Origin of the sequence: Maribacter sp. Asnod1-A12 (assembly GCF_045063735.1) — a bacterium.
Lineage (GTDB): Bacteria > Bacteroidota > Bacteroidia > Flavobacteriales > Flavobacteriaceae > Maribacter.
In genome coordinates this window covers 3483775-3714460 of sequence record NZ_JBEFNZ010000006.1, presented here as the reverse complement: position 1 = coordinate 3714460, position 230686 = coordinate 3483775, and the positions used below count along the sequence as shown (strand labels likewise).

Here is a 230686-nt window from a genome sequence, read left to right as displayed (position 1 = left end):
CAAGACAGCAAAACGGTTACCGGAACGGTAATTGATCAGGGAGGATTACCCTTGCCTGGAGCATCAGTTGTAGTTAAAGGAACTAAAACAGGTGTTGCTACAGATTTTGATGGTAATTTCACTATTAATGCAAATAGTGAAGCCACGACATTAACGGTATCTTATATTGGGTATCTAGAAAATGAGGTTCAAATTTCTGATGAACCAATGAAGATAACCCTTCAAGAAGATTCTAGTTTACTTGAAGAAGTTGTTGTTGTTGGGTACGGTACACAACGTAAAAGCGATATTGTTAATGCTGTTGCCGTTACAGATATCGAGAAAGCAGTTTTAACTCCAACATCAGATGTAAACGAGATGTTAAGAGGTAGAATTGCCGGTCTACAGGTAGATGTAGGTGGAGGTACTTTAAGACCAGGTGGTACTTCTGATATTATTTTTAGGGGGCAAGGCTCAATAGAAGGTAGTGTAAGCGCTATTTATGTAGTAGACGGTATAATTAGAGACGGTGGCATAGAAGATATAGATTCAGATGATATAGAATCAATTGAGTTTCTAAAAGATGCCTCTGCACAAGCTATTTATGGTTCAAGAGGAGCTAATGGTGTTGTTTTGATTACGACAAAACGGGGCAAGGCAGGTAAAATAAATGTTAGTTACCATGGCTTTATGACCACGAAATCTATAGAAAGAAATTTCGATGTTTATAGTGGTCAAGAATTTGCTCAATTAAGAAGAGAAGCGGTTAGGTCTAATATAGATGGTGATAATTACCCAAATGATGCAGATATTTTCTCAGAATTAGAGTTAGCATCGATTGCCAATAACGAATTTGTTGATTGGGAAGATGAGTTGTTAAGAACTGGTTATGTAAACAGTCAAGCTGTTAGTGTAAGTGGTGGGTCTGAGTTTACTAAGGTCTTCGGTAGTATAAATTATTACAAAGAAGATGGTCTTATACCAACATCAGGTTATACAAGAAAAACACTTCGCTTAAATGTAGACCAGAAAATCAGTGATAAATTCTCTGTAAATTTTGATATTAATATTTTAAATGATGATACAGATAGAGCGGCAAGTGTTAATGTTATTACCTTTTCGCCGTTAGGTAGAGCCTACGATGATGATGGTAATTTAACCCAGTTTCCAAGTGGAGAAGAATTGTCTGCCGTAAATCCAATTTGGAATTTGAGAGAGCAAGAGAATGTAGAAAAGGGTAACGACTATGTTATAAACGTAACTCCTATTTGGCAGATTACGGATAATCTACAATATCAATTAAAAACAAACTTGACCAGAAGAAATTCAGAAAGAGGACAGTATCAATCTTCATTGAGTTCTGCAGGTGATGACGTTGGCGGTATCGCAAGAATAGATAACCAATTGACAGAATCTTATTTGATCGAAAATATATTAACGTACGATAAGTCTTTTAACGATAATAATAAACTGAATTTGACTTTGGTTCAATCGTCGCAAGAGAACAAGTTTAGTAGAACATTTACCGAGGGACAAGGGTTTACCAATGAAAGTTTAGGTTTTGACGGTATAACCAATGCTATTGGTAATGTTACGGTAGAGCGTGATAAAACCCAGCAAAGATTGTCTTCTTTTATGGCAAGGGCGCGTTACAATCTGTTAGATAGATATTTACTTACGGCTACGGCTAGGGCTGATGGTGCCTCTGTTAATTCTGAAGATAATAAATGGAGTTTTAACCCCGCAGCTTCATTTGCATGGAAAATTCATAATGAACCATTTATGCAAGATTTATCAGCAGTTCAAGAATTAAAGTTTAGAGCAAGTTACGGTTCGTTGGTTAATGATTTAGGTAGGGCATATACATCGCTTTTTACTGCTGATGGGCAAAATTATGTATTTGATAGCCAATCGGCTTCAGGTTACGCTCCGTCAGTAATTCTTCCAAATACAGATTTAAAATTTGAAAGAATAACTACACTGAACCTCGGTCTCGATTTTTCTGTATTCAAAAGACTTTTGACCGGTAATGTCAATTATTATGATGCTAGAACTACAGATTTATTATTAAGGCGTGGTGTGCCTTCAATTACTGGGTATCAATATACTTTTTTCAATGCCGGTGAATTACAGAATACTGGTGTAGAATTAAGCTTAACCGCAAATTTGATCAATACACAAGATTTTAAATGGTCGGTTTCGACAAATTGGTCTAATAATAAGAATAAAATATTAGAACTATATGATGATGGTAATGGTAACCCTATTGTTAACGATGATACCTATAATTACTATGTAGGTCAACCTGTAGGTGTAATTTATCAATATGAATTTGATGGGATTTGGCAAGAAGGAGAAGATTTTGTCAACGCTCCACAGGCAAATCCTGATTCAGCGTTACCACAAGAAAATCTTCGTGCCGGTGATATTAAAATTAAAGATACCAATGGTGTTGATGATGAGGGTAATGCAACAGGTATTCCCGATGGAAAAATAACGCAAGAAGATCGTGTTTTTACAGACCCTAATCCAGATTGGTTCGGTTCATTTTCAACAAGTTTTGAATATAAAGGAATTGATTTGTTTGTTGATTTTTATGTAGTTGATGGTGCTACGAAAATTAATCCTTTTTTATCAAGCTTTAATAATGGAGGTACCCTTTCTGGGAAGTTAAATGGAGTAGAGGTAGATTATTATACACCAGAAAATCCATCCAACTCATTTCCTAGACCAAATTTTGATTCAACCCCACTATATTTAAATTCTTTGGCAGTTAAAGATGCGTCTTATGTGAGATTAAGAACAGTGAGTTTAGGGTATACAATACCGGCAAAAATGTCTTCACGTTTTAATCTTGAGCAAATCAGATTTTACTTAACCGGTTCTAATTTGTTTACCAATACTGATTATATAGGGTATAGCCCAGAGGTAAATATTAGAGATACCTTTTCTACAGCAGATACAGGTTATCCAGATTCAAGAAGTTTCACTTTAGGACTAAGGGTTAAATTTTAAAAAAAAATATTATTATGAATACACAATTTTTTACAACAAAAATAAAGGGTAGCCTACTATTGTTTTCAGTATTATTTTTCATGTTCTCATGTGAAGATTATTTGGAGGAACAGCCTAGTACGTTGATTGATTCTGATTATATCTATACGACCGAAGAAGGTTTGAAGTCAGGGGTAGTAAGTCTTTATAAACTTGATAGAGATCGCTATGATAATAGCACTGAAGATTACATGGGCGGGGTACTGTTGTCCTCAAGAAGTGATCTTGCATTTAGTAGAACTGGTTATACTGGTTTAATGGGTAGATATGAAAGAGGGGTTTCACCAATTGATCAAGGTGCGAATTTTGTCTCTACATTGTTTTGGAAACACTTTTATAATATGACGAACAAGGCTACATCTATCATTAATGCGGCAGAAGAAATAGAAGAAATAGATGAAGACGTTAGAAGTCAAGTTATAGCAGAGGCTAAATTTTTTAGGGCAAATTCATATTTCTATTTATACAGAATGTTCAAAAACATTTATGTAACCACAGAGACGGTAACTGTAGACAATGCTTTTGATGTCATTGATGGGATATCTCCTGAAGAAGAAATTTTTGCTTTACTAAATGCCGATTTGGATTTTGCCATTGAGAATTTAGAATGGGTAGATACTTTTGGGCGGGTAACAAAAGGTACGGCAAAACATGTGAAAGCGAAGGTGGCCATGTGGCAGGGTGATTGGGAAGAAGCAAAAAATCAGTCAGTTTCTTTGATCGAAGAAGGACCACATAGTCTAGTAGGTTCGACTGCAGACGTTTTTGCAGGTAATAGAAACAACTCTGAAGCTTTATATGTAATACAGTCAGAAGATGATATCTTAGGTGGAGGAGACAATACCATGCTTAACGCCAATTACGTAACACAGTATTTTCAGATTGAAGGTATAGAGGCTAATTTAGAACAAGGTGGTAGAGGCTTTTCAAGAGTATTACCAAACCTTTATCTTTTAAATTTATTATCAGAAGATGAAAACGATACACGTAACGATGATACCTACTTTAGACTAAAATATTTTTATACTAGTGGTGACAATATCGGTCAAGAAATTGATATTTACGAGCCTATTACAGACTTAGATAACCCTAGTGAAACATATGCTTCATATTATCAAAGACTACACCCATCTTGTATAAAGTTTACTCAAGATGACGATAATGAAAATTCTTATTTACAACGCAGTAATATAATGGTTTATAGGCTGGCGGAAACTTATTTAATAGCGGCAGAGGCAATAATGAGATCTAGCGGTGATCCATTACCATATATAAATGCAGTTCGAGCTAGGGCAAATACAGAGGCATTGACCAGTGTAGATGAACAGGCTATTTTAGATGAACGCGCAAGAGAACTTGCTTTTGAAGGGCAACGTTGGTTTACTTTAAAGAGAATGGGACAAGATGTTATAAACAGACAAATAACAAGCTTTGCTGGTGATGGTGAATTTTTTCCAGACAATTTAGGTTCTAAAGATCCTAGAACAAATTGGCAACCACACTTTATAAACTTTCCAATTGCACAAATAGATTTGGATTTATTGGGTTCAAACTATCCTCAAAATGATGGCTATAATTAGCATTAAAATTAAGTTTAGTTGAGTTTTTGGGCATATCGTATTTATTGATATGCCCAATTTTTTAATCATTAAAATAAGAAATACATGCGCTTAGTTGTCACAGTTTTTATAGTAATCGTTCTCTCTTCATGCGGTAGTTCTAAAAAGAATTTATATGTGAACCAAAATGTGGTTATTGCACATAGAGGTGCTTGGAAAGCAAATAACCTTCCTGAAAACTCAGTTGCTGCTTTAAAACATGCCATAAAGATCAATTGTAAAGGTTCTGAATTTGATATTCGAATGACTTCGAACGATTCTCTTATCGTTACACATGATGCAGAATTTGCAGGTCTCGATATTGAAGAATCTACCTATGAAAAGTTGAGTCAGTTTCCGTTAAAAAATGGTGAAGTATTACCGACCTTAAGAACCTATTTATTGGCAGGTCTAAAGAATAATAAGAGTACTCTATTGGTATGTGAGATCAAACCTTCTAAAGATCAGAATCGCAGTATAATAATCGCAGAAAAAGTGTTTTCCTTGGTGAAAGAATTAGAAGCAGAAGATAAAGTGGTTTACATAAGTTTTAGCTATGCTATTTTAAAACGGTTGGAAGAATTGGATGCAACGGTAAAAACACAATATTTAGATGGGAGCAAATCTCCTGAAAAGTTGAGAAAAGATGGTATTGACGGTGTAGATTATTATTATACCAAATTTAAAAACAATGCGGATTGGATAGAAAGTGCAAAGAAGAACAATATTACTTTAAATGCTTGGACAGTTAATGAAGCTAATGATATAGATTGGCTTTTAGACCAAGATTTTGATTATATTACTACAAATGAACCAGAATTGGTTTTTGAGAGAATTAAAACAAAACAAAAACAATAGTCTGTTCTATTGTTTGAACGAATTTATAGTTAGTAAAATTGGTATCATGAAAAATAGTCTATTATATATTCTAATAATTCTTGTATGTTCTTGTAAAGAAGATAAGCAAGATATTACCTCAAAAAATAAAATTGAACAGGATACAATTAAATATCAATTGGTTTGGCAAGATGAGTTTAATAATGAAGGAAATATTGATTCTTTAAAATGGAATTTTGAATATGGATTTATAAGAAATCATGAAGAACAATATTATACTGATCGTATAGAAAATGCCAGAGTTGATAATGGACTGCTTGTATTGGAAACCCAAAAAGAGGAATTTGAGAACGAGAATTTTGTTTCCTCAAAAGAGAAGAATTGGAAAAAGAATAAGGAGTTTGCCTCATATACAGCGGCTAGTATAACGACTAAAGATATCGCACAATGGAAATATGGTAAAATGGTTGTTAGAGCAAAATTACCGGAAGGTAGAGGATTATGGCCTGCCATATGGATGTTAGGAGAAAACTGGAGGGAAGTAGGCTGGCCTGAATGTGGTGAAATTGATATTATGGAACATGTTGGCTTTTCTAAAGATTCTATTTTTGGTACGGTGCATACTAAATCATTTAATCATACTATAGGTACACAAGTCGGTAAATCTGTATTTATTGAAAATCCATATTCAGAATTTCATGACTACGAAGTGCAATGGACACCTAAAAAGGTTGAGTTTATTTTGGACGGAAATAAGTATCATGAATTTGAAAATACAGGTAATGGTCAATTAGAATGGCCATTTGATCAACCATTCCACATGAAGTTAAATGTCGCCGTGGGTGGTGATTGGGGCGGTCTACAAGGTATAGACGATTCTATTTTTCCAAATAGCATGTTGGTCGATTATGTACGAATTTATCAACTTAAATAAATGAATTATAAAAGATTATATTTAATTCTATTCATTTTGGTCTTGTCGATTAATACGTTAAAAGCCCAAGAAGTTACATTTATGACCTACAATATAAGGTTAGATGTAGCTTCAGATGGTGAGAACAGGTGGTCAGAGCGAAAGGACATTTTATTAGATGAGATTCAATTTTTATCGCCTAATATTTTTGGAATTCAAGAAGGTTTGCCACATCAAACCACTTATTTAAAAGATAATCTTGATAATTATGATTATATAGGAATAGGCAGAGATGGGGGCGAAAAAGGGGAGTTCTCGGCTTTATTCTATGATACCCGTAAATTTACAGTAGAACAAAGCAATACTTTTTGGCTCTCAGAAACACCAGATAAATTTTCAATGGGGTGGGACGCTGCCTACCCAAGAATATGCACTTATGGGTTGTTTGCCGATAAAGTTTCTGGAGATAAATTTTGGGTGTTTAATGCACATTTAGATCACAAAGGTATAGAGGCTAGACAACAGGGTTTAGCTTTAATACGGGAGAAAATCAAGATTTTAAATGTTAAAGAATTGCCTGTTATTTTAATGGGAGATTTTAATACTGAACCTGAACATATTATCATGAAAGATATGCAGTTGTCAATGTTAGATTCATATAAAAATGCAAAATTCAAATATGGTTCTATAGGTACTTTTAATGGTTTTAAAACTGATGAAATTGCGAAAAGACGAATCGATTATATCTTTATTTCTAAATCTTCAGAATATGCTGTGCGTAATTATGCAGTGTTAAGCAATTTGATCAATAACAGGTATGCCTCTGATCATTTCCCTGTGTTTATTCGTTTAGAGAAGACAGGTTCATCTAATAGTAAATAGGGTTAACCTATTAATTAATACGGCTGATGATTAAGCTTCCACTTGATCTAAGTTTTTTCTCTTTTTGTATTTACGTCCGTACCAGAGTAATACACCTGTTACGGGTAAACTAGCAGTAAGTAAACTGATTATAAAAGCAATAATTTTACCTGCAATACCACCAATTGCGCCAATGTGAATATCATAGGTCATACGAACAATTTTGTCGGCAGCTTTGCCATTTTTGTATTTACCATAAATACTTGGTGTTTCTATTTCTTCTAAAGTATTTTGGTCAAAGAATCTAAAATCGGCATCGTAATATAAATCTTCACTGTTAGACACTTCAACATAAATACTCTCATCTTTAGAACTCGGGTAGTGCAGTTCATATGAAGTGGCTTCTGGTGATTCTTTCATCAGTTTTACGATTAACCCGTCCATAGGTATTTCACTGTTTTTAACTAAGGTTTGACTTTTGTTTTCAGGAATAATAAATGTTACTTCTTTGTTGCCACCAACAGATTTATAAACAACATACATTAACCAGTTATAAGACATCATTGAGCCTGTGAAGGCTAATATTAATGCCAACGAACAAATGTAGAAACCAACGACAGTATGTAAATCAAAGTTTTTGCGTTTCCATCTTGTGGTATTTTTCCAATCGAATTTTAATCGTTGTTTTAAGTTTTTTCTTTTTTTAGGAATCCATAAAATAAAACCGGAAATGATAATGAATATAAATAGTAAAATTGATGCGCCTACCACCTGTTCTCCAATACCTTTAGGTAACCACATTCGTACGTGCCCTTTAAGAACAAAAGCAAAAAAACCGGTTAGGTGATCGTCTACTTGAATTACTTCTCCTGTGTATGGATTTAAAAATACACTACGGTAAAATTCTGGTTCAGCATCATAAAATATAACTTCTATGGCATCATCTGCTTTTTTAAAGAGGCTTCCGTGAATATGATTGTCAGGAAATACTTTTTTAGCAATTGTTTTTGCTTCTGTAGGTGTAAGTATGGGGGCATCTTGAGGTACTACTTTTTTATATTCGTTGTAAGTACTTTCTATTTCTGCTCTAAAAGCCCATAAACAACCGGTAATACTCACAATAAAGACAGCAATTCCTGTGGCTAGACCCAGTATTTTATGTAGTGTTAGAATATGTTTTTTCATCGCCATATCAAAAGAGAAGTAAAGGCAACTGAGAACAGTTGCCTTTGTTTGTTATATACTAAAATTTAAAACTGAACGTACCTAGAATTACTCTTCGTTGTTGTGGCGTTATAGTGCTCCATCCTGAATAATAGGTTTTGTCAGCTAGATTATTTCCTTTAACACCAATTCTATATTTATCTGTTTCATAATAGATAGATGCATTAAAAATAGTATACCCTGGTATGAAAAAACTTCCTGTTGTTGCTTTGTAGTCTACCATGGTATCATATTCACTTTGACCATTGAAACCTGCGCCAACTCCAAAGTTTTTATGAAATTTATAATCGGTCCAAAAATTATAGGTTATTTCTGGTCCAGACTCGCCATATCTGTTTCCTACTAATTCTGTCGCAGAAGGAGAGTTAGTTATTTCAGAATCGTTATAACTAAACCCAGAGTGAATGTTCAAGCCTTCAATTGGGTTGGCATTTACTTCTAATTCTATACCTTGACTATTGACTTCTAAATCTTGAGTTTGTGTCGCCCAATAGTATTTGTTATCAACATTAATATTGTAGTAACTTAAAGTTGCTTCTAATTTGCTGTTGAACATATTCGATTTTGCACCAACTTCAAATTGATTGGCTTGCTCAACATCATAAGCCTGAAGCGTAACTTCCCCTGAATCATAATCAGTAATGTATTGTGGGTTTACGTAAGAGAAACCATTTTGGTAGTTTGCAAAAAGCGATAGTTCGTTGATGATAGGTTGGTAAACAATGCCAAATTTCGGAGAAAACGTAGTTTCTGTATATTCGGTGTCATCATCGGTATCTGTGTTCTTATCACCTTGGTAGTTAAATCTATCGTAACGAACACTTCCCATTACAGATAACGAAGGCGATATATTAATAACATCAGAAATATATGCGCCAAAAATATTTTGTTGAATATCACTGTCTAAATAACCTAGTCCTGTTAATGCGGTACTTAAGTTTTCTTCATTTATCTCAGGCTCATCGAAAACCAAATCACCATCTAAATTTATAGTATGTAAATAGCCCCAATTAGAGCTGTTATCAATGATATTGTAATCTAAATAATCTATACCCACTAATAATTTGTTCTGTATATCACCAATTTTAAAAGTTCCTGTAAAGTTTTGTTGTAGGTTAAGTGTTTTTGTTCTTGCGTCAGTGTCTTGCGCATATAAATTGAACAGATTATCAGAGCCGTTCCATAGATAAGTATAATAACCTAATGATTTAGCAAGACCACCAGAGATTAAAGTTTGAGAATCCCATTGGTCTGAAATTTTATAAGCGATTTCACCTCTGTAATTTTGAGTGATATTGTCAATAGTAACATCATTACTAGTAAAAGATAGATTGGTATCGTAATCTAATTCTTCAATAGAATTAAAAGCTAAAGGAGCATATCGGTTTAAGAACAAGAACGTTTCGTTGGTTTGTTCGTTACCAGATGCTTCATAAGAAAAGTTAAGCGTAAGGTCATTATTAACCTTATACGAAATTGAAGGAGCTACGAAAACTGATTTCTTTAAACCAGCATCTTGAAAACTATGTTCTTGCTGAAAACCAGCATTAAATCGTAAAGATAAGTTGTCGTTAGGGCTAACATTTACATCTGCATTTAGTTTTGCAAAATCATAAGATCCACCTGAAACAGTAATTTCACCACCTGTACCACTATATGGTTTTTTTGTTACAATATTAATTAGACCGCCATAAGAAGTTACAGAGCTACCGAACAAAGTGCCAGAGGGACCTTTGATTACCTCAATGCGTTCTACATTAGACGGGTTAATAAAACCATTTGTAATACCAGGTACGCCGTTTACCAATTGTGGTTGAACAGCAAAACCTCGACTTGAATAATACCCTGCACCATCACCACTTCTACCCGTAGATGACCATAATTGAGTAATACCTGCGGCATTAGATAAAGCTTCTTGAAAGGTGTTTACAGATTGAGAAATAAGTAGCTGGTTGGTAACTGTATTGTAAACTTGAGAATTCTCAATGTTTTTTAAGGGCATTTTAGAAACGTAGGCTGTCTGTTTTCGAGAAAATTTGTTTCTACGTTCAGCTTCAACCGTAACTTCTGATAATATCTCATTTCCTTCAAATAGTTGAATTGAGCCTAAATTTATGTTTTGATCGTTTGAAACAGTAACCGGAATTTCTTTTGTTTTAAATCCTATATAAGAAAAGATAACAGTGTAATCTCCTTGTTCCAAGTTAGCGATTTCAAATTTTCCGTTTTCATCGGTTTGTGTTCCTTTGACCGTACTTAATATTGAAACATTTAAACCAAATAGGGGTGTTTTATCTATGTCGGTTACTGTTCCTGATATCGTTGCGTTTTGTGCAAATGTAAAATTATAGAGTAGCATTACGATAATGACAGTTGGTATTCTTTTCATCTGTTTTAATTTAGACTTAATTTAAATAATGAATTTGAGGCAAATGTATATTTGCATTTTAAATTATCCAAATTATTTATAACAAATCTAAATAGTAATTGTTAACGAATTGATTTGCTGCTATTATGCGAAGATATTTTTAATGACTCGAAGCTTTTTCACACTTCTAATTTTATCTAATTTGCTTTTTGGTTATTTATCTTATTCAAGTCATCTCGTAAAAATTCTACTAAATCTTATTCTGCTGAAGTATCTAAGACATTAGGAATGGTGACAATTTTATCTATATTTTATATTGTAATTACAGTTATTTCCGTAATCCAATTCTTGTAAAATTTCTTTTAAGATATCCCCCTTAATTTGTTTTCATATTCATTATGTAATATATATATATATTACAGGACGAGTCAAACTTTCGCAAAACGACTGAGCTAAAGCTTATTGTTTAGTTTTATTTTTTGTTTGTCCAAAGCTAAATCCATAAGATTTAGCGACTTTATAAATATACACAGACCTTTCGGTTTTGCCCTAAAGTCCGCATTACGTTTAGGCATTGTTGTAACACGTTTTTTATTCACGACTGACTTTATTTAGATATTTGACAACTAAATTAGATGGGTCAGATTTTGGATTTGACCAATCAGCTCTACTCGGATGAGTTGCTATTACAATATAATGTCCTTTATTGCTTTTAAAAACTCTTGATTTCCATTTCCTATTATTGTCTTCAATATATTCATCAACTAATTGATTTGCATTTAATTTGTCACATACAAATTTCCCAGAAGTATTCCCAAAGCATAGAATTACTTTAATCCCTAATTTGTCAATTACATTTTGATGAAAATCCCAGCAAATATCATTATAGTAATCTATTTTGTCCGCAATTTTTGCCTCAACTGTTGACCTAACAAAGCATATATTACTTGCAGGAACTTCGTAAGGTGATAAATTAACTTTTTCTAATAGATGTAATATTCTTGGTTGTAATCCATATTTTCCAGCTTTTCCTCTCCATATTTCGTCTTTATATTCAGACCATTCATCTTTTTCAAAATTCAAAATTTTTTGAGTATGGAGTAATATTGTATCTTCCTTTTTTAGTATTTCAGAGCCTCCAGGATTCAGTCCAATAATATATAAATCCTTATTTCCTTTAAAAGCTTTTTTTCCAGAATAGAAGACAGAACCTGATAAATTATGTAATTCTTCGGGTATTAATTCAGCAAATTCTTTCATTAATTTATTCAAAGGTTTATGGTTTGGTCAAATGTGTTACAACGTACAGATATGTGTACAATTACACATATTTCTATTTTAGAAACACTAATCTAAAAGAATTAATTTATCTATTTAGACAAATTTTGACTCTATTTGTATTTTACACATTAAAACAAAATTAAATTTTAGCGTAATTATTATTCAAAACTTACCGTGTAAATTAAATGTTAATTTATTATTATGAGAAAGCATTTTTAGAGGTGCTTCTACTAAGAATAATTAAATATAAATAGTCTAAAATTGAAAGAATTGTAAAATTCATTAAATAATTCTCAATGATGTCTATAAAACTTAAATATATTACTTAGAATAGAAAGGGATTGTTGATGAATCCACTAAATTCTTTATTTCATGCAAAAACATAGTAAACTTGGTTTAGCCGTAAATTCTGATTTTGGTGTACAAGATGAAGAAGGTAAGGAGTCGGGCGCAAATAAGAAAAAGGTTTTTGTTGTTAAGAATACAGAGACCCACGTTTGGAGAAAACTAATAGATGGAGATGAGTCTGCTCTTGGGGATTTATACAACATATATATAGACTGTTTATTTAGCTATGGTATAAATTGTATAAAAGATAGAACATATGTCATGGATTGTATTCATGATCTTTTTGTTGATTTATACAAATACCGCGAAAACTTATCGATGACCGATAATGTCAAGTTCTATTTATTTAAATGTTTAAAAAGAAAAATTAATAGAAAGTATAAAACTAAAACGGTATCAATTACAGACGATTACCAATATTCATTAAATCAACAAGCTAGAAATTACACTACTTCTTGCGAAGAGGAGATTATTCAAAAAGAACTTGTAACCGAGAAACGTATGATTTTGGCAGCGGCGTTAGATTCGTTAACAAAAAAACAAAGAAAAGGTTTGTTCTTAAGGTTTAATCAAGATCGTAGCTATGAGGAGATTTCTGAGATAATGGATGTCTCTGTGCAAACTGCTAGAACTATAGTATATAGGGCTTTGAAGGCGTTAAGGTAGTTTATTTAAAATAAATTGTCTATAAATTAAATAATCCTTGCTTATTATTTTAGAGTGCTTTGATAGGTTTAAAAGCCTTACCAATAATTAATATTTAACTATGGAAAAGATAAATCCGAATAATGTAAATTTTTCATCGATTACCGATGAGGAAAATACGGATTTGAAAAAAAGAATTTTTAATACGATCCAAAAGGATAAAAGAAGAAATAGAAATGTATGGTATAAAAGTTTAGCTGCAGCATGTTTTATTGGTTGTATAGGTCTTGGTTTTTATTACTACAATATGACTTCAGAAACAAATTCAATAACTGACTTTGTTAATTCTTCAGCCATTGACGGTAATACTCCAACATCAGATGAAGTGGTTCTTACTTTAGGTAAAGGCAACGATTTAAAAATTAAAGAAGATGTTGCTGCTATTAATTATTCTAAAAGCGGTAAAAATGTGACCATAGGTAATGGTCAAACTTTTAATCAAAATATAGCAGATTCAGATAAGGCCGTTTTTAATACATTATGGGTTCCTTATGGTAAGCGTTCAACATTGACCCTTTCTGATGGAAGTAAGGTGTGGTTGAACTCAGGTTCTAAATTAATTTACCCAATTGCCTTTAATGAAGATAAGAGAGAGGTATATATAGAGGGCGAAGCAATTTTTGAAGTTACCCATAACAAAAAGAAACCCTTTTATGTTATTTCAGATACACAGGTTGTAGAAGTACTAGGTACTGTTTTTGGAGTCACAAATTACCCTGATGAAAATTCAACTAATACCATTCTTAAAAGTGGTAGTGTTCAAATTAGTTATCAAAATATAAAAGCGACTTCTGCTCATTCAGATAAAATGAAAATTTCTCCTGGCACCAAGGCCAGTTATGATAAGAATACCAAAAGTATTGTCTCTGAGAAAGTAGACGTAGATAATTACTTTTCTTGGAAAGATGGTTTTCTCATATTCAAGAATAATGAGATGAAATTTATAATGAAAAGAATATCAAGATATTATAATGTTGAAATAATTATAGAAAATGAAGAATTGGCTACAGAAACTTTCTCTGGCTATCTTGATTTGAATGAAGATATGCTTTCTGTGATAAACAGTATTAAGGAAAGCACCAATATGGAATATTTACAAACTGATAATACAATAACAATTAAATAAACTTTTGCCAATGAATTGAAACAGAATAAATTTTTGAAGTAGCAATAAAAAAAAGCCAGAAGATGTTCCCGCATCTTCCGGCAATTAATATCAATATTGCTGTTTTGCAGCAACATTAAATAACCAACACAAAAATATGAAAAATATCATACCAGTCGGAATTCTAACGATTATGAGAATATTTCTACTATTTATCGGTATAGGCCTATCATCTGTTTACGCTAACTCTGTATTTGCTCAAAAGAAAATACAGATAGACGTAAAGAATATCTCTGTCGAAGAATTTTTTGAAGAAATTCAGAAATCAAGTGATTATGTCTTTTTTTACAAAGACAACGTTTTAAATACAAGTAAGAAAATTTCGGTAAAGTTGAAGAACGCTAAAATGAACGCTGTTCTTGAAAAGGCTTTTTCTAATACCGATTTAAGCTATAAAATAATTGGAAATCAGGTAGTTGTAAAGAAATTGCCGCCAATTTCAAAAAACGAAAGTTCTTTAAGCTTAGGAACAATTTTTCAAAATACAGTTAGCGGAACAATTACCGATGCAGGCGGACAACCTTTGCCTGGGGTAAATGTTTTAATAAAAGGATCTACTGTGGGTACGCAATCAGATTTTGATGGTAATTATACTATTGATATCGCTAATGGTACCACTTTGGTTTTTTCTTATATAGGTATGCTTTCTAAAGAAGTATCAATTGATAATAGAACAACGGTTAACGTAGTACTTCAAGAAGATGTAGCATCTTTAGATGAAGTGGTTGTTGTTGCTTATGGTACATCCACAAAAGAATCATTAACAGGTTCTGTTAGTGTTGTTAAAAGTGAGGAGCTAGAACAGATACCGGTATCTACTTTTGAGCAAACTTTAAGGGGTAGTACCGCAGGTCTACAAGCAAGTGCGGTAGATGGTGCTCCAGGTGGTAATACACAGGTTAGAATTAGAGGTATTGGTTCTATATCTGCTTCTAGTGAGCCGTTATATGTTATAGATGGTATTCCTGTACAGAACGGTAGTATCGGTACCATAGATAACGGTGGTAGTAGTACTAATGTAATGGCATCTATTAACCCAAATGATATCGCATCTATTTCAGTGTTAAAAGATGCGGCTTCAACTGCAATTTATGGATCTAGAGGAGCTAATGGTGTTATTTTGATTACTACAAAATCAGGAAAGTCCGGTAAAGCTAAAATTACTTTAAAATCGTTAACGGGCTTTAACTCACAAGCATACAATAATATATTAAAGCCATTAAATGCGGCAGAGTATACTGAACTATTTCTTGAAGGTTATGTGAATTTGGGTGATACAGCTGAGGAAGCTCAGGCTAGATTCGATGCCACTTTTCAGCAATTGATCGATCCTTCTACCGGGGAACCAACAGATACCAATTGGTTAGATGCTATAACTAGAACGGGAATAACCCAAAGTTACGATCTAAGTGCAAGTGGTGGTACGGACAATTTAAAATATTTTTTCTCCGGAGCTTATTATGATCAAGAGAACTACATCATTGGGTCTGGCTTTGAAAGGTTGAGTGCACGTAGTAATATAGAATTCAAAGCAACGGATTATTTAACTATTTCAAATAATATATCTGTTTCTAACAGTACAACAAATACGTTTTTTGACGGTGGTTCTTTCAACAATCCGTTTAAAAACTCTTTAGAATTATCACCGTTAATTCCTATTTATGATGAAGAAGGAAGATTTAATGGGGAGCATGCCAACTATTTTCCTTTAGGTGGAGCTAACCCAGTCGGTGCTTTAAGCGGTGATGACCTTTGGGAAAACAAGCAGTTTAGGGTTATCGATAATTTTGCTGTTTCCGTAAAACCAATAAAGAATTTGACATTACGTTCGCAATTGAATTTTGACCTTCTTACGTTAACAGAATCGCAATATCAAAACCCAAGATATGGTGGTGGAAGAAATTCTGGCGGAATTGGTTACGAAGCCAATACTTCTTTAAGAACTTTTGTAGGTACACAAACGGCAGACTATAATTTTGTTCTAGGTGATAATCATAATTTTAATGTTCTTGCAGGTTTTGAAGCTCAAGAAACTAATAACGAGTCTTTTAGTGCTTCTGGAACACAGTTTCCAAATCAAAGTTTAAGAACGTTAAATAGTGCATCGGCAGAATTTGCCATTAGCGGTTCAAAATCTGAATACACTTTCGTTTCTGCTTTTTCTAGAGCCAATTATAATTACGATGGAAAATACTTTCTTTCAGCAAGTTTAAGAAGAGATGGATCTTCAAGATTCGGTGCAGATAATAGGTGGGGTACCTTTTATTCATTTGGTGGTAGTTGGGTAGCTAGTAGAGAATCTTTTTTACAGGACGTATCCTTTTTAGATTTGCTTAAGGTTAGAAGTTCTTGGGGTGTAACAGGTAATGCTGCCATTGGTAATTTCCCTTCACAAGGACTTTACGTTTTTGGTCAAGATTATGACGGTAATCCAGGTGGTAGTCCAAGCCAAATTGCTAATCCTGATCTTACTTGGGAGAGTCAGCAGAATTTTAACGTAGGTGTAGATTTTGGTCTATTCTCAAAAATTAGCGGTACGGTTGAATATTTTGAACGTACATCTTCTGATCTTATCTTGAATGTGCCTATTACATTAACATCGGGTTTCTCCTCGTTGACCCAAAATTTTGGTGAAATGAAAAATTCTGGTTTAGAGATATCTATGAATGCGGATATTATCGACAAAGAGGATTTTACTTGGAACGTTGGGTTTAATACCACTTTTTTAAAGAATGAAATTACTGAGTTAACAGATGATTTTACAGATGGAGCCTTTAGAAGACAAGAAGGTGAAGATTTTCAATCTTTCTATTTATATAGCTGGGCAGGTGTGAACCAAGAAAATGGTGATCCACAATGGTATACAGATGCTTCAAAAACTACGATAACTAATGATATTAGTGATGCAGAACGCTTTTTAGATGATAAATCTGCTACTCCTGAGTTTTTTGGTGGTTTCAACACTATGTTTTCTTATAAGGACCTTAGTTTAAGTGCCAACTTCATTTATTCTTACGGTAATTATATTTTCGATGATAGAGCAAGAGGTACTTTAGGTGATGGAAGGTTAACACCAAGAAGTACTGCCGATTTTATTTATGATAACAGATGGCAGCCTGGTTCAACAGATGCCTTAGTGCCTCAGTTTGTTTGGGGTGGTCGTAATGGTAGTAATGAAGCAAACCAGACAAGATGGTTATATGACGGTAGTTATATTCGTTTAAGGGATTTAACGGTAGCCTATAATTTTAACGAAAATATTACTTCGCTATTAGGCTTGAATTCAATGCGATTGTATGCAAGGGGAACTAATATCCTAACTTTTGTAAAAGAGGATATCCTTTACATTGATCCAGAACAAGGAATTAATGGTACCTACACGGGGCAGACGCCTGCAGTGAAGACTATATCCATTGGTTTAGATATTCAACTTTAAATGATGAGACACATGAAAACATATAAAATATTTATAGTAGCGATAATTGCTGGACTTGTATTCTCTTGTTCAGACTCTTTTTTAGAACTTACTCCGCAACAATCTGTTTCGGATACTGACGCCTTGTTAGATCTTGACGGTTATGAATCATCTATAACCGGTATATATAATAAATTGTCTGGTTCAGAATATTATGGACGTTACATGATCATGATACCTGATGTTTTGGCAGATGACGTTAAGCAAAACAGTCAAGCCAATAGAATTGTTGATTATGCAGAGCATATTCAAAGAGTATCAGACGGTGATGCATTATCATTGTGGGGTAGTGCTTATGAAGGTATTAACGCAGCTAACGCTATTATTAATTCAGAAACAATTTTGGTAGATGCAGTATTAGATGAACAAAATCATATCATAGGTGAAGCATATGCTTTAAGAGGTTTAATGTATTTTGATTTAGTACGCATGTTTGCTCAGCAGTATAACTATACTACAGATGCTAGTCACCCTGGGGTTCCTATCGTTTTAAATTTTGATTTGGACAATGAACCGTCTAGAAGTACAGTAGCGGAAGTTTATGAGCAAATTATTTCTGATATGACTACCGGTATTTCTTTTATGAATGACAACTCTAGAAGTGGTAATTCAAATACTTTGTCACCTACATCTATTAGGGCATTATTAGCAAAAGTTTATCTTTTTCAAGAAGATTGGACGAATGCAGAAGCAATGTCTTCAAGTGTTATAGAATCAGGTGATTATAGTTTAATTTCTAATGACAATTACTATGATTTATGGACTATGGATAATAGTTCTGAGTCTATTTTTGAAATATCTATGACCGAAACAGATAATGTTGGTGGTGGTGGTATCGCAGGTCTTTATCTACAAGCAGGTTTTGGTGATTACCTTCCTTCAAATGATGTAGCTGATCTTTACCCTGAGAATGATGCTCGTTTAAGCACCTTTGAAGTAGATACTTTATTAACTGGTGAATTTGCACCAAATAGAATGATCAAATATCCAGATATCAATGGTTTTGATAATGTAAAGGTTGTTAGACTGGCAGAAATGTATTTGATACGTGCAGAAGCTAGAGCAGAAATAGGTACTGATATAGCTGGTGCGCAAGATGATTTAGACATGGTACGCCAACGTGCCATTGTAGATGAGCCGGATAATTCAGATTCTGGCGATGCTCTTAGCGATGCTATTTTCTTGGAACGAAGATTAGAGTTGGCTTTTGAAGGTCAACGACTTTGGGATCTAATGCGTAATAAAATGGATATCGTGAGAACAAACTGTACGGCACAGATCTGTTTAATTCCTTATGGTGCAGATACGGTAATAATGCCAATACCTCAAGATGAGACTGATGTTAATCCTAACATTGAACAAAATCCGGGGTATTAATTTTTTGAACTAATTCGTTTGTTAGTTTTTGAACACATTGAGAGACTTCGTTTCTCTCAATGTGTACTTTTATATAGCATAAAAATATTGGATTTTTTTCACTTTAAAAATCAAGAAATATATGGATACACAACGTAGAAATCTTGCGAAATTACTTTCATTGGGAGCATTGTTTCCTGCTCAAGCAGCTTATTCGTTAAATAATATTTTAGAATCTATACCTGCAGATTCAAGTAGGCAATTATTACAGACCCTTGGGGAAAAAGGAATAGAGAAACTGTTTAAAAAAGCTGTCGTCTATGATGGTCTGGTCATTTCTCGTAATTGGAATGAAGATTCTTTTAAAGCTTTGGCTGAATCTGGTTATACTGGTTTTAATGCTTCTTTAGATTCTGGGAAACTTGAAAAATCTCTAAAGAGTATAGAAGAATGGAAACAAATTATCAGTAATAATCCAGATAGATTATTGTTGACCAAAAGTGCCGACGATATTGTTACTGCCAAAAAAGAAGATAAAGTGGCCGTAATGTTAGGTTTTCAAAGTTCTAGAATGTTAGAAGGCACTATAAAAAATTTAGATACCCTTTATGAGGCGGGTATGAGATGGATGCAACTTACATACAACTCTCGTAACTTAATTGGAGATGGGAGTACAGAAAGAACCAATGTAGGGTTATCTGACTATGGCGTTGAAGTTGTAGAACGAATGAATGAACTGGGTATTATTATAGACCTTTCTCATTGTGGTAAGCAAACAACCAACGATGGTATAGAATTTAGTAAATCTCCGGTTTCCATAAATCACTCTATGTGCGAGGCATTGCACAAGAAGCACCCACGTTCCAAAACCGATGAGCAGATAAAGGCTATGGCAGATAAAGGGGGTATTATAGGTATTATATGTCTGGGGTATATGATCGGACCTAACTTAGGGACGGATACAACATTAGAAACGTATGTAGACCATATAGATCACGCAGTTAAAATAGGTGGAATTGACCATGTAGGTGTAGCTGCCGATTTTGCTATACAAGGTCTAGAAGCTACAGGTGCAACACGAGAAAACTGGTATGTGCCAAGACTAACTAGATTTAAACCTTCATACAAAGTACAATGGCCACCATGGATTCCTGAACTGGATAAACCCGATAGATATTTACAGGTTGCAAAGATTCTTGACAAAAGAGGTTACAGTACGGGAGATATAGAAAAAGTATTAGGTCAAAACTGGATACGCTTTAACAAGGAAGTCTTAAAACCATAACATAGAGTTTTTGAATTTTTTATACCAATCTAGTAACCACTAAATACATTTATGAAAAACAGTAGTATTTACGTCATCTTAATTTTTGGAATATTTTTTTCGTGCAAAGACAGTAACACTTCAAAAACTGAAATAACAACGATTTACGATGTAGTATTTCGAGAAAATCCTGCGGGTACCTATGAAAAATGGAGTACAGGCGATAATAGTTATGGTTATTATTATACCTATACGGATAGAGGTCGTGGGCCTGAGGTTACGGAAGAAATCACGCTAAACAAAGATAACTTTATCGTTTCTGAAAAGGTAACTGGTGTTAATTATTTGAAAGATTCCATTAGTGAAAATTTTACAGGTACCAGTAGCACTGCTTCATGGAAAAATCCCATGAGTGAAGATAATGGTGACTTTAATGGAAGTCAACTATATTTTAGACATGATGGTTCACCAGCTGTTTATGAAATTCTTGCGCAACTTTTATTAAAGTCCGAGGATAAAAAAATAAGTCTATATCCTGAGGGTGAAGTAGAATTGGTTGATAATTTTCTATTAACTCTTTCAGATAGTACACCGGTAAACCTTTTAATGGTTAAGGGTTTAGATATGAATCCTATATATCTGTGGATGCAGGACAGTGATATGATTGCCAGTATTTCTGGTAACCTTCATATAATAAGACAAGATTTTAAAGAGTTTAGAAAAGAGCTAAAATCTTTACAAGATACCTATGAGGATAACTACCTTATTAAAATATCAAAAGAGCTTTCTCATCAAATTGATAAGGCTATCATTAAAAATGTAAATATCTTTTCTCCTGATGGAACTATCGTATACAACCAAGATGTTTTTATAGATGGAAAAATTATTCAGTCTATTAAACCATCAAAAGGGAAAATTTTAAATGGAACTGCTCAGGTTATCGATGGTACAGGAAAAACACTTTTGCCCGGTATGTTTGATATGCATACGCACAACACCAAATTCAGAGGACTTTTACATGTAGCAGGTGGTGTAACCTCAGTTAGGGATCTAGCCAATAATAAGCAGTTGAACCAACTAAGTGAGAAATTCGATACTAATGAGATTATAGGTCCTAATATTGTCACTTTCTGTGGTATTATAGATGGGTCAGGACCTTTTGCCAACCAAAGAAATGTAGTCGATAATTTAGAGGAGGGTTTGGCTGAAATACAATCGTATAAAGATTTAGACTACGATCAAATTAAATTATACAGTTCAATAAGACCGGAATGGGTAAAACCTTTAGCAACAAAAGCGCATGAGTTAGGTATGCGTGTAAGTGGTCACATACCTGCTTATATGACAGCATCGCAAGCTATAAACCAGGGCTATAATGAAATTCAACATATGAATATGTTGTTCTTGAATTTTATGTCAGATACTATAGACACTAGAACACCATTAAGATTTACTATGGTGGCCAATCATGGTGTTGATATTGATTTGAAGTCAGAAGAATATTTAGATTTTGTGACGCTATTAAAATCTAAAGACATTCTTGTAGATCCTACAATGGCAATTTTTGAAAATATGTTTGTTTCTCAAAAAGGAGAACCTAGCCCAACATATAGCAAAATCATGAATAGATTGCCCTTAATAGAACAGCGCGCTTTCTATAGTGGAGGGCTACCTAAAGCTGGTGAAAAGGTTGCTTTGTATAAAGATAGTTATACGAATATGCTTAATGCGTTGAACGACATGTACAAAAGAGGTGTGGCTATAGTGCCAGGTACAGATGGTTTACCAGGGTTTTTATACCATAGAGAGTTAGAGTTGTATGAAAAGGCAGGTATTCCTGCGGCGGAAGTATTAAAGATGGCTACCATTAATTCTGCTAAGATAACGGGCGTCTCAGATTCTTTAGGATCTATTGAAGTAGGTAAAAAAGCAGATCTTATTCTAATAGACGGTAATCCTGTAGAAAATATCAGTGATATAAGAAGAGTAGAGTGGACGATAAAGGGCGGACATCTTTATTTTGCAGAAAAGCTTTATAACAAAATGGGTATTAAACACTTTAAATAATATAAAATGAAAGTAAAATTAATTCTTCTTTTTTCTCTTGCGCTATCTACTGTGAATGGGCAATCACTGGAGTTTTTTACCAGTGGTAGATTAATATTGGGTACGCATAAAGAGAGAACGGCATCTGTAGGTGTTGGCGATATAGATAATGACGGCGATGCAGATATTTTAGTCGCCAACGGTCGTCACTGGCCAGGACAAAACAGAATATTCGTTAATAATGGTAGAGGGGTATTTACAGTTTCTAAAAGCTTGGGCTTAGAGAGTGAAACAACCTATTCTACGGAACTTGCCGATTTTGATGGTGATGGAGATTTAGATATTGCCGTAGGTAACGACATGGCACCAAATTACATATTTCTAAACGATGGAAAAGGAGACTTTACAAGGGCTTCAAGTTTTGGTGTTTCATATGCGCCAACTAGGAATATAGTGGTTGCGGATATTGACCAAGACGGAGATAAGGATATTCTAATAACCAATAGGGGTAAAGAGAATGAGATATGTCTGAATAACGGTGATGGAACTTTTTCTAAATCAATAGGTTTTGGAAATAAGAAAGATTCTACAATTGATGTGGAAGTTGCAGATATGAACGGTGATGGTAATCTTGATCTAATACTGGCAAACAGAGATGATCAACCAAATTTTGTGTATTTGAATGAAGGTAATTTACAGTTTACTAAGAAAGTGCCATATGGCACAGGTAATGACATTACACGTTCTGTAGCTATTGCTGATATAGATAAAGACGGTTTCTTAGATATTATAACGGCTAATATTGGGGAATCTAATGTTATTTATTTTGGGGATAAAAAACAAACGTACCAACGTAAGATAGCATTTGACCCTAGTGAAGATAAATCTTATTCTATAGCTCTAGGTGATTTGGATAAGGATGGGGATATGGACATTATTATAGCTAATGTCAGAGGATCTAATTCAGTTTTTATTAATTCTAATGATGGAAAAACCTGGGAGAAAATAAGCTTGGCAGATGAAGAGTTTAGTACTTATGATATTACGGTTTTTGATTTAAACGGCGATGATAAATTAGATATAATTGAAAGTAACTCAGACGAGATCAACCGTTATTACTTCAATAGATTCACTCCTGAATTTCCATAATAGGAATAGGGTTTCATAATCATACAAGAATACAACTAACACAATAATATGAAAGTAAAATATTTAATCACTTTTAGTTTATTAGCATTGCTTACAGCGTGCTCTTCTGAAACTTCCAAAACCTCTGAATGGGAAAATTTTGAAGATGAGGGTACATTTTTTGTTTACCGTAGGCAATCTCAAATAGGAGAAGAGACCTATAACGTTTCTACAAAGAATGACACGATTATAGTAACCTCTATTCAAGGAGAAAATGAACGAGGAAGAATTAGTGGAGTAGAGTCAAAACTTTACTTGACAACAGACCTAGAACCAATTTCTTATTTTAGTAGACGTATTTCTAATAACGATACTACCAATATTATTAAGATGGAAATAAATGGAGATAAGGTTTCCATTTGGGAAAAGCATTTTGATGTTGTCACTACCAATAAAAAGAATGCATTCTTTACCGTAAATAGTAATATTCCTGCTGGTATTGAAATGATGTTGTACCACTATTACTTTAAGCAAAATGGTACTACTGCGTTACCTACCTTACCAAGAGGAGAAGTTTCTTTGACGCATAAAGGAGAAGATATTGTTCAGATTGCCGGTAAAGATGTTGCACTTGATCGTTATGTTGTAGAGGGTATTAATTGGGGCGGTAGAACGATTTGGTTAGACAAGTCTAAGAATTTGGTAGCTGTTGTTAAGGCAAATACTCAAATTAGAGAGTTGATTAAAAAAGGATATGAGGAAGCTAAGCCATATTTTATTAGAGGAAATGTAGAAGAGCAAATGGCGCAACTTTCTGAGTATACCAAAAGCTTAAAAGGTGAAGAATCACAAATTACTGCTTTGGTAGGTGGTGATGTTGTTGATGGTTTAAAAGATGCTACACAAAAAGATATGACCATTATTATAGAAAACGGTCGCATAACATCAATTGGTAGTTCCCCCGATATTACCATTCCTGATAATGCTAAAGTTATAGATGTATCAGGAAAAACCTTAATGCCCGGTATGTGGGATATGCATGCGCATTCTAATCAAGTACAATGGGCTCCTGCCTATTTAGCTGGTGGTGTAACAACAATTAGAGATAATGGAAATGAGCTAGAGTTCGCTACCGCTTTTAGAGATGCTATAGCTAAAGATGGTGCAACAGGACCAGATATCGTATTGGCAGGTATGACAGACGGACCTGGACCTAAAGGAAATGGTATTATTAGGGCTAGATCTGTTGAAGAGGCTAAAGAGGTCGTAAAATTATATCATGATAATGGTTACGAACAAATTAAGATCTATACTTCTATAGAACCAGAAATCTTAAAGGTTTTGACAGATGAGGCTCATAAAGTAGGTATGACGGTAACAGGTCATGTACCAGCTTTGGTAAATAGTACTAATAAGGCAGTTGAAAGCGGTATGGATATGTTGAGCCATTCTAATAGAATATTGGCAGTATTGTTTCCTGATCAAAAAGTATCTGACTTGGGAGCTTTCTATATGGCAAAAAACGACATTACAGATGCACAAATAAATGAAGCGATTGCCTTCTATTTAAAACATGGTACTGTGTTAGATCCTACGCTTGGTTTAGGTGTTATTCGTACGTTACCTAAAGGAAATCTGATGGAGACTTTGGAGCCAGATGCCGGCAGAATGGCTTATGAGCTTTTTGAAAGTAAAAGATTTAGAAGTGGAGCAAATGAAAAGCGTGCTGAATTGTCCAAACAAAATATTATTAAATCTGCTGAGGTTATCGGTAAGTTTTTTAAAGCCGGAATTCCAGTAGTTACTGGTACAGATAATTTTGCACCAGGATTCGGACATTTTTTAGAGTTGGAAACATACCAGAAATATGGAGGATTAACTCCTTTCGAAGCAATTCAAACAGCAACCATAATCCCAGCAACTGTAATGGGTAAGGGAAATGAAACAGGAACATTAGAAATTGGCAAAGAGGCTGATATTGCCATTTTGGACAAAAATCCGTTAACGGATATTGCCAATTTAAGGTCAGTTTCCGCAGTGATGACTAATGGTAATTACTATGAAAGTGAACCATTATGGGAAGCTGCCGATTTTAAACCTACTAGAGACTAGACTATAATTTCACCAAAATTAATTTTGGCATTATCATGACATCTAGGACACATGCTGTAGAGATATAGTGTATAGTAGAAATATAAAATTGAGAAAAATAATATGGTCAAGTTAAAAACAACTTTCATAAAGTATATCTGTTTTTGTTGTATTCTAATGAGTGCTCAAAATTTATTGAGTCAAGAATTGAAAATGAAATATCTAGGTGTTGCAGGCTGGGAAATTTCAAATGACAGTCTTACTGTACTGGTAGACCCATATATATCTAGACTGAAATTAAAAGGAAATCCACGATTTTATGGCGAAGGAGATGAGCGTAAAGTTTTCAATAGTGACGACATCTATGATCCGGATACCGTTGCTATTAATAAAGTAATTACTAAAGCAGATTATATTTTGGTGCATCATTCACACACTGATCACCTAGCAGATGTGCCATATATTGCTAAAAAGACGGGCGCTGTTGTTATTGGAACGGAAACTACAGCTACAATTCTAAAGGCTTATGGTATACCGCAAAAGCAATTGATTACCGTAAAGGGTGGAGAAGATTATCAATTCGATGATTTTTCTGTTAGGGTGATTCCCTCTATTCATTCGGCATTAGGGGATAAGCGTTATTTTGATTCAAGAACATATTCTGATTCGGATGAGTTAACTATCCCTTTAAAAGTAGGAGAATTTGTAGAGGGTGGGTCTTTAATGTTTCTATTACGTGTCGATTTGCATAAAATACTTACTTCAGGGTCAATGAATTTTATAGAAAGAGAAGTAGCCGGACTCAAACCTGACGTTCTAATACCAGGAATAAACCTTTCACGTTTGGAAGTATATAAATACACAGAAAGGCTCTTAGAACTAACCGGATACCCAAAGACTATAATTCCTGCACATTGGGATAATTTTAGAATACCCTATGGTTTTTCTCAAGAAGATCCGATCAAGAAAAAGGTACTGCCTTTTATAGAAGAAGTGAAAGCAGTAATGCCAGATGCCAACGTTATCATTCCCGTTCATTTAGAAACAATATTAATTAAATAAAGCGACTGTAATTATAAAAGAATTACCGCTTGCATTCAATGCTATTTATATGACGAGTATCACCAAGACTAATCCTCTTTGGAAAGAGGCTAAGATTAAAAATTATTTACCTCATATGACGGTACCAGAAGTGGAAGCTTTTCTGAAAAAGTCAGATATGGTTATCATACCCATAGGGGCTTTAGAGCAACATTCCAGTCATTTACCCATAGGTACGGATTTTATAAACGGCGTAGAGCTTTGCAAACTAATTGCACAAGAACGAGATATTCTGGTAGCGCCGGTTTTAATGGCAGGCCAATCTCCATATCATATGGCATTTGCCGGTTCAATAACGTTAAGTGCTGAGGTAATTGTAAAGGTACATATGGAGACCGTAGAGAGTTTAATAAAGCATGGTTTTAAACGCTTCGTATTTATGAATTCTCATGGTGGTAATACAGCTATAACTACATTTTTGGTTGATCAGATAAATCAAAAAACAGCTGCAGTTGCGGTTGATTATGCCGTGGTAACCAAACCGTTTTTAAAAGAAGCTGCACCTACCAATATAACGAAACTAGATCGTCATGCAGGTACTGGTGAAACATCAGACTCATTATTCTTAATGCCTAGTTTGGTACAACAAGAAAAGGCTACTGCAACAAAATTAACGCTGCCTAATCATTTGGCTAAAATGCTACCGGATGTTATAAATGAGGAACCAATTGCTAAATTGTTATTTCTTTCTGAGGGCTTAAAAGCAGTGGAAACCGGAAAGAAAACCTCTACCAAAGAAATGACTAGTACAGGGGTTTGGGGCGAGTTGGATCCAAAAGAGGCTACATTAGAAAGAGGAGCTAAAAACATTGAACGGCAAATTGCTGCAAGTGTAAAATTTATAGATAGATGGAATGAACTAATTGAAGATTAAAAATAGTATCACATGATAAATATAAGAATCGTTGTTTCAGTTTTAAGTTTTTTAAGTGTTGTATGTATAAAGGCACAAGACGTAACTATGTTTCCTGAGTCAACCAGGGTTTTAAAAATAGAACCTTCAAAAACCGATTCAAGAATTACAACTGCCAATACCCCGCATTTTATTGCTTACAATACCAATAATACAAAAGGAAAATTATTGCTCTTTATTCCAGGTACCAATGGTATTGCTTTAAAAGGACCTATGCATTTGTTCAGTACCGCTGTAGAACAAGGCTATTCGGTTATTAATTTATCCTATATCAATACACCTGCAATTGCACGAATTTGTAAAGGCGACAATCTATTGGAAAACGCTGATTGTGCTGAGGATTTTAGAAATAGAAGAGTATATGGCGATACTAAATTTAGCTTAATTGAAGACATGCCGTATGATGCAATTGTTAATAGACTTACCAAACTGTTAGTATACCTTACCGAGAATGATAAACCTGGTAATTGGGAACGCTATCTAGAGAATGGAGAGCCTAATTGGAATGAAATTGCCCTTGCAGGTCAATCTCAAGGTGGTGGAATGTCTGCATTTATAGCAAAAACTCATTTGGTACATAGGGTAATTGATTTTTCTGGCGGATGGGATTATTCAGCAAAAAATAAAATAGCCAACTGGTATTTCAAAAATAGTAAAACACCACTTGAAAGATATTACGGAACCTATCATGTTAAAGAACCTACAGCTAATGTAATTATAGAAACGTATAAAGCAATGGAAATTCCCGATAGTCATGTTCATGCCTTTGACTTAGAGGTGCCACAAGGAAAAAGAGCACATTCTAACGGAGTACGAAACCTAGGTTATAAAGACCAATGGGTAACATTGCTGGGTGATGGTAATTAATATTTAAAAATAGTAATCAATTCTTTATGAAAGTATATTTCTACTTCTTAATTGCGTTGGTTTTAGTGTCATGTAATGATGCTAAAGTTGAAAAAAATGAAAGTGATCAATCTGAAATGCAAACCAAAAACAGTAAAGAAATGAATGTATTAGGACTAATTGGAGGAACCTCATGGCATTCTACCATAGAATATTACAGTGCCATCAATCAAGCTGTAAATGATCATTATGGTAATAATACAAATCCGCCATTGTTAATCTATACGATGAATCAGGCAAAAGTGCATCGGTTTCAAATAGAAAATAAATGGGACTCGATAGCACATATGTTGGTTAATGCGGGTCTGAGCTTAAGTAAAGCAGGGGCTGAGTCCGTATTATTTTGTGCCAACACACCACATAAGGTATATGATGCCGTTCAAGAAAAACTAGACATTCCTGTTATACATATTGCAGATGCCACTGCTAGTGCCATTCATAAACAAGAATTAAAAAAAGTACTCTTTTTGGGAACTAAGTATAGTATGCAAGAAAACTTTATAACCAAAAGGATTAAGGATAATGGCATCGATGTTTTAGTTCCACAAGAGCAAGAAGTAATCGACGAACTTCATAGAATTATTATTGAAGAACTTACCTATGGTAACATCGTTGAATCTTCAAAAGCATATGTGTTGAACGTAATACAGAACTCAGTTGAAGAAGGAGCAGAGGGAGTGGTTTTGGGTTGTACGGAGTTTCCATTAATGATATTTCAAGAGGATTTGGAAATTTCAATTTTTGACACTACCAAAATCCATTCTATGGCAGGGGTCGACTTTATCTTAAATAAATAACTATGCAATTTTCGAAACAAAATATAGGAAGGGTTTTAGGACCATTGGTTTTCTTTTATATTCTTTTCTTTTTTAAGCCAGATGACCTTTCTGAGACTGCTAATGCCGTTTTAGCATCTGTAGCTTGGGTGGCTATTTGGTGGATAACAGAGGCTATTCCTATTTATGTTACCGCATTACTACCTTTAATTTTGTTTCCGCTAACAGGAGGATTGAGTTTGTCTGAAACCGCTATGTCCTACGGTCATAAATATATCTTTTTATATATGGGAGGGTTTATTCTTGCCATTGCTATTGAAAAATGGAACTTACATAAAAGAATAGCATTGACAATTATTAATCTTATTGGTACCAATGTGATCAATATTATTCTTGGATTTATGCTTGCAACTGCCTTTTTAAGCATGTGGATTTCCAATACAGCAGCTGCTGTAATTATTTTACCCATTGCAATGGCTATAGTTTATCAATTAAACGATAACCCCGAAACAGAGAAAAATGAAAATAAAATTTTTGGAAAAGCATTAATGTTGGCAATTGCATATAGCGCATCTATTGGCGGTATAGCTACATTAATTGGGACACCAACAAATTTGGTTTTAGCAGGAGTAGTGCAATCAACCTTTGGTAAAGAGATTACATTTTCAGAATGGTTTGTTTTAGGTTTTCCTATTGCCATACTGCTGTTGTTTTTATGTTGGTACTACTTAACTAGATTCGCTTTTACATTTAAACAAAAAGAATTTCCGGGTGGTCGTAAAGAAATAGCTTTAAGACTTAAAGAACTTGGTAAATTAGGTTATGAAGAAAAACTGGTCTTGGTTGTTTTTGCAGCTACGGGTTTTGCATGGATAGCACGTTCGTTTCTAATACAACGTTTTATTCCTGCTATGGACGATACCATAATCGCCATCTGTACGGTAATTGTTCTATTCTTAATACCTACGCGTCAAAAAGGCAAAAGATTGATGGAATGGGAAGATGCGGTTAAATTACCTTGGGGTATTTTATTACTATTTGGAGGAGGCTTAACATTGGCACTAGGATTTGACAGTAGCGGATTGGCACTATGGATTGGAAATAAACTATCTGCCTTACAGGTGTTACCTTTCTTTATATTATTGTTGATCTTGATAACGATAGTGAATTTCCTAACAGAAATAACTTCAAATATAGCTACTACAGCAATTCTACTACCTGTTTTAGTGTCATTGGCACCAGTACTAGGAGTTCACCCTTACTATTTAATGATCGCTGCAACATTAGCTGCATCCTGTGCTTTTATGTTACCTGTGGCTACGCCGCCTAATGCAGTGGTTTTTGGGTCAGGTTATCTTGAAATGCAGGATATGGTTAAAAAAGGCTTCTGGCTAAATATTATCTCTATTTTAATACTTACAGTAGTAGTTTATATTGTACTTCCGTTGGTTTGGGATTTAAGTACAACTGTTTAATATTGAATATTTTATAAAGTTTCTGAATGGTAACTTAAAAAAGCAGTTTAAATGTAAACTATGAAATCATGATCGTACTCTTAATTAAACTTTTACTTAAAATAATAACATCTACAGAATGAAAATAGCTATAATAGGTTTTGGAAATATTGGTAAATATCTTGCGAAATGGGTTGTTAATGAGTCTAGTTATGAGTTAAAATATATTATAACGAGAACACAAATTGATAAAGAGAATAGCGATTTTGCAAATCAACCTGTAGTATTTAAAAAAGAAATTACTTCTGATCTGATCAATGATGTAGACATTATTATTGAATGTGCTACCAAGGAGGTTGTAACGCAACTGTTGAAATTTGACGAAATAAACCGTATCGGTAAAAAAATTATTATTATCAGTACTGGGGGTCTTTATCAAAACAAAGCAACTTTAGATAAGTTCAAAAAATGTGATTTTATTTTACCGGTAGGTGCCATTGCAGGTTTAGATGCTATAAAAGCAGTAAATGATGAAATTACTTCAATTAAAATAAAGACAACAAAGCACCCTAAAAGTTTAGAGGGAGCTCCGTTTTTTGAAACCTCAAAAATCGAATTGTCATCGATAAAAACACCTCAGACTATTTGGGAAGGTGAAGTAAGTGAAGCCGTAAAACAATTTCCTAAAAATATTAATGTTGCTGCTAGTATCTATTTTGCATCTAAATGTGAAGAATTAAAAATTGAAATAATTGCAGACCCTAACACTACCAATAATATGCACGAGATAACTTGTGTGGGCGATTTTGGTAAGATTTATACGCGAACAGAGAATAAACCAAGTCCTGCTAATCCAAAAACAAGTTTTTTAGCAGTTAAAAGTGTAGTTAGTATTCTTAGAAATATGAATTCAAATATTAAAATCAACTGAGTAAACGGTTCGTCTACGCGTAGTGCGGAGGCAAGGAAACTTTTCGTTTCCGTCTGCCTGCCGGTAGGCAGGTCTACGCACGAAGCTAAAGCTTTTGGTTTCGCTTTTTCTTTTTTTTCTTGTCTAAAGCTAAATCATAAAGATTTGGCGACATTATAAATATACACAGACCTTTCGATTTATCACCTTAGTCCGCATTACGTTTAGGTTGTGTTAGGTGGCGTAATTTTTTCTCTTCGTTTAATATCAGTTTATCAAGTACCTTAGAATCTATTTCAGGTTTTTCTCTTTTAACAAGAATTTCGTTAATATTTTCAATTATATTATTCCCTAGTTTAGAACCGAAAGTGTCGATAAATATTTCAAGATTGTCTTTGTGAGTAATAACAAAAAGGTCTTTTAATTCTTTGTCCATTGTGGCAAGTAAAAAAATATCTTTGGATTCACTTTCATTAAAATATAATGTGCTCCAGATTGATAAATAAGTCAAATCCCAAGCCTGATTCGAACAGATTTTAATCAATTTTTGATAATCATAAATTTGATTCTTGAATATTTTACTCTTATTTCCAAAAACTAAAAGAGAATAAAAAATTGTGTATTTACAAATTAGGATGTTATCATAAATCCAAACTAAGAGAAGTTTGAATTTGTTTTCTATAGATACATTATCGTCAAAGTATAATTGTGTCATTTTGAGCATTTCCAAATAATGCATTTTAAAATGGTCACTTTTTACAAAAAAATCGTTTTTGTTATCGTTATTTGAATTTATCGATGGTATCGTATTTTTTTTACCCATCGCCAAATTTATCCAATCGTAGAGATTAGTTTTTTTGAATATTTCTAGAAAAACATTGTTCTCAATATTTGATTCCTTATCTCCTTGATTGTGATAAGAATATTCCATTAGCGCCATTCCTGCAGTTGCGGTAATTCCATTAAATTCAGCCCAAGCTAGTAGAGAGTTAATTAATTTCAAACTGAATTTTTCCTTTAAAGTGCCAGTATTTGCTAATCTTAAAATTCTAACCAGTAGATTTCTGTCAAGTATTAAAATGTATCTTTTATCATTATAAGAAGAGAAATCAGGAGTTCCATTTGGTGATATTGTTGGATGAAAAATAATCTTCTTTTCAATCAAAAACGAAGTGATTTCTTTTAATTCACTTGATTTTATTATCGGAACTTTCATTTTTTTATTATGACACCTAACTAAGGTATAAACACCATACTAGATAACCAATTTCTTTGACCATCTATTTTCTACTTTAAAACCTAATAAAACTCTAAATGGTGAACTTATAATGACATAAAAATTCATATTCTATACTATCTTAATTGGTTTAAAACCATTTTAAAAAATGATGAATATCGATTGTTGAATTGTTGTAAAATAACCTCAGGCTTAAACAAGAATAACTTTATTGTTTAATGGTCAGTTTTGTAATGAATGTTTCGGCAGCAACCTTACCTGTTGTCGAAATCTCAAGTTTTTTTCCTCTTTCTTCATCGCCCCCTTTATCTACACTACCTGGGTCGCCAGGTGCTACTAATACATTATTGGTGATTTTTGTTTTAACATTTTTTGGTGCTTTAATTTCGGCCATAATACTGGTTTCACCTGGCTCTAGTTCAAAATTATGCTCAGACTGTTTTTTTATGGTATTATCGGCATGTAAGAACGATGTAATTGTTTTAGGTGTGTTCGTTGCTACAGTATCTGTAATGGTAAAAGTACCCGGAGCTTGAAATTCAAATTTTCGAATAAATTTTTTAACACCAACTTCTGGTTCATAGGCAGCTGTTGCATCTGCTAAAATGCTTACTTGTTTTGCATCCATATTAACCTCGGTAATTTTAATTTCGTTGATGCGCTCATAGGGAATACCATAAAAAACATCATGTCCTTCACCTTCATGATTCTGTCCTTTTCCATCAAATACGAGGGTGTTATGGCTTTGGGTTCTTGTTAATCCTTCGTAACCAGAATCTCCTGTTAAATATTTTCCATCTGCCCAAATAATATAACTTCCCGCATCTGGGTGTGCATGACCGCTAGATAATCGCCATTCAGGAAATAATTTTTGTTTTTCTAATACAGAATGCCCTTCAGAGGGTCCGCATTTAAAGGAAAAAGCCGTAGCGTCATCTTCCCAGCTAGAACGCCAAAAAACTACATCGTGGTCGGGGAAATAATGCCATGCTTGTTGTTCTTCGATTGGAATTGATTCAATAGAGGAATCGTACCAAATGAATGTCCACATCTCTTCGGCACTTACTTGACCTTTTGACTTTAACCAATCTGCAACACCTTGGGCTTCACCAATATTGTATTTATTTGCTAATTGATACAAGACATTATAACTGCTCTGAAAATGACCGTTTATACGCTCTCTATGGTAATCTTCTGCTTTTTTAGATCGGGTAAGATTTCCGGTATAGGTATCACCATAATCAAAATGAAAATCTGCTCCCGGTAAATTGGTATGGGCAACATATTTATGCATTAATTTGAAACCGGGTACTTTATCATATAAGTCTTCTCCTGTGGCGTGTAACTGAAGGTCTAGGTAATGGACCAGCCATGGGGTAGAAAAAATCCAATATTCAACACCTTCATAATAAAATCCGTCTTCTGAATATGTTGCCAATACACCTTCAAAAATAGCTCTTGGTAAAGCTGCCCAATCTTTTGCTTCTGGTACTTCGTCTGCTAATGCATAAGCAGTAACGGCTAAACCTGACATGGGAATAAACGTATGATTTTGGCTGTAAGCATATGTTTTACCTTCAGTCGGTTTATAAAAATCATACAACAACCTAGCCTGTTTAATTAATTTGGCTTTATATTTTTCGCGTTCTTCTTTGGTAAGATCATGATATAGCAAATCATAGCCCCAACCTAAACCGTACAATAAATGACCTGCTGCTAAATCTACATTTGGTTTGTTATAAGCATAGCCCCAAACTTCATAGGAGACTGCTGCATCCATATATTTTTTAGCTGCTTTTAAATATTTCTGATCTCCTGTTATTTTGAATGCCAACGCAGCTTCAGCTATACCCAAACCTACGGGGTTTTGAACTCTACGTGCTTGTGCAGGGGCAGGAGTAGGGGCAACGGTCATGGCTCTAACTCTAGAAAGTGCTGTTTGCCACAACTCTTTTTCTGTTTTAGTTTTTTCTTTTAAAACGTCTATTTCTTCTTGTGTTAGAAAGACTCTTGGGTGTATGCCCTGCAATTCTTTTTTTAATGTAACGTTTTTGGTTTTCATTAAATTGATAAGTGGATGTTCTCCTTTTATTTTATTACTTACCGCCCTTTCGGCTTCTAATTCTTGAGTGTCTTGAGCAAAACAAATACTACTGAACAATAGATTAACTGCTATGCTAAGAAAAACGATTTTTGTTTTATACATGATGTCTAATAAATTCTTAATTATTTTAATAAAATGGTAAAGCCGTAACAAACTGCTAAAAATGACAAGAAAAATATACCTGCATAGGTCAATAATTGTAAGCCTTTTTTTGGCTGGTCTTTTACCGGTATATCTTTACTTGTTACATTTTTTAAATTCATGTAGCCGACCAAGGGTGCTAAGACAAACGATGTAGCCGTAGCAATGGCTAAAATTATGCCCATATTTGCGCTAAAAGCATATAAAACGATCACACTCATTATAGCCAATAGTATAATTGCTGCTGAATAATAATTTCTGTGATCATATTTCGGGTTGTTATTCGAAAGTTTTGCAATTACATCGATACTTACTCTAGCAGTGGCATCATGATTCGTTAAACAGGTACTGTACATCGTTGCAAATGCTGAAACTGCTATAAATATATACGCCCAATTTCCCGTATGGGTGGTGAACATATTAATTACCTGATCGGCGAACACTACGGCTTTTCCACTTAGCTCTGTTCCTGTTCCATAAAGTGTCATACAACCTATGGTTAAAAAGAAAATAGCCAAAATAGAAGTTACGATATAGCCGAAATTAAATTCTTGCAATGCTTCTTTTAATGGTGGCTTATTTTTATTGATTTTATATTTTTCAACAGTCCATAAACTTAACCAACTACTAGCTTCTACTGCAGTAGGCATCCACCCAATTAAAGTTATTAAGAATAGAATACCAAGTTCATCAAAAAGCTTAGGTACTTGAAAATTTGCAACTGGTGGTACAGTGCCTTTATTGATAACCAAAAAAGTAGTAACTAGTAAAGCAACGAATAAGGTAGGAATGACAAATTTTAACGTAGTTTCTAAAAGTTTATATTTTCCTATAATCAAAACAATACTATTAAAAACAAATAAACATGTCGCTACTGTAATTAATGAAACGCTATGAATTTCCAAAATATTTATTAAAAGTCCGGCAGTTACAGCGCAAAGAGCTGCAGGACTTGCAAAACTAGTAGCTAGGGTTATAAAAGCATAAAGCCATAAATAGCCTTTGCCTCTATTACGATAGCCTTCGATAATACTTTTTCCTGTTACATTGGTATATCTAATACCAAATTCAAAAAATGGATATTTTAAAACATTAGCAAGAATAATAGGGATAACCATAATCCAACCATATTTAGCTCCTGCTTTTGTAGATAGTACTAAATGTGATGTTCCAATTGCCATACTGGCAAACAATAATCCTGGACCAAGATTTTTTAAAAGAGATTTTATTTTATGCATTATAACTCTTAAAAATTTACTTAATTCAAAATTTGATTATTAAATAGGTGTTGATTTGGTAAATATACAGATCTCTTTTGATTTTAATCTTCAGATATTTGAAATAGATAAACAATCTTGTAATGGTATAAAAACTAAACAAATATGAATAATTTACATCAATAAATTATATGCTGATATAAATTCTTGGGTATTAGAATAAAGTAGAGATTGAAACTATTCGTTTACAATTACATGATTTTTTTTTTAAAAAGGACATTGTGAAAAGGGAAATAATTTTTTTGAGTTTTTGGAAGTCTTTAGAATTTTATGATAGTGTGAATGATTATTTTTTTTAATTTTTGTGGCTTTACTTAAAATGGAAACCTTGTTAGTTATTTCCTTTAAATGCATAAAATTTCTGGGCACGAAGCCTTATTTAATATCGAAAAAACCATCCTGAATATTGAAATTTCCTAGGCCAATTTTATACGTTTTATAGATACTAATTTATACAATCGACGTTTCCTCTGGTCTAAATGGTAAAATTAGGCTACCATTTTATTTTAAAACGATTATATAATTTTTCTAGTTCTATTTTAGTTGAAGATCTGCAATTTAAACTTCAGTTTTTACTTATTTTTTCCTCTTAATCAATAGAGTTGTGCCTTAGAAGAAATGTGTTTGTGAGGTTTTTATTCGCAGAAGTTGTAATTATTTATTAATTTTTGAATACCATGGAATTCAAAAATTTTCAATAACCATATTAGGTTTTTTTATTCGAATATAAATAAGGTGGTATTAATTTACTTATCTTCTATACCTAAGTCTGGCATCAGTAGGGTCACTGACTAGCCAAGCTATAAACCCACGGGTTTTCGGATTTTTTTCGAATTTAGTATTTCCTATGTTTGAGTTAATTCTGTCTGACTTCGAAAGGGTTACATTTGTATATTCGACATTAGTATTGCTACTAATTGAATTTAAAGAACCTTCGATAACCAATTCTTTATTTTGTAATAACTCTAAAAATTTAAATCTCATATTGTTTTCTTTCTAAGGATATTGAGTAAGAAATCACTTAATTATTAACGAATTGAGTATATCTTTTATTGTGAAGGACGAAATTTGGCACATACAAGATGTCTTAGTGTGTGTAAATAAAATTAATATTTAAAATTATGATTTCTTTCTTGGTATCAAGTAAGTTAGGTGTATTAAATTTCATGCTATTAATAGGCAGTATTTGTAAAGTAAAAACTCTATATATAAATCTAGGTTTGGGTAAGTTGGGCTTATAAATATTTTTTTTCTATCTAGTTTATAAGCTAGAGCCTTTTGCCTGCTCGTAAGGTAGGTTTTGAAAGTAAATTTCGTCTAATAAATTGAAAACATATATATGTAGTCTTCAAAATATAATTTCTAAAAAATGTAGATATAAAAAAACGGTCTAACTTTCGCTAAACCGTTTATAATGTGCCTTTTTTTATGTAGCGAGAGGGGGCACAATCCCCCGACCTCCGGGTTATGAATTTCCCATTTAAATCTTCAAATGCCTATTTATAGGCGGTTTCGAGATGCTTTGCTAATAAAACGTGTTCAGTTTCGTGTTCACAATTAATATAAATAGAATACAATTGCAATTTAACAATATATAGGATGTCATTTGATCTAATTGAATTAAAGGTTAAGGTGTATTTTATTCTTTTTTTACAAATGTTATTCTTCGACTGCTTTCTGAATTTTTACTGCATTTAGAGGAAATGATATCCTGTATATTATGGTATTACAACCTAAATTTCAAAATTAATTCATGAGTGCCGTTGTTGTATTCTCCAATTGGGGAGGTTCCAAATTCATAGGCGTATCCAAAATTGATAGTATTGTTTGCTAAACCAATAGTTGTGAAAATTGCTATGCTCTCATCAATTCTGTAGTTGGTTCCAAGTTCAAATGCATTATCAAGGAGAAGAGAACCGGTTAAGTCTATGGATAGCGGTGCCCCACTTACAAACCTTCCAAGTATGGACGGATGTAGCTGTAAGCGATTAGATAGATTAAAATAATAACCTCCGCCTACGAAGGCCGCGAGGTCGTCACTGGCCGCTACCGGGTCGGCACCATCCTTTTCGTAACGGTCGTTTGCCAATACTCCTGGAGCAGATAGAGTAACATAGTATTTTTTAGCTTTCAGGTAAAGACCCACTCCCACATTAGGGTTGAACCTGCTTACGTCACCCGTGAAAAGAGGATCGTTCATGATACCCGTTTCGCTTAGGTTTACGTTTAAAAACGTACCGCCCGCCTTAAGTCCTGCATAAAGGTCTAGGGTTTCGGATAGTTGTAACCTGTAGCTGAAATCAGCATAAAGATGGGTCTCACTCAATACAAAAACCTTGTCGTTCACTACGCTGATTCCCATACCAATGTTGTTACCAAGTGGTGCGTTCAGGTTAAATGTCTGGGTCTCTGGTCCGTCTTGTACACCCGACCATTGGCTACGTACTCCCAGAAGTGCATCAACCGTCCCGTTAGTACCTGCATAGGCGGGGTTGATGATACTCATATTATAGCGGTATAACGTAAAATGCGGATCTTGTTGTGCAAGGCTACCTGTTGTGATAAAAAGGGCGGCCAAGGTTAAAAATGATATGATTTGTTTCATGAATTATTTTTTGGTTTGGAATTTTTTGAACGTGATTTTGGTTTTAATAGTTGATGTATATCCAACCGGTTTTGGCAGCCTCGTTCTGCGACCCTGTCTCTATTACATAGTAGTACGGACCAGCGGGTAGTTTATCGGAGCCTCCAAAGACTTGCTTGCCATTAGAGATACCGCCCCAGTTGTTGCTGTAATTCTCAGCGGTGAATACTTCACTTCCAACACGGTTGTAAAGGTGTACGATGTGGCCGGGATAAGCATCAAGGTTGGCAATGACCCATGTATCGTTGATACCATCACCATTTGGCGAGAACCCCTTTGGTACGTTGATAGCGTTATTTTGTGCTTGTACCGTGTTATCTACCACGATTACTGTTCTAATAACCTCTATTGCATTATTTCCAGAGGCACTTGTTGCATTGTAGGTAATACTATAACTTCCTACAGCATCAACAAATGTAGTTGCATCTATAGTTACGGTTGAACCATCATTTGCAGTAGCACCTAATTCTGTATAACCTGCTCCTAGCTCTATAGTTTGTGGATTGTCTCCTGTTAGAGTTATAATAGGGGCGGTGGTATCTACTACATTCACTGTTCTTGTTATTTCCGTTGCAGCATTTCCTACGGCATCTGTGGCGTTGTAAGTAATGCTATAATTTCCTATTTCATCTACGAATGCGCTTGTATCTATAGTTACGGTTGAACCATCGTTAGCTGTAGCGCCTAACTCTATATAACCTGCTCCTAGCTCTATAGTTTGTGGATTATCTCCTGTTAGAGTTATAATAGGGGCGGTGGTGTCTACAACATTTACTGTTCTAATGACTTCCGTTGCATCATTTCCTGAGGCGTCAGTGGCATTATAAGTAATGCTATAATTTCCTACTTCATCTACGAATGCACTTGCATCTATAGTTACTGTTGAACCATCGTTAGTTGTAGCACCTAATTCAGAATAACCTGCTGCTAGCTCTATAATTTGTGGATTGTCTCCTGTTAGAGTTATTACTGGTGCGGTAGTATCTACAACATTTACTGTTCTAACTACTTCCGTTGCAGCATTTCCTGAGGCATCTGTGGCATTATAAGTAATGCTATAATTTCCTACTTCGTCTACGAATGCGGTTACATCTATAGTTATGGTTGAACCATCATTTGCAGTTGCACCTAATTCAGAATATCCAGCTCCCTGCTCAATAGTCTGTGGGTCGGCTCCTATTAAAGTAATTAACGGTGCTGCCGTGTCCACCACGTTTACCGTTCTAATGACTTCTGTTGCATTATTTCCTGAAGCATCAGTAGCATTATAAGTAATGCTATAATTCCCTACGGCATCTACGAAAGCACTGGCGTCTATGGTTACGATTGAACCATCATTAGTCGTTGCCCCTAATTCCGAATAGCCAGCTCCTTGCTCAATAGTCTGTGGGGCGTCTCCCGTTAAGGTAATCAACGGTGCTACACCATCTATAACCAAGGCTTTGTTGGTACCTAGAGTATTTGCTTCTCCAGGTTCAGGTAAGTTTAGAAAAGCGGCGTTACCATCACCATTTTTTATTGTTCCGCCATTGAGAGCTAGGGCCGTTGCTGAAACATAATCCAGGTCCGCGCTTATATTGCCTCCTTGTATGGTGTAGTCAAAAGATAGGGTAGTGGTGCCTGATCCACTGGTATAATCAACAACCTGGTCGGTTGCCCCGGTCTCTAAAGTAAGTTGGGGTATACCGGTAACCGTAACGGCTTCATCAAAGGTGATTTGGATAGGTATAATTGTACCGATGCCGTAGATGTTATCAGCGATGGACGATGTGACATTGTTAATGGTTGCCAAAGTGGTAATGCTTTTGAAGCCTGTCCAACCTGCATTTACATAAGCAGCTTCTGATCCAAAAGGTATTATTAAATCAATGTCGGGTCGTCTGTCAGAACTATTATTACCTTCAAATGCATCGGCGGGTAGGATGGCCGGTGTTTTACTCAACGATGTTATTTCGTTCAATGGAGTATTATAGAAAACTTCGCCGCCGATAGCGGTAACACTGCTAGGTATGGTAACACTGGTTAACTGAGTATCTTGAAAAGCCAATTCACCGATAGAAGTAATACCATTGTGAATGTTGACATTGGTCAACGGATTAAAAGTAAAAGTACTGTTACTGATAATGGTAACATTGTTGGGTATGGTGAAACTGGTGAATTCATTTTCATAGAAAGCATTACTATCGATGAAGGTAACACTGTTGGGTATGGTGATACTAGTCAATTTATTCACTCCGAAAGCACTATTACCTATAGTGGTAACACTGTTGGGTATGGTTACACTTGTCAATTCATTCCTAGCGAATGCAAGGAAATTGATAACGGTAACATTGTTTGGTATGACTACAGCGGTCAATTTATTATTAAAGAAAGCTCGGTCACCGATAGAGGTAACACTGTTGGGTATGGAGATACTGGTCAATTGATTATTTTCGAAAGCACCATTACCGATAGTTGTAACACTGTTGGGAATAGTGACACTGGTCAATTGGTTATAACCGAAAGCAAAATTCCCTATAGAGGTAACACTGTTGGGTATGGAGATACTGGTCAATCGATTTTCATAGAAAGCATAATTCCCTATAGTTGTAACACTGTTGGGAATAGTGACACTGGTCAATTGATTATAACCGAAAGCATCATTACCTATAGTGGTAACACTATTGGGAATGGTGACACTGGTCAATCCCTTAAAAATGAAAGCATTATTGCCGATAGCGGTAACACTGTAGCTATTTCCGTTATCGATAACAGTAGCGGGTATATTAACAGACACACTATTAGCTCCGGTATAATTATATACTTGAACAGTTAAAGGAGCGGTTGTCGAGGTAACTTGATATTCGATGCCATTGACATCTGTAAAATTTTGTGCCAAGCTTATTGCAGCACAAAACAAAAAAAATAAAAGCGTAAGTTTTTTCATGATATTAATTTAGTGGTATATGGTTTTTAATTGCGTTATTTTTATTGATGAAATTTCTTTAGATTGAGTTTCACCACCGGATTGTTTTTTTTTTTTTGCTTTCGAATTTAACGACGCGCAGTACTGTATTATTGGCGGTATTGAGGCGTAATTGGGCATATTTTTAAGAAATGTCGTGAACGGTATTGTTTTTGTCGTGAACGGTTAACCAGAATCTTAATTAAAGAAAAAAGGCAGCAGTATATATGCTATTTTTGATCAGATAAAAAAAGGCTATTTTATATTTGTTGCCCCGTTCTATCTAATACCAAATTTTGAGAAAATTACTTTTTGCTTTTTTTGTACTTTGTAGTATGCTGCTATGGTGTCAGCAAGAACCTTCTATCTTAATTAATAAAAGCATATACTCTTCTAGAGACGGGTATTTAATTTCTAATCCCTACCATTCTATTTATGATTCCACGGGCTGGCTGTGGGTGTTAGGTGAAAATAAACTATCTAACGAATATGTTTTTGGGGATAAAGAAATCATTATACAGCGTTTTGATGGAGCCATATTTTTTAACCTAGCATTACCAGATACTTTTGATAAAAGAATAAAAGAGGGACACTTTTTTAAGCATAAAGAGAAGGGGCTATATCTAAAGTTATATTACACCGATGATAGAGCAGACCTATTTTTTATAGATACAGATACCTTACAAATCACTCCTGTAGATGCCTATAACCATTTAAGTGAAAAGTATATTATTTCAAAGGAATTTCAGGTAAATAATGAAACAAGACTTATTATTACTTCAGAAGAAAAGTTTTATAGTGCAGCATTGGATGGATTAGGATTACGCATTCTAGATTCCATCCCTTTTAATGGACCTGTTAAAAATCCGTTTTTGGAAGAAATTAGAAGTACTGAAGCTTCAACTATTGTAAAATTATTATTTATAAATGAGGGTATACTTTTAAATAGACAGGGAAAGATTACCAAGAAAATAGCCTCAACTGATTTTATAGATAACCAAGGGCACAATTTTTATCCCAATGAAATCCATAATAGTTTTGCGGTTAACAATGAGTATTTTTTTTACTTGGATGACTATGAGAACGTTTTTAAGTTTGACCAAGAAAATTTAAGGTTTATTGAAATACCTAATACCAACGAATCTTACGACTCTAAAAAGGATATGGTTTTTGATAATAATTTTGAAAACGGTTTTTTAAATGAGGTTGTAAGCGACTACAGCGAAGTTAAATTTTATGACCTTAATGAATTTTATCCTCATTTAACCTTAAAAATTAAAATTAAAAATTACTCTAAAACTGCCTATAGCCAATTTGGTGAAGATTTAGTGGTTTTAAACGGAAATACGTTGGAGTCTTACAGTTTTAAGAATAGTAAAATAAAAACTTTTCTTAGAGGAAAAAGTATACGGACTATAAAAAAATTATCTGAAAACAAATATATTGTTGCAACAGATACAGAGGGGGTTTATACTATTAATACTAAGGATAATACCGAGGAGAAAATAAAATTTACATTAGATAATAAGGAGATATCCATGAATTATTCCAGGGATATTTATGTAAATGAAGACCATACTATTACCATAAATGATTCTGATAATTTGTATACGACAGACGCAAATTATAAGGTAATAAAAGATAGAAGTTTAAAAATTATTGGTGAGGAAATCATAAAAATAGAGGACACCATCTTTACTGCCGATCAAAGGGGTATCATTTCTCAATTTAGCATCAACGAGAAAAAATATACCACGATTCCTAACACAGAGAGCGTTCAAATAAGGGAGTTTGCTACAAACGGTACTCGTTTATTTGGGACCACAGTGGCAAACGGAATTTTTGAATACGAGAACGGCTCTTTTGAAACCCATGTGTTTGAAAATGAAAAAGCAGAAAATTTACTTTCTATAAATTACCTAAAAGATTTTGGTGTTCTCGTTGCTACAAAATTCGGTAAAATTTATACTTACGATTCGGATAAAAATAGACTTAAACTCTTATACGAAGACGCATTAAAAGCATCTATTGTGGGTATGGTTACGGATAATAACAATAATTTGTGGTTGAATACATATGCGGGAATCGTTTCTGTAAATCGATCTACACAAAAAATAGTACGGTATACCGTAAAAGATGGTGTTTATGAATTAGAAGGCAACAGGTACGGTACATATAGAGATCCGGAAGGAAATATTTGGATGGGAAGCTATAAGGGACTTAGTTATTTTAACCCAAATGATTTAAGTACAATAGAGTTAAATGCACAGCCACAATTTACGTCTGTTTCATATTTTGATGCTGGACTTAATAGATGGCAGGTTCATTCATCGCCCCAATTCTTAGATAGCATCCAAACCATTAATTTACCTTCAGAATATCAACGATTTTCTGCAACAATGTCCGTTTTTGGTCAATTAGATCGTAATAATATAAGTTACAAGTATCGTTTGTCGGAGAAAGGAAATGATTCGGATTGGTTTACAAGCTACCCCGGTAAAGAAATTTTATTTGCAAATTTGGCGCCTGGCGAATATATCTTAGAAGTACAAGCCGTTAGTGCTTCTGACGAGGAAATTGGAAATACAATTGAACTCAGAGTAATTTCCGAAAAGATTTTTTATAAGACTTGGTGGTTTATTTTAGCACTAATTCTGTTAGTTTTTGGTTTAATTAGTTATCTTTTTTATCAATACAAGGGAAAGCAAAAAATACTCGTAAAAAATGAAATTGCATTGAACGAATCTAAAATTAAAACTTCGATGATGTTAGAAATTCATCACCGAATTAAAAACAATCTCCAAATTGTATCTGGCTTATTGGGTCTTCAAGTTATTAACAGTGCTAACGAAGAATTAAAGTTAAAATTACAGGATAGTCAAAGTAGAATAGAATCAATAGCAGGTATTCATAATTTACTTTATAATTCTGATAGTTTTGAAACATTATCTTTTAAAGAGAACGTAGACAATATTATAAGATACTATCAAATTTTATTTCCGTTAAAGGTAGGTTATACTTTGAATTTTGATGGTTCTATGTTACCTATAGATAAGGCCACACCACTTTCTCTTTTGTTGAATGAATTAATAAGCAATTCTCACAAACACGCGTTTTCTGATGAAGAACAACCGGAGATACATATATATTTTATTAAGTGCGAAACTAAATATGAGTTTAAATATTTTGACAATGGTAACTTTAAAGAGAAGGGATTTAAAAAAGATTCTATGGGAATGAAAATCGTAGATATGATGACCACACAATTAAAAGGGGATTTGAAAATCGATAATTCCAAGGGTTTTATGTGCACATTAATTTTCTCTTAGATAAACATGGTTAAAATTTACGTTTTAGAAGATGAGATTATCACTCAAGAGCTATTGAAACAAACATTAGAAAGTTTAAAGTTTGAAATATGTGGTATGGCAACAGATGCAGAAACTGCATTAATGGAGATCCATGCATTAAAACCAGATATTGCTATAATAGATATTAGGGTAGATGGGAATAAAACCGGTATTTGGTTGGGAAATCAATTAACGATTCCGTTCATATATTTGACCGCATTTGGTGATACGGAAACCATAAAAAAAGCGATAATTACAAAACCTATTAGCTATTTAGTTAAGCCGTTTAATACAAATGACTTATACATTGCTGTAGAATTGGCTGTTAATGCCATACAAAATACCACCCAAATCATTATAAAAGAAAAAAATAAAAACAGTGTAATTCTAGAGGAGATGATCTTATTTGCAAAAAAAGATGATCAATATTTAACGTTGCATTTAAAGGATTCTGTAAAATTGATTCGTTCTAGTATTTCGGAATTTTTGAATCAAGTAAATTCTAACTCTTTTTTACAGGTTCACCGTTCATATATTATCAATAAAAACCACATAACTGCTTTTGATAAAAAGAAGATTATAATTGCTAATAATAACATTCCAATATCAAAAACCTATGTAAAAGAGGTATTGGAAGAGATTTCTAAATCGATGCATCGCTGAGAATTTTGTATGGTTTTATTTTTTCTTGGCTAAAGCTAAACCCATAAGATTTAGCGACATTATAAACCTGCCTGCAGGCAGGTATACACAGACCTTTTGGTTTCACTATAAAGTCTAAATTAAGTTTAGCATCGATGATAAAGCAGCAAGATAGAAATACTCAACAAACTGCTTGCCCGAAGTTATATATAAATGAAGTTGGAAAGTATATTGTGCAACGAATCTATTTGCGGGCAAATCTTTCAATATGTCGCCCGATGCAAAGCAATTGGATAGCTATATTTCAAAATATATTCAAGGAATATGGAGACACGGTAGCATATGAAGCCGGTTGTTGTGGTTATTATGCACACCGCTGTTTCGAGAGTTATGGTTGGCGAAGTCTGGTAGAGAATTCCCCATTTAAATACTCAAATGCCTATTTATAGGTAGTTGAGAGTTGCTTTGTTAGAAATTGGTGTTCAATTTTGTTTTTACTTATGATTATACAATTATAATGTCAAAATCTAATTACAGCAGCTTACAAATTTGGTAATAAAATAAAATTTTTACAATAACAAATTATTATAATATGTTTGGTGATTTTTTATAATGTAGGAGAAATTCACAAAGATTGTGATATAATAATATATTTCAATGAAATAATTTGAATGTTTTTCACCACAGTTCTTTGTTAGGTGCAGGTTTTTATTCTTTCGTATTTTTTAATTTTCGCCAAAGCTTTTTGTCTGAACTTTGGACTGTATTGTTTTGTTTCTATCAGCTTATTTAGTATGTTTTTTAAATCTGAATTAATCTCTTTTTCGTTTAGCCATTCAATTCCTAATTCTGCCCAATATGTCGAAACGTCAAAACTCAAAGTAATTATTTTAATGGTCAATTCAGAGACTTTAATATTAGATTTTAATTCCGATTGAGCTATTTTTTCAGTCAGATAAATGTCAAAGTCTTTCCGATTCATTTCCAAAATTGGAAGAATTCCAATTCCGCCATTTTCATTGACAGATTTAAGTCCTTCAGCTGTGTCGGAATACCAATCACCATTTTCGTCAACTCCTGCGTAATATCCGCTATTTTTTATGACAAAAATCGGTTTCAAGTTCATCAGTAATCAGATGTTTATTTTTAGTTCATATTTTTTTTCAGCTTGCACATAACGGTTGAGCTATGAACAGTACGGGAGCAATCTAGCGTTTGCTTTCCGCCACGCACATAGCGAAATCTTTTGGTTTTGTTTTTTCTTTTTTTGTTCGAAAGCAAAATCCAAAAGATTTTGCGAACTTAATAAATATACACAGACCTTTCGATTAAGCCCGAAGCTCGAATTGTTTATAGGTGTTGTTGTACTTAGTGCTTTACGTAAACAATGTAACGTTCAGATTTTGATTCAGTAACTCAACGTTGAAATTAATCTTAGCATTTAATGCTCTGAAAACTTTCAAAATTGTTTCAAACCAATCATCAGTAAGGTTATTCTCAATTTTCGAAATAGGATTGAATTTTATACTGCGCCAGGATTACATCCTGTTAAAGGAAAAACCTTAAAAGTGATTACCGAGCATATAGTAGATAAGTATGTACCCGTAAATACTTAAGATGCAAGTTCATTTGCGGAATAAACCTTTAACATAGGGGTAACATTTCATTTATAATCATTTAATCTCTAAAAGAGAAGACGCATTGTATAAATACAATACGCCTGAAATTAAACTAACAAACTCTCTACATATAAAATGATATCGTGTGAAGTTGATATCATAAAAATCTATCCTCGATCTTTTAATAAATCTGGTCCCTTTACCATTTTGGAATTATGCTCTTTTACTACCTGCATAATTTTTGTAATTTCTTCGGGTTGTTTTTTAGATAGATCATATTTTTCTGAAGGATCTTGTTCAATATTAAAAAGTAGGGGAGGGTCGTGTTCTTCACGAGTATTCAATTTATAACCTGCTTCCGTTACAAAGTGAGCTTTATATGCACCTAATCTAACTGCATAAAGTTCTGGTCCTCTATAATAAAAAACTTCATTTCTAGGACTTTCTTCATCACCAAATAGAACTGGGCTTAAATCAATTCCATCCATTTCTCGGTCAGTCGGTATAGGTACTCCTGCAAGGTTACTAAATGTATTGAACAAATCCATTGTTGTTCCCATTCCCGTGACTAGTTTAGGTTTGATATACCCTGGTCCCCAGAAAATACCCGGTTCGCGCATGCCTCCTTCCCAAGTAGTACCTTTGCCTTCAAATAATAAGCCTGCACTACCTCCTGATATTCCTGTAGATAACCACGGTCCATTGTCAGAAGTGAAAATGACAATAGTGTTTTTGTCCAAGCCTTCATCTTCGAGCATATTTAAAATCTGACCGACACCATTGTCGATTTCTTCTACTACATCTCCATAAAGACCTCTTTTACTTGTACCTCTGAATTCATCAGAAACAAATAACGGTACATGTGGCAAACTATGGGCTAAATACATGAAGAATGGCTCTTCTTTATGATTTTTAATCCAATTAATAGCTTCATCTGTGTAGCGTTTTGTCAATGTATTTTGTTGTGCAGGTCTTTCAACCACTTCGGTACCACGTAAGATTGGAACATTAAATTCTTCAGGAGTTCGTTCTTCATAAGTATCTGTATATCTACTGAAGTATTCTTCCATGGAACTGATTTTACCAGTATGGTCCATGTCATTTGAATATGGTATTCCGTAATAATCATCAAAACCATTATTGGTTGGAAGATATTCTTCTTTATGGCCCAAATGCCATTTGCCCACCATTCCTGTAGCATAACCTGCTGATTTTAATTGTTCAGCAATTGTTACTTCTTCAGCAGGTATACCGTTGTGCGAGTCTGGAAAAAATACGCCTACTTTTGAACTGGTCAATCCATTTCTTACAGGTAATCTACCGGTCATTAATGCAGCTCGACTAGGAGTGCAAACACTCGCACCAACATAAAAATTAGTCCATTTTTGTCCTTCGTTTGCCATTCTATCTAAATTGGGCGTACTAATCGTTGGATGACCGTATGAACTTAAGTCTCCATACCCTAAATCATCAGCGAAAATTACTATTACATTGGGTTTTACCGGAAATTGTTTATTCTGGCCCATTCCAAGATTTGGTATGGATAATAGCACCATTATAAATGTGATAAATGTATAATTTGAGAATAATTCTATTTTGATATTAATATTTATTTTTTTCATTGGTTTCTGTTGTTAATTAATAACCTGGGTTTTGAACTAAATCAGGATTAGCATCTAATTCTACTTGAGGAATTGGAAACAATACATGATAGTCTTGTGCATTTTTACCTCTGCTAACAGCATTAGAAATAAATACTTCCTGCCTTATCATATCTTCTCTTCTTTTTCCTTCGAAGAATAATTCCCATCCTCTCTCTTGTAAAATTGTTTCACGAAGTGTTTCTTTTGTAAATCCTGCTAACGATAATTCAGTTATTCCAGCTCTAGTTCTGACTTCATTAATTAAATCGATCGCTGTTTGAGTAGGTCCAGAGATTTCATTTAATGCTTCGGCGCGACTTAAAAGAATATCAGCGTAACGAATAGCAGGAATATCATTACCCGCAGCTGCACCAACGGCGCTAGGGTCAAATTCTATTTTATATGGGAATGATTGGTCGTTACCTAAACCTTGTATTGTTTCACCCGTAGTTGTGCTTACATACTCAGTTATAATATGATTTTTTCTAACATCATCTGCGTCAAAGGAATTCACAAATTCATCGTATAAATAGGTACGTGCAGCAAATACTATATTGTTTGGGAATGGCCATGGATAATCTGTAGGGAAAACTAGGGCGTCTATTGCTTGGCTAGCTGTTGGCGAAGTTGCATCTTTAGGTAAGACCCACAGTATTTCTTGATTACCTTCGTTCTCAATACTAAATACGTCACTAAAATTAGGAAGTAATTCATAAATTCCTAAGTCTTGAATATCTTCAGCCATATCTGCTGCATTCTGCCATTGTCTTGTATTCAAATAATATTTGCATAAAACCGCCATTGCGGCTCCTTTTGATGCACGACCATACGCCGGTGCTTGAACAGGTAAATCTGCTACTGCCGTTATTAGTTCTTGTTCAATAAACCCTTTTACTTCATCTTCAGTTGACCTGGGTAATAAAGGCTCGTCTGTAGAAGTTTTGTATAATGGCACCGCCCCGAATAAATTAAATAACTCAGAATAATTCCATCCACGTAGAAAATGTACTTCTGCTTCGGTTAATTGTTTAAACTCATCAGAGAATACTTCATTATCTAAATTATCTAAAACGATATTAGCATCTCTAATAGAATTGAAATAGATAGTCCATTGAGCTATTATATGGTCATGGTTGCCGTCCCAGGTGAAGTCAATTTCTGATAGCCATAAGTTTTCAATTGATCCACCTTGTCCCCATATTTCACCAGTGGTCATTGAAGCTAAATGATAAGAGGACCATGAGTCTTGAAAACCTGGTCTGTGGGCATAAGCATAAGAAGCGTTTAAAACTGAACTTATTCCTTTTTCACTAGTGAAAAGGGTGGAAGGGGCTAGTTCTGAAAAAACCTCTTCGTCTAATCGTTTTTCACAGGCGATTATACCAATGACTAACAATATCATTATTGATTTATTAATATATGATTTCATTGTATTTTAGTTTTTAAGTTTAGAAACTGGCGGTTAATCCTAAAAGATATGTTCTTGCCGTTGGGTAACTACTATAATCTACCCTTACATTACTTGATCCAAGAGAATTGGACTCAGGGTCGAAACCTCCATAATCTGTTATGGTGAACAAATTCTGCCCAGTAATGTATACCCGCATACTGTTTAAAAAGTCAATATTGTCTACTGGTACTTGGTAACTGAACTGCACGTTTTTAAGTCGAAAGTATGAGGCATCTTCTACCGTTAACGTATTTACCTTACTTGCACCGTAAGCGTTTGGATTTACAGATGAAGGCCATTTAGCATCAGTATTTTCAGGTGTCCATCGGTCAACTATAGTTCTAGACTGACGATTTCTTCTAAAGTTGGCAGGATAAAGAGACTCAATTAAATTAATATTGATTAATTCTGCACCTTCTTGCCCTTGAAAGAAAACATCTAATTGAAAGTTTTTATAACTAAATGAATTCTGTATACCATAAGTGAAGTCGGGGAAAGGGCTTCCTATTATAGTTTGGTCATCGGGTGTAATGGCACCGTCACCGTTTATGTCCTCGAAAATAGGAAAACCTGGCTCAGCTAAAGGTTGGGCGGAATTTGTGATATCATCATCTTCTTGAAAAATACCGGTTACGTTATAGCCGTAGTAAGAAGCTAAAGGTTCACCTTCTCTAATTATCGCAGTATTACCAACAGCCATAATATTACCGGTTACAATACTTTCGATTCTTCCTAAATCAACTACTTTATTTTTGATTGCAGCAAAATTCAATGAGGTATCCCATTTGAAATCATCGGTAATCACATTGGTGGTATTGATCAATACTTCAAAACCTTTATTTTGGACCTCACCAACATTACTTAATATTGAGGCATAACCAGAGGCTAAAGGTAGGGGTAGATTGAAAAGTAAATCTTTAGTGTTCTTAGAAAAGTAATCTATTGTAGCGCTAATCCTACCGTTTAACATAGCAGCATCAATTCCAACATTGAATTGCTCGGTGGTTTCCCATTTAAGATCATCATTGGCTTTTCGAGAAGGAATTACACTGCCTAATACAGAATTTCCCAATACCACATTTGGGCCAGATTGAAAAGTTAACTGAGAGTTGTAATTTCCAATTTCTTGATTACCGGTTAGACCCCAGCTAGCTCTTAATTTTAATTGACTGAATAAATCTGGAACAAACTCTTCTTCATTGAGTTTCCACCCAAATGCGAATGATGGAAAATATCCAAACTTGTTATTTTCTCCAAAACGAGATGAACCATCGGCACGTATGGATCCTGTAAGTAAAAATTTATTATACAGATTATAATTCACCCTTGCTAAATAAGACAGCAATGTATTTTCTTCTGTTCTACTCCCAAGTTGATCAGTATTAGTATCTCCAAGTTCTAAATTGTTAGTTCCAATATCGTCAGATGGAAAACCACTGATATTACCGTAAAAGTTTTTTAAACTAAATTTCTGATAAGTTATACCGCCTAATAGTGCTAGGTTATGATTTTCATTGAAATCTTTTTTGTAGTTCATAGTGTACTCAAAAAGATAATTCGACCTATCTAATACGCTAATATTGGCAATGCCGTTTGCAGCACTACCACGTATGGTTTGAGTAGAATTGTAAATATCCCTTCTTGAGGTTTGACGGTCTGTACCGAAGTTGAACTTACCTGATAGATTATCAGTAAAATCATAATTTAAGTAAGCACTACCAAAAGTTCTGTTTGTCTCATTTAAACTGATAATACCGTTTATGAGTGTTACTGGGTTATTTACGGTAAGGTTAGCCGATTGAGAGAATGTACCATCTGCGTTATAAACAGGTTCGGTAGGGTCATAAAGTAACGAAGAATATATAGGACCAGCATTTTCATTGGTCTGTATGCCATCAACATTATTATTATCCTTAATTAAACTAGTATTGAAATTGAGTCCAATTTTTGCTTTTTCACCAATTTTAGATTCAATATTTATTCTTCCGGTATACTTTTCAATACCTGTGTTTTTGACAACACCTTCTTGGTCAAAATAATTGATGGAAGCATAAACCGAAGTTTTTTCATCCCCGCCGCCAATAGAGATATTGTGGCTAGTAATTGGTGCCGATCGAAAAACTTGATCTTGCCAAAAATTACCATTACCAATATTCGCTATATCGGTAGCTGAAAATACCGGCGAATTTCCTTGTTCCTGCGATAAATCATTTATTGCGTTAATATATTCGCTGGTTGATAGTACATCTATTGTTTTGGCAACAGATTGTATACCGCTATACACATCATATGTTACCCTCATTTTTCCAGATTTACCTTTTTTGGTGGTAATCATTACCACTCCGTTAGCACCTCTTGAACCATAGATCGCTGTAGCGGAAGCATCTTTTAAAATTTCAATGGACTCAATATCTGCTGGGTTTAAAGAGTTTAGGGGATTATTAGGACTTTGGTTTTCACTAACTTCAGCAGCACCGCCCGAAGACAAATTAGCACTATTGTCGATTGGAAATCCATCTATTACGTATAAAGGTTCATTACTTGCGTTTAAAGAGCTTGCTCCTCTAATGCGTATTGATAGCCCCCCGCCCGGTGCTGAACTTGATTGGTTAATTTGAACCCCTGCTGCACGACCTAACATCATTTGGTCAACGGATGCGTTTGCACCTGGATTTAAATCTTCTGATTTTAAGGAAGAGACAGAACCCGTAAGGTCACTCTTTTTTTGAGTACCATATCCAACTACTACTATTTCATCTAAGGCTGCAGCACTTTCCTCTAGAGCTACTGTAAAAGTGTTTTGTCCATTTACAGCAATTTCCTTAGAAGAAAAGCCGATATATGTAATGGATAAAATGGCATCACCGTTATTAAGGGTAAGTTCAAAATTGCCGTCAAAATCTGTTTGTGTTCCGTTGGAAGTACCTTTTTCTAAGATATTTGCTCCTGGAAGTGGTTGCCCATTTTGATCTTGTACAACACCAGTTACCGTAAAATCTTGTTTATCGATTTTAGATGTAACAGGTACTAGAGATACTTCTTTTTCAAAAATTATTACCTGTCGGTCATCAATACGATAAACCATTCCCTTGTCTTTTAGTGCATTGTCAAGTATGGTGGTTAGAGTAGCTCCTTTTATATTTAATGAAACATTTCCTCTATTTAAAAGAACTTCATCATTATAAAAGAAAATATATTCACTTTTTTCCTGTATTTCTTGAAATAGCGTTTCTAGTGGAACTTTATTGACTTTAATGTCAAGCTTTGTTTGAGAATATGTACTGTTTGCATAAGCAGAACTAAGTCCTATAGCTATGAATAACAAAAATATTCTCATAATTGTGTGGATGACGTGTGCGGAACTGATTTTGTCCCAACAAGCAGTACGCCTATTAAAATAATTCATAATATTGTAATTCAGATTAGTTAATATTGCTTTTAATAGTGATGTTAATAATACAGGCCGGGAGATGTTGGCGCATCTTTCGGCTTTCTTATGAGTTTTTATTTAATTCATTGGCATATAGAGTTTTGTTAGTTTGAGTTGTTAAGTTGAATAATTCCTTCTTTATATGTTACTTTAAAATTTGATGTTTCTGCAATTAGGGAAATAATTTTTTCTACGTTATCCTTTAAATCCAGGTTTCCTGAAAATGTTTGTTCGGCTAAACCATTTTCATCAATTACGATTTCAACATCATAATAACGAGATAGTTTTGTCATTATAAATTTTAAATCGTCATTCTTAAAGTTCAAGAAACCATCTCTCCAAGAAAAATAATCGTTTACATTGACTTTCTGAGTAAGTGCTTTTTTTGAATTTGAATTATAACTAGCTAATGTGCCAGGCTTTATTTTTATACTTTCTATATTTTTATCGTTGTAATTAATTTCGACACTACCTGATTTTAAGACCGTAAAATTTAGTGCATCCTCTTTGTAGCTACTTACATTAAATACAGTACCTAATACTTCAATTTCTTGATTGGCAGATAAAACTTTGAATGGCTTATTAGGATTATGGGTTACTTCAAATATCGCTTCACCTTCTAAATAAACTTCTCTTGTTTTTCCATTGAATACAGCAGGGTAAACCAGCTTTGATCCAGAATTAAGCCAAACCATAGATCCATCGGATAGCTTTAGGTCGGTTCTTTTTCCAAAAGGAACTAATATTGTGTTATAAAGAGGTCTATTGTCTTGAGTTGATTTTTGATTGACGGTTTCACCTGTGCTTAATACAACTTCTTCCCCAGTATTTGAATAATGGACTGTAGTACTGTTTCCATCTAAGTTTAAATTATCTCCACTTCCTAAAATTAAAGTTACTCCTTCAGCTTTTTTAACATCCAAATTAGGAGAAGATTCAACAAAATTTTCAATAGTTGTTTCTGATTCAGACTGGAAGAAAATACTTGCTCCGATAAGCAAAACTATAGAAGCAGCAGCCATGAGGATTCTTTGATTCCTTTTTTTTGCTTTAGCTTGATCTGCAGATTTTATTATACGATCCCTTAAACTTTGTTTATCAAAATTTGTTAGGTTGTCGTTAAGTTGATTTTTTTTCATAAAAGAGACATAATAGAGAATGAAATTTGGCGCACGTATTTTATTCCCTTAATAAACAAGAGAATTAATTACTAAAACATAGACGAGAAAAAAGATGTTTTTTATAAAAAAGTAAAAAGAACAGTTAGAACTCCGCCTCGAAGAATTTTTAAGGCACGATAAATTATTGTTCTAGCAGAGGAAATCGAAACGCTCATAGTTTGAGCGATTTCTTCATAAGATTGTTCTTCGGTATAACGCATGTTGAGAACTTCTTGCTGATTTTGACTAAGTAGATTCATGGCACGATTTACTTTTTCTTTTATAAAGCAGGAATGTTCAATATTTATTATATTCGATTCACATGATGGAGAGTTTAAATCATTTGTTGAAATCGAATTCAAAATTTCGGTATCGTCAACCGTAATAATTTTAAGCTTACTTTTTTTATGTAAGGTTCTTTTTAAAGATAAGAATAAGTAAGATTTGATATTTTTTACTTCTCCAAGTGTACGGTGGTATTTGAATAAATTTAAGAATAGGTCATGAATACCATCCATTACAGATGTTTTGTCTTTGGTAACACTCATTCCAAAAATGAATAATTCATCAGCATATAAATCATAGAGTTTTCCTAAAGACTCTACATTTCCTTTCTGTAGTTCTGTCCAGTACTTTTTACCTTCAATTCTAGACATGGTTTATTGTTTTTGGTGGTTTGGCTAACTTGAATTACGGAAATTTCAAAATAAAGAATATTACTATTAGTTGAATTTACATTTTGTTATTCTTAATTTGAAACACTTAAATTATCATTTAAGTAACAAATGTATTAAAATATTAATATATTCATAATATTATGATAATTATTTAAAAATTTATTAGGTATATGATTAAATGTCATTTCCTAACTATCTCATTTTTAAATAGATATTATTATAGAAATCTACATGATTAATAATGTAACGGTTTTCATAAATTAAAAAGACTGTCTTTTTTTGTCTATATAAGTATTAATTAAAACTCTTGTTTTTGAATGATTAGTCAAATTACTTATCACGTTAATTATTCCAAAAAAAAGACATTTGTAAAATTTATAATTCCTTTAAAATGAGAAAACTTCAAATATTTTTTATTCTAATAAATCTTTCGTTCATTTTTATAGGTTGTGATAATTCCGCTCCTAAAATTGAGGAGCGACCTAATATAGTTTTTATTATGTCTGACGATCACGCTTATCAAGCTATTTCGGCATATGATACAAGTCTTATTAAGACACCGAATATTGATAGAATAGCAAAAATGGGTATGTTATTTACCAATGCCAGTGTTACAAATTCAATTTGTGCACCCTCTAGGGCAACGTTATTAACAGGTAAACACTCTCATATTAATGGAAAAATAGATAACGTCTCACCTTTTGACACCACTAATGTTACATTTCCTCAATTATTACAAAAAGCTGGTTATCAAACTGCAATGTTCGGAAAACTACATTTTGGTAATAACCCGAAAGGTTTTGATCAGTTTAAAATATTGCCAGGTCAAGGTTCTTATTATAACCCCGACTTTATAACAAAAAATGATGGTGAAATTAATGTAACGGGTTATGTGACCGATATAGTTACTGATATGACTCTAGATTGGTTGGAATCTGAACGTAAAAAGGAAGATCCTTTTATGTTGATGTATTTGCATAAGGCTCCACACCGTTCATGGCTTATGGCTGAACGACATATGGATGAGTTCACAAAGAAAGAGTTTAGAGAGCCTAAGACTTTATTTGATGCTCACGAGGGTATGCCTGCAGCAAAGGTTGCCAAAATGAATATACATGGAGATATGGGTTGGGCGGCAGATAGTAAGCTTTATCCGGATGTTATGGATGAAATGGGATTGCAGGAGCAAATAGGTTATGATAAACTAAGATTTGAAATGGGTGTAGGTAGGTTAAATAAAGAGCAAAGAGTAAATTTTGATAAGGCTTACAGAAGAGTAGCTGAAGATTTTAAAAAGAATTATCCAAACATGACGGGTAAAGATTTGGCAAAATGGCGCTACCAAAGATATATGCAGGATTATTTAGGAACCATAAAATCTGTAGATGAAAATGTAGGAAGGGTTCTAGATTATTTAGAGGCAAATAATTTAATGGATAATACCATTATTGTTTATACTTCTGACCAAGGTTTTTATTTGGGAGAGCATGGTTGGTTTGATAAGCGTTTTGTTTATGATGAAAGTTTAAAAACACCGCTATTAGTATCTTGGCCAGATAGAATTAAAGCAGGCAGTGTCTCAAATGAACTTGTTCAAAATTTAGATTTTGCCCAAACTTTTCTAGATGTTGCAGATGTAGAACAACCTAATGATATGCAAGGTGAAAGCTTAATACCTGTTTTTACTAACGAACTGGAAGACTGGAATCGGGAAGCAGTGTATTATCATTATTATGAACATCCTTCAGAGCACAATGTAAATAGACATTATGCTGCAATTACCAAAGATTATAAACTAATACATCATTACTTTGATTTAGATTATTGGGAGCTGATTGACAGAAAAAAAGACCCATTAGAGCAACATAATTATTATGATGATCCTACATATGCTGATATTAAAATAGAATTACATAAAAAATTAAACGGATTAAGAGAGCTATATGGAGACAATGATTCTTTAAGTAAAAAATATATAGATGAATTCATGCCATTGGCAAAAGAAGGTAAGGTGTTTGGTGTTGAGAAACCCATTTTAGATCCGATTATTGAAAAATGGGAGGATTCTAAAAAATGAAAATAAATTAATTTTTCTATAAAATTTAAGAAGGGTGATTAAATATCACCCTTCTTTATTGTTGTACCCTAATATATCGTAGCGAGAGGGGGGCACGATCCCCCGACCTCCGGGTTATGAATCCGACGCTCTAACCAACTGAGCTACCTCGCCATATTATTTTTAAACGGCTGCAAATATAGTGGTAATTTATTTGTTCTTCAACAAAAGTTGATTAAAAAAATAATACTGGTCATTTATTTTTTTATCATTTAGAAATATATATATTGCCCGTATTAAAGTAGCATGAACATGAGCGATAAAATAAAATTTGAAATAGAGTTTGTAATTCAGTCTTCACCACAGATGTTATATCAATACCTTGCAACACCATCTGGATTGTCAGAGTGGTTTGCGGATAATGTGAACTCAAGAGGTGAGAAGTTTACATTTATATGGGACGGAGCTGAAGAAGAAGCTAAATTATTGAAAAGAAAAACAGACGAGTTTGTTCGTTTTGCTTGGGATGAAGCAGAAGATGACAGCTTTTTTGAAATGAAAATAATTGTTGATGAAATAACGAAAGATGTTTCATTGTTTATAACTGACTTCGCAGAGGATGACGAAATTGATGAGTCTAAAATGCTTTGGACCAACCAAGTGTCAGATTTAAAACAGGTGTTAGGATCATCTTAAAAATAGCCTTATTTACAGTATCTTTGAGCCTTAATTTTTTAAGGCTTTTTTTATGTTCAATTTTAATGGCGAACTTCTAGAGGATAACACTTCTTTTTTAAACGAAAAGAATAGGGGAGTACAGCTTGGTGATGCCGTTTTTGAAGAATTACGCGTTCTAAACGGTGACATAATTTTTTTAGAGGATCATTATTTACGATTAATGTCTTCCATGAGAATTTTGCGAATGGAGATTCCTATGAATTTTACAATGGAATTTATGGAAGAAGAAATTCTAAAATGCATCTCTGAGAACGATTTAAAAGAAGCCAAACAAATAAAATTCACCGTTTTTAGAAATAGCTTAGATGACTTATCTATTTCTGATAATAGCATTTCTTATTTTATTACTAGTAAAACATTAACCAATCCTTTTTTTATTCTAAATCAGGATGATTATGAAGTGGAGCTTTTTAAGGATTTCTATAAGAATTCTAGTATGCTCTCTAATCTAGATTCTAATAATAAAGTATTAAGTGTCGTAGGAGCTATTTACGCTCAAGAAAATGATTATCAAGATTGTTTGTTGCTTAATGAGAGAAAGCAGGTTATAGAAGCTCTAAATGGCAATTTATTTGTAGTTAAGGGCAATCAAATTAAAACAGCCCCTGTAACAGATGGTTGTATAAATAGCATATTAAGAAAAAAGCTTATTGAGATGTTATCCAAACTAAATGATTTTGAGTTTTTGGAAGATAGTATTTCGCCTTTTGAACTTCAAAAAGCAGATGAATTATTCATTTTAAATAATATTGACGGTATTATTTCCGTAACAAAATATAGAAAGAAAAAGTTTGTTAATACAATTGCAAAAAATCTGATCGGTAAATTAAATGCAGCTGCAAGAATGTCTTTAACTAAAAGTGTTTAGTTTAAACTAGGGTTTTCTGGAGCGTTAGACCAAAGAAGGTAATCACCACCTAATTGAATCATATTTTCTTTCCAAATTGCTTTTGCGGCTTTTTGTATGATTCTGCTTTCATGTTCATTTTTAACAACAATCCATGATTTTGAAGATAGTTCTTCGTCGAGCTGTAGAGATGACCAACCAGAATATCCTAGAAAAAATCGAATATCATCTTCAGAGATAATTTCTTTATTAATCAGTTCTACGGTTGTTTCAAAATCACCGCCCCAATATATACCATCAGATATTTCTACGCTATTATCTATTAGGTGAGGCACTTTATGAATAAAGTAAAGATTGTCTTGTTCTACAGGACCACCGTTATATACTTGAAAAGGGATTTCAATTTCGGTTACTAACTCGTTTATCTGGTATTCTAATGGCTTGTTTAAAATAAAACCAACAGAGCCTTCATTGCTATGTTCTGCTAACAATACAACGGACCTGTTGAAAGAAACGTCTCCTGTTAAAGAGGGTTCTGCAATAAGTAATTTTCCTTTGGTCGGCTTTAATGCGATCATAAATTCACTATGATTATATACCTAAAGTAAGACAAATCTGTCTAAAAGCAAAAACATGGAAATAAAAAAAGCGCCAATTAAGGCGCTTTTAATAAATTTATTAGTGTAAAATTAGTTTACAGCTTTGCCTAAATCAGCACCTGCTTTAAACTTAACTACATTTTTAGCAGCGATTTGGATAGTTTTTCCAGTTGATGGATTTCTACCTTCTCTTGCATTTCTTTTAGATACGCTCCAAGAACCGAAACCTACTAAAGAAATTCTATCTCCTTTTTTAAGAGAATTTTCAACATTTCCCAAGAAAGATTCCAATGACTTTTTAGCCGCAGCTTTTGTGATGCCAGCGTCAGCTGCCATTGCATCGATCAATTCTGTTTTGTTCATAATGTGATAATTAATTGTGATTAAATAATTTATACCTACTAACAAATTTATATGGATTTCTGAGCAACACAAGCAAAACGGGCGGAAATCCCCTATTTTGTTGATAACTCAGCGTGTTTGTTGATAAAGTAGGTTTTTTTTTACGTTTCTCGCAGCCCAACAAACACGGGGTCTCACCCCATTTTTGCATTTTTCTCCAAATTGAGGCCGTTCAATAAATCTCTTACGAACATCCTTTTCTTACCTTGAAGCTGTATTTCATCGAGATTTAGATAGCCACCTTGTACGGCAACTTTCATCTCTTTTTTTGTAAAAATCAGAATTCCCGTTGGTGAGTCATGTTCTTCGACCTCTATATGTGCCTTGTAAATTTTGGTAATTAACGTTTGTTCTCCATTTGTTAATGTAGTCCATGCTGCTGGGTACGGACTTAAACCTCTTATAAAGTTATAAATATCTTCTGCAGGTTTGTTCCAATCTATTTGGCACGTTTCTTTAAAAAGTTTGTGGGCATCTTTTAAATCATCTGAATCTGGCTGTTTTGTTGTCTCAAAATTTCCTTCTTGAATACGCGCTACGGTTTTTACAACGGTGGCTGCGCCTAAATGCATTAACTTGTCATGTAAGTCCTCTGCATTTTCTGTTTTTTCTATAATGGCTTCGTCTTGCATTATAATGGCACCTGTATCGATCTTCTCATCAATAAAGAATGTAGTCACTCCTGTTTTTGTCTCGCCATTTATAATAGCCCAATTAATAGGCGCGGCTCCTCTATATTGTGGTAATAAAGATGCATGTAGATTAAATGTACCGTATTCTGGCATATCCCAAACAAGCTTAGGCAGCATTCTAAAAGCAACTACTATTTGTAGATTGGCATCTAAAGATTTTAAGCTACTTAAAAATTCAGGGTCCTTTAAATTGGTAGGTTGTAAAATATTAAGGCCGTTTTCAACCGCATATTTCTTAACCGCGGATTCATTTAATTTTCTACCTCTTCCTGCAGGTCTATCTGGTGCAGTTATAACGCCAACTATATTATATTCTTCTTTTACCAGCTTGTCTAAAATGCCCACGGCAAAATCTGGCGTTCCCATAAATACAATTCTCAATGCTTTCATATTATAATAGTTGGTATTCGTTTGTTGCGTTTAATGATATATAATTGTCTTCTAATAGTTCTTGTAAAGCTGCAATAAGTATTTCTTGAGCAATGTTCAAGCGTTTTTGTAATTCGCGAGAATCTGCCTTGCCCTCTTTTAATATTTTAATGATTTTTATTTTAGCATGCACAATATCCGTATTGCCTGCTTTTTGACTCATACAGACATCGCAAATACTGCATTTTTTTTCTTGCATCTCTCCAAAATAATCTAATAATTGAATACTTCTGCAAACAGTGTCATTTTCAATGTAGCTTAACATCTTAGTCACTTTCTTAATTTTGAGTTGATTTTGCTCTTCAATGTTCTTTGCAAACATGTTTATGGTACGGTCATCATCACGTGGTACTAAAAACAGCATTTCTAAATCACTTGACACACTAGTGTATTCAATGATTTCATCCTTTTGTAATATCTCAAAATTCTGATGAATTAATGATTCTGATAATGATGTTTTCTTGGATAATAAATAGGTGTTTATTTGAGTGTCGAATTCAAAGAGTCCGCCGTAGGTGCGTAGTACAACTTTTATGAAGTCGGCAAGCTTAGAATTATTGTCAATATATCGATACAAGGTATCTTTATCCGAAATAAATTTAATAGTAATTTTTTTAGAGAAATTTTCAGATAATGACAATACTGAATTTCTATCTAGCAGTTGTAATGCGTTGTAAGTTAAAAATGTGTTTAGTTTATAAATGCTACAGAATTCATTGAAATTAAGATGAAACTTTGCATCTGTAAATTCTTCATATCCTATTTGGAAAAATGTATTTAACTTTCTGTATATCATTTTTACATAAGCTACATCTGGTAGAATCTCAATGAATTGCTTTTTTACTAAAATCTTATCTGTTGTGTTGGTTAATAAAATTGCTTTTGCAAAGTCTCCGTTTCTACCGGCTCTACCTGCTTCTTGAAAGTAATTCTCTAAACTATCTGGTATTTGATAATGAACAACCAATTCAACATCTGGTTTGTCTATGCCCATACCAAATGCATTTGTGGCGACCATAACCTGAACTCTATCTTCTAACCAGAGATTTAGTCGCTCGGTTTTCATTTTCTGATCAACACCACCGTGATAGAAGGTTGCCTTTAAATTGTTATTTACAAGGAATTTAGATAATTCTTCCGCCTTTCTTCTGCTTCTAACATATACAATAGCACTGTGTTTTATTTGCTGGCAGTATTGTTTTAAACGCCCATTTTTATCTTCAGTCAGTAGGACACCGAATCCTATGTTTTTTCTAAAAAAAGAATCTTTTACAACAAAAGGATAGGTAAGGTCCAATGATTTAATAATATCATCGCTAACTCTTTTTGTTGCAGTTGCCGTTAAAGCAACCATTGGTGGGGTGGGGTGTAGTTCTCGCAATATGGAACAACTTAAATAAGCTGGTCTAAAATCGTGACCCCATTGAGAAATACAATGCGCCTCATCTATAACGAACATAGAAACGTTCATTGCCTTAATACGTTCTCGTACCAGTTCTTGCTGTAAGCGTTCTGGCGATAGGTATAAGAATTTATAATTGCCGTAAATACAATTGTCCAATAGCTTATCTACCTCGGTAAATTTGAGTCCACCTTTTAGACCTATGGCCTTAATACCTAGTTTCTGAAGGTTATCTACCTGATTTTCAATTAGTGCTATTAGTGGAGAAATAACGATACAAATACCTTCTTTCATTAATGCAGGTACCTGAAAACAAAGCGATTTACCGCCTCCTGTGGGCAATAAACCTAAAACATCTTGACCGTTAGATATGGCATTGATGATTTCTTCTTGAGAGCCTCTAAAGCTATCAAAACCCCAATATTTAGATAAAATTTCTTTTGGTGTATTACTCACCCGCTTTATTTATAAAATCTACTACAAATTGCATACGATTTTCAATAGTATCAAAGGGAACTTCTATTGGTGCATATCCAAGGTCAATATACGTTTTTTTGAGCTTTTCGTGAATTCCGCAGGCTTGTTCAAAATTTTCCATTCGTTCATTGTCTTGAACGTAGATTTCTTTCCACGGTGGTAATATCAGTACTTCGTCATACCTGTGTTCTAGACATAAATCAGTATAATTTTGCTCAGACGACTGACCAAAATAGTCCATATATGCAAGTACATCTGGTAAGCCACGATCGTAGAACAAATGGTCTTTTTCTATGTTCCTACCGTTAATGAAATGTTGTAAACGAGCATTGATCAATTCATCATTAAAACTCTTTGAATCTTTAACAAAATCGATAGGGTTCACTAATTTATCATCTAAGGCAACATCGCCCAAGGCATCTAAAGTCATCGTTCTAATTACTTCATGAAAACAATGATATCCATTTTCTTCAAGTGAAGAAATTAATACTGTTTTTCCTGTTCCCGGACCACCTGTTACAACAATTCTCTTGCTTTTCAAACTCATATTTTGTAAAAGCAAAAGTACAATAATCAACAGTATTAAAAAACTGGTGCATTACACTTATCTTTGCTTAAAATACTAATGATGGACGAAAATAACCCAGAAGAATTTTATAAGAAATTACGAGAACAATTAACCGAAACATCTAAATGGCCTTCAGACTATCTATATAAATTTATTGTAGAGACTGACACTGATAAAATTGATAAAATAAATACAATTTTTGATAACACAGGAGCGGTTATCAATTTAAAGAAATCTAAAAATGGTAAATATACTAGTGTTTCTATAACAGTAAATCTAGAAAGTCCTGATGTGGTTATCGATAAATATAAAGAAGTAGGCAAAATAGGGGGCGTAATATCTTTGTAAAATAGCATTTCATCTATAATTTTCTTAATTTGGCATCGTTATTAGAATACTTCTCAATTACATTAAGCTAAAATTTTCAATTTGCAATTAGTAGAAAACCTAGAATATAATACCGAGCGTGAACATTTGATTATACCTGAGTATGGTCGTCATTTTCAAAAAATGGTGAACCATGCGATATCAATTGAAGATCGTGAAGAAAGAAATAAGGTTGCGCAAGCAATCATAAGTGTAATGGGCAATATACAGCCTCATCTGCGCGATGTGCCGGATTTTCAACATAAGCTTTGGGATCAGTTGTTTATAATGTCTGATTTTAAGTTGGATGTAGATTCTCCTTTTCCTATTACTTCAAAAGAAGTATTACGAAAAAGACCTGATGCTTTGGAATATCCTCAAAATTTTCCAAAGTACCGTTTTTATGGAAACAACATTAAACGTATGATTGATGTTGCCGTAGAGTGGGAAAAAGGTGATAAGCGTTCTGGTTTAGAGTATGCGATTGCCAACCATATGAAGAAATGTTATTTAAACTGGAATAAAGATGTGGTAGATGACAAAGCCATATTTAAACATTTATTCGAATTGAGCGATGGTCGAATAGACTTAGCGGCAGAGGGTGAAAGTTTGACCGATAGTGGTCAGTTCCTTAAGAACAGAGTGGCTAAGAACCCAAGGTCCAACTCAAATAAGAAAAATCAAAGAAATAATAATAACCGCGGTAAAAAACGCTATTAAATTTCCACTTCTCTAGATGGGGACATTCAAAATTGAAGGAGGGCATCAGTTATCTGGTGAAATAACACCTCAAGGAGCAAAGAACGAAGCACTTCAAATACTTTGCGCAGTATTACTTACAGACGAAAAAGTAACAATCAACAATATACCAGATATTGTTGATGTCAATAAACTTATAGCACTCTTAGAAGACTTAGGTGTAAAAATTCAAAAGAAAGGTAAAGGCTCTTATAGCTTTAAAGCCGACGATATTAATTTAGAATATTTACAATCTGATCAGTTTAAGCAAGATGGTAGGGGCTTAAGAGGTTCTATTATGTTGGTTGGGCCATTATTGGCACGTTTTGGTAAAGGATATATACCGAAACCAGGTGGTGACAAAATAGGTCGTAGACGTTTAGATACACACTTTGAAGGTTTTATTAAACTAGGTGCCAAATTTCGTTACAATCGCGAAGAATATTTCTACGGTGTCGAAGCAGATAAGTTGAAAGGTACGTACATGTTGCTTGATGAAGCTTCTGTTACCGGTACTGCAAACATTGTTATGGCAGCGGTTTTAGCTGAAGGGCAAACTACCATTTATAATGCGGCATGTGAACCATATTTACAACAACTTTGTAAAATGTTGAATAGAATGGGCGCCAAAATATCTGGTGTAGGTTCTAATCTTTTGGTTATTGATGGGGTAGATAAATTAGGTGGTACGGATCACCGTATGTTACCTGATATGATTGAGATTGGTAGCTGGATCGGTTTAGCCGCCATGACCAAAAGTGAATTAACAATTAAAGATGTTAGTTGGGATGATTTAGGTCAAATACCAACGGTATTTGGTAAACTTGGCATTACGTTAGAAAGAAAAGGTGATGATATTTATATTCCTGCTCATTTAGACGGATACGAAATTCAAAACTATATCGATGGTTCTATTTTAACCATTGCAGATGCACCATGGCCAGGACTAACCCCTGATTTATTGAGCATCATTTTAGTTGTTGCTACACAATCTAGAGGAGAAGTGCTTATACATCAAAAGATGTTTGAAAGCCGCTTATTCTTTGTAGATAAGTTGTTAGACATGGGAGCAAAGGTTATTCTTTGTGATCCGCATAGAGCAACAATAATAGGTCATGATTTTAAGTCTACTTTAAAAGCGACTACAATGACATCGCCAGATATTAGAGCTGGTGTTTCATTGCTAATTGCAGCTTTATCGGCAAAAGGGACTTCTACAATTCATAATATTGAACAGATAGACCGTGGCTACGAAAATATAGACGAAAGACTACGTGCAATAGGTGCTAAAATTACAAGAATGTAAATTTTAAGTAACAGGTAAGCATAAAAATAAAACTCCATAATACGGTTCTTAACCAATTATGGAGTTTTAACTTTTTAATAGATATCTCTATATCTTTTTCTTTAGATATGTTTTCATGTAATGGTACAAACATTATAAAAGTCAAAAGCCATCCTGCTATAACTAAGCTGCTATATAAAATGCTGTAGAAATCAGCGGTTGTATATACTTGAATAAGACTTATGATCAATTGCGTGACCATTAATGGAATTACAATAACAGCAATTCTTTTGGTGTAGTTGCTGTGCCATTGAAAAAGATCCACATGTTTGTAATAAGAGAAACTCGGATATATTATTAATTGTACAATCCAAATTAGAACCAATAAACCACTATCGCAAATTAAACGTATTGTCTCTAACATTTATTTATCAATTAAAGTGCCGTCAGGATATTTTGCGAAACGTCCTTTGCTTTTTTCGTGTACATGATCAGGATGTCTCCACGGCCAACCACCAAACTGCGTAGTTCTAAACTCATTCATAGCATCTTCTAATTCTTCTTCAGTATTCATAACAAACGGACCATATTTAGCGACAGGTTCGTCTATAGGTTTGCCTTGTAATACAAGAATACTAGCTTCTTTTTCAATGGCTTTCAATGTTATTTCATCGTTTACATCTACATCAATACCATGGTTGAGAGCTATTATTTCGCCCAAAACCTCTAAAGAATGACCATTATAGAAATAAATGGTTCTGGTTGAACCTTCATTCGCTTTTGGTAATGTTAGAGATCCGTTAGCTTCAATTTTTATATTCCAGATAGCAACATCATTTTCTAACTCTGATGCCCATGAATCTGGGGCAGGTTTTAATGCTTGTTCAGAACCAAAACTACCAGCAATAATTTTTACTGTGGATTGCTCTAATTTTAATACTGGAATGTCTTCATGCCAAAGCATTTTAAAATGTGGATCTACAAATTTGTTTTTAGCGGGTAGATTCAACCATATTTGAAAAAGCTCTAAGGTATTTTCTTTATCGGTATGAATCAACGGAAACATTTCTGAATGTTGTACTCCGCTTCCTGCAGTCATCCATTGAACATCTCCTTCTCCAAATCGTCCTGCTGCGCCTAACGAATCAGAATGGTCACAAAATCCTTTATTCACTACTGTAATAGTTTCAAAGCCACGATGCGGATGAGCTGGAAATCCGGGTATTGTAGTTCCATGATACATTCTATATCCATCTTTAATTTGAAAATCGTTACCTAAATTCCTTCCTTCTAAAGAGTCATCAGGAGCTAGTTGTCCATTTCCTTTTGGGTAGTGGTCCAAATGATATACACAGAATAAAAATGGGTCTTGTGTTTGCCAAGGAAAGCCTAATTCAAATATTTGTTTGATTTCACTGTTCATAATGGTAATGAAATTAGATTCTATTTGATTTTAATGAGGTGCGTTGTTAATTTCTACCCAATTATTCTCAGGATCTTTTAAATAAATCTGTCTTACTCCGTCAGCTCTTAAAGTAACTGCATTCTCTTTTCCTGGCCAGTCGTAATACATGATATTTTTTTCTTTTAATGAAGTTATTAATTCATCTAGTTTTTGCGTGGCCAAACAAAGGTGTACACTTTTACTGTGCTTCATGGTAACGCTATCTTTACCGATCAAATGTAATTGTGAATTTCCTTTAATTGCAAACCACTTGAAACCTGAAGGAGCTGATGGGTGCGGTATTTCTTTCAGATTTAATACATCTCTATAAAATGCACCTACTTTATCTAAATCTTTTACGATAACCGAATAATGATCGTATTGAAAATCGAACGATTGTGCCGAGGCAAAAGTACTCGTAATCAAAATGAATAATGTGATAATCTTTTTCATTGTTGTTGTTTAAGTTTTATGGTTCAAGTTACTTAAAAATGAAAGAAGCTATCTGTTAAGATAGCTTCTTTATAAATTGTGTTTTATTCTCCATCTAATGGTGGTGGACCATCGATCATTGGTTCATAAACTTCATCTCCTTTTCGGGTTTTGAATTCTTCTTTTACCTTGGTTACCAATTTAGGATTTTGAAATAAATCAAGCATGGTCATACCCATTGCCTTAGAAGCGTGAATCATTCCTTTATGACCTATAGACATTCCGCCACAGGCAACAACTGCCCATGAATGCCAAGGCGTACCTGTTGGTGCTACAGAAACACTTAAATTAATGTTTGGTACATTCCAACTAACATCACCGACATCTGTAGATCCTCCACCTGGGTTTTCAAGAGTTTCTCTTAATGGATGTACTGTACCATCAAAACCAACTTCTGGTTTACCTGTTGCTTTTTGAATTGCTTTACCAAAAACAGTTTCTTCTTCAGTATATGTTAAAGGACCTAACAACTCTAAATTGTTCTGCATAATTTCTCCACCAGAACGATTTACCAAAGTTTCGTAGATACCAGAAACCAAAGAGATTTTATAATCTACATTAGCCATAATTGCCGCACCTTCTGCCATAGCTTTTACACGCTCGTAAGTAGGTAGCATTTTCGATCTTTTAGGGTCTCTAACACGAACCCATAGTTTTGCATAATCAGGTACCACATTTACAACCTGACCGCCATCTTGTATATGGTAATGAATTCTAGAAGATGGTAAAATATGCTCTCTGTAATAGTTGATTCCTGTAGTGTATAGCTCTAATGCATCAGATGCACTACGACCATTCCAAGGGTCCATAGAAGCATGTGCCGCTTGACCATAAAACTCAACAACAAAATCAATAAGTGATAACCCACTTTGTACATCGGCTTCAATACCAGCACCTGGGTGCCAGCTTACATTGACATCAACATCATCCCAAAGTCCGGCTTTTACCATCCATACTTTTGCAAAATATTTTTCTTCGGCCGGTGTACCTAAGAACTTAACAGTTCCTTTTATTTTTCCAGCATCCATTAGTTCTTTAATGGCAATTGCAGAACCTAAACTAGCTGTACCGAACATGTTGTGTCCGCAACCATGACCCGCAGCTCCTTCTTTAAAAGGCTCTTTAACCGGAGATGTTTTTTGAGAAATTCCAGGTAAGGCATCAAACTCACCAAGAATACTGATTACAGGGCTACCAGAACCATAAGTTGCGGTAAAAGCTGTTGGTATGTCGGCGACGCCTCTAGTAACGGTCAAGCCATTCTTTTCTGCATAATCCGCTAAAATTCTTGAAGACTCTGTTTCATCAAAAGCAGTTTCGGCAAGTGCCCAAATAGAATCACTGATTTTTATTAATTCTTCTTTATGTTTTTCAACAGAAGTGATAATTAGGTTTTTGTCTTTACTCATTTTCTGAGAGAAAACAGAAGCACTCATGGACAAGCAGAGTGTTAATAAGAATGTTTTTTTCATATTAGTTGTTTTGGTTGTTAGTTCTCCAATCATTGTAAATATACCAAATAAAAACGCTACAAATAACTTGATTAACGGGAGTTCTAGTTGCGTATATCGAAGATTGACTCATTTTCTAGGAATTATTTTGGATTCAAAAATTAAGAGTGCGATCACTTGTAAAATTTATAATTTAAGGCTCCATTTTTCGTTATTACTCAAATCGCAATGTTTTAAAATTTTCGAATTATGAAAAACCTAGCCTATAAAGTACTTTTAACCTTTGCATTTTTTTTAATTATGGCGTGTAGTTCTACCAATAGAATGACAATGGGTGTTACCAAACCAGCCGAAGTGCCGATACCAAATGATGTAATTAATATAGGTATAGTAAATAGAAGTAGTGCGTCTGAAAAGAACAAAGTTGTAGATAATATTGATAAGATTTTAACTTTAGAGGGACTTAATTTGGATAAGGAAGGCGCTCAAAATGCCGTAATAGGACTCAAATATGAACTAGAACGTAGTAATCGATATGAAGCCGTTAAAGTAATTAATAATCAAAAAGATATAGAAAAAGGATTGAGCATTTTTCCTTCTGAAATCTCTTGGGAAATTGTTGATAGCATATGTAAGGAAAATGATGTGGACGTTCTATTTTCATTAGAATTTTATGATACTGATACGGCTGTAGATTATGAGTTGACGACGGTTAAAATTCCTAATAATTTAGGTATTGATGCAAACGTACCGGGACATAGAATTAAACTGAATACGGCTATTAAAAACGGTTGGAGAATTTATGACCCGGCTAATAGATCTATTATTGATGAGTACGTTTCTAATGATAGAATATTTTCTTCGGGTGAGGGAATCAATCCTGTAAAGGCTTTAGAAGCTGTTATTGGTAGAAAAGAGGCTGTTCTAAGTGTCAGCTCTAAGCTAGGTACTAACTACGCACTTTTTACAAGACCTGAAAAAATTCGTATTGCTAGAGATTATTTTATAAAAGGAAGTAACAATTTAGAAATTGCCGATAGACGAGCAAAAGCAGGTGATTGGGACGGTGCTGCCGATTTATGGATTGCTGATTTAAATAATGCCAAAAGTAAAGTTGCTGGAAGAGCATATTATAATATGGCAATTAGCAGTGAAATTAACGGTAACCTAAATAAGGCAATAGAATATGCTTCTAAAGCCTATACAGACTACGAAAATAAAGATGCGTTACGTTATGTAAATATGCTAAAAAGAAGAGTTGTTAATCAGCAAGAACTAAATCGTCAATTGGCGAAATAGTCTTAGCTAACGGCTTCTTTATATGTAGCTAAACAGCGTTCTCTAGCCATTTTGTGGTCTACCATTTTTTCTGGGTATTTGTCGGTGCCAAATTCTTTAATCCAGGTTTTTATATATTCTTTGTTCTTGTCGAACTTATCGACTTGTGTCATTGGGTTGAAAATTCTAAAATAAGGTGCAGCATCAACACCACTGCCTGCTGCCCATTGCCAGTTACCAACATTTGAACTCATTTCATAATCTAACAATTTTTCTGCGAAATACGTTTCTCCCCAACGCCAATCTATTAAAAGATGTTTGCACAGAAAACTTGCAACTAGCATACGTACACGATTGTGCATATAACCAGTCTCATTTAGTTCGCGCATACCGGCATCTACCAAAAGATATCCTGTGGTACCAGTTTTCCATTTTTCGAACTCATCTTCATTATTACGCCAATCTATACGGTCGTATTTCGATCTAAAAGCATTATCTACCGTATGAGGAAAGTGATAAAGAATAGTCATGAAAAATTCTCTCCATATTAATTCACTCCAAAAAACCTTATTATTTTCGGCAATGGCTTTTTTCATCATTTTACGAACCGATACCGTGCCAAAACGTAAATGCGGACCTAAGTGAGATGTTCCATTCTCTTTTGCTGGAAAATTACGAGTGTCTTCATAATTATCGATTAGGGTAGGGGTTACATCATATTCCGGCACCTCTATTTTTGATTTTTCAAAACCAATATCGGCTAGTGATAAGTTCGGTAATCTCGAATTTTTAATCAGTTTAGATAAATGTTGATTTGTGTAGTGAATCTTTAAGTCTTTATCGGCGTTAAATTTATCTTGCCATTTATTTTTATAGGGCGTATAAACTACATATGGGTCGCCATCTCCTTTTACTATTTCATCCTTTTCAAAAATTACTTGATCTTTAAAAGTTTTAAAAGTAATATCATTTTTGGACAAAAGATCTGATATTTGTTCATCTCGCTCTTTAGCATAAGGTTCATAGTCTCTATTTGTAAAAACAGACGCAACCTCATACTCTTTTACTAAGTTTTTAAAAATATCTAATGGCTTGCCATGAAACATTGCTATTGAGCTGTCATTCTCTTCTTGTAGCTGATTGCGCATGTGCTGCAATGTTTCATGTATAAAGGTGAGCCTTGCATCGTCTTTTGGTAATTTGGAAAGAATTTCTTCATCGAATATAAAAATAGGTAGTAATGGATGGTCACCTTTTAGGGCCTCAAGAAATCCGACATTGTCGTCTAATCTCAAATCTCTTCTAAACCAAAATATAGATACTCTTTTAGACATTTAGTTGAAGTTTAAGGTTGAGAGTCCGCCATCTACGCCAATAATCTGTCCGGTCATCCATGTACTTTTATCACTTAAAAGAAATACTGCTGCATTTGCAATATCTTCAGGATTTCCGACTCTCTTTAATGGGTGGCGTTCACTCATCATTTCACGTTTTTTATCATTGTTTAAAAGTCGTTTTGCTAATGGGGTATCAACCAAAGATGGTGCTATAACATTAACTCGAATTTTAGGTGCATACTCTGCCGCCATGGACTTTACAAAACCTTCAACAGCTCCTTTTGCAGCAGCTACACTAGTATGAAACGGCATACCTGTACCTACTGCAATAGTACTAAAAAAGACCATACTTGACCCTTCGTCCATCAATGATATTATTTCTTTTACAATTTTAACCATCGCAAAGAAATTAAGTTCCATATCATCTTTTATGGTGTCTAATGACATCATTTTAAATGGCTTTAGATTTATACTGCCTGGGCAATACACAAATCCATCAAGTTTTTCGGGTAGTTGTGAAATATCTAGTTCATCTTTAGTAGTATCGAATTTGATATGAGTAATGTTTTCGTGCTGTAATTCTTCATCTGTTCGCGATGCAACAAAAACATTATGAGTTTCTTGTAATTCTTTTACCATAGATAGCCCAATGCCATGAGATCCGCCAATTAATAATATATTTTTCATTTAAAAAGATTTTAGTTGAAGTTCATTAGGAATGGAATCTACAGTACCGAAAAGCTTTTTTAATTTGTCTTCCCTGTACTTAAATATTTCCATCAACTGTTTTTTTACGATAATAGGGTGCGCTAGTTGACCTAAAATTCCGAAAGGAATTTTATAATCTATAATATCTTCCATGATTACACCTTCAGCAATTTCTTTGATAAAGTGTTTATGATGCCAAAGTGCATATGGTCCGAACCTTTGCTCGTCGACAAAGTAATTGCCTTTTTCTAGATGAGTTATTTCTGTAACCCATTTAGTTGTATAACCTGGTAGTGGAGAAACTTTATATTGAATAATTTGTCCTGCGAAAATTTCTTTATCTGCACCAGATAAAATATTGAAACCCATGTGTTCAGGGGTAATAATCTTTAAGTTAGCTGGATCTGATAAAAAATTCCACGCGTCCAGCTTCGAAATAGGTAATGCCTGTTTGGAATGTAATTGATATATTTTCATTCAATTATATTATAATCATTATATAATTATGTTTAATTTAATTCAAAAATAGTTAAACATTTTTTAAAATACTTTTTTATAGCTTTAAAAATTAACTTTATCGATTAAATTGTATTTAGGTCATTTAAAAACAGGAGATTAACAATATTCTAGCTTATTTTGCATCAATGAGATTATTAATTAAACAGTGCGGGTTTATTTTTCTATTTATTTTTACGGCTAATATAGACGCTCAAGAAAATGTTCAAACTGTTGGTGAGCTTTCTGATGAAGTATTTGAAACATCTGGTTTAATATACTTTAACGGCAATTTAATAACCCATAATGATTCTGGTAACCAAACCATTTTATACGAAATAGATACACTAACACTTTCTGTTCAAAGAAGAGTTAAAATTACGAATGTCTCTAACATTGATTGGGAGGCAATTTCTCAAGATGATGAGTATATCTACATCGGTGATTTTGGTAATAATGTTGGTATAAGAACTGACTTAGCTGTTCATAGAATTTTAAAAGAAGATTATCTAGGTTCTAATACCGTCACCGCAACGACCATAAACTTTTCTTATGAAGATCAACAAGAGTTCGAGAATAATGGTAATAGTGATTGGGATGCAGAATCATTTTTTGTTATTGATGATAGCATAGTGGTATTGACAAAACAATGGCAATCATTGGGGTCTGTAGCTTATGAATTTTCTAAATTACCCGGAACTTACATAGCAAGCAGGGTAGGGGCAATCGATAATATTGGGCTAGTAACCGATGCAACTTTTGATGCGCAATTAAATAGGTTAGTTCTTATAGGATATTCTTCTATTTTAAGTCCGTTTGTTGGGGTTATAGATCATTTAAATTTTAACGATTTTTTCGAAGGTTATGTGCAACAATCTCTGAATCTAAATTTTATTCAAGCGGAAGGAATAACCCAAACTGGATTAGAGAGCTATTTCTTTTCTTCTGAATTTTATACTAGGCAAACACCAACTATTGAATCACCATCAAGGTTATTTTCTTTTCAGATTCCATTTGAGGATCCTGAAGAATCAGAAAATCCTGAAGTGCCAGATGATCCTGAAGGTCCAGAAGAATCAGAAGAGTTGGAAAATCCAGAGAACCCATCGTTACCTGAAATTCCAGGCGATGCAAGTACAAATGATAAATTAATTATTCATAGAGATACTTCTTCACAGCAGTATTACTATTCCATAGCTACGGATAAAACAATTTTTGGTCAAGTTATCTATGATGTTTCGGGGAAAGAGGTCTGGCAAAATACTGGGGAAATAGAAAATAAAGGTATCATTTCTCATCATCTAGAATCTTCAATTTACTATTTAGCTTTATACTTGGAAGATGGCGTTGTTTCTACCTCTTTTGCTGTCTATTAGTATTTAAGAAACTGTTAACATTTCTACGGCTTCATTATAAGTAGCTTTGTCATAAATAACTAATCGATAAATAAATCATGAACAAAGTAGTATTATTTTTATTAGCAATTGTTGCTTCCTTAACCGTTGAAGCACAAATAAATACACCTGCACCTAGTCCTGCTGCAAAATTAATGCAGACAGTAGGTTTAACAGAAGTAAGCATAGACTATTCTAGACCTTCAATGCGAGGTAGAAAAATATTTGGGAACTTGGTACCATTTGATAAATTATGGAGAACAGGAGCTAACGGCTACACTTTGGTAACTTTTGATTCTGATGTAACTATAGCAAATAAGGAGCTAAAAGCTGGAACTTATTCTATCTTCACTAAACCAGGAACTTCTAAATGGGAAGTTTTTATCTATACGGATATTGTTGGTGGTGGTACACCAAAAACATGGGAAGAAAATAAAATAGCGGTTCAGTTTTCTGCCCCGGTTTATCCGATTGAAATGCCTATTGAAACTTTTACCATTTCTATTGATGACGTTACTGGTAACGGAGCCAATATTGGTATTATGTGGGAGAATACTTATGTGGCAATACCTTTTACAGTAGCTACTGATGTTACTGTGATGAGCAGTATAGATAAGGCGTTAAACGGACCAACTGCTGAAGATTACTATGCGGCTGCAGTATACTATTCAAATGAAGGAAAAGATATTACTAAAGCTAACGAATGGATGAACAAAGCAATGTCTATGACCGAGAAACCAGCATTTTGGCAATTGAGACAACAATCCTTAATTTTAGCGAAGGCAGGTGATAAAAAAGGAGCAATCGAAGCTGCTAAAAAATCATTAACAGGTGCAACTGCAGCTGGCAACAATGATTACATTAAAATGAATAATGATTCTATTAAAGAATGGAGTTCTAAATAATTAGAATCTTTATAAAACTAAAAAGTCCGTGTTGTAAAGCACGGACTTTTTTTATGACTTTTTTTAGGTATTATTTTACTAGTGTACCACCATCATTTATGACTAAGAGCTATTATTTAGCAATAGTATCAGTTTGTTCTTTATATAATTTTGACACAAAGCTAATAATGGTTTCTAGGGCTTTTGTTTTATTAGATTTATGATACTACTGACAAAAGCATTCCCGTCATTCTAGATTCTATAACGTTATCTTAATTTTTGCCAAGTTTTAGCAATACGGCTAATTCAGTTGTGGTAATCGAGTAATTTTTATACTAAGTATGTACGATAGAGATATAGAATTGTCTAAGAGATTTTATAAAAGTTAGTTTCACATTTTAAACCTTAATTATTCTTAGGTTGTAGGTAAAGGTTTTTTAAGCATTCGGTCAAAGGCTTCAAATATGAATGATATTACAATAACTAATGCTGCTCCGAAAAAGTTAAGCCATAAATACCCTAGTTTTTCTTGACCAGAAGGGTATATATGAATTAAATAGTAATATATAATACATATAATTATTTGTGTAACTACGGCGGCAAAGAAAACCGCATTACCTTTTATAAACTTAAAGAAAAATGCAATTATGAAAATGCCCAAAACATTTCCATAAAAAATACTACCAATAATATTTACTAATTGAATTAGGTTGTCGAAAAGGTTAGCAACACAAGCTATTAAGATTGCTATTACTCCCCAGATTAAAGTAAAAAATTTAGAAGCCTTTACGTAATGTTCTTCAGACAACTCTGTTGAAGTTCTATTTCTCTTGTAAAGGTCTAAAGCAGTTATAGTACCCAATGCATTTAATTCTGAAGCCGTAGATGACATAGCTGCAGATAAAATAACCGCTAATAATAAGCCAACTAGACCGGTTGGTAGATTATGTAATATAAAGTGAATAAAAACATAGTCCTTATCATTTGTCTCAACCACATTATTTGCTTGGCTAATAAGTGATTTTGCAGCAATTCGATTGGTGCTATCCTTTTGATTTATACGAATAATTTGTTTTTTTGCTTCTTCTACGGCAGTAAATTCTTTAATTTCTAAAGCAGCTGAAAATTTATTTTGAGCTATTCTTTTTTCTGCTTCTAAGGCTACTTGACCTTCTTGCAATAATTTATAATCTTCAGCATAACTAGATTTCATTACAGCTTGTGTGGCAGATGGATTAAAGTTTAATGGTGAGGGATTGTATTGGTAAAATACAAATACCATTACACCAACCAAAAGAATGAAAAATTGCATTGGTATTTTAAGTAAGGCATTAAAAATAAGGCCCAATTGACTTTCTCGTACAGATTTTCCTGATAGATAGCGTTGTACTTGACTTTGGTCAGTACCGAAATATGCCAAAAATAGAAAAAGTCCACCAGTGATACCACTCCAAAACGTATACCTACTTGAAGTGTCCAAATCAAAATTTAGTATTTCTAATTTATTACTTGCACCAGCTATTTTCATCGCTTTGCTAAAAGTAATATCTGAAGGTAAATATCCTAAAATAAAAAAGAAAGTGATGAACATACCAGTCATGATAATGAACATCTGTTGTTTTTGGGTTACACTAACCGCTTTTGTTCCACCAGATACAGTATAGATAATTACCAGTGAGCCTAATATTATGTTTAAAGTTCTTAAGTCCCAACCTAGTACGGCAGATAAAATTATTGAAGGAGCAAAGATTGTTATACCTGCAGCTAAACCTCTTTGTATCAAAAATAATATAGCGGCTAATGAACGGGTTTTAAGGTCAAATCTATTTTCTAAAAATTCATAGGCAGTATATACCTTCATTTTATGATATAATGGAACAAATACCATACATATGATAATCATGGCGAAGGGTAGCCCAAAGTAAAATTGAACAAATCCCATTCCATCATGAAATGCTTGACCCGGGGTAGATAAAAAAGTTATTGCACTGGCTTGCGTAGCCATAACGGATAGACCAATAGTCCACCATTTAGAATCGTTGCCACCACGTACATAGTCATCTACATTTTTACTTCCTTTGGTTTTCCAAACTCCATAAACTACAATGAAGAGAAGTGTACTAGCAAGAATTATCCAATCTAATGCTCTCATATTAATTAAATGAAGTCATTACGTAATAAAAAATAAGAACATATATTAGATTAAGCACTAATACGATGCTATACTCTTTTTTCCAAGTTTTATTTTCATCACGTTCTTTACTCATCCTTTGATTTTGGCTTTTATTTCAACTTTATCCTTTCCAACTGATAGCATATTAGAGAACAATTTATATGCTCCGGGCACACCAGCAGGTAATTCTCTAAAAAAGCTCAGTCCGGTATAAATATAGTTTCCCTTGCCGTATGGGGCAATTAATAAACTACCTTTTGTTGCTTCTTCGCCTTCATCGTGCATTTTTAAAATAGGTGTAAATTCTTCACCCCAAGCATTAGGAAAATACAGCCCTCGTTCTTGAACCCATCCATTAAAATCGTTATTATTTATTTGATTTGGATAATTGATCAACGAATTATTTTTAGCAATTATTTCTACCTCCGAATTTTCGTTTGTTACTCGGTCTCTTGAAATTTCTATATTATATGGGGCAATATTCTCAAAATGAAAACCGCGTCTACCCGCTGTATTATATTGCACAATTACCGTACCACCATTTTTCGCATAATCAAGAATATATCGCTGTTTGAATTTCAATGCATCTATAACATTATATGCTCTAATACCTAATACTACAGCATCATATTTTTTTAATGACTCTTTCGTAATTGTAAATGGGTCAATTAATTGAACGTTATATCCTATTTGTGTTAGACTAGTTGGTATTTCATCGCCGGCTCCCATGATATATCCAATATTTTCTCCCGCTTTTTGAATATTTAAACGAACTACCTTTGTTTCAGATGGTAGTAATACTGTTTGAGTTGGTACATGGTCGTAAGCAATAGTTACTAGCTCTTTGGTAATCTCTTTGCCGTTTAATTTTATAATAGGTGAGATGCTACTTTCGTTTTCGGTAGCCGGCGGACTTAATGTAAAATAAACCGTTTGTTCATCACCATTTTTATCTATCCAAAATGGCTGAGATTTTTTGTCTATTTGCCAATCAGATCCACATTTTAGTTCGACAATACCAGAAATACTGTCTTTATGCGCCTTAATTGTAACAGGAATTCTTTTTGGTGATGCGTCGGCAAATATTAAAACCTTATCGGTAAAGCTTGCGGTAGCTTCAGGTACCACTTCAAAAGGTTGATAAATTTCGCCTTTATCGGGCTTTGCATATTTATATACTACAGGTCTTGTAATAGGAATTAAAACACCGTTTATGTTCAAATTAAAAGTAGCATTAAAAGCTCTTGGCGTTTCCGGTTTTCCTATTAAAGCTTTGTTCTTAACAGTATACGTGCCTAAAGTTCCTTTTTCCATTAACCAATACGGACTAGTAAAATCAGTTGAAGCCGGAATATTTAAATTAATTTCCTTTTCAAACAATTTGTTTTTGTTCAAAGTACTCAGCTCAATATTTGTATTCTGATTATTGATAAATACCGATTTTAATTCAATATTGATGTCACTTCTGTTCAATGCTTGGATTTGAACATCGACATTCTGACCAGGATTTGTAGATGAGATTTTGGTAAACGCTTCTAAATGTAATCCTGATATAGCTGAAATAATTGTAGTTAATTCTACTGTTTTTAAATGTTTCCAGTGCTCATCGGAAACATTTTGTAATAACTCATAAGCTTCTAACAATTTAGGAATATGAACCGAAGGATTTTTAAAATTAAAATTTTCTTGTACATCATAAAGGATATCGCCAATTGCCTTTCCACCATCAATTCTAGACCAGGTTGTATCTATGCCATCAAAAAGATTGGATTTGTCTTGCGGTAAATCACCCTTTAATAATTCTATATATTCATCTTCACTACCTCTTGAACTTAGTCTACCAAAACCTTGACATAGATGTTGGCTACTGGCTAATGAGGCAATTTCGTTGTTAGATTTTCCTAGCATAGGGTAGTAGGTGCCTACATCCATATGCAAAAGATTGGTTTTATCCGCCGCTTTAAATTTTTCTTGGCTACCATAAAACCACCACGATGTATTAAAAAATAATCGTTTTGGTTGCCAAGTGTTTGTTGATGACAATTGTTCAGGGTAGGCATTGGAATCATTTGATAAATCAAAAGCTTCAAAGCTTAACATTGCCGAAGAAGTATGATGACCATGGGTAGTTCCGGGAGTTCTATGATCAAACCTATTGATAATCACATCTGGCTTAAACTTGCGGATAGTTCTAACCACATCACCAAGAATGGCTTCTTTGTCCCAAATTTCTAGGGTTTCATCTGGTTGTTTGGAATAGCCGAAGTCATTGGCGCGACTAAAAAATTGTTCTCCCCCGTCAACCCTTCTTGCTGCAAGTAATTCTTGCGTACGCAATACACCTAAAAGTTCGCGTAATTCCGGACCAATTAAATTTTGCCCACCGTCACCTCTTGTAAGGGATAAATAACCGGTTCTTGCTTTAACATTATTAGCTAAATAGGCAATTAGACGCGTATTTTCATCATCTGGGTGTGCGGCTATATAAAGTGCAGTACCTAGAAAATTAAGCTTTTCAATGGAGTGGTAAATGTCTGTGGACGAACTAATCTTTGGGGTTTGGGCATTGAGGGTGCTGAGTGCAAAAAGACTACAGGCTAGAAACCCTAATAGATATCGCATTTTAAGTTGGTTTTGGTAGTAATTCCAAATATAATAAGATTAGGTCCTACGCGTACTTGTTTTTACGACTTCTTTAACAAAATCATGTGGTTTGTTCTTCTTGTTCTTCAACACTTATAAATTCACCTTGTTGATAGGTAGATATTAAAATGACACCTTTTTGAAGAACCAAATTATTTGGATAGGTTAGAATTTCTCCATTGCTCCTTCTTAAGTGTAAGTGAAAGGCTCTAATATCCTCAATTACAAATTGATCTAAATCTGAATTATTAGGGTCAAGTAGTTCCTTGTCTAAAATGCGTATGGTATTTCCTATTTTAAAAGGAAATGAGAAGAAAAGAATAACACCAGCTGTAATATTGCTCAAAATTGACCATTGAGCAAAAAGGGCGACACCTATTACCGCAAACACGGAGGATAACATGACCCCTAGATCTTGATAATTTACACTCCATACTAAGGTAAGTGCCACTACAGCGATTATGGTCAATGCTATATTGATGAACTTAATTATCAGGTTGGTCCTAACCGGATTAAAATCACTTATTTTACTCACCTTTCTAACAGCTGTGGTAAAAAGAAATTTTAAAACAACGATAACAATTAAGATAATGAGACTGTAGATTAACTCATTATGATGTTCAGCAATAAACTCTTTCATACGCTATAACCCTAAACTATCGCGCAAAGATAAATCCTTATTCGATTTCTGCTGCCAATAGGGTGTTGTAATCCTGTTAATTCTTGTTCCTTTAGAAGTTAAAACTTTTTTATTTTGTCCATACCCATCATAAAAAGTATCCGTCCAGCTTTCAATTAAGTAAGGAAACTTGTTTTCAAAATTGATTTTTAAAGTACGTTCTAATTCAGGATAGCTGATTTCATATGTGTTCATGCCATCAACTTCTGTCAGCGAAGTTATTGCCTTGTAAGCCTTGAATTCTTCATGAGTTGTTCTGATGAACTCCAAAGAAGGAATCATTTTAATGTCACCAATAGGCAAATTTTCTGGGTTTACCCTGATTTTGTTCCAAACTTCATTTTCAAGAATAGCTTTCTCTATTTGGTAATCTTGGTCACCTTCAGATTCAAAATAAGAATGACTCATTATTTCAAAATCATCTTTATTATTTAATTGTGCATAAACATGACCACACCATTCTTGTGCGGAAAAAGATACTTTAAGCGCATGTTGATTATCATGCACAGGGTAGAAGCTACTGGTCATTATAGAGTAGGGGTAAATACCCGTAATGTAATTTTTGGTGGTATTCAATTTTAAAACAGGAATGTTGCTTTTATTACTATTATCTGCCTTTACTTGAGCATCTGGTAAAAATGGTTCGGTCACATAAATTAATACAGCACTGCCTTCTCTCATCTCGCCATATCTAGCTTGTTCTAAATTGTAGGAAGTGATTTCTGCTGTACCGTTATACCAATAATCTTTAAACTCTTGCGAAAGCTCTTTTTTAGGAGCTTCTGTTTTTATTTCTGTAGATAACATAGCTAATGTATCGCTATTGGTTTTGGGTTTTTCTTTACAACTAGTAAATAGAATTGCCAATCCGAAAAGGCTGTAAACTGCCTTGTTTAGTTTTAATAGTTTCATACCTGTTATCATTTAAATTATGCTATGTTATTAAAAGTGATAAGGTTTCATAAACCAGCTGTGTTGGTAAACCAACTACGTTAGTGTATGAGCCTTTAATTTTTTCAATACCTATGAGACCTATCCATTCTTGAATGCCGTATGCACCGGCTTTATCGTAAGGTTGATATTCCTTTATATAATGTTGAATTTCATCTTCCAATAAATTCTTGAACTTGACTTCTGTTATTGAATGTTGAACTATCTGTCGTTCAATTGTGGTAAAACATACAGAAGAAATGACCTGATGCCAATCTCCAGATAGTTTTTTTAGCATTTCTTCAGCCTCCGTGTTATCTTCTGCCTTGGCCAAAGATTCATTATTATGCCAAACAACCGTATCTGAGGTTATTAGAATATCTTTTGATTGTAATTCCGGTAAAAATACTTCTGCTTTTAATTTTGCTAGATAGTCAGATATTTCTGCTCCTTTTAATTCAGCTGGATAGACTTCATCTACAGATCTGATTCTCACTTCAAAATCAAGCTCCATTTCTTTAAAAAACTGATGCCTTCTTGGTGAGCCAGATGCTAAGATTAGATGATGCTCTTTAAGTTTATTCTTCAGCATATACTAGTCGTTTGCAGCACTAAAGTGGCTGGTCCAATCTCCTCGTACTTTTAAAACCTGTTCAATGACATCACGTACACAGCCATGACCGCCATTTATATGCGAAATGTATTGACTTACACTTTTAACTTCTGCAACAGCATTCTGAGGGCAAGTAGCTAAAGCAACCGCTTGTAATGGTGGAATGTCTGGTATGTCATCACCCATATATAATATGTTTTCGGATTCTATATGATAAAGATCCATGTATTCCTCTAACGCATCCATTTTGTAATGTGCACCCATATAGATATCTGTAACTCCAAGTGCTTTTAATCTTATGCGAACACCTTCATTTGTTCCTCCTGTGATAATACATACATTGTAACCTTTCTTAAGCGCAACTTTTAGGGCATAACCATCTTTTACACTCATTTTACGTAACAACTCTCCTTCGCTGGTAACTAAAAGACTTCCATCTGTAAACACCCCATCTACATCAAAAATAAATGTGGTAATATCTTTTAAATACTCTTTATAACTCTTTTCCATGTTTTTCTTTTATTGCGTTGCTTAAAAGGGTGTACAGTTCCCTTTGGTGTTTGTCTTTTATGATTTGTAAATGATTATGTAATGTTTTTTGGTCTCCGCGTTTTGCTGGTCCCGTTTGTGCCTGCATGGGTGTTAATGTGTCTAATTTTGCAGCCGTTTCTTTAATAAGGGGTTTTAACAATGAGAAATCTAAGTCATGCTCTGCACAAATATCAGATCCCATGGTAAACATGTAATTAGTGAAATTATTCACGAATACCGCAGCCACATGTAGTGTTTTTCGCTGCTCAGAATCTATTTCAACTACATTTTTACTAAGTTGTTTCCCTAGTGTTGTTAATATTTCAAGATCTTTATTGTTAGTCGCTTCTATGCAAATAGGAATATCATCAAATGAAATAATTTTCCCTTTTGTAAATGTTTGTAATGGATAAAAAATACCTGGTCTATTTGCAGATTTTATAGCGTTAAGCGGTGTTGCGCCAGAAGTATGGACTAAAATGCCTTCTACATTTTTAAAATTTTCGCCAACTGTACTTATAGCATCGTCAGAAATGGCTAGTATGTAAACATCCGCGCTTATATCACTAGTAAATTCAGTACTAATTAGTGCAATGTTGCGTACAAATGCCAAATGTTCTCTATTTCTGCCTATTACCTGCTTTACGGTAACATCTGCAGACTTTTGGAATGCATGAAACAGATTTTGTGCTACATTACCAGAACCTACTATAACTACTGATATCATACTGCAAAAGTACAAAGTTTATAGAAGTCTTTTTGTATTAAAATTAACAGTTTCAATGAAGTTTAAAAGAGATAAAAGGCATTCGTAAATGGTGAAAAGGCCTTATTTTTGCATCTTGAAAATCAACTCCTATCTTCCATGACGGAAATGTTCAAAAAAATATTTTTCTCTACACGTTTAATGTCCATCCTATTTATCGTTTTTGCCACAGCAATGGCTTTCGGTACTTTTATAGAAAGTTGGTACAGTACAGAAACTGCGCGAATCTGGATTTATAATGCATGGTGGTTTGAAGTAATCATGGTATTCTTTGTAATCAATTTTCTTGGTAATATCTCTAGATACCGTTTACTGCGATTAGAGAAATGGCCAGTTTTAGTGCTGCATTTATCTTGGGTATTGATTATAATTGGAGCTTTTGTAACGCGTTATATCAGTTTTGAAGGTATGATGCCTATACGTGAAGGTAAGACGGAAAAAGTATTCTATTCTGATAAAACGTATCTAACAGTTTATGTTGATGGTGAAATTGAAGGTGAGGCACGAAGAAAAGTATTAGAAGATGATTTGATCGTTACTCCAGAAGCTATTAAATCTAACCTTCCATGGAAAGCCGATTTTAATGGTGAAGATTTTGAGGTTTCTTATGTTGAATTTATAAAAGGAGCTAAGCAAGGTCTACTGCCAGATTCTAATGGAACTAAATTTCTAAAGATTGTTGAAGCAGGTGACGGTGAACGTCATGATCACTATTTGGAAGATGGGAAGGTGGCCAGTATACATAATGTACTTTTTGCATTAAATAATAATACAGATGGTGCCATCAATATTATGACCACAGATTCTATATATCAGATTTACTCTCCTTTTGATGGTAACTATATGCGTATGGCAGATCAGTTTCAAGGTGTTTTAGTGAAAGATAGTTTACAACCCTTAGTATTGCGTTCGTTATATAATACTGCTGGTATGCAGTTTGTAATTCCGGATTCTGTAACACAAGGTTCATACGGTATAGTTGAAATACCCGATGCAGAGAAATCTAAAATAGATCAAGATGCTATAGTTTTTGATGTTACTGCGAATGGAGAAACAAAACAAATTAAATTATTAGGCAATAAAGGACCTTCGGATTTTAGTGAAAAAGTAAATGTTGGTGGACTCAATTTTTCTATTCGTTACGGATCAAAAGTTTATGATTTACCTTTTGGTATTAAGTTGAATGATTTTATCGCCGAGAAATATCCAGGCACGGAAAAAGGGTATTCTTCATATATGAGTAGAGTTACTATTGAAGATGAAAGACCTTTTGACTATGATATTTTTATGAATCATGTGTTAGACCACCAAGGGTATCGCTTTTTTCAATCTAGTTTTGATCCTGATGAAAAAGGTACTGTTTTATCTGTAAATCATGATTTTTGGGGAACATGGATTACTTACATTGGGTACTTTCTTTTATACATAGGGTTAATGGGGATTATGTTTTTCGGTAAAACTCGTTTTAAAGATTTGGCGGATTCTTTGGATACATTAAAGGTCAAGAAGAAAAAAATGTTTGGAGTAATAGCCGTTTTAATGGCATTCTCGTTTTCTTCTTTTGCGCAAGAACAACATACACCAGAGGAAGGACATCAACAAGCACCAAGTAAAGCACAAATAGATTCTTTACTAGAAGCTAGTATGGTCAGTAAAGAGCATGCCGATAAATTTGGTAAGCTGGTCATACAAGATGAAGGTGGGCGTATGAAGCCTATTAACACATTTTCATCAGAACTACTTCGTAAGCTAAGCTTGAAAGATACTTATTTGGGCTATACATCTGATCAGATTTTGCTTTCTATGATGATGAATCCTGCGGTTTGGTATAACACGGAGTTCATTGCACTGGATAAAAAATCGCAGAATGATAGTATTAGAAATGTGATAGGAATACCTTCAGGGCAAGAGTATGTAAAAGCAACGGATTTCTTTGATAAAAAAGGACAGTACAAGTTAGAACCTTTTTTAAGAGAGGCTACAGCAACCGCAAATCCGAATAAATTTCAACAAGATTTTAAGGATGCCAATATTAGATTGAGCCTTTTGAATCAGGCATTAGGGCAAGATATCATTAAGATATTTCCGCTACTGGATGATGAGAATAATAAATGGATTTCTGCTGTTGAGTACAGAGGAGGTCAGTATGAAATTAGAGATTCGTTGTATTCTAACTTTGTAAAAAATGCAATGCCGTATTATTTAATGACCTTAGGTAAAGCACAACAAAGCGGAGATTATGCTTCTGCAGATAAACTGTTGGCTGCATTTCACCAAAATCAACTTAATCATGGTAGTGAAGTTTTGCCTTCTCAACAGAAAGTAGATCTTGAGGTGATCTATAATAAACTTAACATTTTCAATAGGTTATATCGGTTTTATGCGCTTGTTGGTTTGTTGATGTTTTTCACCTTAATATTCCAAATATTTAAAGATCGTTCTATTTGGAGGGTGGCAATTTATTTCTTTAAAGGAACTATTATGCTACTGTTTTTGTGGCATACTGCAGGTTTGGTCATGCGTTGGTATATATCTGGTCACGCACCTTGGAGTAATGCTTACGAAAGTATTTTATATGTAGCCTGGGCAACCATGGGTATTGGTTGGGCGCTAGGTCGTAAAAGTGATATGACATTTGCGGCATCTGCATTTGTGACATCTATGCTTTTATGGATAGCACACCAAAGCTGGATAGACCCATCTATTGCTAACTTACAGCCTGTTTTAGATAGTTATTGGTTAATGATACATGTTGCGGTTATCGTTGGTAGCTACGGTCCGTTGACTGTAGGTATGATCTTGGGTCTAGTTTCATTGATTTTGATGATTTTGACCACCAAAAAGAATAAAAAACGAATGGCAATCAATATAAAAGAATTGACCATAATCAATGAATTGGCATTGACTACAGGGCTTGTCATGCTTACTATAGGTAACTTTTTAGGAGGGCAATGGGCAAATGAAAGTTGGGGTCGTTATTGGGGCTGGGATCCAAAAGAGACCTGGGCACTTGTTTCTATTATGATTTATGCCTTTGTAATACACACAAGGTTAGTACCAGGTTTAAGAGGTAAATGGACATTCAACTTTATGAGTGTCGTATCCTTCGGTAGTATTATGATGACCTATTTTGGAGTTAACTTTTACTTAGTAGGTCTGCATAGTTACGCAAGTGGAGCACAGGTAATTACACCAATATTTATATACTATTTGGTTGCCGGAGTGCTAGTTTTAGGTGGTATCAGCTATTGGAGATTTAAAGTTAATTATAGTAAATAAGATAAAATACATAGTATTAAAAAGCCTCATGGAAACTCCATGAGGCTTTTTAATTTCCAGTAGTTTGTGAAAATTTAGTTTTGACTATCAAGCAAATCCATTAGTTCTTCAGCTGCTACCTTTCCTTTTTGTTTTAAGAAATATCTTGGTGTATTATCACCCAACTCGAAAACAATAGCTGGCATATTGTGATTTACATAAAAATAATTACGTGAAACCATAGTTGGTTTTATCGTTGTAGAAGGTTTTACATTCGTATGCTTTTGAGGTAATCTATTGGTGATATTATTTATCCAATCAAAAACAATTTTTCCTTTCTCACCAGTAATTGTAGTATCGATAGGGTAGTAGATATCGTCCCATGTAGAGTGGAAATCTGCACCGAAGACAAACTCATATCCTTCAGATTCTTTCTTTACCAAAAAGTCTCTAACACTTCTTGTTTCTGGTTGATTGAAATCTTGCCAATCTCTATTTAAATCTATACCGCCCATATTATGACGCCAGTTGCCGTTATCAACACCATCAGGGTTCATTAATGGCACAACAAATAAATCATAGTTTTCTCTAAATTTTTGAGCTTTTGGAGAGTCTCCGCTTAAAGTTTCAATAAATGATTTCATCGCTAGAAATCCGGTAACTTCTGGAGGGTGTTGCCTAGAAATAACCATAACGGCTTTTTTGTGTTCTCCGTCGCTGACTTCCATCAAGTTCATGGCTCTTTGCTCTCTACTTTTTCCAATTTCATAAGTAGAGATAAAAGGTTTCGTAGTTAAAGAATCTATCCAATTTTTTACTCGTGTAGAGCCGTAAAGTTCTTGGGCTGTTATGAAAGTAGGTACTTCGCTACTCTTTATTTTTATTTCTACAATCTCTGGTACTGCCTTAATACCGAAATCACCCGTTCCTTTATTTATACCTGTGAAATTGGTACTATCTAATGGAGTAAAATTTTCACCATCAGTACTTATTTTAGGGTAATACCTACTTCTAGAGTCTTGATAAGTCATTTTAATGGTGATGGTTTTAGGCGTTTTTGACCAAACTTTAAACGCGTACCACGGACTTACGTTTACCGGAGTGTTTTCAGCGGTTATTAAGGCTGTATAGTTATTATTTCCGTCAGCCGTTATTCCGTTTAATCGTCCGCTTTCAAAGTCATTGCTAAAAAACGTAGTTTCATTGTCAAAGGTCCAAATGCCCTTCCATTGTTTTTGTACAGGTTTAGATAAAGTAGATACAACGGCGCTTTTACCTTGACCTTGATAACCTTGAGCAGCAGGTTTTTGATTTTTACATGCAATTATGAATATTATAAGAAATGCTATATAGAATACTTTTTTCATGTTTAGAATATCAGTTAGTTTAAGTCCTGGGTAGTTTGTATTATAAATCTATCAACTATAAATGAAAAGTTTCTACGTTTATTGGCAAAATTTATGAAGTATTCCATATTTCTTAATACAAGTATTCTTTTATTGAGGTATTCGTGAAATCGATGTTTTTTTGAAAGGTTTACACTAGTTGTAAGACATAACTAGAGATTTTAAAATTAGAGTATCTGTAAAGTTGAATAAGATTCATTTACATTCTAATTCCTTACCTTTATTTTCTATAATTAATTGCACATGAATTCGAATAAAAAAGGCTTTAATACCATATGTACCCACGTGGGTGAATTAGAGGATAAACAACACAGAGGAGCAGTATCTCCTTTATATATGAGTACATCTTATGCTTATGAAGATGTGGATGTAAAGCGTTACCCAAGATATTTTAATACGCCTAACCAAGAAGGACTTTGTAAAAAAGTTGCGGCTTTAGAGCATGCGGAATCGGCTCTTATTTTCGGTAGTGGAATGGCAGCTGTAAGTACGGCTTTATTAGCGTTCTTAAATGCTGGTGACCATGTAGTTTTACAACAGACTCTATATGGTGGAACATATAATTTAGTGAATGAAGAGTTTTCTAAATACGGAATTGAGTATTCTTTTACCGATGGTTGGCAGGCAGATGCTTTTGAGGCTCAAATTAAAGAAAATACAAAGGTTATTTATATAGAGACCCCATCTAATCCATTGCTAACAATTACAGATTTAGAAGCTGTTGCTACCATAGCAAAAAAGCACGGAATAATAACTTTAATAGATAATACATTCGCTAGCCCTGTCAATCAAAACCCTATAGATTTTGGTATTGATGTAGTTATACATAGTGCTACAAAATATATGGGTGGTCATTCAGATATTTGTGCCGGCGCAGTTGCTTCCACCACGGAAAATATGGAGCGTATATTTCATCTAGCTAAAAATTTTGGTGGTAGTTTAAGTGATTATACTGTCTGGTTATTAGAGAGAAGTATGAAAACCATGGGTATTCGTGTTAGGGCGCAAAATGAGAATGCTTTGGCAATGGCTCATTTTCTTAACGATTTAACTGACATAGAAAAAGTGTATTACCCTGGCCTACCATCTCACCCTGACCATGATTTAGCCAAAAAACAAATGAAAGGTTTTGGAGGAATGTTATCTTTTGAGTTGAATTCCAATTTGAATTCGTCTCAATTTCAGAAAAGCTTGCAATTAATAAAACCATCAATGAGCTTGGCAGGGGTAGAGAGTACTCTTCTTTCGCCTACACAAACATCCCATGCTTTAATGAGTGCAGAGGTAAGAGCGGAACAAGGTATTGCTGACGGATTAATTCGTTTTTCTGTCGGTATTGAAGAAGTGGAAGATTTAAAGGAAGATATTTTACAGGCTATAGTACAAATAAAATAGTAGACATAAATTACAATCAGTATAAAATGAAGTTGGATATTTTAGTATTTGGAGCGCATCCTGACGATGCAGAACTAGGGGCAGGTGGTACTATTGCCAAAGAGATAGCATTAGGTAAAAAAGTAGGTATCGTAGATTTAACCCGTGGTGAATTAGGTACAAGAGGATCAGCAGAAATACGTGATAGGGAATCAGCTGCTGCAGGAAAACTTTTAGGTGTATCAGTTCGAGAAAATTTAAGGTTTAAAGATGGTTTCTTTATTAATGATGAGTTACATCAATTAGAAATTATTAAAATGATCCGTAAATACAAGCCAAATACTGTTTTGTGTAATGCCATTGATGATAGACATATAGATCATGGTAAAGGTAGTAAGCTTGTTAGTGATGCCTGTTTTTTAAGCGGATTAAGACGTATTGAAACAAAAGTAGGAGAGGAGATTCAGCAAGAATGGAGACCTAAATTAGTATATCATTATATTCAGTGGAAGAATATTACTCCCGATTTTGTAGTAGATATTAGTGATTATATTACAGCTAAAACTGATGCTATTTTAGCATATACATCTCAGTTTCATGATCCTAAAAGTAATGAGCCGGAAACGCCAATAAGTAGTAAAACCTTTATAGAAAGTGTTCATTACAGAGCTAAAGATTTAGGTAGATTGGTTGGTGTTGATTATGCAGAAGGCTTTACGGTAGAAAGAATGGTTGCGGTAGATTCTTTGGATCATTTAATTTAGGCAGATTCTTTGTATTGCTTATGTATTCTAGGTATAGTAAAATAAAAACTAGACCCTTTACCTACAGCACTATGAACCCATATTTTACCATTATTTTTCTCTACCATTTCTTTGCATAAAGACAGCCCTAGTCCAGTACCTTTTTCGTGATTTGTGCCGTAGGTAGTATGGTTAGAGTCTTTTTTGAAAAGTTTGCCAATAACCTCTTCGCTCATGCCCATACCATTATCCTTGACATAAATTTCGCAAGTTTTAATCTTTTGAATCGCACCTATTATTATTTGACCATTATTAGGGGTGAATTTAAGTGCATTACTTAATAAATTTCGGATAATAATATCTATTTGATTTGGGTCAGACCAAATTTGACAATTGGGTTCTATTCTATTTATAAGTGTAATAGATTTCGCCTCGGCAATCTCTGATAGTAGCGACATGTTTTCTTCAACAATACTGTCTAAGTTTGTTACCGTTTGTTTTGTGATTGAACCATTCATTTGAGTCTGACCCCATGATAATAAATTGTTTAAAGTAAAGGATATAGTATCAATATCCACTTTTAGTTTTGGAACAAAGTTTAAGAATTCATCTTTAGACATTTCCCCTTCCTTAAATAATTTTAAAAGTCCCTGAAATGCTCCTATAGGTCCCCTTAAATCATGCCCGATTATTGAAAACAATTTATTTTTTGTCTGATTTAGTTCGTTTAAATAAGCTTGTTTTTCTTCTAAGTCGGCTTTTTTGTTGCGTAATTCAAGGTTTAGTTTTTTCTGCTCTTGCTGGTTTCTATGAATTATAAAAACAATTATAGAAAAGATGAATAGAATAACGATAAAAACATAGATGTAAATCTTTTGTTTGGCCAATGCTTTTTCGTTATCTATAATCAATTGTTGTTTCTGTTGATCATATTCCATTTTGGTCTTAAGCATATTCAGTGCCTTTTCATTACCGGTCAAGGTTAATGATTCATAGGTTACTTGATATAACTCATGATACCAAAGTGATTTTTCAAATTCATTTTTGTTTTTATGAATTTCAAATAACTGAAATGCACTATTTTTTATACCAGAGCGTAAACCAATTTTTTTAGAAAGATTAAATGCATTTAAAGCATAGACTTCAGCAATACTATCTTTTTTTAGATTTAGATAGGCTTCGGTCATACCATTCAGTAAATCTACTTTTCCACGATCATCTTCTATTTCTTTATGTAATAATTCGCTTTGTTTATACCAATAGAGTGCCCAAGTATTTTTATTTTTTTTGAGATATATTTTACCTTTTATTTCATAACTAAATGCAAGCCACTCTAAAATACGCTCTTTCTCAAAAACAGAAATGCTGCTATTTATGTTATACATAGCATAATCTAATTCGTTCATGTCAGCATAAGTAGATGCAATGTTACTCAAGGTTTCTGCCATATAGACAGGATTACCTATTTCTTCATGAATTGCTTTAGATTTTTTGAAAAAGACCATAGCCTGATTATAATCTTTTTGTTCCAAATACAAGTGGGCAATATTATCGTTTATTATAGAAACAGAGTTTTTAAAATTATTTTGTTCTGCTATTTCTATTGCTGCTAAATACCATTTTAAAGAAAGGGCATAATCACCTTTGTAACCATATTCTTTTGCTAAATCATTTAAAGTTCTAACTTTTAGAAAATGATTTTGATGTTTTTTTGCAAGATTATATGCTTTGGTAAAATATGAAATTGCCTGGTCTATTTTCCCCTTGTCAGAATAATAACCACCAATAGCATGATATGAACTTATTTCCCCATTAATATATATAGCTTTTTTACTTAATTCTAAACTTTGTTTACTTAGTGTAATCAAGCTATCTAAGTTATGAAAACGATACTCGTAAGAAAGATTAATTAGTTTGTGAATGTAAAGTGTATCCTTAGAATTAAAATTTGAAGATTTTTTAATATCTTCAAGTTCACCCATTAACTTTTCTCTTTTTGAAACTTGTGCTTTTAAAGTTTGTATGCCTAAGATGAAAAATATAACCATACAACCTAAAACAAGGTTGTGCGTAGAAAATGGTTTAATAATTCTAAAATTCATAGATATCACTATAATGTGATTCTAAAATTAGTTTAGAAGATTTGTCTAATGGAATAAATGTTGTGAAATGCGATTAATTGTGTGTTTTGTCGTTCTATAAGTGTAGTTCGTCGATGATTGTTATGTTAGGAAGTCATAAAAAATCTATAATAAGATGTAAAAATATTCTATGTTAATGCGCCTAATTTGTAGTAAATAGGTTTTTAAAAAATGTAGAAATAGAGATTTTAAAAAAATTAAGCCATATCTCTTGGTAGTTCAACGATAAATCGACTTCCTTTATTAGGTTGACTTTTAACCACAATATCACCATTATTTTTAACGACCATTGCTTTAACTAAACGAAGGCCTAGACCGGTGCCTTTTTCTGAATTAGTACCGTACTTTGAAAAATTTTCCGTATTGCTGAAAAGCCTTTTTACATCAGTCTCCGTCATGCCTACGCCTGTATCTGACACTTGTATTACTAAATTGTTATTTCTTATAGCAGTAGAAACTGTAATCATACCTTTTTTTGGGGTGAATTTAATAGCATTGTTAATGAGATTTCTGAATATTACATTGAATTGTTGCTGGTCTGCAAAAACATTGTGATTTCCCTCAATTTGATTATTTATAGTAATCGATTTTTTGTTAATTTCATTTCTATATAACTGAAGTATTATTTCTAATTCTTTTTTTACGGAAATACTTTTAATAGTAATTGTGCTACCTTTCATTTGAGTTTTACCCCAGTGTAAAAGATTGTCCATTGTAAATTGAACTTGTTCTATATCTTCTTTTAATTGCGGAGCAAATTTCTTAAAATACTTTTTTCCTTCTGGATCTTCTATATATAATGTTAGAATTTCACTAAGTGAATTGATTGGACCTCTTAAATCATGACCGACAATCGAAAAAAGATGATCTTGATTAGCATTTATTTGAGTAAGAGCTTTTTGGTTATCGTTTAAAACTCCTGCTTGCTTAGCTAGTTTTCTATTAAGTATTTTTTCTCGCTGATTAGCTTTTAAGATTATAAATACTATTACCATTGAAGTAAAAAGTGCTGCCAGTGACCATTTTACATATTTACGTTGTTCATTTAACTCTAATTCACTTTGAGCTTTAAAATCTTCAGTTTCTTTTTCGAAATTTAATTTTGCATTTAGCATTGTTAAATTACGTCTATTCTTTTTCTTAAAATTGTCGTTAGAAAGTTTTTCGGTTAATTCAAGATATTTTAATGATTCTGTCACATCATCTTGACTTTTGTTGATTTCATATAATTTTCTATATGCTTTTTCTAGACCGGCATCATAATCAGAAGATGCATATAGCGTGACACTTTCATTTATTATCTTCTCAGCTTTTTCTAAATTATTTAGACCAAAATATGATCTTCCCAGACCATATTTTATATCAGCTTTTGCTTTCACGTCATTAATGCCCTCATGCATATCAAAAGATTTCTGGTAATTTACTAAAGCATTTTCAAAATCATTTAATGTTAAATAATACAAACCTAAAGTAGAGTAGGTCCATACTAACCATGTTATTTGGTTATTTTTTTCCAATAGAGCTAATGTTTCATCTAATTCAATCTTAGCTTGATCTAAATTCCCTAATTCAATGTTTAAGAATGCCATATTACTGAGCATCATTGCTTCTTTTGTAGGGTCGTTTAATTTTTTGACGTGTTTAAAAGCTGCATCATAATATTTCAATGCCTCATCATAATCTTCAAGACGACTAAAAATAGTACCTAGATTCATATTCATTCGAAACAAGTGAAATTGATCACTATGCTTTTCTGCTATAGCAAGAGTATGTAAAAATTGGGTATATGTGGAGGGGTAGTCATTTTTGAAATAATATCCTTGACCTAGAATATTATAAATTTTCATTTCTGTTTTTGGAAAACTACTTAATTCAGGATTTTTAATGGTCTTTAAGGTAAAATCAATTGACTTGTCTGTTTGCCCGGTATATAGGTATAAAGTGGCAAGATTTGCCATTGCTTCAAGTTCACCATGTATGTAATTATTTTTCTTACTCAGTTCAAGTGCTCGTTCTGTGTTTATTAACATCGAGTCTTGCTCTATTAATCTTTGGTAATAAGAGAGCTGGTTTAGGTTGTCGATATATTCGGGTAAGTTTTCAGAAAAATCTGGAAAATTCTTTAATTGAGAAATTTTTTGATTAAAAAAGTTAATGCTGTCTTTTTGGGCTAAAGCATTAAAAAAGCTAAAACATACAAATACAAAAAATAAAAAAATATGTTTATAATTTGATATATAATACATTACGAATGCAGGATAAACTAAGTAGGTTGTTTTATTTAAGACTTAAAGTTAAAATAATAATATTAAACACTTCTTAAAATTAAATAATTCTTCAATTTTTAATTTATTATTTGTTAGAACTGTTTAAAAAAATTATCTTTGCACTCGCTTACAAATGGTGGTTGTAGCTCAGCTGGTTAGAGCATCGGTTTGTGGTACCGAGGGTCGCCGGTTCGAACCCGGTCTTCCACCCTAAAGCAGATAAAAAGTCTTGGATTTATTTCCAAGACTTTTTTGTTTTAAAGAGTTATATATAAATTTACAAAGCATAAAAAAGCCTAATAGTTTTCTATTAGGCTTTTTAAATTTATGTAGCTTGTAAATTAGTCTACTTTTAATTTTTTATCTCTATTGGCAATTTCCCAAGCTGTGTAGAAAATAAGTCTACTTCTATTTTCTAATAAATCATAATTAATTTTGTCTGGTGTGTCACTAGGTCTGTGATAATCGTCATGAGTACCATTAAAATAAAATATAATAGGAATATTGTTTTTGGCGAAGTTGTAGTGGTCACTTCTATAGTAGAATCGATTTGGGTCATTCTCATCATTGTAAGTATAATCTAATTCGATATTAGCGAATTTTTTATTTACCTCTTCTGAAAGATTATGAAGTTCCATGCTTAACTTATCTGAACCTATTAAATAGATATAGTTACGGTCGCCTTCACGTGCAGGGTCTATTCTACCGATCATATCAATGTTTAAATTTGCAACCGTATTGGCAAGTGGAACGATAGGGTCTACATCTGTATAATATTGCGAACCTAGTAAGCCTTTTTCTTCACCAGTAACATGCAAGAAAACAATAGATCTTTTAGGTCCATTACCTTCATCTGCTGCCTTTTTAAAAGCTTCTGCAATCTCTAATAATGCTACGGTACCAGATCCATCATCATCTGCTCCATTATTAATATCACCATCACCAGTAATACCGATATGGTCTAAGTGAGATGAAATAACTAAATATTCATTAGGTTTTTCAGACCCCTTTAAAATGGCAGCAACATTTTCTGATGCTATTTTGTCATTTGAGCTTTCAAAATTCAATTGTAATTTTTTACTCAAAACTTTAGGCTGGTCATCAGTGTCTATAGTTGATAAAAAGCTTTTGGCTAGAGTTTGATCAATAAATAAATTGTAGAATTGCGGAGCGTCGTTATCAACTATTTCCATTCTACCATTATTATTTGTTTTCATTGATTCAAACCTGCGCTTAAATCGACTGAAATTGGCGGAATCGTAGTAAAGCACACCTATAGCGCCTCTATCCATAGCGATTTGAACTCTCTTTGTTAATGATTCTGACATATTACTCCATTTAGAAGTTTCGTTAGTACCAGAAATTACAAAGGTACCGTCAGTATTTTTTGGCTCACCAGACTTCATTAAAACTATCTTACCTTCAACATTAAGGTCGTTGTAGTTAGAATAATTATCATCATCTATTCCATAAGCAGCATATATAATATCATCAGTTGATGTGTTGGCTGCTGAAAAAGTTAATACATGCTCCCCAACGTTGAAGTCGTTGCCATCAATACTTAATTTGCCAATAGGAAGTTTACTGATTTCTAATGGTACTTCTTGAAAATAATCGCCATCATTTTTAGCTGCGGGTATACCTAATTTTTCATATGCTGATTTTAAGTAAGCTATTGCTTTTTTTTGACCTGGTTGACCCGTTTCTCGACCTTCGAATTCATCTGAAGCATAAATGTATAAATGATCTTTTAATTCTAATTCAGTGATGGTTTCTGCATATGAAATTTCAGATGCAATCGTTGATGCTGTTTCTGTAGCGGCATCACTAACGGTTTTTTGCGAAGAATTACATGACATGGCCGAAGCGACCAAAAATACTAGTGTTTTTTTCATTTTTATGGTAATCAAATTTTTTCAAAAATAATCAAATCTTATCTTGTTTGAATGTGGCATTCTATATTCAAATACTTCGGTAGCTCTTATTTGTTTAAAGCCTTTGTAATAGCAGCTTCTACCAATGGTTCCATTACTTTGTAACCATCAATTGTTGGGTGTACTTCATCTTCGGCGTATTTTTTTGGTAGACCATTTCTTTCGTCTACCATCGTAGAGAAATAATCTAAATAAATATGACCATTAGTTTCGGCATATTCTTTTATCATTTTGTTTAAAGCAATTATTTTTCCAGATGGTTCTACACCTGATTTCCAAGGGTAGTCGTAAGCTGGTAGGGTAGAAGACAAAATAACTTTAATGCCGTTAGCATGGGCAAGTTCTGCCATTCCTTTTATATTATTCATAATCATCTCTAAGGTTGACGGACCTGTATTACCGGCTATATCATTGGTGCCTGCTAGTATGATCACCACTTTCGGATTCAGATTAATAACATCTTGTCTAAAACGGATAAGCATTTGAGGAGTTGTTTGCCCGCTAATACCTCTGTTAATATATGGTTTGCCTTCAAAAAATTCTGGTCTGTTATTTAACCACCCTATGGTAATGGAGTTGCCCATAAATACAATACGATTTTCATTGTCCTGTAATTCTGGAACAGTTGAATTGGCTTCTTTAAAATGGTTTAAATCTGCCCAATCTTGTGCATGTATTGTAGTTAACCCTAATAATGATAGCATACATGATATAATTAATACATTTACTTTTTTCATTTTAGTTGTTTATGCTTTTTCAATTTTTGCTTGTTCAGCACTTGTAAGCGGAACACTTTTTATGATATTACCTTTATTAGGTCGCTGTACTGCTAAGTAAGCTATTAAACAGATTGATATGACCAATGGTAGTGCATTACCAGAATTGTTATATGCAAAAAGACCAATAAATGCAGGTATTTCTATAAGAGTATATTTAAGTTGTAAGGCAGACTTATATTTTCTTAATTTATCCTCTAAACTGCTTTCTATTTGAATACTGGAAATCATTTTTTTAAAAATCCACTGACTTCCAAAATAACCGACCATGGCAAAAAGTGGTACTACATAAAGCAACATACCCTCAATTGTAGTGTTAGAGTTGAATGAATTGACTTTATAAATCACCCAAATAGTGATAACGACTAATACGCCCAACAATAATAAATGTACTATTGACAGGCTTTTAATAAAATTCTTTAAATCCATAAGCTATATAATTTTCTAAGATAATATAAATAATAAGCATAAAGAATAGAAGTCTTTATTTGTACCACTATTATAACATTGTTCATCTTGTAGAATTTTTATATTTGCACGGTATGAAAAAAATACTAGCTATTCTTCTTTTCTTGTTTTCCATTAATGGTTCTTATAGTCAGATCAAGCAAGATAAGGTGCTGCACTTTTTAGGCGGGAATTTATACGGATTAGTTGGTGCTGGCATTGCAAATGAAATTTCTGACGGGGATAGAACTTGGACGTTTGTTGGTGCAGTTGGCGGTAGTTTACTTATAGGTTTGGCAAAGGAAGGTATTGATCAAAACCAATATGGCGGATGGAGCAATGAAGATCTTCTAGCTACCGTTCTAGGAGGTGTTACCGTTGGGGTTACTATTGATATTTTTAAGAAGAGAAAGCAGCGTAAAAGAGAAGAATTGTTTAGAAATGCAATTAAGTCTGCCGATACCGGATTTCAAAAGAAATTCCCAATAGAAACAACGGAAATAAATTCATTGCTTGTATTGGGAATGTCTACTACTGTATTAGAAAAATAATTTTCTAATATTTTTAATATTTAGCGCTTCTATCTGTAGCGATTGTGCGCTTAATAAATTCACGAATATCATCATTTGCAGTTTTTAAATCTTCTCTTCTTAAGTACATCATATGTCCTGATCGATAACCTTTAAAGCTAAAACGATCTTTCATACGACCGCTCGGGTCTACTTGCCACATTGTATATTTTGCATTGAAATAGGTAGTTGCACCGTCATAATAACCAGATTGAATCATAACGTTCAAATATGGATTTTGTGCCATTGCCTGTCTTAGATTATCACGGGTGTTATCATTTTCATTGTTCCAAGGGCGTACTGGTCCAAAAAGGTTGTATTTTACATCGGTTTTGAAATTCAACTCTTCTTGTAAGTAGTAATTAATTGCCGGTGCAAAACTATGAAGCCAAGATGTCAATTCAGAATTGTAATCTGGTTTCATACCTGCCAATTGCTTGTCAATACCGAGGTATCTTGAGTCTAAACGACCGACCGTATGACCACTTTTATCTTTTAAAAGGTTTTTCCAATAGAACGAGGTAGGTACTACTAAATTTTGATCCAGAATATCTTTTTTGTTTAGCCCAGAATAATAAGCCATTTTTTCAGCAATAGCTTCTTTTTCACTGGTCTCTAAGAATCCTCCTTTTGCTAATGCGGGTATCAATTTGTCTATGGTATAGGCTTCTGATTCTGGTAAAATTTCTAGTAAATCTTTACTTTGTAATGCTGGTGGTAATACTTTATGATGCCAAGCTGCAGCAGTAAAATATGGTAAGTTAATAGCTTCTGCTACAGGACCCGAATTACGAATTACTTTATAATCTGCAGGTGAAACCATAATAACACCATTTAAATACATCCATTGTTGATTTTGTAAAGCTAATGATAGTCCCATAACACGTGTGCCACCATAACTTTCACCAATAATATATTTAGGAGAACGCCATTTGTTATTTCTAGTAACAAAGGTGTTTAGCCATTCGGCTAAATACTTGATGTCTGCATTAATACCGAAGAACTTATCCCTGTCCACCTCTTTACCGTTTGCGGGTATGGTACGGCTGTATCCCGTATTTACAGGATTCACATATACTATATCTGCAACATCTAATACCGAATGCGGATTTGCACTTACGCCATAAGGCTGCACTGGGTAACCTTCATCGTCGATCTTTAATATTTTTGGTCCTGTATACGCCAAATGCATCCAAACAGAACCAGATCCCGGTCCGCCATTAAACGATATTAATAATGGTCTTGCAGCTGAATCTTTAATATTATTTCTGGTATAATAGGTATAATGTAAAGAGGCAATGGGTTTTGCATTTTCATCCCATACAGGTTGCGTACCGGTTTGTGCCGTGTACGAAAAAGTTGATCCATTAATGGTGGCTGTATGCTGTGTGGTAATTACGGTATCTATGGGTAATTCCCTAGACTGACCAATGGCAAACGTAGTTGCCAAACAAATTGATAGTTGTAGTAATTTTTTCATGGTTTGATAAGGTTCTGTTGTCTAACGAAAATAAGAATAAATGCTTAATTTTTAGTTCTATTAAATTGGATTGAACCTTAAATGCAGATTAACCATTTTTACTGATTATTTTAAAGAATAAGCTATTTTAAAACCATGTTTATTCTTAATGTAAAAATTATCAAATGATTCGTGAAGTTCAATGTTTTTTATTTAAATTTCTTATGTATAAAATAAACATATGAAACATTTAACAAGACGTTCTTTTAGTAGCCTGACCACGAAAGGAGTTATAGGCACTGCATTATTTGGTAGTATTGCATTAGCAAAAGGCTTTACAACTGGGCAAGATAATAAGAAGTTGGGTATAGCTTTAGTAGGTTTAGGCAGTTATAGTACCTACCAGTTGGCACCATCATTATTAGAAACAGAACATTGTTATTTAGCTGGTATTGTAACAGGAACTAAAGAAAAACAAGCTATTTGGTCCAATAAATATAATATCCCCAAGAAAAATATATATAACTACGAAAATTTTGATACCATAGTTAAGAACGATGATATCGATATCATTTATGTGGTATTGCCAAATAGCATGCATAAAGATTTTTGTATAAGTGCAGCTAAAGCAGGAAAACATGTCATATGTGAAAAGCCTATGGCGGTTAGCGTTGAAGAATGTGATGCAATAATTAATGCTTGTAAAGAGAATAATGTGAAGTTGGGTGTGGGTTATAGAATGCAAAGTGACCCTTGTACTCATGAGGTAAAGAAATACGTAAAAGAGAAAACTTTTGGTGATGTGCTTTTTGTTTCTTCTGATGCGGGTTATGTTTCAAATGGTAACCCAGATCAATGGCGTTTAAATAAATCTCTTTCTGGTGGTGGTGCCTTAATGAATATGGGGGTATATGCAATTCAAACAAGTATTTATGGTGTTGGCCAAAACCCTATTTCTGTTTCTGCGCAAGAGTTTAGTATAAGACCAGATTATTTTAAGGATACAGATGAAACCATTACTGCACAGTTTAAATTTGCAAATGGTGCCGTTGCTCAAATGATGACTTCACACAATGCAAATGGAAATCGCTTGAAAGTACATTGTTCTAAAGGTTGGTTTGAACTAGATCCCGCTCATAGTTACGGGCCCATAAGTGGTCGAACATCTAACGGAAATACAATAGAATTTCCTTTCAAAAAGCAACAAGCATTGCAGATGGACGATTTTGCAAAACATGTACTATTGAATACAGAAAACATAGCTCCGGGTGAAATGGGAAAAAGAGATATGATAATAGTTGAAGCTATTTATAAGTCAATATTAGAAGGCGGTAAAGAACAAGAGCTTTCTTTGGGTAATTTAGGTATAGTGTCTTAAAGTGCTTTAGGTCAGTGTTTTGATGTTTAAATTAACTTGAATTTTAAGTTTTGATTACTTGAATTTTAAGTTAATTTTACATCTTTACATAATAATAAAGTTGTCTTCATCAATTGCTAATTTTTAGCGAACCTTTCTTAAAGGTTGTCTGTATAGTTTTGGAATTCATAACCTAAAAACTATATTGATAATGAAAAAATCAAAAAATTTACTAATTAAGGCATTGTTTCTTTCTTGTCTAGGAATTGCAGTCATTAGCTGCGATGGAGAAGATGGAATTGATGGCACCAATGGTATCGATGGTGTTGATGGCACCGATGGCATTGACGGAGAAGATGGGGTTGATGGTGCTGATGGTCAAGATTTAACTTTGGCTGAATCTATACCATTAACTAGTTCTGTTACACCAAATGAATTATTTGAGCTAAAAGGTGCTTTCACAGGTTCTGCCGAGCTAAATATGATTATGTCTTCTGCTGATATTTTAGAATCTGATTCTACTTTCGTGTATGGTTCATATATGGATGGTGCTGCGCTTTTTCCTGCTGAAGATGGCAATTACGCATTGATCAATAATCTAGAAGCAGATTATTCTATAGCTAGAATAATGTTGAATTCTGACCTTCAACCTTTACAAGGAGATTATATTGTAAACTCCACAGCTACTGCTTTTACGGCAATGTGTTCTGGATCTGCCATTACTGTTGATGAGCACGGTTTTGGTCCTCTTTATCTTTCTGGTGGTGAATGGGGTGGCAATGCTAAAGGTGTTTTTAAAGTAAATCCTTTTAGAGCTACTGAAGATAGAGTAGAGGTAGAAAGGCTTCCTGCTCTTGGTGAGTGGTCTACTGAAAACGCTGTGGTTATAGGTAAAGATGCATATACCACACAGACTGTTGTTTTTATGGGTGATGATCATAGTGACAATACTTACCCACAGGCACATTTCGGTATGTATGTAGGTCAAAGAGGAGATCTTTACGGAGGTGAATTGTACGTTTTAAGAGGTAAAAACCCTGTAGAATCTGCACCTGGTGAAGGCGGACAATTGTTTGAAATGGGGATGTCAGAAGATATTGCTTATGACGTAGAGTGGGTAGAAGTTACTGAAAGAACTATAGATGAATTAAATCAAGAAGCTATTGATTTAGGTGCTATAGGTTTTCAAAGAATTGAAGATATTGACTGGAGAAGAGGTACTGCCGAAGCTCAAAGAGAAATATACTTTAACGCAACAGGTAGAATTCGTGAAGATAACCCAGACCTTAACTTAAGAGGCACTGGTTTTGGTCGTGTTTATAAATTAGAATTAAACGAAACTGACCCAACGGCAGATGCAGTTCTTACGGTGGTGGTAGATGGTGATCTTGAAGGTGGCAAAGGTGATGGTATGCACTCTCCAGATAACATATTGGTTACTGAAAACTATGCTTACATTCAAGAAGATCCAAACGGTTATGCTGATTTAAATGCTGACATTAGCGGATTTGCTAAGTTATGGCAGTTAGACTTGAATACTGGTGATTTTGTTGAAGTGATGGAGTGTAACCAAACATTTGCATCTAGCGTAGGTATCGGAAATACTGATAGTATTTGGGAAATTACCGGGTTATTCGATGTTACTGATATCATTGGTGCATCTGAACCTACTTTTATAGGTGGTGCTCAAGTACATGGATGGAACTTTAGTACGACGCCTGATACTGCAGTAAGAGCCGACGGACTTAAGTTTGTTGATCCTACCGCGATTAATGAAGGTAGTGCTGCATTAGAAGGTTCCGTTATTTTTAAATTAACAGGCTTACCTAGATAATTAGTTTTATATAATCACATTAAAAGGTTCCCTTTATTGGGAACCTTTTCTATTCATATTAATTTTAAAAAGAAACATGAGAGTATTGTCTTGTAAATGGATTTTTGTTGGATTTATTATTTTTTTTCTCTCTTGTAAAAATGAGGAAACAAAGCTTTTGTTAGCAATAAACAAAGATGATCAATCAATGTTCAATGATGCAATTCGCGAACATTATTTTATCGCATTAGATAGTACTTCTTATTTTATGCAGCAAATAGATACTTTAAATACGCTGTCAAAGAATAAAAGTCTTTTTCTTAAAAGTAGAGAATGGTATAAACGGGTAGAACCTATGTTAATAGCATATGACTATGAAAACTATATTTCAATGAATGCTCCAAATTTATTGAAGGTAGAAATAGATGACCATCAAGATGTTAGAATTCAGAATCCAAAAAGTTTTCAGGTGTTAGAAGAGCTTCTTTATGATGAAAACGGATTTTCAAATAAAGAATTAAATACTGTTTTAGAATATTTAAAAATTAGAATTCCATTTGTACGCAAAAATCATATACTTATAACCCAAAGAGATAGGCATCACCTTAAAATGATTCGCGATGCCATTGTAAATATCGCTACAAAAGGCATTACTGGGTTTGACTCGCCTATGTTGGCTAATTCCCTAAACGAAGCCATCTATAATTACGAAACCTTACAGAGTATTCTAGTTATCTACAAAGATGCATTTGCAAATAAAAAATTGTACACGCAATGGGAAGATGAAATTACTGCTACCATTGATGTACTGAAAAATGGAAATTTTGATGATTTTGATCGTTATTCTTTTATAAAACTACACACTAATAAACAATTGGACTTAGTGGCTAAAACCGCGCAAGATTGGAATATTGAATTGAGTGAATCTAGGGCATTAGACCCTAAAGTAACTAGTTTATTTGACAAGAACTTTTTTAATATGAAAATGTTCTCTACCCAAAGAGCACCAGATATTACTGAAGAAAGAATTGAATTTGGTAGGCAGTTGTTCAATGATAAAGATTTATCCGGTTCCGGTACTATAAGTTGTGCCACTTGCCATGTAAAAGAGAAAGCATTTACTGATGGTCATAAAATTGCCAAGGGAATTAACGGACAAGATTTGCAACGCAATTCACCAACCTTAACCTATGCCGTTTACCAACGTTCTTTGTTTTATGATGGTAGGGCAGACGGACTTGAAGATCAAATTGTTGGTGTTACCAATAATGAAAATGAGTTTCATATCGATTTAGATCAACTAGAAGAGAAAATTCAAGCAAAATCAACGTATAAAGTTCAATTTGATTCGCTTTATGATGGTAAAATTACCGATATGAATGTTCGTAACGCTATAGCAACTTACATAAGAAGTTTAGCACCTTTCGATTCTAAATTTGATCGGAATATGAATAACATTGAAGAAACCATGACCAATGAAGAAGTTAAAGGATTTAACCTTTTTATGGGTAAGGCAGCGTGTGCCACTTGTCATTTTCCACCAGCTTTTAATGGTACCGTTCCACCAAAATATATGGAGAGCGAATTTGAAAATCTAGGAGTGCCAAAAAATGCAAGTTTTGAGAATCCTGTTTTAGATGATGACTGGGGGCAGTATTATCCTTACGAAGTAGAGGAGAAGAAGCATTTCTTTAAAACATCTACCGTACGAAATGTTGATTTAACCGGACCATATATGCACAATGGGGTGTATAAAACATTAGAGGAAGTGGTTGAATTCTACAATGTTGGTGGTGGTCAAGGTATGGGCTTAGATGTGCCTTACCAAACATTACCTCCAGATTCTTTGAATCTTACCAATGCAGAATCAAAGGCAATTATTGCTTTTATGAAAACACTGACCGATAAAAGATTTGAAAAAGAAGCAATAAACTAGAACTTTTCAAATACACCTAAACCAAAGAGAGCAAAATCATATTTAACTGGATCCAATGGGTCCAGTTTTCTAAGATTTTTATCCAACTCGGCTAGTGCCTTTGCATCGTTTTGTTTTCGTTTTAATATACCTAGTTTTCTAGCCACGTTGCCAGAGTGAACATCTAATGGGCAAGATAATTTTGAGGAATGAATACCTTTCCAGATTCCAAAATCTACGTTGGTGGCGGCATCTCTAACCATCCAACGTAAAAACATGTTTATTCTTTTTGCTGCAGAGCCCTTTAATGGGTCAGAAACATGTTTGGTTGTACGTTGCTCATACGGTAATTCAAAAAATATCTTCTTGAATTCTGAAATTGTGGGCTGTAGACTATCCTTTGTTTGATGTGTTGTAAAAACACCTTCTAATCCGTTATGATTTTTGTAAATATTTTTTAAACTCTGAATAAAGTAGGTAAGGTCAATGTCATTGAAAGTTCTATGAACAAAGCCGGCTAAATTTTCTAGATTATCATCAGAATGGTTGATTACAAAATCGTACGGACTTTGCCCCATTCTTTCCATGAGTTTATGCGAATTATTGATGATGCTCTTCCTGTTACCCCAAGCTATGGTTGCCGTTAAAAATGCACTTATTTCAATATCTTCTTTTAACGTAAAAAGATGTGGAATCTGTATAGGGTCAGTTTCTAAGAATTCAGGATTATTATACTGAAGAACCTTTTCGTCTAAAAATACTTTTAACTCACTTTTTGTCATTCAATGGGTATTTCTAAAATTTGCATTATCAATACGGGGACAATGAGCACCATGTTGTAACAAGCATGCAGTGCCATTGACCAAACCAGTCCAAATTTAACACGTATAAATCCTAAAAGAAAACCAACACCTATTTGTGGTGCGACCAATAATGGTGAAAACAATACGACTTGTGTGCTCATTTCAAAATTACTAATGTGCATGAAACCAAAAGCGATAGTGAATACATAGAAAGCATATTTGAAAAATTTTGAATCTTTAAAAAAGATTAATGGTCCTCTAAAAAGTAATTCTTCAAAAAAAGGAGCCACTACTACTGCTAAGAAGAAAATAAGTAAAGGGGAGTAGTTCTCGAACAAATCGTCCATTGCATGTTTGCCCACCTCAAGTTGAAGTAAATTTTCAACTCCACTAGCAATCAGTAAAAGCACAATGCTTGTGCATAATGCTATAATCAATAGCTTAAAAAATGTTCTTAATTTGTTGGCGAATGGATTAGTATTATCCTGTTTGTAAACCGGATTCTTGGCAAATGATAAAAGTTCTTCTAGCATCTGTTTTGCTTATGCTAAAATGATTTCTTTATCAACAATTTTACCATCTACCATGGTTAATTTTCTATCGGCCATTTCTGCCAGTTCACTGTTATGGGTAACGATAACAAACGTTTGTCCAAATTTTTCTCTTAATTCAAAGAATAGTTTATGAAGATTATCGGCACTTTCAGAATCCAAATTACCACTAGGTTCATCGGCAAAAATAATAGATGGATTATTAATTAATGCTCTTGCAACCGCAACGCGTTGTTGTTCTCCACCAGATAGTTCTGATGGCTTATGATTATAACGATGCGATAATCCTAAGAAATCTAAAAGTTCTTTAGCTCTTATTTCGGCATCGGTTTTTGGTGTTTTTTTAATGAATGCAGGTAAGCAAACATTTTCAATGGCTGTAAATTCTGGTAATAATTGATGAAATTGAAAGATGAAACCTATATGTTCATTTCTGAACTTCGCTAAATCTTTATCATTCAAATTAGTAGTTTCAATATTATTTATAAGAAGAGTACTGTCTTTTCGGTTGGACTGTACATCTAAGGTTCCCAAGATTTGTAATAAAGTAGTTTTACCGGCTCCTGAAGCACCAACAATGGAAACGATTTCTCCCTTCTTTATATGAAGGTCAACACCTTTAAGTACTTCTAATTCTCCGTAATATTTATGAATGTTAGAAGCTTTTATCATGAGAAAGTTGGTGTTAAAGTACAATTTTATTGAAATCCAAAATTAATCAAAAAGGAGCGGGCTAAAAATAGTTATTCGTTTTTAGTTTTAATCCTATTATAGTTTAAGCATGATTGAATATGGCAATACTGTCATGTGAACTATTTATGATAATTTTACGTTTGATGATGAAAGAATTCATTAAATTTGTTCAACTTAAATTTAATTAGGTTAAACACAAATAGAAATATATGTCCCCGTATAAAAATTTAGAAGAATACAATCTTGAAATTACCGATGAAGTTAAAAGCAGATATTCATCTATAATTGATGAAATAGGCGAAGATGTATCTAGGGAAGGTTTGGTTAAAACACCTGAACGTGCAGCAAAAGCTATGTTGTTTTTAACACAAGGGTATCAGCAAGATGCTGTAGAGATTTTACAAGGGGCAATGTTCAAAGAAGATTATGATGATATGGTCATCATAAAAGATATTGAATTATACTCGTTATGTGAGCACCATATGTTGCCATTCTTTGGTAAGGCACATATTGCGTATATTCCTAACGGACAAATAGTTGGCTTGAGTAAAATACCCCGTGTGGTTGATGTTTTCGCTAGAAGATTGCAGGTGCAAGAAAGGCTAACACATGACATTTTAGAATGTATTAATAATACTTTGAAACCTAAAGGTGTTGCGGTTGTTATTGAAGCATCGCATATGTGTATGATGATGCGTGGTGTACAGAAACAAAATTCGGTAACTACAACATCTGGCTTTAGAGGTCAGTTCGAGAAAATTGAGACAAGAAACGAATTCTTGAAATTGATAAGCGCAAAACTTTCTTAATAGGTCTTAACTCGTCTTTTATTTATTTTTAAAATTTGGCATCTTTGTTGCATTCTTAAGTTAGAATAACTAATTTTTCAATATGTCAATTTTAAAAGATAAAAAATACAAGCAACTTTTTATGGGTTTGCTTTTTGACGGTATAGGTATGCTGTCTTTCGTTATACCATTTGTTGGTGAATTTTCAGATATAGTTTGGGCACCCTTAGCTGGTTGGCTTATGACTAGAATGTATAAAGGTAAGGTAGGTCAAGCAGCTGGTGCATTTACTTTCTTGGAAGAGATTATACCAGGGTTTGATGTTATACCATCATTTACACTTATGTGGTTATATACATACGTTTTTAAGGCGTCCAAAAAAGGGCAAACAATAGAGGTGTAAACTTACTTTTAGTTTATTAAAAATCTTAACTTTAGCTCAAATCACATGAGTTTTGAAGAGAAGAAATTTTGTTGCAAAATCTAGTTTAGGTGGTCTAGCTGCCTTATTAGGTGTAGATATAGTTTATAAAAATGTAATGCCAGCTGGTTATACTCCTGTAGCCTTACAAGATTCTGATCCTTTCAAATTATTCAATATAGACAAGGGAATGGTCGTTTTAAACGATAAACCTTGGAATATAGAGGCCCAAGCTCATCTCTTAGATGATAAAGTAACACCGAACAAATCTATATTTATTCGAAATAACGGACTCATTCCTGAGGAAATCGATGTAGAAAATTGGACGCTTACCATAGAAGGTGAATCCGTTCAACAGGAAAAAACGTACTCCCTAAAAGAACTTAAGTCTAAATTTAAACATCACACCTATCAATTAACACTTGAATGTGGTGGTAATGGTAGAAGTGAATTTGATCCACCTGCAAAGGGGAATCAATGGACCATTGGTGCTGTGTATTGTGCTAGTTGGACAGGTGTGCGATTGCGTGATGTTTTAAAAGATGTAGGTATTAAGAACGATGCCGTTTACTTTGGGTATCACGCTGCAGATATACATTTGAGTAGAGACCCAACAAAAGAACCAATTTCTAGGGGTGCACCAATGTCAAAGGCATTGCAAGACGAAACTATATTGGCTTTTAAAATGAATGGAGAGGATATACCATTAGCCCACGGTTATCCCTTGAGGGTGATTGCCGGTGGTTGGCCAGCTTCGGTTTCTGGTAAATGGTTACAGCGAATCAGTATTAGAAATATAGTTCATGACGGAACTAAAATGACAGGTACTGCTTATAGAGTGCCTTGTAAACCAGTGGCACCGGGTGAAAAGGTAGCAGATGAGGATATGTGTATCATAGAATCTATGCCGGTTAAGTCTTTAATTACATATCCTAAAACTGGGGCTACATTATCAAAAGGAAAGAAGTTGAATATTAGAGGACACGCTTGGGCTGGTGAGTTAGAAGTTGCTAAAATGGAATATTCCATAGATTTTGGTGCTACATGGAACACCTGTTCCATTGAAAAACCTGCTAACCGTTTAGCTTGGCAGCATTTTTCTGCAGAAATCTCATTTCCTCAAGAAGGGTATTACGAGGTTTGGGCAAAAGCTACGGATTCTAATGGGGTTAGTCAACCTATGTTATTACCTGGCTGGAACCCCAAAGGTTATTTAAATAATGCTTGCCATAGAATAGCTGTAAAAATCGCATAGATGAAAAAACAGAATCATGATAAGTTAAAACGCGATTTTCAAGTACTGTATAGAAAAATCATATTAGCAACTGTTATTGTGGCTATTGGAGGTATTGCTTTGATATATCTAACATTTGATCCTAGTCTATCTGCTTTCAAAGGAAACGAACCAGAAACAGAAATTATTGAAATGCCTGTTGATGATGATTTTGATAAAATAGAAAATGGAATTCATGTTCGTACCGGTTTTATTGATGCCCCTGGAATGATGACAACCGTTCAAAACTGTACCAATTGTCATTCTTCTAAATTGGTCATGCAAAATAGAATGAATGAAGAGCGATGGAAATCGACCATTAAGTGGATGCAAGAAACCCAAAATTTGTGGGATTTGGGAGAGAATGAAGCTGTAATTATCAATTATTTAGTGACTAATTATCCACCAAAAAAAGTTGGTAGGAGAGCAGTACTTACAGATGTTGAGTGGTATCAAGTAGAAGAATAACAAACATAAAAAAGCCTTTGAATTTTAATTCAAAGGCTTTTTTTTATAATCTGGTCTTCTTTACTCTACTGTTACACTAAAGGTTTGAGCAATGTCAGTCTCACCTCCAGCATCTGCCAAAGTACCGTCGTTTGGTTTTGTTGGCTCATGACGTAATGTAATAGTTATGCTTCCTGTACCAGCATCACCAGTTGTCAATTCAAACTCAAGTCCTATTGGATTTCCGTCGCCATCTTCATCAGAATAAGTTACATCTGTAAGAGAACCGGTTAGACCAAAGAAAAACTGGTGCTCATCAGCTTCTTCAGCTACTTCTTCCGTAATATCTTCTGAAGGAGTTTCAGTTTCGTTCAATAATACAATACTTCCTGTATAAGTAGTATTTGCAGTTAAATTGTCTGCAGTTATTACAGGTGCATCTGGTCCATCCCCATCTAAATCTTGAGATTGTAACGTTGCAGTACCATCAGCACTTGTTAAGGTAACCGTCATTGTAGTAATAATTTCTTCTTCGTTTACAATTTCTGGGTTATCATCGTCGCTAGAGCATGATGTAAATACTGTTGCCATTAAGCTTAATGCTAAAACTGTTTTTAAGGTTTTGTTTCTTTTCATAGTTGTACTTGTTTTAAAATGTTAGTAATTAAATATTAATAGTTAAAAATTAGGCGCAGACTTATATTTCTGCCCATATCGTCTGCAAAATATCGTTGGCGATTTAAATAATCACGATAATTGGTATTTAGTAGGTTGCTTGCACTTAGACCTACAATAAAATCATTTTTGTTTTTTAATGTAAAAGATGCTTCGGTATTTAGGGAAAAAAGATGATAAGCATCTGGTGGTGTATTGATATCCAAAATCACATTCTCTTGCTGTTCGGGCGAAAATACCTCAATATTATCTGGGTATCTCGTTTGTTCAAATACATACTGACTCTCTAGACTTACTAGAAAATTATTCCATTTAGGAATTTTATATGTAATGCTATTAGTGAAGTTGGCAGCAGGTATGTTTATCAGTGGTGTGTCTGTTTCTGTATCGGTACCTCTTACCCAAGCAAACTTATGATCTGTTCTTAAATAAGAAGACCAATTATTGTATAATGAAGCGTCAAGACCTAATAGAACGGCATCAGTCTGGCGATAAGACCATACGGGGAAAGCACCTCTTATAGTAAATTCTACACCTGTAGGTTCAACAATTATAAAGTCTTTAATACTATTTAAAAAAGGAGATAAAGTATAGCCCCATGTACTGGTATTTCTTTCTAAGGATGCGGAGAGTTTAGATGACGTTTCACTCTTAATTCTTAAATCGCCCAATTCTATACGTGCTGCAGAATGGTGTAGCCCGTCACTAAATAATTCTGATGGATTTGGTGCTCTTTGCGAGTACGCATAGTTAAAACGTAAATGATCTTTGTCGTTTATCTCATAATGAAATCCTGCTGTACCAGAGAAATTATGGTAGTCGAAAATGGGATTAACAAGTAATTGTGTGCCTAAATCTTCAATAATTATATCGGCAAAATCCTCATCATAACCACGTTCTTCCCATCGGGAAACTATATAGTATTTTTTTGAATCTATCCTGCTAAAGTCATAACGAGCGCCTGCATCTAATGTCCAATCACTGTTTAGTTCATAGCTGCCAATTGCAAATATTCCGAAATCGTATTTGTCGTAATCAGGTATTAGCCTTCTTACGCCTGTATCAGGATTTGCAAAGTTTGTTTGATATCTACCTAATGCACCTACTTTGAGGTCAAAACCTTCTTTTGCATCAAATTTTATATTGGTTAAAACAGAATGTGTTGTTAGTTTCAAATCTAGCGATGCTTTATCGGCATCATCTCCTACACGAATATCATATTCAAACCTTCTATTTTGTTGAAAATCATATTGTGTGTTCCATTTTCCAAAACCTTCAAACCTTCGGTAAAAACTAAGTTTTCCTAAATGATGGGTTACCTCTTGGTGGGGTTGGGTAATATCATAAGTAAAATCATTTATAACACTGGGTACATCACTATTAATTGCGCTTATTAAATCATCTACGTTTCCGATGTGAGAGGCTCTTAATATGCCAATCTCTGAATTAAAGTATGAGTAATAACCTTCCCAACCTTGTTCAAAATCGCGTTTTCCAACATTTAACGATAAACCGCTTTCGTTGATACCGGTGTTTGAAAGTATGTAATCTGGAGCTTCTAAATCTCCTAATTTTTTAAATGATCCTTGGGCTTTAATATACAGACCAGACTTGTACGATTTGGTCAATGATGATGTAATGTTACCACCACGACCATTAGACGATAGGTTTAATTGTGTTTTACCAAACAGAGAATCTGTTCTAACAACAGGTAACGGCTCTAGAACTATTACTCCGCCTATGGCATCGCCTCCATATTCAATTGCTGCAGCGCCTTTAATGACACTTATGTTCTGATTAGCATTGACATCAACATTTGGGGCGTGTTCTTCTCCCCATTCCATGTCCTGCATGCGAACGTTATTGTTAAGAATTAAGATTCTACTACCGTTTAAGCCTTGTATTACAGGTTTGACGATATTACCACCGGTATTTAATGTTGATACTCCTGCAATTTTTTTTAAAGCGTCACCTAGACTATTTCCACTATTTCGTTCTATATCTTTTACCGATAAAATATTCTCTTGTGCAGAGTTGGTACTTTTGGGAACGTCACCAATCACTTTTACCTCACTTAATTCTTCTAAATGGTGTTCTAACCTAATCTCGGAAAAAGTATCGCCATTGATTGTTATCGTAACAAATTTAGTAGTACACTCTGGGTGTGATATTTCTAATTCTAAAACTCCATCACACAAGTTTTTAAAAGTAAATTTTCCATTTTCTTTAGAAACTGTTGAGCGGTTTTTACCAGTAATATTAATAGTTGCACCACTTAACGTACTGTTGTCATGGAAATCAACTATTTCTCCTAATAATATTGAATTGCAATCTTGAGCACAAATAATTGAACTACAAAAGATTACGAAAACATATAAATAATATTTCATTATATAAGTTTAGCGCGAGTATATATCGGTTTAAAAATTGAAACCAATTTATCTAATGGAGTGTAGACTAGCTACGATAGGGAAGGGGGAGGTCTGCCGAAAGTGGCATACCTAAAATAAAATGAAGGTTCCTCTAAAACTAAAGGTGTAGCGCTTTTACTACTAAAAGTGATTAATGGTAATAGTATAAAAAGTAAAACTGCAACAAAAGCAAATTCAGAATTCTGATTCTGAATTGCCATATCACAAATACTACAATTTCCTATAGTGTCAATAGAATTGTCATCATGCGAATACACATGAAATGAAGTCACCTTAATTAGCATAAGGCAAAACAAAATAAATACAGAGATATATGTAAATATTGAATTCTTCACGTCGCTAAAGTACTAAAAGTAGTAGAACTGAATGTTAAAGAAAACCTAACAAAACTGTTTAGAATAAGAATCCTAAGCCTAATCTAGTTAGCATCTTTTTCTCAAAAGCCCAAAAGAATTTGAATTGTCCAAATAACCACCCATATATTACTAATAGTACTTGATAAAACGGAAAAATTAAAAGAATTCGTAATATCCAATAGATTGTTGTTCCCCACCATGCATCAGGAAAATTACCTTGTTGTAGGCCAATTAAATTTAAAAAAGGTTTAGCCACAAAGACAGAAGATGATCCGGTAATTGCAAATACAATGAAAATAACTGTTAATTGAAAATTACTGGTAACGCCCCAGCGCTCTTTTAATTTTTGCATGACATCTTTTGAGTAACGCAAATATACTTTTTAAATACGGGGTACAAAAGGACCCAAGCGTTGATTGTATTTTCGTTGAAAATAGATAAAATAATTATACAACTTATAATTTACTTCATATCCATAATCTATTTGACGGGAGTAGTCTATTTGTAATTCATATAGATTTGGATTGTATCTCAATGGCTGTAAAACTCTATTGTTCCATTCTAAAACCATAATTTGATTTCTTGATTCAAGAAAGTTTTGGGAATAATATCCTTCTGGTTTTGCTATAGATGCCAACCAAATATTAAAGCCAGGTTCAATAATAATAATTTCATATTCTGTTTCTTCATTAATTATTGAAATTGTATCGCCTTCAACTTTATTAAACAAAGATTGTTCGTCTTCGGTTATTGACAATTGTTGTTTAGCCGCACCACAACTTGCTAGAATAAGTAAAAGGATAGCTACTATTGAAAATATACAAATTATCTTATTGTTCTTATTCATAGAATTTAAGATACAAAAAAAGCCGCTTGCATTTGCAAACGGCTTATGTATAAAGATTTAAAATCTTATTTACCAAAAAGACCTCCTAAAAGACCTCCGATACCGCCACTACTTTTATTACCGCCCATTACCATACCGGCAACATCGTCTAAAATACTACCATCACCGTCTGCATCTAATAAAGAGGTAATTAAACTTTGATTTTCTTGAGGCTGACCACCTAACATACTACCTAAAAGAGCATTCATACCAGTACTGTCACTTACATTACTTTGTGCAGTTTGCTTACCTATCATTCCCATAACAATAGGAGCAGCTATTTTTAATATTTGAGCAACTGATCCAGAATCTATACCAGATTTAGCACTTAGAGCACTTTCTACTTGAGGTTGCTTGTCGCCAAAAACATGACTTAATATACCAGCACCATCTGCCATTACACTATCGTCAACACCACCGCCAAAAAGACCGCCTAAGTTATCTAAAATACCACCACTATGATTACTGGATAATGCACTCATTAAACCTTGAGCACCTTCTGGTGTAGAAACATTTTTTTTCATAGCACCAAGAATTAGTGGCATAGCCATACCTAGTACGTTTGCGGTTTTATCTGCTGGTTGATTTGTTTGACCTGCAACTCCGCTAATTAATTGTTGACCCATTGGGCTATTTAATAAATCTAATAATCCTGCCATTGTAATGGTTAATTTTATGTTTGTGTTGTAAAATACGAAAAACAGTCAACAATTTAGGTTGTTGAGTACGTTAATTTAATAATGTAATAATCTGCTCTGCTAATTCTAGTCCTATTCTTTCTTGAGCTTCTAAGGTTGCTGCACCAATATGTGGTGAAAGTGAAATGCTGGAATGCATTAATATTTTAATTTCAGGTTTTGGTTCTGATTCATAAACATCTAAACCTGCAAAAGCTACAGTTCCGTTTTCCAAAGCTTCAATTAAAGCAACTTCATCTAGTACACCGCCTCGGGCCGCATTTACGATACCAACTCCTTTTTTCATTTGAGAAAACTCTGATTTACCCAAAACATAATTGTCTTGACCTGGAATATGTAAAGAGATATAATCTGCTTTTTTTAGTAATTCTTCTTTAGTTGAATTCTTTAACTTGAATGTCACTTTCTGACCGTCAAAAAAGGAAAGTTCAATTTCTGTTTGTTCCACTTCTGGATCGCAATAAACAACGTTCATGCCTGCACCAATGGCAAGTTTTGCTGTAGCCTGGCCAATGTTGCCAAAGCCAAAAATACCCAAGGTTTTACCTCTTAATTCGGTACCTTTTGAATATGACTTTTTAAGGCCTTTAAAGTTACTATCACCTTCTAAAGGCATGTTTCTGTTAGCATCGTATAAAAAACGCGCTCCACCAAAAAGATGTGCAAATACTAATTCTGCCACAGATTCTGATGAAGCAGCTGGTGTATTGATGATATGAATACCTTTATCTTTAGCATAATCAACATCAATATTATCCATGCCCACGCCACCTCTACCAATTAGCTTTAGGGTAGGGCAAGCGTCAATTAATTCTTTTCTAACCTTAGTTGCACTACGTACCAGCAAGGCATCAATTTTATGATCGTTTAAATAGTTGGCTAACTGTTCTTGAGCAACAGTAGTCGTTAAAACTTCAAATCCTGATTTCTCTAAGGCAGCAATACCGTTTTGAGAAATACCATCATTTGCTAATATCTTCATATGTTTTACTCAATTATCGAGATTTTAATTCTCCGAGTTTTTCTTGACCATTCCGTTCTGGTAGGCCTCAAAAATTCACGTAGGCTTACTTAGAAATGCTTCGTGAGTTTATCTCGAATTGTTTTATTGTTATTTGAATACTGATTGAAATGTAAACTAATAAAGTAAATCGTTTGAAATGATTATCCTTTACGCTCCATTTCGCTCATTACATCTACCAATACACCAACACTATCTAGAGAAAGTGCGTTGTACATGCTAGCTCTGTAGCCACCAACAGAACGGTGACCGTTTAAACCATTAATACCAGCTTCTTTTAACATGTTATCAAATGTTGTTTTTAAAACTTCATCAGTAATATTAAAAGTTGCATTCATTAAAGAACGGTCTTCTATTTTCGCATACCCTTCAAAAACTGGGTTCAAATCTATTTCAGAATATAATAATCTTGCTTTTTTCTCATTTACTTCTTCAATGGCAGCTATACCTCCAAGATTTTTTAGCCATTCTAAAGTTAGCATAGAAGTATAAACCGCAAATACTGGTGGAGTATTGAACATACTATCTTTTGCAATATGCGTTTGATAATTAAGCATAGAAGGAACTTCTCTTGAAACTTTTCCTAAAATGTCTTCTTTGACAATGACTAACGTTGTCCCCGCAGGACCCATATTTTTTTGTGCTCCAGCATAGATTAAATCGAACTGAGAAAAGTCCATAGTTCTAGAAAAAATATCTGAACTCATGTCGCAAATTAAAGGACAATCGGTTTTTGGAAATTTCTTAAACTGTGTTCCGAAAATAGTATTGTTTGAGGTAATATGCAGGTAATCTAAACCTGATGGTACTGTATAACCTTTTGGAATGTATTTAAAGTTTTCATCTTTAGATGATCCAACTTCAACAATTTCCCCGAATAATTTAGCTTCTTTAATTGCTTTGTCGCTCCAAGTACCGGTATTTAAATAACCTGCTTTTTTTTCTAACAAATTATAAGCAACCATTAAAAACTCTAAGCTTGCGCCACCTTGAAGAAAAAGTGCCGTATAGCCTTTGTCTTTTAAATCAAGTAGTTCTAATGCCAATGATCTTGCGTTTTCCATTACGGCAACAAAATCTTTACTTCTGTGAGAAATCTCAATAAGAGAAAGTCCCGAGCCGTTGAAGTCCATAACTGCTTCAGAAGCTTTTAACAATACTTCTTTTGGTAATATACAAGGACCAGCGCTAAAATTATGTTTTTTCATTTTGTGTGTAATTTAAGGATGCAAATGTCAGGATTTTTTAAGAAATTACAGTCAGGATGACCATTTAATTCAAGGATGTTCTCAACAAGAAATCAACCGTATCTATACCATCTGCATAATCGTGCAATGAAGGCTTTTGTGTTTGTCCGAATGATATCTCACCATCTATGACACCTGATGAGACTATACATTGAATTTTATCTTTCTCTTTATTTAAATATTTTTTTAAAGTACTGATATCTTCATAATGCTCATAAAACAATGACGCAATAGGGGATCCAAAGCTTTCTTCTTCTTTTAAGATCAAGAAACCATTATCTAGTATTTTGAATTCGCTCATTAAATAAACTGCCTTGTTATAATCATAATTGTTAGCATATTTATTATGATTTATAATATCGCCATATGGAAACATTGCTTTAAAAAATGTATTAATGTTGTAATCTTTTGGAATATAGATTTTAGAGACACTTCTGCATCCTAATCCAAAATATCTAAAAATATCTTCACCAAGAGCAGTCAATTCTTCAGTAGTCTCATTGCCTGTTAAAACTGCTACAGAGTTTCTGTTTTTACGAATAATATTAGGTTTTTTACTAAAATAATATTCAAAGTATCTGGCTGTATTGTTACTACCGGTGGCGATTACAGCATCGTAGTTTTCAAGCTTTTCTTTGGTGAATATGACCCTGTCTTTAAATAATGGCTCGATTTCTATAAGATAATCAATAAGCAATGGAATCAATTTCTGATCGTTACTAGATAACTTTACCAATGCCTTGTTTCCTGTAATTAATACGCATAGAAGATCATGAAATCCTACTAAAGGTATATTGCCAGCCATAATTAGGGCTACAACTTTCTTTTGGTTAGCCTCTAGCTTATAGTTTTTAAGCCAGCTTTCTATATTTTCTTTGGTAAGTGCATTACCCCATTCTTGAAAAGCATGAATGCAGTTTTCTTCTGAAAACCAACCATTATAATGCTGGGCTCTTTCCGCTTCGGTTTTAATCCGCTCGATCCATTTGTCATTTAAATGGTCAGAAATTGTATTTGTTGTGACTAAATCACAAAATGTTCTTAGAAAATTTCCAAGTTTAACAAAAGCTTCTATACTAAGGTTGCTATGGGCCATTATATTTGTATACTAATTCAGTAGGAATTACCTTTGTGCAAAAATAAGCATGCCCGTTCTTTTTTGGGCATATTAATGAAGAAGAAATTATGGCAATTATAATAACAGATGAATGTATAAATTGTGGGGCTTGTGAACCAGAATGTCCTAATACGGCAATATATGAAGGAGCAGATGAATGGAGATATGCCGATGGAACTTCTTTAGATGGCAATGTTGTTTTGCCTGATGGTAAGGAAGTTGACGCAAATGACGTTCAAGAACCTATTAGTGATGAAGTTTATTACATAGCACCTGATAAATGTACGGAATGTATGGGCTTTCATGAAGAGCCTCAGTGTGCAGCTGTTTGCCCTGTAGATTGTTGTGTGCCAGATGATGATCATGTTGAAACTGAAGAAGTGCTTTTAGCGAAGCAAAAATTCATGCACCCAGAGTAAATATCTTATACTTTCTCTATAGGTTTTGATAATTGTAGTTAATCTTTAGACTGCTGTATTGTTTACCTTTTTATGAAGAAATTAAAATTACATAACAAACTTGTTTTAAATAAAAAAAGCTACCTAAATGAATAGGTAGCTTTTTTATTAAAACTAAATCAAACTAAAATTTATAATTCAACGATAGGTTGAACATAGTTCCTAATTGGCTAAAATGATAGCCATCATAGGTCATTTGAGAATAACGCTGATTGAAAGTAATTAAATCTGACTGATTTTGAATTTCAGTTTGTCCGCTTGATGTTATCGTAGTATCATCAATTATTGCTTGTCCAGCATCATTTTCAGCTTTAAATGACCATTCAGGAAGAATATCCAAAATGTTATTGATATTTAATGCTATCGTCAATTTATCTGTAGCACTGAAATTAACACCTAAATCTGTAACTATTTTTGGTGTAAACTCTGTTCTTAAATTTGAGTCTAAACCTTGTTGCTTAAATGTAGTTTTTCCGAAATATGTATTGTTCAATGAAAAACCGAATTTATTGATGTCATAGTTAGCACCTAAAATCCATTTTGTTTTTGGTCTAGATGTAAAGAACAAAGCTTCTTGCGTATCATTTACTACAGATTGGCCTGAATCTTCAACTAACGCAATATCTTTTACCTCACCATCACGTTCATTTTGAATGGTGTAGTTACCAGATAAATTAAGGCCTAATCTTCCAGCGCCGATTTGCATATTTTTTTTACTGATAACTACATCTATTCCTGATGTTTTAGTATCAATTGCATTAGAAAAGAAACTTATATCACTTAAGTTATTTTCTCTTAATAAATCATCTAAAGCAGTGGTACCTATGTTGTTACCGTCATCATCAAAATCAGTACCTCCAATTTCTGAACCTAAGACGATTCTATCTTTTACAGAAATGTTATAATAATCTACTGTGAAGCTTATATTGTTATCAAACTTACCTCCAAAACCAATTGTGAAATTGTTTGAAGTTTCTGCATCTAATTCTGGAATACCTAAAAGTTTAGCTTGTGTAGATACATTGTTTACTAAACCTCCAACTTGAATACCTTGACCTGGAACAAAGCTATATTGTGCTTTTTGAGTATAAATTTGGTGTAAGGTAGGAGCTCTAAACCCAGAAGAAATAGATGCTCTTGCTGTTAGGTTATCTGTTAATTTTAAACGTGAACTAAATTTGTACACGAATGTGTTTCCAAAATCAGAATAGTTTTCTGTTCTAACAGTACCACTTAATAAAAATGCATCAGATACATCATAATCTAAAGATAAATATCCGCCAAAGTTGTAACGGTTAAATTTACCAGAATTTTCTGGACTGTTACCTGAGAAAGAATCTGCACCACCACCGTCGTAAGATGCTAGTTCACCTTCAATAACTTCAAAAGTTTCATTTCTAAACTCAGCACCAACACCAATACTAACTTTATCAGAAAGAAGTCTAGATATATCAATGTTACCTACGTTGTGGGTAAACTTGGTTCCACCTGGGTCAAAAGATTGCTGACTGTTTTCTCTGTATAAAGTAGAAAAAGATATTTCACCGTCATCAATATTATGATTTTCATTTGCATCCGTCCAAACAGGAGGAGAGGCAACATCATTTCCATTATGGGAATTACTTACTGTATATGTCTGTGTATTTCCACCAGTAGTGTAACTTGCGTCAATGTTCCAATCATTTTTAACTGTTTTAAAGCCAATTGTTGCGTTGTAATCGCTCAATAAACCTTCAAATGTAGGTAGGTAACCATCATATCCATTTTCTGTAGTTGGGTTGTCACCAGGGTAAAAGTCTGCTAAATATGGAAAACCACCATCTTCATCTAAAGTTCTCCAATAGGGGGTTCTGTAGTTTGCAAAACTATTCACTTTCTTATAAACATATGCTGCGTTACCATATAAGCTAGTGTTTTCGCTGAGCTCATAACCAAGGTTTAATTCAAATTTAGAAGAAGCGGTTTCAGGAGAACCATTTACATTATTTGCATCTGGGTTTCTACTTAAAAATTCTTCAACGAATGCTAAATCTGCACCAAAACCTAAATCTGCATCAGCTTCACCTAAAGCGCTTACTGTACCTGGTCTATTAGCTTGGTTGACTTTTGATAAATCAATTGTATAATTAATGAAACCTTTGTCTTTGCTTAAGGTTGTACCATTGTTTACAGCAACACCGAACATTTCACCATCACCTTCAGAAGTTATACCTGTTCTAACGGTTGCAGAACCTTCAGTTGGACTGTCTTTTAAAATAATGTTCATTACACCTGCAATGGCATCAGAACCATATTGTGCAGAAGCCCCATCACGTAATATTTCAACTCTTTTAATTGCATCTGTTGGTATGGCAGAAATATCTGCACCTGTTTCACCACGGCCTGGAGATGTTTGTGTATATAATAATGCACTTAAGTTTTTACGTTTTCCATTTATTAGTATCAATGTTCTACTTGGTCCCATATTTCTAATTTCATAAGGGTCTAATAATGAAGTCGCATCATTTACGGGCGTTTGTACCGTGTTGAAAGACGGTATTTTGTATTGTAAGGCCTTATCAAAAGATACTTGACCTGTTGAACTTAGATCCTTAGCGCCAATTACATCTACAGGTAATGGTGAGTCAGCATTACTTCTTGGAGCTGTACGAGAACCTACTACGATAAATTCATCTAGTTGCATGCCTTCGGACAGCTGTATATTAATCGTGTTTTTTCCTGCAGTTGAAACTTCTTGAGTTTCAAAACCAATATAGCTAAATACTAATTTAGTATCATCAGTTACATTGATAGTGTAGTTTCCATCAAAATCAGAAGTAGTACCGTTAGTCGTACCTTTCTCGATAATGTTAACTCCTGCCAAAGCCATTCCATCTCCATCTGTTACTTTACCGGTAATGCTGTTTTGAATTTTTTCATTCAAAATTATTGCAGTAATGCCATTCGTACTTGAATTAATCTTTAAGACTTTGACTCTTTCTGGTTTTTTATGGTAAACAACATAATATTTATTGCCTAGATATTCAAAATCAAAACTAGTCTTGCGCTCTAGTTTATTAATAATCTTATCTAGTGCCGGGAATTTGTATTCCTCAGGGTTTAAACTGGTATTGGATACCAAAGCTGGGTTGTACGTGAAAAAGACTTCGTGTTTTTCACTGACCTCATTAAGAAACTCGCTTAGGGTAACATTTTCTTTGAGTTCATTAGCTGCTGTTACACTGGTGATGCTTGAAAAAAGCATTACCGCAAGCAGTAATCTCATTAGTTTGTTCGTTCTCATAAATAAATAGTTTAGTTAATAAATAGGGTTTTCTTGCACTCGTAAAATATTGTTTTTGTTAATTATTCTTGTTCCTGTAGCTTTTTCGATAGCGGTAATACATATTTGTAAATTCTGATTAGGTATGCCACCAGAAATGGGTAATTCTTTTAAGTGTTCCGATTCGAATTGAACTTTTAGTCCGTATGTAGTTTCTATATTATACATTACTTCTTTTAGCGGAATTTCATTAAAAGCATACGTTCCACCTCGCCATAGGGCATAAGGAGTTTCAATATCTACTTTTTGGTGAGTTAGTCTATTGCTTTCATTTGAAAAAGAAACCATTTCACCAGGTATCATTTTCGTAACCTCTCCATTGTTTAATTCCAAATGAATAGAACCTTCATCAAGTACTACATTGGTTTTCTGTTTTCTTGTGTTAACATGAAATTGAGTTCCTAATACTTCAACTTTAAGGTCTTCTGTAATTACCCAGAATTTAGCATTTGTGCTAGGTATAGATTTAACTTTGAAGTAGGCTTCTCCTTTTAAATTAATAAGGCGAGGATTGTCATTTTCATAAGATATCTCAGAATTTCCATTTAATACAACAGAAGTGCCATCTGGTAACTTTAAATCTATTATTTCTCCAAAATTGGTTTTGTGAATAGTTGTTGAGCTATTATTGAAATATGAATAGCTGGTGTAGCTTATTAATACAAGTAATACTGCAGCGGCTGCAGTAATTATAGTACTATTTATGGTACGTGTTTTCTTGATCTTAGGTTTTGTAGAAGTCGTTAGGTCTACTTTTTGTAAAACACTTGTCAGTGCCTTGTCTACTTTTTCGTTATCTGGATATTGTTGGTTGAAATTGATACCTGTAATTATAGATTTTGCATTTTCTACAATTTCTATATGTTCAGGGTTGTTCTGAATCCAATTATTCCAGTATGTGATATCATTTTTGTTTAAGCCTTTAGCCCAGTTTTCAAATGAAGCATCCGTTAAGAAATAATTTAAGTCGAATATATTTTTGTTGTCCATTTAGTAAGGTGTTCCATTAATAAGAGACTGAACTCCTAAAAATATACCCTACTATTTTCAACTTTTTTTCAAAATAGTTTTAATTTGTTGATTTTCAGATGCTATACGAAGTTTTCTTAATGCTTTTTGTAGTGTGTTTAAAACGCTTTGGTAGTTCATGTCCATTACTTCAGCGATGTGAGTTGTAGTCATTCCGCCGTAGTACTTTAAATAAATAGCTTCTTTTTGTCTTGGTGATAATTGATTGATAAGTGTAGCAAGAGTAGAGGTGCAAAGAAATTGTATCTCTTGATGAATAGAAATTTCTTCTACAGAAAATGTAAAATTATTCTTGAAAAGTTGTGCTTCTGATATGGGAATATTTTTTTGACTTTTTTGTAATTGTTTAATTAACCTGCGTTTGAAAGATACAAATAGGTATGCTTTTAAGTTGTTGATCGAGTTCTGCTTTTCTCGGTCTTCAAATAATTGAATAAAAAAGTTTTGTAGGCAATCTTCGGTCAATTCTTGATTATTGCTCAACTTTAAACCATATACGTGTAGTTGTGGGTAATACTTTTTGAAAAGGAGGCTAAAGCCATTGGCTTCGCCCTTTTTAAAAAAATACCATATAGTTTCATCAGAATGAAGTTCCATATATTATCACGTGTTGCTTATAGCAAAGTAAGAATTATATCTTAAAATATGTTAAAAAAACTTACTTTAACTGTAGTTTAGCTATAATAATTGTGTAATATTTAAAAAATTATTATAAAATCTATCATAAATGTTAGATAAAAATTTGAGCGTAAAATCTACAAGTAAAAACTATATTTGCATCCTTGAAATATTATTAATTATGAAAGCAGGTATTGTAGGATTGCCAAACGTAGGTAAATCAACACTTTTTAATTGTTTATCCAATGCGAAAGCCCAGAGCGCAAATTTTCCTTTTTGTACGATTGAGCCTAATATAGGCGTGGTAAATGTGCCAGATGCCCGTTTGCAAAAATTAGAAGAGTTGGTTGATCCAGAGAGAGTTTTGCCTGCCACTGTAGAGATTGTTGATATTGCCGGACTGGTTAAAGGAGCTAGTAAGGGTGAGGGATTAGGAAATCAGTTCTTAGGAAACATTCGTGAAACAGATGCTATACTTCATGTGTTGCGTTGTTTTGATAATGACAATATTGTTCATGTAGATGGTAGTGTTGATCCTATTAGAGATAAGGAGACTATTGATATGGAGCTTCAGTTAAAAGATTTGGAGACCGTTGAAAAGAAATTAGAGAAGGTAAAAAGAGCAGCTAGAACGGGTAATAAAGATGCCCAGAAAGAAGAGGCTGTTTTGCTTGCCGTAAAAAACGGATTAGAAGCAGGTACTTCTGTAAGGGCTATTGAAATTGAGGGGGAATCTAGGCTGGAGTTTGTAAAACCTTTACAGTTCATTACAGATAAGCCGGTGATGTATGTTTGTAATGTAGATGAAGATGCTGCGGTGTCTGGTAATGCATATGTTGAAAAAGTGAAAGAAACGGTTGCAGCTGAAAATGCTGAAGTTATTTTCTTAGCGGTTGGTACGGAAGCGGATATTACGGAGTTGGAGACTTATGATGAGCGTCAAATGTTTTTAGAAGATTTAGGTTTGGAAGAGCCTGGTTCTGCTAAATTGATACGTGGAGCTTATAAGTTACTTGATTTGGAAACTTATTTTACTGCAGGTGTTAAAGAAGTTCGTGCTTGGACTATACCCGTTGGAGCAACTGCCCCACAAGCTGCGGGAGTTATTCATACCGATTTTGAAAAAGGCTTTATCCGTGCAGAAGTTATCGCTTATGATGACTACGTTGCTTTAGGTAGTGAAGCAAAAGTTAAGGAAGCTGGTAAAATGAGAGTAGAAGGTAAGGAGTACATTGTTAAGGATGGAGATGTAATGCATTTCCGTTTCAACGTTTAATGTTCATATATAGTCAACCGATCACGTAGCAGTTTTAATTCTTGCTCCAATCGGTTGACTTTTTTTATCATATGGTTTAAGGTGTCTATACCTTCCATATTAATTCCTAGCTCTTCTCGTAATCTATAAACACGTTCAATTTCTACAATAGAATGTGGTTCAACATAGATTTTATTTTCAATTTGCTGTACTTCGATCATTTCAAATTCTAAAAGGTCATCTATGAATTCGATCGGAGTTTGTGTTCGTTGACAGTATACTTCTATCTGTATGTAGTTTTCTGAATTCATATTATCGTAATTCTGAAAGTTGTTTAAATAATTCTTTTTCTTTTTCTGAAAGCCTTGTAGGCATAATTACTTTATAGGTAATGTATAAGTCTCCATGAGTACCATTTTTCTTATAAACCGGCATACCTTTTCCTTTCAATTTCACCTTGGTGTCATTTTGGGTTTCAGGTTTTACTTTTAATTTTACTTTTCCTGTCAAGGTTTCTACTTCTAAAGAACTTCCTAGCATGGCATCATATAATGAGATTGATTCATTTTTATATAAATCGTTCTTCACTCTTTTGAAGTTGGTGTTATTATTTATTTCAAATGTTAAGTATAAATCTCCCTTGGGGCCGCCATTCATACCTTCTCCGCCATAACCGGCAATTTTAATGGTTTGGCCATCTTCAACTCCTGCGGGTATAGTTATTCTAATTTTTTTAGCTCCTAAGTCAAGGGTTTGTTTTTGGTCTTCAAGAATATCTAATAGGTTTAATTTTAAAGTTGCATTTAAGTCTTGACCTTTAAATTGTGTTGATCTTTGTCTTCCGCCACCGCTAAAACCACCTCCGGCACCACCGAACATAGATTCAAAGAAATCTGAAAAATCTTCTTGTGACCCGGTAGAACTGGAATATGTTCTTTTGTTTCCGCCAGAAGAGCTGCGTTGGTTTCTTTTTGCTTCTTCAAAAGCATCGGCATGTTCCCAATCTTTACCGTATTGGTCGTATTTCTTTCTCTTTTCGGGATCACTTAAAACTTCGTTCGCTTCATTTATACGCTGAAATTTTTCTTGTGCGCTTTTATCGTTCGGATTTAAATCTGGATGAAGTTTACGCGCTAATTTTCGATATGCCTTTTTTATATCGGCTTGTGATGCCTTCTTGTCAATTTCAAGAATTTTGTAGTAATCAATAAATTCCATAGCTATTCAAAATCTACATTAAAGATATAAAAAGGATAAAATTATTGTCATGATACATGTCATAATTTAACTTGTCTTTTTCACTAATTTTCAATATTTAACTTTTCCCACAATTGTTGTAAGCACTACGAGCTATCAACAAACAGGCTTATTTTATTGTTAATTACTTTAACAGATAGCTATTTTATTTTTTGCTGAGTGGTGCTATCTTTAACGCAACTTTCATAAACTTTTTTAAATGTCTCAAGACGGAACTCAATATACTGAAGATAATATACGCTCGCTCGATTGGAAAGAACATATCCGATTACGACCTGGTATGTATATCGGTAAATTAGGTGATGGTTCGTCTGCAGATGATGGTATCTATATTTTGTTGAAAGAGGTTATAGATAACTGTATAGATGAGTTTGTAATGGGTGCCGGTAAAACCATTGAAATCTCTATTAAAGATAAAGTGGTAAAAGTGAGGGATTACGGTCGTGGTATACCTTTAGGTAAAGTAGTAGATGTAGTTTCTAAAATGAATACTGGTGGTAAGTACGATAGCCGTGCCTTTAAAAAATCTGTTGGACTAAATGGTGTTGGTACCAAAGCGGTAAATGCCTTGTCCAGTTTTTTTGAGGTTCAATCCTCTAGAGAGAATCAATTAAAAACGGCTCAGTTTAGTTCTGGTAATTTAGAAAAGGAAATTGGTCCTGAGGAAACGGGAAAAAGAAAAGGAACCAAGGTTACCTTTATTCCTGATGACACTATCTTCAAAAATTATAAATACAGAAATGAGTATGTAGAACGCATGCTTAAGAACTATGTATACTTAAATCCAGGTTTGACCATTGTTTTTAACGGTGAAAAGTTTCATTCTGAAAATGGACTAAAAGACCTTCTTGAGGATAATAATAATGTTGAGGATATGCTGTATCCTGTTATCCATTTAAAGGGAGATGATATTGAAGTAGCTATTACACATAGTAGAACACAGTATAGTGAGGAGTATCATTCTTTTGTAAATGGTCAACATACAACGCACGGTGGTACGCACCAAGCTGCTTTCAGGGAAGCCATAGTGAAAACAATCCGTGATTTTTATGGTAAATCATATGATGCATCAGATATAAGGAAATCTATAATTTCTGCCATCTCCATAAAAGTCATGGAGCCCGTTTTTGAAAGTCAAACGAAAACAAAATTGGGGTCGACCGAAATGGGTGGCAATTTTCCAACGGTTAGAACTTATATAAATGATTTTGTTGGTAAATATTTAGACAACTACCTTCATAAGAATGCTGATACTGCAGAGAAGCTTCAGCGTAAAATTATGATGGCAGAGAAGGAGCGTAAAGAGCTTTCTGGGATTAGAAAGTTGGCACGTGACCGAGCTAAGAAAGCTAGTCTTCATAATAAAAAGCTTCGCGATTGTAGAATACATTTAGGTGATATAAAGAAAGATAGACGATTAGAGACTTCCTTGTTTATTACGGAGGGAGATTCTGCATCTGGATCAATTACAAAATCTAGGGACGTAAATACGCAAGCTGTTTTCAGTCTTAAGGGTAAGCCTTTGAATTCTTACGGCATGTCCAAAAAGATTGTGTATGAGAATGAAGAATTCAATCTTTTACAAGCTGCTTTGAATATAGAGGAATCTATTGAAGATTTGCGTTACAATAATATCATAATCGCAACCGATGCCGATGTTGATGGTATGCATATTCGTTTGCTATTAATAACCTTCTTTTTGCAGTTTTTTCCAGAACTGATCAAAGAGAATCATTTGTATATTTTGCAAACTCCATTATTTAGGGTTAGAAATAAAAAAGAGACTATTTATTGCTATAGTGATGAAGAGCGACAAATGGCTATAAACAAGCTAAGCGGCAAACCTGAAATAACCCGATTTAAAGGGCTGGGTGAAATATCACCAGATGAGTTTAGGCATTTCATCGGTGATGATATTAGATTAGAACCTATTATGCTTGACAAGGCTATGTCTATTGAAGAACTATTAAGTTTTTACATGGGTAAAAATACCCCTGACAGACAAAAATTCATAATCAACAATCTTAAAGTGGAAGTTGATTTGATAGAAGATAAAGTAGTATAAATTAAGTTAATACGATTGCTTCTGAATGGAAGAAAATGACGATTTGAACGAGGAAATTAACGACAACCTTTCCGAAGAGAATAATGAGAATATTGATTCTTCTGATGCATTAACCAGAGTCTCTGGCATGTATAAAGACTGGTTCTTGGATTACGCATCTTACGTAATTTTAGAGAGAGCGGTACCTGCCATTGAAGACGGATTCAAACCTGTACAGCGCCGTATCATGCATTCGTTAAAAGAACTAGATGATGGTAGGTATAATAAAGTCGCCAATGTAGTTGGTCATACCATGCAATATCACCCTCATGGGGATGCTAGTATTGCTGATGCCATGGTGCAAATTGGTCAAAAAGACCTGTTAATTGATACTCAGGGTAACTGGGGTAATATTTTAACGGGTGATAGGGCAGCTGCATCAAGATATATTGAAGCGAGATTATCAAAATTTGCTTTAGAGGTTATTTTTAGTCCCAAAATTACAGAATGGCAGGCTTCTTATGATGGAAGAAAGAAGGAGCCTGTAAACTTGCCGGTAAAATTCCCTCTGTTATTGGCTCAAGGGGCGGAAGGTATTGCTGTTGGTTTATCTACTAAAGTACTTGCTCATAATTTCGTTGAACTAATTGATGCTTCTATTAAGCATCTAAAAGGGCAGCGATTTAAAATCTATCCTGATTTTCCTACAGCTGGTATTATAGATGTTACTAATTACAATGACGGTCTTAGAGGTGGTAAAATTAGAGTCCGCGCAAAGATATCTCAGTTAGATAAGAATACACTAGTAATCAATGAGATACCTTATGGTACTAATACTGGTAGTTTAATAGATTCAATTTTAAAAGCCAATGATAAGGGCAAGATAAAAATTAAGAAAATAGAGGACAATACTGCCGCTGATGTTGAGATTTTAATACATCTTCCATCGGGTATTTCTCCAGATAGAACTATTGATGCCTTGTATGCTTTTACCTCTTGTGAATCTTCAATATCTCCTCTAGGATGTATTATAGAAGACAATAAGCCTTTATTTATTGGAGTAACCGAAATGCTTAAGCGATCTACCGATTCTACGGTAGATTTGTTGAAACAAGAGCTAGAAATTCAACTTAAAGAGTTAGAAGAGCAGTGGCATTTTGCGTCTTTAGAGCGAATTTTTATTGAAAATCGTATTTATCGTGATATCGAGGAAGAGGAAACTTGGGAAGGGGTAATAAATGCTATTGATAAAGGTTTGGCTCCTTTTACGAAACACTTAAAACGTGCGGTAACTGTAGAAGATATTACTAGACTTACAGAAATTCGTATTAAAAGGATATCTAAGTTCGATTTAGATAAGGCTCAACAGCATCTAGAAAGTCTTCAAGAGCGTATTGCAGAGGTTAAGCATCATTTAGCTAATCTCATTGAATTTGCCATTAACTACTTTAAAAATCTAAAAGAAACCTACGGTAAGGATAGAGGTCGTATGACTGAAATTCGTGTTTTCGATGATATTGAAGCTACAAAAGTTGCTATCAGGAACACGAAACTTTATGTCAATAGGGAAGAAGGTTTTGTGGGTACTTCGCTAAAGAAAGATGAGTATGTGACGGATTGTAGTGATATTGATGATATTATCATGATTACCAGTTCTGGTAAAATGATGGTATCAAAAGTAGATTCTAAAATATTTGTGGGTAAAGGCATTATCCATGTCGCTGTATTTAAGAAAAAAGACAAGCGTACTACTTATAACTTAGTTTACAAAGATGGTAAGGGTGGCGCTACCTACATTAAACGTTTTAATGTTACAAGTATAACTAGGGATCGGGAGTATGATTTAACTACGGGTAAACCGGGGTCTCAAGTATTGTATTTTTCCGCTAATCCAAATGGTGAAGCTGAAGTGATTACGGTTTTACTACGTCAAGTCGGTAGTATTAAAAAATTAAAATGGGATATCGACTTTTCTGATGTGCTTATTAAGGGAAGGGCTTCAAAAGGGAATATTGTTACTAAGTATTCTGTTAAGCGTATAGAATTGAAAGAAAAAGGGGTTTCTACCCTTAAGCCAAGAAAAATTTGGTTCGATGATGTTGTACGAAGATTGAATGTAGATGGAAGAGGTGAATTATTAGGGGAATTTAAGGGGGATGATCTAATCTTGGTTATAAATCAAAAAGGGGTTGCAAAAACCTTTTTACCGGTACTTACTTCTCATTTTGATGATGACATGATCGTATTGGAGAAATGGATACCTGAAAAGCCTATTTCGGCTATTTACTGGGAGGGTGAAAAGGAACGATATTATATCAAGAGGTTTTTAATCGAGAACGAAAACAAAGAAGAATTGTTTATTTCCGAGCATCCTAAGTCATATTTAGAGCTTGTTTCTACAGATTGGAAACCAATGGTTGAAATAGAATTTCCTAAACCTAGAGGTAAAGAAGCTAAAGAGAGCGAATCTGTTGATGTTGAAGATTTTATATCTATTAAGGGAATAAAAGCTTTAGGTAATCAGTTTATTACAGAGAAGGTTAAAAATATAAATCTGCTTGATCCTTTGCCTTACGAACCTGAGGTTTCTGAAGAGGTTGAAAATATCGAAGTTGTAGATGAGGAAAATGTAGCATCTGAAAATGATTCAGAAAAATCTAATGGAAGTGATAATGCTGCAGACGAACCAACATTGTTTGATTAATCGGTGATATGAAAAAATTTTTCGAGGAGTTTAAGAATTTTGCCATAAAAGGCAACATGATTGATTTAGCTGTAGGTATCATTATAGGTACAGCATTTAACAAAGTTGTAAGTACTATTGTTTCTGCGATTATTATGCCGCCACTTTCTTTATTGACCGATGATGTTAATCTTTCAAATAAGAAATGGATACTTAGGGATGCAAACGGCTCTATTGAAGAAGTTGCGGTAGGTTATGGAGAACTTATTGAATCTTTAATAGATTTTGGAATTATAGCTTTTACCATATTCGTTATGGTGAAATTTATAAATAGATTTAAAGAAAAATCTGAAGACCCATCTAATAAAGAAGTAGAAACACCTAAAAATATTGTTTTGTTATCTAATATGGAGAAATTATTAAGAGAACAAAATGAGATACTTAAGGGTGGGGATAAGTAATGATTAGCTTTATTATTGAGAAGTCTTATTGTAATATAGAAAGTTAAGATTAGACAATTTTATAGAATAGTTGGTTTTATAACTACCTTTACAAAAATTTTGAATTAATGGATTTTACTAACCCTCTGGTGTACGGTGCACCAGCATTTATAGCCTTTATTTTATTAGAACTTACCTACAGTAAAACTCATGGAGACGATGATCTTTATGATTGGAAAGATTTTGCTGCCAGTAGTGCAATGGGTATTGGCTCCGCAATTATAGGACCACTGCTGAAAGTTGTGTTGTTGGTTGTGCTTTTTGAGTATGCTTATGAATTTTTTAACCCTTTAGTAGATGGTGTTAGAACCAATATAATGGGATATGAATCTTTCGGATATGCTTGGTATGTATGGTTGCTTTGTCAGTTGGCCGACGATTTTACCTACTATTGGTTTCATAGGGCAAACCATGAAATTCGAATATTATGGGCCGCGCACATAGTACATCATTCATCTGATAATTTTAATCTTGGTACAGCCATACGTAATGGATGGTTTACTTTGTTGTATAAGCCTTTTTTCTATGTTTGGATGCCTATAATTGGTTTTCCTGTTGAGATGGTGGTAGTTTGTTTGGCTATTGAGTCGTTCTGGCAATTTCAGCTGCATTCGCAGTACGTTCCCAAAATGGGATTTATTGAGAAAATATTTAATACGCATACCATGCATCAAGTACACCACGCTCAAAATGTGGAATATTTAGATAAAAACCATGGTGGATTCTTAAATTTCTTTGATAAGATTTTTGGTACTTGGAAAGAATATGATGAGAATATTGATGTGAAATTTGGTGTTATACATGCTCCTAACTCTAACAATCCAATAGTTATTCTAACTCATGAGTTTAAGGATATTTGGGCAGATACTAAGAAGTCTAAAAAACTAAGTCATAAGTTGATGTATATTTTCGGACCTCCGGGATGGAGTCACGATGGTAGTACCATGACCGTTAAGCAGCAGCAGCGCTTGTTTAAACAGCAAAAGGAAGCTAACCCAAGTATTTCCTTTGATAGACCGAATTAAGGCAAGTTAAATGACTAAAATTGGTCTATCGATTCCTTGTCAATATTATAAATAAAAATCCCGATTGAGTATAAGCTCAATCGGGATTTTTATTTTAGCTTAGTTATTTTCTTAGTCCTTTATCTCACTAATCGGTTTTTTGTTCTTTTTCATTCTGAGGTCGAAGAACTCTACCATCAATGAGAAAGCTATAGAGAAATATAGGTATCCTTTAGGTATAGTGCCTACCTCATTGCCAAATACTATTAGGTGACACAAGTGAGCTGACTCTGCAATTAGCATAAAACCTATTAGTATTAAAAAAGATAACCCAAGAATCTGTATTGAAGGATGCCTGTTTACGAATTCACCTACGGAGTTAGCGAATAGCATCATTATAATTACAGAGATGACCACTGCAACAATCATTAATACAAGTGCATCATTTGGGTTAGGGGAGATTCCATTAGTCATACCTATAGCGGTTAGAATAGAGTCGAAAGAAAAGACAATGTTAATAACCGTTATTTGAAGTATCGCATTTGTTAATGAAGTTGATCTTGCTTTTTTTACTTCTCGTTCATCATGACCTTTGTCTTCTACTTTTTCATGTATCTCTTTTGTACTCTTGTAGAGTAAGAACAATCCCCCTAGAAAAAGAATGATACCTTGGCCGCTTATTCCGCCAGTTATCCATTCACTATCAAATACCCAAAACGGCTTCTTCATTGATGTAAGCAATGAAATACCGAATAGAAGAAGTATACGCATAACCATTGCTAGTACTAAGCCTAAATTGGTTGCTTTCTTCCTCTGGTCGGCCTCAAGTTTGCCGGCGGCGATAGAAATGAAAATTATATTATCAATACCTAATACAATTTCTAAAAAAGTCAAGGTAAGCAGGGCGATCCATGCATCCGGATTTGTGAAAATTTCAAACATGGTTAGTTAGTTAGTTAGTTAGTTAGTTAGTTAGTTAGTTAGTTAGTTAGTTTTTATTGCTGTACCTGTTTTTACAATTAATTTTTTATTTGGATCTTTCACCGCGCTTTTATATTGAAAAGTGTAGGAGGAGTCGGTTGTGCTAATAATTTTGTAATGAATAGCTGTTTTGCTATGAATGTCTTGTAAAACAAATTCACAGTCATTAAACCAGCGCACTGTGGCACTGTCTATTTTATTTTCATAATAGTCAATACTATAGTCTTTGGTTCTTATAAATCTTCCCTCTTTTATGGCTTCGCCAACCTCGTAGGTGAATTTAAAGGATCCGGTTTTATATTTTTCGCAATCACGTTCTGGCTCATAGCATGAGCCAAGAATTAAGCATAAAACAATGGTGGCAATTATATTTTTCCTCATGCTGCAAAATAATGAAAATAGGGTTGATGTTGTTGTTAAATGAAAAGAATAGTTCGTTGTTTAAGATTGATATCAGAGCTCTGTGTATGATTTGAAAGTACCATCGGTGTAAAACATGATTATTCGTTCTATGTTTTTCTTTTTTTCTTTTTTTGCGGTCTGAGCTTTTGTGGCTTTATTTGAAGGGGTGTTGCTTATTTCTGTTTTTGGAAAAGTCCCCTTTCCATATAATAACCACTCTAAATCTACTTCAAGAAATGCTTCGTCTACTTTCATAATAAACTCCAAGCTGGGTTTATTTCTTCCGTTTAGAAGATGCGAAATACTAGAACGTTGCACATGTATTAAGTCTGCAAATGCAGCTGATGATAGTTCGTTATGTGCTAAAATTGTCTTTAATCTTGAAAGAAAAGAAGTGGTGTCCAGCATGTTTACAAAGGTAATGTATTCTATATTTTAAAAATGAAATATTATTATTTTTGGTTATAAAATCGCAAATTTTTATAAAGTATAAGTTTCTATAAGTTAATTTAAATACCTGAACAACAATTTTTTAATGGTTTTTATAAGTATTTTGCTAAAATTTGAAAGGCTAATGATTAGACTTGTTAATACAAGTGGTTTTTGCATGTTTACATTTGTAAACTTTGGCTGTAGTATTTTTGTGCTGCATTTAAGTATATTAAAATGAAAGATTTGGATTATAATAAAATAGCGGTCTCTGCTATTTCTGGTAGATATATAAATTATGATCATATTAATGATTTTATAAATACATTGCCTGCTTCTTTTAAAATTGATAGTGTAGGAGAATCGGTAAGAAAAGAATCTATAAAAAGTATCACTTTTGGTAGTGGTCCAAATAAGATTTTAATGTGGTCTCAGATGCATGGTAACGAATCTACAACCACAAAGGCAGTGGTAGATTTATTAAGTTACCTAAATCAAGATATGGAAGAAATTTCGATAATTGCAAAAACTTGTACATTAAAAATTATACCAATTTTAAATCCTGATGGTGCTCGAGATTATACTAGAATAAATGCCAATAAAATTGATCTTAATAGAGATGCTCAAAACTTGTCGCAACCAGAAAGTCGTGTTTTGAAAAAAGTATACAAAAACTTTGTTCCTAACTACTGTTTTAATTTACATGATCAACGAACTATATTTAATGTAGGAAAAACGAACAAACCAGCTACGGTTTCATTTTTAGCTCCTTCATTTGATCAACAACGTAATAACTCTCCATCCAGAAAATTAAGCATGCAACTCATAGCTGCAATGAATGAAAAGTTACAATATGAAATTCCTGGTCAAGTAGGTAGGTACGATGATGGTTTCAATGCTAATTGTGTTGGCGATGCTTTTCAAATGAATAAAACACCAACAATACTTTTTGAGGCAGGACATTATAAAGGTGATTATAATAGAGATAGAACTCGAATGTTTATTTATAAAGCCTTAATAAAAGCTCTTCATGTAATAGCACATAATAATATTTCTGATTTTACCATAGATCAGTATTTAGCTATTCCAGAGAATAGCAAACAGTTTGTTGATGTTTTAATTATTAATTCTGATTATGATAAAAATCATATTACAAAGACTGCAATAGTACCAATACAGTACAAAGAAACCTTAAGTGATGGTAAAGTAGTGTTTTTACCTATGTTACACCGTTTTGAAAAGGAACCTTTAGAGATTTTTGGACATAAGACATTGAACTGCAATGATGAAAATGACTTTTTATGGCTCAGAGAAAATGATTTATTACATCTACTTTCGTGATTTTTATTGTTTTATTTCTTTGAAAAAGTAATATTGTTTACGTTTTCATTAAAAAAAATGAAGTTTCAATGAATTTAATGTGATTATTTTTTATTTTTGGCAAAAATTTTACAACTATGGGCAAAGTCAAATTAGACGAAATAGACCACCAAATTCTGGATATGTTGATTGACAACACCAGAACTCCTTTTACTGATATTGCAAAAAAGCTTCTAATATCTGCTGGTACAGTACATGTAAGGGTTAAAAAAATGGAGGAAGCAGGAATCATAAAAGGTTCTTCACTTACTTTAGATTATGTAAAGCTTGGTTATGCTTTTATCGCATACGTTGGTATTTTCCTTGAAAAAACGCACCAAACTAAATTTGTACTTGAGCGTTTGAATCAAATACCAAACGTTACCATTGCGCATATTACAACAGGTAAATTTAATATCTTTTGTAAGATTAGGGCTAAGGATACGACCCATGCTAAGAATATCATTTTCAAAATAGATGATATTGACGGTATTAGTAGAACAGAAACGATGATTTCATTAGAGGAAAGCTTTAATGACAAGAAGCGTTTAATGCATACAATTTTTAATGAATTATAAGAACAGGTTATTCAACTAACTTAAAAGAAGTCCAGTTATCTTATATAATTGGGCTTTTTTGATTTTAATATTTATATTTTCGATATGAGGGTTAAAGATTTGCGAGAAGACGAGCTACAATTTTTTTACGGTACTTATTTAAGAACTCTCGATAAACAAGAAGATTTGAAGTCTGCTTTGTTAAAAGGAAGAAAAAGTATTGAAGATTTGGTTTATGGTTTAAGTGATGAGCAATTAAAATATAGATATGGGGACGATAAATGGACAGTAGCTGAAGTTTTGGTTCATTTAATTGATACGGAACGCGTATTTCAATACCGGGCATTTAGAATTTCTAGAAACGACAAAACACCGTTGCCAGGTTTTGACCATAATACATTCGCTGTTGAAAGTAATGCTAATCAAAGAACTAAAGAAGATATACTAGAGGAATATCTTTTTGTTCGTAATGCCTCGATTAATTTGTTTGACACAATTTTAAGTGATCATTTAAAAAGAATTGGTACCGCTAGTGGTATACCTTGGTCCGTAGCTGCTTTAGGGTTAGTGATAAGTGGTCACCAAAAACATCATGAAAATATTTTACAAGAGCGTTATTTTAATTAATCTAACTCTTCTTCAGTCTCTGTTTCGAAATTTAAGTATAGTGCTTTAGTCATATCATCTGATTGCATGACCTCTTCAGGAGTCTTAGATTCTAACTCTTTTTCGATGTTCTCTTCAAAATTTGCGATGAAGTTAGATAGGCTTTTGCTTATTTTAACTAAGTATAGCGTATCATCTGTTCTTAATTCTACAGCTTCGACATAATCACCCTTAATATTTTTAAAACTAATGATGTCCTCATCACCATATCCATAAGGATATGTTTCTATTAGAAGTGCAGCTAAATTGTGATCTAATTTACGGTAATCAATAAGTCGTCTGGTCATAACTAATTTATTTATAGAAGGTTGTATTTATCTATATCTAAACTAGTAATAATATCCGTTTGTCAATTTTTAGAGTTGTGAAAGTGCAGTTTTAGGTATGTGAACTTTTTAAACTTTGTAGTAAGCGAATGCTTCATTAAATAATTCTATCGGAATTTCTATATCAAATTCAGGTTCTCCAATAGATTTAAGAAGTACAAAATTGACTTTTCCATGAGAATTTTTCTTATCGTATTTCATTAATTTAAGAATGCTTTCAATATCGGTATTTGAAAACTCTACTTTATCATACCTATTTAAAAATGTAGACTTTATATCGTTTAAAGAATCATCTGATAATCCTAATAGTTTATTAGATAAGTAACCCTCTATAATCATACCAATAGCTATTGCCTCACCATGTAGTAACATATCTTTAAATTCACTCTCTAAGAAATAAGACTCTATTGCGTGGCCTAGTGTGTGACCGTAGTTTAAAATCTTACGTATATTTTGCTCTGTTGGGTCTAGAAGTACAACTTTATTTTTAATTTGGATAGAAGTGAGTATGTGATTTTTCATATCTTCTAAACTTTCGGCACATTTCAATTCGTCCCAATACGTTTTGCTTTGTACAAGCCCGTGTTTTAACATTTCTGCAAAACCACTTATGACCTGTCTTTTTTCTAATGTATCTAGAAAATCAGGAACTACAAGCACCATAACTGGTTGATTTATAACACCTATTTGATTCTTTAAAGCACCTAAATCTACACCTGTTTTACCGCCAACAGAGGCATCTACCATAGATAATAGAGTAGTGGGTACGTTAATAAAGCCTATGCCTCTTTTAAAGGTTGAAGCAATAAAGCCACCCATATCCGTTAATACTCCGCCGCCTAAGTTGATCATAACGCTTTTTCGGTCAGCTCCTAATTCTGATAAGGCTTCCCATACGCCAACACATGTTTCAATGTTTTTATTGATCTCGCCCGATTCTATTTCAATAATTTCAAATTGATAATCCCCATTGATCTCTGCCATAAAGTTTGGTAAACAAAGCTCGTGGGTGTTCTCATCAACCAGAATAAAAACTATAGAATATTTTTTATCGGCTAAATGAGCATTTAAAGCTTTAAAAGCTTCCTCATTAAAATGTACTGCGTAAGAATCTGAAATTATAGAATCCATTTAAAATATGGCTTTTTGTGTTTGCAATTCTACTGCAAAATAAAGGTTATTTTTAGTCTTAGGATTATAAATTCTGTGATTATATTTGATCGTTATAGAAATTATAAGGAATGGACCAAATATTTGAAAATACTGCAACAGCTTTTGCATTAAAGTCAGATTCAGAATTAGAAAGAGCTTATTTTCTTTTTAAGATGATTTCAAATGAACCTTTGGTCAAAATGGGATCTGTAATTACCAACTTTGCATTTAAGGCTCATTTGCCGGTAGAAGGATTGATAAGAGCTACTGTGTTTGATCATTTTTGTGGCGGTGTGACTGAGCGTGACTGTCTACCTGTTGTTGATCGAATGTGGGAGAAAGGAGTTTGTTCTGTTTTAGATTACTCTGTAGAGGGTAAAGAAGAGGAGGATCCTTTTGATACGGCTACAGAAATGATTCTAACAATTTTGGATTTTGTTAAAGAAAAAGCGGCTATACCATATGCAGTTTTTAAACCAACTGGTTTTGGCAGGTTTGCTTTATATCAAAAAATAGGGGAGAATATAGAGCTTACAAAAGAGGAAGAAGCGGAATGGCAACGTGTTGTAAATAGATTTGATAAGGTTTGTAAGAAAGCTCATGACCTTGAGGTTTCACTACTAATTGACGGAGAAGAAAGCTGGATGCAAGATGCTGCGGACAACTTAGTGGAAGATATGATGCGTAAGTATAACAAAAAGAAAAGAATCGTTTTTAATACGTTACAAACATATAGGTGGGATCGTTTGCCGTATTTAAAATTACTTCACGAACGAGCTGTTAAAGATGGTTTTTTTGTAGGTATGAAAGTTGTTCGTGGTGCCTATATGGAGAAAGAAAACGAACGTGCTAAAGAAAAGGGCTATGATTCGCCGATCTGTAAAACAAAACGTGATACCGATGATAACTTTAATGCTACTATTGAATATATGATAAATAATTTAGACACCTTATCGATATTCTCTGGCACGCATAATGAAGATAGCTGTTACCGTTTAATTCAATTGATGGAAGATAACGGGGTTGAAAGGAATAACACTCATATTTGGTTTGGTCAGCTATATGGTATGAGCGATCATATCTCTTATAACTTAGCGGCTAACGGGTATAATGTTGCTAAATATTTGCCATTTGGACCAGTACGAGATGTTATGCCGTATTTAATACGAAGAGCAGACGAAAACACTTCGGTTGCCGGGCAAACAAGTAGAGAACTGTCTCTATTAAAAAAAGAAAGAAAACGTAGAAAAATGTAGCTGAAGTTTATTGTTGTTCTACCTTTTCAATAGTGGCTTTTTCCCTGCAGTTTTTAACTGTAAATATATAATCCTGTTCTTTGTATTCAGACTCTATAATGTAGGTTTTACAAGGGACAGATTTAGTATCACTTTTGCTAAAATCAACGTCACCTTCAGTTAAAATATATTTAATACCTATCGAATCTAATTCAAACTCTTTAAGTTTTTGATTTGCTTCATCGCTATAATACATTGATTTAGAACGTATATCTTTTAACGTTCTACAGTCTGGCAAATAACAAAAATACACACCGGTTTCCTGAGATTTCTTTTTCAGGAAAAAAGTCAAAAATACGATGCCTATAGATAATCCTATCAAGAAAAAACCTAACCTTTTTAAAAAATCAATGTTCATATTTTAACAATTATAAGATTGCAAAATTATGCCTTTTAAAATGGTTTGTAAAAGGAATGTTATGTGTATTCTAAAAAATGAGGAAATTAATATCGCTATATTGTAAATCAAACCACTCGCCAACAGATTTATTGGTTAAAATGCCGTGGTACATATACAGTCCGTTACGTAAACCTTTATCAAAGCGAAGCGAATTTTCTAATCCGCCATCTTCTCCTATTTTTAATAAATATGGCGTAAAAATATTGCTAATGCTAACCGAAGCTGTTTTTGGATATCTAGAAGGAATGTTTGGAACACCGTAATGTATAACGTCGAACTTCTTTCGTGTAGGCTTATTATGATTAGTAATTTCACTAGTTTCAAAACATCCGCCTGTATCAATACTAACATCAATTATAACGGCACCTTTTTTCATATGCTCTACCATGGTACTGCTTACCACTACAGGTGACCTATCTTTTCCCCTGGTCGCTCCAATGGCAACATCGCAACGTTTTAGTGCTTTTAAAAGATTTTTAGGTTGTATAGTAGAGGTGTAAACCGTCTGTTTTAAATTAGTTTGTATATTTCTAAGTTTGGTTATCGAATTATCAAAAACTTTGACATTTGCTCCAATACCTATTGCTGAACGTGCTGCAAATTCACCTACCGTACCTGCGCCAATGATGACAACTTCTACAGGTGGTACTCCGCTGATGTTACCGAACATCAAGCCATTACCATTGTTGTTAGCTGCCATTAATTCTGCTGCGATAAGAACAGATGAAATACCTGCTATTTCACTAAGAGAGCGAACTGCAGGGTATTTACCTTCTTCATCACGTATATATTCAAAAGCAATGGCGGTAATACGTTTTTTAGCGAGTTCTTCAAAGTATTCTTTGTATTGCGTTTTTATCTGCAGTGCAGAGATGATTGTTGTCTGCGGGTTAATAAATGCAATTTCTGTTAGGGTAGGAGGTTCAACTTTTAAAATTAATGGACAGGCGAAAACTTTTTTAGTATCCCTTGTTATTTCACCCCCAGCTTTAATATAATCTGTATCAGAATAATGAGCACCTTCCCCAGCGCCAGACTCAATCAATATTCTATGTCCATTAGCGGTAATTGCATTTACGGCATCTGGAGTAAGGCAGATTCTTTTTTCTTGGTATTGGTTTTCTTTTGGAATACCTATAAATAATTCTCCTTTTTGACGCAAAACCTCTAGGGTTTCTTCTTGTGGAATTAATTGTTGTTTACTAAAAGGGGAAGTGGGTTGGTTCATAACTAAATTGTGAGTTCTTCAAATACTTACCTTGAAACTCAAATGTACAATTTTTAAAGAAATGAATAATTTGTGTATCCCTTTAAGTTGAAAGCTTAAGTTTTAATATGTAACCAGTTCTGTATTCGGTCTTGAAAATTCTTTAATAAGTTCTCTAAGCTTCCCGTAGAAAGTTTAGAATTTATATTTTCTGATAAGGACTGGGGCTTTTCCAATTCATTATCAATTATATTTTCCTTGGCATATCCCTTGGTTTTTAGTTCTTCAAGTTCAGCTTCCATCGCCTCTAAATCGATGCCATGTACATGCTTGTCATAAAGTTTTATTCTTATGAAATAAACGAAAGGTATAGTTATCATACAAATTGGTATCAACCACCATATGTTATCAGTGTCAATATAAACATCATCTTCGTAGAATACTTCGAATAATTGGAAAGCATACATTGCGACAGGAATTATAATGATATGATACCACCAATCTCGTGAAGTTAGAAACCATAAAACTAAAAGGTAAAGAGGCACTATTTTAGAAGTTAAAAACCAAAGAAAAGTTTGTGCGCTAGGAAAGCCATGGTTTCCTATGGTTATACCGAATATTGTCGTATCTCCATTGGTGTCATATGGTAAATAATCATATGCTTTATATAGAAAAGGAGAAATAGCAATCAGAAAAACCAGCACGGTTTCTAAAATTATCTTTTTCTTGGCTTTTTTCTTATTTGTTAACATATAAACAGCTTTACTATATGCTAACGATGTAATTTGTAAAATAGTATCAAAAAAAAAAGAGCAAATAAATTGCTCTTTAATTTGAAATCTGTGTGATAAAATTAAATTCTTTTAGTAAGCTCTCTTTTGTCCACATTAGTGTCTTGATTATCAATATCAATAATCGGTGCAGTCATTGCAAGTAAAAATACTCCTAAAGCGATTGTTGCTAAGAATGTTCTTTTGTTTTTCATTTTCAAGGGATTTTTGGTTAAACATTAGTTTGTTCTCCTACAAACGTAAGAAATATTGCACGGTTACAATGTTTTTAAACGTTAAAAATGAGTGTTTTATCGGATTTATTATACATTTTATCGAAATATAGGTTTTTGGCCTAAAAAATACAATAAATACTTACAATTAAAGTTCGTAGATTTTAAAAATTACATGTTCTAATTGTTATATTAACTATTCCTATTGATTATGAAAGAGTTAATCGTCTAGTAGTTATATCTATAATTTCAATGTTTATTTTTTGAGCATCAACAGGTAATAAACTTGAAATTTTCTCTGGCCACTCCATAAATAGCCATCTGCCAGATAATAAATAATCGTCTAGTCCCATATCCATAGCTTCTTCTTCATTTTCTAAGCGATAAAAATCGAAATGATACCCCAAGAGCTCACCAGATTTCATTGCATATTCATTAACTAAACCGAATGTAGGGCTACTAACATTGTCAATACTTCCTAATTCTTTGACTAGGGTTTTAATTAAGGTTGTTTTACCGGCGCCCATTGGTGCATAAAAAGCGATTGTTTTACTTTTTGTATGCTTAATTATGCTTTGGGCTATTTTTTTTAATTCACCTTCATTATAAATGAATTCCATATTAAAACACTATTTAGGTTCTAAAACTACAAAAGGTATAATCATTTCTTCTAATGAAACGCCACCATGCTGATATGTATTTCTATAATAACTAACATAATGGTTGTAATTATTAGGATAGGCAAAGAAAAAATCATTTTTTGCAAATATAAATGAACTACTCATATTTATACTTGGTAAATGAATCGCTTTCGGATCTTTAGCAGCTAAAACTTCACCTTTTTCATAGGTGAGACTTCTACCGGTTTTATATCTTAAATTTAAGCTTGTGTCTCTATCGCCAACTACCTTTGAGGGTGTTTTTACATTTATAGTACCGTGGTCAGTAGTAATGATTAATTTCATGCCTAAAGTTTGTGCTTGTTGAATAATCTCTAACATCGGCGAGTTTTTAAACCAGCTTGTGGTCAAAGACCGATAAGATTTATCATTAGAAGCCAATTCTTTAATGACTTCCATCTCTGTTTTAGAATGCGATAGCATATCAACGAAATTGTATACGATTACAGTTAGGTCATTGTCTTTTTGCCCTTTAAAATTTTGACTTAAATGCTTGCCCTGTTTAAGGCTACTAATTTTATGATATTCCCATTTTAAATCAAGACCGAGTCTTTTTAGATTTTCTCCAAGGAACTTGTCTTCAAAGAGGTTTTTGCCACCTTCGTCAGTATCGTTCTTCCACCATTCTGGATATTTTTTTTCCATGTCCAATGGAGTAAGTCCCGAGAAAATAGCATTACGGGCATATTGTGTTGCTGTTGGTAGTATGCTGTAATATGAATTTTCTTTTTTCTTTTTATAAAATGAATTTACAGTGTCTTCAAAGGCATACCATTGATCGAATCTTAAATTGTCAACTACAATCAATAATGTCTTTTGATCTTTAATTTCTGGAGCAATCCATTCTTTAAAAAGAGTATGAGACATTACAGGAGCGTCTACATTCGTAAACCAATCTTCATAGTTACGATCAACAAATTTTCCAAATTGTTGATTTGCTTCTGTTTTCTGAGACTCTAAAATTTCAAACATTCCGCTGTCTTCAATTTCTTCTAATTGCAATTCCCAGTAAATTAATTTTTTATAGAGATCGGCCCACTCTTGATAAGTGCTGACCATTGATAAATCCATTGCAATTTTTCTGAATTCCTGCTGGTAATTGCTCGTGGTTTTTTCAGAAACAAGTCTTGAGTGGTCTAAATTCTTTTTTAATGAAAGTAATATCTGATTAGGGTTTACTGGTTTAATAAGGTAATCGGCGATTTTAGAGCCAATTGCTTCTTCCATAATAAACTCTTCTTCACTTTTGGTTATCATGACCACAGGTAAAGAATTATCTATAACTTTAATTTCAGAAAGTGTTTCAAGACCAGATATACCGGGCATGTTTTCATCTAAAAAAACGATATCTACTCTGGTATCTGCTAATTCTTCTAAAGCTTCTTGTCCACTCTGACAAGTGATTACACTATAGTTTTTTGATTCCAAAAAGATGATATGAGGTTTGAGTAAATCAATTTCATCATCTACCCACAATATTTTTATTTTGTTCATTGAATTATTATTTGACGATAATCAAATTCTATGCTAATGCTTTTGTATAACTTTGAAACGTTAATTTTAGAAAAGACAACGTTATCTTGAAGACATCTAACAAATTGAAAATCTTTAATGATCCAATTTACGGATTTATTAGAATTCCCAATACCCTTATTTTTGATCTAATTGCAGATCCTTATTTTCAAAGGCTACGAAGAATATCTCAAATGGGATTATCTTATTTAGTATATCCAGGTGCGCACCATACTAGATTTCATCATGCATTAGGGTGTATGTATTTAATGCAAAAATCTATACAAGTACTTCGTTTTAAAGGGGTTGAAATATCTCCAACTGAAGAAGACGGACTTTTAGGTGCGATTCTTTTGCATGATATTGGTCATGGACCTTTTTCTCATGCTATGGAGCATAGTATCGTTGAAGGTGTAAGTCATGAATTTATTTCTTTAAAATTTATGCAAGAACTGAATGTTCGATTTAACGGAAGTTTAACGGAGGCCATTTCTATATTTACGGGTAACCATGCTAAAAAATTCTTAAATCAATTAGTCTCCAGTCAATTAGATATGGATAGATTAGATTACTTAAAGAGAGATAGCTTTTATACCGGTGTCGCAGAAGGTAACACTAATGCAGAACGTTTAATTACCATGCTCAATGTTGTAGATGGCAATTTGGTCATTGAGGAAAAAGGAATCTACTCCGTAGAAAAGTTTTTAATGGCGCGGCGTTTCATGTACTGGCAAGTTTATTTACATAAAACCGCTGTTGTTGCAGAACGGTTACTTATTAGTATTTTAAAAAGGGCACGATTTTTAATTGAAAAGGGTGTTATATTAAACTGCAGTAGTGCATTGCATTATTTTTTAACCCATCATATTGATATAAATAATTTTGATAATTATACTTTAGAGAAATTTGCAATGCTTGACGATGTAGATATACTTGCGGCATTAAAGGAATGGCAATTTTCAGAAGATTTTGTTTTATCTTCTTTATGTGAAATGATCATTAATAGAAAGCTTCTTCATATTAAGGTTAAGAAAGAACCTATAACCGATAGTAAATTTTTAATGCAGTTAAATAAAGTTAAAAATCGGTATAATCTTACAGATGAAGATACATCTTATTTTGTTTTTAAAGGTGAGCTTAAAAACAAGGCATATGATAGGCAACATCAGACTATCAACATTTTAAGGAAAAACGGAAAGATTACCGATGTAGCTAAATTATCTGACCACCTTAATTTAAATGCACTTTCAAAAACAGTTACCAAATATTATATGTGTTATCCTAAAGAAGGGGTTTAACAATTTTTCTTACTTTTACGCTCATGAAATTTACAGCAGGTCAAATTGCAGGTATCTTAGAAGGAGAAGTTCATGGAAATCCAGAAATAGCCGTACATAAACTTGCTAAAATAGAGGAAGGCGAAGAAGGTTCCCTTACTTTTTTAGCCAATCCTAAGTATACCTCGTTTATATATAAAACAAAAGCATCGATAACTATAGTTAATAAAAGTTTCGTTCCAGAACAAGACTTGGACACTACTTTAATTAAGGTTGATGATGCTTATAAATCTTTTTCTAAATTACTAGAATATTACAATCAGGTAAAAAATAATAAGGTAGGTATTGAAGAACCTATTTTTAAATCAGAAACCGCTATCTATGGTGCCGACGTCTATATAGGTGCGTTTGCTTATTTAGGTAACAATGTAACTATAGGTGATAATGTAAAAATATACCCTAATGTCTATATTGGTGATAACGTTAAAATTGGAGACAATGTTGTCATTTTTGCAGGTGCTAAAATATATTCTGAAACCATAATAGGCGATAACTGTGTAATAAACAGCAGTGCCGTACTTGGAGCAGACGGATTTGGTTTTGCGCCAAATGAAGATGGAGAATTTGTTAAAGTACCACAGACAGGAAATGTTATTTTGGAAGATAATGTGGATATTGGTGCAGGAACCTCAATTGATAGGGCCACTTTAGGTTCGACTATTTTAAGAAAAGGGGTGAAGCTTGATAACCAAATACAGATTGCACACAATGTAGAAATTGGTGAGCATACAGTTATAGCTGCCCAAACAGGAATTGCTGGTTCTACCAAAATAGGTAAACATTGTATGATTGGTGGTCAAGTAGGTATTGTAGGTCATATAGTAATTGGTGATTTTGTAAAAATTCAGGCACAATCTGGAATAGGTAGAAATGTAAAAGACCATGAGGTTTTACAGGGTTCACCTGCATTAAATTATGGGGATTATAATAAATCATATGTTCATTTTAAGAACTTATCAAGAATAATTAGTAGAATCGACACTTTAGAAAAGAAGGACTGATGATTAGTACAACAAATAAGAAGCAAAAGACAATTAGTAAAGAGGTAAGCCTAACTGGTGTTGGCTTACATACGGGTAGTAATGTTACTATTAAATTTTTACCAGCAGGCGAGAACCATGGCTACGCTTTCAAAAGGGTTGATTTGGAAGGAGAACCTATGATACCTGCAGATGCCAATCTTGTAATAAATACACAGAGAGGAACCAATTTGGAGAAAAATGGTGTAAAAATTCAAACCTCTGAACACGTATTGGCTGCCTTGGTAGGATTAGAGATTGATAATGTTCTAATAGAATTAAATGCGGCTGAACCACCAATTATGGATGGTTCATCTAAATTTTTTGTTGAAGTATTGGAAAATGCTGGTATCGTTGAGCAAGAGGCCTTTCGAGAAGAATATATTGTAAAAGAGGTGATTTCATTTAAAGATGATAAAACTGGAAGTGAAATAACTATTATTCCTTCCGATGAATATCAAATAATGACCATGGTAGATTTTGGAACCAAGGTCTTAGGAACTCAAAACGCCACTTTAGAAACATTATCTGATTTTAAACCTGAAATTTCTAAAGCACGTACTTTTAGTTTTCTTCATGAATTAGAAATGCTTTTAGAAAATGGACTTATAAAAGGTGGCGATTTAAATAATGCCATTGTCTATGTTGATAAAGAGATTTCTGATGCGACTATGCGTAAATTAGAAAAAGCTTTTGATAAAAAGAAGCTCTCGGTAAAGGCAAATGGTATATTGGATAATCTTACTTTACATCAACCAAATGAAGCAGCAAGACACAAACTTTTAGATGTTATTGGAGATTTAGCTTTGATTGGTACTAGAATTCGCGGTAAGGTTATTGCAAATAAACCAGGACACTATGTAAATAGTCAATTTGCCAAAAAACTTGCGCAAATTATTAAATTGGAAAAAAGAAATAAAGTTCCAAAATACGATTTAAGTCTACCTCCTTTAATGGATATCCATAAGATTATGGATATGCTACCCCATAGACCTCCATTTTTGTTGATTGACCGTATCATCGAACTATCAGACGAACATGTGGTAGGCATGAAGAATGTGACCATGAACGAACCTTTTTTTACAGGTCACTTTCCAGGTGCGCCTGTGATGCCTGGTGTACTTCAAGTAGAAGCAATGGCGCAAACAGGTGGTATTTTGGTATTGAGTACTGTGCCGGATCCAGAAAATTATCTGACTTTGTTTATGAAAATAGATAAAGTTAAATTTAAAAGACAAGTTTTGCCAGGTGATACATTAATATTTCACTGTAGTTTAATTACGCCGATAAGAAGAGGTATTTGCCATATGCAGGCATATGCTTATGCAAATGATAAATTGGTTAGTGAAGCAGAATTAATGGCGCAAATAGTTAAAAGATCTTAGAATGAATCAACCTTTAGCCTACATTCATCCAGGCGCAAAAATATCTAAAAATGTGGTAGTTGAACCATTTACGACCATTCATAACAATGTAACAATTGGTGATGGTACTTGGATTGGTTCAAATGTGACTATAATGGAAGGAGCTCGAATTGGTAAAAATTGTAATATTTTTCCAGGAGCTGTAATATCTGCATCTCCCCAAGATTTGAAATATGACGGGGAAGACACCACTGTTGTAATTGGAGATAATACGACAATAAGAGAATGTGCAACTATACATAAGGGTACTTCTGATCGTATGAAAACGGTTATTGGCAAAAATTGTCTAATAATGGCATATTGCCATGTAGCTCACGACTGTTTCGTTGGTGATAATTGTATTTTTTCTAATAATTCTACACTAGCGGGACATGTTACCATAGGTGATAATGTAATATTAGCAGGGTTAGTTGCGGTACACCAATTTGTATCTGTTGGTCAACATGCATTTGTAACAGGAGGATCTTTAGTAAGAAAAGATGTACCTCCTTTTGTTAAAGCAGCTAGAGAACCATTGTCTTACGTTGGTATTAATTCTGTCGGATTAAGAAGAAGAGGGTTTGTTTCCGATAAGATTAGAGAAATACAGAATATCTATAGAATTCTTTATCAGAAGAATTATAACAACACGCAAGCAGTTCAAATTATAGAAGCTGAAATGGAGGCAACTCCAGAACGCGATGAAATATTACAATTTATTCGCGATTCTCAACGTGGTATCATGAAAGGATATTTCAGCAATAATTAAACTATTTTTAAAACTTAAGTTAACTATATTAATACTCATTACGAATGGCATCCACATCAGATATACGAAAAGGATTATGTATTAGATATAACAATGATATCTACAAAATAATTGAATTTTTACACGTAAAACCGGGTAAAGGTCCTGCCTTTGTTCGTACAAAATTAAAAAGTGTTACCTCTGGTAAAGTATTGGATAATACTTTTTCTGCAGGTCATAAAATTGAAGATGTTCGTGTAGAAACACGTTCTTATCAATACCTATATCCTGAAGGAGAAACATATCACTTCATGAATACGGACGATTATAATCAAATTACATTGCAAGAGAGCTCTCTTGATGCACCGGGACTTTTAAAAGAAGGTGAAGTGGTTAAGATTATGTTCAATACAGAAGATAGTATGCCTTTATCAGTTGATATGCCCGCTAGTGTAATTCTAGAAATTACATATACTGAACCTGGTGTAAAAGGGAATACGGCAACAAATGCTACAAAACCTGCAACGGTAGAAACAGGAGCAGAGGTAAATGTTCCTTTATTTATAAACGAAGGTGATAAGGTTAAAATAGATACTGCTACCGGTTCTTATATGGAACGTGTTAAGGAGTAGGGCTATTTTTTATAATTCACTAATTAGACATAAGACAGTCAATTGAAATTCCCGACTACTTTTTCGTTAAAACAAATCGCAGATATTATATCTAGCGATTATGTTGGACATGATGATTTTCCTGTATTGGGAATGAACGAGATTCATGTTGTAGAATCTGGAGATATCGTATTTGTAGATCATCCTAAGTATTATGATAAGGCATTAGAGTCTAAGGCAACGGTTATCTTAATCAATAAAAATGTAGAATGCCCTAAGGGTAAAGCTTTATTAATTTCTGATGATCCGTTTAGGGATTTTAATAAATTGACGACTTTCTTTCAGCCTTTTGTACCTAGCAGTCAAACAATTGCTGCAACTGCAAAAATTGGTAAAGACACAGTGATTCAACCAAATGCATTTATTGGGAATAATGTTGAAATAGGTGATAATTGCCTAATTCATTCTAATGTAACTATTTATGATAATTGTATTGTTGGTAATAATGTGACCATACATGCTGGTAGTGTTTTAGGTGCCGATGCATTTTATTATAAAAAGCGACCAGAGGGATTCGATAAATTAATTTCTGGAGGAAGGGTTGTCTTAAAAGACAATGTTGATATAGGTGCCCTTTGCACAATTGATAGAGGTGTTACAGGTGATACCACCATTGGCTTTGGAACAAAATTGGATAATCAAGTTCATGTTGGTCATGATACCGTTATAGGAGAAAAGTGTTTAATAGCCTCACAAACGGGTATTGCTGGTTGTGTTATTATTGAAGATGAAGTTACCTTATGGGGTCAAGTGGGTACCAATAGCGGAATAACTATTGGTGCTAAAGCTGTAATAATGGGGCAGACAGGAGTTACAAAATCCGTGAAGGGTGGCAAGAGTTATTTTGGTACTCCTATTGAAGAATCAAGAGAAAAATTGAAACAATTGGCTTATTTGAAGCAAATTCCACAAATAATTAAAAAAATGGATAATAAATAAGTCCGTTAATGCTTTAAAATTCATTAACAACTTATATTTTTGTTCTAACAAAAAAAATAAAACTACAGTAGTATGAGCGTATTAGTTAATAAAGATTCAAAAATAATCGTACAAGGTTTCACTGGTAGTGAAGGTACTTTCCATGCTGGACAGATGATTGAGTACGGTACTAATATCGTAGGTGGTGTTACTCCGGGTAAAGGAGGGCAAGAGCATTTAGGTAAACCAGTTTTTAATACGGTTGCTGAATCTGTTGAGAAAGTTGGTGCAGATACTACTATCATTTTTGTTCCGCCAGCATTTGCGGCAGACGCAATAATGGAGGCTGCCGAAGCTGGTATTAAAGTTATTATTACAATTACAGAAGGTATTCCTGTTGCTGATATGGTGAAGGTTGCCAACTATATTAAAAATAGAGATTGTCGTTTAATCGGTCCTAACTGTCCTGGTGTTATTACTCCGGGTGAAGCTAAAGTTGGTATTATGCCAGGTTTTGTTTTCAAAGAAGGTAATGTAGGTATCGTTTCTAAATCTGGTACATTGACTTACGAGGCTGCTGATCAAGTAGTACGTCAAGGTTTAGGTATTACAACTGCAATAGGTATTGGTGGTGATCCAATTATTGGAACAACTACCAAAGAAGCTGTTGAGCTTTTAATCAATGACCCTGCAACCGAATGTGTGGTTATGATCGGTGAAATTGGTGGTCAATTGGAAGCGGATGCTGCACAATGGTACAAAGCTAGCGGAAGCAAAAAACCAGTTGTTGGTTTTATTGCTGGTGAAACTGCTCCTGCAGGTAGAACAATGGGTCACGCAGGTGCTATTGTTGGTGGTAGCGATGATACCGCTCAAGCTAAGAAGCAAATTATGAGAGATTGTGGTATTCACGTAGTAGATTCTCCTGCTGAAATTGGTTTGAAAGTAAAAGAAGTAATGGGTTAATAACTCATATTTTTCATATAAAATCCCGTTTATAGCGGGATTTTTTTTAGCCTATAAATTAAACAAAAGGTATATTTGGTAAACTTCGGTTTTAAATAACGGACTTATGAAATTATTAGAAGATAAAAACGTCATCATAACAGGAGCAAGTAGAGGAATTGGTATGGGTATTGCCCAAGTATTTGCCGATCATGGTGCAAATGTTGCATTTACATATAGCTCAAGTGAAGCTCCGGCTTTAGAATTGGAAAAACAATTGATAGCAAAGGCGGTTAAAGCAAAGGCTTATAGAAGTAATGCTGCTAGTTTTCAAGAAGCTGAAGAATTAGTTGCTAAAGTTTTAGAAGATTTTGACGGAAGAATAGATGTATTAATCAATAATGCAGGTATTACAAAAGATAACCTTCTTATGCGTATGTCTGAAGCTGATTTTGATGCCGTAATCGATATTAATTTGAAGTCTGTTTTTAATATGACCAAGGCTGTACAAAGAACTTTGTTGAAACAACGTAAAGGCTCAATTATCAATATGAGTAGTGTTGTAGGTGTTAAAGGTAATGCGGGTCAGACAAATTATGCAGCTTCTAAGGCAGGTATGATCGGATTTACAAAATCTGTAGCTTTGGAATTAGGTTCTAGAAATATTAGATGTAACGCCATTGCTCCAGGTTTCATTGAAACTGAAATGACAGATAAGCTTGATGAAAAGACTGTTCAAGGATGGAGAGATGGTATTCCATTAAAAAGAGGTGGGACTACTGAAGATATCGCAAATGCGTGTCTTTATTTTGCATCAGATTTGTCTAGCTATGTTACTGGTCAAGTATTGAATGTTGATGGTGGTATGTTAACCTAAGTCAACATAGATTTTCTATGGAACAAGAGTATATTGTTCCTTTTTTAAGTTCAACTTTATAACATACATGGAGAGCATAACGGTATTGTATATTATTCTTGCTGCGATAGTAGCACTGGGTATCGTTGTTTTTCAGTACATATATAAGCAGAAGGCTAAAAGCAATATTTACTGGCTTTTAGCCTTTTTGCGTTTTGTTGGTGTTTTCGGATTACTGTTACTTCTTATAAATCCTAAGTTTTCGCAAAAATCATATACATTAGAAAAACCTAATTTGGTTATTCTAGCTGATAATTCCACTTCTATTTCTGAGAGCGAAAATGAATTACAACGTTTAATTTCTAAATTAAAAGATGCTAAAGAAGTTACGGACAGATTTAAAATTGCATCCTATAAATTTGGGTCCAAGTTAGATATTCTTGATAGTCTTTCTTTTACTGATAAGAATACTAATATTTCCAAATCCCTTTCGGCTTTAAAAGATATTTATGCTCGTGAGCAAACTGTAACCATATTACTATCAGACGGTAACCAAACCGTTGGTGAGGATTATAGTTATTTAAAAGCAGATCAAAATAATACTATTTATGCTATGGTCTTAGGGGATACCACCAAGTATAAAGATATTTCGGTCGGTCCAATTCTAACAAATAAATATGCATTTCTAAAAAACAAATTTCCTTTAGAATCATACATTTCATACCAAGGGAATACGCCAGTATCGGCAACTGTATCGGTAAAAATGAATGACAAAGTTGTGCATAAAGAAAACCTAAGATTAGACGCTCAGGCTAATTTTAAAACGATTAACATTGAAGTCGATGCTAACTCCGTTGGAATAAAAAATCTAATTGTTGAAGTAACTAAATTACCAGAAGAGCGAAATATTGAAAATAACCGTAGAAGTACAAGTATTGAGGTTATAGATGAAAAAACTAAGATTGCCTTAATATCCGATATTGTACATCCAGACTTGGGTGCGCTTAAAAAGGCAATTGAAAGTAATGAACAGCGAGAAGTAACTATTTTTAAATCAAGCACACCAAACAGTTCTTTAGAAGAAATTGACTTATTTATATTTTATCAGCCTACCATTAGGTTCAAAAATTCATTCACATTTGCTAAAAGTAAAAATGCCAACACATTTATTATTACTGGTACGCAAACAGATTATTCATTTTTGAACGACAGCAATGTTGGCTTTGAAATAGAAAATGGTTATCCTGAACAAGAAGTGTTCGGGTTGCTAAATAATGGTTTTACCAAATACGATATCTCTAAGTTTAACCTTACTGATTTTCCTCCGTTAGAAAGTGATGCCGGTCCTATTTTGATAACTACGCCCTATGAAACTTTGTTAGGTACTCAAATTAAAGGACTTGATGTGCAACAACCACTAATGGGCGTTATGGAGCAAAATGCTGGGAAACAGGCATTTTTTATAGGTGAGAACCTATGGAAATGGAGAATGCAAACATATAGGAATGCAAATGATTTTGTCTATTTCGATGAATTTATCGGGAACTTAATTCGCTACTTAACCAGTTCTAAAAATAAGACGAGATTGAATGTCGATTATGAAAAAGTATACGAGGGTAGTAGCAATACAGTAATTACTGCGACTTATTTTGATGAGGTATTTCTATTTGATCCAAACGCAAAAGTTACTATTAAAGTAACCAATACATCATCCAAAAACGTTCAAACGAACCCAATGGTTTTAAAGAACGGATATTTTGAAGCTGACCTTTCTAACTTAATTGCAGGTTCTTATGAATTTGTTGTTTCCGTAGAAAAAGAAGCGAAGTCAGTGTCGGGCAGATTTGTCATTTCTGAGTTTGAAATGGAAAATCAATTTGTATCTAGCGATAATGAAAAAATGGAAAAACTGGCAGTAAGTACAGGTGGTAAGTTGTTTTATCCTTCTCAGATAAATGGGCTACTACAAGACTTGAAAGAAAATGATGCGTACGTGCCAACAGAGAAAAGCACTGAAAATATCGTATCTTTGATTGATTTTAAACTGCTATTAGGGCTTATAGTTTTTGCCTTTGTAGCAGAATGGTTTATCAGAAAATATAACGGATTAATTTAAATAAACACTAATGGATAAGTTACCTAAGATTGCGTTGCCCGCAATATTTATTTTTATTGTAGTAGTAATTGCAATTTCAAAATCAACAGTTACAATAGACTCCGGTCAAGCAGGGGTCTTGTATAAAACTTTTGGTGATGGTGTGGTTACAGATGAGCCGCCAATGGGAGAAGGGTTTCATATAGTTGCTCCCTGGAACAAGGTTTTTATATATGAAGTAAGACAACAAGAAGTATTAGAAAAAATGAATGTTCTTTCTAGTAACGGACTGGATATTAAATTAGAAGCTTCAGCTTGGTTTGAACCAATTAGAAATGATTTAGGTAAACTACACCAAGAAAAGGGTGAAGATTATGTACAGCGTGTTTTATTGCCTACAATTAGATCGGCTGCGCGTTCCGTAGTTGGTCGTTATACGCCAGAGCAATTATATTCTAGTAAAAGAGATGCTATTCAGCAAGAAATATTTGATGAAACTCAGAAAATTGTTGAGCGTGAGTATATTCAATTGAATGAGATTTTGGTTAGAGATGTTACTTTACCGCCAACTATTAAGGATGCTATTGAAAGAAAATTGAAGCAAGAGCAAGAGTCTTTAGAATATGAGTTCCGTTTGGTTACCGCTAAGAAAGAAGCTGAAAAAGTAACTATTGAAGCCCAAGGTAAGGCAGATGCGAACAGAATTTTAAGTGCGTCGTTAACTGATAAAATTCTTCAAGATAAAGGTATTGATGCAACATTAAAATTGTCTGAATCCCCTAATTCTAAAGTGATTGTAGTAGGTGGTGGCGAATCTGGTCTTCCTTTAATTTTAGGGAATAACTAAAACACGGACTTAATTATTTTTGTTTCATTTTAAACTTTTGTTTTGTGAAATGAAAAATACCTTTTACTTTTACAGTATAATGAAAAATAGAACTACACATCATCATTTCCATATTTACGCTCAGGCGAGGTAGGAATGTATTGTAGTAGAACAACATATTTTAAAAACCCGTTTGAGCAATCAAACGGGTTTTGTATTTAAATCTCTTTTGGTTGCCGCCAAGCATTAAATAAAGAAAATGACTAAAATTAGAATTGCTATTCAGAAATCGGGAAGATTAAATGAGGAATCCCTTCAAATTTTAAAAGACTGCGGTATTTCCATAGATAACGGAAAGGATCAATTAAAAGCATCTTCTAGAAATTTCCCTATCGAAGTATTTTATTTAAGAAACGGAGATATACCTCAGTATCTGAGAGACGGAGTAGTAGATATTGCCATTATTGGAGAAAACGTCTTAATTGAAAAAGGTGAAGATATTTCTATTGCAGAAAGACTTGGATTTTCTAAATGTAAAGTGTCCTTGGCAGTGCCAAAATCAGTAAAGTATAATTCTGTTCAAGATTTTGAAGGAAAACGTATTGCAACTTCTTATCCGAATACAGTACTTAATTATTTGAAAGAGAAAGGGGTTACCGCAGATTTACATATTATTAACGGTTCTGTTGAGATTGCACCAAATATCGGACTTGCAGATGCTATTTGCGATATCGTTTCTAGTGGTAGCACCCTGTTTAAAAATAACTTGAAAGAGGTGGAAGTAATGCTTACTAGTGAAGCTGTTCTTGCGGTCTCTCCAAAAATTTCTTCTGAGCGAAAGGTATTGCTTGAAAAATTACAATTTAGAATTCAATCGGTATTACGTGCTAGAGGTTCTAAATATGTACTACTAAATGCACCTAACGATAAGTTAGATGAAATTATTAAACTATTACCGGGTATGCGTAGCCCTACAGTATTGCCATTGGCTGATGAAGGTTGGAGCTCAGTGCATACTGTAATCAATAAAGATAAATTCTGGGAAGTAATTGACGAGTTGAAGAAAGCAGGTGCAGAAGGTATTCTTGTTTGCCCAATTGAGAAAATGGTATTGTAATTAAGCTTTTAGCTAGTTAAAGAAATGAACAAAATATATAATCCAGAGAGAGCAGATTGGAAAGAAGTCTTAAGGAGACCTACCCAAACCGTTGCCGATATTGAAGGATTGGTGAATGGTATTTTCAAAGAGGTTGCCAGTAATGGTGATGATACATTAAAGAAATATACGGCACAATTTGATAAGGTAAACTTAGATAATCTATTGGTTTCAGATGATGAAGTTGAAGAAGCTAAAACTTTAGTTTCTGAGGATTTGAAAGCCGCTATTCAATTGGCGAAATCTAATATTGAAGTTTTTCATACCGCTCAAAAAACGGGTCGTATTGAAATTGAGACTGCACCGGGAGTTTCTTGTTGGCAAGAAAAAAGACCGATTCAAAAAGTGGGTCTGTATATACCTGGTGGAACCGCTCCTTTATTTTCAACTATCTTAATGTTGGCAGTTCCGGCTACAATTGCAGGTTGTAATGAGATAGTATTATGTTCTCCTCCAGATAAGGAAGGGAAATTGAATCCGGCTATTTTATATACGGCAGATTTATGCGGGGTAACAAAAATTGTAAAAGTGGGGGGAATTCAGGCAATTGCTGGAATGACTTTCGGTACGGACACTATACCACAGGTATATAAAATATTTGGACCAGGGAATCAATATGTAACCGTAGCAAAGCAAATTGCAACAAAACACGGTGTTGCTATAGATATGCCTGCAGGTCCGTCAGAACTTCTTGTCGTGGCAGATGATACTGCAAACGCTGCATTTGTTGCTTCTGACTTGTTGAGTCAGGCTGAACACGGTGTAGATAGCCAGGTTATTCTGGTATCTACCTCTAAAGAAATGATAGATGCTGTGGAGAAAGAAGTGGCTGTGCAATTAGAAGATTTACCACGTAAAGAAATAGCGAAACAAGCAATTGACAATAGTAAATTGATTTATGTTGATAATGATCAAGATGGTATTGATTTGATTAATGAATACGGACCGGAACACTACATTGTTTGCGTAGAAAATGAAGATTTTTATATTGACAATACTCAAAATGCAGGTTCAGTATTTATAGGTAATTATACACCGGAAAGTGCTGGAGATTATGCTTCAGGAACTAATCACACGTTACCAACTAACGGTTATGCCAAACAGTATAGCGGTGTTAACTTAGATAGTTTTATGAAAAGCATGACTTTTCAAAAAATTACAAAAGAAGGCATTCAAACTATTGGTAATGCTATAGAGCTGATGGCAGAAGCAGAAGGACTAGAAGCTCATAAAAATGCAGTTACTTTAAGATTAAATAGTTTAAAATAATGTCATTTCAGCTACGCTCAATGACCAACACCATATTGAACTGATGAGTTTCAATTTAGATAAAATAACAAGAGAAAACGTAAAAGGCTTAAGTCCTTATTCCTCCGCACGTGACGAATATGTTTCAGATGGTTCAACAATGGTTTTCTTGGATGCGAATGAGAATCCATTTGAAAATGGAGTCAATAGATACCCTGATCCTCAACAGCGAGGTCTAAAGGCTATTTTAGCGGAACAGAAAGGTATTAAAGAAGAAAATATTCTTTTAGGAAATGGTAGCGATGAAGTCTTAGATTTATTGTTCAGGGCTTTCTGTGAGCCTAAGCAAGATAATATTATCACCTTGCCGCCAACATACGGAATGTATAAGGTACTTTCTGGTATTAATATGGTTGAGAATAAAGAGGTCTTATTGATACATGATTTTCAGCCTAACGTTGAGGAGATATTAAAGACGATTGATAGCAATTCCAAACTATTGTTTATATGTTCTCCAAACAATCCCACTGGAAATAGTTTCTCCACAAAAAAAATAGAAGAGCTGTTGAATTCATTTAATGGACTAGTAGTCATTGATGAAGCCTATATTGACTTTTCATCAGAAGAAAGTTGGACTTCTAAACTATCTGAATTTCCAAATCTAATCATTACACAGACTTTGTCAAAGGCTTATGGTATGGCTGGTATACGATTGGGTATCTGTATAGCATCCGCAGAAATTATTGCTGTAGTCAATAAAATTAAACCTCCCTATAATGTAAATCAACTTACGCAAGATAAAGCAACTTTGCGTGTGTTGGATAGAGATGCTGTAAACAACGAAGTGAGTCAAATTTTAACGGAAAGGGCAAAATTAGAAGTGGCATTAAAAACAGTTTCTTTTGTTGAAAAGATATATCCATCAGATGCCAATTTTATCTTGGCAAAAGTAGATGATGCCTCACTTAGATATGATCAATTATTGGAAAAAGGAGTCGTGGTAAGAAATAGAACCACCCAACCATTATGTGAGAATACACTTCGGTTTACTGTAGGTAGTGCTGTAGAGAATAAAACACTTGCTAAGGCGTTAAATTTGATATAACCTTTAAACCAAAACCAATGAAAAGCAAGTTCATTTATTTAATTGCCTTAGTATTAACAATTAGTGTAACACGCGCTCAAGACGTTGAAAGACTAGAATTTATAGCAGATAGTCTTAATTTAAGCGACGAGGAAACAGAGGCGTTAATCAGTTATAAAATGTATTCTGATAGCGTAGAAAATACATTTACCTATATCTATGATAGGTCTATGTTAAACGGAGATGTAGCCAAAATTATGGTTCCAGAAGGTTATAAGTTTTTAGATAGTGAACAAGCACAAAGAGTACTTTCAGATATATGGGGAAACCCTAGAGATGAGTCCGTTATGGGTCTTTTGCTTAAAGAGGATGAGACTCCCGTAAATACTAGTTATGCAATTGAAATTTCATATTCAGAGGACGGATATATTGAGGATGACGATGCACAAGACATGGATTATGATGACTTGTTAAGTGAAATGCAGGATGATGTCAAGGAAGCAAATCCGCAAAGATCTAGTATGGGTTACCCTACAGTAGATTTAATAGGTTGGGCTACAAAACCTTACTATGATTCAGAAAACAAGAAATTATATTGGGCAAAAGAATTACTTTTTGAAGAAGAGGAAACCAGCACTTTAAATTATAATATTAGAGTTTTGGGAAGAAAAGGGTATATGAACCTAAACGTAATTGGTGACATGGATACACTTGAAGATGTTGAGAATAATTTAGATCCAATTTTAGGTAGTGTATCATTTAATACAGGATATAAGTATTCTGAATTTGATCCAGATTTTGATGATGTTGCGGCTTATGGTATAGGAGGTTTAATCGCTGGTAAAATTTTGGCTAAAGCTGGTTTTTTTGCACTTATACTTAAATTTTGGAAGTTTATAGCAATTGGCGGAGTAGCACTATTTGCAGGAGCAAAGAAATTCTTTTTTGGATCAAAAGAGCAAACAGCAATTGAAGGTCCTAAAGACAATTCCAAATTGTCTTAGTATTTACTTTTATATGAAAATGAAATGAAAAAACGTGTATTGTTTATTGATAGAGATGGCACCATCATCAAAGAAACCGTAGATGAGCAGATAGATGCATTTGAAAAAATGATTTTCTACCCCAAAGCATTTACTTTTCTAGGCAAAATTGCTAAAGAATTAGACTATGAATTGGTGATGATTACCAACCAAGACGGATTAGGAACAGATGTTTTTCCTGAGGACACCTTTTGGCCAGTTCATAATTTTATATTAAAATCTTTTGAAAACGAAGGTGTCGTTTTTGAAAAAGTGTTTCTTGATCGAACTTTTCCGCATGAAAATGCCAACACTAGAAAACCTGGTACTGGATTGTTGACCGAGTATTTTTCGGATGGTTATGATTTAGAAAATTCTTTTGTTATCGGGGATCGATTAACCGATATGGAATTGGCTAAAAACTTAGGTTCAAAAGGGATATTCATCAATGATGAAACCAATTTGGGTACTGGGGAAATTACGGTTAAGCGTGATGAATTAAATAGCCATATTGCTATTGAAAGCAATGATTGGGAGAAGATTTATGAATTCTTGAAGTTGAATGATAGAACGGCTGAAATTCATAGAAAAACCAATGAGACAGATATTGCTATCAAGCTAAATCTAGATGGTACAGGTAAAAGTGATATTAAAACCGGATTGGCATTTTTTGACCATATGCTGGATCAATTGGCTCGTCATGGGCAAATGGATTTAATGATTAAAGTGAATGGCGATTTAGAAGTTGATGAACATCATACAATAGAGGATACGGGCATTGCACTAGGTGAAGTATTTCATTCGGCTTTAGGAAACAAACTAGGTATAGAACGATATGGATTCTGCTTGCCAATGGATGATTGTTTAGCACAATCCGCTATAGATTTTGGTGGTAGAAATTGGCTGGTATGGGATGCAGACTTTAATCGTGAAATGGTAGGTGATATGCCTACGGAGATGTTTCACCATTTCTTTAAATCGTTCACGGACGGAGCTAAGGCAAACTTAAATATAAAGGCAGAAGGTACCAACGAGCATCATAAAATCGAAGCTATTTTCAAAGCCTTTGCAAAGAGCATAAAAATGGCGGTAAAAAGAGATGTTGAAAAAATGGTGTTGCCAAGTACAAAGGGAGTATTGTAAAAAGCCCCCTAACCCCCAAAGGGGGAATTCTTAAGTTTTATATTATGAATACAGAAAAAAATAAAGCATCTACTAGCACCCCTTTTGGGGGCGGGGGGGGCATTGTAATTATAAATTACGGAGCAGGAAATATTCAGAGTATCAAATTTGCAATTAAACGCTTAGGTTATGAATCTGTTTTAAGCAATGATGTTTCTGAAATACAGCGTGCCGATAAAGTGATATTCCCAGGGGTAGGTGAGGCAAGTAGTGCCATGAAAATGTTATTAAACAGTGGTTTGGACAAAGTAATCCCGACTTTAAAACAGCCTGTATTAGGTATTTGTTTAGGTATGCAATTAATGTGTCATTCGTCTGAGGAAGGTAATACTACTGGCCTAGGAATTTTTGATGTTGATGTCGTAAAGTTTGATAATACAGTAAAGGTTCCACAGATTGGATGGAATCAGATTACAAATTTGAAATCTGAATTATTTAATGGTATTGAAGAAAAAGAGCATATTTATCTAGTGCATAGTTTTTATGCGCCATTGTGTTCTGAAACAATTGCTGAATGTACTTATGGTTTAGATTATAGTGCTGCATTGAGAAAAGATAATTTTTACGGTACTCAGTTTCACCCAGAGAAATCTAGTGATGTAGGGGAGAAGATTTTGGAGAATTTTTTAAAAATGTAATGAAGCAAGATTATTTTATTTCAACTGATAAAAACCTTGTCAATGTAGATGCAATTCAACAGTTTATTGCTAATTCATATTGGGGAGACAATAGAACATTAGAAGAAGTAAAAACAACGATTGAAAACTCTTACTGTTTTGGAATATACACTAAAGAAAATGATCAAATTGGCTTTGCCAGAGTAGTCACCGATTATATTTATTTCGGATATTTTATGGATGTGATTATTCTAGATAAATTTCAAGGTAAGGGTTATGGTAAGATTTTAGTGAAAGCGATGTTAGAAGATACTACCATTAAAAAACTTAAAACATTAGCATTAAAAACTAAAGATGCCCATTTGTTATATGAGCGTTTCGGATTTAATAAAATAGGAGATTCACCATTGTGGATGTCTGTTGATAAACAAATTTTAGATTAAAGAATGAGAATTATTCCTGCTATAGATATCATTGATGGTAAATGTGTCCGCCTTTCTAAGGGAGACTACGATACCAAAAAAATATATAATGAGAACCCGTTAGAGGTAGCTAAAGAATTTGAAGCACACGGAATTCAACATTTACACTTGGTAGATTTAGATGGTGCGAAATCAAAGCATATTGTAAATCATAAAGTACTGGAGCAAATTGCTTCACAAACCAATTTGAATATTGATTTTGGAGGCGGATTAAAAACTGATGATGATTTGCGTATTGCTTTTGATAGTGGCGCAAAGCAAGTTACTGGTGGTAGCATTGCGGTCAAAGATTCAGATACGTTTTTGGGATGGATTCAAAAACATGGTTCAGAAAGAATTATTCTTGGAGCTGACGCTATGGATGAAAAAGTTGCTGTATCCGGTTGGTTAGAGGAATCTAAGGAAGAACTGATTCCCTTTATACAATCGTACCAAGCAAAAGGAATACAATACGTTATTTGTACAGATATTAGTAAAGATGGTATGCTAGAAGGTCCGTCTTTCGACTTATATTCCAAAATTATAAGTGCAACAGATACAGGATTAAAACTAATAGCTAGTGGCGGAATATCTACTTTTGACGAGTTACCAAAACTGGCTGAAATGGGTTGTGAGGGTACTATCATCGGTAAGGCGATTTATGAAAATAGAATCAGTCTTAAGCAATTGGAATCGTATATTTTAAACAATGGATAAGGAAGAACGATTAGTACAAGAAATTGTTGAAAATGCCATGTATCGTATGGACGAAAGCACGCGCATGATTAAGAAAAGTCTTGCTGAAATTTCAGAAGAAGAAATTTGGCAGAAGCCTAACCCTTCTTTGAACAGTATGGCTAATCTTATTTTACATCTATGTGGTAATATGACGCAATATGTAATTTCTTCTATCGGTGAAATCGAAGATAATAGAGATAGAGACGCAGAGTTTTCTGTTAATTCAGGTCTAACAAAAGCAGAGTTATTACATAAGTTGGAAGATACGGTAGATTCCGTAAAACGGGTCATATTCGATTCTACAGTCGATAAGTTGATAAAAGTTAGGTCTGTACAAGGAATGTCTTTTTCGGGGGTTGGTGCAATTATGCATGCCGTTGAACATTTTTCATACCATACCGGTCAAATTGCTTTTTATGTTAAACTGATTAAAGAAAAGGATTTGGGATTTTATGACGGGGTCGATTTGAATATTATAGGCCCCCAAACCCCCAAAGGGGGATTATCTTGACCAAATATAACAGTACTATGAAAATGTATAAAATTTTGAGTATTAATTCTCCCCTATTGGGGGAGCTAGAGGGGGCAATATGTTAGCAAAAAGAATAATACCTTGTTTAGATATTAAAGATGGTAGAACCGTAAAAGGTGTCAATTTCGTTGATTTACGTGATGCTGGCGATCCTGTTGAGTTGGCTGAAATTTATAGCCGAGAAGGGGCAGATGAATTGGTGTTCTTGGACATTTCTGCTACGGAACAAAAACGTAAAACTTTGGCAGACTTAGTATATCGCGTAGCGGAAAAGGTAAATATACCATTTACTGTTGGTGGCGGAATATCATCTGTTGAAGACGTTGATGTTTTATTACATAACGGGGCGGATAAAGTTTCCATCAATTCATCTGCAGTAAAGAATCCGCAGTTGATTAATGATCTGGTTGCTAAATTTGGCTCGCAATGTATTGTAGTTGCTATAGACGCCAAACAGATAGATGGTGAGTGGATAGTCCATTTAGTAGGTGGAAAAGTACCTACAGAGCGCAAATTATTTGAATGGGCAAAAGAAGTTGAGGAACGCGGAGCTGGTGAAATTTTATTTACTTCTATGGATAATGACGGTACTAAAGACGGATTTGCAAATGAAGCTTTAGCAAGATTATCTTCAGAATTAAATATTCCGATAATTGCTTCTGGTGGAGCCGGTAATAAACAACATTTTAGCGATACTTTTACAGAAGGTAAAGCAGATGCAGCATTGGCAGCAAGTGTTTTTCACTTCAAAGAAATTGGTATACAAGAATTGAAACTTGAGTTACAAGGAAATGGGATTCCTGTGAGGGTTTAGTTACAGTGTTCAGTTTCAGTTGGCAGTCGCAGTGTTCAATATCAGTACAAGTTTACAGTTTTGACAAACGAAATGTCACTTCGGCTACGCTCAGTGACCGATTTTAAAATAGAATAAAAATAAAATTAGAATACAATACATATGGAGTTTAATACACCGAATTGGGAGAAAATGAGTGACGGATTAGTACCTGCAATCATACAGGATGCACGAACTAAAAATGTATTAATGCTTGGTTATATGAATGCAGATGCATTAGCTAAGACTACCGATACTGGAAAAGTAACTTTCTTTAGTCGCTCAAAACAGCGGTTATGGACAAAAGGAGAGGAAAGTGGAAACTTTTTAAACTTGGTCTCCATCAAAAACGATTGTGATAACGATTCCCTTTTAATTAATGTAAATCCAGTTGGTCCAACGTGTCATACAGGTACTGATACTTGTTGGAGTGAAAATAATAATTCTAATTTTGGATTTTTCTCGGAATTGGAAAGCACTATTGAAGAACGTAGAACTACTGCAGATGACAGTACATCTTATGTTGCTTCATTATTTAAGAAAGGTATCAACAAAGTTGCCCAAAAAGTAGGGGAGGAAGCTGTTGAAACTGTTATAGAGGCAATGGATAATAATGATGAACTGTTCTTGTATGAAAGCGCAGATTTATTATTTCACTATTTAATGTTATTACAAGCAAAAGGATTTACGCTAAAAGATATTGAAGCAGAACTAATGAAGAGGAAAAAGTAATTTAAATACTTTACTAAATTAGAACAATACCTATTTAATAGCTTAAAGGCAATTAAATAGGTATTTGCTTTTAGGAGAACCGTTGTTAACCTATTCTATTTTGGAGTTGATCTATTGTGCTAGTATGCTTAATAGACCTTTATTATAATCCTTGATTAAAGTCAACAACTAACCATATTATATTTGGTTTAAGAAAAAGTTCTCTCCATAATCACGAAATCTATTCCACCTTTCACATAAGTTTTGTTGGTTACTTTCATCCCGAATTTAGTGTAATAATTAGTCTTGCTCTGCCTAGCATTACACCAGATTTTTGTTAGTGATTTTGTAGCGGCTATTTGCATTATTTCATTTAATAATATACTACCATATCCCTTGCCTTGGTGACTTTCTAATGTAGCAAATTTTCTAAATTGGGCTTCCTTATGATTTATGAACAGAGAGATTACTGATGTTAATTGGTCTTCTAAAAATAGACCGTAATGCCTTCCCTCGTTGTCTTTAGGTAGTTTTATATAATCTAATGGCTTGTTTGGCCACATAACCTGGTGTCTAATGGCTAATGTTTCCAGAGAAGTAATTTCAATGATTTTGTACAACATAATCCAGCAACTACAAGTTGCTCAAATGTAATCAGGTTTTATGGGTTATTCAAACACTAATTTGTCTTGAACCTTATCTACTGAAACCCACTTAAATTTTATAGGAGACCAATTGTCTATACTTTCGGTTGACGCGTTATTTTTTATGTAAACGGTATCATCTTTTGTAAATACATGCTGGGTGTCAATTACTTCTTGCGAATAGATTTTAGTAGATTTTTTATTTTCAATCAAACCGATATTTTTTTAATAAAACCCAATATTCTGTATTTTGTTGTGTTAATGAATAGTTAATTAGTTTTATACTAGCTTGTTAGGGTTGTCTTTTGCCCCCCATGAATCTAAGCTCAATAGAATATTTTCCAGTGATTTTCCACGCTCACTTAAGCCATATTCTACTTTTGGAGGCACTACTGGGAAAACCTCGCGTATAATCAATCCGTCTTTTTCTAACTCTCTTACGGTTTGGGTAAACATTTTGTTTGATATGCCCGGTACTTTTTTCTGTAGTACACCAGACCGAACCGGACCCTCCAAAAGATGAAAAAGTACAATGGGTTTCCATTTCGTACCAATTAAATTCATGGTATGGTCTAAGGGACAATAATTTTTTGAATTCATATAAAATATAACTAACTAATAATCAGTAATTAACTCTTTTTGGTAACTATAGCACTTTTAGGTAAGTTATTGTCAATAAGGCAAATATAGATTTATTTTGTACTATAAAATAATAGATATGAAAACAAATACAGTTTACCCCAAATCATTTTCACATATTGGCATTACAGTTCCTAATATTACAAAGGCTGTAAAATTTTACTCAGAAGTAATGGGCTGGTATGTTATTATGGAACCATCAAAAATTAAGAAAGAGAAAGAAACCGCTATCGGTCTTATGTGTATTGATGTCTTTGGCGATGATTGGGAAGAGTTTGAAATTGCCCACATGTCAACTTCTGACGGAATAGGTGTTGAGTTATTCTCTTTTCCTCATGGAGTAAAAGAAGCTCCGGAGTTTAATCCGTTTAATACCGGTTTGTTTCACTTTTGTATTCAAGACCCTAATATTAAAGATTTGGTTGCCAAAATCGTGGAAAATGGTGGTAAGCAAAGAATGCCGATTCGTGAGTATTATCCAAAAGACAAGCCATACAAAATGTGTTATGTAGAAGACCCTTTCGGAATCGTTTTCGAAGTATACACACATAGTTATGAATTAACGTATTCTTCTGGTGCTTATACTGGATAAGTTTAAAATACAAAGCTAAAAAAGCGATTAATGTTTAATTAAACATTAATCGCTTTTTATTTCAATGACTTCATTACTAAGTGAATATAAATTTTATATCTTTAACTATCCCTCAGAATGTTTCATTTTAAAACCACCACCAAATTATGAAATCATCTGTTATTTTTCTTAGAGTATTTCTACTAAGTTTCATATGGCTACTTTTCACTTCATTTTTTAAATCACATCATTTTAAACCAATATCTATAGAAGATAATTCAGAAGTTTTAGAGCTGAATACAGACGGACTCTATTACGCTGAATTTTACGATTATATTTTCCGTGGTCATTTCGAAGAACTTGACGTTAGTAGAGATGACATGCAATTTCTACTAATTTTTGGGCAATACTTAAGGGCTTACGGTGGGCAATGTGCTAATTCGTTACCAGCAAATAAAGTAGAAATTATGAATCAAACCTGTGCAACAGAAGAGGTGACTACCGATGGCTACGGCATAGAGGTGAGTAGAATATGTGTTGAATACGTTTGGGTAGGTAGCGGATTGTATGCAAAGCCAGATTTATATGATGCTAAAATGGAAATTGAAGGTAAACAAAGAGCGAATGGGCTAGGTACGATGATGAAGATGATTACCGACCCTAATAGCATGGGTAATTCTGTGGATATGGCTCATAAGGCAACGGGACTTAAAAATGACATGTCTAAAATTTTTAAACTTAACCCATGTGATAGTCCCGGTTTAAAACGCTTTGAAGAAAACTTAAAACTTTTTGCGCTGAACGAACCTGGTATACGAATGAATGAAGACAGTAAGTATACTACGATGAAAAAGTCTGGCGGGCCAACAGGCAATCAAAACTTTGGTAAGTTGGTTGATGATTTGGTTTATGATCAATCTCAAACATGGTCTTTTAACAGATATACTAAGGGAAGTATTTCTGGAGTAACAACATCATCTCGTGACACCCAAGGCAGACCAATGGTGTTAAGTGCCAATTATAGCTTTTCCGGGTTTAGTGGTAATAGCAAAGGATCTGTGCGTATTACTTTTAAAAACGGATTGCCTAAGTGTATCTATTTCTATGATTTTCCGCAAAATTGTAAAACACCGAATAGCAGTATTCTATCTTCGTATGTAGAAGGAAAATATGCTAACTAAAAATTTTAAATTCTCAGTTAGCATATCTAATAGTATTATCTCTTATCCATTTCAAGATAATACTCTTGTAAGGTAAAAAAAGCCTTCTTCTTCATGCCTTGTTCAGAGATCAATCCTTTTCTATTGAAATCATCTTGAATTCTGCGTAATGGTCGTCTTGATGAACGAAAATCCATCAAAATCCAAGGAGATAATCCAGCCATAAAATCGATGTTTTTCATCATTTCAATATTAGACTTAAAGAGTTCCTCTTGGTATTCTTCTGTCCATCTTTCATTTTTATCACCATGTAAACCGTATAAAGCCCCACCACCGATTTCACTCATGATCATTGGTTTGTTGTAAGCACTTGCCCATTTTATACTACTACATGAATCTACATCCCCATAATACCAACCACAATAATTATTAATACCAATAACATCAACTACTTTACCAAGTGGATCCTCTATTAAATTGCCATCATCGCCTTTACCCTGTGTATCCAATGCAGCAGTAATTAATCTTGTATTATCCAGCTCACGAGCTTTCTCTGCCAAATTGGTGATAAATGATAAACGTGGCTCGCTTTCAGGTGTTTCATTTGCCATAGACCATAGTACTACCGAAGCCCTATTTTTATCGCGAGAGATCATTTCGGTCAATTGATTTTCGGCATTTGCATAGGTATCTTCATTATCGAACTGAATAGTCCAATACACGGGAATTTCTGACCATATTAAAAAGCCCATTTTCTCTGCTTCTTTCACCATTGCCTCGCTATGTGGGTAATGTGCTAATCGTAGAAAATTACATCCTAATTCTTTTGCCCAATTCAATAGTACCTTGCATTCTTCAACAGAAACTACACGCCCTGTTTTAAATGCTGCTTCTTCGTGAATACTAATACCCTTCAAAAAAGTTTCTTTTCCATTAATCAATATTTTAGAACCATCGGTTGTAACCGTCCTAAATCCTATTTGATCAACAACTTTATCTGTATTTGTTTCTACGATTACTTCATATAATTTAGGAGAATCTGGTGACCATAGTTTTGGTTTCGCATTAATTATAAATGATGCTTTACCATCTTTTGCTACTGCTTTTACGGTTTTCTTTAGTTCAGGTATTTTAATGCTTACGGCATCACCTTCTTTTGCATTGGCTAAACTAACCCATCCACTTATTTTATTTGTAGCTCCTTTTTCTAATTGAACAGCGTAATCTTCGATATGGGTTTTAGGTACATTTATTAAATGAACAGATCTTGTAATTCCACCGTAATTCCACCAATCTTGATTTACGGTTGGCACATTTTCTTTTTTACGTTTGTTATCAACCTTTACGACAACAAAATTATTTCCTTCTACAAGTTTATCGGTAACATTAAATTGAAACGGAGTGTAACCACCAATGTGTTTGCCTATTTTTTCGCCGTTTAGATAAACAATTGCTTCATAGTTTACAGCCTCAAAATATAGAAAGCTTTCTTTATTTGAAGTAGGGGTATAGTTGAAATCCTTCTTATACCATAATGTACCTTCATAGTAGTAAAGTTTATCCATTTGAGTGTTCCAATCACCGGGTACATCTAATTGAAGGCTGGTATCGAAATTATATTCTATGAGATCAGTAGGAGATTGCATTTTTGCATTTTTAAAATATCCTTGATCATATTCTTGCAGTCTGTGGTTGTAAAATCCGTTTTCTAATGGATCTACGATAATATCCCATTTGCCATTTAAAGATGTTTTTTCTCTAGCATCTATGTTTTGAAGTAAATCAGCATGATTAACGTCTTGAGCAACAGCTGCAACGCTTGAAATTAAGAGTAAAATAAAAATAAAATTGTTTAAGACTTTCATTTGGTAAGTTTGATTTTAGTTGAAGATTGAAATTAATCGTTTTAATTAAAAAACAGTGCAAATTTTTAAAACATTATGGAATTTAATTCATGTCTGTCAATGTTAGTATTTTTTAAATATTCACTTTTGGTGTAACATTTTAAATATTATATAGTCTTATTGCGGTATTCATTTATCAATTAAACTAAAACATGATTAAAAAAGGAAAGTGCAAAGTGCGCTTAAGGTGGCTTAGCGTCACAAGTATTATTATTTTATTACTTAGTTACACTCCAGTTTTAGCTCAAGAAAGCTATACCATAAGTGGTAAAATAACCGACATTGAAAACGGAGAAACACTTTTTGGGGCATCTGTTTTTTTAGAGGGAACCACAATTGGTGTCGTAACCAACGAATATGGTTTTTATTCTATTACTGCCCCAAAGAGCGAATATCGCTTACTTATTACCTATATGGGGTATGCCGATATTAAACAAGATGTAAATCTTGATCGAAACCAAAACTTCAATTTTGAACTATCGGAAATATCTACACAGCTAGATGAAGTGGAAGTTACGGCAGAAGAATCTGAGATTGCCGTGTTACGTAAACCAGAAATAAGTGTTCTTAAAATGAACATTGAAACCGTAAAACAAATGCCAGTGGTTCTGGGCGAAGTTGATATTCTAAAGTCTTTACAGATGTTGCCGGGTGTTACCAACAATGGTGAAGGTACTGGCGGATTTCATGTGCGTGGCGGTGCAGGGGACCAAAACCTAGTACTGTTAGATGAGGCTATAATTTACAATACATCGCATATGTTCGGTTTTTTCTCTGTGTTTAATGCTGATGCCATAAAGGATGTAAAATTGTATAAAGGAGGTATACCTGCTAGATATGGCGGTCGTGTATCTTCGGTTTTAGATGTGCGTCAAAAAGATGGGAACAGTAAGCGGTTTGCAGCTACGGGTGGTATCGGTATCATATCTAGCCGATTGGCTTTAGAAGCTCCGTTGTTTAAAGAAAAAGGATCTTTCTTAATTGCTGGTAGAAGTTCATATGCCAATCTATTATTAAAAGCGGCCGGGCAAGATAATAGCGTTGGTTTCTATGACTTAAACCTAAAGACCAATTATAAAATCAATGCAAATAACAGGCTTTTTCTTTCAGGTTATTTTGGAAGGGATTCTTTTGAGCTAGGGGACACTTTCAGCAATTCTTATGGTAATGCTACCGGTAATCTACGTTGGAATCATATTTTTAACGACAAGCTTTTTTCAAATTTATCTGCTATTTATAGTAAGTACGATTATAAGTTAGGTTTAACTTTTGCTGAGTTGGACTGGGTTTCGTCTATTACCAATTACAATCTTAAATATGATCTTAAATATTATTTCAGCGATAAGTTTAAATTAGATTTTGGCGCAAGCGGAATATATTATCAGTTTGATCCGGGTGAGATAAAGCCAACTTCTGAAACCTCGGCTGTAAATCCTTTATTGTTAGATAATAAAAAAGCTATTGAAAGTGGTGTCTACGTAAATGCCGAACATAAATTGACAGATAAACTAACGGCTCAATACGGGTTGCGTTATAGTGCCTTTACAAGGTTAGGTGGTCAACCCATGACGGAATATGAAAATAACCAACCGGTAGTCTACAATTCAGACTTAGGTATCTATGAGCGTGGTACTGCAATAGGGGAGACGGTTTACGATAATGGAGATGCCATTAAATCTTTTGGAAATTTAGAACCTAGAGCTTCACTTGCCTATACAATTGATGATAATTCTTCATTAAAAGCGGGTTTCTCTAGAGTGGCGCAATACATTCATTTATTATCGAATACCTCTTCTGCAACGCCTTTAGATGTTTGGGCACCCAGCGGACAATATATAGACCCTCAACTATCTAATCAATATGCTTTGGGCTACTTCCGTAATTTCAAGAACAAAGCTTATTCTATGGAAGCTGAAGTATATTATAAGAATACCGATAATAGAATTGATTATATAGATGGTTCGGACCTTATTGGACAGAATACGATTGAGACCGAAATACTAAAAGGGGAATCTAGAGCATACGGATTAGAGCTATTGTTCCGTAAGAACGAAGGTAAGTTCACAGGATGGATTGCTTACACCCTTTCTAAATCTGAACAAAGAACTCCTGGTGGTACTGCTGGCGGACTAGGTATTAACGATGGCAATTGGTATAATACTCCGTATGATAGAACTCACGATATTTCCATTTCTGGCTCCTATCAATTAAATGACAAATGGAGTTTTGGAACCAATCTTGTTTTCCAAACGGGTAGACCGGTTACATACCCTAATGGTCAATATGAGTATGAAGGCGTTTCCATTGCCAGTTATTCCTACAGAAATTCCGATAGATTACCGGCTTATCATCGTTTAGATCTATCGGTTAATTATAAACCGAACAAAAAGCCAAATGCGAAATTAAAAGGAGAATGGGTATTAGGGCTGTACAATGCGTACAATCGTAAAAATGCGGCTTCCATATCATTTGGTCAGAATATAGAAACAGGGGCTAATGAAGCTACCAGAACAGCTATTTTCGGTATTGTGCCTTCATTAACGTATAATTTCAAATTTTAAAACATGCAAAATCCAATAAAATTTATAACACTTATATTGTTATGTACCATGGTCTCATGTACAGATGTGATTGATGTCGAAGTACAAACCGATACCATACGCTTAGTAGTAGAAGCTTCTCTAGATTGGGAAAAAGGTACTACCGGTAATGAGCAAAGTATTACGCTACGTACTTCTACACTATTTTTTGATACTCAAAGTACAGATGTAGTTGGTGCAGAGGTCAAAGTAACCAATGATGTTAATGGAGAAGTTTATCTCTTTACAGACCAAAATGATGGAACCTATACATCCACTACATTCAATCCGCAATTAGAAGCTAGTTATACTTTAGAAATTATTTATGACGGACAAACATATACTGCAAATGACACCATGAATCCGGTGGCAGATATTATAGATGTATTTCAAGATACAGAAGACGGTTTTGATGATGAAACCATTGAATTACATATTGTTTTTAACGATTTTGAGGCGGAAGGGGATAATTACTTTTTTAAGTATGAAAGACCACAAGATCTTTTACCAATACTAGAATCAGGTGATGATGAATTTATAAACGGTAACGAGGTAGATTGGTGGTTCGAGATAAATGAAGATGATGATGAAGAGGGAGAAATAAAACCATTAGCCCCAGGTGATGTGGTAACCATAAATATGCACAGTATTTCTAGACCCTATTACAATTATATTGATATTGTAATCGATCAACTTGGTGGTGTCGGTCTTTTTGAGTCTACGCCTGTAGCAATAAAAGGTAATTGTATTAACACAACAAACCCAGATAATTACGCACATGGCTATTTTAGGGTTACTCAGAAAAATACGGTAATCTATACGGTAGAGTAGAAAGGGTATTGTTATCAAAAATATAACCAAGCACTAAAGGATTTAGGGCTTGGTTTTTTATTTCTAAAAGAGTTTATAGGTTAGGTGTCTAGAATAAAATTCTTTTAGATTTGAAAAGACTATGTTTTCTTTTGCTTTAGTTCTTTGTTGTAAACAGTTTTTATTTTTTCCAGCCTTTATATGCGATTACTATTCCTATGATTCCGAGTATAATACCGCTCCAAAAATCATTCGACTCTTCATATTCATTTAAGAATACAATTTTGTCCTCGTTTTCATTGGTCAATACGTCCACATCGCTTTTACCAATTATCGTTTCGCAAATTATCCGATTTCCTTTTTTTAAGAAAACCTGTCCATTAAATGTCAACTTATAATATCCACCTCTCTGTCCAAGGTTATCACAATCTTTTGGTGTTTCAAGCACTTTAGCGGTTACAATTTTATTCTGCTCAGTTATTCTCTTTTTAACGACTCCATTATTCAGAACAATGACCGCAATAAGTAACATAAATAATCCGCCGATTATTAGACCTTTAGTTATAATAAATGATATGATTTTTGATTTCAATAAGGAGATTCTAAATTGTTTACATCGGTTTGGCTATGAACAGTACGGGAGCAAACTAGCGTTTGCTTTCCGCCACGCACATAGCAAAATCTTTTTGTTTTGTTTTTTCTTTTCCTTGTTTAAAGCAAAATCCCAAAGATTTTTCGGACTTTATAAATATACACAAACCTAGCATTTAAGCTCCAGGTCCGCATTGTTTATAGATTGTGTTGTATGACGTTTTTTTATTTCCGTTTGTAATGAGTCAATGGCATTATTTAACTGTTTTATTTCAGTACGTTGAACTTCTAGTTTCTTATTATCAGTATAATTTAACCAGCCTAAAATAGCTGTAGATAAACCAAATATGATAGCAATACTAATTTTAATAACCTCTGGTGTTATTTTACTTCTATGCGCTTTTTTTTTGATGTCATTTTCAGAACGTATAAATGAAGAATAAGAACCGTATTTCTCATACATTATCCGTCCATTATAATTCAATGATACAGATAGCTTATCTTGATTTTTTGGAGAAACCCATTTTTTGTTTATCATTTCTTCACATATTGAAGAAATCATTCCGCTGTCATTTATGTCCAATTTCTCACGACATGTCGGAATTAAATTCCAATAATTATTCTGATTTTCATATAGGAATTTTAGAATTACATTAAATGCTTGGTCTCTATTCATTTTTTAAATGTCATACAGCAATCGTATATATTCACAATTGCACATATATCATTTATAAAAGTAATCTAATTCCCACCTATATAAAAAAAGACCTTTCAACAGTTATTAACAGGTATTTGTGGTATGTAAACTAAGAAATAATGCTTACCACCATACTACGAAGAACTTCTCAAATGTGGTGTTGTTTTTCTTCATCCAAACCATGGGAGCACTTTTATTATTTAGACGTTCTGTAATGGTTATTACAATTTCATCGTGAGAAACCCATGTAACTTCTTCAAATTGATGAAATACCCATTCACTTTTAGTAGGTATATAGAATTGAAATGAAGAAAATTTAGTTTCCTTAAAATCTTTTAGCCGCAGCCAATAACCCACAATACAATTTGCATTAAATGGGTCTAGTTGTAAACTATCTGCTTTATAAGGTTTAAATAGTTGTGCTTTAAAACAAACCTGTTGTTTAATATTTGTAGTATCTATTTCTTTCTCTAAAAGTACAGAACGTCCAATTTCGGTATGTATTAAAGAGAATTGATTGTTCTTGATTTTTTGTAGTTTTTTATAAAACGCATCGCTTTTATTTGGTCCTATTAATTGATGAATAGGATTCTCTATTTCAATGTCAATTAAGTAAAATTTATAGGTAAGTTCTACGTGTATCAGTTGCGGTGTTGCGGTTTCTTTCAGTATAAAATCTATTTCTCCAATGGTTTGTTTACCATCTCGTATGGGTAAATTATGAACAAGCACATCATATGCATCACTTTGGTCTAGAAACTGCTTACACACATATTCCATCTGATGCCCCAACCGTAAATTCTCTGGAATGGGACTGGGCAAAAAACTATCTATCGCTACTTCAGGAAATTGAAACTGAGGCACACCAAACTGTTCACCTTCCCAAAGCGGCGGCGTGCTTAAAAAGCCTTTGAATTGTTGGAGTGTAATCGGTTTTTTGTTGATAGTGTATTTTTTTAGTTGTTGGTTGTTTGTAAATAGTGTTGCTGAATACCGGTGACTGAGCGTAGCCGAAGTTACTTTTTAAAACGCTATGCTCAAAACGCCGCTCGCCTTTCGCTTATCGCTTATATGCTTTGCAATTTGTATCTTAGGTACACGAATTAAACAGATTGCTTCGTCGCTAAAAAGCTCCTCGCAAAGACGAATTCTTTTGAGCTATGCGCTAATCGCCGTAAGCTATTCGCTATATGTTAATCGTTGTTAGTTGTTCATAAATCGTATTATTGAATATCGGTAACTGAGCGTAGCCGAAGTTACTTCATAGAAACACTTTGCGCCACGCGAAAAGCGCACAGCGAACAGCGAACAGCGTCCAACGCAACACGAACAACGAACAACCAACAACCATCAACGGTCAACAAACTGCCAACCTTAAACAACAACGTTAACATTTCCCAAAAGCCGTGGGCATCCAACGTAAAAGTGTTAATTTTATAGTATGGCTATGAATATAAGAAAGGGGTTCCGCTTTGAAACTTATGAAGCACCCGAACAATCAGTTTTTGATAGACTGTTCGATATTTTCCAAGAGCTTATTACACACACTTCTGGAGATTTTGACGAGGCTATAGATTGGTTACGAGAATTAGACAAGGAGTATGAACTTACTACTGAAGACTATACCATTGAAGACTTTATTGAGGATCTAAAGGCTAAGGGATACATACGCGAAGAGTTTAAAGATGGCGGTGGCGACGCACAAGAGGGGGAAGAAGGTTCTGGTGGTGGAGATATCTCCATTACCGCAAAAATGGAACGTATCATTCGTCAGCGTGCACTTGATCAAATTTTTGGTAAACTTAAAAGAAGTGGTGCAGGTAATCATAAAACAGGTAAATCTGGACAAGGAGATGAGCATACGGGCGACTTAAGAGAATACCGTTATGGTGATAGTCTAGAAAACATATCTATGACAGAGAGTATTAAAAATGCTCAGATTAATCATGGTATGGGTAGTTTTCAATTGAGTGAAGATGACCTTGTTGTTGAAGATACGCAGCATAAAGCAAAGATGAGTACGATACTCATGATTGACATAAGTCATAGTATGATTTTGTATGGCGAAGACCGTATTACTCCGGCTAAAAAAGTAGCTATGGCACTGGCGGAACTAATTACGACTAGATACCCAAAAGATACTTTAGATATTTTAGTATTTGGTAATGATGCCTGGCCTATACCTATTAAAGATTTACCGTATTTAAAAGTTGGTCCGTATCATACCAATACAGTGGCTGGTCTGCAATTGGCGATGGATATGCTTCGTAGAAAACGTAATACCAATAAGCAGATATTTATGATTACCGATGGTAAGCCAAGTTGTCTTCGCATGCCAGACGGTACGTATTATAAAAACAGTGTTGGCTTAGATGATTTTATTGTGGAGAAATGCTATAATATGGCGAGACAGGCTCGTAAACTTCATATACCGATAACGACATTTATGATCGCTCAGGATCCTTACTTAATGCAATTTATTCGCCATTTTACCGAGGCTAATAAAGGCAAGGCATTCTTTACCGGATTAAAAGGTTTAGGAGAAATGATTTTTGAAGATTACGAAGCAAATAGAAAAAAAAGATTAAAATAAGACTAAGAAAATTTTATGAAATTAGATTATAAAAAAATACATACACTAGGAGATTTAAAAGCTGCCGGATATAAAACAAAGAGTGTAAAAGATGAGTTGCGAGACAATCTTGTAGAAAAAATTAAGAAAGGAGAAGATGCTTTTCCTGGGGTTTGGGGTTATGAAGATACTGTAATTCCAGAATTAGAGCGTGCTATTCTATCTCGTCATAACATTAACTTATTGGGACTTCGTGGTCAGGCAAAAACACGTTTGGCGCATTTAATGGTGAATCTATTAGATGAGTATATTCCCGTTGTAGAAGGTTCTGAAATCAATGATGACCCCATGAAACCGATGTCTAGATATGCCATGGAGCTCATCAAAGAAAAAGGCGATGATACTCCTGTTACTTGGATACATAAAGATGAACGTTTTGCAGAGAAATTGGCTACTCCAGATGTTACCGTGGCAGATTTAATTGGAGATGTAGATCCTATAAAAGCGGCAAATCTGAAATTGTCATATGCAGATGACAGAGTGATTCATTTCGGAATGATTCCTCGTGCCAACCGTTGTATTTTTGTAATTAACGAACTACCAGATTTACAGGCACGTATACAAGTATCCTTATTTAATATTTTGGAAGAAGGAGATATTCAAATTCGCGGATTCAAATTGAGATTGCCGTTAGATATTCAGTTCGTATTTACGGCAAACCCAGAAGATTACACCAATAGAGGTAGTATCGTTACTCCGCTGAAAGATAGAATTGGGTCCCAGATTTTAACGCATTACACAGATGATATTGAGATAGCTAGAAAAATTACCGAGCAAGAAGCTAAGTTAGATTCTAGACAAACGGATGCAGTATATGTGCCAGATTTAGCAAAAGATTTGTTGGAGCAAATTATATTTGAAGCTCGTGATAGTGAATACGTAGATGCTAAAAGTGGTGTTAGTGCACGTACTAGTATTACCGCTTTTGAAAACTTATTAAGTACTGCAGAGCGTAGATCTTTATTAAACGGTGGAAATAGTACTATGGTTCGCTTAAGCGATTTCTTGGGGGTCATTCCTGCAATTACCGGAAAAATAGAATTGGTGTATGAAGGAGAGCAGGAGGGAGCAGATGGCGTTGCGGTTATATTAATCGATGATGCCGTGAAATCTTTATTCCCTAAATACTTCCCAAAAATCAATAAGTTGGAGCGTAAAGATGAAGAAACCGTTTATGACGAATTGTTACATTGGTTTTTTCAAGGAGAAGGTTTTGAATTGATGGACGACTTCACTGATGAAGAATATAAACGTGCTTTAGATGGCATTCCTGCTTTGAATCAGTTATTAAAAGAACATCAGCCAGATTATAATGCTAAAGATGTTTATTTCTTAAAAGAGCTCTTACTCTGGGGACTGGTTTCTTATAAAAAATTGAACAAACAGCGTTTCACCGATGGGTTTGAATTTAAAGACCTCTACAGTAGTTTCTTAAAAGATATATAGTAAAAAAGCCCTTTCACTCTCGAAAGGGCTTTTTTTATTACTATAAATTAGAAATTTTAATTAATTAATTATGTTTTGATTTTTAAATAGTTATACGTGTTAATGTAAGAATTAACTTTCAAATTTTTTGTATTACGGTTTTCGCTTATAAACCGATTAATATACCTTTAGACCAACATTAAAAATAACCATTAATTAATTTAAGCATTATTATGAAAAAAACTCTGATGTATTTATCAGTTGCTGCTTTACTATTTTCGTGTACGAAAACTGAAGAGATTGAAGTAGAAAAAATTGTTGAAGTGCCAACTGCAATTGATTTGTCTAAAGTTTCACTTGCTTCTAGCGAATCTATGACTACAGAATCTGATGAACAAGTAATTATTATTTCTGCAGCAATTGAAGCTGCACAAGAAGACGCTGTTACCATACAATTAAATTTTGCAGGTTCTGCAGTTTTAAATTCTGATTATTCTATTAGCTCAAGTTCAATTACTATTCCGGCTGGAGAATTAACAGGTACAACAGAACTTACTATAATTTCTGATGGCGTTTTTGAAAGCGGTGTGGAAAATATCGTTATTAGTTTAGCAGAATTATCTAATACCATTACACCAAGTGAAAGTGAAAGTTTTGTTCAAATTGATATTACAGATGGTGAAGCTTTATTAGGTTTTGAAACTTCATCAATTACGATTGAAGAGAATTCATTTTATTCTTTAAACTTTAATTTAAGTAAACCTTTAAACGAAGATATTGTAGTTTATTATAGTAGCAATACTGGTAATAGTAGATACAGTGTAGAGGGTGATGGTGAATTAATTATTCAGGCAGGTCAATCTTCTAAATCGGTTACGGTTGACGCTAATGATGATCGTATTACAGCTTCAGGTGAAAAAAGTATTACAGTCACAATAGATGGCGTGGAAAATGATGATGTTACTATTGGATCAATTGCTAGTATTGAGATAGCAACAACTGAAATTAATGAAGGTCTACAGATAAACAGCACATGGTCTACACAAAGTAATCTATTCGAATTAAGTGTAACTGATTCTAATGGTGATACAGTTGAATCATCATCATCTTCTGAAACAGGTAGTGAATCTTTATTTATTAATAGATTGGATTCTTCTCCTTTAACAAATGGAACATACGCTATAGAGTTAATTGCATCTCAGTTTGATGCTTTAACTTCAGAAACGGTGAATTTTAGTTTCTTGGATGAAGTTGAAGACACCTATAGTGGTCCATATACGTTTATCGCAAATAACAGATTTATAGATGGTAAAATAGCAGTGTTCGAATTAGAAGTTTTAGATGGTGTTTATACAATTACACAAGTAAATACTTCTAACTAAAAACAAGTTTTAGAGAATGTTTTATAAAAAGCCCTATTCATTACGAATAGGGCTTTCTTTCTTTCTTTCATAGCAATTTTAAATTTACTGCAATTGATATGCAGGTAATTTAAAAATAAAAGAACTTCCTTCATATGGTTTACTTAACACAACAATGGTTGTGTCATGCAAGTCCATTACCTTTTTAACGATGGCTAGACCTAGACCTAGACCAAGACCTTGTTTTTTTGTTGTATCATTAACTTGTTTATATCTATCGAAAATAAATGGTTGATCGTTTACTGGTATTCCGTTACCGGTATCAGTAATGTTAATTTCAATTTGTTTGCCCATTTTAACCAAACTAAGCGTAACCTTACCCTGAGGTTCAGTGTATTTGATTGCATTTTCGATCAAGTTTTGCAATGCTCTTTCCACCAAGCCTATATCGGCATATACCAAACAATTTTCTTCAGGATTATCTAATTGTAGATGAATTTCTTTTTGTCTTGCTAAAATTCTAAATTTTGCAATTAGGTCATGAGAAAGTTCTGTAATTGAAAAAGGTTCTTTAATAGGAGTGACTTGTTCTGCTTCTAGTTTTGAATAATCAAATAATTGATTGATTAGTATTGCTAATTTATCAATGTTATCATGTGTAATTTGTAAGTACTCGTCTTTTTGTTCGGGAGTTAATGTATCCTTTTTGATTTGAAGGGTTTCAATATAACCTTTTAATACAGCTAGCGGAGTTCGAAGATCATGTGATACGTTAGCAATTAACTCTCTACGTAAATTATCTACAGATTTCATCTTATCCATATTGTCTACAATAGTATCTGCCATTTTATTAAAGGAAAGTGCAACAACTTCTATATCCGAATGTTCTGGGTTTTCAATTCTAATATCTAAATCGCCTTCTTGAAACTTACGTACCGTGTGGGTTATTAACCTTAGGTTCTTTGTTAAAAACCAAATACTTAAAATACCAACAACTGCTGCAAACAACATAGTTAATAGAATTGCACCTATACTAAGTTTGGTGAAATAAGTACCAAATAAGTTATCACTAATTTGTGCTAATTGTTTACCAGCTACTATTATATAAATATAACCTTCATGACCATCTATAGAAAAGGGTGCAGCAGAAAAGATATTCTGTTGTTCTGGGTTTAATGGATCATCACCTAGAATAAACTTTTCGCCTTTCGTTTCAATAAAGTCATTAATTGGGCCTAATGCTACCGACTTCATTGGATCATTTTGATTATGGTCTAAAACAACCGAGTATAATATTTTTCCTCCATTATCTAAAAGATAAACTTCAATACCGCGATTTACAGCCATCATATCGTGCATCAAATCGCCAAAAAGTTCTTTATTGATACTGCCATCTTCTAAAAAGGGAGCTGCATTTTCAAATTTTTCTTGAATTACATGATTAGCAACGTTTGCGTTTATTTGTTGTGTAATGGCTTGATTGTAGTTTAGTGTCAAATACCCGGTAATAAATATATAAGATGCACCCATTAATAAGATCAAGAAAGCAAAGGCTATCCATAACTTTTTTATAAGCCTCGGGGTTAGTGTTTTTTCCTTATTTATCATGCTATTATTTCTTCATTAAATTTATAACCTACGCCCCACGTGGTTAAAATAAAATTAGGGTTTGCCATATCTGATTCAATTTTGGCACGTAATCTATTGATATGCGAGTTTACAGTATGTTCATACCCTTCAAAATTATAGCCCCATATAATGTTTAGAAGCTCTGTTCTGGTATAGTTTCTACCAGGGTTAGAAGCCATTAAAACTAATAGTTCAAACTCTTTAGGTGATAATTCTATTTTGTAATCTCCTAGTACTACTTTTCTCTTATCGATATCGATAAATAAACCTTCTGCTGAAATAATTGAAATATCCTCTTGTTTATTACTTGAATTATTAATCCGTCTTAAAACTGCTTTTATACGCGCTAATAGTTCTCTTATACTAAACGGTTTGGTCATGTAATCATCAGCCCCGATTTCTAAGCCTAAAACCCTATCAATTTCTTCAGATTTAGCGGTCAACATAATTACTGGAGTATTCTTGGTAGCCCGTATTTTTCTACAAACTTCAACACCATCTAAACCAGGTAAGGTAAGATCCAAAAGAATTAAATCAAAATCATTTTCCAATGCCAGTTGTAGCCCTTCAAGACCATTCATTGCCATGGTTGTTTCATAACTTACATCAGATAGATGTAGCTCTAATAATTTAATGATTTCAGGATCATCTTCAATAATAAGAATATGTTTCATAGTCAAGTACGAATAAAAACAAATAGTATCACAGAAAAATCACATTCAAAAGAAAATATTTTGTGCAATAATTTTTCTTTTATTTAAGTCGAAGATTATAAGTGTAATTACATTCTTGTAATTTTTTTTAGTTAAAACTATTAATGCATTTGTGTTTTGTAACATAAATATTTAGTTACTTAAAACAATAAGCCCTCGATAAATACTTATCGAGGGCTTAAATATAGATTGCAAGGTTATCTTATTTCCAGTGATCTACATGTTGATTCATGTCATCAAATAAATATGTACCCACCATTTCTTTTCTATACAATACAGCTAAAAGTGTTACTCCTAATAAAACAATATAAAGGGTTAAAATAAAAAAGCCTATGGGTAAAAACATACCTGGCATTAAATGATTTTCAAAATCTGAATAACTAGAAAGAATAATCATTGTTTCAACTAGTTTATAAATGTACACTAGTGATATGAAATATAAAACATATTCTAAGGTTCGCATTGGTGGATCACTTAATTCATTCTCATTTATTTTAAACCATAGTACATAAAGAAAAACCATGTGTACAATTGATAACAAAGGGAAAATGTAATTATCAATTTTAAAAAAATAAAACTTATTAGTATAAAGACCGTAGAAACTAAAGATATTCAATAAAAATAGTACAATCATTGAAATAACAATAGTGCGTTTCCAAGTAAATATTCCTTTAATAGAGTTCATAAAATTAATTTTAATGGTCTTAGGGTATCCATAGTTTCGCTTCAAGAACGGGTATGTTTTTTGTTTATTTTAAACAATTCGATGAACGGCAGGCTTTGTTGTTCAACTTATTGATTTTAAGTAATTCATACTTTAATATTAATGAATTTAACTCAAATTAACAATAAAATACTTATAATAATATTGAATGAATAAGTGTCGTTATTCTTACATGAAAAAATGACATAACCTTATAATTACTGAGTACCAATAGAAGATGTAATTGGTAATGTAATTACATTTACATTATGAAGAAACAACATTTTTGTTATTTGGTTCGTCTACAATATTTAGGTTTTAGATTTAACGGTTGGCAAGTACAACCTAAACTACGAACTATTTCCGGTATGTTGAATAAGACATTTTCGTTTTTATATCCAGATGAAGTATTTAAAATTCTTGGAGCGGGTAGAACCGATTCAAAAGTTTCTTCTTTAGACGGTGCTTTTGAATTATTTGTAGAAAATGAAGTAAGCGACCTGGGAAATTTCATGTCAGAATTCAATAAAAACTTACCTACAGATATCCGATTATTATCAATAATACCAGTCAACAAAACCTTTAATATAATTAAGGACAGTAAAATTAAAGAGTATCACTATTATTTTTCCTTTGGATCTAAGAACCATCCGTTTAGCGCTCCATTCATAACTAATTACATTGATCAACTTCATTTAGATATAATGAAAGAAGGGGCGGCATTATTTGAAGGGGTTCATGACTTTTCGGTGTATACTTCTGGGTTGAAACCAAATTCTAAGACTATTAGAAACATTGAATCTTGTAAAATTGTTATCAACGATATTCTAACAGCCAATTTCTTTCCTGAATGTAGTTATATATTAAAAGTCAAAGGAAGCGGATTCATGAGGTATCAAATTCGTATGATGATGGGAGCCTTAGTTCAACTGGGTAAAAATGAGCTTAATTTAGATGATATTAAAAATTCTCTAATTGAAGGCTCTGACATTAAATTAAAAACTATTGCACCAGGCTCCGGATTGATGTTAAACCAATTACACTTCAATAATTAGAATGTAGTTTTAATATATTTATAAAAAATTGTTCATGGCTACAAATAAAAAGCTCAACTTCCCTAAAAGAAAAAAGAAGAAATCTCGTCAGCAAAATAAGTTAGGTAAAGCTCCAGGAACCATAAGTTATATGGGGGATAAGGAGCGAAGTGATAGTGTCATATATAGCACGACTTACAATGCTAATGGATTTGAAACCAATGAATATGATGATTTAGACCAGTTTATTAAAGAAGATCGTTCAGATAAAATAACTTGGGTGAATGTAGTCGGTATTTCAGATGAGCCTTTTATAGAAAAACTAGGTAAACACTATAATTTGAACCCTTTAGTACTTGAAGATATTGTTAATACCGAGCAGCGACCTAAAATAGATGAATATGACGATTATATTTTTGGCATATTTAGAATGCTTTATATTTCTGAGCAAGAAGAAATTATAGGGGAACATATTGCTATTGTTTTACATGAGAATACGGTCTTGGTTTTTCAAGAGGTTAAGGCAGATGTTTTCAATGGTTTGCGTGAACGAATTACCGGTAAGCTAGGTCGTATTAGAACAAGAGGGGCAGATTATCTATTTTTTGCCTTGCTAGATGCTATTGTAGATAATTACTTTTTAGCTATTGAAAATCTTAATAATAGAATAGAGAATTTAGAGGAAGAGGTTTATCAGAACCCTGAACCCATTGTAGCTCAAAATATTCAGCAATTAAAGAAAGAAATTTTAAAGATTAGAAGATGGATTTATCCTGTAAAGGAATTGATCAGTAGGCTGATAGATTCAGAAAACCCTAAGATTACAAAGGATACCAAATTATTCTTGCGTGATGTTTTAGATCATGCCATAGAAATCAACGAAAGTTTACAGATTTACCGGGAAATGTCTATGAGTTTAATGGAGATGTATATGAGTAATATGAGTAATAAAATGAACGAGGTCATGAAAGTATTAACCATTATGGCTTCTATCTTTATTCCTTTAACTTTTATAGCGGGTATTTACGGTATGAACTTTGACCATATGCCTGAACTTCATTACAAATACGGTTATTATGTTGTTTGGGTAGTTATGATCGTTCTTTTTGTTGGAATGATGATTTATTTTAAAAAGAAAAAATGGCTATAAATTCATAAGTACTTAAAACATTACATTTTACTGGTCTTATTTCTTAATATCAAATCCATTAATTATTAATTTTTATGGGTCACTGACTATTTCTGTTTTCATATAACTTGCCAATATCTAAAATATTAGATTTTAGAGACTTCATATATTTTAAGATGAAGTCAAAAGTTAATTTTAAAAATTTATATATGAAAATTAGAACGATGTATATGTCTATTGCTGGATTGTTGCTACTAACAGGAACAGTAATGGCTCAAGAAAAAGATCAAGAAGTATTGGATACGAAAATCTCAAAATCTTATACGGTAAACGATGGTAAAAAATTAGTAAAGAATACCGTTGAAATTACCACGAAGCGATTAAACACCATTGAGCGTTCAAAAGAAGATGAAGGTAAAATAGATCAAGATAGGGTAGTTGACAGCGTTTCCACCATTATTAAAACGGTCAATATAGATAATGACGATGATGATGATTTTGATGAAAAGATTGTTTTTAGCTATGAATCTAAAACACCTGAAGATTTTGTTTTAGTTTCTAAAAACGATGAATTGGTGGTAGCCATGAATGAAGGTGATAATTTAAAGGTTGTTGAAAATATAAGCTTTAAAAGCAAAAAGATGATGAATAATAAAACAACTTATGTATTTACAAATGAGCATGGTGAAAATTTAGAGTTTTTGGTTGAAGAGTATAGTAAACCTAACGAAACTGCCATGTTAGAGAAATAATATTCTAACTTCTAGAATACAAAAAAGAGCCGTTAATACGGCTCTTTTTTATTTTATATCATGTCTATAAAATTGCTTAATCAAACAAGTTTGATGATAGATAACGATCTCCGCGATCACAAACTATGGAGACAATAACTCCATGTTCTATCTCTTGTGCTAAGCGTAATGCTACGGTAGCAGCACCTCCGCTACTCATACCGGAAAAAATACCTTCTTCTTTGGCTAACTTTCTTGCCATTGCTTTAGCTTCAATTTCATTTACCTCCATAATGCGATCTACTTTTTTAGCATCGAATATTTGTGGCAGATACTCTTGAGGCCATTTTCTAATGCCTGGTATGCTGGCATTATCACTAGGTTGAACCCCTACAATTTGAATATCATTGTTTTTCTCCTTTAAAAAAGTAGAAGTACCCATAATAGTACCAGTGGTACCCATTGCAGAAACAAAGTGTGTTACCTTACCCTCGGTATCTTTCCATATCTCGGGTCCGGTAGTATTATAATGTGCTTTCCAATTATTTGGATTACCAAACTGGTTCATCATTATATAACCATCGTTTACCACTTTACTTTCAGCATAATCTCGAGCACCTTCAATACCAACATCGGCTGAAGTTAAAGTTACCTTTGCTCCATAAGCCCTCATGGTTTGTACACGTTCTTTTGTCGCGTTCTCAGGCATGACCAATTCAATATCAAGTCCGTAAACACCTGCAATCATAGCTAATGCAATACCAGTATTACCACTAGTGGCTTCTATAAGTTTATCATTAACATTAAAATCACCATTATCGTAACCGGTTTTGATCATATTATAAGCGGCACGATCTTTAACGCTGCCACCGGGGTTATGCCCTTCCATTTTAAAATAAACGGAGACATTTGGGTTTGTATTTAATACTCTTGATTTTACTAGTGGTGTATTACCTATTAGCGATACTATTGAATTAGACATGGGGTAATGTTTTTATTTTTATTTCTGGTGTATGAAATACTGTTGAATTTGGTGGTACTGATGCAGTTATCCAAGCATTTCCTCCTATGATACTATTTGCGCCAATAACTGTTTCTCCACCTAAAATAGTGGCATTGGCATATATAGTTACATTATTTTCAATTGTAGGGTGCCGTTTGGTCTGCTGTAGCTTTTTTGCAACAAATAATCCGCCTAAAGTAACACCTTGATAAATTTTTACATCATTTTTGATTATTGCAGTTTCTCCAATCACAACTCCTGTACCGTGGTCGATATGAAAAGATTTACCTATATGTGCACCAGGATTAATGTCAACACCTGTTTGTCTATGTGCATACTCTGTCATTAAGCGTGGAACCAATGGAAAACCTATCTTATATAATTCATGAGCCAACCTATAAACCGATATAGCATAGAAACCAGGGTATGCCATATAAACTTCTTCAATAGATAACGAGGCTGGATCACAGTTTACAGTTGCTTCTGCATCAAGATTTAAACTTTCTAATACTAAGGGCAATTGTTCTACATAATTTTCCCAAACTTTTTTACAAGGTTTATCACTTTCCCAACAAGCCATGTCTACAAGTTCATCAAATTGCTTCTCAAGTGTATCTAAGCTTTCTGCTACCGGTGTTTCAATATCGAACAGCATATAAAAAAGAAGGTCCGTAAATTTCTCGGTATTCTTCTTTAAGCGAAATCTTAAATTCGGTTGCTTCTTGTGGGTATTAATCTTTTCGATAATAGATCGATGGTCCATGGTTCTTCATTAGTTCATCAAAATTAACCAAATAAGTAAAAGTACTTCTCATCTAATGGTTAACTTTAGCTTAAAATCACAACAGCTAAGTCGAATGTTAGAAACGAATATTACAAAAAGCACATTTCAATTTTTAAATAAATTAAAGAAAAATAATAACAGGGATTGGTTTACGGAACATAAGGCTGAATTTAAAGCAGAAGAGACTAAGGTGAAAAGCTTTTTCAATCATGTGCTTGATAAACTAAAATTGCATGATGAAATTGAAAAATTAAAAGTATTTAGAATTTACAGGGATGTTCGTTTTTCTAAAAATAAGACACCCTATAAAACACACCTTTCCGCTTCTTTCGCTAGAGCAGGTAAGCATCGTAGAGGTGGATATTACTTGCAAATAGCACCAGGGAATAGTTTTATTGCAACCGGATTCTGGAATCCTGAAAAAAATGATTTGCTACGTATTAGAAAAGAGTGGGAGATAGATACCACGGACTTAACCGATATAATAGAGGATAAAAAATTTAAATCTATTTGGGGAGACTTAGTTGGTGATGAATTGAAAACTGCACCAAAAGGATTTGATAAAGAAGATCCCAACATTAAATTTATCCGCAAAAAACAATTCATCTTCGTAAAGAACTTTACAGACAAAGAGGTTTTGTCAGATGATTTCGCAGATAAAGTTAACGATAGCTTTTCAGCTATACGTCCTTATTTTGATTTAATGAGTACTATTCTAACTACTAATTTAAATGGCGAATCTTTATTGGACTAATTCATATTTTTCAAAATATTGAATTTGATCTTGAATTCTTTTTACGACCATATTCATCATTCTTTTATTTAATGCAGAAGAGTTTTTTATATAGATTTCATATTCTTCAACAGTAAATTGACCAATGATCATTCCCTTTAAGGAGTTTCTGAACTTAATATCTTTTTGAATTGAATTGGCAATGTAGCCCATGCGTTTTTCAATCTTTAGTTCATAAAAACTATTCTTCATTTTATGGATATAATTCTGGTAAGATGCTAGAAGTAAATCGTTTTGAAGCTTTATAATTGGGCGTAATGTCTGGTTTTGAAACCTTTCATCATCACTCATGTTGGGCATTATTTTGGCAGAGGCAATTAAAGGGCGAATAGATTGCAATTTCTGTGTCCTGTCCATTATGTTTTGATTTTACCTAAAGGTACATATAAGATAAAATTGATATTTAACCTCTGTAATAAGTTTTTAACCTGTTATGAACAATCATGTTAGAGACAAAAAACAGCTCATAATATTAGGGTTCTAATAATTCTGACAAGCAACAATTGTTAATATGTAACTTATTAAATATGTAATTGTTACAATTGGTAAATCGGTCTGCTTAGAAGTAGAAAATGTTAGTATTGAAAAATTTTAGGACTAACTTTGCGTTGTAGAATTTCAAAATAAAGAAGCTATGAGATTTCATACTAGAAAATTAGTTAAGCCAGGTGATTTAAACTCTAACGGAACATTGTTTGGGGGTAGATTATTGGCTTGGATCGACGAAGAGGCAGCACTATATGCTATTATTCAACTAGAAAATGGTAAAGTAGTTACTAAATATATGTCAGAAATTAATTTCATGAGCGCAGCAGTAAAAGGCGATGTCATTGAAATAGGTATTGAAGTGGTTAAGTTTGGTAAAACCTCATTAACATTAAATTGCGAGGTACGTAATAAAATGAACCATGAAACAATTGTTACCGTTGACAATATCATTATGGTAAACCTTGGTGAAAATGGCAAGCCTGCAGCACATGGTAAAACTAAAATTGAATTTGTAAAAGATCGACTAGCGGCAATGGGTGAAGCTAATTAGCTTTCACCCATTTCTTTTGCAACTGCCTGTACTTCATCAAGTACTCTCATAAGGTTACCACCCCATAACTTTGCAATATCTTCTTCACTATATCCGCGTTTAACAAGTTCTAAAGTAACATTAAAGGTTTCAGAGGCATCATTCCAACCATCAATACCACCACCACCATCAAAATCTGAACTAATACCGACGTATTCGATACCAATAAGTTTTACCATATAATCTATATGGTCCACAAAATCAGAAACGTTCACTGGTTCGGGAGCATCATTTTTTTGGGCAGCAAGTTCTTTTCCTATTTTAAGAACCTTCGGGTAATTATCCATAAAAGTTTCTTTTTCAGCGTCTGAAAGGCTTGATATTTGAGATCTTTGATACCAGGTGATATTTAATGAATCTGCTACGTTTTGGTATATAGATTTCATATATGCCTCTCTAGATTCATGCTTTTTTGTATCTAAATAAGAGCTAAAAGCCACGGTTTGTACAACCCCGCCATTTTCTTTCATCATCATCAACTGTTCATCATCTAAGTTTCTGCTATGCCCGCACAACGCTCTAGCGGATGAATGTGACGCTATAATAGGTGCTTTTGATAATGAAATCATTTGTTTCATAGCTTCTTTAGAAGGGTGAGAAATATCTATCATTATACCCAACTTGTTCATTTCTGCAACTGCTTGTTTACCTAAATCACTTAAGCCATTATATAACCATTTGTCATCTGCCTCTCCAGTATTAGAGTCTGAAAATTGGCTATGCCCATTATGTGCCAATGAAATATAGCGAGCTCCTAAATCATAATATTGTTTAAATTGGTTCATATCCAAACCAATTGGGTAAGCATTTTCAACACCTATCATTGCTGCTTTTTTACCCGAACCAACAATTCGCTTTACATCTGCAGAATTTAGTGCCAATTCTATTTGATCTGGTGCTATTTCTTCACATAATTTATGAATTGCCTCAAACTTTTGCATGGCATTTTCTTTAGCCTTGGCATAACCTTCATCTGTTAGTGTATCTTGACCTGTGTAAACAATAAGCCAGGTGACATCTAAACCACCTTCTTCCATTTTTGGTAAATTTATTTGGGTATCTAACCTTTGACTATAATTTACACTATCGGTAAAGTTTTTTACATTGATATCATTATGGGTATCGATAGTTATTGTATTATCATGAATTCGTTGTGCTTTTTCTAAGGTAGTTTCTATTGCTTTTTCCTTTTTTTCTCCACAAGAGATTAGCGTTGTAATACATAATAGATAGATAAACTGTTTCATGTCGTGAGTTTAGACCTACAATTTAGCTGTATTCACAACAAATAACCAGTCTTAGAGAACATTTTATTGTTCACACAGGGCTAAAGGCGCATTTTTAGATTATTGTAAATAATTATAGCCTTAATCTAAAGATTACATAATATATGCCTATTTCAAAAACTAAGGATTTACTTGGTCAATTATCTCAGCTAGAAAGAACAGTTAGTGAGTTTTCTTTTGAAGAGTTAAAAACCGATGATGCCAAAATTTTAAAAGCTTCTTTTGATAAATTTAGGTATAGTTTAGAAAAACATATATATCCATCAAATGAAAAAGGCATGGATATAGAAAAAACAGAAGATACTAAATCTTCAAATCAAGATATTTCTCAAAATCAATTTATGGCTCATATAAGTCATGAAATTAGAACTCCTTTAAATAGTATTATTGGTTTTGCTAATCTTTTGAATGAAGAGAAACTTACTGCTGGGCAACATAAAAAAGTTGATGCCATACAATTTGCTTCAAATACCCTCCTTAAATTAATCAATAAGGTTTTAGATTATTCTAAAATTTCTTCTGGTAATACCAATTTTGAGACTGTTGATTTTAATTTACATGGATTACTCAAAAATGTAATGTTTTTATGTGAAACTTTAGTTGTAGATAGAAAAATAGAACTCTTATTAGAAATCGATGATAAAGTTCCTGAAATTATTACTGGTGACCCATCTAAATTATCTCAAGTACTTTTAAATTTATTAGGCAACTCCGTCAAATTTGTTGAACAAGGCTTTATAAAATTAGAGGTTTTTTCCAAAGAAATATTGGGCCAGAATTGTTTGCTTGAATTTTCAGTGGCTGATACCGGTATTGGTATTTCTCAAGAAAAAATTAATGCCATTTTTAATCAATACGAACAAGCTGAAGACGATACCTCGAATAAATATGGAGGTACAGGCTTAGGCTTAACCATTACAAAAGAAATAATAGAAAAACTTAATGGTCAAATCGAAATTGAAAGTACTTTAAATAAAGGCACTTCTGTAATCTTTAGATTGCCATACCCTTATGGTGATGCCAAAAAAGTAGTTGATGAATCTTTAAAAAAAATCACCAAATCTAATAGAAAGAAATTATTAGCAGGAACCGAAATCATGGTTTTTGAAGATAATCAAATGAATCAGCGTTTGGTTGTTGAACAATTAACTAAATGGGGTTGCAAAGTACATACGAACATTACTGTAAATAAGGGAATAGAAATTTTAACTTCTAATACCATCGACCTTATTTTAATGGATTTAAAGATGCCTGGTCAAAATGGTTTTGAGGTATCAAAAATAATAAGGTCTTATAATAATTTAAGTGTTAAATCCATTCCCATTGTTGCATTTAGCGCCGATTTTACAGAGCAAGATGGTAAAGACTGCAAAGAAATAGGCATTAATGATTTTTTGCTAAAACCTTACACTTTAGACAACTTATTGAAGACCATAATTAAAAATAAAAAAGATAAACCTGAACAATTAGATTTCACTTCAATGCTGCAAAAACCAATGATTGAGCCAAAAGAAACTACGGTTATAAATCTAAATCACTTATTTAAAGATTGCTTTGGTGAAATAGATATGCTTAATGAACTAGTCAAGTTATTCAAACTAAATGCCATTGAGTTTATCGGTAATGTCAAAATCCATCTAAAAACCGAAAATTTAAAGGAAATAGCCCTTTCTGCACATAAACTTAAAGCAGGTTTTGCCATGATCAAAGCAAATGGCATGCGTAACTTAATAGTTGAAATAGAAAATAGCTGTAAAACCAATAAGCCTAATAAAGTAAAAGAGTTGTATGATATTTTTTTGAATGATTATCCAATATTAGAGGATAATCTAAATAATGCTTTAGAAATACTGAATAAAAAATAATATGGACAAAAATGTGCTATTAGCAGATGATGATCAACTACTAGCTTCTTTACTAAATTTTAGATTAAAGAAAGGTGGTTATAATGTACACCATTCTGCCAATGGTAAAGAAGTGAAAGAATATCTACAAAACCAAATGCCAGACATCATAGTAAGTGATATTATGATGCCATATTTTTCTGGTATCGAGTTAATTGATTTTGTACGAAAAGATCTCAAATCAAATACACCTATTATTATTATTTCATCTGCAGGTAACGAACAAAATGTACTCACTGCTTTTGAATTAGGTGCAAATGATTTTATTACTAAGCCCGTAAGTCCAACTGAATTATTAGTTCGAATAGCAAGAGAAATAAATAAATAACAAAAATTTGTTAAGCCCCCTAAGACAAATAAATATAACATTAATTACAGCTCCAGAATTCAATTTAGAATATCTCTGGTGGTTAACTATATTGTTTTTTGTCTTATCGGTAATTTACTTTATCGGGGTGTTTTTTGTTAGAAATAAAATCAACACCGTCAACAAACGAATTAAAGATAAGAAAGTTGAATTTTCCCCAATGATCAACGAGTTTCTTTTTTATGAAGACTCAAATACTAAAGAGGAAAAAATGAATTATTTAAATCTTAAAATCCAAATTAGAGAATTAATAAAGAAAGATTTTGATAGAAAAGTATTGACCGAGGTATTGTTAGATCTTCGTAAAGATCTTTCTGGACAATCTCAATCTGTTTTAATCGAATTGTATAAAGATTTAGGTCTTCATAACGATGCTTATGAGAAGTTAAAGAGCAGAAAATGGCAAATTGTTTCTAGCGGAATTTTAGAGTTGACTACTATGGAAGTAGATGAGGCTTATAGCTTTATAATAAAATTCATAAATCATAGACAAAGTACTATTCGCAAGCAAGCGGAAATAGCTATTGTTAACCTTAAAGAAGAAGGAATAAAATATTTTTTAGATAATACAAAGTATAAAATTGCCGAATGGCAACAACTAAAAATATTAGATGTACTTAGGCATAAGTCTAATTATAATCCTCCACAATTTGGACTTTGGTTGACGTCTAATAATGCTCATGTAGTTTTGTTTTCTTTACGCTTAATCAAATACTACAGCCAAAACGATGCAGAAAAATCGATAATTACTCTTTTAAAACATAAAAATCGAGATATTCAATTAGAGGCAATCGAATGTATTAAAGATTTTCATTTTATCAGTGCTTTACCTACGTTAAAATTAGTTTATCCGAAAGCTAACCATGACATTAAAATAGCAATTTTAGATGCAATTGGAGAATTGGGTTCAAAAGCAGAAATCATATTCTTAGAAAATTTAAAAACCTCTGAAAGACATTTCAATATTAAAGGAAAAGTGATAGGAACTTTAAATAAAATTAATCCAGAAAGTGTTCTTCCTACCAAAAACATATCAACAAGCGACTTTTATGATGCTGATTCAGAAGTAGCTTCTTTAAATATAGAAGTTCAATTATTGCCTGAAGTTGATTTTGAAAAAATTAATGAAGAGTCTTTGGAAATAGCAAAAGAAAAGATTTCTTCCAATCAAAATATAGAATTGGAAAAAGAAGTTGAGGATATAAATGAATCAATGAAATTAGAAGAAAACGAAAACCTTAAGAAAAACGTTTCCATTGAAAATAACATTTCATCTCATATAGAATCATCTGAAACAAACAGAAGTATTGACCTTACCGACATAGATTTGACATTTTTACCCCATATCAATAAAGAACCTGAATTAATAGAGAATATTCAGATGAACGATGCAAATGAAGAGATAAATACTGATGAGACTATTGAAGAGGAATTAACTTTTGATTTTATTCCTATAGTGGTCGACGAAATTTCGATTTATACAGACAATTTAAATTTTACAGAAGAGAAATTTGAGCCTTTGTTTGTTTTAGATGACCAATTAAAAATTGAAGATGAAGAATCTAATTTTTCATCTTCATCTCAGGCAAACATTAATACGGAAATGATAGATATTGATTGGTCTTCTATTTCAACCGGTACAGAAAATATTGTTAAACTTAATGGTACCGAAGACTCGTTAATTCATTTTGACGGAGACGTTATATCGTTTTCTGCAAACTTTATGTCTACAGCAGAATTAGAAACGATGGTTTTACTTGAAAATATAGCTGAGTTGGGAGACTGTCGTGAGCTCATATTATTGACTGAAATTATTAGTAATAACAGTTCTGAACTTGTTATTGAACGAGCAAATGAATTAATTAGAAAATTTTCATATCAATCACCAAGGCCCAAAGAATTATTTGCTGCCGAAAATGATTTATCAGAAAGTGTTTTTACTGATATTTATAGTCAAGCCGATTCAGAAACAAAACTTATTCTTTTAAAAGAGATAAAGAATTTTGGTAATAAAAAAGAAATTTTTTTATTAGAAAGTATTATTAAATCAGAATCAGATTCACTTGTTAAATTGGCGACAGAAGCTTTAAAGCAAATTAATTCTCAGTTAGAAATTCAAGTTGAATCTGATGAAACTAATGAGGACATTTTATTCGATGATGATTTTGAATTAGAATTAAAAGAATCCTTTAAAAAGAAATTAGAATCTGATCAAAATGGTTCTACTTTATTTGATCAATTATGTTCTTTATCCAACTCTTTATATAATAAGAATAATGGATAGTGAATTATTTAGTGTGGTATTGGAATACATCAATTTTGTATTCTTTGTTTTTACATTGATCTTATTTATTCTTTTTTCTGCAATGGCTTATTTCTCTACAAGAAACTCACTGCATTATAGAAATAAAAATAGCTTTACCGATATTTCAAAAATAATGGCTTCACCGTTGGCGCCAACTATAACCATAATCGCACCAGCTTATAACGAAGGGCTAACCATTGTAGAAAATATACGCTCATTATTATCATTACAATACGTAAACTATGATGTAATGGTCGTAAATGACGGCAGTAAAGACGATACATTACAAAAGCTTATCGACTCTTATGATTTAGAAAAGATAGATATTGAAATGGATCCGGATTGGAAATCTAAACCAGTGCGTGGCATCTATAAATCAAAGAATAGAGCTTTTGAAAAACTTACTGTAGTCGATAAAATGAATGGTGGAAAATCTGATGCTTTAAATACAGGTGTTGCATTATCCACAAGTAAATATGTTGGTTGTATTGATGTTGATTGCCTATTACAGCCAGATGCTTTGTTACACGTAGTGAAATCATTTTTTCAACGTTCTCAAAAAAGGGTAATAGCGGTTGGTGGTGTTATTCGTGTAGCGAATTCTTGTATAATACAAGGTGGTCAACTAGAAGAGATTAGGCTACCTAGCAATTGGTTGGCTAGATTTCAACTTTTAGAGTATACCCGTTCTTTTATTTTAGGTAGAATGGCTTGGGGTAGAATTGATAGTTTGTTAATTATTTCTGGTGCCTTTGGCTTTTTTGAACGTGAAATCGCATTAGCTGTTGGCGGTTATGATACAAATACGGTGGGTGAGGATATGGAGATCGTTTTTAAAATGCGCCGTTACATGCATGATAGAAAGGAACCATATACTATAGAATACATTCCTGACCCACTATGTTGGACCGAGGTTCCTGAGGATCTCAAAATACTTGTTAACCAAAGAGATCGTTGGGCTCGTGGTAACCTAGAAACACTGTTCAAGCATAAAGATATGTTGTTCAATTCTAAATATGGTAGGCTTGGTTTATTAAGTTATCCTTATTGGTTTTTCTATGAATGGCTAGCCCCTTTATTAGAGTTTTTTGGATTCTTTACTATTTTACTTTTTGCTTATCTAGGTATCTTGAATTGGGAATTCTTTTTCTTAATTACCCTTGCTATATTTCTGTTTTCTATAATGATTTCATTTTATGCCATTCTGTGGGATGTTTATTCTTATAATCAATACAGAAAAACAAAAGATATTTTAATATTAATGGGCTTGGCTATTTTAGAGCCTTTCATTTTTCATCCTATAGTAGTTTATGCTGCAGTTAGGGGTAATTATAAAAAATTGTTTAAAATAAAATCTGGTTGGGGATCCCAAGTTAGAAAAGGTTTTGCAAAAGCGACTTAAAACAAAATGAATACAAGCAGTATAGATAGATATTCTTTAAAGCAGTATACACGGCTTATGATATCCTTTTTTGGATGTTTGCTAGTGTTAACTCTGTTTCAATATGGTATGCTATACTATAAAGGCGTAATTGACACTATTTTCTCAGTAAGTATTGTCAAGGCTATTGTTCATCAAATTGGTTTTACTGCGTTAATGGGTATTGTTATGGTATTTCCTTTTAATTTTTGGGAAAACCTTAGATCAAAATACGGTTTCAACCTAGTCTTTGTATTGCTTGGTCTTATTTTAATTATTGAAACATTTCTTACAGGTTATTATGTTACAACCTTGGTACCCTTAGGTTCAAATTTGTTAGGCTATAGCTATGCGGATATTAAAATTACTATAGTAAATTCTATTGGTTATATGGTTTTCTTGTATTTGTTTATTGTAGTTGCCACATTAATTAGTTTATTCTGGGTATTATATAAAGTCACTTCAAAATTCTATCATAGAATTAGTAAAATGTATCCTTTTACCATAGTGCTATTCAGTTTGTTCATGGCATCTATATTTATTGATGGAAAACCAATAAACCATAACAAATCACAGTATTTGGCAGTTAATTTGTACAATACAGCTACTGAGGATAATTCGTATAATTCAGAGGAAGAATATCCATTGGTTAAAAGTGCGGATATTGAAGATGTACTTGGCGATTATTTTAATCTTAAGGAAGAAAAACCAAATATCGTTTTCATAATGGTAGAAGGTTTGGGAAGGGATTTTGTAGGTGAAGGTGCAGAATTCGGAGGATTCACACCATATTTAGATTCCTTGACCACCAAATCTTTGTATTGGGAAAATTTTTTAAGTAATACAGGTAAAAGGTTTGGGGTATTACCTTCTTTATTAGGTTCATTGCCATTTGGTAAAAACGGATTTATGGAGTTAGAAGAGTACCCGAATAAGTTGACAATGTTCAGTGTTTTAAAAAATAACGGGTATCACACTTCATATTATCAGGGCATTAATAGTTCTTTCGATAAAGTCGATAAGTTTTTAGACAGTGAGAATGTAGATTTTGTTTTAGATAAATCTGGTTTTGGAATCAACTACGAGCAACAAGCAAATGATGCAGCCGGTTCTTCTTGGGGGTATCCTGATATGGAACTGTTCAAGAAAGGTCTTAGTATAGATAGAAACAAAAACCAACCAAGGTTAGAGGTATTTATGACTATTAGTGCGCATGAACCTTTTATATCACCAAATCAAGAGTTATTTGAAGGTAAGGTCAAGAATAAATTAAAAATTGAAGATTTTAATTCTAAAGTTAAACGAATTGTAGAAAAGAATAAGAATGTTTTTGCCACACTTTTATATACTGATAACGCTATCAAATGGTTTATGGAATCTTATAAGTCACAACCAAATTATAATAATACCATTTTTGTTATTACAGGTGACCATAGGTTAAATCCTATTCCTCAACGTAATTCTATTAGTCGTTTTCATGTTCCATTAATTATGTACAGTCCTATGCTGACGAAAACAAGAACAATAAGCTCTATTTCTTCTCATTTTGATGTTACTCCATCCATACTAGCACTTCTTGATAATGCATACGAATTAAAAATGCCGAAAAAAGTAGCTTGGATGGGAGGAGCGCTTGATATGCAAACAACATTTCGATCTACTAAGAATATTCCTTTAATGAGAAATAAGAATGAATTAAAAGAATATGTCAGTGGTGAAAAATTTTTTACTGACGGTGATGTTGTGGATTTAGATAAAAATTTAAATATAAGCTCGGCAACCAAGGTAAGTTCGGTTGAAAGAGCATTGGAAAATTTTAAATCAGTTAATCATTACGTCACTTCAGAAAACAAAATAATTCCCGAAAATTTGACTGTTTTAGCAGTACAAAAAGAAAAGTTTACACGATCTGAAATTACATGGATCAATAGCATTTATGATGGCAACAATTTTGACAAGTCTTTTCTTAAAGCTAGAGATTTAGCTTTTGATAAAAAATGGGATGATGCACTTTTACTTTGTCGTTATATACTTTCTGAGTCGCCCAGTCATATTGACACTAAAATTTTAATGGGAAGGATACATATTTGGAAAGGTAACTATAATGAATCTGTAAAGATTTTGAAAGAATGTATGGTCATGAACCCTAATTATATTGACACCTATTCTGCACTTTTCGATGTTTATTATTGGTACAATAAATACGATGAAGGTATAGAACTGATTGCTATAGTTGAAGAAAACAGTGCTAGTGCTAATGAAATTTCAAATAAAATATCTAGATCTCGTAATATGGCTAGAAAAGCGGGAATAGATATCCATGAAAATAAGGCGACTAAAAATACGTTAGCATCTAACGACTAATGAAGTATTGTTATTTACATATCATCTTTTTACTACTATCTATTTTCGTTCAAAAGGTTAGTGCCCAAGAAAATACAAGCGGTGATCCAGCGTTTGATACTGCTTATGCGTTAGCTTATGAAGGTAAAACAAATACCGCGCATAATATACTTTATAATTTGGTCAATGAACCTACCACTAAAATAGAGATTTCTATTTTATGGGCGAGTACATTAAGTTGGAGGGGAGATTTTGATAAGGCAAGGTCTGTTTTCAATGACATTTTATCTTTAGATAAAAATAATAGAGAGGCATGGATCTCTGCAATTAAAAATGAATTATATGCTAAAAATTATTCCACTGCTGTAGGTTTAGCTAATAAAGGGTTAGGGTATGTTGAAAATGACCAAGAACTGATTCGGTTGCAAAAAATGGCTGAAGAAGGAGTCAATAATTTAGATTATAATGAAAAGGGTTGGTTTAATGTTGAGAGTGAAATTACCCAAATGTTTTCTAAACTAAATGAATCAAATACAAACAATGATAAAATAGAAATTGTTGAAGATGAGCCTATTCTTAAAACACCCATTGCGGAAGAAAAAATAAAAAATACTCTTTCGTTTAATAGTTCAGTTACATTTTACGACCAAATTTTTGAGCCGATTACCACTTCAAGTATTTCATATAATAGAGAAACAACTTTTGGTACGATTATTCCAAGAATTAATAACAGTAACAGATTTGGGAAAAACGGAATTCAATTAGATTTAGACTTATATCCTAAAATTGCTAAAGGTGTTTATGCCTATATTAATTATGGTTATTCTGAGTCTGATCTATATCCAAACCATAAAGTTGGCGGCGATATTTACTATAATCACAAAAGCGGTTTTGAATTCTCTGGAGGTGGTAGGTACATTAATTTCGCTACTAATGATGTGAAGTCGATTACGAATTCAATTGGTTATTATACAGGTAATTATTATTTTTCATTACGTTCATATATAACACCTGATTCTGATAACCTTACGAATATATCAGGTGATTTTTTGTTGCGCAGATATTTAAAAGATGCCAAAAACTATGTTGGTGTTAATGTAGGTGTAGGCTTCTCTCCTGAATTACGTCAGTTTACTTCTGGAGATCAGCTTTTAGCAGAAACTTTATTATTTATAGAATCGCAACGTTTAAGCTTAGAATATCAATTTACAAGTAAAAACAGTCTTAGTACCTATAGAGCCAATGTTGGAGTGCTACGTCAAGAAAAATCTTTTGATCCAGATAATTATTTTTATTCTATTTCTGCAGGTTTAACGTATGAGTTCAATTTTTAGAATTCATAGCGGAAATCCATTTATCTGCATACATACCGTAAACTAATCCTAGTTCGTTATCATATACATATTGTTCATCTTTTCCTGTATCAAAATTAACATTGAAAACATAAACTTTTATTCCTGCATCTTTTAATTGTAACATTAGTTTCTTTTGACTAGAAATTATTCTTCTTGAAACCGCCACGTGTTTTACATTGTTGACTTTTAGAAAATTTACCTTATCACCTTTAATGGTCATTAAAGGTTCTTGTGAAATTATAGTTTGTATACCATTTGCAGAAGCTTTTTCTATCGCCATAACACTAAACAGTTCCATAATTAGACGTTCTTTATCCACAAAAGCCTTGGCAAATGAAATAGGGTCATTTATCATACCTGTAATTAAGGTTGCATCTGGGTGGTTTTTAAACCAATTATTTATGCCGTCTATATCTAAAGTGGTGTAATCTCCATATATTTTTTGATTCATAAATTCAGCGTGGGTAGGGGGTAAGCTACCCATATAATCAGTAAAACGCGCCCACATGTTCCAATCATGTGCCGCAACTAATTTTCCGTCGGATGTTTCTATGATGTCCAATTCAAAATTTCGGAAGCCTTTTTTATAATTTTCGTCTAAGGCATTTTTAGAATTGGTCAATTTAACTCCGTTAACCTCTCCTCCGGCATGGGCGATATACCGATCTATTTTCGAATCAAATTCGTAAATCTCTTTTGGAAAATAAACATCTTTACTTTTTATAGTTGTAGGTACATTCAAACTTACGGTAATCGAGTTGTCATTTACCATTTCAACAATATCGCTGTTTATATTATGCATAACATAAGCCTGTCTGCCTCTTAATTTGCTTAACTGTATAAGACCTATTTGATGTAGTTGTTTTTCAAACCCCTTTAATTGTGCCGCAGCTGAATCATGAGCCAATATTGCAAATATTTCATTAGAAGTTAACATTTTAGAAATGACCTCAATAAAATCTATAACATCTTCTTTACTACCATAAGTATCAAAAGTCTTGAATTCAAGCTTATTTCCCGCCTGTAAATGAATGATTGTTAATCCGCGTTCTATCGCTTCGGTTTGTGATGCATAAACAAAAGTACTACGTTCATTTGTATTAAAGCTATGACTATTTAGAACTAGCTCGAATGATTTCAAATTAGTATAACTAGAATCTCTAACATTTATATTCTTTGCTCTTATAGATATATTTACAAAAAGAAAAATTAATAGCATTGCATATGTATGGTTGAATAAAAGTTGAGAGAGTTTTGTCATTGTAATTATATTTTCAATGTCATCAAAGGTATAAGATTATGAAGCACTTACTAATACTACCGTAAAAATGAAATTTGATCAACGGTATTGTAATCATAATACGCCTTATCTTAAAAGATATAAGGTGTTTGTTTTATGCCAAACTTAAACTACCAGTACCATTGCTTAAATATGATTATGTACTTTCTTTTAGTTTTTGAGTTTACTTAACGGTTTATAAATGTGTTTGTTTTGTGAATGTTATCGTTTAAATACCAATAAATAGGATGAAATACCACTTGCCAAACCTTGTAAAATAAAGGATTGAATGAAACTAAATGGTAAACAACACTTTTATATAGGTTTTACAACATTTTTAAATTAGTTCACCACAATTTATTGTCACAGCTTTAACATCATTATATATTTACTTCAAGATATGAATGCCCAAATCAAGATTAACTTTTAAACCTACAATATGCTTTACGACACCTACGGTGAAGAATACCTTTTGTTTCTTCAAGATTTAAATGAAATTCTTAGTATCAACGAATTAGCTGAGTTGGACTACATGTAAAAGTGAACCAAACCTAAAACCAAAAAAAATAGTACCATGGCACATCAAAATCAAGATTTCTCGTCTTATCAAAATTTTATCCAGGATCTTAATAGCATCCTAGTAAATTTTAACATCAACAAATTAACTTATTCTTAGTGTTCCAAACATTAGAAAAAAGAAAGCGCCCGTTAATACGGGCGCTTTCTTTTTAAATAATAAATATAAGTCTAGCCTAAATAGGTCTTAAGTAACTTACTTCTAGAGGCATGACGTAATTTACGAATTGCCTTCTCACGAATTTGCCTAACACGCTCTCTTGTAAGATCGAATGTCTGACCAATTTCTGCTAAAGTCATTGATTGTTGATCACCAATACCATAATAAAGCTTAACTACATCTGCCTCTCTTGGCGATAATGTATCTAACGCTCTGTTAATTTCAGTATTCAAAGACTGTTGTAATAAAATATTATCTGGTCTTGGAGATTCACCCGAACGTAAAACGTCATACAGGTTAGAATCCTCGCCTTCACGTAAAGGTGCATCCATAGATACGTGTCTACCTGAATTCTTAAGTGATTGCTTCACCTCAGAAACCGTCATTTCTAATTCTTTTGCAATTTCTTCTGGAGAGGGCGGACGTTCGTGAGCTTGCTCTAAATAAGAAAATGTCTTTTTAATTTTATTGATTGAACCAATTTTGTTCAATGGTAAGCGAACAACTCTAGATTGTTCAGCCAAAGCTTGTAGTATAGATTGTCTGATCCACCAAACGGCATAGGATATAAACTTAAATCCTCTTGTTTCATCAAATCTTTTTGCTGCTTTAACTAAGCCTAAATTTCCTTCATTAATTAAATCTGGTAATTTAAGACCTTGATTTTGATATTGTTTTGCTACGGAAACGACGAACCTTAAGTTTGCAGTGGTTAATTTTTCCAAAGCTGCTTGACTACCTTCGCGAATTTTCTGCGCTAGTTCTACCTCTTCATTCGCTGTAATCAAATCAATTTTGCTGATATCTTGCAAGTATTTATCCAGTGATTTCGATTCACGATTCGTTACCTGCTTGATAATCTTTAGTTGCCTCATATGTGTGTATGGAATTTAGAAGTTGTACAAGTTTACAGTATACCGCTTTTTATCCATATTTCCTAATCAATTTAACTATACTTCTACAGCATTTATTAGCTTTAACATAGAATTAAGCTTTTAGGAGGTTGTTTCTGTAAAGCGTATTTTTGAGTACAGACACTGAATTTATATGAGTAAAAGGGCATTAAAAACATATATCTCCAAGCTTCCTAAAAAAGCTTTAGAAGAACAGATAATGGAGCTTTACGAAAAGTTTCCTGCAGTAAAAACCTATTACGATTTCGCATTTAATCCTAAAGAAGACAAACTGGTGCAAGATGCAAAAGCAAAAATATCAAATGAATATTTTCCTGTAAAGCGAAGAAGACCTAAAGCCCGTAGGTCTGTCGCGCAAAAATTCATTAAGCATTTTATAAAATTAGGAGTAGACCCACACCTCATAGCCGATGTTATGTGCTATAACATAGAAATTGCACAAACTTTTTCTTTGGAGAAGAATGTACCAGATTCTTTCTATAGAAGTATGTTAAATTCATTTAACGAAGTAATTCAATTTACTACGATGCAAGGTGTATTTCCAGAATTCAGAGAACGTATTTTAAAAATATATACAGAAACACAAAATCAAAATTGGCTATTTGAAGATGAGTTTTCAAAAGCATTGGATATTATAGATTAGCATATGGCAATAGTAATTATAAGACAGGATAATAAAATTGAACTTTGGAAAAATGCTTTACAAAAAGCAGATAGCTCTTTAAAGGTATACGGCTATTTAGAGGGTCACCCAAAAGATGAAATTACCATGGCTGTTATCTGGAAGCATCCTAAAGGTACACTAGCTAATTACCCCAATTTAAAATGTATTGCTTCTGCAGGTGCCGGTGTTGATTATATATTTGAAGACGATACCCGTCCTAAAAATATTCCTATTACCCGTATAGTTGATCCGTTTTTGGCAGGTGATATGTTTGAGCATGTGCTTGCTGTAATATTTGCACATCTAAAGAATTTGAACGAATATAAATTAGACCAAGTTGCCAATGTATGGGAACCTAAAGAGTACTTAAGAATTAAAGATGTTACCGTTGGTATTTTGGGCCTCGGTGAATTGGGTGCACTTACAGCTACTGATCTTACCAAATTCGGTTTTAAAGTGCAAGGGTGGAGTAGAAGTAAAAAGAACATTGAGGACGTAGCAACTTTTTCTGGTGCTGATGAACAACAAGAGTTCTTAAAAACTACCGATATTTTAGTGTGTTTATTACCCCTAACCCCCGCAACTGAAGGTATTCTAAACAAAGCGCTGATGTCTCAACTTCCTAAAAATGCATATATTATTAATGTTGCTCGTGGAGGTCATTTGGTGGATGATGATTTAATTGAGCTGTTAGATACAGACCATCTTTCTGGGGCTTGTTTAGATGTATATCATACAGAACCATTACCCAAAATTCATTCTTTTTGGAATCATAAAAAAGTTCATATGACTCCACATTATGCCAGTGTTTCAGACACCAATTCTGTAATTCCGCAGATTGTTGAAAATTATAAAAGGTTAAGTACAACAGAAAAGTTGAAAAACTTAGTAGATTCTGACAGGGGATATTAATATTGTTTTTTCAAGATTTTTATTTCCTAGACCCATAAAAATCATATAATTTTATAAGGTTTTTGCATTATTAATATAAATAAACGCCTACAAACCTTTTGAAGCTACAAAACGACACCACTGAGAAAACCCTGTACGATTATCAAGAGGAAGATCTGCATTCTATTTTTAAATATCTAGAAGAGAATGGCGACAACTCTAATCTACTTTACCAGTTACCGACTGGTGGCGGTAAAACTGTTGTATTCTCAGAAATTGCCAAACGTTACATAGCCAAAACGAATAAAAAGGTAATCGTACTTACGCACCGAATAGAACTAAGCCAGCAAACGTCAAGAATGTTGAACGGTTTTGGAGTAAAGAACAAAATAATAAATAGTGAGGTAAAAGAATGGCAAGACCAAGACGAGTTTATGTGTTTTGTTGCCATGGTAGAAACACTGAACAATAGATTACAAGAAGAAAAGGTCGAGATCAACAATATTGGGCTTGTTATTATTGATGAAGCACACTACAATTCGTTTCGTAAGCTTTTCAAATTTTTTGAAAACTCCGTAATTCTTGGAGTTACTGCCACACCATTGAGTTCGAATATTAAACTACCTATGAAAGACAACTATAAAAAGTTGATTGTAGGGGAGTCTATAGAATCATTGATTCAGAAAAAATTCTTGGCAAAGGCTAATATGTACAATTACGATGTTAGCCTGCAAACTTTAAAATTAGGTATTAGTGGTGATTATACGGTAAAATCTTCTGATGAGCTTTATGGTAACCATAGTATGCTTAATAAGCTGGTTTCCGCCTATAATGAAATCGCTAAGGGCACAAAGACCTTAATTTTCAATAATGGTATAAACACGTCTAGATATGTTTGTGAAACCTTTAGAAAAGCCGGTTATAATATTCGTCACTTAGATAATAAAAATAATGCTGCAGAACGTAAAGAGATTCTTAAATGGTTTAAAGAGACTCCCGATGCTATTCTTACATCTGTTAGTATTTTAACAACAGGTTTCGATGAGCCTAGTGTTGAAACCATTATTCTTAACCGTGCCACAAGATCTTTGACGCTATATTTTCAAATGATCGGTCGTGGTTCTAGATACCTTCCTAATAAAGAAGAGTTCAATGTAATAGATATGGGGAACAATGTTGCCCGTTTCGGATTATGGAATGCCGGTATCGATTGGCAAGAAATTTTTCATTTTCCAGATTTTTACTTGGAGAATATAAAGAATGATGAAGAGATCGAACGTGAGTTCGTTTATGAAATGCCAGCTGACCTACGTTCCGAATTTGCAAATTCTACCGATATCGATTTTGACATTAAAGCGGAATACAAGAAAAGTTTTGCCAATGGAGAAAAATCCAAATTGGTACTGGAGAAAAGTATAGAGCAGCATGCAAAAATTTGTGTAGAGAATTCTGAAGATGTTTTTGATGCTCGTATTCTAGCTAAAAAACTGAAAGAAGAAATCAAATACCGTGTGCGTCAATATTCGTATTGTATCATGAACAACACCAAAAATTATAAAGAATGGTTAGAGGAAGATTATGAGCGCAAATTGCGTTCAAAAATTTCTAAGCTGTTCGCTGCAAAAATGTAGGTTTTCGCAGTAGTTGCAGATTATGATTTAGGATCGATGTAATTATTGATTCTATAATCTACCGATAGCTATTTTATAGGATGTTGAAAAATGTAATACGCATTATCAATATTCAAATAAGTTGGTTAAATTCAAGAGCTTGAACAACTACAACGCTCTCAACTAATGAAAAACCGCTTATTTTCCCTCACCCTATTCTTAACAATTCTTTTTTTCGGTATTACAGGCTATCACTTCCTTACAGGTTGGCATCCTATTATAATGATGTTTATCGCCATAGTTATAGGTGTTTTAATTCACGCTGCCACTTACGCATTGTTTAATGTACTGGGCAAAGGGTTGAAGCAATTTTCTTTACAAACGATTACTGCTGTTCTCAGCGCTATTTTCGTTTTTACTGTGCTTAAATATTTTGGCTTTGGTTGGCCTACGCTATTCTATAGTGGGGTAATTGCATTGGGTATCTTATTATGTATAGCGGTATATCGATTTCAAAAGAAAAGAAATTTCTTGTCAAGCTTTTTCTTGATAGTGATGGCTCTTAGTGCTATTTACATATTTTATGAATTGGCAGGTTCAGGAGCTGACCCCTATGAGAGTGAGGTTCCACTAGCTTTTGCACAAGAAGATTCTTTTCCTCCGGATACTGAACCATTACAGAACCCTGCTGCTTCCGGTCCGTTTTCTGTACAAACATTTACGTATGGTAGCGGTGCAGATGAGCAACGTGAAGTATTTTCCACTGGCGTGACCTATAAAACGAATACTGTAGATGGCACCTGGCTAATACCTGATTGGAAAGATAAAAAGAAGAAATGGCGTGAACAATATTGGGGTTTCGGGGCTAAAAACTTTCCTTTAAATGGTAGGGTATATATGCCTGAAGGTGACGGACCATTTCCTTTGACCCTAATTGTGCACGGTAATCATAGTATGATTGATTATTCTGATGATGGTTATGGCTATCTGGGAAATTTGTTGGCCAGTAGGGGAATTATAGCAGTGTCGGTCGATGAGAATTTTTTAAACGGACATTGGTCGGGTGATTTCAGAGGAAAAGAAATGCCTGCGCGAGCTTGGCTTTTGCTTAAACATTTGGAACAGTGGAGAAGCTGGAATGCAGAAGAAGGGCACGAATTATCGAATAAAGTTGATTTGGATAATATTATGCTTGTTGGGCATTCTCGTGGTGGTGAGGCAGTTTCTATTGCCGCTGCATATAATCAGCTACCGTATTTTCCTGATCAGGCAAATGAAAAGTTCGATTTTAACTTTAATATAAAAGGAGTAGTGGCATTGGCACCTACAGATTACAGATATGATCGTAAAATAGTATTGAATAATATTAACTTTCTAAGCATACAAGGTTCGTATGATGCCGATGAAGTTAGCTTCTGGGGAATGCGACCATATCGTCGTTTGCAGTATACGGATTCTATCTCTCGATTTAAATCGGGAGTATATATACATCATGCCAATCACGGACAATTTAATTCCACTTGGGGTAATTCAGATTTTGGAGCATCTTCAAAGTGGTTATTGAATTTGAACCCGCTATTGAAAGAAGAACAGCAACAAGAAGCAGCAAAGGTATTTATCAGTGCATTTGCTGAAGCTTCATTAAAAGACCATCAAGAGTTTCGTTCAGTGTTCAGAAATGTTTCGGTAGCAAAGCAGTGGTTGCCGGTTGAGCATTACCTTACTTCTTTTGAATCCTCTAATTTTCATGCCATTGCCAATTTTGAAGAAGATTTGGATATTACCACGGCAATAGATGCCACAAAAATACAAGCGACCAACATTGCCTTATGGAAAGAAGAAAATCTACCTACGCGTGATGAAGGTAGCCAAGAAAACAACGCGGTTATCTTAGGGTGGGATTATAATAATTCAAAGAATTCTTCGGATAAGGGAATGTATGAAATAATGCTTTCTGCGAATGATTCTATACCGTTTTCATCAACGTCTAGCTTACAATTCACGCTGGGAGCAGGAAATCACGAATGGCTTGATATTAATTTGACCAAAGAGGGAAAAGAAGCTAAAACTGAGGAAGATAAACGAGAAGTTCCGCAACTAGATTTTACCATTCAGCTTACAGATGAATCGGGACAAACAAGCGCTTTAAAAGTGAGTGAAATTAAAGGCATAACGAAACCTTTAAAAACAAGATTTACAAAATTTAAGTTCCTGGATAAAGAAATGATTGGTGAAGATTGGGAAGTACAGTTACAGACCTACCACTTTCCAATGCAAGCATTCTCCAATATAAATCCGGAGTTTAATGTGGAAGCAATTAGCTCCATCAAATTCATTTTTGACCAAACCGAATATGGGGTAGTGGTGCTTGATGAAATTGGTGTTTCTGGTGATTAGTTGTTGGTTGTCCGTTGATGGTTGGGTAAAATTTAGCTTTGCTAAATTTTATAACACCTAAAAATCTATACTCTATATTCTCAATTCTCACGTAGTACTTTGCAAATGACACCTTACACTTAATACTTCGTACTTCATACTTAGTACTTTGTACCTTGCTTGTCCGTTCGAGTGAATTTCGAGGCACGAGAAATTAGTATCGAGAACTTTCACGTGTTCCAAAGGTTCTCGATACCTGCCCGCCGGCAGGCAGGCAACTTTGTAGTTTCCGCTATGCTACAACTAAAAATCCACTCGAAGTGACATTATTACTAAACATCAACACTAAAAACTGATACGGAATACTGAGTACTAAACATTTACCAACCACAAAACATCCCCTTTACTATGTACTTAAAAAATAATCACAAAACTCTTCCCATAATCGCCTAAGTCTAGACAGAACCTGCATCTACAGCAGTTTGGGTTCGAATGACTCAATTATTAAAGGGGTTTAAAAAACAAGAATGTGCTATTACCGTTGCATTGTTGTACAATCCCTTTTTGACAGAAGAACAGTTTCGATGGCGGAAGACATGTGACTAATATTGATGCGTTAAATACTTAAAAACTACTATTTGCCCATTAATTTCAAAAAAATCACCAGAAACTAAACTGCTTATTTACCGCAGCAAATAGCAATAATGAATAACCGTGCAACCGGATTTCTTGTGCACGGTAGGGTAGAAGATGTTAATGAAGTCATGCAATCGGCAAAAGTATGTCTAGCTCCGCTACTTTTTGTTGCCGGAATTAAAGGAAAACTACTTTCGACTATGCAAAACGTTACACCCAGCGTTACCACAACTATTGGTACCGAAGGCATGCACGGCATTCTGGACTGGAACGGCTATATTGAAAATGACCATACCGCTTTTGAGGAAACTGCTGTGAGGTTATATACCACTGAACTTACCTGGCAAAATTCTCAAGATCAAGCTAGTACTTTAATAAATACTTTAATATGCTAAATCTAGTTTAGAAAATATGTTAGTAGCGCAAGTGGAACAGCTTCAAAAACATTTATTTACACATAGAAAACAAAACTTTACAGGAACTTTATTACAGCACCAAACCATGACCGCTACCAAGTTTATGAGCAAGTGGATTGAGGAGAAGAATAGGGGGGGATGATAAGTTTCGTTATCGTTGTTGTGTATGATTAGTGGCGTGTTTAAGCAACTAATTTAGCAACTAAAAACCGAATATAAAATCCGATAGGATTTTCGTAAGTAGGCTAGAACTAGTAATAAATTATATACGGTATTGGCAATAGTTTTTAATTAAATTTTGTTGATTTTATTATTTTGGTTTTACGAAAGTCACTTAAGTCTATAACACTCATCATTGATGAAGTAGATTTTGTAAATTCATCCTCATTATAACCTCCGAATATATAAAGATTTCCATCATAACAATGCATTTGAGAGCTTTTCGTATACAAGGCAATTTTATATTCATTCAAAATTTTAGTCTTAGTGTTATAGGTTTGAATTAAACCACTACTGAAGATATAAATACAATTGTCTGAATAAGCCAAAGCAGGATTTTCAATTCCAGAAAACAAATTACCTTCATTTTTCCATTGTCCATTTTTAAGGTCATAGGACTCTATTTCTGTCAAAGGGTTCTTGTTAAATCCTCCTATAAGGTAAATCTTATTCTTTACTATTATTCCACTAACTTCTTTTGCTCTAGTCATTTTTGAAAGTTCATACCAATAACCAGATGATGTATCATAAATGTGAGATTCATTACTGTAAATTTTTTCTCCGCTCTTTTTTAATTTAGTAGAACCTCCCATGATAATAATATTGTCCTTATATGAAAAAGAAGAAAAGTTTATAGCTTGGTGTGGGTTTGTTCCATCAATAATTATTTTCCCTTTTTGAAGGTCTAAAACTTCAATTCTATTCTCTAAATATTCGTACTTCCCATTTCTTGACAATGATTTTCCGCCTAAGACATACAATTCATCATTAATGTAAACTGTTCGATGATATGCTCGTTTTATAAATTCTAAATTAGAAATAGCCCAACTGTTTTTTGCAATGTCATAAATCTGTAATTTATCACTATAACTTTCCCACGTGAAATTACTTCTCATTTTTTTTAAAAAATCTCCAAAGGTTGCATTTGGAATATTACTAACTTCATGAAGAACTTTTTTTTCAGTATCTTCAATATAAGACTGGTCTCCACCAATAACATAAATTTTATTTTCAATTAATTCAGAACTAAAATTATATACTCCTTTTTTTAATGAAGATAATTTTTTAAACGGTATCTGGTTTTTTAATTCAACTTGATTAGAAACAGTAACTTCGTCAAGGTGTTCAGTTTTTTTTGATAAATGAACTATAAAATTAAGCTGTTCTAGTTCTGAAAATATTATATACTTTGTGTTGTAGCCAATAATTGAAAAATGAATAGTGTCAGTTGGTTTTAAATTTGATTGAAGTTTTAGATGAAATTCTCCTTTTTCATTTGTAATGCTTCCTTCTTTAATTTTTTTTAAATATACATTTACATATTCAATAGGCGTATTTGTTTCTACTTCTAAAACTTTTCCATTAATGTTTTGTGAAAAAGAAGTAAAAATTGAAAAAAATAAGAGTAGAGTTAATTTCACTTTCATGTCTTCTTAATTATTGCCAACGTGGAGCTAGGAAGAGTTTCAATTCTTTTTAGCGGACGATAACGAAGTTCGTTCTTTCAAATATTGAAAGCAAGTACTTACATAATGAGTTGTAAGCAAATTATTAACGAAATGGTTAATTTTAATGCAGTTCTTCCTTACTTTTCAAACTTACTATCCACCAAATCCATTAATTCCTCACCATGCAAATTTTTAGCCATGACTACTCCGTTACTATCTAAAATAAAGTTGGCAGGTATGGTACGTACACGTATTTTTTTTAAGAAAGGAGCATCATCTCCTTGTAAGTCAGAGGATTGCAACCAACGATTAGCACCATCTCGCTTTGCCGCGGCTTTCCAGCTTCTTTCATCACTTTCTAAGGCATAGGCAACTATTTGTAAACCTTGTTCACGATATTCATTGTAAAGGGGCACTAGAATTTTTCTATTCTCTATTCTGCAAGGCGCGCACCATGATGCCCATAAGTCCACAATCGTCAATTTTTCACCCAATACATCATTTAAAAGCAAGGTGTCTTTTGTCATCAAAGGCAATTGAATATTTGGAAATTCATCACCTATCAATACCGGTAAATTTTCGGGTTCGCTTTCTTTACACAATTGCTGAACCCAAGCGTGATCAGGTTGTGTTTTATTCCATTTGGTGCATTGATCCACTAAAAACTCCGGTACGCGTTCATAATCGTTTTCGGGGCTTACCCAACGTAAGGCTACTACCGCAGGTAATAATTGCGGAGTGCTATCTGCAAATTCCATCAAGGCTTTCTGGTATTGTAATACGGCATGTTCTTTCGCCATTAATTCATCACCCTCTTCCACATTCCATTGCTTGTTGGCAAGGTGGCTTTGGTAAGCTTCTTGCTTTATATCCCTTAAGTTCAGTAAAGCCTTGTTCATCTCAGAAGGATTAGCAATAGTAAAGCTTTTTTGAAATTCAGTAAACCTTGCAGTTATTTGTAACTGTTCCCCATTTTGCCAAACTATGGGCATATAATTGGTACTGGTATTATGGTCATTGTTGAAATAGTTTCCGGCTTTTCCTGTGGGTTGCACGGCAAATTCAAATAATGTCGGTTTTTTAATATCGGGTAGGTTATGAAATGCGAAGCTTCCGTCAGATTTGACAATGGCAGAGTCTATAATTTTACCTAAATAGGAAGCCGCTACATGCTGCAAATCCTTAGGCTGAATTAAATAAACAGTGGTGTTTTCCTCTTCAGCGCCTTTTAATGTACCTGATATGACTTCGGGCGAATTACATGCCGTAAGATTCAGAACTAATAAGACAACACCGGTAATGATTTTAAAAGAGTTACTTTTCATGTACATTTAATTATTCTCGGTGGTAAACTAATTGAATTTTTGACTTTTTCAATCAATTATAAAGAAGTTTTTTTTTAATAGATTGCAATTGTAATAAGAGAAATTGTAAAATGAAATATCAAGATTACGTTTTTACGTTATAGTATATATTCAGGTAATTTCTATCTGTTAAAATTATACTTATTTATCTTATTTAAATATTCGATATATATTATAGACTGTTCTAAATGGAAGCACATAGGCACCAATGAATCCTGCCACAAAAAATTTGAGAATTATTCCTAAGCATCCAGAAAAATCATCTGAACGAGTTACAGTAACTTTAATCGTGTTTGGTTTTTGTTTAGGTTTTAACGCATTTATTACATACCATCCTGAAATAAATCCTGCCGACACAAGAAAGGGAATACATTTTGTTATAGCACTTAGAATAGGACCATCATTAGGCGATGATATTGAATCACTACCCATAAATGATTGTCCAATTAAACCTGCAATTACAGTGAGGATAAGTTCCAATAAAACTGAACTAACCTCTTTTGTTTTCACTACCCTTGTTTCACCTTTAATAGTTTTCTCTTGTTGCACCCTACAATTATCACAACTAGGTACAGAAAACTGCTCTGTACACTCAGGGCACATGCCTCTTCCACAACCTTTACATTGTGAAACTGCTATGATTTCATGATGTTTATAGCAATTCATAAATTAATTTAATTTCATCTAATTCTTTAATTTTCTCTTACCTCTGTCTGAAACTTTTGCTTATGAAACAATCGCAACAACTAATTACATAGTTTTCAAAAAAACTAAGTTCGGTTTTACGTTGAATTAGCACAAGTATGTACTACATTATTTGTAGGAAGTTATCAACTAAATAATTCATAAATCTGATAATCACTTTTAGAATTAACAAATGACTAAAAACCTTATAATAAATGGTACGGAGTGAAAACCAAATAACATTTCACTGCAAATACCCCATGCTTCTTCTAAAACTGTTGAGGTTATGAAATTGGTTCGTATCCCTCTTGGTATTTTAAAAGCAACGCATTCTACAAACGTAACTGTCACTCCGCTGGAAATTGAGACTGTAAACTGTGAACTGAACACTTTAAATACTTTCAATTATTGCGTAATTTCGAAGGGTCTAAAGACAAAAACTATGGAGGTTAATAGAATGAAGAATTATATTAAAATGGTAATAGATCATATGCCAAGTGATTGGTTGAATCTAACGACCCATCGATTGGATATTTATAACGAAGAACTAGCAAAAGTTCAGTTTTTAGACCAGTTCGAAGTTTTAGCGAAGGAGCATAATGCAAACGCAGCTGCATTAGAAAATTTACCTACGGCTTATGATTACATTAGACTTGGGCATCCGTTATCTTGTATTTTAGAATGGGTTATTGGGAATATCAATCATCTTGAATCAGAACAAGTAATAAGTTTTCAGTCAGAGACCATGCCTATTTTATCCATTTTAAGAACAAATTTATTTAAGCATAGCAATACGTTGATTGCCTACACTGGAGAACTCCCTAGTTCTTTTGATGCTGAAGTGTTACGCGCTGTTTATGGCTATACGTTTGATATAAAGCAGGTAGATGCAGCTTCAACTTTAGATGCTTTTGATGGTAGTGTCATTTTTGTATCTGAACAAGATGAGATTGCCGCTGTGGACTTCAACCAGAATATAGATTTTTATATCAATCTTCATGGTGATTTAGGGAGTGTGCTTTTGGTGAACGGGGAGCAGAATACAACCTATATTTCAGATATACAACATGTGCGCAGAAGGGAAACCGTTGCTATGACTCCGAATAATTGTCTTACAGTTTTACAATCTTTGGTGAACAAATCTTCTTCTGATATTCAGAAATCAGATGCAGCTGAGAACAAGGCTGCTGTATTAGATGTTATACGAGAGGTGAGTGGTGCCAATACCTTGCCATTGGTAGCTTCTAGCGGATTATCCAAACAATACGCCATTATGATGGGCTTGGTACATCATGCATTGGAAGACCACAAGGGGAAGGCAATCAAAATTGTAGTTCCTCCAAATTGCTATGGTGGTACCAATGACCAGGCTAGGCGAGTAGCCGCTTGTAGCGATGCTATTGAAATTGTTGATTTACCCGTAGATGGTGACAATGATATGGTGCAAAGTATAGACACTGTACTTGATAAATTAGCCAAAGAAGATGCCGTACCTTTCATCATTGCCGAAATACCGACAAACCCAAGGGTTGAAGTCCCTGAGCTTGATAAACTAAAGGATGCCTTGAGTGCTAAGCGAAAAACTGCAAGTGGAGGAGAGGCTATAGATCCCGTATTTATTTTGGATCAGACGTTTTGCCCTAATGTTCATTTTCTGGGAGATGCCGATATTCTTTCATCCGTCAGAACCATTTCTTTTGCAAGCGGATCTAAATTTCCAAGTGGCGGAAAATGTACGGCAGGTTATTGTATAGCGAATAAAAAGGCGGAGGCTTTAATCGAAAAAATAGAACTTCATCTAAACCTTTGCGATAATGAAGCTACCGATTTGCAGTATGAAATTTTGGCAAATCAAATGCCGTCTATGAACGAGAGAATTCACAAAGCCTATGAGAATACGCACGAATTTGTTGAGTTCATTTCAGAAGCTCTACCAGACGCTAAAATCAACTTTGTATCGGATGAATTAGCAGCCGAAGGATTTACGCCATCGGTCTTTTCATTAGACCTACCTACAAAAGGAGATACTGCAGAAGAACGTGAAGCCTACAAACGGGAAATGAATCATCGATTGATCAACTTAATGATCACTGAAATCCCCAATGAAAGTAAGTATTGTGTAAGCTACGGACAGTTACATGGTTGTTATTGGACCATACCGGCTACATCTACACAAGGCACTACGAAAGAAGATGACAAGGATTATATTGCCCGTGTATCCCTTTCTCCAGATTTAGATTTGGAGCAGCATAAAAGGGTATTTAAACAGTTTGTGGATAGTATGTAACTACTGATGTAAAAATGCTATTCTATATAGCCTTTTTCACGCATCCAATCGTCATTGAACATTTTACCAATATAACGGCTACCGTGGTCGTGAAATAATACCACAACGACATCATCTTTTACAAAGTGTTCTTTTAACTGCAACACGCCTTTAATGGCAGATCCGGCGGAATTACCTAAAAACATGCCTTCTTCTTTTGCTAAACGTTGGGTGTATACCGCACCGTCTTTATCGGTTACTTTGGTGAAACCGTCAATAATGTCAAAATCCACATTTTTTGGGAGAATGTCTTCACCAATACCTTCGGTTACATAAGGGTAGATTTCCTTTTCATCAAAAATTCCGGTTTCATGGTATTTCTTGAATACACTACCATAGGTATCTACACCCCAAACTTTTACATTAGGATTCTGTTCTTTTAAATACTTTCCTACTCCAGATATGGTTCCGCCGGTACCCACACCAACTACAAAATGAGTGATCTTACCATCGGTCTGCTTCCAGATTTCTGGTCCCGTACTTTCGTAATGTGCTTGAGCATTACTAGGGTTGTCATACTGATTTACGTACCAACTATTTGGAATTTCCTTTGCCAATCGTTTAGAAACTGAATAATACGAACGTGGGTCTTCTGGTTCTACTGCTGTGGGACACACCACAACTTTTGCACCTACGGCCCTTAATATATCGCACTTTTCTTTAGACTGTTTATCCGCCAGTACAAAAATACATTTGTAGCCTTTTACAATGGCTGCCAATGCTAGTCCCATTCCTGTATTTCCAGAGGTACCTTCTATAATGGTGCCACCTGGTTGTAACCTACCATCAGCTTCTGCATCTTCAATCATTTTCAGTGCCATACGGTCTTTAACCGAGTTGCCAGGGTTAAAGGTCTCGTACTTAGCCAATACCAAACAAGCTAATTCAGCCGTGAGCTTATTGATTTTTATGAGTGGAGTGTTGCCAATTGTTTCAAGTATATTTTCTGCGTATTCCATAGCTGATTTTATTGTCACTCAAAAGTATTAAACTAGATTGATTATAACAATATTGTTGCAGATACATCAATACTTGATTTGGGTTTGCGTTATAGGAAGTAAAATTGAGTTATTTGTCGTCTGTTATTGTTTTTGGAAATTTATAATATAATAGTTTTGAGCAAAGCGAGAACAAATACTGAATACTACTATTGAATCCTGAAAAAGAAACACTGCCAACTCAAAACTTGCTATCCGTTCTCGGTTTCACTTACTTTGCATTGAAACTTAAATACTGATATCTAACTACTAATAACTCAATTATCGACACCAAAAATCTTCTCGTAATTGCTCTTGTATGGCCAGAACCAGCTTCTACAGCGGCCGGTGTGCGAATGATACAATTATTAGCTGTTTTGAAAAAACAAGGTTATACGATTACCCTAGCATCTGCGGCTTCTAAATCGGAATTTTCGTTTGATTTCTCTTCCTTAGAACTTCGAACTGCAGATATAAAAATGAACGATAGCTCATTTGATGATTTTGTAAAAGATCTGAAACCAGATGTGGTGTTATTCGATCGCTTTTTGACGGAAGAACAATTTGGGTGGCGCGTAGCTGAAAACTGTCCAAATGCACTGCGAATTCTAGATACCGAAGATTTACATAGTCTTCGACATGTGCGTGAACAATGTTTTAAAAAAGATGTACCATTTACGGTAGAAGCGTGGCTAGTAGATGATAAGACCAAGCGCGAAGTTGCAAGTATTTATCGTTGTGATCTGTCTTTAATTATATCCAGTTATGAGTTGCAATTATTGACCGATGTAATAAAAATAGATAAAAGTCTACTTTTGCTACTTCCCTTTATGGTTGATGAGATTACTTATGATACCACATGGAAATTTTTTGAAAATCGAAAAGATTTTGTATTCATAGGGGGCGGAAAACATGCCCCCAATATAGATGCCATTAAATGCTTAAAAACGATTATTTGGCCACTTATACAAAAAGAACTACCTAAAGCCAATTTACATATTTATGGTGCCTATTTACCACAACAAGTTTTAGAAATGAATAATCAAGCTACGAGATTTTTAGTGCATGGTAGGGCAGTAGATGTAGATGAAATAATGAGTGACGCAAAAGTTTGTTTGGCTCCTTTACGTTTTGGGGCGGGGATAAAAGGTAAATTAATTTCTGCCATGCAAAATGGTACACCTAGCGTTACCACAACCATAGGCGCAGAAGGTATGCAAGGCATTCTAGATTGGAACGGTTATATAGAAAACGACCATTCGGCATTTGTTGCAGCTGCTGTTCGTTTATATAAAGTAAAAGAAACTTGGCAAACTGCTCAAGACCAGGCAAAAACATTGATTAATACCTTGTATGCCAAGGCTAGTCTTGAACATGTGTTGCTGGAAAATATAACGCAAATACATAATAACTTGATTACACATAGAATTAAAAATTTCACAGGGGCTTTATTACAACACCAAACCATGTCTGCAACCAAGTTTATGAGTAAATGGATAGAGGTGAAGAATAAAAGCTAGGCTTCGTTTTTTGAACATAGTAAGGTATGTTAGCGTTCATATTTATATCTTTGTACTTAATTATAAAGAAAATATGAAAAACCCTACTATCGGATTTATAGGACTAGGCCTAATGGGCGCAAACATGGTTGAGAACTTACAAAAGAGAGGTTTCCAACTATCTGTAATGGATCTTAACAAAGATGCAGTAGCAACTGTTATCGCTCGTGGTAATGCTACAGAAGCTGCCTCGCCAAAAGAATTAGCTGAGAATAGCGACATTATTATGTTCTGTTTAACTACTTCTGCTGTTGTAGAAAAAATCGTTTACGGTGAAAATGGTATTCTTGAAGGGATTAAAGAAGGTGCTGTTTTAATTGATTTCGGAACATCAATACCTGCTTCTACACAAAAAATCGGTAAAGACCTTGCCGCAAAAGGCGCTGGTATGATTGATGCTCCGCTAGGTCGTACACCGGCTCACGCAAAAGACGGATTGTTAAATATAATGGCAGCCGGAGATAAAGATACTTTTGAGAAAGTAAAATCAATATTAGACCAACAAGGAGAAAATGTATTTCATCTAGGTCCTTTAGGTGCAGGTCATACAACTAAGTTGATCAATAACTTTATGGGTATGACTACCGTTGTAGCTATGTCACAGGCTTTTGCCGCAGCTAAACTTGCTGGTGTAAATGGGCAACAATTATATGATATTATGTCTTCTGGACCATCGAATTCACCTTTCATGAAATTCTGTAAAAACTACGCAGTTGATAATGTAAGTGATTTAGGTTTTTCTATCGCAAATGCAAATAAAGATTTAGGCTATTTCGCACAGATGATGAACGACCTTGGTACAGAATCTAAAGTTGCTTCTGCTACTTCTGCTAGCTTACAAGCTGCTTTCGATGACGGTATGGCTGGTTTAAATGTTCCTGAAATCTTCGATTATTTCGTGAAGTTGAAGAAATAATTGATATACTGATAATTCAATTGTGTGATTTACAGCACACTATATTCAAGCTAAGCTTCATGTGTAGATAAGATACTATTCTTATTTTTTTATGCACGAAGCTTAGCTTTTTTTAATATAGTACGAAATTAAAAAACTATTGCTTTCTAAAGTTTTTATAGTAATGGATCGCGAAAAAATAAAGGGATTTAGCTGGTTTCCATATCGGTTATGTATGAGAAAAGTGCATTTTTGTATGCGAACCCTTTATCAAATTAGTTAAACTTTGAAGTAACCAATAACCTCTTCATGAATTATTGTAGGGGTTATTTTTTTACACATTGTTTTATGTTAGGCAAAGACAGGGGGATATATTGAAAATTTCATTCTCCTCCATACAATTTATATACTTCTGAACCGGCACTTAAAAATGCTCCAGTTCCGTAAACTTCAGTTTTGTCGGCCCAAGCTTTACCAGGAGCAGCTCCAATAGGCTGAACATAACCTAACATACCCTCTTTTGAAACATAATCAACCATTGCGTTCCATCCCTTTTGTACCGCTAGACCATAGGTTTCTTTATTCAAAAGTCCTTTGTTTATTCCCCATGCCAATCCATAAATATAAAATGAGGAGCCACTTGTTTCAGGAGTAGGATAATATACCTGTCCCAATAAACTCATAGACCAATGTCCGTCTGGGGTTTGAATTTCAAGTAGTTTGTTTGCCATTTTTTTGTAAATTTTCAAGAAGTACTTATATTCTTTACTCTGGGGATTTAATTCATTCATAATATTAGTGAGACCGGCAAATACCCAACCGTTTCCTCTTGACCAAAACATTTTTGTGTTGTTTTCCAATTTTCCAATATAGCCTTCATCACGGTAATACAAGCTTTCTTCTTTATCAAACAAAAAATCGGTTGTTGCCTTAAATTCATCCATCATAAAATCAAGATATTTTTGTTCTCCTGTGATGTTGTATAGCTTTGCCCAAACTGGAGGTGACATAAACAGTGCATCGCACCAGTTCCAACGCGATTGGTGATAAGGAGACTTCCATTGTAATGATGTTTGTGGAGGATGGAGCATGATAAAATTAAATTGCTCTTTTGTTGGCTCAATCATCTTTTCATCGTTATATTTACGATACAGCTCAACATATAATTGACCTACCGTATGATCATCTGCATGGTATTTTCGGCGGTGTAATTTCCACTCATACTTTTCTCCTATTTCTTTGAGCCATTTGTAATATTTGTCATCATCTGCCATGGCGGCCCATTTCACTAAGCCGACGTACAATGCACCATTTGTCCAATTTAGTGGGTGGTGTGGCTTAGTGTGTCCACTATACAAATCATGGAAATGTTTAATTTGCCAGTCAGCAACTTTTTCCATAACTTTTTTTACATCAGTTGGCTTTATATCTTGAGCTTGTGATAAGGTTGCTATTGTGAATATTGCAGCCACCATAAAAATTTTAAATATTTTCATTTATTAATGGTTATAAAGTTGTATTTATTAAATAGATAGTTGGTTAAGTGAATGTCACTTTCAAAATGTCAAAAACTTGAATGTGAAACTATTAATTTCTTGTAACAAGTTTCAATTAGATTTAATATGCTGTCTATTCCACTTTTAATTTTCCGATCAGTTTTTTATATTTCCTAGTATTATAGCCTTGCATACAATGGTAAGCTAAAGAGAGTTTCAATTCCATTTAATGGACAATAACAAAGTTCGTTCTTTCAAAAATTGAAAGCAAATACGTATAACATGACTTGTTCTTAAGTTATTAACGAATAAAGTAATAATATAATTTGTATTTAAAGTACAAAAGTTTAATAGTTTTAAACACTAGTTCTTAAAATGGTTTTCTGCCATATTCACTAATTCCTCTCCGTATACAATTTTAGCAATAATAACCACTTGGATTTCAAGAATAAAATTGGCAGGTATGGTGTGTACACGAATTTTCTTTAAAAAAAGGTGCATCATCACCTTGCAAATCTGAGGTTTGTAGCCAATTATCTGCACCATCGCACCCTGGAGAAGCTTTCCAGCTAGCTTCGCTACTTTCTAGAGTATAGTCCACAATTTGCAAACCTAGACCCTTATGTTCATCTTATAGGGGTATAAAGGCTTTACGATTTTCTAGTCCGAGGTCCACAAGTCTATAATTATTAGTTTCTTACCAAATATATCCTTAAGATTAACCTTATCTTTTATCAATATCGATAATTGAACATTAGGCGATTCAGCAACTATCAATATAGGTAAATTAGGCGATTTACCTAGTTTGCAAAGCTGTTTTACAATTCGGTGATCGGTTGATTTTTTGCCATATTATACATCGGTCTACCAAAAATTCCTGCACCCGTTCATAATCATTCTCAAGACTTACCCACTGTAGTGCTACCATTATCGGCAGAAGAGATATGGTGTGTTTTCAGCAAAGGTCATTAACGCTGTCTAATAATCTAATAAAGCATGTTCTTTCTAGCAATTCATCGTCTTCTTCTAATTGCTATTGTTTGTTGGTAAAATAGGTTTGATACGCTTTAAATTTGATATCTCGCAAGTGAAGTAAAGCGCTATTTCTTTCTGAAGGATGTTTCATTGTAAAGCACATAACCCAAGTATAGTATAGGAGCTAATAACAATAAATACGAATAACCATTAAGTTCTTTATTTTCTTTGAAATAGAACTTTTGTTTTAACACATTCGTTTCAAAAACACTGTTTACTGATTCTATAATAACTGTATTATAATTGACTTGGTCATCATAAAGCTCAAACATTATAGTGTTTGTTGCCTCAACTGCATTTGTACCCTTAAATTTTATCAAATAATTATTTTGATGAGAATGACCGTTACTTTCTATTTCTTTAATATCGAGTAATTGAATGTTATTACCGTGTTCATCTTTTAATATGAGATTGGCAGTAATATATGCCATAAAAGTTTGTTCAAAATCTTTCTGATCTGCTGATTTTTGTAATGACGGATTAAACTGCAACAAGGCATTTCTTATAGTCCATGGAAATTCCGCTTCTACTTCTATACTATTATCTTTAATTATAAAACTAAAAAAAGCTTCATTGGTTTCATGAGCAAAAATTTCATTTGCGCAAACACTAAAGACTAGAATATAAAACAACAACCTCATTTATACTCCAAATTTAAAATCTTGAGAAGGTATTCCCTTAAAGTATCTTGGAACGCTAGGAAAATCATCTGTAATTATATAATAATAGGTTCCCTCAGGAAATTCTGCCGTTACACCAGTTCTTCCGTTTGCTTCATCTAAAGTTCCTAAGCCTTCTATATATTCATAATCGTTAGAATATATTCCATTATAAATATCACATGGAGCAGTTACACCATCACCAGGTCTATTTCCTGATTTTAATTGATAACTAGAAGTCATTTCTATTATTTCAGAAGTATTATCCGTTGACTCTGAATAGGCATATTTGTAGTAGATTGGGAAACCATCTGCAGCATACCCAATTAGAGTCATTTGGTTAGTAGGTATATTTAAATTTTCTAAATATAAAATAGGCGAGCCATGGTAGTGATATTTACCCGTTGGTTGAACATGGGCATTATTACAATCTAAACCTAAATTTACATTAAGAGCTTCTAAATTCCATTCCCAATTGACATTTGCGCTTAAAATACCTTCATGTGGAAAAGGTTCGGCTGCAACCGGATCAAGTTCGACTCCGTTTAACAAAATACCAAACGAATACTGCGGACCTCCATTACCTGAGGTAGAAAGCAGTGGTGTTAAACTATTTGCTATAGTTGGGTTCAAATCAAGGGTATACGTTACTGATTGCTCTGCTATTGCATTTGGGTTTAATGAACCTGCACCACCTCCAAAAAGACCCACTAAATGTTCGGGAATACTATTTGAAGTAATAATTCTTCTTGTTTCGGTCGCTGTTTCTTCAAACTCTGAATTAAAACTCAATTGTTCATTACAAGCACCTCTTGTATTATCAAGAACTTGGTCTGTAGCACAATCTACAGCGGTCGTTATAATTTCATCTGAGCTATCAGTATTACCAGTACTGCATGAAGTTAATACCGATATTATAAACGTAATGAGTAAAAAATATCTGAAATTAATGTTGCTAAGATTGTAACGTTTTACTTTATATTTGACCATAATTTTTAATTAAAGTTTAATCTATTAAAGCATTAGATGTAATTACTATTTAAACGCATTACCTATTTTCACCCTTTATTATAAACGCTTATTTTTTCTAATTCTTTTGTTTTATAGTAACGATAAATGATTTGAAATATAACCTTATCGCTTTAATGTAAAATGACCTGAATAATTTCTACCATCATTTCTGGTAACTACAAACCAATAGTCAGATGATGGCATTGTTTGACCATTATATGTGCCGTCCCAAGCGGAAGTGGCATTGAGCTGTTTTAGAAATTTGCCATATCTATCGAAAATTTTGACGCTGAAATCAGGCTCGGTATCAGCATAATCTATAACCCACTCATCGTTGACCCCATCATTATTGGGAGTGAAGAATTTCGGGAAATACAAAATATATACGATGTCTTGCGTTGTTCCGCAACCATTTTTATCTCTTACGTAAACAGTGTATTTGCCAGGTAGCAAGCCAGTAAAAATAGTACTATTTTGATAATTATTATTATCTAAGGAATATTCATAATCGCCTAAACTAGTATCGGTCACAAATACTTCTATACTGTTATCATTATCTGTCCAGTCTTTTATATCAAAACCTGAAATAGTGGCAATATTCGATAATACCACTTCAAAGTTTTTGGTTGTAGTACAGCTATACGTGGTATGATTTTCTGAAACACTTACCCAGTAAGAACCAATATTTGAATATGACACACTAATGGTTTGAGTAGTTTCTCCCGTTGACCATAAGTAGCTGTCAAAGCCAAGGCCAGCATCAACGATGACATTTTCATCTGCCTCACAAAGACCTACAAAATCGTCTATTGCTATATTAGGGGTTTCGATAAGGCTTAGGGTAATTTCTGCTACCTGAGAACATTTATCATCTGAAACTATACGTACATATACTATGGGAAGCTCTACATTCCATACATAAAAACCAACTTGCACTATTTCATCTTCAACGGTTGCATTTTCTGCACCTAAACGCGTTTTGAAGTAGCTGTAAATACAGTCCGTACAGTCGGACAGCTCTGAATTATATACTAATAGATCAACAAGCTCTTCACCATCATTATCGATATCGCAAACATCGATAATGATATTGTTCATCATTAGGGTAGGTGATACGATTTGTACCGTTATAGCGATTCTTTCTTCACTTTCGCAGCCATTAACCGTTTCTTGTGCTCCATAGTACGTTCTCCCATCCGTTAAGTTGGTAGTCTCGCTCAAAATATTGCCATTGCTTAAAGCATCGTACCACACAGGTGTGCCATTTACTTCGATATCTTGCAGGGTAGGGGTTTGCGTAGTGCAAAAACTTTGTTCGCTATCACCAACAAGCACCGTAGGCTTTTCTAGAACTTCCACATAAAATTCGTCGGAGGCTATTCTACAGGTAACGGTATTAATATTATCACCATTGGCGACACTTACACGGTATACATAATCTCCCGCTACATCGGTATCGGTAAATTGAAATGCGGTATTCGTTTCTCCATTAATATCGACCCATGTATTGCCATAGTCATCTGAGAATTGCCACTGAAACCGAGGATCTGAATACCCTGCAGAAATAGATGTTTGAAAAGTATAGTTTACTAATTCATCTTCACAGACAATAATACTTGTGCTAACTTCATTCTCTATAGAATTCGTAATTGTTGGTCCGCAGGGTTTAAAGGTGATATCGTCTAAAACAATATCATTGCCAGGATGTGCACTTGGTGCGGTATTTAAGATTGTGATTACCACTTCGGTTTCACTTTCTAAGGTAAAAAAGAATCCGTATTGAACCCATGTACCTGAAGAGGTCTGTTGAATATCTCCGGTATTATAAGATCCTAAAATTTTACCGGCGGTATCACTTACTCGAAAGGTAACATCTGGGTGGTATTCATCTGTACCCACACTTGGGTTCATTACATTCATAAGCCACGCAGAAAACTCATATGTAGTGTTACCACAGAGCCCTGTAACCGATTTTCTATAGAATACTCCTTCTTCAGAAAGTACAGCGCTATTAATAACCATCATATACCCATTAGTGTCACCGGTATGATCGCCGGTAACATGCCAGGCATTACCTTTTAAGCCATTGGTACTATTTGCAATGGTGTATTCGCCTTCGTCTAATTCTCCTGAGCTACTATATGTAAACGCCGTAATAGCAGATCCTAGGGCAGCACCTACGTTTGTACCCGAACCAAAATTAATTTCGGCAACTGGATCTCCTAAACTTCCTTCACATAATTGGGTATAGACTTGGGTGGTAAAAATAAGACAGCAGAACAGTAATAGATGGTGTTTGGTGACCAACGTGTTTTTTTACTAAATCTATTTAAGTACCCGTTCTTTATCAAATAAATTAAGCGAATGCATCTTTTTAATAAGTGAATGCTGTAATTGAAGTTACTACAGCAGGATTTCCTAAAGTACTTAGGTCCTTGTTTGCGCTTAGACTTGCATAGTAATTGGTTTGAATTTACGTTTTAAAACTAAAACTTAAAAATAGATGGTTTGTAGGAGTAGTTTCGTTATCGACCTTTGTATGCGCAGTAGCTGGCATTAAGACCAAATTCATTACTCATGACCATGTTCAAATGGCAGCTATTAACGCATAAAATTTGTTAGAGGCTGGCTTCTTCGCTTATTATATTTACTTCATTACTATTTTCAATTAATTCAATCATTCGTCCCAAAATCTTCTTGAATTTGGATTGATTATTTGTCCAAATTACACAAGTAGAACTTTCAGAATCTCCTTTTATGAATTCAAGTAATTCCGGTTCATTCTTTTCAATATATTTCCTTATTAATTCTTCCCATTCATATCCGTAAATATTATCATATTCTTCAAGAACTTCAAATTCGGCCTGATAAGAAATCACATCTTCTCCTTTATACTGAATTTCCTCAATTGTAATCAGTATTGGATCAAAATCTTCACTCTCAAAATATTCTTCCTCTTGTAAAATTTGAAAAAGATTACCTGGTAATTCAAAATTCTCTATCGATTTGATTTTCATAATTCCTCCATTTCTCTTTTCAAATTAACCGCTTTAACTTTTGATTCATTTCGAAATCAGAATTCCAATTAATTATTTTTTCGTACGCAGGAATTCGCAATTCACAAATTAATCCATCTAATATAATTCCTTCTAATTTAACTTGTTTTATTTTATTCAATCAATTGAATGAAGGTAATTTCCATCAACTGGATTTATTGGAAGTTCTTTTTCTCGGATTGCTAATCTATCCAATTTTAAAATTCATTTATTTTCCTGCTTGCCGCTAACGGTTCGGCTAAGGTTCGTTGCGTTGATCTGTCCGCAAAACAGTCCCGCTGAACCCTAAAGTTAGCTTTTTGCGCAGGATTTCCTGCAAGGAAATCCGCAAGCAATGAATTTTAGCCATTGTTGGCATTTCGTTATTTTTCCGTCCCTGAGTTTATTTAGCAATTCCAAATTAACCGAGAACATTTATGAATATAAGTTGAACAAATTTTTGTCTCATCAAGTTCGTCCGTCTTAATAATATTGTCCAACTACTCAGCTTTTTCGTTTTTCTTTTTTCCGAAAAAACCAACTCCTATAAAAGCACCTCCAAGCATGGAGATATACTTCCCGTATCCATCAATACTTTTTAAAAAATCATTATCCACTATATCATTGATAAAAATGGATATTATTCCGATTGCAAATAGTATGATTCCAATTATTCCAAGGTTTTTGTTTTTCATTTTTTATTGTTTTTTGGTTAGTTACTCATATTGAATGCTAACGTTGAGCTAAGAGGGGTTTTAATTCCTTTTAGCGGATGACAACGAAGTTCGTTTTTACAAAAATTAAAAGCAAATAGCTTTGAAGTGATTCATAATCAAGTTATTAACGACATAGTTAATAACCTACACAGCTAAAATAGATGGAAAGAGTAAGGACTCCTTTTTAATCTTACACAAAAATTCATATGTAATATCCAAGTAACTAAAAGTTTGCCTTTCTGTAAGTTTTGTAACAATAAAGGTTGTTCTCATTTCTTTTTTTATCCAAAGTAAAGGTTTTAAAACAACCCTTTAACACAAAACATTCAAACTTGCAAGTTTCATCTAGTTGCAATAAATACTCTTTTTTTGGCTATGGACTTGGGTTGAAAGTAACTACAGAATTCATCTTGTTAGGTTTTGGTTAACCGTACTATGTTATTGATATGCGTTAGTAGTAAATCGTAAATCATTTATAACATGTTTCCTACAAGCAATTCCATTTTGTCTTAAACATTTAAGATACCGATTATATCCCAAAATGATTTATTGGACCGTTACCTTTACCTAAGATTTTATACTTACCTGCTGCTATTGCTTTATTTACATAATCACAACCTTTTACAATTGCACTATCCATTGACTCTCCTAAACTCAAAAAAGTTGCAATACTTGAAGATAAACTACAACCTGTACCATGAGTGTTATTTGTGATTACTTTGGGGTTGTTTATGATAGTAACTTTTCCTGTAGTACGTAAATAAAATACATCGGTCATTTCGTTCGAATCGACGGTTAAATGTCCACCCTTTAACAATACCGAAGTTTCATAAAGTTCACCGATTTTCTTTACGGCAACTTCCATATTTTTTTCATTGATTTTTTCATCTATCAATAGTTCTGCTTCTGGAATATTAGGGGTTATCAAACTCACGTGGGGTAGTAGTTTCTTAAGACATTCAATGGCATCGTCTGTTATTAATTTATGACCAGATGTTGTAACCATCACTGGGTCTAAAACAATATTCTTTAGTTCATATACCGCTAGTTTTTCTTTTACTATTTTAATCACTTCGCACGAATGCAACATCCCTATTTTAATGGCTCCGAATTGAATATCACTAAGTACAGACTCTAATTGCTTTTCTATATGAGAAATAGGTATGGCGTGTATATCTGTGACTCCCGTTGTATTCTGTGCCGTGGTTGCTGTAATTACTGTAGCAGCATAAGCACCGCAGGCACTAATACTTTTAATATCTGCTTGAATACCTGCACAACCACCAGAATCGCTTCCGGCTATGGACAATACACTATTGTATGGCGTCTTTATATCTTCCATGCTTCTTTATTATAGGCGCTGTCCCAAAACATCCATTCTAATTTCGATGCTTTTTCAAAAGCTACTTCCATTTTATGTAAGACATCATCAGAAGCTTGTGCTGCGTATTTGTTTGTTATGGCTATGGCATTATTTACCGAGGTTGCAAATGCTTCGCCACCATACGTATCTATCCAATCTTGATAGGGGTTATCGGCTTTGTTCGTCTGATTCGCTTGTATGTAATCTCCAATTTCTTTGTAAATGGTAAAACAAGGCAGAACAGCTGCCAATGCTTCTTCTAATGAATGATTAGCTACTATGCGACTAAGATAACTGGTGTATAATTCGCAAGTAGGAGAGGGCTCGTGAGCCAACTGATTATCTTTTAGAAAAATTTGATGTAGCGCATTTTCTACATTGATGATCCCTGTGGCCGAATCTAGAAAAAACTGGGTATCATCGACATGCTCACATTTTACGCCAACAGTTGCTAATACCTTTTTATATTCCGCCAAATACATGGCATCTTGATTGATGTAGAACTGAAAAACATCGCTAGGTAATGAGCCGCTCATCAATTCTTTGATAAATGGCTGTTCTTTAATAGCTTCTAGTATATGGTCTGTATGTTTTCTTACTAATTTGTACCAGTCTTGCATAGTATTCGTTTAAGTTCTTTTGTTGCTTCCTTCGGATTATCAGCTTTTGAAACAGCCGATATGACGGCAATTCCGTCCGCTCCATTTACTATAATTTCTTGCGCGTTTTTTTTATTGATTCCACCAATACAGACAATTGGTTTAGTATACAATTTTCTTATTTCTTTTAAACCCGATATACCTAATGGTTTTGCCAAATCCGTAGTTTTGGTATTGGTCGAAAAAATAGGGGAGATGCCTATGTAATCTGCCGATTTGGCATTGAGTTGCAG

General features: G+C 33.8%; 197 protein-coding genes and 2 tRNA genes (2 of these 199 running past the window's edge). 100 read left to right on the top strand and 99 right to left on the bottom strand.

All coding sequences use genetic code 11. From position 1 onward, the window contains the following. The 5 genes from ACJJVP_RS16050 to ACJJVP_RS16030 all read left to right on the top strand — a co-directional run. Positions 1 to 2994 carry the 3' portion of a SusC/RagA family TonB-linked outer membrane protein gene (locus ACJJVP_RS16050; protein ID WP_405415199.1) on the top strand. It extends 81 nt beyond the left edge of the window, so the window shows 2994 of its 3075 coding nt (coding positions 82-3075); its start codon lies beyond the left edge, outside the window; the stop codon is at positions 2992 to 2994. A 14-nt stretch (positions 2995 to 3008) separates the two neighbouring features. Further along, positions 3009 to 4613 carry a RagB/SusD family nutrient uptake outer membrane protein gene (locus ACJJVP_RS16045; RefSeq protein WP_405415198.1) on the top strand — a complete coding sequence of 535 codons (1605 nt, stop codon included), beginning with the start codon at positions 3009 to 3011 and terminating at the stop codon, positions 4611 to 4613. An 84-nt stretch (positions 4614 to 4697) separates the two neighbouring features. Next, positions 4698 to 5489: a glycerophosphodiester phosphodiesterase family protein gene (locus ACJJVP_RS16040; RefSeq protein ID WP_405415196.1), complete on the top strand. Its 792-nt coding sequence runs from the start codon at positions 4698 to 4700 to the stop codon at positions 5487 to 5489. Positions 5490 to 5535: 46 nt separating this feature from the next. Next, complete coding sequence (locus ACJJVP_RS16035) at positions 5536 to 6402, top strand: family 16 glycosylhydrolase (RefSeq protein WP_405415195.1); 867 nt, start codon at positions 5536 to 5538, stop codon at positions 6400 to 6402. An 81-nt stretch (positions 6403 to 6483) separates the two neighbouring features. Further along, positions 6484 to 7263, top strand: a complete 780-nt coding sequence (locus tag ACJJVP_RS16030; protein WP_405415194.1) for an endonuclease/exonuclease/phosphatase family protein — start codon at positions 6484 to 6486, stop codon at positions 7261 to 7263. A gap of 30 nt (positions 7264 to 7293) precedes the next feature. On the opposite strand, the gene ACJJVP_RS16025 is transcribed toward ACJJVP_RS16030, so the two are convergent. The 3 genes from ACJJVP_RS16025 to ACJJVP_RS16015 form a co-directional block, all read right to left on the bottom strand. Beyond that, positions 7294 to 8433 (bottom strand): PepSY-associated TM helix domain-containing protein, encoded by a 1140-nt coding sequence (locus tag ACJJVP_RS16025; RefSeq protein ID WP_405415191.1) that lies wholly within the window; start codon positions 8431 to 8433, stop codon positions 7294 to 7296. Positions 8434 to 8485: 52 nt separating this feature from the next. Next, positions 8486 to 10855 (bottom strand): TonB-dependent receptor domain-containing protein, encoded by a 2370-nt coding sequence (locus ACJJVP_RS16020; RefSeq protein ID WP_405415189.1) that lies wholly within the window; start codon positions 10853 to 10855, stop codon positions 8486 to 8488. 570 nt (positions 10856 to 11425) lie between these two features. Beyond that, positions 11426 to 12106, bottom strand: coding sequence for a hypothetical protein (locus ACJJVP_RS16015; protein ID WP_405415187.1), 681 nt, complete (start codon positions 12104 to 12106; stop codon positions 11426 to 11428). A gap of 381 nt (positions 12107 to 12487) precedes the next feature. Between ACJJVP_RS16015 and ACJJVP_RS16010 the strand changes: the two genes are divergently transcribed. The 14 genes from ACJJVP_RS16010 (at position 12488) to ACJJVP_RS15945 (ending at position 31774) form a co-directional block, all read left to right on the top strand. Further along, positions 12488 to 13129: an RNA polymerase sigma factor gene (locus tag ACJJVP_RS16010; RefSeq protein WP_405415185.1), complete on the top strand. Its 642-nt coding sequence runs from the start codon at positions 12488 to 12490 to the stop codon at positions 13127 to 13129. A gap of 100 nt (positions 13130 to 13229) precedes the next feature. Next, complete coding sequence (locus ACJJVP_RS16005) at positions 13230 to 14294, top strand: FecR family protein (protein WP_405415183.1); 1065 nt, start codon at positions 13230 to 13232, stop codon at positions 14292 to 14294. Positions 14295 to 14430: 136 nt separating this feature from the next. Next, positions 14431 to 17769 (top strand): TonB-dependent receptor, encoded by a 3339-nt coding sequence (locus ACJJVP_RS16000; RefSeq protein ID WP_405415180.1) that lies wholly within the window; start codon positions 14431 to 14433, stop codon positions 17767 to 17769. A gap of 12 nt (positions 17770 to 17781) precedes the next feature. Next, positions 17782 to 19185 carry a RagB/SusD family nutrient uptake outer membrane protein gene (locus ACJJVP_RS15995; protein ID WP_405415179.1) on the top strand — a complete coding sequence of 468 codons (1404 nt, stop codon included), beginning with the start codon at positions 17782 to 17784 and terminating at the stop codon, positions 19183 to 19185. 121 nt (positions 19186 to 19306) lie between these two features. Further along, the gene (locus ACJJVP_RS15990; RefSeq protein WP_405415177.1) at positions 19307 to 20449 is read left to right on the top strand and encodes a dipeptidase; all 1143 of its coding nucleotides are present in this window, start codon (positions 19307 to 19309) and stop codon (positions 20447 to 20449) included. A 51-nt stretch (positions 20450 to 20500) separates the two neighbouring features. Beyond that, positions 20501 to 22495 (top strand): amidohydrolase family protein, encoded by a 1995-nt coding sequence (locus tag ACJJVP_RS15985; RefSeq protein WP_405415174.1) that lies wholly within the window; start codon positions 20501 to 20503, stop codon positions 22493 to 22495. Positions 22496 to 22501: 6 nt separating this feature from the next. Next, on the top strand, positions 22502 to 23623 hold the full coding sequence (locus tag ACJJVP_RS15980) for an FG-GAP repeat domain-containing protein (RefSeq protein ID WP_405415171.1): 1122 nt from the start codon (positions 22502 to 22504) through the stop codon (positions 23621 to 23623). 48 nt (positions 23624 to 23671) lie between these two features. Beyond that, entirely contained in the window at positions 23672 to 25714 is a 2043-nt protein-coding gene (locus ACJJVP_RS15975) for an amidohydrolase family protein (protein ID WP_405415169.1), read from the top strand. 156 nt (positions 25715 to 25870) lie between these two features. Further along, positions 25871 to 26755 carry an MBL fold metallo-hydrolase gene (locus ACJJVP_RS15970; RefSeq protein WP_405415168.1) on the top strand — a complete coding sequence of 295 codons (885 nt, stop codon included), beginning with the start codon at positions 25871 to 25873 and terminating at the stop codon, positions 26753 to 26755. A 49-nt stretch (positions 26756 to 26804) separates the two neighbouring features. After that, positions 26805 to 27668, top strand: a complete 864-nt coding sequence (locus tag ACJJVP_RS15965; protein ID WP_405415166.1) for a creatininase family protein — start codon at positions 26805 to 26807, stop codon at positions 27666 to 27668. 12 nt (positions 27669 to 27680) lie between these two features. Further along, positions 27681 to 28574: a BPSS1187 family protein gene (locus ACJJVP_RS15960; RefSeq protein ID WP_405415164.1), complete on the top strand. Its 894-nt coding sequence runs from the start codon at positions 27681 to 27683 to the stop codon at positions 28572 to 28574. Positions 28575 to 28600: 26 nt separating this feature from the next. Next, positions 28601 to 29410, top strand: a complete 810-nt coding sequence (locus ACJJVP_RS15955) for an aspartate/glutamate racemase family protein (RefSeq protein WP_405415161.1) — start codon at positions 28601 to 28603, stop codon at positions 29408 to 29410. A 2-nt stretch (positions 29411 to 29412) separates the two neighbouring features. Beyond that, positions 29413 to 30864, top strand: a complete 1452-nt coding sequence (locus ACJJVP_RS15950; RefSeq protein ID WP_405415159.1) for an SLC13 family permease — start codon at positions 29413 to 29415, stop codon at positions 30862 to 30864. Positions 30865 to 30982: 118 nt separating this feature from the next. Further along, positions 30983 to 31774, top strand: coding sequence for an aspartate dehydrogenase domain-containing protein (locus ACJJVP_RS15945; RefSeq protein WP_405415157.1), 792 nt, complete (start codon positions 30983 to 30985; stop codon positions 31772 to 31774). Positions 31775 to 31961: 187 nt separating this feature from the next. Here the strand turns inward: ACJJVP_RS15945 and ACJJVP_RS15940 are convergent, their stop codons facing one another. The 5 genes from ACJJVP_RS15940 to ACJJVP_RS15920 form a co-directional block, all read right to left on the bottom strand. Next, on the bottom strand, positions 31962 to 32969 hold the full coding sequence (locus ACJJVP_RS15940) for a hypothetical protein (RefSeq protein ID WP_405415155.1): 1008 nt from the start codon (positions 32967 to 32969) through the stop codon (positions 31962 to 31964). Positions 32970 to 33198: 229 nt separating this feature from the next. After that, complete coding sequence (locus ACJJVP_RS15935; protein WP_405415152.1) at positions 33199 to 35196, bottom strand: DUF4962 domain-containing protein; 1998 nt, start codon at positions 35194 to 35196, stop codon at positions 33199 to 33201. A 20-nt stretch (positions 35197 to 35216) separates the two neighbouring features. Then, positions 35217 to 36473, bottom strand: a complete 1257-nt coding sequence (locus ACJJVP_RS15930; protein WP_405415150.1) for an NRAMP family divalent metal transporter — start codon at positions 36471 to 36473, stop codon at positions 35217 to 35219. Between the two features lie 1765 nt (positions 36474 to 38238). Continuing rightward, entirely contained in the window at positions 38239 to 39117 is an 879-nt protein-coding gene (locus ACJJVP_RS15925; RefSeq protein WP_405415148.1) for a type IX secretion system membrane protein PorP/SprF, read from the bottom strand. A gap of 43 nt (positions 39118 to 39160) precedes the next feature. Beyond that, positions 39161 to 42082 carry a leucine-rich repeat protein gene (locus tag ACJJVP_RS15920; protein ID WP_405415145.1) on the bottom strand — a complete coding sequence of 974 codons (2922 nt, stop codon included), beginning with the start codon at positions 42080 to 42082 and terminating at the stop codon, positions 39161 to 39163. A gap of 314 nt (positions 42083 to 42396) precedes the next feature. On the opposite strand from ACJJVP_RS15920, the gene ACJJVP_RS15915 reads away from it, so the two are divergent. Next, on the top strand, positions 42397 to 45429 hold the full coding sequence (locus ACJJVP_RS15915; RefSeq protein ID WP_405415143.1) for a histidine kinase dimerization/phosphoacceptor domain -containing protein: 3033 nt from the start codon (positions 42397 to 42399) through the stop codon (positions 45427 to 45429). A 6-nt stretch (positions 45430 to 45435) separates the two neighbouring features. Beyond that, positions 45436 to 46113 carry a response regulator transcription factor gene (locus tag ACJJVP_RS15910; protein ID WP_405415141.1) on the top strand — a complete coding sequence of 226 codons (678 nt, stop codon included), beginning with the start codon at positions 45436 to 45438 and terminating at the stop codon, positions 46111 to 46113. A 673-nt stretch (positions 46114 to 46786) separates the two neighbouring features. On the opposite strand, the gene ACJJVP_RS15905 is transcribed toward ACJJVP_RS15910, so the two are convergent. The 6 genes from ACJJVP_RS15905 to ACJJVP_RS15880 all read right to left on the bottom strand — a co-directional run bounded on the left by ACJJVP_RS15905 (position 46787) and on the right by ACJJVP_RS15880 (position 56050). Beyond that, the gene (locus ACJJVP_RS15905) at positions 46787 to 47218 is read right to left on the bottom strand and encodes a hypothetical protein (RefSeq protein ID WP_405415140.1); all 432 of its coding nucleotides are present in this window, start codon (positions 47216 to 47218) and stop codon (positions 46787 to 46789) included. Between the two features lie 660 nt (positions 47219 to 47878). Beyond that, positions 47879 to 49333 (bottom strand): sulfatase, encoded by a 1455-nt coding sequence (locus ACJJVP_RS15900; protein ID WP_405415138.1) that lies wholly within the window; start codon positions 49331 to 49333, stop codon positions 47879 to 47881. A 16-nt stretch (positions 49334 to 49349) separates the two neighbouring features. After that, positions 49350 to 50783 (bottom strand): RagB/SusD family nutrient uptake outer membrane protein, encoded by a 1434-nt coding sequence (locus ACJJVP_RS15895; RefSeq protein WP_405415136.1) that lies wholly within the window; start codon positions 50781 to 50783, stop codon positions 49350 to 49352. A 19-nt stretch (positions 50784 to 50802) separates the two neighbouring features. Beyond that, positions 50803 to 54141 carry a TonB-dependent receptor gene (locus ACJJVP_RS15890; protein WP_405415133.1) on the bottom strand — a complete coding sequence of 1113 codons (3339 nt, stop codon included), beginning with the start codon at positions 54139 to 54141 and terminating at the stop codon, positions 50803 to 50805. Positions 54142 to 54338: 197 nt separating this feature from the next. Continuing rightward, positions 54339 to 55373 (bottom strand): FecR family protein, encoded by a 1035-nt coding sequence (locus ACJJVP_RS15885; RefSeq protein WP_405415131.1) that lies wholly within the window; start codon positions 55371 to 55373, stop codon positions 54339 to 54341. Between the two features lie 101 nt (positions 55374 to 55474). Further along, complete coding sequence (locus tag ACJJVP_RS15880) at positions 55475 to 56050, bottom strand: RNA polymerase sigma factor (RefSeq protein ID WP_405415129.1); 576 nt, start codon at positions 56048 to 56050, stop codon at positions 55475 to 55477. Positions 56051 to 56462: 412 nt separating this feature from the next. Between ACJJVP_RS15880 and ACJJVP_RS15875 the strand changes: the two genes are divergently transcribed. Further along, entirely contained in the window at positions 56463 to 58148 is a 1686-nt protein-coding gene (locus ACJJVP_RS15875) for a sulfatase (protein ID WP_405415126.1), read from the top strand. 79 nt (positions 58149 to 58227) lie between these two features. Here the strand turns inward: ACJJVP_RS15875 and ACJJVP_RS15870 are convergent. Beyond that, positions 58228 to 58301: transfer RNA gene (locus ACJJVP_RS15870), tRNA-Met, on the bottom strand. A gap of 138 nt (positions 58302 to 58439) precedes the next feature. Between ACJJVP_RS15870 and ACJJVP_RS15865 the strand changes: the two genes are divergently transcribed. After that, positions 58440 to 58823, top strand: coding sequence for an START-like domain-containing protein (locus tag ACJJVP_RS15865; RefSeq protein ID WP_036154073.1), 384 nt, complete (start codon positions 58440 to 58442; stop codon positions 58821 to 58823). 52 nt (positions 58824 to 58875) lie between these two features. After that, positions 58876 to 59733: an aminotransferase class IV gene (locus ACJJVP_RS15860; protein ID WP_405415123.1), complete on the top strand. Its 858-nt coding sequence runs from the start codon at positions 58876 to 58878 to the stop codon at positions 59731 to 59733. Here ACJJVP_RS15860 and ACJJVP_RS15855 read toward each other — a convergent pair. The 5 genes from ACJJVP_RS15855 to ACJJVP_RS15835 all read right to left on the bottom strand — a co-directional run bounded on the left by ACJJVP_RS15855 (position 59730) and on the right by ACJJVP_RS15835 (position 64260). Continuing rightward, the gene (locus tag ACJJVP_RS15855) at positions 59730 to 60290 is read right to left on the bottom strand and encodes a YqgE/AlgH family protein (protein WP_405415121.1); all 561 of its coding nucleotides are present in this window, start codon (positions 60288 to 60290) and stop codon (positions 59730 to 59732) included. The genes ACJJVP_RS15860 and ACJJVP_RS15855 overlap by 4 nt on opposite strands. 111 nt (positions 60291 to 60401) lie before the next feature. After that, positions 60402 to 60674, bottom strand: coding sequence for an HU family DNA-binding protein (locus ACJJVP_RS15850; protein ID WP_027066835.1), 273 nt, complete (start codon positions 60672 to 60674; stop codon positions 60402 to 60404). Positions 60675 to 60847: 173 nt separating this feature from the next. Then, positions 60848 to 61795, bottom strand: a complete 948-nt coding sequence (gene fmt, locus ACJJVP_RS15845) for a methionyl-tRNA formyltransferase (protein WP_405415119.1) — start codon at positions 61793 to 61795, stop codon at positions 60848 to 60850. A 1-nt stretch (position 61796) separates the two neighbouring features. Then, positions 61797 to 63692: an ATP-dependent DNA helicase RecQ gene (locus ACJJVP_RS15840; protein ID WP_405415116.1), complete on the bottom strand. Its 1896-nt coding sequence runs from the start codon at positions 63690 to 63692 to the stop codon at positions 61797 to 61799. Next, positions 63685 to 64260 carry an AAA family ATPase gene (locus ACJJVP_RS15835; RefSeq protein ID WP_405415114.1) on the bottom strand — a complete coding sequence of 192 codons (576 nt, stop codon included), beginning with the start codon at positions 64258 to 64260 and terminating at the stop codon, positions 63685 to 63687. The genes ACJJVP_RS15840 and ACJJVP_RS15835 overlap by 8 nt, the downstream gene beginning before the upstream one ends. 81 nt (positions 64261 to 64341) lie before the next feature. On the opposite strand from ACJJVP_RS15835, the gene ACJJVP_RS15830 reads away from it, so the two are divergent. From ACJJVP_RS15830 to murA, 3 genes are all read left to right on the top strand, one after another. Further along, positions 64342 to 64629 carry a DUF493 family protein gene (locus ACJJVP_RS15830; RefSeq protein WP_405415113.1) on the top strand — a complete coding sequence of 96 codons (288 nt, stop codon included), beginning with the start codon at positions 64342 to 64344 and terminating at the stop codon, positions 64627 to 64629. Between the two features lie 81 nt (positions 64630 to 64710). Continuing rightward, entirely contained in the window at positions 64711 to 65367 is a 657-nt protein-coding gene (locus ACJJVP_RS15825; protein WP_405415111.1) for a DUF4290 domain-containing protein, read from the top strand. A gap of 16 nt (positions 65368 to 65383) precedes the next feature. Beyond that, complete coding sequence (murA, locus tag ACJJVP_RS15820; RefSeq protein ID WP_405415109.1) at positions 65384 to 66691, top strand: UDP-N-acetylglucosamine 1-carboxyvinyltransferase; 1308 nt, start codon at positions 65384 to 65386, stop codon at positions 66689 to 66691. Here murA and ACJJVP_RS15815 read toward each other — a convergent pair. The 4 genes from ACJJVP_RS15815 to ACJJVP_RS15800 all read right to left on the bottom strand — a co-directional run bounded on the left by ACJJVP_RS15815 (position 66678) and on the right by ACJJVP_RS15800 (position 70078). Continuing rightward, entirely contained in the window at positions 66678 to 67094 is a 417-nt protein-coding gene (locus ACJJVP_RS15815; RefSeq protein WP_405415107.1) for a hypothetical protein, read from the bottom strand. The two genes, murA and ACJJVP_RS15815, sit on opposite strands and share 14 nt — an antisense overlap. After that, complete coding sequence (locus ACJJVP_RS15810; protein WP_405415105.1) at positions 67095 to 68093, bottom strand: pirin family protein; 999 nt, start codon at positions 68091 to 68093, stop codon at positions 67095 to 67097. It lies immediately after the preceding gene. A 30-nt stretch (positions 68094 to 68123) separates the two neighbouring features. Continuing rightward, positions 68124 to 68567: a VOC family protein gene (locus ACJJVP_RS15805; protein ID WP_405415102.1), complete on the bottom strand. Its 444-nt coding sequence runs from the start codon at positions 68565 to 68567 to the stop codon at positions 68124 to 68126. 83 nt (positions 68568 to 68650) lie between these two features. Next, complete coding sequence (locus tag ACJJVP_RS15800) at positions 68651 to 70078, bottom strand: amidohydrolase (RefSeq protein WP_405415100.1); 1428 nt, start codon at positions 70076 to 70078, stop codon at positions 68651 to 68653. Between the two features lie 228 nt (positions 70079 to 70306). On the opposite strand from ACJJVP_RS15800, the gene ACJJVP_RS15795 reads away from it, so the two are divergent. Then, positions 70307 to 71356, top strand: coding sequence for a DUF6340 family protein (locus ACJJVP_RS15795; RefSeq protein WP_405415097.1), 1050 nt, complete (start codon positions 70307 to 70309; stop codon positions 71354 to 71356). Between the two features lie 2 nt (positions 71357 to 71358). On the opposite strand, the gene ACJJVP_RS15790 is transcribed toward ACJJVP_RS15795, so the two are convergent. The 3 genes from ACJJVP_RS15790 to ACJJVP_RS15780 are packed head-to-tail and all read right to left on the bottom strand — an operon-like array spanning position 71359 to position 73857. Continuing rightward, a complete protein-coding gene (locus ACJJVP_RS15790) occupies positions 71359 to 72669 on the bottom strand; it encodes a cryptochrome/photolyase family protein (RefSeq protein WP_405415095.1) in 1311 nt (436 codons plus the stop codon). Continuing rightward, positions 72670 to 73359 (bottom strand): SDR family NAD(P)-dependent oxidoreductase, encoded by a 690-nt coding sequence (locus ACJJVP_RS15785; RefSeq protein WP_405415092.1) that lies wholly within the window; start codon positions 73357 to 73359, stop codon positions 72670 to 72672. Then, the gene (locus ACJJVP_RS15780; protein ID WP_405415090.1) at positions 73360 to 73857 is read right to left on the bottom strand and encodes a cell division inhibitor; all 498 of its coding nucleotides are present in this window, start codon (positions 73855 to 73857) and stop codon (positions 73360 to 73362) included. It abuts the gene before it with no gap. Between the two features lie 167 nt (positions 73858 to 74024). Here ACJJVP_RS15780 and ACJJVP_RS15775 point away from each other — a divergent pair, with 167 nt between their 5' ends. After that, the gene (locus ACJJVP_RS15775) at positions 74025 to 75251 is read left to right on the top strand and encodes a hypothetical protein (protein ID WP_405415088.1); all 1227 of its coding nucleotides are present in this window, start codon (positions 74025 to 74027) and stop codon (positions 75249 to 75251) included. A gap of 77 nt (positions 75252 to 75328) precedes the next feature. Next, positions 75329 to 76174 carry a DUF2911 domain-containing protein gene (locus tag ACJJVP_RS15770; protein WP_405415086.1) on the top strand — a complete coding sequence of 282 codons (846 nt, stop codon included), beginning with the start codon at positions 75329 to 75331 and terminating at the stop codon, positions 76172 to 76174. Between the two features lie 394 nt (positions 76175 to 76568). On the opposite strand, the gene ACJJVP_RS15765 is transcribed toward ACJJVP_RS15770, so the two are convergent. The 7 genes from ACJJVP_RS15765 to ACJJVP_RS15735 all read right to left on the bottom strand — a co-directional run bounded on the left by ACJJVP_RS15765 (position 76569) and on the right by ACJJVP_RS15735 (position 84449). Beyond that, complete coding sequence (locus ACJJVP_RS15765; protein WP_405415084.1) at positions 76569 to 78305, bottom strand: sodium:solute symporter; 1737 nt, start codon at positions 78303 to 78305, stop codon at positions 76569 to 76571. A 111-nt stretch (positions 78306 to 78416) separates the two neighbouring features. Further along, positions 78417 to 80948 carry a PIG-L family deacetylase gene (locus ACJJVP_RS15760; protein WP_405415081.1) on the bottom strand — a complete coding sequence of 844 codons (2532 nt, stop codon included), beginning with the start codon at positions 80946 to 80948 and terminating at the stop codon, positions 78417 to 78419. 82 nt (positions 80949 to 81030) lie between these two features. After that, on the bottom strand, positions 81031 to 81609 hold the full coding sequence (locus ACJJVP_RS15755) for a mechanosensitive ion channel domain-containing protein (RefSeq protein WP_405415080.1): 579 nt from the start codon (positions 81607 to 81609) through the stop codon (positions 81031 to 81033). A 3-nt stretch (positions 81610 to 81612) separates the two neighbouring features. Next, on the bottom strand, positions 81613 to 82560 hold the full coding sequence (locus ACJJVP_RS15750) for a septum formation inhibitor Maf (RefSeq protein WP_405415077.1): 948 nt from the start codon (positions 82558 to 82560) through the stop codon (positions 81613 to 81615). A 22-nt stretch (positions 82561 to 82582) separates the two neighbouring features. Next, complete coding sequence (locus tag ACJJVP_RS15745) at positions 82583 to 83170, bottom strand: Maf family nucleotide pyrophosphatase (RefSeq protein ID WP_405415074.1); 588 nt, start codon at positions 83168 to 83170, stop codon at positions 82583 to 82585. Between the two features lie 3 nt (positions 83171 to 83173). Further along, positions 83174 to 83701, bottom strand: a complete 528-nt coding sequence (locus ACJJVP_RS15740) for a KdsC family phosphatase (protein WP_405415073.1) — start codon at positions 83699 to 83701, stop codon at positions 83174 to 83176. Next, positions 83685 to 84449: a Rossmann-like and DUF2520 domain-containing protein gene (locus ACJJVP_RS15735; protein ID WP_405415070.1), complete on the bottom strand. Its 765-nt coding sequence runs from the start codon at positions 84447 to 84449 to the stop codon at positions 83685 to 83687. Before ACJJVP_RS15735 ends, ACJJVP_RS15740 begins: the two co-directional genes overlap by 17 nt. A 138-nt stretch (positions 84450 to 84587) precedes the next feature. Between ACJJVP_RS15735 and ccsA the strand changes: the two genes are divergently transcribed. Then, on the top strand, positions 84588 to 87767 hold the full coding sequence (gene ccsA, locus ACJJVP_RS15730) for a cytochrome c biogenesis protein CcsA (RefSeq protein WP_405415068.1): 3180 nt from the start codon (positions 84588 to 84590) through the stop codon (positions 87765 to 87767). 74 nt (positions 87768 to 87841) lie between these two features. On the opposite strand, the gene ACJJVP_RS15725 is transcribed toward ccsA, so the two are convergent. Then, on the bottom strand, positions 87842 to 89113 hold the full coding sequence (locus ACJJVP_RS15725; RefSeq protein WP_405415066.1) for a M14 family metallopeptidase: 1272 nt from the start codon (positions 89111 to 89113) through the stop codon (positions 87842 to 87844). Positions 89114 to 89395: 282 nt separating this feature from the next. On the opposite strand from ACJJVP_RS15725, the gene ACJJVP_RS15720 reads away from it, so the two are divergent. Next, positions 89396 to 90547 carry a trans-sulfuration enzyme family protein gene (locus ACJJVP_RS15720; protein WP_405415065.1) on the top strand — a complete coding sequence of 384 codons (1152 nt, stop codon included), beginning with the start codon at positions 89396 to 89398 and terminating at the stop codon, positions 90545 to 90547. 26 nt (positions 90548 to 90573) lie between these two features. Further along, positions 90574 to 91290 (top strand): bacillithiol biosynthesis deacetylase BshB1, encoded by a 717-nt coding sequence (bshB1, locus tag ACJJVP_RS15715; protein WP_405415063.1) that lies wholly within the window; start codon positions 90574 to 90576, stop codon positions 91288 to 91290. Here bshB1 and ACJJVP_RS15710 read toward each other — a convergent pair. Both ACJJVP_RS15710 and ACJJVP_RS15705 read right to left on the bottom strand, forming a co-directional pair. Then, positions 91287 to 93371 carry an ATP-binding protein gene (locus ACJJVP_RS15710; RefSeq protein WP_405415061.1) on the bottom strand — a complete coding sequence of 695 codons (2085 nt, stop codon included), beginning with the start codon at positions 93369 to 93371 and terminating at the stop codon, positions 91287 to 91289. The genes bshB1 and ACJJVP_RS15710 overlap by 4 nt on opposite strands. 236 nt (positions 93372 to 93607) lie before the next feature. Beyond that, positions 93608 to 95440, bottom strand: a complete 1833-nt coding sequence (locus ACJJVP_RS15705; protein WP_405415058.1) for a tetratricopeptide repeat protein — start codon at positions 95438 to 95440, stop codon at positions 93608 to 93610. 372 nt (positions 95441 to 95812) lie between these two features. Between ACJJVP_RS15705 and ACJJVP_RS15700 the strand changes: the two genes are divergently transcribed. Then, positions 95813 to 95888 (top strand) — tRNA-His (locus ACJJVP_RS15700). A gap of 130 nt (positions 95889 to 96018) precedes the next feature. On the opposite strand, the gene ACJJVP_RS15695 is transcribed toward ACJJVP_RS15700, so the two are convergent. The 3 genes from ACJJVP_RS15695 to ACJJVP_RS15685 form a co-directional block, all read right to left on the bottom strand. Then, on the bottom strand, positions 96019 to 97572 hold the full coding sequence (locus ACJJVP_RS15695; protein ID WP_405415056.1) for a M28 family peptidase: 1554 nt from the start codon (positions 97570 to 97572) through the stop codon (positions 96019 to 96021). 86 nt (positions 97573 to 97658) lie between these two features. Then, positions 97659 to 98348: an SGNH/GDSL hydrolase family protein gene (locus tag ACJJVP_RS15690; protein ID WP_405415054.1), complete on the bottom strand. Its 690-nt coding sequence runs from the start codon at positions 98346 to 98348 to the stop codon at positions 97659 to 97661. A 9-nt stretch (positions 98349 to 98357) separates the two neighbouring features. Further along, positions 98358 to 98816 (bottom strand): hypothetical protein, encoded by a 459-nt coding sequence (locus tag ACJJVP_RS15685; RefSeq protein WP_405415052.1) that lies wholly within the window; start codon positions 98814 to 98816, stop codon positions 98358 to 98360. A gap of 113 nt (positions 98817 to 98929) precedes the next feature. Between ACJJVP_RS15685 and ACJJVP_RS15680 the strand changes: the two genes are divergently transcribed. Beyond that, positions 98930 to 99385 carry a hypothetical protein gene (locus ACJJVP_RS15680; RefSeq protein ID WP_405415049.1) on the top strand — a complete coding sequence of 152 codons (456 nt, stop codon included), beginning with the start codon at positions 98930 to 98932 and terminating at the stop codon, positions 99383 to 99385. Positions 99386 to 99398: 13 nt separating this feature from the next. Here ACJJVP_RS15680 and ACJJVP_RS15675 read toward each other — a convergent pair whose 3' ends face one another. Further along, positions 99399 to 100883, bottom strand: coding sequence for a S10 family peptidase (locus ACJJVP_RS15675; RefSeq protein WP_405415047.1), 1485 nt, complete (start codon positions 100881 to 100883; stop codon positions 99399 to 99401). Positions 100884 to 101103: 220 nt separating this feature from the next. On the opposite strand from ACJJVP_RS15675, the gene ACJJVP_RS15670 reads away from it, so the two are divergent. The 3 genes from ACJJVP_RS15670 to ACJJVP_RS15660 all read left to right on the top strand — a co-directional run bounded on the left by ACJJVP_RS15670 (position 101104) and on the right by ACJJVP_RS15660 (position 105968). After that, positions 101104 to 102240, top strand: a complete 1137-nt coding sequence (locus ACJJVP_RS15670) for a Gfo/Idh/MocA family protein (protein ID WP_405415044.1) — start codon at positions 101104 to 101106, stop codon at positions 102238 to 102240. A 190-nt stretch (positions 102241 to 102430) separates the two neighbouring features. Next, on the top strand, positions 102431 to 104053 hold the full coding sequence (locus tag ACJJVP_RS15665) for an alkaline phosphatase PhoX (protein ID WP_405415042.1): 1623 nt from the start codon (positions 102431 to 102433) through the stop codon (positions 104051 to 104053). Positions 104054 to 104210: 157 nt separating this feature from the next. Beyond that, positions 104211 to 105968: a cytochrome c peroxidase gene (locus tag ACJJVP_RS15660; RefSeq protein WP_405415040.1), complete on the top strand. Its 1758-nt coding sequence runs from the start codon at positions 104211 to 104213 to the stop codon at positions 105966 to 105968. On the opposite strand, the gene ACJJVP_RS15655 is transcribed toward ACJJVP_RS15660, so the two are convergent. The 3 genes from ACJJVP_RS15655 to ACJJVP_RS15645 are packed head-to-tail and all read right to left on the bottom strand — an operon-like array spanning position 105965 to position 107973. Beyond that, entirely contained in the window at positions 105965 to 106729 is a 765-nt protein-coding gene (locus tag ACJJVP_RS15655) for a TIGR02757 family protein (protein WP_405415039.1), read from the bottom strand. The genes ACJJVP_RS15660 and ACJJVP_RS15655 overlap by 4 nt on opposite strands. After that, positions 106726 to 107283, bottom strand: a complete 558-nt coding sequence (locus tag ACJJVP_RS15650) for a CPBP family intramembrane glutamic endopeptidase (RefSeq protein ID WP_405415037.1) — start codon at positions 107281 to 107283, stop codon at positions 106726 to 106728. Before ACJJVP_RS15650 ends, ACJJVP_RS15655 begins: the two co-directional genes overlap by 4 nt. A gap of 9 nt (positions 107284 to 107292) precedes the next feature. After that, a complete protein-coding gene (locus ACJJVP_RS15645; RefSeq protein ID WP_405415035.1) occupies positions 107293 to 107973 on the bottom strand; it encodes an ABC transporter ATP-binding protein in 681 nt (226 codons plus the stop codon). 230 nt (positions 107974 to 108203) lie between these two features. On the opposite strand from ACJJVP_RS15645, the gene folE reads away from it, so the two are divergent. The 4 genes from folE (at position 108204) to ACJJVP_RS15625 (ending at position 110944) form a co-directional block, all read left to right on the top strand. After that, a complete protein-coding gene (gene folE, locus ACJJVP_RS15640) occupies positions 108204 to 108803 on the top strand; it encodes a GTP cyclohydrolase I FolE (RefSeq protein ID WP_036154140.1) in 600 nt (199 codons plus the stop codon). An 82-nt stretch (positions 108804 to 108885) separates the two neighbouring features. Continuing rightward, entirely contained in the window at positions 108886 to 109185 is a 300-nt protein-coding gene (locus ACJJVP_RS15635) for a hypothetical protein (RefSeq protein ID WP_036154141.1), read from the top strand. A gap of 52 nt (positions 109186 to 109237) precedes the next feature. Further along, positions 109238 to 110458 (top strand): sulfite oxidase, encoded by a 1221-nt coding sequence (locus tag ACJJVP_RS15630; protein ID WP_405415032.1) that lies wholly within the window; start codon positions 109238 to 109240, stop codon positions 110456 to 110458. Beyond that, a complete protein-coding gene (locus ACJJVP_RS15625) occupies positions 110459 to 110944 on the top strand; it encodes a monoheme cytochrome C (protein ID WP_405415029.1) in 486 nt (161 codons plus the stop codon). A gap of 60 nt (positions 110945 to 111004) precedes the next feature. Here the strand turns inward: ACJJVP_RS15625 and ACJJVP_RS15620 are convergent, their stop codons facing one another. The 9 genes from ACJJVP_RS15620 to ACJJVP_RS15580 form a co-directional block, all read right to left on the bottom strand. Further along, positions 111005 to 111559, bottom strand: a complete 555-nt coding sequence (locus ACJJVP_RS15620; RefSeq protein ID WP_405415028.1) for a type 1 periplasmic binding fold superfamily protein — start codon at positions 111557 to 111559, stop codon at positions 111005 to 111007. Between the two features lie 35 nt (positions 111560 to 111594). Beyond that, on the bottom strand, positions 111595 to 113988 hold the full coding sequence (locus ACJJVP_RS15615; RefSeq protein WP_405415027.1) for a TonB-dependent receptor: 2394 nt from the start codon (positions 113986 to 113988) through the stop codon (positions 111595 to 111597). A 71-nt stretch (positions 113989 to 114059) separates the two neighbouring features. Then, positions 114060 to 114365, bottom strand: coding sequence for a hypothetical protein (locus tag ACJJVP_RS15610; protein WP_405415025.1), 306 nt, complete (start codon positions 114363 to 114365; stop codon positions 114060 to 114062). A 58-nt stretch (positions 114366 to 114423) separates the two neighbouring features. Next, positions 114424 to 114738 carry a DUF6787 family protein gene (locus ACJJVP_RS15605; protein ID WP_405415022.1) on the bottom strand — a complete coding sequence of 105 codons (315 nt, stop codon included), beginning with the start codon at positions 114736 to 114738 and terminating at the stop codon, positions 114424 to 114426. A 30-nt stretch (positions 114739 to 114768) separates the two neighbouring features. Next, positions 114769 to 115233: a DUF6146 family protein gene (locus ACJJVP_RS15600; protein ID WP_405415019.1), complete on the bottom strand. Its 465-nt coding sequence runs from the start codon at positions 115231 to 115233 to the stop codon at positions 114769 to 114771. A 65-nt stretch (positions 115234 to 115298) separates the two neighbouring features. Continuing rightward, positions 115299 to 115931 (bottom strand): DUF937 domain-containing protein, encoded by a 633-nt coding sequence (locus ACJJVP_RS15595; protein ID WP_405415017.1) that lies wholly within the window; start codon positions 115929 to 115931, stop codon positions 115299 to 115301. Between the two features lie 70 nt (positions 115932 to 116001). After that, the gene (locus ACJJVP_RS15590) at positions 116002 to 116952 is read right to left on the bottom strand and encodes a D-2-hydroxyacid dehydrogenase (RefSeq protein WP_405415015.1); all 951 of its coding nucleotides are present in this window, start codon (positions 116950 to 116952) and stop codon (positions 116002 to 116004) included. Between the two features lie 182 nt (positions 116953 to 117134). Beyond that, positions 117135 to 118199, bottom strand: coding sequence for a 3-phosphoserine/phosphohydroxythreonine transaminase (serC, locus tag ACJJVP_RS15585; protein ID WP_405415012.1), 1065 nt, complete (start codon positions 118197 to 118199; stop codon positions 117135 to 117137). Between the two features lie 64 nt (positions 118200 to 118263). After that, on the bottom strand, positions 118264 to 119334 hold the full coding sequence (locus tag ACJJVP_RS15580) for an acyl-CoA reductase (RefSeq protein ID WP_405415010.1): 1071 nt from the start codon (positions 119332 to 119334) through the stop codon (positions 118264 to 118266). A gap of 89 nt (positions 119335 to 119423) precedes the next feature. Between ACJJVP_RS15580 and ACJJVP_RS15575 the strand changes: the two genes are divergently transcribed. After that, positions 119424 to 119774, top strand: a complete 351-nt coding sequence (locus ACJJVP_RS15575) for a 4Fe-4S dicluster domain-containing protein (protein ID WP_405415008.1) — start codon at positions 119424 to 119426, stop codon at positions 119772 to 119774. Between the two features lie 163 nt (positions 119775 to 119937). On the opposite strand, the gene ACJJVP_RS15570 is transcribed toward ACJJVP_RS15575, so the two are convergent. The 3 genes from ACJJVP_RS15570 to ACJJVP_RS15560 are packed head-to-tail and all read right to left on the bottom strand — an operon-like array spanning position 119938 to position 124761. Continuing rightward, positions 119938 to 123096, bottom strand: coding sequence for a TonB-dependent receptor (locus ACJJVP_RS15570; RefSeq protein WP_405415006.1), 3159 nt, complete (start codon positions 123094 to 123096; stop codon positions 119938 to 119940). 15 nt (positions 123097 to 123111) lie between these two features. After that, complete coding sequence (locus ACJJVP_RS15565) at positions 123112 to 124125, bottom strand: FecR family protein (protein WP_405415004.1); 1014 nt, start codon at positions 124123 to 124125, stop codon at positions 123112 to 123114. 57 nt (positions 124126 to 124182) lie between these two features. Beyond that, complete coding sequence (locus tag ACJJVP_RS15560) at positions 124183 to 124761, bottom strand: RNA polymerase sigma factor (RefSeq protein WP_405415002.1); 579 nt, start codon at positions 124759 to 124761, stop codon at positions 124183 to 124185. A 202-nt stretch (positions 124762 to 124963) separates the two neighbouring features. Here ACJJVP_RS15560 and ychF point away from each other — a divergent pair, with 202 nt between their 5' ends. Next, positions 124964 to 126058: a redox-regulated ATPase YchF gene (gene ychF / locus ACJJVP_RS15555; protein WP_405416218.1), complete on the top strand. Its 1095-nt coding sequence runs from the start codon at positions 124964 to 124966 to the stop codon at positions 126056 to 126058. Here the strand turns inward: ychF and ACJJVP_RS15550 are convergent. Further along, complete coding sequence (locus ACJJVP_RS15550) at positions 126055 to 126348, bottom strand: chaperone modulator CbpM (RefSeq protein ID WP_405414999.1); 294 nt, start codon at positions 126346 to 126348, stop codon at positions 126055 to 126057. The two genes, ychF and ACJJVP_RS15550, sit on opposite strands and share 4 nt — an antisense overlap. Before the next feature lies 1 nt (position 126349). After that, positions 126350 to 127255, bottom strand: a complete 906-nt coding sequence (locus tag ACJJVP_RS15545) for a DnaJ C-terminal domain-containing protein (RefSeq protein ID WP_405414997.1) — start codon at positions 127253 to 127255, stop codon at positions 126350 to 126352. 238 nt (positions 127256 to 127493) lie between these two features. Here ACJJVP_RS15545 and ACJJVP_RS15540 point away from each other — a divergent pair, with 238 nt between their 5' ends. From ACJJVP_RS15540 to ACJJVP_RS15525, 4 genes are all read left to right on the top strand, one after another. Further along, entirely contained in the window at positions 127494 to 129359 is a 1866-nt protein-coding gene (locus ACJJVP_RS15540; protein ID WP_036154168.1) for a DNA topoisomerase IV subunit B, read from the top strand. Positions 129360 to 129384: 25 nt separating this feature from the next. Further along, positions 129385 to 132042 (top strand): DNA gyrase/topoisomerase IV subunit A, encoded by a 2658-nt coding sequence (locus ACJJVP_RS15535; protein ID WP_405414995.1) that lies wholly within the window; start codon positions 129385 to 129387, stop codon positions 132040 to 132042. Positions 132043 to 132050: 8 nt separating this feature from the next. Beyond that, the gene (mscL, locus tag ACJJVP_RS15530; protein ID WP_405414993.1) at positions 132051 to 132482 is read left to right on the top strand and encodes a large-conductance mechanosensitive channel protein MscL; all 432 of its coding nucleotides are present in this window, start codon (positions 132051 to 132053) and stop codon (positions 132480 to 132482) included. A 107-nt stretch (positions 132483 to 132589) separates the two neighbouring features. Further along, positions 132590 to 133546, top strand: coding sequence for a sterol desaturase family protein (locus tag ACJJVP_RS15525; protein ID WP_405414991.1), 957 nt, complete (start codon positions 132590 to 132592; stop codon positions 133544 to 133546). Positions 133547 to 133657: 111 nt separating this feature from the next. On the opposite strand, the gene ACJJVP_RS15520 is transcribed toward ACJJVP_RS15525, so the two are convergent. The 3 genes from ACJJVP_RS15520 to ACJJVP_RS15510 form a co-directional block, all read right to left on the bottom strand. After that, complete coding sequence (locus ACJJVP_RS15520; protein ID WP_405414990.1) at positions 133658 to 134467, bottom strand: TerC family protein; 810 nt, start codon at positions 134465 to 134467, stop codon at positions 133658 to 133660. Between the two features lie 42 nt (positions 134468 to 134509). Next, positions 134510 to 134887: a hypothetical protein gene (locus ACJJVP_RS15515; RefSeq protein ID WP_405414989.1), complete on the bottom strand. Its 378-nt coding sequence runs from the start codon at positions 134885 to 134887 to the stop codon at positions 134510 to 134512. A gap of 72 nt (positions 134888 to 134959) precedes the next feature. After that, positions 134960 to 135316, bottom strand: a complete 357-nt coding sequence (locus ACJJVP_RS15510; protein ID WP_405414988.1) for a helix-turn-helix transcriptional regulator — start codon at positions 135314 to 135316, stop codon at positions 134960 to 134962. A gap of 258 nt (positions 135317 to 135574) precedes the next feature. Between ACJJVP_RS15510 and ACJJVP_RS15505 the strand changes: the two genes are divergently transcribed. From ACJJVP_RS15505 to ACJJVP_RS15495, 3 genes are all read left to right on the top strand, one after another. Continuing rightward, positions 135575 to 136678 (top strand): M14 metallopeptidase family protein, encoded by a 1104-nt coding sequence (locus ACJJVP_RS15505; RefSeq protein WP_405414986.1) that lies wholly within the window; start codon positions 135575 to 135577, stop codon positions 136676 to 136678. A 116-nt stretch (positions 136679 to 136794) separates the two neighbouring features. Continuing rightward, entirely contained in the window at positions 136795 to 137274 is a 480-nt protein-coding gene (locus tag ACJJVP_RS15500) for an Lrp/AsnC family transcriptional regulator (protein ID WP_027066901.1), read from the top strand. An 84-nt stretch (positions 137275 to 137358) separates the two neighbouring features. Further along, the gene (locus ACJJVP_RS15495) at positions 137359 to 137880 is read left to right on the top strand and encodes a DinB family protein (RefSeq protein WP_405414985.1); all 522 of its coding nucleotides are present in this window, start codon (positions 137359 to 137361) and stop codon (positions 137878 to 137880) included. On the opposite strand, the gene ACJJVP_RS15490 is transcribed toward ACJJVP_RS15495, so the two are convergent. Further along, positions 137877 to 138206 (bottom strand): hypothetical protein, encoded by a 330-nt coding sequence (locus ACJJVP_RS15490; protein WP_405414983.1) that lies wholly within the window; start codon positions 138204 to 138206, stop codon positions 137877 to 137879. The genes ACJJVP_RS15495 and ACJJVP_RS15490 overlap by 4 nt on opposite strands. 108 nt (positions 138207 to 138314) lie before the next feature. Then, entirely contained in the window at positions 138315 to 139376 is a 1062-nt protein-coding gene (gene aroB, locus ACJJVP_RS15485; RefSeq protein WP_405414981.1) for a 3-dehydroquinate synthase, read from the bottom strand. 110 nt (positions 139377 to 139486) lie between these two features. On the opposite strand from aroB, the gene ACJJVP_RS15480 reads away from it, so the two are divergent. Further along, positions 139487 to 140653 (top strand): proline dehydrogenase family protein, encoded by a 1167-nt coding sequence (locus tag ACJJVP_RS15480; RefSeq protein ID WP_405414980.1) that lies wholly within the window; start codon positions 139487 to 139489, stop codon positions 140651 to 140653. A 7-nt stretch (positions 140654 to 140660) separates the two neighbouring features. Here the strand turns inward: ACJJVP_RS15480 and ACJJVP_RS15475 are convergent, their stop codons facing one another. The 6 genes from ACJJVP_RS15475 to ACJJVP_RS15450 form a co-directional block, all read right to left on the bottom strand. After that, complete coding sequence (locus tag ACJJVP_RS15475; RefSeq protein ID WP_405414978.1) at positions 140661 to 141050, bottom strand: DUF4258 domain-containing protein; 390 nt, start codon at positions 141048 to 141050, stop codon at positions 140661 to 140663. A 70-nt stretch (positions 141051 to 141120) separates the two neighbouring features. After that, positions 141121 to 142320 (bottom strand): alanine dehydrogenase, encoded by a 1200-nt coding sequence (locus ACJJVP_RS15470; RefSeq protein ID WP_405414976.1) that lies wholly within the window; start codon positions 142318 to 142320, stop codon positions 141121 to 141123. A 95-nt stretch (positions 142321 to 142415) separates the two neighbouring features. Further along, positions 142416 to 143051, bottom strand: a complete 636-nt coding sequence (locus tag ACJJVP_RS15465; protein ID WP_405414974.1) for a hypothetical protein — start codon at positions 143049 to 143051, stop codon at positions 142416 to 142418. 101 nt (positions 143052 to 143152) lie between these two features. Next, positions 143153 to 143284: a hypothetical protein gene (locus ACJJVP_RS15460; RefSeq protein ID WP_405414973.1), complete on the bottom strand. Its 132-nt coding sequence runs from the start codon at positions 143282 to 143284 to the stop codon at positions 143153 to 143155. A 227-nt stretch (positions 143285 to 143511) separates the two neighbouring features. Beyond that, positions 143512 to 143922 (bottom strand): tRNA (adenosine(37)-N6)-threonylcarbamoyltransferase complex ATPase subunit type 1 TsaE, encoded by a 411-nt coding sequence (gene tsaE / locus ACJJVP_RS15455; RefSeq protein WP_405414972.1) that lies wholly within the window; start codon positions 143920 to 143922, stop codon positions 143512 to 143514. Between the two features lie 9 nt (positions 143923 to 143931). After that, positions 143932 to 145476: a PglZ domain-containing protein gene (locus tag ACJJVP_RS15450; protein ID WP_405414970.1), complete on the bottom strand. Its 1545-nt coding sequence runs from the start codon at positions 145474 to 145476 to the stop codon at positions 143932 to 143934. A gap of 86 nt (positions 145477 to 145562) precedes the next feature. On the opposite strand from ACJJVP_RS15450, the gene ACJJVP_RS15445 reads away from it, so the two are divergent. The 21 genes from ACJJVP_RS15445 (at position 145563) to hisIE (ending at position 165916) form a co-directional block, all read left to right on the top strand. Next, on the top strand, positions 145563 to 146792 hold the full coding sequence (locus ACJJVP_RS15445; protein ID WP_405414969.1) for an HD domain-containing protein: 1230 nt from the start codon (positions 145563 to 145565) through the stop codon (positions 146790 to 146792). A 23-nt stretch (positions 146793 to 146815) separates the two neighbouring features. Continuing rightward, a complete protein-coding gene (gene lpxD, locus ACJJVP_RS15440; RefSeq protein ID WP_405414966.1) occupies positions 146816 to 147832 on the top strand; it encodes a UDP-3-O-(3-hydroxymyristoyl)glucosamine N-acyltransferase in 1017 nt (338 codons plus the stop codon). Further along, positions 147832 to 149235 (top strand): bifunctional UDP-3-O-[3-hydroxymyristoyl] N-acetylglucosamine deacetylase/3-hydroxyacyl-ACP dehydratase, encoded by a 1404-nt coding sequence (locus ACJJVP_RS15435; RefSeq protein ID WP_405414964.1) that lies wholly within the window; start codon positions 147832 to 147834, stop codon positions 149233 to 149235. The genes lpxD and ACJJVP_RS15435 overlap by 1 nt, the downstream gene beginning before the upstream one ends. A 1-nt stretch (position 149236) precedes the next feature. Continuing rightward, positions 149237 to 150022, top strand: coding sequence for an acyl-ACP--UDP-N-acetylglucosamine O-acyltransferase (gene lpxA, locus ACJJVP_RS15430; protein WP_405414963.1), 786 nt, complete (start codon positions 149237 to 149239; stop codon positions 150020 to 150022). A 44-nt stretch (positions 150023 to 150066) separates the two neighbouring features. Then, positions 150067 to 150633, top strand: a complete 567-nt coding sequence (gene efp, locus ACJJVP_RS15425; RefSeq protein ID WP_405414960.1) for an elongation factor P — start codon at positions 150067 to 150069, stop codon at positions 150631 to 150633. Between the two features lie 42 nt (positions 150634 to 150675). Beyond that, a complete protein-coding gene (locus tag ACJJVP_RS15420; RefSeq protein WP_036154205.1) occupies positions 150676 to 151611 on the top strand; it encodes a UDP-3-O-(3-hydroxymyristoyl)glucosamine N-acyltransferase in 936 nt (311 codons plus the stop codon). Between the two features lie 72 nt (positions 151612 to 151683). Continuing rightward, positions 151684 to 152556, top strand: a complete 873-nt coding sequence (sucD, locus tag ACJJVP_RS15415; protein ID WP_036154207.1) for a succinate--CoA ligase subunit alpha — start codon at positions 151684 to 151686, stop codon at positions 152554 to 152556. A 106-nt stretch (positions 152557 to 152662) separates the two neighbouring features. Further along, the gene (gene fabG / locus ACJJVP_RS15410) at positions 152663 to 153412 is read left to right on the top strand and encodes a 3-oxoacyl-[acyl-carrier-protein] reductase (RefSeq protein WP_405414957.1); all 750 of its coding nucleotides are present in this window, start codon (positions 152663 to 152665) and stop codon (positions 153410 to 153412) included. Between the two features lie 67 nt (positions 153413 to 153479). After that, complete coding sequence (locus ACJJVP_RS15405; protein ID WP_405414956.1) at positions 153480 to 155507, top strand: VWA domain-containing protein; 2028 nt, start codon at positions 153480 to 153482, stop codon at positions 155505 to 155507. Positions 155508 to 155517: 10 nt separating this feature from the next. Beyond that, positions 155518 to 156333 carry a prohibitin family protein gene (locus tag ACJJVP_RS15400; RefSeq protein WP_405414953.1) on the top strand — a complete coding sequence of 272 codons (816 nt, stop codon included), beginning with the start codon at positions 155518 to 155520 and terminating at the stop codon, positions 156331 to 156333. Between the two features lie 238 nt (positions 156334 to 156571). After that, on the top strand, positions 156572 to 157429 hold the full coding sequence (gene hisG, locus ACJJVP_RS15395; protein ID WP_405414950.1) for an ATP phosphoribosyltransferase: 858 nt from the start codon (positions 156572 to 156574) through the stop codon (positions 157427 to 157429). 24 nt (positions 157430 to 157453) lie between these two features. Further along, positions 157454 to 158737, top strand: coding sequence for a histidinol dehydrogenase (hisD, locus tag ACJJVP_RS15390; RefSeq protein WP_405414947.1), 1284 nt, complete (start codon positions 157454 to 157456; stop codon positions 158735 to 158737). A gap of 43 nt (positions 158738 to 158780) precedes the next feature. Then, positions 158781 to 159821: a histidinol-phosphate transaminase gene (gene hisC, locus ACJJVP_RS15385; RefSeq protein WP_405414946.1), complete on the top strand. Its 1041-nt coding sequence runs from the start codon at positions 158781 to 158783 to the stop codon at positions 159819 to 159821. Between the two features lie 17 nt (positions 159822 to 159838). Beyond that, positions 159839 to 160804: a DUF2167 domain-containing protein gene (locus ACJJVP_RS15380; protein WP_036154222.1), complete on the top strand. Its 966-nt coding sequence runs from the start codon at positions 159839 to 159841 to the stop codon at positions 160802 to 160804. 24 nt (positions 160805 to 160828) lie between these two features. Continuing rightward, positions 160829 to 161965, top strand: a complete 1137-nt coding sequence (hisB, locus tag ACJJVP_RS15375; protein ID WP_405414944.1) for a bifunctional histidinol-phosphatase/imidazoleglycerol-phosphate dehydratase HisB — start codon at positions 160829 to 160831, stop codon at positions 161963 to 161965. A gap of 44 nt (positions 161966 to 162009) precedes the next feature. Beyond that, positions 162010 to 162642, top strand: coding sequence for an imidazole glycerol phosphate synthase subunit HisH (gene hisH, locus ACJJVP_RS15370; RefSeq protein WP_405414942.1), 633 nt, complete (start codon positions 162010 to 162012; stop codon positions 162640 to 162642). After that, entirely contained in the window at positions 162642 to 163064 is a 423-nt protein-coding gene (locus tag ACJJVP_RS15365) for a GNAT family N-acetyltransferase (RefSeq protein WP_303600585.1), read from the top strand. The genes hisH and ACJJVP_RS15365 overlap by 1 nt, the downstream gene beginning before the upstream one ends. A gap of 3 nt (positions 163065 to 163067) precedes the next feature. Further along, complete coding sequence (hisA, locus tag ACJJVP_RS15360) at positions 163068 to 163799, top strand: 1-(5-phosphoribosyl)-5-[(5-phosphoribosylamino)methylideneamino]imidazole-4-carboxamide isomerase (RefSeq protein ID WP_405414940.1); 732 nt, start codon at positions 163068 to 163070, stop codon at positions 163797 to 163799. Beyond that, on the top strand, positions 163792 to 164331 hold the full coding sequence (locus ACJJVP_RS15355) for a DinB family protein (protein WP_405414937.1): 540 nt from the start codon (positions 163792 to 163794) through the stop codon (positions 164329 to 164331). The genes hisA and ACJJVP_RS15355 overlap by 8 nt, the downstream gene beginning before the upstream one ends. 79 nt (positions 164332 to 164410) lie before the next feature. Beyond that, entirely contained in the window at positions 164411 to 165166 is a 756-nt protein-coding gene (hisF, locus tag ACJJVP_RS15350; protein WP_405414936.1) for an imidazole glycerol phosphate synthase subunit HisF, read from the top strand. 141 nt (positions 165167 to 165307) lie between these two features. Further along, entirely contained in the window at positions 165308 to 165916 is a 609-nt protein-coding gene (hisIE, locus tag ACJJVP_RS15345) for a bifunctional phosphoribosyl-AMP cyclohydrolase/phosphoribosyl-ATP diphosphatase HisIE (RefSeq protein WP_405414935.1), read from the top strand. Positions 165917 to 166104: 188 nt separating this feature from the next. Here the strand turns inward: hisIE and ACJJVP_RS15340 are convergent, their stop codons facing one another. The 3 genes from ACJJVP_RS15340 to ACJJVP_RS15330 all read right to left on the bottom strand — a co-directional run bounded on the left by ACJJVP_RS15340 (position 166105) and on the right by ACJJVP_RS15330 (position 167139). Beyond that, positions 166105 to 166518: a GNAT family N-acetyltransferase gene (locus tag ACJJVP_RS15340; RefSeq protein WP_405414933.1), complete on the bottom strand. Its 414-nt coding sequence runs from the start codon at positions 166516 to 166518 to the stop codon at positions 166105 to 166107. A 45-nt stretch (positions 166519 to 166563) separates the two neighbouring features. Continuing rightward, positions 166564 to 166752 (bottom strand): hypothetical protein, encoded by a 189-nt coding sequence (locus tag ACJJVP_RS15335; RefSeq protein WP_405414931.1) that lies wholly within the window; start codon positions 166750 to 166752, stop codon positions 166564 to 166566. A 66-nt stretch (positions 166753 to 166818) separates the two neighbouring features. Beyond that, complete coding sequence (locus ACJJVP_RS15330; protein WP_405414929.1) at positions 166819 to 167139, bottom strand: winged helix-turn-helix transcriptional regulator; 321 nt, start codon at positions 167137 to 167139, stop codon at positions 166819 to 166821. 118 nt (positions 167140 to 167257) lie between these two features. Between ACJJVP_RS15330 and ACJJVP_RS15325 the strand changes: the two genes are divergently transcribed. Together ACJJVP_RS15325 and ACJJVP_RS15320 are read left to right on the top strand one after the other, a co-directional pair. After that, positions 167258 to 167770: a VOC family protein gene (locus ACJJVP_RS15325; RefSeq protein WP_405414927.1), complete on the top strand. Its 513-nt coding sequence runs from the start codon at positions 167258 to 167260 to the stop codon at positions 167768 to 167770. Between the two features lie 146 nt (positions 167771 to 167916). Continuing rightward, positions 167917 to 168930, top strand: coding sequence for a hypothetical protein (locus tag ACJJVP_RS15320; RefSeq protein WP_405414926.1), 1014 nt, complete (start codon positions 167917 to 167919; stop codon positions 168928 to 168930). Positions 168931 to 168965: 35 nt separating this feature from the next. Here ACJJVP_RS15320 and ACJJVP_RS15315 read toward each other — a convergent pair whose 3' ends face one another. Then, on the bottom strand, positions 168966 to 170774 hold the full coding sequence (locus ACJJVP_RS15315; protein ID WP_405414923.1) for a glycoside hydrolase family 2 protein: 1809 nt from the start codon (positions 170772 to 170774) through the stop codon (positions 168966 to 168968). A 191-nt stretch (positions 170775 to 170965) separates the two neighbouring features. Between ACJJVP_RS15315 and ACJJVP_RS15310 the strand changes: the two genes are divergently transcribed. Both ACJJVP_RS15310 and ACJJVP_RS15305 read left to right on the top strand, forming a co-directional pair. Then, the gene (locus tag ACJJVP_RS15310; RefSeq protein ID WP_405414921.1) at positions 170966 to 173374 is read left to right on the top strand and encodes a TonB-dependent receptor; all 2409 of its coding nucleotides are present in this window, start codon (positions 170966 to 170968) and stop codon (positions 173372 to 173374) included. 3 nt (positions 173375 to 173377) lie between these two features. Further along, the gene (locus ACJJVP_RS15305) at positions 173378 to 174223 is read left to right on the top strand and encodes a DUF4249 family protein (protein WP_405414919.1); all 846 of its coding nucleotides are present in this window, start codon (positions 173378 to 173380) and stop codon (positions 174221 to 174223) included. A 160-nt stretch (positions 174224 to 174383) separates the two neighbouring features. On the opposite strand, the gene ACJJVP_RS15300 is transcribed toward ACJJVP_RS15305, so the two are convergent. The 3 genes from ACJJVP_RS15300 to ACJJVP_RS15290 all read right to left on the bottom strand — a co-directional run bounded on the left by ACJJVP_RS15300 (position 174384) and on the right by ACJJVP_RS15290 (position 176354). After that, on the bottom strand, positions 174384 to 174794 hold the full coding sequence (locus ACJJVP_RS15300) for a hypothetical protein (RefSeq protein WP_405414917.1): 411 nt from the start codon (positions 174792 to 174794) through the stop codon (positions 174384 to 174386). Positions 174795 to 174962: 168 nt separating this feature from the next. Continuing rightward, positions 174963 to 175469 carry a hypothetical protein gene (locus ACJJVP_RS15295; RefSeq protein WP_405414915.1) on the bottom strand — a complete coding sequence of 169 codons (507 nt, stop codon included), beginning with the start codon at positions 175467 to 175469 and terminating at the stop codon, positions 174963 to 174965. Between the two features lie 144 nt (positions 175470 to 175613). Continuing rightward, positions 175614 to 176354 carry a DUF1853 family protein gene (locus tag ACJJVP_RS15290; protein ID WP_405414913.1) on the bottom strand — a complete coding sequence of 247 codons (741 nt, stop codon included), beginning with the start codon at positions 176352 to 176354 and terminating at the stop codon, positions 175614 to 175616. A gap of 577 nt (positions 176355 to 176931) precedes the next feature. On the opposite strand from ACJJVP_RS15290, the gene ACJJVP_RS15285 reads away from it, so the two are divergent. From ACJJVP_RS15285 to ACJJVP_RS15275, 3 genes are all read left to right on the top strand, one after another. Beyond that, positions 176932 to 178083, top strand: coding sequence for a vWA domain-containing protein (locus tag ACJJVP_RS15285; RefSeq protein ID WP_405414911.1), 1152 nt, complete (start codon positions 176932 to 176934; stop codon positions 178081 to 178083). Positions 178084 to 178098: 15 nt separating this feature from the next. Continuing rightward, a complete protein-coding gene (locus ACJJVP_RS15280; RefSeq protein ID WP_405414910.1) occupies positions 178099 to 179568 on the top strand; it encodes a magnesium chelatase in 1470 nt (489 codons plus the stop codon). 212 nt (positions 179569 to 179780) lie between these two features. Beyond that, a complete protein-coding gene (locus tag ACJJVP_RS15275; RefSeq protein ID WP_405414907.1) occupies positions 179781 to 180929 on the top strand; it encodes a Calx-beta domain-containing protein in 1149 nt (382 codons plus the stop codon). Between the two features lie 84 nt (positions 180930 to 181013). Here the strand turns inward: ACJJVP_RS15275 and ACJJVP_RS15270 are convergent, their stop codons facing one another. The 3 genes from ACJJVP_RS15270 to ACJJVP_RS15260 form a co-directional block, all read right to left on the bottom strand. Continuing rightward, positions 181014 to 182516: a sensor histidine kinase gene (locus ACJJVP_RS15270; protein WP_405414904.1), complete on the bottom strand. Its 1503-nt coding sequence runs from the start codon at positions 182514 to 182516 to the stop codon at positions 181014 to 181016. Continuing rightward, positions 182513 to 183211 (bottom strand): response regulator transcription factor, encoded by a 699-nt coding sequence (locus ACJJVP_RS15265; protein ID WP_405414903.1) that lies wholly within the window; start codon positions 183209 to 183211, stop codon positions 182513 to 182515. Before ACJJVP_RS15265 ends, ACJJVP_RS15270 begins: the two co-directional genes overlap by 4 nt. 241 nt (positions 183212 to 183452) lie before the next feature. After that, positions 183453 to 183935, bottom strand: coding sequence for a hypothetical protein (locus ACJJVP_RS15260; protein ID WP_405414901.1), 483 nt, complete (start codon positions 183933 to 183935; stop codon positions 183453 to 183455). Between the two features lie 287 nt (positions 183936 to 184222). Between ACJJVP_RS15260 and ACJJVP_RS15255 the strand changes: the two genes are divergently transcribed. The 3 genes from ACJJVP_RS15255 to ACJJVP_RS15245 all read left to right on the top strand — a co-directional run bounded on the left by ACJJVP_RS15255 (position 184223) and on the right by ACJJVP_RS15245 (position 186868). Next, positions 184223 to 185008 (top strand): tRNA pseudouridine(38-40) synthase TruA, encoded by a 786-nt coding sequence (locus tag ACJJVP_RS15255; protein WP_405414900.1) that lies wholly within the window; start codon positions 184223 to 184225, stop codon positions 185006 to 185008. A 34-nt stretch (positions 185009 to 185042) separates the two neighbouring features. After that, positions 185043 to 186137 (top strand): magnesium/cobalt transporter CorA, encoded by a 1095-nt coding sequence (corA, locus tag ACJJVP_RS15250; RefSeq protein WP_405414898.1) that lies wholly within the window; start codon positions 185043 to 185045, stop codon positions 186135 to 186137. Between the two features lie 188 nt (positions 186138 to 186325). After that, a complete protein-coding gene (locus ACJJVP_RS15245; RefSeq protein ID WP_405414896.1) occupies positions 186326 to 186868 on the top strand; it encodes a hypothetical protein in 543 nt (180 codons plus the stop codon). Between the two features lie 76 nt (positions 186869 to 186944). On the opposite strand, the gene cysM is transcribed toward ACJJVP_RS15245, so the two are convergent. Both cysM and epsC read right to left on the bottom strand, forming a co-directional pair. After that, positions 186945 to 187829, bottom strand: coding sequence for a cysteine synthase CysM (gene cysM, locus ACJJVP_RS15240; RefSeq protein ID WP_405414893.1), 885 nt, complete (start codon positions 187827 to 187829; stop codon positions 186945 to 186947). Continuing rightward, positions 187822 to 188613 (bottom strand): serine O-acetyltransferase EpsC, encoded by a 792-nt coding sequence (epsC, locus tag ACJJVP_RS15235; RefSeq protein ID WP_405414890.1) that lies wholly within the window; start codon positions 188611 to 188613, stop codon positions 187822 to 187824. Before epsC ends, cysM begins: the two co-directional genes overlap by 8 nt. Before the next feature lie 94 nt (positions 188614 to 188707). Between epsC and ACJJVP_RS15230 the strand changes: the two genes are divergently transcribed. Further along, positions 188708 to 189388, top strand: a complete 681-nt coding sequence (locus ACJJVP_RS15230) for a DUF2461 domain-containing protein (protein ID WP_405414888.1) — start codon at positions 188708 to 188710, stop codon at positions 189386 to 189388. Here the strand turns inward: ACJJVP_RS15230 and ACJJVP_RS15225 are convergent. Then, a complete protein-coding gene (locus ACJJVP_RS15225) occupies positions 189377 to 189787 on the bottom strand; it encodes a glyoxalase (protein WP_405416217.1) in 411 nt (136 codons plus the stop codon). The two genes, ACJJVP_RS15230 and ACJJVP_RS15225, sit on opposite strands and share 12 nt — an antisense overlap. 274 nt (positions 189788 to 190061) lie before the next feature. On the opposite strand from ACJJVP_RS15225, the gene ACJJVP_RS15220 reads away from it, so the two are divergent. Continuing rightward, the gene (locus ACJJVP_RS15220) at positions 190062 to 190466 is read left to right on the top strand and encodes an acyl-CoA thioesterase (RefSeq protein WP_405414886.1); all 405 of its coding nucleotides are present in this window, start codon (positions 190062 to 190064) and stop codon (positions 190464 to 190466) included. Here ACJJVP_RS15220 and ACJJVP_RS15215 read toward each other — a convergent pair. After that, positions 190463 to 191752: a dipeptidase gene (locus ACJJVP_RS15215; RefSeq protein WP_405414883.1), complete on the bottom strand. Its 1290-nt coding sequence runs from the start codon at positions 191750 to 191752 to the stop codon at positions 190463 to 190465. The two genes, ACJJVP_RS15220 and ACJJVP_RS15215, sit on opposite strands and share 4 nt — an antisense overlap. Before the next feature lie 143 nt (positions 191753 to 191895). Between ACJJVP_RS15215 and ACJJVP_RS15210 the strand changes: the two genes are divergently transcribed. The 6 genes from ACJJVP_RS15210 to ACJJVP_RS15185 all read left to right on the top strand — a co-directional run bounded on the left by ACJJVP_RS15210 (position 191896) and on the right by ACJJVP_RS15185 (position 201464). Further along, positions 191896 to 193656: an ATP-binding protein gene (locus ACJJVP_RS15210; protein ID WP_405414881.1), complete on the top strand. Its 1761-nt coding sequence runs from the start codon at positions 191896 to 191898 to the stop codon at positions 193654 to 193656. Between the two features lies 1 nt (position 193657). Beyond that, entirely contained in the window at positions 193658 to 194023 is a 366-nt protein-coding gene (locus tag ACJJVP_RS15205; RefSeq protein WP_405414880.1) for a response regulator transcription factor, read from the top strand. A gap of 250 nt (positions 194024 to 194273) precedes the next feature. Beyond that, positions 194274 to 196346, top strand: coding sequence for a hypothetical protein (locus tag ACJJVP_RS15200; RefSeq protein WP_405414878.1), 2073 nt, complete (start codon positions 194274 to 194276; stop codon positions 196344 to 196346). Continuing rightward, on the top strand, positions 196339 to 197769 hold the full coding sequence (locus tag ACJJVP_RS15195) for a glycosyltransferase (RefSeq protein WP_405414876.1): 1431 nt from the start codon (positions 196339 to 196341) through the stop codon (positions 197767 to 197769). The genes ACJJVP_RS15200 and ACJJVP_RS15195 overlap by 8 nt, the downstream gene beginning before the upstream one ends. Before the next feature lie 108 nt (positions 197770 to 197877). Further along, positions 197878 to 200151, top strand: coding sequence for a sulfatase-like hydrolase/transferase (locus tag ACJJVP_RS15190; RefSeq protein ID WP_405414873.1), 2274 nt, complete (start codon positions 197878 to 197880; stop codon positions 200149 to 200151). Continuing rightward, positions 200151 to 201464, top strand: a complete 1314-nt coding sequence (locus ACJJVP_RS15185) for a YaiO family outer membrane beta-barrel protein (protein ID WP_405414870.1) — start codon at positions 200151 to 200153, stop codon at positions 201462 to 201464. The genes ACJJVP_RS15190 and ACJJVP_RS15185 overlap by 1 nt, the downstream gene beginning before the upstream one ends. Here the strand turns inward: ACJJVP_RS15185 and ACJJVP_RS15180 are convergent. Both ACJJVP_RS15180 and ACJJVP_RS15175 read right to left on the bottom strand, forming a co-directional pair. Next, positions 201454 to 202746, bottom strand: a complete 1293-nt coding sequence (locus ACJJVP_RS15180; RefSeq protein ID WP_405414867.1) for an interleukin-like EMT inducer domain-containing protein — start codon at positions 202744 to 202746, stop codon at positions 201454 to 201456. The two genes, ACJJVP_RS15185 and ACJJVP_RS15180, sit on opposite strands and share 11 nt — an antisense overlap. 765 nt (positions 202747 to 203511) lie before the next feature. Further along, positions 203512 to 204375 (bottom strand): RNA polymerase sigma factor RpoD/SigA, encoded by an 864-nt coding sequence (locus ACJJVP_RS15175; RefSeq protein ID WP_036154298.1) that lies wholly within the window; start codon positions 204373 to 204375, stop codon positions 203512 to 203514. Between the two features lie 172 nt (positions 204376 to 204547). Between ACJJVP_RS15175 and ACJJVP_RS15170 the strand changes: the two genes are divergently transcribed. The 6 genes from ACJJVP_RS15170 (at position 204548) to ACJJVP_RS15145 (ending at position 211149) form a co-directional block, all read left to right on the top strand. Next, complete coding sequence (locus ACJJVP_RS15170) at positions 204548 to 205057, top strand: DUF6155 family protein (protein WP_405414866.1); 510 nt, start codon at positions 204548 to 204550, stop codon at positions 205055 to 205057. A gap of 3 nt (positions 205058 to 205060) precedes the next feature. Then, entirely contained in the window at positions 205061 to 205990 is a 930-nt protein-coding gene (locus ACJJVP_RS15165) for a 2-hydroxyacid dehydrogenase (RefSeq protein ID WP_405414863.1), read from the top strand. 98 nt (positions 205991 to 206088) lie between these two features. Then, positions 206089 to 207600: a DEAD/DEAH box helicase gene (locus ACJJVP_RS15160; RefSeq protein ID WP_405414861.1), complete on the top strand. Its 1512-nt coding sequence runs from the start codon at positions 206089 to 206091 to the stop codon at positions 207598 to 207600. A 165-nt stretch (positions 207601 to 207765) separates the two neighbouring features. Further along, positions 207766 to 209976 (top strand): hypothetical protein, encoded by a 2211-nt coding sequence (locus ACJJVP_RS15155; protein ID WP_405414859.1) that lies wholly within the window; start codon positions 207766 to 207768, stop codon positions 209974 to 209976. A gap of 683 nt (positions 209977 to 210659) precedes the next feature. Beyond that, a complete protein-coding gene (locus ACJJVP_RS15150; RefSeq protein ID WP_405414857.1) occupies positions 210660 to 210986 on the top strand; it encodes a glycosyltransferase family 4 protein in 327 nt (108 codons plus the stop codon). Positions 210987 to 211002: 16 nt separating this feature from the next. Further along, positions 211003 to 211149 carry a hypothetical protein gene (locus ACJJVP_RS15145; RefSeq protein WP_405414854.1) on the top strand — a complete coding sequence of 49 codons (147 nt, stop codon included), beginning with the start codon at positions 211003 to 211005 and terminating at the stop codon, positions 211147 to 211149. A 145-nt stretch (positions 211150 to 211294) separates the two neighbouring features. Here ACJJVP_RS15145 and ACJJVP_RS15140 read toward each other — a convergent pair whose 3' ends face one another. The 3 genes from ACJJVP_RS15140 to ACJJVP_RS15130 form a co-directional block, all read right to left on the bottom strand. Beyond that, positions 211295 to 212653 (bottom strand): kelch repeat-containing protein, encoded by a 1359-nt coding sequence (locus ACJJVP_RS15140; protein WP_405414851.1) that lies wholly within the window; start codon positions 212651 to 212653, stop codon positions 211295 to 211297. A 158-nt stretch (positions 212654 to 212811) separates the two neighbouring features. Continuing rightward, positions 212812 to 213999 carry a TlpA family protein disulfide reductase gene (locus tag ACJJVP_RS15135; protein WP_405414848.1) on the bottom strand — a complete coding sequence of 396 codons (1188 nt, stop codon included), beginning with the start codon at positions 213997 to 213999 and terminating at the stop codon, positions 212812 to 212814. A gap of 189 nt (positions 214000 to 214188) precedes the next feature. After that, positions 214189 to 214704 carry a hypothetical protein gene (locus ACJJVP_RS15130; protein ID WP_405414846.1) on the bottom strand — a complete coding sequence of 172 codons (516 nt, stop codon included), beginning with the start codon at positions 214702 to 214704 and terminating at the stop codon, positions 214189 to 214191. Between the two features lie 460 nt (positions 214705 to 215164). Here ACJJVP_RS15130 and ACJJVP_RS15125 point away from each other — a divergent pair, with 460 nt between their 5' ends. Next, positions 215165 to 217009, top strand: a complete 1845-nt coding sequence (locus ACJJVP_RS15125; protein ID WP_405416215.1) for a cystathionine beta-synthase — start codon at positions 215165 to 215167, stop codon at positions 217007 to 217009. Between the two features lie 17 nt (positions 217010 to 217026). On the opposite strand, the gene ACJJVP_RS15120 is transcribed toward ACJJVP_RS15125, so the two are convergent. Beyond that, positions 217027 to 218007 carry a PLP-dependent cysteine synthase family protein gene (locus tag ACJJVP_RS15120; protein ID WP_405414843.1) on the bottom strand — a complete coding sequence of 327 codons (981 nt, stop codon included), beginning with the start codon at positions 218005 to 218007 and terminating at the stop codon, positions 217027 to 217029. Positions 218008 to 218381: 374 nt separating this feature from the next. On the opposite strand from ACJJVP_RS15120, the gene ACJJVP_RS15115 reads away from it, so the two are divergent. Next, entirely contained in the window at positions 218382 to 219545 is a 1164-nt protein-coding gene (locus ACJJVP_RS15115; RefSeq protein ID WP_405414841.1) for a glycosyltransferase, read from the top strand. Positions 219546 to 219618: 73 nt separating this feature from the next. Beyond that, positions 219619 to 220500 (top strand): NAD(P)-dependent oxidoreductase, encoded by an 882-nt coding sequence (locus ACJJVP_RS15110; protein ID WP_405414840.1) that lies wholly within the window; start codon positions 219619 to 219621, stop codon positions 220498 to 220500. A gap of 362 nt (positions 220501 to 220862) precedes the next feature. Here ACJJVP_RS15110 and ACJJVP_RS15105 read toward each other — a convergent pair whose 3' ends face one another. From ACJJVP_RS15105 to thiE, 10 genes are all read right to left on the bottom strand, one after another. After that, positions 220863 to 221975 carry a glycoside hydrolase family 105 protein gene (locus ACJJVP_RS15105; protein WP_405414837.1) on the bottom strand — a complete coding sequence of 371 codons (1113 nt, stop codon included), beginning with the start codon at positions 221973 to 221975 and terminating at the stop codon, positions 220863 to 220865. A 442-nt stretch (positions 221976 to 222417) separates the two neighbouring features. Next, a complete protein-coding gene (locus ACJJVP_RS15100) occupies positions 222418 to 222576 on the bottom strand; it encodes a hypothetical protein (RefSeq protein WP_405414835.1) in 159 nt (52 codons plus the stop codon). A gap of 499 nt (positions 222577 to 223075) precedes the next feature. Further along, positions 223076 to 223651 (bottom strand): hypothetical protein, encoded by a 576-nt coding sequence (locus ACJJVP_RS15095; RefSeq protein ID WP_405414833.1) that lies wholly within the window; start codon positions 223649 to 223651, stop codon positions 223076 to 223078. Next, entirely contained in the window at positions 223652 to 224659 is a 1008-nt protein-coding gene (locus ACJJVP_RS15090; protein WP_405414831.1) for a YHYH protein, read from the bottom strand. A 144-nt stretch (positions 224660 to 224803) separates the two neighbouring features. Beyond that, entirely contained in the window at positions 224804 to 226987 is a 2184-nt protein-coding gene (locus ACJJVP_RS15085; RefSeq protein WP_405414830.1) for a T9SS type B sorting domain-containing protein, read from the bottom strand. A 311-nt stretch (positions 226988 to 227298) separates the two neighbouring features. Continuing rightward, positions 227299 to 227697 (bottom strand): Imm51 family immunity protein, encoded by a 399-nt coding sequence (locus tag ACJJVP_RS15080; protein ID WP_405414828.1) that lies wholly within the window; start codon positions 227695 to 227697, stop codon positions 227299 to 227301. A gap of 518 nt (positions 227698 to 228215) precedes the next feature. Beyond that, positions 228216 to 228410 (bottom strand): hypothetical protein, encoded by a 195-nt coding sequence (locus ACJJVP_RS15075; protein WP_405414825.1) that lies wholly within the window; start codon positions 228408 to 228410, stop codon positions 228216 to 228218. A gap of 550 nt (positions 228411 to 228960) precedes the next feature. Further along, positions 228961 to 229773: a bifunctional hydroxymethylpyrimidine kinase/phosphomethylpyrimidine kinase gene (gene thiD, locus ACJJVP_RS15070; protein WP_405414823.1), complete on the bottom strand. Its 813-nt coding sequence runs from the start codon at positions 229771 to 229773 to the stop codon at positions 228961 to 228963. Beyond that, positions 229761 to 230414 carry a thiaminase II gene (gene tenA / locus ACJJVP_RS15065; RefSeq protein WP_405414821.1) on the bottom strand — a complete coding sequence of 218 codons (654 nt, stop codon included), beginning with the start codon at positions 230412 to 230414 and terminating at the stop codon, positions 229761 to 229763. The genes thiD and tenA overlap by 13 nt, the downstream gene beginning before the upstream one ends. Next, positions 230393 to 230686 carry the end of a thiamine phosphate synthase gene (gene thiE, locus ACJJVP_RS15060; protein WP_405414818.1) on the bottom strand. 348 nt of this gene lie beyond the right edge of the window, so 294 of the gene's 642 nt are visible here — the last part of the coding sequence; its start codon lies off the right edge, out of view; it ends in the stop codon at positions 230393 to 230395. Before thiE ends, tenA begins: the two co-directional genes overlap by 22 nt.

Bases quoted from the DNA above. Each gene is read 5' to 3' on its own strand.
- ACJJVP_RS16045 (WP_405415198.1), top strand. From the start codon at position 3,009: ATGAATACACAATTTTTTACAACAAAAATAAAGGGTAGCCTACTATTG.
- ACJJVP_RS16040 (WP_405415196.1), top strand. From the start codon at position 4,698: ATGCGCTTAGTTGTCACAGTTTTTATAGTAATCGTTCTCTCTTCATGC.
- ACJJVP_RS16035 (WP_405415195.1), top strand. From the start codon at position 5,536: ATGAAAAATAGTCTATTATATATTCTAATAATTCTTGTATGTTCTTGT.
- ACJJVP_RS16030 (WP_405415194.1), top strand. From the start codon at position 6,484: ATGACCTACAATATAAGGTTAGATGTAGCTTCAGATGGTGAGAACAGG.
- ACJJVP_RS16025 (WP_405415191.1), bottom strand. From the start codon at position 8,433: ATGGCGATGAAAAAACATATTCTAACACTACATAAAATACTGGGTCTA.
- ACJJVP_RS16020 (WP_405415189.1), bottom strand. From the start codon at position 10,855: ATGAAAAGAATACCAACTGTCATTATCGTAATGCTACTCTATAATTTT.
- ACJJVP_RS16010 (WP_405415185.1), top strand. From the start codon at position 12,488: ATGCAAAAACATAGTAAACTTGGTTTAGCCGTAAATTCTGATTTTGGT.
- ACJJVP_RS16005 (WP_405415183.1), top strand. From the start codon at position 13,230: ATGGAAAAGATAAATCCGAATAATGTAAATTTTTCATCGATTACCGAT.
- ACJJVP_RS16000 (WP_405415180.1), top strand. From the start codon at position 14,431: ATGAAAAATATCATACCAGTCGGAATTCTAACGATTATGAGAATATTT.
- ACJJVP_RS15995 (WP_405415179.1), top strand. From the start codon at position 17,782: ATGAAAACATATAAAATATTTATAGTAGCGATAATTGCTGGACTTGTA.
- ACJJVP_RS15990 (WP_405415177.1), top strand. From the start codon at position 19,307: ATGGATACACAACGTAGAAATCTTGCGAAATTACTTTCATTGGGAGCA.
- ACJJVP_RS15985 (WP_405415174.1), top strand. From the start codon at position 20,501: ATGAAAAACAGTAGTATTTACGTCATCTTAATTTTTGGAATATTTTTT.
- ACJJVP_RS15980 (WP_405415171.1), top strand. From the start codon at position 22,502: ATGAAAGTAAAATTAATTCTTCTTTTTTCTCTTGCGCTATCTACTGTG.
- ACJJVP_RS15975 (WP_405415169.1), top strand. From the start codon at position 23,672: ATGAAAGTAAAATATTTAATCACTTTTAGTTTATTAGCATTGCTTACA.
- ACJJVP_RS15970 (WP_405415168.1), top strand. From the start codon at position 25,871: ATGAGTGCTCAAAATTTATTGAGTCAAGAATTGAAAATGAAATATCTA.
- ACJJVP_RS15965 (WP_405415166.1), top strand. From the start codon at position 26,805: ATGACGAGTATCACCAAGACTAATCCTCTTTGGAAAGAGGCTAAGATT.
- ACJJVP_RS15960 (WP_405415164.1), top strand. From the start codon at position 27,681: ATGATAAATATAAGAATCGTTGTTTCAGTTTTAAGTTTTTTAAGTGTT.
- ACJJVP_RS15955 (WP_405415161.1), top strand. From the start codon at position 28,601: ATGAAAGTATATTTCTACTTCTTAATTGCGTTGGTTTTAGTGTCATGT.
- ACJJVP_RS15950 (WP_405415159.1), top strand. From the start codon at position 29,413: ATGCAATTTTCGAAACAAAATATAGGAAGGGTTTTAGGACCATTGGTT.
- ACJJVP_RS15945 (WP_405415157.1), top strand. From the start codon at position 30,983: ATGAAAATAGCTATAATAGGTTTTGGAAATATTGGTAAATATCTTGCG.
- ACJJVP_RS15940 (WP_405415155.1), bottom strand. From the start codon at position 32,969: ATGAAAGTTCCGATAATAAAATCAAGTGAATTAAAAGAAATCACTTCG.
- ACJJVP_RS15935 (WP_405415152.1), bottom strand. From the start codon at position 35,196: ATGTATAAAACAAAAATCGTTTTTCTTAGCATAGCAGTTAATCTATTG.
- ACJJVP_RS15930 (WP_405415150.1), bottom strand. From the start codon at position 36,473: ATGCATAAAATAAAATCTCTTTTAAAAAATCTTGGTCCAGGATTATTG.
- ACJJVP_RS15925 (WP_405415148.1), bottom strand. From the start codon at position 39,117: ATGAAACAAATCATATCATTTTTAACCTTGGCCGCCCTTTTTATCACA.
- ACJJVP_RS15920 (WP_405415145.1), bottom strand. From the start codon at position 42,082: ATGAAAAAACTTACGCTTTTATTTTTTTTGTTTTGTGCTGCAATAAGC.
- ACJJVP_RS15910 (WP_405415141.1), top strand. From the start codon at position 45,436: ATGGTTAAAATTTACGTTTTAGAAGATGAGATTATCACTCAAGAGCTA.
- ACJJVP_RS15905 (WP_405415140.1), bottom strand. From the start codon at position 47,218: ATGAACTTGAAACCGATTTTTGTCATAAAAAATAGCGGATATTACGCA.
- ACJJVP_RS15900 (WP_405415138.1), bottom strand. From the start codon at position 49,333: ATGAAAAAAATAAATATTAATATCAAAATAGAATTATTCTCAAATTAT.
- ACJJVP_RS15895 (WP_405415136.1), bottom strand. From the start codon at position 50,783: ATGAAATCATATATTAATAAATCAATAATGATATTGTTAGTCATTGGT.
- ACJJVP_RS15890 (WP_405415133.1), bottom strand. From the start codon at position 54,141: ATGAGAATATTTTTGTTATTCATAGCTATAGGACTTAGTTCTGCTTAT.
- ACJJVP_RS15885 (WP_405415131.1), bottom strand. From the start codon at position 55,373: ATGAAAAAAAATCAACTTAACGACAACCTAACAAATTTTGATAAACAA.
- ACJJVP_RS15880 (WP_405415129.1), bottom strand. From the start codon at position 56,050: ATGTCTAGAATTGAAGGTAAAAAGTACTGGACAGAACTACAGAAAGGA.
- ACJJVP_RS15875 (WP_405415126.1), top strand. From the start codon at position 56,463: ATGAGAAAACTTCAAATATTTTTTATTCTAATAAATCTTTCGTTCATT.
- ACJJVP_RS15865 (WP_036154073.1), top strand. From the start codon at position 58,440: ATGAGCGATAAAATAAAATTTGAAATAGAGTTTGTAATTCAGTCTTCA.
- ACJJVP_RS15860 (WP_405415123.1), top strand. From the start codon at position 58,876: ATGTTCAATTTTAATGGCGAACTTCTAGAGGATAACACTTCTTTTTTA.
- ACJJVP_RS15855 (WP_405415121.1), bottom strand. From the start codon at position 60,290: ATGATCGCATTAAAGCCGACCAAAGGAAAATTACTTATTGCAGAACCC.
- ACJJVP_RS15850 (WP_027066835.1), bottom strand. From the start codon at position 60,674: ATGAACAAAACAGAATTGATCGATGCAATGGCAGCTGACGCTGGCATC.
- fmt (WP_405415119.1), bottom strand. From the start codon at position 61,795: ATGAAAGCATTGAGAATTGTATTTATGGGAACGCCAGATTTTGCCGTG.
- ACJJVP_RS15835 (WP_405415114.1), bottom strand. From the start codon at position 64,260: ATGAGTTTGAAAAGCAAGAGAATTGTTGTAACAGGTGGTCCGGGAACA.
- ACJJVP_RS15830 (WP_405415113.1), top strand. From the start codon at position 64,342: ATGGACGAAAATAACCCAGAAGAATTTTATAAGAAATTACGAGAACAA.
- murA (WP_405415109.1), top strand. From the start codon at position 65,384: ATGGGGACATTCAAAATTGAAGGAGGGCATCAGTTATCTGGTGAAATA.
- ACJJVP_RS15815 (WP_405415107.1), bottom strand. From the start codon at position 67,094: ATGTTAGAGACAATACGTTTAATTTGCGATAGTGGTTTATTGGTTCTA.
- ACJJVP_RS15810 (WP_405415105.1), bottom strand. From the start codon at position 68,093: ATGAACAGTGAAATCAAACAAATATTTGAATTAGGCTTTCCTTGGCAA.
- ACJJVP_RS15805 (WP_405415102.1), bottom strand. From the start codon at position 68,567: ATGAAAAAGATTATCACATTATTCATTTTGATTACGAGTACTTTTGCC.
- ACJJVP_RS15800 (WP_405415100.1), bottom strand. From the start codon at position 70,078: ATGAAAAAAACATTCTTATTAACACTCTGCTTGTCCATGAGTGCTTCT.
- ACJJVP_RS15795 (WP_405415097.1), top strand. From the start codon at position 70,307: ATGAAAAACCTAGCCTATAAAGTACTTTTAACCTTTGCATTTTTTTTA.
- ACJJVP_RS15790 (WP_405415095.1), bottom strand. From the start codon at position 72,669: ATGTCTAAAAGAGTATCTATATTTTGGTTTAGAAGAGATTTGAGATTA.
- ACJJVP_RS15785 (WP_405415092.1), bottom strand. From the start codon at position 73,359: ATGAAAAATATATTATTAATTGGCGGATCTCATGGCATTGGGCTATCT.
- ACJJVP_RS15780 (WP_405415090.1), bottom strand. From the start codon at position 73,857: ATGAAAATATATCAATTACATTCCAAACAGGCATTACCTATTTCGAAG.
- ACJJVP_RS15775 (WP_405415088.1), top strand. From the start codon at position 74,025: ATGAGATTATTAATTAAACAGTGCGGGTTTATTTTTCTATTTATTTTT.
- ACJJVP_RS15770 (WP_405415086.1), top strand. From the start codon at position 75,329: ATGAACAAAGTAGTATTATTTTTATTAGCAATTGTTGCTTCCTTAACC.
- ACJJVP_RS15765 (WP_405415084.1), bottom strand. From the start codon at position 78,305: ATGAGAGCATTAGATTGGATAATTCTTGCTAGTACACTTCTCTTCATT.
- ACJJVP_RS15760 (WP_405415081.1), bottom strand. From the start codon at position 80,948: ATGCGATATCTATTAGGGTTTCTAGCCTGTAGTCTTTTTGCACTCAGC.
- ACJJVP_RS15755 (WP_405415080.1), bottom strand. From the start codon at position 81,609: ATGAAAGAGTTTATTGCTGAACATCATAATGAGTTAATCTACAGTCTC.
- ACJJVP_RS15750 (WP_405415077.1), bottom strand. From the start codon at position 82,560: ATGAAACTATTAAAACTAAACAAGGCAGTTTACAGCCTTTTCGGATTG.
- ACJJVP_RS15745 (WP_405415074.1), bottom strand. From the start codon at position 83,170: ATGCTGAAGAATAAACTTAAAGAGCATCATCTAATCTTAGCATCTGGC.
- ACJJVP_RS15740 (WP_405415073.1), bottom strand. From the start codon at position 83,701: ATGGAAAAGAGTTATAAAGAGTATTTAAAAGATATTACCACATTTATT.
- ACJJVP_RS15735 (WP_405415070.1), bottom strand. From the start codon at position 84,449: ATGATATCAGTAGTTATAGTAGGTTCTGGTAATGTAGCACAAAATCTG.
- ccsA (WP_405415068.1), top strand. From the start codon at position 84,588: ATGACGGAAATGTTCAAAAAAATATTTTTCTCTACACGTTTAATGTCC.
- ACJJVP_RS15725 (WP_405415066.1), bottom strand. From the start codon at position 89,113: ATGAAAAAAGTATTCTATATAGCATTTCTTATAATATTCATAATTGCA.
- ACJJVP_RS15720 (WP_405415065.1), top strand. From the start codon at position 89,396: ATGAATTCGAATAAAAAAGGCTTTAATACCATATGTACCCACGTGGGT.
- bshB1 (WP_405415063.1), top strand. From the start codon at position 90,574: ATGAAGTTGGATATTTTAGTATTTGGAGCGCATCCTGACGATGCAGAA.
- ACJJVP_RS15710 (WP_405415061.1), bottom strand. From the start codon at position 93,371: ATGAATTTTAGAATTATTAAACCATTTTCTACGCACAACCTTGTTTTA.
- ACJJVP_RS15705 (WP_405415058.1), bottom strand. From the start codon at position 95,440: ATGTTAATAAACACAGAACGAGCACTTGAACTGAGTAAGAAAAATAAT.
- ACJJVP_RS15695 (WP_405415056.1), bottom strand. From the start codon at position 97,572: ATGAAAAAAACACTAGTATTTTTGGTCGCTTCGGCCATGTCATGTAAT.
- ACJJVP_RS15690 (WP_405415054.1), bottom strand. From the start codon at position 98,348: ATGAAAAAAGTAAATGTATTAATTATATCATGTATGCTATCATTATTA.
- ACJJVP_RS15685 (WP_405415052.1), bottom strand. From the start codon at position 98,816: ATGGATTTAAAGAATTTTATTAAAAGCCTGTCAATAGTACATTTATTA.
- ACJJVP_RS15680 (WP_405415049.1), top strand. From the start codon at position 98,930: ATGAAAAAAATACTAGCTATTCTTCTTTTCTTGTTTTCCATTAATGGT.
- ACJJVP_RS15675 (WP_405415047.1), bottom strand. From the start codon at position 100,883: ATGAAAAAATTACTACAACTATCAATTTGTTTGGCAACTACGTTTGCC.
- ACJJVP_RS15670 (WP_405415044.1), top strand. From the start codon at position 101,104: ATGAAACATTTAACAAGACGTTCTTTTAGTAGCCTGACCACGAAAGGA.
- ACJJVP_RS15665 (WP_405415042.1), top strand. From the start codon at position 102,431: ATGAAAAAATCAAAAAATTTACTAATTAAGGCATTGTTTCTTTCTTGT.
- ACJJVP_RS15655 (WP_405415039.1), bottom strand. From the start codon at position 106,729: ATGACAAAAAGTGAGTTAAAAGTATTTTTAGACGAAAAGGTTCTTCAG.
- ACJJVP_RS15650 (WP_405415037.1), bottom strand. From the start codon at position 107,283: ATGCTAGAAGAACTTTTATCATTTGCCAAGAATCCGGTTTACAAACAG.
- ACJJVP_RS15645 (WP_405415035.1), bottom strand. From the start codon at position 107,973: ATGATAAAAGCTTCTAACATTCATAAATATTACGGAGAATTAGAAGTA.
- folE (WP_036154140.1), top strand. From the start codon at position 108,204: ATGTCCCCGTATAAAAATTTAGAAGAATACAATCTTGAAATTACCGAT.
- ACJJVP_RS15635 (WP_036154141.1), top strand. From the start codon at position 108,886: ATGTCAATTTTAAAAGATAAAAAATACAAGCAACTTTTTATGGGTTTG.
- ACJJVP_RS15625 (WP_405415029.1), top strand. From the start codon at position 110,459: ATGAAAAAACAGAATCATGATAAGTTAAAACGCGATTTTCAAGTACTG.
- ACJJVP_RS15620 (WP_405415028.1), bottom strand. From the start codon at position 111,559: ATGAAAAGAAACAAAACCTTAAAAACAGTTTTAGCATTAAGCTTAATG.
- ACJJVP_RS15615 (WP_405415027.1), bottom strand. From the start codon at position 113,988: ATGAAATATTATTTATATGTTTTCGTAATCTTTTGTAGTTCAATTATT.
- ACJJVP_RS15605 (WP_405415022.1), bottom strand. From the start codon at position 114,738: ATGCAAAAATTAAAAGAGCGCTGGGGCGTTACCAGTAATTTTCAATTA.
- ACJJVP_RS15600 (WP_405415019.1), bottom strand. From the start codon at position 115,233: ATGAATAAGAACAATAAGATAATTTGTATATTTTCAATAGTAGCTATC.
- ACJJVP_RS15595 (WP_405415017.1), bottom strand. From the start codon at position 115,931: ATGGCAGGATTATTAGATTTATTAAATAGCCCAATGGGTCAACAATTA.
- ACJJVP_RS15590 (WP_405415015.1), bottom strand. From the start codon at position 116,952: ATGAAGATATTAGCAAATGATGGTATTTCTCAAAACGGTATTGCTGCC.
- serC (WP_405415012.1), bottom strand. From the start codon at position 118,199: ATGAAAAAACATAATTTTAGCGCTGGTCCTTGTATATTACCAAAAGAA.
- ACJJVP_RS15580 (WP_405415010.1), bottom strand. From the start codon at position 119,334: ATGGCCCATAGCAACCTTAGTATAGAAGCTTTTGTTAAACTTGGAAAT.
- ACJJVP_RS15575 (WP_405415008.1), top strand. From the start codon at position 119,424: ATGGCAATTATAATAACAGATGAATGTATAAATTGTGGGGCTTGTGAA.
- ACJJVP_RS15570 (WP_405415006.1), bottom strand. From the start codon at position 123,096: ATGAGAACGAACAAACTAATGAGATTACTGCTTGCGGTAATGCTTTTT.
- ACJJVP_RS15565 (WP_405415004.1), bottom strand. From the start codon at position 124,125: ATGGACAACAAAAATATATTCGACTTAAATTATTTCTTAACGGATGCT.
- ACJJVP_RS15560 (WP_405415002.1), bottom strand. From the start codon at position 124,761: ATGGAACTTCATTCTGATGAAACTATATGGTATTTTTTTAAAAAGGGC.
- ychF (WP_405416218.1), top strand. From the start codon at position 124,964: ATGAAAGCAGGTATTGTAGGATTGCCAAACGTAGGTAAATCAACACTT.
- ACJJVP_RS15550 (WP_405414999.1), bottom strand. From the start codon at position 126,348: ATGAATTCAGAAAACTACATACAGATAGAAGTATACTGTCAACGAACA.
- ACJJVP_RS15545 (WP_405414997.1), bottom strand. From the start codon at position 127,255: ATGGAATTTATTGATTACTACAAAATTCTTGAAATTGACAAGAAGGCA.
- ACJJVP_RS15540 (WP_036154168.1), top strand. From the start codon at position 127,494: ATGTCTCAAGACGGAACTCAATATACTGAAGATAATATACGCTCGCTC.
- ACJJVP_RS15535 (WP_405414995.1), top strand. From the start codon at position 129,385: ATGGAAGAAAATGACGATTTGAACGAGGAAATTAACGACAACCTTTCC.
- mscL (WP_405414993.1), top strand. From the start codon at position 132,051: ATGAAAAAATTTTTCGAGGAGTTTAAGAATTTTGCCATAAAAGGCAAC.
- ACJJVP_RS15525 (WP_405414991.1), top strand. From the start codon at position 132,590: ATGGATTTTACTAACCCTCTGGTGTACGGTGCACCAGCATTTATAGCC.
- ACJJVP_RS15520 (WP_405414990.1), bottom strand. From the start codon at position 134,467: ATGTTTGAAATTTTCACAAATCCGGATGCATGGATCGCCCTGCTTACC.
- ACJJVP_RS15515 (WP_405414989.1), bottom strand. From the start codon at position 134,887: ATGAGGAAAAATATAATTGCCACCATTGTTTTATGCTTAATTCTTGGC.
- ACJJVP_RS15510 (WP_405414988.1), bottom strand. From the start codon at position 135,316: ATGCTGGACACCACTTCTTTTCTTTCAAGATTAAAGACAATTTTAGCA.
- ACJJVP_RS15505 (WP_405414986.1), top strand. From the start codon at position 135,575: ATGAAAGATTTGGATTATAATAAAATAGCGGTCTCTGCTATTTCTGGT.
- ACJJVP_RS15500 (WP_027066901.1), top strand. From the start codon at position 136,795: ATGGGCAAAGTCAAATTAGACGAAATAGACCACCAAATTCTGGATATG.
- ACJJVP_RS15495 (WP_405414985.1), top strand. From the start codon at position 137,359: ATGAGGGTTAAAGATTTGCGAGAAGACGAGCTACAATTTTTTTACGGT.
- ACJJVP_RS15490 (WP_405414983.1), bottom strand. From the start codon at position 138,206: ATGACCAGACGACTTATTGATTACCGTAAATTAGATCACAATTTAGCT.
- aroB (WP_405414981.1), bottom strand. From the start codon at position 139,376: ATGGATTCTATAATTTCAGATTCTTACGCAGTACATTTTAATGAGGAA.
- ACJJVP_RS15480 (WP_405414980.1), top strand. From the start codon at position 139,487: ATGGACCAAATATTTGAAAATACTGCAACAGCTTTTGCATTAAAGTCA.
- ACJJVP_RS15475 (WP_405414978.1), bottom strand. From the start codon at position 141,050: ATGAACATTGATTTTTTAAAAAGGTTAGGTTTTTTCTTGATAGGATTA.
- ACJJVP_RS15470 (WP_405414976.1), bottom strand. From the start codon at position 142,320: ATGAACCAACCCACTTCCCCTTTTAGTAAACAACAATTAATTCCACAA.
- ACJJVP_RS15465 (WP_405414974.1), bottom strand. From the start codon at position 143,051: ATGTTAACAAATAAGAAAAAAGCCAAGAAAAAGATAATTTTAGAAACC.
- ACJJVP_RS15460 (WP_405414973.1), bottom strand. From the start codon at position 143,284: ATGAAAAACAAAAGAACATTCTTAGCAACAATCGCTTTAGGAGTATTT.
- tsaE (WP_405414972.1), bottom strand. From the start codon at position 143,922: ATGGAATTCATTTATAATGAAGGTGAATTAAAAAAAATAGCCCAAAGC.
- ACJJVP_RS15450 (WP_405414970.1), bottom strand. From the start codon at position 145,476: ATGAACAAAATAAAAATATTGTGGGTAGATGATGAAATTGATTTACTC.
- lpxD (WP_405414966.1), top strand. From the start codon at position 146,816: ATGAAATTTACAGCAGGTCAAATTGCAGGTATCTTAGAAGGAGAAGTT.
- ACJJVP_RS15435 (WP_405414964.1), top strand. From the start codon at position 147,832: ATGATTAGTACAACAAATAAGAAGCAAAAGACAATTAGTAAAGAGGTA.
- lpxA (WP_405414963.1), top strand. From the start codon at position 149,237: ATGAATCAACCTTTAGCCTACATTCATCCAGGCGCAAAAATATCTAAA.
- efp (WP_405414960.1), top strand. From the start codon at position 150,067: ATGGCATCCACATCAGATATACGAAAAGGATTATGTATTAGATATAAC.
- sucD (WP_036154207.1), top strand. From the start codon at position 151,684: ATGAGCGTATTAGTTAATAAAGATTCAAAAATAATCGTACAAGGTTTC.
- fabG (WP_405414957.1), top strand. From the start codon at position 152,663: ATGAAATTATTAGAAGATAAAAACGTCATCATAACAGGAGCAAGTAGA.
- ACJJVP_RS15405 (WP_405414956.1), top strand. From the start codon at position 153,480: ATGGAGAGCATAACGGTATTGTATATTATTCTTGCTGCGATAGTAGCA.
- ACJJVP_RS15400 (WP_405414953.1), top strand. From the start codon at position 155,518: ATGGATAAGTTACCTAAGATTGCGTTGCCCGCAATATTTATTTTTATT.
- hisG (WP_405414950.1), top strand. From the start codon at position 156,572: ATGACTAAAATTAGAATTGCTATTCAGAAATCGGGAAGATTAAATGAG.
- hisD (WP_405414947.1), top strand. From the start codon at position 157,454: ATGAACAAAATATATAATCCAGAGAGAGCAGATTGGAAAGAAGTCTTA.
- hisC (WP_405414946.1), top strand. From the start codon at position 158,781: ATGAGTTTCAATTTAGATAAAATAACAAGAGAAAACGTAAAAGGCTTA.
- ACJJVP_RS15380 (WP_036154222.1), top strand. From the start codon at position 159,839: ATGAAAAGCAAGTTCATTTATTTAATTGCCTTAGTATTAACAATTAGT.
- hisB (WP_405414944.1), top strand. From the start codon at position 160,829: ATGAAAAAACGTGTATTGTTTATTGATAGAGATGGCACCATCATCAAA.
- hisH (WP_405414942.1), top strand. From the start codon at position 162,010: ATGAATACAGAAAAAAATAAAGCATCTACTAGCACCCCTTTTGGGGGC.
- ACJJVP_RS15365 (WP_303600585.1), top strand. From the start codon at position 162,642: ATGAAGCAAGATTATTTTATTTCAACTGATAAAAACCTTGTCAATGTA.
- hisA (WP_405414940.1), top strand. From the start codon at position 163,068: ATGAGAATTATTCCTGCTATAGATATCATTGATGGTAAATGTGTCCGC.
- ACJJVP_RS15355 (WP_405414937.1), top strand. From the start codon at position 163,792: ATGGATAAGGAAGAACGATTAGTACAAGAAATTGTTGAAAATGCCATG.
- hisF (WP_405414936.1), top strand. From the start codon at position 164,411: ATGTTAGCAAAAAGAATAATACCTTGTTTAGATATTAAAGATGGTAGA.
- hisIE (WP_405414935.1), top strand. From the start codon at position 165,308: ATGGAGTTTAATACACCGAATTGGGAGAAAATGAGTGACGGATTAGTA.
- ACJJVP_RS15340 (WP_405414933.1), bottom strand. From the start codon at position 166,518: ATGTTGTACAAAATCATTGAAATTACTTCTCTGGAAACATTAGCCATT.
- ACJJVP_RS15330 (WP_405414929.1), bottom strand. From the start codon at position 167,139: ATGAATTCAAAAAATTATTGTCCCTTAGACCATACCATGAATTTAATT.
- ACJJVP_RS15325 (WP_405414927.1), top strand. From the start codon at position 167,258: ATGAAAACAAATACAGTTTACCCCAAATCATTTTCACATATTGGCATT.
- ACJJVP_RS15320 (WP_405414926.1), top strand. From the start codon at position 167,917: ATGAAATCATCTGTTATTTTTCTTAGAGTATTTCTACTAAGTTTCATA.
- ACJJVP_RS15315 (WP_405414923.1), bottom strand. From the start codon at position 170,774: ATGAAAGTCTTAAACAATTTTATTTTTATTTTACTCTTAATTTCAAGC.
- ACJJVP_RS15310 (WP_405414921.1), top strand. From the start codon at position 170,966: ATGATTAAAAAAGGAAAGTGCAAAGTGCGCTTAAGGTGGCTTAGCGTC.
- ACJJVP_RS15305 (WP_405414919.1), top strand. From the start codon at position 173,378: ATGCAAAATCCAATAAAATTTATAACACTTATATTGTTATGTACCATG.
- ACJJVP_RS15295 (WP_405414915.1), bottom strand. From the start codon at position 175,469: ATGAATAGAGACCAAGCATTTAATGTAATTCTAAAATTCCTATATGAA.
- ACJJVP_RS15285 (WP_405414911.1), top strand. From the start codon at position 176,932: ATGGCTATGAATATAAGAAAGGGGTTCCGCTTTGAAACTTATGAAGCA.
- ACJJVP_RS15280 (WP_405414910.1), top strand. From the start codon at position 178,099: ATGAAATTAGATTATAAAAAAATACATACACTAGGAGATTTAAAAGCT.
- ACJJVP_RS15275 (WP_405414907.1), top strand. From the start codon at position 179,781: ATGAAAAAAACTCTGATGTATTTATCAGTTGCTGCTTTACTATTTTCG.
- ACJJVP_RS15270 (WP_405414904.1), bottom strand. From the start codon at position 182,516: ATGATAAATAAGGAAAAAACACTAACCCCGAGGCTTATAAAAAAGTTA.
- ACJJVP_RS15265 (WP_405414903.1), bottom strand. From the start codon at position 183,211: ATGAAACATATTCTTATTATTGAAGATGATCCTGAAATCATTAAATTA.
- ACJJVP_RS15260 (WP_405414901.1), bottom strand. From the start codon at position 183,935: ATGAACTCTATTAAAGGAATATTTACTTGGAAACGCACTATTGTTATT.
- ACJJVP_RS15255 (WP_405414900.1), top strand. From the start codon at position 184,223: ATGAAGAAACAACATTTTTGTTATTTGGTTCGTCTACAATATTTAGGT.
- corA (WP_405414898.1), top strand. From the start codon at position 185,043: ATGGCTACAAATAAAAAGCTCAACTTCCCTAAAAGAAAAAAGAAGAAA.
- ACJJVP_RS15245 (WP_405414896.1), top strand. From the start codon at position 186,326: ATGAAAATTAGAACGATGTATATGTCTATTGCTGGATTGTTGCTACTA.
- cysM (WP_405414893.1), bottom strand. From the start codon at position 187,829: ATGTCTAATTCAATAGTATCGCTAATAGGTAATACACCACTAGTAAAA.
- epsC (WP_405414890.1), bottom strand. From the start codon at position 188,613: ATGGACCATCGATCTATTATCGAAAAGATTAATACCCACAAGAAGCAA.
- ACJJVP_RS15230 (WP_405414888.1), top strand. From the start codon at position 188,708: ATGTTAGAAACGAATATTACAAAAAGCACATTTCAATTTTTAAATAAA.
- ACJJVP_RS15220 (WP_405414886.1), top strand. From the start codon at position 190,062: ATGAGATTTCATACTAGAAAATTAGTTAAGCCAGGTGATTTAAACTCT.
- ACJJVP_RS15215 (WP_405414883.1), bottom strand. From the start codon at position 191,752: ATGAAACAGTTTATCTATCTATTATGTATTACAACGCTAATCTCTTGT.
- ACJJVP_RS15210 (WP_405414881.1), top strand. From the start codon at position 191,896: ATGCCTATTTCAAAAACTAAGGATTTACTTGGTCAATTATCTCAGCTA.
- ACJJVP_RS15205 (WP_405414880.1), top strand. From the start codon at position 193,658: ATGGACAAAAATGTGCTATTAGCAGATGATGATCAACTACTAGCTTCT.
- ACJJVP_RS15200 (WP_405414878.1), top strand. From the start codon at position 194,274: ATGAATTATTTAAATCTTAAAATCCAAATTAGAGAATTAATAAAGAAA.
- ACJJVP_RS15195 (WP_405414876.1), top strand. From the start codon at position 196,339: ATGGATAGTGAATTATTTAGTGTGGTATTGGAATACATCAATTTTGTA.
- ACJJVP_RS15190 (WP_405414873.1), top strand. From the start codon at position 197,878: ATGCTATACTATAAAGGCGTAATTGACACTATTTTCTCAGTAAGTATT.
- ACJJVP_RS15185 (WP_405414870.1), top strand. From the start codon at position 200,151: ATGAAGTATTGTTATTTACATATCATCTTTTTACTACTATCTATTTTC.
- ACJJVP_RS15180 (WP_405414867.1), bottom strand. From the start codon at position 202,746: ATGACAAAACTCTCTCAACTTTTATTCAACCATACATATGCAATGCTA.
- ACJJVP_RS15175 (WP_036154298.1), bottom strand. From the start codon at position 204,375: ATGAGGCAACTAAAGATTATCAAGCAGGTAACGAATCGTGAATCGAAA.
- ACJJVP_RS15170 (WP_405414866.1), top strand. From the start codon at position 204,548: ATGAGTAAAAGGGCATTAAAAACATATATCTCCAAGCTTCCTAAAAAA.
- ACJJVP_RS15165 (WP_405414863.1), top strand. From the start codon at position 205,061: ATGGCAATAGTAATTATAAGACAGGATAATAAAATTGAACTTTGGAAA.
- ACJJVP_RS15155 (WP_405414859.1), top strand. From the start codon at position 207,766: ATGAAAAACCGCTTATTTTCCCTCACCCTATTCTTAACAATTCTTTTT.
- ACJJVP_RS15150 (WP_405414857.1), top strand. From the start codon at position 210,660: ATGAATAACCGTGCAACCGGATTTCTTGTGCACGGTAGGGTAGAAGAT.
- ACJJVP_RS15145 (WP_405414854.1), top strand. From the start codon at position 211,003: ATGTTAGTAGCGCAAGTGGAACAGCTTCAAAAACATTTATTTACACAT.
- ACJJVP_RS15140 (WP_405414851.1), bottom strand. From the start codon at position 212,653: ATGAAAGTGAAATTAACTCTACTCTTATTTTTTTCAATTTTTACTTCT.
- ACJJVP_RS15135 (WP_405414848.1), bottom strand. From the start codon at position 213,999: ATGAAAAGTAACTCTTTTAAAATCATTACCGGTGTTGTCTTATTAGTT.
- ACJJVP_RS15130 (WP_405414846.1), bottom strand. From the start codon at position 214,704: ATGAATTGCTATAAACATCATGAAATCATAGCAGTTTCACAATGTAAA.
- ACJJVP_RS15125 (WP_405416215.1), top strand. From the start codon at position 215,165: ATGGAGGTTAATAGAATGAAGAATTATATTAAAATGGTAATAGATCAT.
- ACJJVP_RS15120 (WP_405414843.1), bottom strand. From the start codon at position 218,007: ATGGAATACGCAGAAAATATACTTGAAACAATTGGCAACACTCCACTC.
- ACJJVP_RS15115 (WP_405414841.1), top strand. From the start codon at position 218,382: ATGATACAATTATTAGCTGTTTTGAAAAAACAAGGTTATACGATTACC.
- ACJJVP_RS15110 (WP_405414840.1), top strand. From the start codon at position 219,619: ATGAAAAACCCTACTATCGGATTTATAGGACTAGGCCTAATGGGCGCA.
- ACJJVP_RS15105 (WP_405414837.1), bottom strand. From the start codon at position 221,975: ATGAAAATATTTAAAATTTTTATGGTGGCTGCAATATTCACAATAGCA.
- ACJJVP_RS15095 (WP_405414833.1), bottom strand. From the start codon at position 223,651: ATGAGGTTGTTGTTTTATATTCTAGTCTTTAGTGTTTGCGCAAATGAA.
- ACJJVP_RS15090 (WP_405414831.1), bottom strand. From the start codon at position 224,659: ATGGTCAAATATAAAGTAAAACGTTACAATCTTAGCAACATTAATTTC.
- ACJJVP_RS15080 (WP_405414828.1), bottom strand. From the start codon at position 227,697: ATGAAAATCAAATCGATAGAGAATTTTGAATTACCAGGTAATCTTTTT.
- ACJJVP_RS15075 (WP_405414825.1), bottom strand. From the start codon at position 228,410: ATGAAAAACAAAAACCTTGGAATAATTGGAATCATACTATTTGCAATC.
- thiD (WP_405414823.1), bottom strand. From the start codon at position 229,773: ATGGAAGATATAAAGACGCCATACAATAGTGTATTGTCCATAGCCGGA.
- tenA (WP_405414821.1), bottom strand. From the start codon at position 230,414: ATGCAAGACTGGTACAAATTAGTAAGAAAACATACAGACCATATACTA.